The organism is Klebsiella sp. CN_Kp104 (assembly GCF_040064515.1).
In the GTDB taxonomy this organism is placed as follows: domain Bacteria; phylum Pseudomonadota; class Gammaproteobacteria; order Enterobacterales; family Enterobacteriaceae; genus Klebsiella; species Klebsiella aerogenes.
On the sequence record NZ_JBEAII010000001.1, the window covers coordinates 55,562 to 286,247 of the forward strand.

Sequence of the window (230,686 nt, forward strand, 5' to 3'; positions counted from 1 at the left end):
GAGGGTACCCTGTTCACGCTCGCGAGCCACCGACAGCGAGGTGACGATCATCACCCCGATGGTGGTGATCATGGCGATAAGCGACGGCACCACGAACCATTTATAGTCGAGATTCGGGTTGTACCAGTTGCGCACCACCAGTTCGCTGTTGTTCGGTTTCGCTTTGTCCTGCAGCAGATTCTGCTGATAGTTTTTAACAATCTGCTGTAGATAATTAGCGGCGATTTGCGCGCTGTTGGAGTTACGCCCGTCGAGCAGTAGCTGTAGCGGGGCGGTTTGATAGTTGTCGAGATTACGCGAGAAATCCGCCGGGAAGCGCACCACGAGCAGGGCTTTTTGTTCATCAATGGTCGGTTGAATCGCCTGCGGGCTTTTCAGCAGCAGGACGTGGGTAAAGGCTTTGGCGCGGGCAAAGCGCTGGGTGAGCTCCACCGCGTGGCGGCCGCTATCTTCGTTATAGATAGCGATGGTGGCGTTGGTCACCTCAAGCGTGGCGGCAAAGGGAAACAACAATACCTGAATCAGCACCGGCATGATTAAAATCATCCGCGTTTGCGGTTCGCGCAGCAGCGACTGCAGCTCTTTGCGGATTAATGTCCATAAACGATGAAACATAGAACCTTCCTCATGTCGGCCCCGGGCGACCGGAACTTACCGTAGGCCCGGTAAGCGTAGCGCCACCGGGCAACATTCGAGCGCAGGGTTAATCCAGACGCCGTTTGGTTTTCAGCCACGTCAGGCCGATAAACATCACCGCCGAAGCAATCAAAAACAGCACGTTCACCAGCAGCACCACCGGAATATTGCCCGCCAGAAACAGGCTTTGCAGGGTGTTGACGAAATAACGCGCCGGGATCACGTAGGTCACCGCGCGAATCACCGCCGGCATACTGTCTATCTGGAAAATAAACCCGGACAACATAATCGATGGTAAAAAAGCGGCGTTCAACGCGACCTGCGCAGCGTTAAACTGGTTGCGGGTAATGGTCGAGATCAGTAACCCCATTCCCAGCGTACTAAGCAAAAACAGGCTGGTGATGACAAACAGAATCAGCAGCGAGCCGCGATAGGGCACGCCGAGAATAAATACCGATACCAGCATACACAGCAACATCGCCAGCATGCCGAGGAAATAGTAGGGAATTATCTTGCACAGCAGCAGTTCGGCGCGGGTGATTTCAGTGGATAGCAGCGCTTCCATGGTGCCGCGTTCCCATTCGCGCGCTACCACCAGCGAGGTCAATATCGCGCCGACCACGGTCATGATGATGGTAATTGCGCCGGGGATAATAAAGTGCTGGCTGATGGCCGCCGGGTTAAACCAGTAGCGCATCTGCACATCGATAAGCGGTTCAAAGTTCTCACCGCGGTCTTCCGCCCGCTGCTGTTGCCAGATCTGCCAGATACCTTCGACGTACCCCTGCGCGAAGTTAGCGGTATTCGGTTCGCTACCGTCGGTAATTAACTGAATCGGCGCATTGGCGCCGGCGCGGGCCATCTGACGGTCAAAGTCGACGGGAATGACGACCATCGCGCGGATGCGCCCGGCCTGCATCAGCTCAATCAACTGCTGGCGATTATCGCTGACGGTGGCGTCGATATAGGGCGAGCCGGTCATGGTATGGACGAAATCCAGCGCCTCTTCGCTCTGCTGTTCCAGCAATACGCCGACCCGCAGTTTGCTGGAGTCGAGGTTTATGCCGTAGCCGAAGATAAACAGCAGGAGCAGGGGGATCACCACCGCAATTAGCCAACTGCTGGGATCGCGGACGATCTGTCGGGTCTCTTTGACGCACAGCGCGCGAACCCGTCGCCAGGAAAGAATGCTATTGCTCATGACCGTTTTCCTTGTCCCATTGGTTAATCAGGGTAATAAACGCCTGTTCCATAGTGGGATCCGCCTGACTGTCATTCGCCGCCTGCGCCTTCAGCGCGTCCGGCGTGCCGCTGGCGATAAGCTTGCCGTGGTAGACCAGCCCGATGCGGTCGCAGTATTCCGCCTCATCCATAAAGTGGGTAGTCACCATCACCGTGACCCCTTTATCGACCATGCTGTTGATATGCAGCCAGAATTCGCGGCGGGTGAGCGGGTCGACACCGGAGGTGGGTTCATCGAGAAACAGAATGTCGGGTTCATGCATCAGCGAGCAGGCCAGCGCCAGCCGCTGCTTGTAGCCGAGCGGTAGCTCGTCGGCGGCGTGGCCGGCGATACTTTTCAGGCCGAAGGCATCGCTCATGCGCGCGATTTTTTCATTTTGCGCCCGGCCGCGTAGACCGTAAACGCCGGAGAAAAAACGCAGGTTCTGCTCGACGCTGAGGTTGCCGTACAGTGAGAATTTTTGCGCCATATAGCCTAAATGCTGGCGCGCTTTACCGGAGCTGACCTTGAGATCCATCCCCAGCACCAGCGCTTTTCCGTCGGTCGGCACCAGCAGGCCGCACATCATTTTGAAGGTCGTGGATTTGCCGGCGCCGTTAGGGCCAAGCAGGCCGAAAATCTCACCGCGCTTAACCTGGAAATCGACGTGGTCGGTGGCGGCGAAATCACCAAACTTTTTCGTTAACGACCGTGCTTCAATGACCGTTTCGTCTTTGTTGCCGTCCACGTGATGAATAATCTCTCCTAACGGCGACTCGGCGGTTCCGGCGCCGCCTAACAGGTCGATAAAGGCGTCTTCAAAACGCGGCGCAGTTTCGGCCACCTGTAGCGGCGGCATGTTGCCGTTTTGCTGAACCTCATCAATGCGGGCTGCCTTTTTCAGGATCAAACGCACCGATTTGCCCTGAATCACGCCATCGCTAATTTGCGGCAGTTTCAGCGCCCGCTGCAACAGGCGGCGGTTGTTTTCCTGCGGGCTGGATACCAGAAAGCTGCGCCCGGCCATGGTTTGCGTCAGCGCCTTCGGTTCGCCCTGGTAAAGCAATTTACCTTCGTTCATCAGCAGCACATCGCGGCACTGCTCGGCTTCATCGAGATAAGAGGTGCTCCACAAAATTAGCATGCCGTCGCCGGCCAGTTCGTGCACCATCTGCCATAGCTCGCGGCGCGAGATAGGGTCGACTCCGACGCCGGGCTCATCTAACAACAGCACTTTAGGATCGCCCACCAATGTACAGGCGAGCCCCAGCTTTTGTTTCATGCCGCCGGAGAGTTTGCCGGCTAATCGCCCGGTGAAAGGGCCAAGAGATGTGAATTCCAGCAGGCGCTCGAATATTTTCTTGCGCGCCTCGCCGGTAACGCTGCGCAGATCGGCGTACAGGTTCAGGTTTTCCATCACCGTCAGATCTTCATACAGGCCGAATTTCTGCGGCATATAGCCGAGCGCCGCGTGCAGCGCGCCGTCGTCCTTCAGCGGATCGAAGCCGATTACGCTGGCGCTGCCCTCATCAGGCTTAAGTAAACCGGCCAGCATTCGCATCAGCGTCGTTTTACCTGCGCCATCTGGGCCGACGAGCCCTGTGACGTAGCCTGAGTGAATCGTACAGTTCAGCGGCGCGACCGCCGGTCTATCCATGCCAGGAAAACGACGGCTCAGGCCATTAAAGGTAATGACGTCCTTACTCATGCCCGTTTCCGTTGCTGAAGGAGACGGTCACCGGCATGCCCTGACGCAGCGAGGCGTCGGCGTCGTTCACCACGATGCGCAGGCGGTAGACGAGATCGGTGCGCAAATCCGGTGTTTCCACGGTCTTTGGCGTGAATTCGGCGCTGGGGGAGACAAAGCCGATTTTACCGTGATAGGGCTTGTTCGGCCGGCTATCGGTATACAGCAGTACTTCGCGCCCCGGCTGCGCCTGGCCGAGATTTTTCTCGTCAACGTAGGCGCGTACCCAAACCGGATGGGTTAATGACAGCGTCAGCACCGTGCCGCCGGCGTTTAACATGGTGCCGGGCTCTACGGCGCGGGTCATCAAGGTGCCGTCGGACGGCGCGGTCAGTACGGTATCATGCAGGTCCAGTTTGGCTTGCGCCAGGGCCGCCTGCGCCTGTTCAAGGCTGGCTTTGGCCTGGGCAATTTCCTGCGGGCGGTTACCGGCGCGATATTGACGCAGTTTATCCTGCGCCGATTTTAAGGTCGCCTGCGCCTGATCGCGTGAAGAACGGGCGTTTTCGAGGTCGTTGGCGGAAATCGCGCTGCTGGCGCGCAGGCCGAGCTGACGTTGATAAAAATTCTGCGCATAGACCCAGGCGGCCTGCGCCTGGTTCACCGCGGCCGCCGCCTGCGCAATCTCTTCGGCACGGTAACCCGCCATCATCAAATCGTACTGAGCCTGGGCGGTGGAGACGTTGGCCTGCGCCTGTTGCAGCGCGTTTTCATATGGCGCGCGGTCAAGTTCGCCGAGGGTTTGCCCACGGCGAATTTCATCGCCTTCATCGACGTTCAGGGTTGCCAGCCGCCCGCCGACGCGGAAGCTCATATTCACAGTGCGAATATCGACATTGCCGTAGAGAGTGAGATCTTTTGCCTGGCTGCTTTGATACCACCACCAGCCGCCGCCGAGCGCGGCGAGCACGATGACGACCAATAGAACGACGACGGGTTTTTTCATGATCCCAGGCTCCTTTGCGCTAACCCTTGCAGAATGAAATCGATATGACAGGTGATCACCTGAAAAATTTGTTCAGCCTTTTGTTGATCGAACTGCGCCCAGCCGGTACGCAGTAAAATGGTTTCCCGCCCGAGCCGGAAGGCCAGCACCTCGCCAAGTAGGGCGTGGGTGTGCAGAATCATCTGCGTATCGTTGGCATCGCGCCCGGTCCAGGCGGCGATAAGCCGGGTCAAATAGCTATGTAGCGGGGCGATAACCTGCTGGTGGATTAGCTGGTAAGCCGCGGTAGGGGAGAGCTGCTCGCGAGAGATAAACTTGCTGAGGTTGACCGTGTCGTCCTGGGTCAGCAGCAGACTCATATCGCGGCAGCTGCGCAGGATCAATTCCCGCAGCGCCGGTTTGTCAGGTTTCGTCTGGGCGAGCAGGGCTTCGGCCGCCTCGGCATGCGGGCGGAAATTCTCGCCGATACAGTCGGCGATCCACTGCGCGCAGGCGAGATACAGGTCGTCTTTCGAACCGAAATAATAGGTGATAGCGGCGATATTTTGCCCGGCCTGCGCGGCGATATCGCGGGTCGTCGCATGGAGGCCATATTCGCCGAATTGCGCGATGGCGGCGGCGATAAGCTGGCTTTTGGCTTGTTCGCCTTTACTGGTCACGGAGGTACTGTTCATCGCACTCTAAAAAATTAATCAATCGATTGATTAAGAATAGGGGCGATTCGCTGAACTGTCCACCATGGTGAAGACGAAAAATTACCCGGCGCAAGCGAGCATTATTTTGCTGGTAATTCCTGCGGGGATATTTTATGCGGTTCGTCACAAAATCTGCTAAACTGCGCCCCTTCATGGCATTGTGGTTTTTGCCATCTCTATCGCAATAATCTCCCTGAAAACTACGCCCTTAAACGGGCCGGGGCGGTTCGGAGTTGTTATGTCTTTTGATTCCCTTGGCCTGAATCCCGATATCCTGCGCGCCGTCGCCGAGCAGGGCTACGTTGAGCCGACCCCTATCCAGCAGCAGGCGATCCCGGCAGTACTGCAGGGCCGCGATCTGATGGCCAGCGCCCAGACCGGGACCGGCAAGACCGCCGGTTTTACGCTGCCGCTGCTGCAGCGCCTGACCCAGGAGCAGCCGCACGCGAAGGGGCGCCGTCCGGTGCGCGCCCTGATCCTGACGCCGACCCGCGAACTGGCGGCGCAGGTGGGTGAGAATGTCCGCGACTACAGCAAATATCTCAATATCCGCTCGCTGGTGGTTTTCGGCGGCGTGAGCATCAACCCGCAGATGATGAAGCTGCGCGGCGGCGTCGATATCCTCGTCGCCACCCCAGGCCGTCTGCTGGATCTTGAACATCAGAACGCGGTCAGCCTGGATAAAGTCGAAGTGCTGGTACTGGATGAAGCCGACCGCATGCTGGATATGGGCTTTATCCACGACATCCGCCGCGTGCTGGCTAAACTGCCGCCGCGTCGTCAAAACCTGCTGTTCTCCGCCACCTTCTCTGATGAGATCAAGGCGCTGGCGGAAAAACTGCTGCATAACCCGCTGGAAGTCGAAGTGGCGCGCCGCAACACCGCCTCTGAGCAGATCACCCAGCACGTTCACTTTGTGGATAAGAAACGTAAGCGTGAACTGCTCTCGCAGCTGATTGGCGAAGGCAATTGGCAGCAGGTGCTGGTCTTTACCCGTACCAAGCACGGTGCCAACCATCTGGCGGAGCAGCTGAATAAAGACGGTATCCGTAGCGCCGCCATCCACGGCAATAAGAGCCAGGGTGCGCGTACCCGCGCGCTGGCTGACTTTAAATCCGGCGGTATTCGTGTGCTGGTCGCCACCGACATCGCCGCGCGCGGGCTCGACATCGAAGAGCTGCCGCACGTGGTCAACTATGAGCTGCCGAACGTGCCGGAAGATTACGTACACCGGATTGGCCGTACCGGCCGCGCGGCGGCGACCGGCGAAGCGCTGTCGCTGGTCTGCGTGGACGAGCATAAGCTGCTGCGTGATATCGAGCGTCTGCTGAAAAAAGAGATCCCGCGTATTGCTATTGCCGGTTATGAGCCGGATCCGTCGATTAAAGCGGAGCCAATTCAAAACGGTCGTCAGCAGCGTGGCGGCGGCCGCGGTCAGGGGCAGGGACAGGGACGCGGCGGTCAGAGCCAGGGCCGTAGCCAACAGGCGCCGCGCCGTCAGGATGGCGAAGCGCCGAAAGCGCGTACCCAGGACGGTAAACCACCGCGTCGTCGTCGCCCGCGTAAACCTGCCGGCGAATAAGACGCTGTTGCCTGGGACGATAAAGCGCTCAGGCAGCACCCCGGCCCGTCTCTCCGCGTGCGCGGCGGCGGGCCGTTTTTTTTTGCCGTTCATTGCGTTTTTTATCGAGCGCGATTCCACCCTCTACAGAAAGCAATACCTCCTGGCCGGCAAAAATGGCACAATAGTGGCTGTTTATACAGTATTCAGGTTTTCTCATGGCTTTGACCGCTGCGCTTAAAGCGCAAATCGCCGCCTGGTATAAGGCGCTTCAGGAACAGATCCCGGACTTTATCCCCCGAGCCCCGCAGCGGCAGATGATCGCCGATGTGGCGAAAACGCTCGCCGGGGAAGAGGGGCGGCATCTGGCTATCGAAGCGCCGACCGGCGTCGGCAAAACGCTGTCATATCTGATCCCCGGCATCGCCATTGCCCGTGAGGAACAAAAAACGCTGGTGGTCAGTACCGCCAACGTCGCGCTGCAGGATCAAATCTACAGTAAAGACCTGCCGCTGCTGCGCAAGATTATTCCCGACCTGCGCTTTACCGCCGCCTTTGGCCGTGGTCGCTACGTTTGTCCGCGTAATCTGGCGGCGCTGGCCAGTACCGAGGCGACGCAGCAGGATCTGCTGGCGTTCCTCGATGACGATCTGACGCCAAAAAACCAGGCCGAACAAAAGCTCTGCGCGACGCTGAAAACCGATCTCGACGGCTATAAATGGGACGGCCTGCGCGATCATACCGACAAGCCCATTGATGACGCCCTGTGGGGGCGGCTAAGCACCGATAAAGCCAGCTGTCTTAACCGCAACTGCCACTACTACCGCGAATGCCCATTCTTCGTCGCCCGGCGCGAAATCCAGGAAGCGGAAGTGGTGGTGGCCAACCATGCGTTGGTGATGGCGGCCATGGAGAGCGAAGCGGTGCTGCCAGAGCCGAAAAACCTGCTGCTGGTGCTCGACGAAGGCCACCATCTGCCGGACGTCGCCCGCGACGCCTTAGAGATGAGCGCGGAGATAACCGCGCCATGGTACCGGCTGCAGTTGGATCTGTTCAGCAAATTGGTGGCGACCTGCATGGAGCAATTCCGTCCGAAGACCACGCCGCCGTTGGCCAATCCGGAACGGTTAAATGAACACTGCGAAGAGCTGTATGAGCTTATCGCCTCGCTCAATAATATTCTCAATCTCTATATGCCTGCCGCCCAGGAGGCGGAGCATCGCTTCCCGATGGGCGAACTGCCGCAGGAAGTGATGGAGATTTGCCAGCGGCTGGCCAAGCTCACCGAAATGCTGCGCGGGCTGGCGGAGCTGTTTCTCAACGATCTTAGCGAAAAGACCGGCAGTCACGACGTGGTGCGCCTGCATCGTATCCTGCTGCAGATGAACCGGGCCCTTGGCATGTTCGAAAGTCAGAGCAAGCTGTGGCGGCTGGCCTCAATGGCGCAGTCTTCCGGCGCGCCGGTGACCAAGTGGGCCACCCGCGAGATTCGCGATGGCCAGATCCATGTCTGGTTCCACTGCGTGGGAATCCGCGTCAGCGATCAGCTCGAACGTCTGCTGTGGCGCAGCGTGCCGCATATTGTCGTCACCTCGGCGACGCTGCGTTCGTTGAATAGCTTCTCGCGCCTGCAGGAGATGAGCGGCCTGAAAGAGAAAGCGGGCGATCGTTTCGTGGCGCTGGACTCGCCGTTCAATCACGTCGAGCAGGGAAAAATCATTATTCCGCAAATGCGCTATGAGCCGCTTATTGATAATGAAGAGCAGCACATCGCCGAAATGGCGGCTTTTTTCCGTGAGCAGGTCGAGAGCAAAAAGCATCTTGGTATGCTGGTGCTGTTCGCCAGCGGGCGGGCCATGAATCGCTTTCTGGAACATGTTACCGATCTGCGCCTGATGCTGCTGGTGCAGGGCGACCAGCCGCGCTATCGACTGGTCGAGCTGCATCGTAAACGCGTTGAAGGCGGCGAGCGCAGCGTGTTGGTTGGCCTGCAATCTTTTGCCGAAGGGCTGGATTTAAAAGGCGAGCTGTTAAGCCAGGTGCATATCCATAAAATCGCCTTCCCGCCGATCGACAGCCCGGTGGTGATCACCGAAGGCGAGTGGTTGAAAAGCCTCAACCGCTATCCCTTTGAGGTGCAAAGCCTGCCGAGCGCCTCATTCAACCTGATTCAACAGGTCGGGCGCCTGATCCGTAGCCATCAGTGCTGGGGCGAAGTCATTATTTACGATAAGCGCCTGCTGACTAAAAATTACGGCGCGCGATTGTTAAATGCGTTACCGGTATTTCCCATAGAGCAGCCGGGCGTTCCCGAGGTTATAGTAAAAAGCAAAGCAAAACAGACGCGTCGCCGACGCCGCTAAGCGCATAAGCGGTGCGGTCGGCGGAGCCTACCGCTGGAGGGAGCAAGTCGATGGATTACACCAAAATCATCAAAGAAGTCGGGCGCGGCAAAAATCACGCTCGCGACCTGGATTTAGTCACGGCCCGTGCGCTGTATACGCGGATGTTAAACGGCGAAGTGGACGATCTGGAACTGGGCGCTATTCTCATTGCGCTGCGCATCAAGGGCGAAGGCGAAGCCGAAATGCAGGGCTTTTATGAGGCGATGCAGCTACAGACCATCCGCCTGACGCCGCCGGTAGCGAAACCGATGCCGATTGTTATCCCCAGCTATAACGGCGCGCGCAAACAGGCCAACCTGACGCCGCTGCTGGCGGTACTGCTGCATAAACTCGGTTTCCCGGTGGTGGTTCATGGCGTCAGTCATGATCCAACCCGCGTCCTGACCGAGACCATTTTTGCGCTGATGGGGATCCCGGCCACCACCCACGCGGGTCAGGCCCAGGCGCGTCTCGACAGCCATGAGCCGGTCTATATCCCGGTCGGGGCGCTGTGCCCGCCGCTGGAAAAGCAGCTGGCATTGCGTTGGCGGATGGGGGTGCGCAACAGCGCGCATACGCTGGCCAAGCTGGCGACGCCGTTCGCTGAAGATGCCGCGCTGCGGCTGTCGAGCGTGTCGCATCCGGAATATGTCGGCAAGGTCGCGGCGTTCTTTACGCAGATCGGTGGCCGGGCGCTGCTGATGCACGGTACCGAAGGTGAAGTCTATGCCAACCCGCAGCGCTGCCCGCAAATTAACCTGATTGATGCGGCGGGAACCAGAGTGTTGCATGAGCGGGCCGACGAGAGTGTGCAGGAAAAAGTGGCATTGCCGGAATCCAAAGATCCTGAAATTACCGCGCGCTGGATTGAGCGCTGCGTGAGCGGTAGCGAGCCGGTTCCGCAGTCGCTGAAAATTCAGCTTGCCTGCTGCCTGGTCGCCACCGGCCAGGCGACTTCGCTCGCTAATGGCCTGGCGCAGGTTGCCGAACGCTGGTAAACGGACAAAAAAAAGCCCGTCCGGTGGCTCGGACGGGCAAACAAGGGTATTTAAAAGGTCTTTTCAGGGTTAATTCAGTGGCATTTCAGAGTATTGCTGCGATTATTTGTAGATAACCGCGGTACCGCTAACTTTGTTGTTGGTGTTAGCGGAGGTGATGCTGTAGCCGGTTGCGCCAGCGGCATCGGCTTTAGCAGCCAGTTTGGCTTCCAGACCATCCAGTGTTGTTGCGCCTTCAGCGGAAACAACGCCGATTTTATTCATGCTTTCTGCCTGGGCTGGGGTTACCGGCTGAGCGGCGAATGCGCCGAAAGACAGAGCGGAAAGGGCGATAGCAGCGGCAGCGTATTTGATGTTTTTCATAATTAATCTCTCGCAGTGTGTTCTGTAGGGGGACGATGTTCCGTCGATGTGATAAGTATCACGTTTTTTGTCGCGAGATAAAATCGAAGGAAATTCACAGTCTTCATCGAATTTTTTGAATGAATAATAATTTATTGATTATTAATAAATTATTTTACGCTATTGCTGCGCTAGAAGGACAAACTAGTTGCCATGGCAACTAAAGGCACATTTTGCCACTTTTTTCGCCAAAAAACGTGCGTGAAAAGATAGCGCAATCAGCGGTAATGAACGGTAAAGGAAGGTCAGCGAAGCTGGCTGTCTTTGGAACCGCGACGATTATATCCTGAATATGTATTGTTATGTAAATCTTTATCCTGCTGGCACTTCACGCAGTATCTGACCCCGGCGAGCGCCTTGCGCCGCGCTTCCGGAATAGGCTCTCCGCATTCTTCACAAAATTTGTTGCTCTCTCCGCCAGGAAGCTCGCTGCGGGCGCGGGCGACGGCATCGTTTACCGTGCTGTCAATTTGATCCTGGACGGCTCCATCGTTTGCCCAACCTGATGCCATGATGCGATCCTCGTGTTTGCAATCTATAAACAGTATAGAAAATATGGGGGCGAAAAATGCGCAGCCAAGTCCAGGGAGGCGGGATTTCCGGCTGCGTATTCCCGACGAGGGCAGAAGGATTATTTATAAATTATCGCGCTGCCGGCTAATTTGTTGCCGCCGCCAGCGGCGTTTATTCGCCAGGCAATCGCCCCCTGCTGGTGGGCTTTTTGCGCCAGTTGCGCCTGTAAATCGTCGAGGGTGCTGGCGCCGGAGGCGGAAACTGAGCCGGACGGGCGCAGCGGGCCAACGGCCACGGCAGCGGTCTCGGGGTTGTTGGCCTGTGTGGGTGAGGAGAGAAGAGCAAGGGCGATAAAAGCGGGGGCGAGCAGAAAGGTTCTCATGGCTATATCCTCATTAACAGCATGGGACATACCTTAAGTTTAGGTCGTGATGAGCAGAACCACCGGATAAATAATAATGGGCAAACAAGCACTTTACGCGCTTATTGCCGCACAGGCTTTCGCCAGCGACGGCATGTATTAGCCTTGCTACGCTAAAGTTAACGAGCGTCCGGGCGGATCATATCGAAGCGCTGGCTTTCATCAATGCTGTAGTAGGCCGTCGGCCCGCCGGCGCGTAAAATCGGCTGCGCTTTCGCGGTTTGATAAATCCCGTCTTCCAGCAGCGACTCATCGATATGCACGGCGACCACTTCACCGAGCACCAGCCAGCTATCGATGGCTTCACCGCTGGCGCGCGTTAACTGAATACACTGCGACAGGCGACATTCGAAGTTGACCGGGCTTTCCGCCACGCGCGGGGCGCGGACGATCCGGCTCGGCGCGGCGGTCAATCCGGCGCGCAGGAATTCATCTTCATGACGTGGAATAGTGGCGGAAGTTTCATTCATCGCTTCGGCGAGTGGCCGGGTAGCCAGATTCCAGACAAATTCTTTTGTTTCAACAATGTTCTGCACGCTGTCTTTCCAGCCGCCGCTGGCGAAACCGATGATCGGTGGCCGATAGTTAAAGCAGTTGAAGAAGCTGTAGGGGGCGAGATTACGTTGCCCTGCGCTATCGAGCGAAGCGATCCAGCCGATGGGGCGCGGCCCGACGATGGCATTCAGCGGGTCGTGCGGCAGGCCGTGGCCTTCGGCAGGTTGATAGAAGTACATAGAGCACCAGAAAGCGAAATAAGAAGATATCCAGACTCCCTTATTTACCGCGCCGCCGTCAACGGGTATCTTACGCGGCTGTTGAAAGGAGATTGCCATGAAAGCCGAAAAGCCGGGGTTGCACCCGCGTAACCGTCATCACCAACGCTATGATTTGCCAGCGCTGTGCCAGACTTATCCTGAGCTGCAAAGCTATATCACCCTGAATCCGGCAGGTGAGCAAACCATTGATTTTGCTAATCCACTGGCGGTGAAGGCGCTGAATAAGGCGTTGCTGGCGCACTTTTACGCGGTAAAACACTGGGATATTCCTGACGGCTTCTTGTGCCCGCCGGTGCCGGGACGCGCGGACTATATCCACCATCTGGCCGACCTGCTGGCGCAGGATAGCGGCGAGATCCCGAAAAATGCCACCATTCTCGATATCGGTACCGGCGCGAACTGCATCTATCCGCTGATTGGCGCGCATGAATACGGCTGGCGCTTTACCGGTAGCGAAGTCAACCCGCAGGCCTTTGCCAGCGCCCAGGCGATTATCAACGGCAACCCAGGGCTGACGCGACAAATTCGTCTGCGTCGTCAGAAAGAGGGCCAGGCAATCTTTACCGGCATCATTCATAAGAATGAAACCTATGATGCGACCCTCTGCAACCCGCCGTTCCATGATTCCGCCGCCAGCGCGCGTGCCGGCGGCGAGCGTAAACGCCGTAATCTGGGGCTGGGGGAAGATAGCGTACTGAACTTCGGCGGCCAGCAGCAGGAACTGTGGTGTGAAGGCGGGGAAGTGGCCTTTATTTCGCAGATGATCCGCGAAAGCCAGCAGTTCGGCCGCCAGGTTAAATGGTTTACCTCGCTGGTCTCCCGCGGCGACAATCTGCCGCCGCTGTATCGCCTGCTGACCGAAGTCGGCGCGGTGAAAGTGGTGAAAAAAGAGATGGCGCAGGGGCAGAAACAGAGCCGCTTTATCGCCTGGAGCTTTATGGACGACGCAAAGCGCCGCCGTCCATTTTAAGTCTCTGCCGCCGGGGTTACGTTGCCCGGCGGCGGCAATACCTGCCAGGTTTGTACCGGCGCACGCACGCCGGCGCGATCGAAATGCTGCTTCACCTGGGTATCGAGGGCAAAGCGTACCGCCCACTGCTTCAGCGGCAGCGTCGTAAAGCTGACGCGTAACGTAAACGCGGTATTGCTTAGTCCTACCAGCCCGGCGAACGACGGTTCGCCAATAATCAGCCCGCGGATCTCCTCCTGCGCCATCAGATCGTCTACCGCCGCCTTCAGCGCCTGATTGGCTTTATCCAAATCCTCCTGCCTGTCGACATCATAGTTGGCGACCACCGAACCGATCCCGCGCACAAAGTTGGCGAAGGTGGTTATCGAAGACCAGGGAATAATATGGTACGCCCCGGTATCCTGGCGCACGCCCACCGAGCGGATCGACATCCGTTCCACCGTACCGGTTAATGGCCCGATGGTCACCAGATCGCCGGTGTTCATCCCGTTTTCAAACTGGATAAAGATGCCGGTAATAATATCTTTGACCAGCGTTTGGGCGCCGAAAGAGATAGCCAATCCTAATGCCCCGGCGCCCGCCAGCAGCGGCGCGATGTTCACCCCCACTTCCGACAATAAGATCATTATCGTAATAGTGGTAATGACCACCGCTAGCGCGTTGCGAAACAGCGTCAGCAGCGTTCTGGCGCGAGCGCTGGGCAGCGGGCGTCCATGAATGTCCGATGACAGGCGGTTCTCAATCAGGCTTGCCAGCAGGGTCCAGCCGACGGCGGAGAAGAACAGGATCAGCGCGATACGAATCAGGACATCCACCGTTTTCTGCCCGGCATCATTGTGAAGCCATTGCTGAAAATCAAATAGACCCCAGGCGCTCAGCAACAGCATCACCGCCACGCATACCGTAAGGATCCGCGCGGCTTTCAGCGAGGCGGAGATCCAGCCGTTGAGCCGTTTTTGCAGCTCCGGATAGTGGCGTTGGGTTTCTGGCGACAGGGTGATGGTTTTGGCTATCCAGCGTGACAAAATACCGGATACCAGCGCCGCGGCGCCGACGATAGCCAGGCTGCGCAGCGTCGCGCCCATCATAAATTTGAGGCTGTTGCCGGGGTCAAAGAGCGAAAAGAAGAACAGCACGATAAAGTAAGCGCAGGCCAGCCAGTGCCAGACCAGCGCAAAAGCGCGAATAAACAAGCTGAAGAACGGCAGCGAGCGGTCGGCAAGATGGATAAGCCCCTGAGTGATGGCGCGTTTGTTGTGGAAAATCAGATACAACGCCCACACCGTAATGCACAACATTATGATGACGTTGGCCAGCGCGCCAATCTGCACGTTAACCTGATTGGAGATAATCGGCACCGCTACGATCAGCCCGTAACCAATCAGGCTACTCAGGGCGCTGAGGCGTAAGTTCCAGTAGATTGCGTGTTCGTCGCTGATATTGAAGGGGCGTAAATCGGCAATCCGCGGGCAAAAAATCAATCGCAGAATGGCTTTAAAAAACTCGATCAGCGCGAAGGCGTTAAGAAACAGGCTTTGTTGGAAAGCAATGGTGCGGTTGCCGCCGTTTAAACGATCGCTTAACAGCTGCCCGATAAACAGCGTTAGCGCCAGCAGCAGCAGGTCAATGATAAAAGCGCCAGCGATGGTTGCCGGTAACTGAAGCCAGTTGTTGCGCTCACGGTTTTTGTGCCTTCCCCAATGGCCCATTTTGCGGTACAGCGGCAGCGCCGCCAGGCGTACTAACCACCAGAAGGCAAATACCAGCCCGGCCAGCAGCAGGAAGTCGCCAGCGGCATTGCGAAAAGCATCGGCATGGAAAGGCTTATGCGGCGAGCCGGTGATATTGCGCCATAGCTGCGAAAACCGTGACGACAGGCGCTCGCTATACTGGCGGCTAATTTCCGTCACGCTTTCCAGGACGGTTTGCTCGTCTTTGACTTCTGGCGGGGTCAGCGTGGGGGCGGCGGCAGGGGGCTGGGTAGCGGCGGCTTTGCGCAGCTCATCGATTAACTCCTGCCGCGAGTCTGGATTATCCAGCACGTCAGCTAATGCCGCCCAGGCGGCTTTTTTTTGTTCGAGGTCAGGCTCGCTGGCTGTGCTTTTGTCGGTTGTCGCCGCCGGAATGCCGGGCAATGACGCCGCCGACAGCGGCGAAATCCACAGCGCAGCGAGCAACAGTAGGATCCACGGCATGGGCGCCTCCATTGCATCTCAAACTGCTAAGTATAGAAGGGGTCAGAGGAGAAGGAGCGGTGGGATGAATCTGGAAAGCGTCTCTCCCCTTACCGGGGAGAGCCGGGCGCATCAGGCTACGTGCTGCAAAAACTCGCGCAGACGCGGGCTTGGCGGGTTCTTCACCAGAACCTGCGGGTCGCCGTCTTCGGCGATGCGGCCTTTATCGATGAAGATCAGCCGTGATGCCACTTTTTCAGCAAAGCCGATTTCGTGGGTTACGATGACCATCGTCATGCCTTCTTCGGCCAGGTCCTGCATGACTTTCAGCACTTCATGGCGCAGTTCTGGGTCAAGTGCCGAAGTCGGCTCATCAAACAGCATCATTTTCGGTTTCACCGCCAGCGCGCGGGCAATAGCGACGCGCTGCTGCTGGCCGCCGGAGAGTTCGGATGGATAGTGGTGCGCGCGTTCCGCAAGACCCACCTTCGCCAGCAGCTCTTTCGCCAGCGTTTCCGCCGCCGCTTTCGACGCGCCGCGCACGCGCTGCGGGCCGAACATCACGTTCTCCAGCGCCGTCAGGTGCGGGAACAGATAGAACTGCTGGAATACCATTCCGGCTTCCTGGCGAATTAAGCGTTCGTCAACCTTTGGGTCGTTCACCTTCAGGCCATCGACGATAAGATCGCCGCTGGTGATCTCTTCCAGTTTATTGATGCAGCGCAGCAGCGTGGATTTACCGGAGCCGGACGGCCCGATGATCACGACCACTTCGCCTTTGTTGATCTTCAGATCGATATCGTGCAGCACTTTAGTCGGGCCAAAGTGTTTGGAAACGTTTTTAAATTCAATCACAGGATTTTCATCCTTCTTTCAAGACGACGCAGAATGAAGCTCAACACCAGGGTGATGATCAGATAAATGACGGCAACGGCGCTCCAGATTTCCAGCGCGCGGAAGTTACCGGCAATAATTTCCTGGCCCTGGCGGGTCAGTTCGGCGACGCCGATAACGATAAACAGCGACGTATCTTTGATACTGATAATCCATTGGTTACCGAGCGGCGGCAGCATACGGCGCAGCGCCAGCGGCAGGATCACGTGGCGGATGGTCTCGCGGCGGGAGAGTCCCAGCGCTAGACCCGCTTCGCGGAAACCTTTATGGATGGACAGCACCGCGCCGCGGGTGATTTCCGCGATATAGGCCCCGGAGTTGATCATGATGGTCACCACCGCGGCGGTGAACGGGTCGATGCGTAAGTCGCTAAACGCCATCGGCAGCGCGAAGTAAATGAACATCACCTGCACCACAATAGGCGTGCCGCGGATGATTTCAATAAATACCAGCGCGATGTGGTTGGCTATCCAGCCGCCGAAACAGCGGGCGAAACCGGCCACCAGACCGATGATAAGGCCGCCAACCAGGCCGAGGACCGAAATCCACAGCGTCATTTTGGCGCCTTCCAGCAAAATAGGAATGGCGGGCCAGATGGCACTCCAGTCAAACTGCATAATGTGTTCCTGTTACTGTTACCGTGTCGAAAGCAGAGAAAGCCTCTGCGAATACGGCGCCGGGGAAAGAGACTCTGGCGCCGTGGAGCCCGCGGCGGATTGGCCGCGGGAAGTCGTCCTGATTATTATTTTGGTTCAGTACCGAACCATTTTTTGTAAATTTCGTTGTAGGTGCCGTTTTCACGCAGCGTTTTCAGCGCGCCGTTCACTTTTTCGCGCAGTTCGTCGCTGCCTTTCGGGAAGGCGATACCGTAGCTTTGCGCTTCCAGCGATTCGCCTACCGCTTTGAACTTGCCCTGACCGGCAGTTTTAATGAAGTACAGGATGTTTGGCGTGTCGTGCAGTACCGCGTCAGCGCGGCCGGTGCCCAGTTCCATATAAGCGTTATCAATGTTCGGGAACTGGCGCAGATCTTTGGTTTTGATGTTGGCTTTCGCATAATCAACGGAGCCGGTGCCGCTCTTCACGGCGACCACTTTGCCGTTCAGATCTTTCACATCTTTAATGTCATTGTTTTTCGCGTTCACCATCACCAGCAGGCCGCTTTTGTAGTAGCCGTCGGAGAAGTCGATTGCTTTTTTACGCTCGTCGGTGATGGTGATCCCCGCCAGCGCCAGATCGATGTTTTTGGTCTGCAGCGCGGGAATGATGCCGCTGAAGTCCATTGGTTTCAGGGTGTAGTCCAGTTTCAGCTCTTTAGCGACCGCGGCCCACAGGTCAATATCGAAGCCGACGTATTTATCACCTTGCTTAAATTCAAACGGAACAAACGCCGTATCGGTGGCGACTACCAGTTTTTTATCTGCGGCGTGAGACGAAACCGCAAAAGCCAGGGTCAGTGCAGCCAGTGACACTTTTAATACAGACTTCATAGTATTTCCTTTTTTATCCACGGGACGAGCCCCTGCGAGAACGTGTAGCCTAATGAAAAAATCGTGCCAGTTTTACAAGCTATTGTTTTTCAACAGGAGCTTTCATATTGCTTGCACAATTTCGGTTACTCGATACAGCAAACGCACCGTGACGGGGCATCATTTTGGTGCAATATAAACGTAGCGAATAACCAGAGCATTTTTAACGCAAACCCTGATGGGAAAACAATCTTGCTGTAACGATTGTGTGAGGTGATTATTACAATTGTTTTACTTTAGTACGCATTGTGTACATACATATGCACCAAAAGAGGGCGAGCTAAGCGATTGCGGGGGTAGCGTGGGAGAAAAGGAAAAAGCCGCCAGCGGGCGCTGACGGCGGTAGACGTTTATTCGATATTCGCTTCGATGAACCACAGGAATTTATCCAGGTCGCGGGAAGCCGCGGTAAAGATATCGGCGGTGTCTTCATCTTTCGCTTCGCTGATCGCTTTACGCACATCATTGGCCACGATGGCATAACGGTCCGCCAGCTCTTTCAGGTGTTCCTGAACGGTGTGAATATCCAGCGGGTAGCTTTTCAGCGGGCTTTTGCTGTTGATGACCTGAGTGGTACCCAGTGCGACGCCGCCCAGTTGAACGGCACGTTCAGCCATCGTATCAAGGTGATCGGTGAGCGCAGTGCGGAAACCATCCAGCATTTCATGGACGGCGATAAAGTTGGCACCGCGCATATTCCAGTGGGCCTGTTTGGTAATCAGCGACAGGTCGATGAACTGGATCACCTGGCGATTCAGCAGCTCAACGGTAGCTTTCTTTTCGTTGTCTGCGACATCGTTACGGGTATAGAGCAGGTTAGACGCTTTAGTTTTAACCAGTTTTGCGGTACTCATAGTTTCATATCCTCTTGATATTGATACTCGTCATACTTCAAATTCGAATTATGTAGAGCGTTTGTCCCAAATGACTTCGGGACTAATTATAGCAAGGGATATTGGGTATGAGGCATCGGCTGTCCATATCAGTCCGATAGCGCTAAGTTGTTGGCTATTTAAAAAGTTTTATTAAATCAGATGATTAGAAGCACACAACTGGCTCGCTATGAACGCGAGCCAGGGCGGTAACAAAATCTTAATTTATATCGACTTTCTCGATTTTGCTTTGCCGTTGCATGGTTAGCGTTGAGCCCATTGAGGCGATGATAATCGCCCCTAACGCCAGAGTTTGCGTCAGGGTTAGCGTCTCGCCGAGGAACACCATTCCCGACAGCGCCGCCAGCGCCGGCTCCATGCTCATCAGCGTGCCGAAGGTACGGGTGGGCATCCGGGTCAGGGCGATCATTTCCAGCGAATAGGGTAGGGCGGTGGAGAGAATGGCGATGCCAAGCCCCAGCGGCAGCAGCGACCATTGCAGCAGCGTATCGCTGGCCTGGACGACGCCGATGGGCACAAAAATTACCGCCGCGATGAGCGAGCCCATAGCCACCGTCGCCGGGCCATGTTCTTCACCCGCGCGCTGGCCGGTAAGAATATAGACCGCCCAGAATGCGCCGGCGCCGAGCGCGAACAGCGCGCCGACTAAATCCACTTCCCCTACGTTTTGCCCAAGCGGCAGCAGGAACCACAGCCCGAGCACCGCCAGCGCCACCCAGACGAAATCAAGCGGGCGGCGTGAACCGAAGAGCGCCACCGCCAGCGGCCCTGTGAACTCCAGCGCGACCGCGACGCCAAGCGGGATCCGCTGCAGCGATAAATAGAAGAGATAGTTCATCGCCCCTAGCGCCACGCCGTAAAAGAACAGCGGTAGCCGCTGCTGCGGGGCAAAGCGCAGTCGCCACGGCTTAAAAATAACGACTAAAATTAAAGTGCCGAGCGTTAGGCGTAGAGCGGTGACTCCCGGTGCGCCAATCAACGGGAAGAGCGATTTCGCCAGCGATGCGCCGCTCTGAATGGAGACCATGGCGATCAAAATAACCAGTATCGGCAACCACGCCGGAACTTTACGGGACGAGCCGGGCATCCTTTCTCCTGTCAGGGTTTGTCAAAAGAGGTAAAGGTTCCAGTGTACTGGAATAACCGCTTAACGGTTTAGCGATTGTTGAAAAAAGAGGGTGGAAAAACAGTACAATGGCGTAAAATGCGTAGGGGAATGCCTTCGCGACTAAGAATAATCTGGATGCGGAGCGCTTACGGCTGGTAAACGTTAAGCACTTTTTGCGCGAAAAGTGTTTGATTTCCAGATTGTTACGAAATCGTGGAAACTTTTGCTTACATGAAAAAGTATGTTAGACAATGTAAAGTCAAAAGAGTTTCCCAAAAGTTTTTGATATATTTAAGACTTAGGACTTATTAGAAACACATTTGAGGTGGTTATGAATAAAATTGCACGTCTTTCAGCACTGGCCGTTGTTCTGGCTGCATCCGTAGGTACTACTGCTTTCGCTGCAACTTCTACCGTTACCGGTGGTTACGCTCAGAGCGACATGCAGGGTAAAGCTAACAAAGCAGGCGGTTTCAACCTTAAGTACCGTTACGAGCAAGATAACAACCCGCTGGGCGTTATCGGTTCCTTCACCTACACCGAAAAAGACAACACCAGCAACGGTACTTACAACAAAGGTCAGTACTACGGCATCACCGCTGGTCCGGCTTACCGTCTGAACGACTGGGCGAGCATCTACGGCGTAATCGGTGTTGGCTACGGTAAGTTCCAGAACAACAACTTCCCGAACCAGAAATCCGACATGAGCGACTACGGTTTCTCTTACGGCGCTGGTATGCAGTTCAACCCGATCGAAAACGTTGCCCTGGACTTCTCCTACGAGCAGTCTCGCATTCGTAACGTTGACGTCGGCACCTGGATTGCTGGCGTAGGTTACCGCTTCTAATCACTTCGGTGATATAAAAAATCCGCCTCAAGGGGCGGATTTTTTTTGCCTGTGATTCGGCGATACCGTTTAGTTGACGGTAAACTCGTCGCTGCCCAGATGGTTGTAATCCACCTTCTGTAACTGGAAATTGGTGATATACACCGGTCCGGCTTTCTGTTCCGAGATAAAGCGATAGCGTGGGGTAATTTCCTGTGCGCTGATGCCGGTCCACTGCGAGAAGAAGCTGAGGAAATCATTCGCCGAGCGGCGGGCTTTAATCATCTTATGCGCTTTATCGTCGCTGGAGAGCACCATAAACGGTACCTGGAAGTTCTGCTGATATTTGTCATCATGGGCGAGATACTGCACCGCCTTACCGCGTTCTTTAAATGCCAGACCGTGATCGGAAAAATAGGTGAGCGAGAAAGAACTGCCGGAATTCTGTAGCTGGCCGTAGAGTTTCGCCAACAGCGCGTCGGTTTGCGTCACGCTGTAGAGATAGCATGAGGTCTCCTTTGACTCCACAAAGGTGGTGTACTTGCCTTTGGTACGATCGCAGGCCTGCGGGTGCGAGCCCATAATATGCAATACGATCAACTGCGGCTGGCTGCGCTCGACTGATAATACCTGCTCGGTCAGTTTCAGCAGTTGCTCATCCTGCGTATTTTTATTGGCTTCAAAATCCCCATTTTTCAGGAACTGCACCTCATCGGCGCGTTTGGCGATGCTGGCGATGGCGGTGTCGTATTCACCAATTTGCCCTTGATTGGAGAACCACCAGGTCTGGAAGCCCGCGCGGTTGGCGAGGGTGACGAAGTTATCCTGATACTGGGGTTTACCGTCTACCACCCGATTGAGGGTCAGGCCCAGCGATTTCTGCGTGGAGCCGCTGGCGGCGACGTAGTTTTTAAACAGATAGCCGTTGACCGAACTGGCGAACGGCGTGTTGTCCCAGTGGCCGCCGAAAGCGCCAAGCGCATCGCGGCGCGCGCTCTCACCAATCACCACGACATAGAGATGGTATTTCGGCTTCACCGCCAGCACGTGCCAGCTATCTTTCATGTTCGCCAACTGCGCCATCCGCGCCTGTTCATCCAGCACTTCATTGTTATTAACGATCACGTCTTTTACGAAGCGCACGGCGGGGTAACCGCTATCAATGACTTTAAAGACGCCGCCCCAGGCCAGATTCTGCACAGGTTGCAGGAAGAAGATACCGATGCTAAACAGCAGCCCCAGATATTCCACTTTGCCAAGGCGCGCGGGCGGCTGTGGTTTCCGCCGTACGGCAATGACGCCGAGGGCGAAGATAAATACCGCCAGCAAATAGTTGTACCACGGGAAAATAGTGAGAATTTCCGTCGACTCTTCCACGTTGGTGGCGTGCAGCGCCAGCAACGTATTGAAGTTTGGCGCGCCGTAAGCCTGGCCGAAGGGATAGTACATCGCGGCCAGCAGGGAATAGAGGCCAACTACCCCTTTTTGTACCCGCGGAAAGGTGCGCCAAAGCAGATGGAGTACGCAGGTAAACGCAACGGTATAGAGCAAGCTAAATTCATACCCAAGCGCCAGATTAATCAACAGCGACTGTAAAAAGTAGAATCCTGTCCACGGGTTCAGGGCCAGTCTGCGGGCGGCCAGCGTTTCTTTCAGAGTGACATTCATAATTCGTAATCAACAAGACGCCATGTTCGTCCCCTGGCATCAAGGGGGTAAAACCTGCTGGACAGTGCGTGAAGAGGGTCTCTGCGAGCCGCAGTAGTGGCAGGGCTGACAAACGATAGGGCCTGCGAATGGTAAGGTCAACTGTTCATAACAGATTGTTTTGCGAGAAAGCTTACAAAACTTGAAAAAAGCGCTGAAGGGCGAGACAACCGGGTAGGTTAACGGGGAAAAATGACAAAAAAATGAAGCGGCGTACCGCGACGCCGCGTTAGTGGTTAGGTTTATCCTGCTGCGGTTTGCCGTTGATCATGTCGCACAGCATGCCGATCAGCATTAAGCGTACTTTAAAGGGTGAATGGCTAAACACGTTTAAGCACCTCTTGAATTCGTTCATGGTTATTCCTCCTGCGTTTTCGCGCCGTCAAATCCGTGATGGCTGTTTGCATTACATACAGATATAGCACAGGCTATATTTTATAGCTATGGCTAAAATGTTATTTTTTTGTGCTCCGGGCGCAATCCATTACAATGTGGATCCTTTTATATGATGCTTGACGCGTCACACCAACGAGGAAGCACAATGAACCGTCGCGCAGGTAAGCCCATAACTAAAAAAGTGACGCAGCTGGTTAATGTCGAAGAACACGTAGAGGGGTTTCGTCAGGTGCGCGAAGCGCATCGTCGCGAGCTGATTGATGACTATGTGGAGCTTATCTCCGATCTGATCAACGAAGTGGGCGAAGCGCGCCAGGTGGATATGGCTGCGCGTCTTGGCGTTTCGCAACCGACGGTGGCGAAAATGCTTAAACGTCTGGCGAGCGTCGGCTTGATCGAACAGATCCCCTGGCGCGGGATCTTCTTAACCCCGGAAGGGGAAAAGCTGGCCCATGAAAGCCGCGAGCGTCATCAGATAGTGGAAAACTTTCTGCTGGCGATTGGCGTGAGTCCGGAGATTGCCCGCCGCGATGCCGAGGGAATGGAACACCACGTTAGCGAAGAGACGCTGGCGCAATTTAAGCTGTTTACCCAGAGATTACACGCAGAATGAATCTCCCCTTTGTGCAGTCGCTCGCTCGCGACCGTTTCCTGCATCTTTTGTTACTTATCGCCGTTATCCTTAGCCTGTTTGTTCCTTTCGCGCCTCAGCGCTGGGGGCAGGCTATCGACTGGCACACGATCATCACCCTTAGTGGGCTGATGCTGCTGACCAAAGGGATTGAACTGAGCGGTTATTTTGATGTGCTGGGGCGCAAAATGGCGCGCCGTTTCGTCACCGAACGCCAACTGGCCATCTTCATGGTGCTGGCTGCCGCGCTGCTTTCCACTTTTTTGACCAACGACGTCGCGCTGTTCATTGTCGTTCCCCTCACGTTAACGCTGAAAAAATGGTGCGCCATCCCGGTGAACCGGCTGATTATTTTTGAAGCGCTGGCGGTTAACGCCGGCTCTTTATTAACGCCCATCGGCAATCCGCAGAATATTTTACTGTGGGGCCGCTCCGGGCTATCGTTTCTTGCCTTTATCGGCCAGATGCTGCCGCTGGCGGCGGCGATGATGATCACGCTATTGGTGCTGTGTTGGTTCTGTTTCCCCGCCGCTCGGCTCAATTATCAAAGTAGCGACAAAGCGCCGGAGTGGCGGCCGCAGCTGGTGTGGAGCTGCCTCGCTTTCTACCTTATCTTTCTGGCTGCGCTGGAGATGAAGCAGGAACTCTGGGGGCTGGCGCTCATTGCCGTCGGGTTCCTGCTGCTGGCGCGAGCGGTGATTATCAACGTCGACTGGTCGCTGCTGCTGGTGTTTATGGCGATGTTTATCGACGTTCACCTGCTGACGCAGCTGCCGGTGCTGCAGCAGTGGCTGAACGACGTCGGCCAGCTCTCGCATGGCGGGCTATGGCTGACGGCAATTGGCCTGTCGCAGTTTATCAGCAACGTGCCGTCGACTATTTTGCTGCTCAACTACGTGCCGCCAACGATGCTGTTAGCCTGGGCGGTGAACGTCGGCGGTTTTGGCCTGCTGCCCGGATCGCTGGCGAATCTGATTGCGCTGCGGATGGCCGGCGATCGCCGGATCTGGTGGCGTTTTCATCTTTATTCCATTCCGCTGCTGATCTGGGCGGCGCTCACCGGTTACGCCATGCTCGCGCTGTGGCGCTGATTTTCAGAGGATTGGGCAAGAAACGGGCAGGAACACCCCATTCGCAATGACGACGCTCGGGCTATAACTATCTGGCTGACGTTAATCATCCGAATGAGGAGACTGCTATGCGTTATCAAAAACTGGGAAATACCGGCCTGTTTGTCTCTGAGCTGTGCCTTGGCACCATGACCTTCGGCGGCGAAGAGGGGATGTGGGGAAAAATCGGCCAGCTGCGCCAGGCGGAAGCCGAACAGCTGGTGGGCAGCGCGCTGGATGCGGGCATCAACTTCATTGATACCGCCAACGTTTATTCAGAAGGACGCTCGGAGGAGATCACCGGCCAGGCGTTAAAGAATCTGAAGATACCGCGTGAAAACGTGGTGGTGGCGACCAAAGTGTTCGGCGAAACCGGCACCGCTGGGGTGAACTCGCGCGGCAGCTCACGCTACCACATTATGGGCAGCGTGAAAGAGAGCCTGCGCCGCCTGCAGCTCGATCATATCGATCTCTATCAATTACACGGTTTCGATCCGGCGACGCCTATTGAAGAGACGCTGTCGGCGCTGGACACCCTGGTGCAGCAGGGGCATGTGCGCTATATCGGTGTTTCTAACTGGGCGGCATGGCAAATCGCCAAAGCGCTGGGCATCGCGGAACGCCTCGGGCTCTCGCGCTTTGCTTCTCTGCAGGCTTACTACACGATTGCCGGGCGTGAGCTGGAACGCGAACTGGTGCCGATGATGCAAAGCGAAGGTCTCGGCCTGATGGTCTGGAGCCCGCTAGCGGGCGGTCTGTTGAGCGGTAAATATCGCCGCGATGGTCAGGCGGAAGCGGGCGGTCGTCGCCTGGAGTTCGATTTCCCGCCGGTGAATAAAGATCGCGCCTTTGACTGCATTGACGTTATGCAGGTGATAGCCGAAGCGAAAGGGGTCTCGGTGGCGCAGATTGCGCTGGCGTGGTTACTGCATCAGCCGGCGGTCACCAGCGTTATTATTGGCGCCAAACGGGCCGAGCAGTTGCAGGATAACATTGCCGCCACCGCTATTCGCCTGAGTGAAGATGAGCTGCGCCAGCTTGACGCGGTCAGCGCGCTGCCGCGCGAGTATCCGGGTTGGATGCTGGAGCGCCAGGGGGAATATCGCCGTAAGCAGCTTGACGCGCAGTAACGCTGTTTTTTCGTGCTTATAAAGATCGCCGCTTGCGGCGATCTTTTTTGTTTGTATGGCTCACAGAAAACGATCCTGCTTTTGCTTCGGAGGTAGTTTTTTTGTATATGACTAGTCATAACATTTAAATGACTAGTCATATACAGAGGCGAACCATGAAAGACAAACTACCGGCCAATTTTTTATGGGGTAATTCGGTCTCCAGCATGCAGACCGAAGGGGCGTGGAATGAGGGGGGGAAGGGGATGTCGGTGTACGATATCCGTGAACCGTCGGAGTTCGCCTCGGACTGGAAGGTAGCGACCGACTCCTACCATCGCTTCCGCGAAGACTTTGATTTAATGCAGGATCTGGGCATGAACTGCTATCGCTTCCAGATAGCCTGGAGCCGCGTCTGTCCGCAGGGAGATGGCGAGTTTAATGAAGAGGGGATTGCGTTCTACCATCAGTTTATTGATGAGCTCATTGCCCGCGGTATTGAACCGATGATCTGCCTCTATCACTTCGATATGCCCTTGTCGCTGGCGGAGCGCTATAACGGTTTTACCGATCGCCGGGTAATGGACGCTTTTATCCGCTATGGCCAGAAGATGATCGACTGCTACGGCGATAAGGTGAAGTACTGGCTGACCTTCAACGAACAGAATCTTTACCATTCGCCGGAGGCTTTTCTGATCACCGGCTATCTGCGTGGCTATAAAACGCTGCGCGAACTCTACCAGATCCAGCACCACGTAATGATGGCGCACGTCCATCTCACCGACTATCTGCATCAGGCCAAACCGCAGTGTCTGATGGGCGGAATGCTGGCCCATGCGCTGGTCTATCCGGCAACCTGTAAGCCGCGCGATATTCTGTGCGCCCAGCAACTGGACGAGTTTTTAAATCAGAATCTGCTGCGCGCCTACGCGGGCGAGGGCTATAGTCCGGAAGTGATGCATTTTGTCGCCCGTGAAGGTTTTGACGATATCTATCGCCCTGAAGATATCGCGTTGATGGCGAGGGTGAAGGTCGACTATCTGGCATTCAGCTACTACGCCAGCCGCACGCTCAATAGCGACGCGATTCCGCCAGGTACGGCGGTGAACAACTATATGTTGTTCGGTAATCAGGACAATCCATACCTGAAAGCGACGGAATGGAACTGGCAGATCGATCCGCTGGGATTCCGCACGATCATTACCCGCTATTACAACGACTGGCGGCTGCCGGTCTTCCCAATTGAAAACGGGATTGGGGTGATCGAATCCTGGGACGGCGAAAATCAGGTCGCCGATGATTACCGCATTGCCTACCACCGTGACCACATTAACGCCATGAAAGCGGCAATGTTTGAAGACGGGGCGCAGGTGATAGGCTATCTCGGCTGGGGATTAATCGATATCCTTAGCTCGCAGGGCGACATGCGTAAACGCTACGGCGTGGTGTACGTCAATCGTGAAAACCACGATCTCAAGGATCTTAAGCGGGTACCGAAGAAAAGCTACGCGTGGTTGAAGCGGGTTATCCACAGTAATGGCGAAGAGATGTAACGGCGAGCGGGCGGTGTATGCTGCCCCCCAGCCCCTCACAAAATAGTAAAGGATCGGAGAATGACGGCGAAGTATCTTAATATCGCGCGGGAAATAAAAAAGCGGATCATTAGCCAGCAGTATCCTGCCAGCGCGCCGTTACCTGACCAGTTTGCGCTGGCGGCAGAGTTCAATACCAGCCGGATGACGATCCAGCAGGCAATGCGTCAGCTGATTGTCGAGGGGCTTATCTACACCCGCAAAGGGCAGGGTACCTTTGTGCGGAAAAATTTCCTCCAGCTATCGCAGTGGGAACTGCCCGGCAGCGACTATTTCGGCGCCACCAAAACCTGGGAGCATCTCGGCGAGGTGCAAAGCGAAGTAGTGCGCTTTGAACTGCGTTTTCCCAGCGAGAAGGAACAGAGTTCGCTGCTGATCGACGCCGATGCGCCGGTGTATGACTTTGTCCGCCTGCGGTTGCTTAACGGCGAGCCGGTCTCGCTGGATCTCACGGTAATGCCGGTGGCGCTGGTGCCGGGGCTCAATAAAAGTCATCTGCAGACTTCGGTGTTTCGTTATGTGCAGGAGACGCTGGGGCTGAAGCTGATGGGGTCTTATCGGGTGGTGCGGGCGATGAAGCCGGATGAGCTGGACAAATTACATCTTAACTGCGAGCCGAGCGACCCGGTGCTGGAGGTTGAGCAGGTTATCTATCTGGAAGACGGTACGCCGCTGGAGTACGCGCACTGTCACTACCGCTACGATCATGGCGGGGTCATTCTGGTCAATAACGGCTAACCGGGAGCGCTCCCTGCTGGCGCAGCGCTTAGCAGATGCAGATAAAAAAACGGCGGGCACCAGGCCCGCCGTTTTCATGTGCTAGCTGAACTTAGTTCAGGCGCACCGGCATCCCTGAACGGTTCTGGATCGCCTGATCCATTACGCTCTGGTCAACGTCAGGCTGGCTGGTCACCGACTGCACGGCCTGAGTCAGGCTGATAGGCACGATTTCGCCGCCTTTGAACTGCGCTTCGGTGGTCGACAGCGGGTTGTGTACTTCAACGTAGCGGCTGCCATCCGGTTCGGTGGTGGCTTTTACCGGCTCATCGATAAACTGCACGCGGGTGCCGACCGGCACGTTCTCAAACAGGAATTTGATGTCTTCGTTACGCAGACGTACGCAGCCGTGGCTCACGCGCAGGCCGATACCAAAGTTGGCGTTGGTACCGTGGATGGCGTACAGACGGCCGATATACAGCGCGTACAGACCCATCGGGTTATCCGGGCCTGCTGGTACGACTGCCGGCAGCGGGTTACCTTCCGCGGCGTATTCGGCGTGCATTTTCGCCGTCGGGGTCCAGGTCGGGCCCGCTTTCTTACGCTCAACTTTGGTCGTCCAGTTGATCGGCGTATCTTTACCCAACTGGCCGATACCGATCGGCAGTACGATCACGGTATTGGTGCCTTTCGGGTAGTAGTACAGACGCATCTCGGCGCTGTTGATGACGATGCCTTCATGCACGGTGTCCGGCAGAATCAGCTGTTGCGGAATATTCAGCACGGTACCGCCTTTCGGCAGGTAGGTATCCACGCCCGGGTTCGCTTCCAACATGTTGGACAGACCCATCTGATATTTGGCAGCGAAATATTCCAACGGCTGTTTATTATCGTCTGGAATAGTGATGACCTGGTTCTGGCCAATCAGACGGCTGCCGTCGGTTGGCAGAGGATAGGTAACAGCTGAAGCTGTGTTGCAAAAGCCCACGATGGCGAAGGCTGCCGCTAATAGTGTCGATAATTTCATATTCTTCATGTCGTGCGCGGTGTCAACGCCACACGGGCCTTGTTAGATATTCAGATAGTAGATGGGAGCGCATTATATGTGCTTTCCGATAAACAGGTAAATCAGATGTGTACGAAATCACAATTTTTTCCTGTTGCTAATAGTGTAGTGCGCAACGCGCCGCTTTCACGGCGAATCGTCTGGTTAGTGAAACGTGGATTAATCTTCCAGCAGCCGCGACTGCAATGCTTCACGCGCCTGCGGCGTCAGGCGGTATTCCTGTTCCAGCCAGCGGTCGACATGACCGTAATGCTGTTCAATGCTGGACAACGCGGTCGCCAGATATGACTCCTGGACGGTCATGATGGCGGCGAGATTTTTACGCCCGTGCTCATTAAGGCCTTCGCCGAAGGTGTCGAGCAGGAATCCTTCGACCTGCGCCAGCATCCCCTGGGTCAGCAGATACTCTTCCATGACCGTATTGCTATCACAGCCGAGCGCGAACAGCGTCAGGGCGCAGCCGACGCCAGTGCGGTCTTTACCGACGGCGCAGTGCTGCAGCAGGGCGCCGTCAAAAGGCTCCATTAGCCATTGCGTCAACTGGCGATAGGCGGCGTTATTAAACGGTAACTGGCGGTAGAGCTGTAGCATAAACTGCTCGCCGTCCATGGTGTTGAGGGTCGCGGCGTTAAACTCGGTGACTTTCGCATTGACGCTGCTGGAAAGCGGATTGGCCGGGGCGTTGAGGTAAAAGGCTTCGCTATTCAGCCGATCGGGGCTGCGGTTGACCTCTGTCGGATCGCGATAATCCAGCACCCGGCTCAGCGGAATGGCGCTGAGATGATTGAGATCCTCCGGCGTCATGTTGTGCAGCGAGCCTGAGCGCAGCAGTTTGCCTGAACGTACGCGCCGGCCGTCGGCCGCGCGTTGACCGCCTAGGTCGCGAAAGTTGATGCCGCCTTGAAGCGAGATAAATGCAGGATGGCTGGTGCGGGTGGTCATAAATTCCCTCTGAATTGCGGATAATTATTATGTCTTAGCAATCGGTCATTTTGCGGTAAAACCCTGACCATAGCATAGTTATTGGCGGGCTTTTTACCGCAAGCCGTGAAAAGTGAAGCATTTGCTGGCATAATGTCTGGTTCATCACATCCCTAATTCTCTATTTTCAGGATATCCTCGTGCTAGTATCCAGCAACGTCACCATGCAGTTTGGCAGTAAGCCGCTGTTTGAAAACATCTCCGTCAAATTTGGCGGCGGCAACCGCTACGGCCTGATTGGCTCCAACGGCAGCGGCAAATCTACGTTTATGAAGATCCTCGGCGGCGATCTTGAGCCGACGCTGGGCAACGTGTCTCTCGATCCGAACGAGCGCATCGGTAAGCTGCGCCAGGATCAGTTCGCCTTCGAAGAGTTCACCGTGCTGGATACGGTTATCATGGGCCACGGCGAGCTGTGGGAAGTGAAGCAAGAGCGCGATCGCATCTACGCGCTGCCGGAAATGAGCGAGGAAGACGGCTATAAAGTGGCCGACCTGGAAGTAAAATACGGCGAGATGGACGGCTATTCCGCCGAAGCGCGCGCCGGTGAACTGCTGCTCGGCGTCGGTATTCCGGTGGAGCAACATTACGGCCCGATGAGCGAAGTCGCGCCGGGCTGGAAACTGCGTGTCCTGCTGGCGCAGGCGCTGTTCTCCAATCCGGATATCCTGCTGCTCGATGAACCGACGAACAACCTCGACATCGATACTATTCGCTGGCTGGAGCAGGTGCTGAACGAACGCGACAGCACCATGATCATCATTTCGCACGACCGTCACTTCCTGAACATGGTCTGTACTCATATGGCGGATCTCGATTACGGCGAACTGCGCGTGTATCCGGGCAACTATGACGAATATATGACCGCGGCGACCCAGGCGCGTGAGCGTCTGCTGGCCGATAACGCCAAGAAGAAAGCGCAAATTGCCGACCTGCAGGCCTTTGTTAGCCGCTTTAGCGCCAACGCTTCAAAATCGCGTCAGGCGACCTCTCGCGCCCGTCAGATTGATAAAATTAAGCTGGATGAAGTGAAAGCCTCCAGCCGTCAGAACCCGTTCATTCGCTTCGAACAGGATAAGAAACTGTTCCGTAACGCGCTGGAAGTGGAAGCGTTGGCGAAAGGCTTCGATAACGGCCCGCTGTTCAAAGGGGTTAATCTGCTGCTGGAAGTTGGCGAAAAGCTGGCGGTACTGGGGACCAACGGCGTCGGTAAATCAACGATGCTGAAAACCCTGGTCGGCGAACTGGAAGCGGATAACGGTACCGTCAAGTGGTCCGAAAACGCCCGTATCGGCTACTACGCTCAGGATCATGCCGAAGATTTCGAGAACGACCTGACGGTCTTTGACTGGATGAGCCAGTGGAAACAGGAAGGCGATGACGAGCAGGCGGTACGCAGTATCCTCGGTCGTCTGTTGTTTAGCCAGGACGATATCAAAAAGCCGGCGAAAGTCCTCTCCGGTGGTGAGAAAGGTCGCATGCTGTTCGGTAAGCTGATGATGCAGAAACCGAATATCCTGGTGATGGATGAACCGACTAACCACCTGGATATGGAATCGATCGAATCGCTGAACATGGCGCTGGAGATGTATCAGGGCACCCTGATTTTCGTTTCTCACGACCGTGAGTTCGTGAGTTCGCTGGCGACTCGCGTACTGGAGATCACCCCAGAACGCGTAATCGATTTCAGCGGCAACTACGAAGATTACCTGCGCAGTAAAGGTATCGAGTAATTCCTCCCCGTTACCCGGGTAGCGGCTGCGCCTTACCCGGGCTACCCGCTGTCCGTTGCCCGGGCGACCAAACCGCACAGTGTTGTAGCCCCGGTAAGCGGTAGCGCCACCGGGGATTTCTGGACCACCAATACCGGCAGTTTCAGCGGGACTTGGTCAGAGCCTCCACTCGGTCCCTTCGACGCCATTCACCAGCAGTTGGCGTTTTTCTCCCGCCGGTAATGACAGCTTCAAGGCTTTCCACGCCGGACTATAGTTGCCGCGAGCATTAATTTTCAGGTTTATGCTGCTGGCGCTGCAGGTCATTTCCCACTCCAGCCATAGCGCATCCCCCTCTTTATAGCCCCAGCTTTCGCCGTCGTCTTCAAACAGCAGACCGCGGGTTGAGCCGGCACCTTTCAGCGGGAACAACTGCAGTTCGCGACGATCGTCTTTTTGCGCATCGATGTGGTTGATACGTTCACTGAGCGGCAGACCGGCGCCGGCGCGGACCAGCAGCGGCAGTTTTTCCAGCGGTGCGTCCAGCGTCACCCACTGACCACCGGCGAACCACTGGTGGCTGTAAAAATCGTACCAGCCGTCCTGATTATCGGGCAGCCACAGCTGGCGCTGACGGGCGCCAGGCTCGACCACGCTTGCTACCAGCAGATCGCGCCCCAGCATAAAGTCATCACACTCGGCGAAGGTCTGGGTATCGTGCTGGTGATCGAGAAAGGTCGGGCGCAGCATGGGTTCGTCATCGGCATGCGCCTGCCATAACAGGGTGTACAAATAGGGCAGCAGACGGTAGCGCAGCTCGATGGCAGAGCGGATCGCCGGGGTGATTTCCGGGTACATCCAGGGTTCATTGACCGTCTGGTCGTCATTCCACGAGTGAATGGTAAAGCGCGGATGCATCACGCCGTTTTGCACCCAGCGAACGAACAGTTCTGGTTCGGGTTTATCGCCGGAGAATCCGCCGACGTCATGGCCGACGTTAAACAACCCGGAGAGACTCATCCCTAATCCCATACGGGTGTTATAGCGCAGCGTATCCCAGTTAGTGCGGTTGTCGCCGCTCCAGGTCTGTACGTAGCGCTGCATCCCGGCACAGCCGGAGCGGGAGATCAGATACGGGCGCTTTTGCGGCGCAAAGCGCTGCTGCGCTTCCAGCGAGGCGCGCATCATCAATAATGGCATCACCGGACGAATATGCTTAATGGCGATTTCGCGGCCAAAGCCGTAGCAGCGCGCCTCGCCGTCCCACACCTCATACTCGTTATTATCGTTCCAGGTCGAATCGATACCCATCTCCAGTAGCTGGGTGGTCACGCCTTCCTGCCACCAGGTCACGGTGTGCGGGTTGGTGAAGTCGAGATGCGAACCTTCATCGTCCCAGAAGCTGGAACGCTCGGGAGCATCGGTTTGCGAATCGCGAATGAAAAGGCCGCGTTCCGCCACTTCGCCATAGCGTGGGTGATCCTGCAGCAGACACGGTTTGATATTGGCAGCCAGTTTCAGCCCGGCATCGTGGAACGACTGGCTCATCACTTTTGGCTGCGGCACCTTGTCGTAGTTCCAGTTAAAGACGTAGCGTTTGCCGTTGATTGAGGTATAGCCGGAAGAGAGCTGGAACGAATCACAGGGGATCGCATGCTGCTCGCACAGGCGGATAAAGTTCATCAGCTGATTTTGCGCATCCGGCGCGTCGGTATAGTGCATCGTCGAGCCGCTATAGCCGAGGCTCCATTTCGGCCCAAACAGCGTTTTACCGGTCAGACGGACAAACGCTTTGGTCACATCCAGCACCTGCTTACCGGTAAACAGGTAATAATCGATGTCGCCGGCCTCCGCCTGCCAGCGGCGATAGGCGGTGTGGTAGTTGTCGATTTCATTGCCCAGATCCAGCCAGCAACTGCTCAGGTTGTCATAGAACAGGCCGTAGCTGATATCGCTGCGCTGCGTGATGGTAAACGGAATATGTTTATACAGCGGGTCGGTGCTGACGGCGTTGTAGCCCATGGCATCGAGGTTACGCATTTCGTAGCGTTTGCCGTTACGCTGCAGGTCACCGGCTTTTTCACCCAGCCCGTAGAAACGTTCATCTTTGCGGCGGCTAAGATAATGGGCGACGCCATCCCCGTGGGCGTTTGCCAGATAGGCGCTGGTTGGGCGGTCATTGGCGAGCGTCTGCCACTCACCGGCCTCGTCGCGATAGCTCCACTCCAGCCAAAGCGGCTGGTGGACGGTGACGCGCAGCTGGCTGGTGGCGATGGTCAGCGTGTCATCCGCTTCGCTCATCTGCCAGGCCGGGAGGCTAAAACCGCTGAGGTCATCCCGCGCGCGGCCTTCCCACGGCACATCCTGCTGCGGGGCGATACTCCAGGTGCGATCCAGCGCCAGTTGGCCCTGGCGCTTCAGCAGGACGCGGAATAAATTCTCTTCCAGCACATACAGACACAAAGTGTGCTGACCATCAACGGTCAATTCAACGTGATGCTCCAGCTGTTGGTGCAAACTCCAGTGTTTCAACGTCTTCATATTTTACATCCACTCTCAGGCGCGCTTGGCGCGACGTTCAGCAATAAATGCCACCAGGAAAACGGCGCCAATCAGGTCAAAGAAACCCATGGCGATAAACAGCGGGTTGAAGCCAATTTTGTCGGCGGTCACCCCGATTAATAATGAGAACAGGAAGCTGGCGATCCACGCCGCGGAGCCGCGCATACCGTTGACCGTCGCCATTTGTCCCTTGTCGAAAGACTCCACCACCAGCGCGCTGAGCATGCAGGAGATGATCTGATGGCCGAAACCGCCAATGGAGATCAGGATGATGGTGATATAGGGATCGCGGGTAATAGCGACCAGCGCCAGCGAGATCATCAGAAACGCGCCGGTCACAGAACTGGCGATGACCGAATTGACTCGCGTACAGCCGAACCAACGGACGTACAGGCGGGTGAGATAGCCGCTGACCACGCTGCCAAGGTCGGCGGCGAGGAACGGCAGCCAGGCGAACATCGCTATCTGTTTAAGATCCATACCGTGCTCTTTCGCCAGGTACAGCGGCACCCAGAAGCTCAGCACCGCCCAGGCGGGCTCGGCCATAAAAGCGGGGATGGCGATACCGTAGAAACGTTTGTTCTTCGAGACGGTTTTTAGCGCGGTAAAAAAGGGCAGCTTCACCGGCGGCGCTTCGTTGTCCTGCTTGATGTACTCCAGCTCGCTTTTGCTGAGATTCGGGTGTTTTTCCGGGCTCTGATAGAACGCCCACCACAGCACGACCCACAGCAGCGCCAGCACGCCGGTAAACATAAACGCGCCCTGCCAGCCGAAGGAGGCGTGGGCGAAGTAGATGATAGGCGGTGCCAGCATCGCGCCGATAGAAAAGCCGACGCCGGCCCAGCCGGCGGCGATCGGCCTTTCGGGTTTCGGGAACCACTCGCCGATGGTTTTAGCGTTAGCCGGGGTGGCGGCCGCCTCTGCGCCGCCCATAAAGAAGCGTAAAATAGCCAGATGCAGCCAGCTGCCTGCTCCGGCGTGCGCGATACAGGCTACCGCCCACAATGTGGCGCAAACCATAAAGCCCAGCTTGAGCCCGATGACGTCGATAAGCCAGCCGCACAGCGGTTGGAAGATGGTATAAGCCAGCTGAAATGCGCCGACGATCCACGAATATTGCTCGGTGGTAATACCGAGAGTGGCTTTCAGTTCCGGGGCGATAATCCCCAGCGAGTTACGTGTGATGTAGTTGACGGTGACGCCAAGTAAAAACAGCACCAGCACCCACCAGCGCAGGTTTTTCACCACCCGGCGCGTTTTGCTGACTGCCATATCATTGTTGAGGCCTTGACTCATAGAACTCTCCACAAGACGTTGTAGGGGGAAATGACGCTTCAGCCGCTGAGTCGTCACGTAATAGTTCTAACCATTTGAATTATTTGTTTTTATTTCAATATCTATTGGTATAACTAGTATGGAAGATATTGGACCAATTCAAAATAAGGGAGAAAGACGGCGGGCAGTAGCGCTATTTATGCAAAATTTTTCATGAGATGACGTAGTTCTCATAATTTGCCGGAGTATTTGCTTGTTGGTCAGGGTTTGGCGACTATGAAAATTCTTTCATTTTTGAATTGGAGCTGGATCACAGAATGGATAAAAAGCTGCGAGTCGCCGAAATTGCCGCCCGCACCGGGCTGTCAGCCAGTACGGTTTCGCGCGTCTTAGCCGGAAAAGCGAATACCAGCGAAAAGGCCCGTCAGGCGGTATTGGCCTGCGCCCGCGAGCTGGGGGTGATGCAGGGATTGGCCGCCGGGCGGCTACTGCTCAACAACCTGCTGATTTTTGCTCCGCAACGGGCCTTCGACGAACGTTCAGATATTTTCTACTACCGCGTCATCCAGAGTATTAATAACGCGCTGGCGCCGCATGAAGTACGTCTGCGCTATTGCGCGCTGGAAGAAAACGACAGCGACGCCAATCTGTTTCTGGCACGCATGAACGAGACCGACACCCAGGCGGCGGTATTGCTGGGTATTGACGATCGGCATATCCACGCGCTGGCGGCGGATCTTGGCAAACCTTGCGTATTAATTAACTGCCGGGATGAAGGGATGCGGCTTCCTTCTATTGCGCCTGACCATCGGCTGATTGGCCAGTGCGCCGCTCGTTATCTGTTTGATATGGGCCATCAGGCGGTAATGAACGTGATGTGCTTGCGCCGCTATACCATGGAGCTACGGCTGGTGGGTATCAAGGAGGCGTGGCGCGCGCGCAACCTGCGATTTACCGGTAGCCGTGACCTGATTAGCGTCGCCAACTTTAGCGCCAGAGAAACGGAAGAGCAGGTCGGTGCCTGGCTCGACGCTTTACAGGGGCGCCCGATGCCGACGGCGTTTCTGGTGGGCGGCGATTTTATGGCCGCCGGTACCGTCAGCGCGCTGCAAAAACGAGGCCTGCGGGTGCCGCAGGATGTCTCGGTGATGAGTATCGACGGTTTTAATCTGGCGGCGATTCAGGACGTGCCGCTGACGGCGATTCATGTGCCGCGGGATGAGCTCGGCAGCGAGGCGGTGCATCTTCTCCAGCAGCGTCTGCTGCGCCCGGAAGCGCCACACGGTTCGCTACTGCTGCACGGCGCCCTGGTGGTACGCGATTCGGTGCGGCGGATCCGGCCAGGCAAGAGCCATACCGCCGTAGAACAGCAAGGTCTGTATGATGATTAGATCTTCATGCCCAATGCGCGTTTGCCGTGATCGTTAAGATCGGCAACGGTGAAGCGCGCCTGCCAGTCGCATTCATAATCCTCGCGCGGGAAATCCCCCGGCGAGGCGCCTTTTTCCAGCGCGATTTTTACCTTCTGCGCATAGGCGAGGTTTTTCTCGCACATCGGCGCGGCCGGGATGTACATGACGTTGCCCCAGCCCTGTTGATTTTCCACCGGCGCGACCGAGTGAATGACATCGCAGTGCCACCAGACGGAATCACCGGCATTCAGCGCGGGAATCGAGCTTAGCGCTTTGATGAGCAATGGATGCCATTGCTCAGAGATCGGCAGTACCTTGCCCGGCGCGACGCCGCATAGTTCATCTTCTGGCACATCATCCAGCAGCGGACGCAGCAGAACGTAAGCCATCGCCTCCGGGATCGGCACCACGTGCAGCAGCCCTTGACCGGGGATCATGTCCGACAGCGCTGTCCAACCCTGGAAAGTGCGGAAGACCGAACATTTGGTGGTGTTATCGACGGTGTATTCTTCCACTTCGGTACGATGCGCCGCGTCCCACGGATCGTAGGCGTCGATATTGCCATTAAAGACGTTGGCGAAAACCTGCTGATAAGCGGGAAGCAACCAGCGCTCCAGCGCCCCGGAATCGGTATGCGCGCCCAGCCCCTTTGACGTGGTTCCCGGCGGGCGGCGGCGGATGCGGTCAGGGTAAATCACGCTGACATCCGGATCGAACCAGCGTTTGCCGTCCTGCTCAAAGCGCCACAGGCGGTTAAGGAAGGATTGTACCGCCGCCATTTCATCGCTTTGGCGCGCCTGCATTTGCGAGGGCGACCAGTAGATCGGATAGATCTCCGGGCGCGAAGCCTCCAGCGAGCCGAAGAAGCTGTCGCCGGGCCCTTTGTAAACGTCGTCGAAATGGTTCAGGTCCAGGTATTCCAGCATCGCGTTATCCCAGGCCAGCGCCTGTTCGCGCGGGTAGTGGCCTTTGATAACCGCGCAACCGCGGCGCTTAATCGCCTCGCGCTGCGCATCGCTCACTTTACCCTGGGCGATATCGCTAAACGGGATCGTCGGCCAGACCTCCTGGCCCGCGGCTTTCAGGGCATTAATCTCGTCCAGGCGCTCGCTGATGCGCGCCGAGAGTTTATCGAACACTGCCTGAACATCGCCGATTTGCGCGCGTAGGGCCTGTTTCATCTGGCGAATCGCCGCTTTATGGTCGGCAGGTAATGTTTCGTGGGTAGGGAGAGCAGCCATAATTACCTCGTTGTATCTTTCATTCGAAAGTATTAAATCTTACAAACGTTAATTTAAGTTAAATTAGAGTTAATGCAAGTTTAAAATTATGCAGCGGCGCACAAAATGGAAAAGCCGGGGCGGATACCCCGGCACAGGATCAGTCGTTGAAAGGGGAGGTCTTATCGAGAACGGCCTGAATCACCTTCAACGCGCCGTCGTGGTTATTGTCATCGGTGGTGAAACCGGCGATGGCTTTGATGCTGTCGGCAGCGTTGGCCATAGCAAAAGCATATTTCACCAGTTTTAACATTTCGGCGTCATTGCCGCTGTCGCCAATTGCTACGCATTGCTGCGGCGAAAGGTTCCAGCGTTTGAGCAGGCGGCTGATGCCGTTGGCTTTATGCAGGCCGGGGATAATCAAATCGACAAAGCCAAAGCCGCTGGTGACCGGCTTCATGATCCCATCCAGCGAGACGTGCAATTTATCGATAAGCTGTGGGATATCGCTATCAGGCAGGTTGAGGGAGAATTTGAATAGCGTATCGTCGATGCGATGGTAATCGCTTACCCGCTGCAGACGATGGTAGTGCTTCGACATCAGCTCAACAAAGGCGTCCGGGGCTTTATCACTCACGTATGCGCTTTGCAGGCCGCAGGCGACAAAGTTGAGCTGCGGATCTTTCAGCAGTTCGCCAATCACCACCTGTGATTCGTGACGGGTCAGTTCGCCGTGGAACACCTGTTTGCCATGCTCGTAAACCAGAGCGCCGTTTTCTGCGACGAACGAAATCTGCTCGCGGATTTCCGGGAAAAATGAGATCAGCTGATAGTACTGGTTACCGCTGGCGACAACAAATTCAATACCTTGCTGTTTAAGCTGCGCAAACTGCGCGAGGAAACGCGGGCGGTCATACTGCTTGGCGTCATTGAGAAAAGTTCCGTCCATATCGGTGACGATAACTTTAACGGTCATAAGAGGTGCTCCTGGCTTAACTTCGACCAGTAACATTCTAATTACAATGTGATGGGGAGCACAAATTTATTTCGAATGAAAGTTTATCCAATTATCAACGGGTACAGAAGATGTCACCCGGCTCAGCGCAGCGCCGGCCGGGTATTTTCCTTACAGCGTATGCTCGGTACGGGCGATAATATCGTCCTGAGTATCCGGCGACAGGGCGGTGAAGAACGCCGAGTATCCGGCGACGCGGACCACTAAATCGCGGTACTGGTCAGGGTGTTTCTTGGCTTCCAGCAGCGTTTCGCGTGACACGATGTTGTACTGAATATGCCAGCCTTTGTGCACTTCAAAGAAAGTACGCAGCAGCACCATCAGCTTTTGCTTATCAGACTCGTTCTCCAGCGTGGAAGGATTCAGCTTCTGGTTGAGCAGCACGCCGCCGAGGATCGCGCCGGTCGGCAGTTTGCCTACCGAACTGATAACCGCCGTTGGCCCCAGGTGATCGGTACCGGAGGCCGGGCTGGCCCCTTCCGCCAGCGGCGCGTGCGCTTTGCGGCCATCCGGCGTCGCCATGGTCTGCGCGCCGAACGGGACGTTCGCGGAAATAGACGACGTACCAGCATAATAGTTACCGCCAATCGGGCCGCGGCCGTAACGCGGGTTATGGTACTGCTTCAGCTCGTCGATATAGGTCTGATAGGCGCGGGCCAGCAGAATGTCGACGCTGTCGTCATCGTTGCCGTACTTCGGCGCGCCGTTGATTAACCGCTGACGTAACTGTTCGTGGGTCAGGCCGGCAAAATCTTCCGCCAGCGCTTTCGCCAGCTCCTGCTGGCCGATGACGCCCTGATCGAAGACCAGTTTTTTCACCGCCGCCAGGCTGTTGCCGAGGTTGGCAATCCCGACCTGCAGACCAGAAACCCAGTCATACTTCGCGCCGCCTTGCTTGATACTCTTCGCCCGTTCGATGCAGTCATCAACTAACGCTGAGCAGAGAATATCGTGGACGTTCTCTTCCAGCATGGTATCGACAACGTACTCAATCTCGATGGATTTACGGGTGTAGTAGCGGATCTGAGTATCCCAGTCTTCCAGTACCTGGTCGAAGTTAGTGAAGTTACCTTTCGACAGCGCATGTTGTTGGGCAAGGAACACCTGGCCGCTGGTGGCATCGCGGCCGCCTTCCAGCGTCGCCAGCATCACCCGCGCGAAGTTAATAAAGCTCATGCCGGTGCAGCGATAGCCCCATTTGCCGCCAACCGCGGTTTCGATACAACCGATAGCGGCGTAATCGTAGGCGTCCTGCGGCTCAATCCCTAGCTTGATAAATTCCGGAATGACGATTTCATCATTGTTAAACGCCGGCATGCCGAAACCGCAGCGGATCACCTGCACGCAGGCGTCGAGGAAGTCGTTGCTCATCCCGGCGTGGTAACGCACGCTGAGGTTCGGCTGGGTCGAGCGCAGGCGGCCGCAGGATTCGAGGATCGCGTACGACAGCGGGTTGACGGCGTCCTGCGGTTGGCCGTCGACCAGATTTTGCCCGCCGATGGTGACGTTCTGGTACAGCGGGCTACCGGCGGAAGCTTTGGAATGCGAGCCGGAGCGAATTTTGTTGACCTCCAGCAGCTTCAGCCAGCAGCAATGCAGCAGCTCAATGGCCTGTTCGCGATCCAACGATTGCTGCAGTTCAACGTCGCGGCGGTAGTATGGATAGAGGTACTGGTCCATGCGGCCAAAAGAGACCGAGTGGCCGTTGGATTCAATCTGCAGGATCAACTGAATAAAGTAGCAGAGCTGCAGCGCCTGCCAGAAGGTTTTCGGCGGCTGGTGGGCGATAATTTCACAGTTTTCGGCGATCGCCAGCAGCTCGTCGCGGCGCAGTTCGCGCGGCTCCTGCGCCGCCATGTCGCGCGCCAGCGTAGCGAAGCGTTTGCAGTGTTCGCTCACTGCCGCGAGAACGATATCGATCGCCTTCAGGAACTGTTCGCCGTGCAGATCTTCCAGCACCGTCAGATTAATGCGTGAGCGGCGCTCAGCGACTTTCGCGCGCATGCCGTCGAGCCCTTTTTCCAGCAGCAGCGGGTAGTTGACCGCCAGGTGGGCGTCGCCGGAAGTCATGTTACCTTCGGCTTTGATAATGCCGGTGGCGAGCAGCGCTTTTTGTTCATCGGTAAACATGCCGTAGCAGCGGTCCTGAACGGTCTGCCCGCGCCACCATGGGCACACTTCATGTAAGACACGCTTATTCTCTTCACTGACCGAGAAGCCGGCGCCCGGACGGTCGGCGAGATCGTCGATCTCTTTCTCAATCCAGCTGACGGTATATTCCGGGAAAATCGGCGCGGCGCGAACTTCGCTGGCCTGGTTGCCGACGATCAGCTCATCGTGCTTGATCCAGATAGTGCGTTCCGCCAGGTGATGGGCCAGCGCCAGCGCGCGACGTACCGGGATCGGTTTATCGAGATGTTGCTGATAGGCGGCGGTATAGTGTTGGGCGCGCTCGGTACAAACCGGCGGCTTAACGATATGCACCAGCGCCATTTTATGCGCCTGAATGCGGGCGCTCAGAGTATCCAGTTTTAAGGTGGTCATAAGTTATCCTCGTAGGGTCGCCGTTAAACCTTTGCTTTGCGCGTACTGCTGTGCAAAGGCCAGCAGCTCGGGAGCGGCCAGCGGTTTGTCCGGTGCGGTATAGGGCTGACTGAGTAGTTGGTATTTATTCATTCCCAGCGTGTGGTACGGCAGGAAATGGATTTCGCTGACCTGAAGACGGTCAGCGGCAAAATCGGTAATCGCGGTAATATCGGCTTCGCTGGCGTTAAATCCCTGAATTAATGGGACGCGGATAATGATTTTTTTCCCGGCCTGCGCCAGGCGCTGCAGGTTATCCAGCACCCGGCGGGCGCTGCCGTCGGTCCACTGCTGGAAAACGGCCTCGTCAACGTGCTTCAGGTCGGCCAGAAACAGATCGACAAACGGTAAAGAGGGTTCAATGTACTTCCACGGTACGTGCAGGCAGGTTTCCACGGCGGTGTGAATGCCCGCCTGATGGCTGGCTTCGAACAGCGCCTGCGCCAGCGCCGGGTTCATAAAGGGCTCGCCGCCGGAAAGAGTAATGCCTCCGCCGCTGCGATCGTAAAACGGTTTATCGCGCAGCACCGTCGCCATAATTTCCGTCACGCTTTTTTCCTCGCCGCAGACCGTCAGCGCGGTTGTGGGGCAGCAGTGGCGTAGCGCGGCAATGTGGCTGTCGTTGACGTTTTGCCGATGGATGATCAGGCCATCCAGAGTACGGGTAATCACCTCCGGTGCCGCCTGCTGGCAAAGCTCGCAGCCGTCAAGACACAGCCGCGCGTCATACAGCAGGTCTTCGCTGCGGGCGCGGCTTTCCGGGTTCTGACACCAACGGCAGCCCAGCGAACAGCCTTTAAGGAATACGACGGTACGGATCCCCGGGCCGTCATGGGTGGAGTAGCGCTGGATGTTGAAGATCATGATTTACCCTCTTATTTGCATATGAAGATTAAATAACTTTCGAATGAAAGTTATATTGATGCAAATCAACAATCGAGTGGGTAGTAGAGATGGGGAGAAAAAGAACGGCGTGGTTCACAAAATAACCGGCGACCTGCCTCGCCGGCGGCTGGAATTAGCGTGAACCGCACACCTCGCACTGCGGGTGGCGCATCAGCTTCATTTCGCGAAACTGGCAGGTCATCGCGTCATACATCACGATTTTGCCCCTTGCAGGGGCGCCGTAACCGGTCAGCAGTTTAATCGCCTCCATGGCCTGCAGTGAACCGATAGTGCCGACCAGCGGCGCCATCACCCCGGCTTCGACGCAGGTGAGGGCGTTTTCGCCGAACAGGCGGCTCAGGCAGCGATAGCAGGGCTCGCCGTCCTGATAGGTAAAGACGCTGATTTGCCCTTCCATACGAATCGCCGCGCCGGAGACCAGCGGGGTTTTGTGCTGGAAGCAGCCGGCGTTAAGCTGATTGCGAACAGCAACGTTGTCGGTACAGTCCAGCACCAGATGGTGCTCAGCAATCTGCGTTGCCAGCGCCGCGTCATCCAGCATTGCATCGATGGTGACCAGCCGGACGTGCGGGTTAATGCGCGCCAGCGCATCGCGGGCAGAATCGACCTTCGGCTGGCCGATGGTCGCGTCGCTGTGCAGCGTCTGGCGTTGTAGATTGGATAATGAAACGGTATCGAAATCCAGCAGGGTGAGCTGACCCACCCCGGCTGCCGCCAGGTATTGAGCGGCGGCGCAGCCGAGCCCGCCGAGGCCGACGACCAGTACGCGAGCGGCTTTTAAGCGCTCCTGACCGTCGAAATCAAACCCTCGCAGTACGATCTGCCGGTTATAGCGCAGCATCTCCTCGTCGCTCAGCTCAACGGCCATTACAGCCCCCCAAACAGATGATTAAAGGGCTCGACTTCGACCCATTCGCCCGCTTCGACGTTGCCGCGTTCGCGCTCCAGTACGATAAAGCAGTTACCGAGGCTGAATGAGCTGAAAATGTGCGAGCCCTGATGGCCGGTGGTGCTCACCACTAGTTCGCCTTCCGGATTGCGCTGCAGCACGCCGCGCTGGAAGTCGAGGCGGCCCGGCGATTTTTTCAGCCGACTGGCGGCGCGCACGCGCAGACGCATCGGCTGGGTTTGACCGCGGTTGCCGGAGAGCTTGGCCAGCAGCGGCTGTACCAGTTGATAGAAGGTTAAGGTGGCGGAAACCGGATTGCCCGGCAGGCCGCAGAACCAGCTGTTGCTGAGCTTGCCGAAGGCGAACGGTTTACCCGGCTTAATCGCCAGCTTCCAGAAGCCGATCTCGCCCAGTTCTTCGAGGATAGTTTTGGTGTAATCGGCTTCGCCCACGGAGACGCCGCCTGAGCTTATTACCACATCGGCCTGCTGGTCGGCGGCGATAAAGGCGTCGCGCAGCTTTGCCGGATCGTCAGGAATAATGCCGAGGTTGATCACCTCGCAGCCCAGCTGTTCGAGCATCAGATGTACCGCCTGGCGGTTAGTATCATAAATCTGGCCGTCGCCGAGCGGTTGGCCCGGCAACTGGAGTTCATCCCCGGTCGAGAAGACCGCGACGCGCACTTTACGGACTACCTCGACGTCGGCAATGCCCAGCGATGCCAGCACCGGCAGCTCGGCTACGGTGAGACGCGTACCCGCCGGGAATACTACCGCACCGTTGGCGATATCTTCCCCGCGCCGGCGAATATTTTGCCCGGCTTTTACCGGCGCGATGAAGCGCACGCCGGCGTCGCTTTGTTCCGTTTCTTCCTGCATCACCACGGCGTCGCAGCCTTCCGGCACCGGCGCGCCGGTCATGATGCGGATACAGGTGCCCGCCGGCCAGGCGTCGTGGAACGGTTGGCCAGCAAAGGCCTTACCGGCAACCGGCAGCGCCGCGCCGTCGGTGAGGTCGGCCAGGCGCACGGCATAGCCGTCCATCGCCGAGTTATCAAAACCGGGTACGTCCAGCGGCGAAACGACATCATGGGCGGTCACGCGCGAAAAGGCCTGCAGCAGCGGCAGGGTTTCCGTGGCCTGCAGCGGCGAAATACGGTCGAGCATCTGAGTCAGGGCTGTGTCGAGCGGCATCAGTCCGGCGGTAAAATCCATGGGTTACTCCTGCTGGCAAAACGTCGAAAACGCCTATTATGGCAGAAAAGCGCCGGCGACTGTATGCCACTGCGGTACGAGGCTTTACATCACCGGATGCTCTTTCTATATTCAAAAAACGTATAAAAAGTTAGTCAGTATAATGATATCTATACAGTTTATGGCAAAGGAAAGATTGAATGGGTAAGGCGGTAATAGCAATCCACGGCGGCGCCGGCGCGATTAGCCGCGCGCAGATGACTCAGGCGCGCGAACGCGAGTATGTGGCCGCGCTGTCGGCCATCGTCGATAGTGGACAAAAAATGTTGGCAGCAGGCGCCAGCGCGCTGGATGCAGTGACCGAAGCGGTACGCCTGCTGGAAGAGTGCCCGCTATTTAACGCCGGAATAGGTTCCGTGTTTACCCACGATCAAACTCACGAACTGGATGCCTGCGTGATGGATGGCTATAGCCTGCAGGCCGGCGCGGTGGCTGGCGTAAAGCATCTGCGTAACCCGGTGCTGGCGGCGCGTCTGGTGCTGGAAGAAAGTCCGCACGTGCTGCTTATCGGCGAAGGGGCGGAAAAATTTGCCTCCTCGCGCGGGATGGCGCTGGTTGAAAACGAGTTATTTTCCACTACCGAGCGGCTTCTGCAGTTACAGCAGGCGAAAGAGGGCGGCGAGATTATTCTCGACCATCATGCTGCGCCACTCGATGAACGCCACAAAATGGGTACCGTCGGCGCGGTGGCGCTGGATCTGGCCGGTAATCTGGCGGCAGCGACCTCCACCGGCGGAATGACCAATAAACTGCCCGGACGCGTCGGCGACAGCCCAGTGCCGGGCGCGGGCTGCTATGCCAATAATGCCAGCGTCGCGGTCTCCTGCACCGGCACCGGCGAAGTCTTCATGCGCACGCTCGCCGCTTACGACATTTCAGCGTTGATGGAGTACGGCAATCTCAGCCTGTTTGAGGCCTGCGAGCGGGTGGTGCAGGAAAAACTGCCGGCGCTGGGCGGCAGCGGGGGCCTTATCGCCATCGACCGCGAGGGGAATGTGGTGCTGCCGTTCAACAGTGAGGGGATGTACCGGGCGTGGTGTTATGCGGGCGATACGCCGACGATTGGAATTTATCGCGAATAAAAGGAGAAGCGAGTTTGCCGCAAAGTCATGAAATTGATGAAGACGATGTGCTGGTGGTACGCGATCTTAACGTCGCCTTTAGCCAGCAGCGGCAGCGCGTTTCTGCGGTGCGTAACCTGTCATTTAGCCTCCGCCGCGGCGAGACGCTGGCGATTGTCGGCGAGTCCGGCTCCGGAAAATCGGTGACCGCCCTGGCGCTGATGCGCCTGCTCGACGAGGCGGTCAGCGAAGTCAGCAGCGAGGCGTTGCTGCTGCGCCGACGTAACCGTCAGGTGATTGATATTAATGCTCAAACGTCGGGGCAGATGCGTCAGGTTCGCGGCGCGGACGTGGCGATGATTTTTCAGGAGCCGATGACCTCGCTGAACCCGGTATTCACCATCGGCGAACAAATTGCCGAGTCTATTCGGCTACATCAGGGACTGCGCCATGACGAGGCGCTGCGGGAAGCGAAAAAGATGCTCGAACGGGTGCGTATTCCGGAGGCGGCAGCGATGCTTTCACGCTATCCGCATCAGCTTTCCGGCGGCATGCGCCAGCGGGTGATGATCGCCATGGCGTTATCGTGTCGCCCGGCGGTACTGGTTGCCGATGAACCCACCACCGCGCTGGACGTCACGATTCAGGCGCAGATCCTACAGCTTATCGCCGCGCTGCAAAAAGAGATGGCGATGGGGGTGATGTTTATCACTCACGATATGGGCGTGGTGGCGGAAATCGCCGATCGCGTGCTGGTGATGTACCGCGGCGAAGCGGTAGAAAGCGGGCGCGTCGAGGATATTTTTCGCGCCCCGCAGCATCCTTATACCCGGGCGCTACTGGCGGCGGTGCCGAAGCTCGGCTCGATGCGCGGCAGCGATTTGCCGCGACGCTTCCCGCTGCTCAACGACGGTGTGACCCAGCAGCCGGAACAGAATACCGTGGTAGCTGGTAAACCGATTTTGCAGGTACGCGACCTGGTCGCGCGTTTTCCGATCCGCGGCGGTATTCTCAACCGCGTCACCCGCGAAGTGCATGCGGTGGAAAAAGTGACTTTCGACCTGTGGCCGGGCGAAACGCTGTCGCTGGTCGGCGAATCCGGCTGCGGTAAATCGACCACCGGGCGGGCGCTGCTGCGGCTGGTGGAAGCGCAAGGCGGCAGCATCACCTTTAACGGCCAGCGTATTGATGCGCTGTCCGGCGGCAAGCTACAGACGCTGCGCCGCGATATTCAGTTTATTTTTCAGGATCCTTACGCTTCGCTCGACCCGCGGCAGACGGTCGGTTATTCCATTATGGAGCCGCTGCGCGTGCATGGTCTGCTGGAAGGGGATGCGGCTCGCGAACGCGTCGCCTGGCTGTTGCAGCGCGTGGGGCTGGAGGCGGAACACGCGTGGCGTTATCCGCATGAGTTTTCCGGCGGTCAGCGGCAGCGTATCTGTATCGCCCGCGCGCTGGCACTCAATCCGAAAGTGGTGATCGCCGATGAGTCGGTGTCGGCGCTGGACGTGTCTATTCGCGCGCAGATTATTAATCTGCTGCTCGATTTACAGCGTGAAATGGGCATCGCATTTCTGTTTATTTCCCATGACATGGCGGTGGTGGAGCGCATCAGCCACCGCGTAGCGGTGATGTATCGCGGGCGGATCGTGGAGATTGGCCCGCGTCGCGCCGTGTTTGAGAACCCGCAGCATCCTTACACCCGTAAACTGATGGCGGCGGTGCCGGTCGCCGATCCGGCGCATCGTCAACCGCAGCGCGTATTACTCTCTGACGAGCTGCCGGGGAATATCTATAAACCGGGAGAAGAAATCGACAGCGCGCCGTTACAGCTGGTAGCGCCGGGGCATTATGTCGCCCGCGAGCCCGCAGATGTACTGAGCCGATAACAACCTAACGCACTCTTGCAGGAGCATAACAACATGACTCAACCTGTTACACGCAAATGGCTACTGGCGCTTGGCATCGCCTCGGCGCTGGCGGCGACGCCGGCCTTCGCCGCGAAAGATGTGGTAGTGGCGGTCGGTTCCAACTTCACGACCCTTGATCCCTATGACGCGAACGATACGTTATCGCAGGCGGTGGCGAAGTCGTTTTATCAAGGCCTGTTCGGCCTTGATAAAGAGATGAAACTGCAAAACGTATTGGCGGAAAGTTATACCGTTTCGGCGGATGGTCTGGTGTATACCATCAAGCTGCACAGCGGGGTGAAATTCCAGGATGGCACCGATTTTAACGCCGAAGCGGTGAAAGCGAATCTCGACCGCGCCAGCAATCCGGATAACCATCTCAAACGTTATAACCTGTACAAGAATATCGCCAGCACCGAGGCGGTGGATCCGACGACGGTCAAAATCACGCTCAAACAGCCGTTCTCGGCGTTTATCAATATTCTTGCCCATCCGGCGACGGCGATGATTTCGCCGGCGGCGCTGAAAAAATATGGCAAGGAGATCGGCTTCCACCCGGTAGGTACCGGGCCGTATAAGCTCGATACCTGGAACCAGACCGATTTCGTCAAAGTCAGCAAGTTTGACGGTTACTGGCAGCCGGGGCTGCCGAAGCTGGATTCCATTACCTGGCGCCCGGTGGTCGATAACAACACCCGTGCGGCGATGCTGCAAACCGGCGAGGCGCAGTTCGCCTTCCCGATCCCTTACGAGCAAGCGCCGCTGCTGGCGAAAAACAGCAAGCTGGAGCTGGTGGCCAGCCCGTCGATTATGCAGCGCTATATCAGCATGAACGTAACGCAGAAGCCGTTCGATAATCCGAAGGTGCGGGAAGCCATTAACTATGCGATTAACCGTCAGGCGCTGGTTAAGGTCGCGTTTGCCGGATACGCCACCCCGGCGACCGGCGTCGTACCGCCTTCTATTGCTTACGCCCAGACCTACAGCGCATGGCCTTACGACCCGGCGAAAGCCCGTCAGTTGCTGAAAGAAGCCGGTTTCCCTAACGGCTTTAGCACCACGCTGTGGTCATCGCATAATCACAGCACCGCGCAGAAGGTGCTGCAGTTTACCCAGCAGCAGCTGGCGCAGGTGGGTATAAAAGCGCAAGTGACGGCGATGGATGCCGGACAGCGTGCGGCGCAGGTTGAAGGCAAGGGGCAGAAAGAGAGCGGGGTGCGGATGTTCTACACCGGCTGGTCAGCGTCGACTGGCGAAGCTGACTGGGCGCTGTCGCCGCTATTCGCCTCACAAAACTGGCCGCCGACCCTGTTTAACACCGCGTTTTACAGTAACCCGCAGGTCGATAAAGACCTGAGCGAGGCGCTGAAAACGACCGATGCGCAACAGAAGACCACACTCTATAAAGATGCGCAGGACATTATCTGGAAAGAGTCGCCGTGGGTGCCGCTGGTGGTGGAAAAGCTGGTATCGGCGCATAGCAAAAACCTGACCGGGTTTTATATTCAACCGGATACCGGTTTTAGCTTCGAGCAGGCGGATCTGACGCAGTGATAGTGCTTATGCTCACGCGTACCCTCTGCCGAAATGGGAGGGGGCGATGCTGAATTACGTTCTGAAGCGCCTGCTGGGGCTCATTCCGACGCTGTTTATCGTCGCCGTTCTGGTGTTCCTGTTTGTACATATGCTGCCGGGCGATCCGGCGCGGCTGATCGCCGGGCCGGAAGCCGATGCGCAGGTGGTGGCGATGGTTCGCCAACAGTTGGGGCTCGATCAGCCGCTGCACGTGCAGTTTTGGCACTACATCACCAACGTACTGCAGGGGGATTTCGGCATCTCGATGGCTTCGCGCCGCCCGGTGACCAGCGAAATCGCCAGCCGCTTTATGCCGACGCTATGGTTAACGCTTGCCAGTATGAGCTGGGCGGTGCTGTTCGGCATGGCGGCGGGCATCGCCGCGGCGGTGTGGCGCAATCGCTGGCCGGATCGGTTGGGGATGGCGCTGGCGGTAACCGGTATCTCCTTCCCGGCGTTCGCCCTCGGCATGCTGCTGATGCAGGTTTTTTCCGTCGAGCTGGGCTGGCTGCCGACGGTCGGCGCCGACAGTTGGCGGCACTATATTCTGCCGTCGTTGACCCTTGGCGCCGCGGTGGCATCGGTGATGGCGCGCTTCACCCGCGCGTCGTTCGTCGACGTGCTGCATGAGGATTACATGCGTACCGCGCGGGCTAAAGGGGTGAGCGAAACGCTGGTGGTGTTGAAGCATGGCCTGCGCAACGCGATGATCCCGGTAGTGACCATGATGGGTCTGCAGTTCGGTTTTCTGCTCGGCGGCTCCATTGTGGTGGAGAAGGTCTTCAACTGGCCGGGGCTTGGCCGGTTGCTGGTCGATTCCGTGGAGATGCGCGACTACCCGGTGATCCAGGCGGAAGTGCTGCTGTTTTCGCTGGAGTTCATTCTTATCAACTTAGTGGTGGACGTGTTGTATGCCGCCATTAACCCGGCTATCAGGTACAAGTAAGGTGCGATTGCTCAACTGGAGAAGGGAAGCGGTTATCAACGCCATGCCGGGCGTTAAGCCCGGGCAGATCCGCACGCCGTGGCACGAGTTTTGGCGGCGTTTTCGTCGCCAGCCGGTGGCGATGGCGGCGGGCCTATTTGTGCTGCTGCTGATTATCGTCGCGATTATCGCGCCGTGGATAGCGCCGTATGACGCGGAAAACTATTTTGATTACGACCGGCTCAATGAAGGGCCGTCAATGGTGCACTGGTTCGGCGTTGATTCGCTGGGGCGCGATATCTTCAGCCGGGTGCTGGTCGGCGCGCAGATTTCGCTGGCCGCTGGGGTACTGGCGGTACTGATTGGCGCGCTAATTGGTACCGTGCTCGGCCTGCTGGCCGGGTACTACGAAGGCTGGTGGGACCGCATCACCATGCGCATCTGCGATGTGCTATTTGCTTTTCCCGGCATTTTGCTGGCGATTGCGGTAGTGGCGGTGATGGGCAGCGGGATGGCCAACGTGATTATCGCGGTGGCGATATTCTCAATCCCGGCGTTCGCCCGCCTGGTGCGAGGTAATACGTTAGTGCTGAAGCAGCAGACGTTTATTGAGTCGGCGCGCAGTATTGGCGCCAGCGATACGACTATTCTGTTCAACCATATTTTGCCCGGTACGGTGTCGTCGATAGTGGTCTATTTTACCATGCGCATCGGCGTGTCGATTATCTCCGCCGCCAGCCTGTCGTTCCTCGGCCTTGGCGCCCAGCCACCGACGCCGGAGTGGGGGGCGATGCTGAATGAAGCGCGCGCGGATATGGTGATGGCGCCGCATGTGGCGTTATTCCCGGCGATCGCCATTTTCCTGACGGTGCTGGCGTTTAATCTGTTGGGCGACGGCCTGCGCGATGCGCTGGATCCGAAGATAAAGGGGTAGGAGACAAGCGCGGCGGGAGCAAAGTTGGTAAGTTAGCCCAGCCTGCGCTACGCCTGGCAGGGCTACAGGTTTGATCGGTTGGTAGCCCGGATAAGGCGTAAGCCGCTATCCGGGTTATCCCTGCCTGCGCTACGCCTGGCAGGGCTACAGATTTGAGCGGTTTGGTAGCCCGGATAAGGCGTAAGCCGCTATCCGGGAAGCTGGATTAGACCCGGGAACCCCACAGGTCATATTCGTCGGCGTGTTCAACTTTCACCCGCAGCACGTCGCCCGGTTTAACGTTGGTTTCACCGTTCAGATAGACCGCGCCGTCGATTTCCGGGGCATCGGCCATGCTGCGGCCAATCGCGCCTTCTTCATCGACTTCATCGACCAGTACCATAATTTCGCGGCCCACTTTCTCCTGCAGACGCTCGGCGGAAATCTGCTGTTGCAGCTGCATAAAGCGGTTCCAGCGCTCTTCTTTCACCTCTTCCGGGACCTGATCCGCCAGTTCGTTGGCGGTGGCGCCCTCAACCGGGCTGTACTTGAAGCAGCCAACGCGGTCCAGACGCGCTTCTTTCAGGAAATCGAGCAGCATCTGGAAATCTTCTTCCGTTTCGCCCGGGAAACCGACGATAAAGGTGGAACGCAGGGTCAGATCCGGGCAGATCTCGCGCCACTGTTTAATACGCGCCAGCTGACGGTCTGCGGAACCCGGGCGCTTCATCAGTTTCAGAATGCGCGGGCTGGCGTGTTGCAGCGGAATATCGAGATACGGCAGGATCTTGCCTTCCGCCATCAGCGGGATCACATCGTCAACGTGCGGATACGGGTAGACGTAGTGCAGACGCACCCAAATGCCGAGCTTCGCCAGCTCTTCACACAGGCTGACCATACTGGTTTTCACCGGCATACCGTTGTGGAAACCGGTGCGGTGCTTGACGTCAACGCCATAGGCGGAGGTGTCCTGCGAAATCACCAGCAGCTCTTTCACCCCGGCATCGGCCAGGCGTTTGGCTTCCGCCAGTACTTCGCCAATCGGGCGGCTCACCAGATCGCCGCGCATTGACGGGATGATGCAGAAGGTGCAGCGATGGTTGCAGCCTTCAGAAATTTTTAAGTACGCGTAGTGACGCGGCGTCAGCTTGACGCCCTGTTCCGGCACCAGGCTGAGGAACGGGTTGTGCTTCGGTTTTGGCGCATAGTGGTGGACGTGTTCCAGCACCTGCTCGTAGCTATGCGGCCCGGTAATTTCCAGCACCTTCGGATGCACTTCGCGGATTTGATCTTCTTTCGCGCCGAGGCAGCCGGTAACGATCACTTTGCCGTTTTCTTTTAAGGCTTCGCCGATCGCTTCAAGCGACTCCTGCACGGCGCTATCGATAAAGCCGCAGGTGTTGACGATAACCATATCGGCGTTGTCGTAGCTGGGAACCACATCATACCCTTCGGTACGCAGTTCGGTGAGGATACGTTCTGAGTCTACCAGGTTTTTCGGGCAGCCCAGGGAGACGAAGCCGATTTTCGGCTGGTGCGTGACATTGCTCATAGCTTAAAAAATGTTCATTTATTGGAATGGTCAGGGCAGGAATTCTACAGATCTTTGCGAAAAAGAGTATAGCCAGGCGGCGATGAATGATGAAAAAGCGTTAGCGCAGCGGAGGCGTTTAAGCCGCGTTGTTGGCCGCCCAGGTTGTAACATTGTAAATAATGTTAATTGCTGTGTGATTATTGACCTCGCTCATGATTCCGCACAAAAAATGACCATACTATGATTATGGTAATGGACGACAGAGGAGGACCGTGATGAGCGTTGACAGACGTTACACTAACCTTTTGAATAAGCTGATTAATGCCAATATCGATTTGGCGGCTTATCTCCAGCTTCGTAAAGCGAAAGGCTATATGTCAGTCAGCGAAAATGACCATCTGCGTGATAACTTGTTTGAGCTATGCCATGAACTGCGCGTACACGCGCCGCGTTTGCAGCACGCCATCGCGCCGGAAGAGATGGAAGCCTTCCGCCTTGCCGGCGAGTCCGTCGCTTCGGCGGCGGTTTGCCTGATGAGCGGGCATCATGATTGCCCGGCTTATATTGCCGTTAACGTAGAGAAGCTAGAACGCTGTCTGTCGGGATTGACGATGAATATTCACATTCTGAATAACTCAGCGCCAATGACCCACGCCTGAATCCAGGGGGGATTTTTCCCCCCTGTTAAAGTTTATGTAAAAATCCCTGCCTGACCGCCCACGCTGGCTACCCTTATCAGCAATGCTGACGAAAGGAGTGCGCCATGCGCCGATATCTCAAAATAGCTCTTATGACTGTGCTGCTGCCCATGACGGCGATGGCCGCGCCGCGCGTTGAGGTACTGCAGGATAACCTCGACCACCCCTGGTCACTGGCATTCCTGCCGGACAATGAAGGCGTGCTGATTACCCTGCGCGGCGGCGAACTTAAACGCTGGCAGCTCGATCAAGGATTATCGGCGCCCATTCGCGGCGTGCCGAAGGTGTGGGCCAACGGCCAGGGCGGCCTGCTGGATGTGGTTCTGGCGCCGGATTTTGCTCAGTCGCGCCGGGTATGGCTGAGCTATGCCGAAGCTGGCGATGACGGCAAAGCGGGGACGGCGGTGGGGTATGGCCGCCTCAGCGCCGACCTGCAAAACCTGGAAGATTTTAAAACCGTTTTCCGCCAGCAGCCGAAGCTCTCCACTGGCAATCATTTCGGCGGGCGGATGGTCTTCGATGGCAAAGGTCATCTGTTTATCGGTTTAGGCGAAAATAATCAGCGCCCGACGGCCCAGGACCTCGATAAGCTGCAGGGAAAAGTGGTGCGCCTGACCGAACAGGGGGAAATACCCAAAGATAATCCTTTCGTCGGCCGTACTGGCATCAGACCGGAGATTTGGGCTTACGGCATTCGCAACCCGCAGGGAATGGCGATGAATCCGTGGAGCGATACGTTGTGGCTGAACGAACATGGCCCGCGCGGCGGCGATGAGATCAATATTCCCCTCGCCGGGAAAAACTACGGCTGGCCGCTGGCGACGCACGGCATTAACTATAGCGGTCAACCTATCCCGGAAGCTAAAGGAAAGAGCGCGCCGAATACCGAGGCACCGTTGCACGTCTGGCCGGCCTCCCCGGCGCTGAGCGGAATGGCGTTTTACAACGCGTCGACTTTCCCGCAGTGGCGGCACAAGTTGTTTATCGGCGCGCTGAAGGATGAGTCCTTGATTGTGCTCTCGGTGGACGGCAATACCCTCAGCGAGGAGACGCGGCTATTAAAAGATCGCGGCAAACGCATTCGTGATGTGCGCGTCGGGCCCGACGGTTATCTTTATCTGTTAACCGACGAGCCCGACGGCGAACTGCTCAAGGTCAGCCCGGAGTAATCACCTCAGGTGACCGGGATCATGACGACGTCGCGGAACGCCTGACGCTGCTGGATTTGCTGATACCAGCGCTGCAGATGGGGCCGCGGCTGCCAGCTGTCGAGGATGGAAAGCAGGTTATAAACGAACGGCGCCACCGCCACATCGCCAAGGCCGAACTCATCGCCGGAAAGCCAGGCATGCTTCGCCAGTTCATCGTCGAGCATGGCGAACAGCCCTTCACAGGCGTGAATACCCGCCTCAATGGCCGCCGGATCGCGCTGGTCCGGCGGCGTTCTGACCAGCCCCATTAATACCGGACGGTGCGCCGGGGACAGCGTAGCGTTGGCCCAGTCCATCCACTTTTCACCCTGTGCGCGCTGCACAGGCGACTCCACCCACAGACGGTTTTGCCCGTACTGCGCGGCAAGATAACGAATAATGGCGTTGGATTCCCACAGCACCAGCCCATTGGCATCGTCTTTGAGTAGTGGCACCAGGCCGTTCGGGTTCATCGCCAGATACTCCGGGTCGTGATTGAGGCCATACTCCAGCCCCGCCAGAATCTGCTGATAAGGAAGATCCAGCTCAGCCAGCACCCAGCGTACTTTCTTCACGTTGGTCGAGTTATTTCTGCCCCATAACGTAATCATATCCGCTCCTGCATGTTATTTAATCGCCGTTGCAACATGGTGAGCAATCATGTTGGAATAAAGTTAATATTAAGGCAATCACGATCAAAAAAATTGCCTTGTTTTCAGCAGGCAGCGTCGTTATTGCGTAAACTTTAAAAACTTTACCAACTCGCTGTTTCTTTAAGGTCATTTGTACGCTTTACTCACCGCCTTGTGCTGTGCGGCAAGAGTGTTGCGGCATATTTTGTTTGGAAAGGATACTTGGGTGGCTCTTATGACGCATGATGCTTTTTCCCTTCGCGGCCTCGCGGCAGGCTGCGCGCTTTTACTTCTCGTGGCCCCTGCAGTGCAGGCGGCGGATCAACTTCCTGATGCGCCATCGATTGATGCGCGAGCCTGGATCCTGATGGACTATGCCAGCGGCAAAGTGCTGAGTGAAGGTAATGCCGACGAGAAACTCGACCCGGCCAGCCTGACCAAAATCATGACCAGCTACGTGGTAGGCCAGGCGCTGAAAGCAGGCAAAATCAAACTGACCGATACGGTCACCGTCGGCCGCGATGCGTGGGCCACCGGTAACCCGGCGCTGCGCGGCTCCTCGGTGATGTTCCTGAAGCCAGGCATGCAGGTATCGGTTGAAGACCTCAATAAGGGCGTGATAATTCAGTCCGGCAACGATGCCAGCATCGCTATCGCCGACTATGTCGCCGGCAGCCAGGATTCGTTTGTCAATCTGATGAACGGCTACGCGCAGAAAATCGGCCTGACCAACACCACCTTTAAAACCGTCCACGGCCTGGACGCGCCGGGGCAGTTCAGTACCGCGCGCGATATGGCGCTGCTGACTAAAGCGATGATCCATGATGTGCCGGAAGAGTACGCGGTACACAAAGAGAAAGAGTTCACCTTCAATAAAATCCGTCAGCCAAACCGCAACCGTCTGCTGTGGAGCACCAACCTCAATGCCGATGGCGTTAAAACCGGCACCACCGCCGGCGCGGGCTACAACCTGGTCTCTTCCGCGACCCAGGGCGATATGCGCCTTATCGCGGTAGTGCTGGGCACTAAAACCGACCGTATTCGTTTTAACGAGTCCGAAAAACTGCTGACCTGGGGCTTCCGTTTCTATGAAACCGTCACGCCAATCAAACCGGATGCCACCTTTATTTCCCAGCGCGTGTGGTTCGGCGACAGTAATGAAGTCAAACTGGGCGCCGGCGAAGCCGGATCGGTGACCATTCCACGCGGGCAATTGAAAAACCTGAAAGCCAGCTACAACCTGACTGAGCCGCAGCTCACCGCGCCGTTGGCGAAAGGGCAGGTGGTGGGCACCATCGACTTTAAACTCAATGACAAAACTATCGAACAGCGCCCGCTGATCGTCATGGAAGACGTGAAAGAGGGCGGCTTCTTCAGCCGCATGGTCGACTTCGTGCTGATGAAACTGCACGGCTGGTTCGGCAGCTGGTTCTCTTAAGAGACAGGCCGCGCCCTACGGGGCGCGGTTAGTACAGCAGTGATATTTGCTTTTCTTTCGCCAGCGCCAACAGATCGTCATCCGGGCGAACGTCGCTGGCGATGACGTCAAAACGCGATAACTCCCCCATCCGCGCCGGCCGCACTTTGCCAAACTTACTGTGATCGACCACCAGCACATGGTAGCGAGCGTTGTTCATGGCCCAGTGTTTCACCGGCAGCTCTTCGAGGTTATAACAGGTCGCGCCTTGCTCGCAGTCGATACCGGCGGCGGAGTAGTAGGCGATATCCGGGCTGAGATGGCTCAAGGTATCCTGCAGGCTGAGCGGTAGAAAGATGGCGTTGCTGGCGTGGAATTCGCCGCCGCACAGAATAGCGCGACACAGCGGTTTTTCCTGCAGGGCGAGAAAGGTATTTAACGAGTAGCACACGCCGGTAAACGGCAGCTCGTTATCGATGGCGTCGATTATCCATGGCGTCGTGGTGCCGCAGTCAAAAAAGGCCATCTGATGCGCTTCAAGCAGCCCGGCGGCATGGCGCGCGGCACGGCGTTTTTCATCCACCAGACGGGTTTTCTGATCGCTCAGCAGATAGTGCGTGGCGCTACGCGGTTCCAGCACGATGTAACCGCCCAACAGCACCACCGGGCCGCTGTGGCCGTTCAAATCGCGACGAATGGTCATTTCTGATACGCCAAGCAGCGAAGCTGCTTCTTTCAGGTGAAGTTTATCGCTGCGCTTGAGTGCCTGAATGAGCTGGTTAATGCGTTCGTCACGACGAGTTTCCATATACCCTCTGAGCTAAAATCGCCCTGCAAGGGCAGGGCGTCAGCTTGATTTTACCCGGCGGCGAGGGGTTCGTCACCTGTCAGACGTTAGCCGCGTACCCAGCCTTTACGAATCGGCAGCGAGAAACAGAGACGATACAGGCGCTGCAGCCGTTGGTAGAGACCATGACCGCCGCTCTGCCACAGCAGTTGCGCCCCAAGGCAGCCGCACATGCCAGCCAGCAGCCCGCCCAACATATCCAGCGGCCAGTGTACTCCCAGATAGACGCGCGACCATGCAATCGCCGAGGCGATGACCAGCAGCAGCGCGCCGGACCACACCCGGTGCCAGAATAAAAACGCCAGCGCGAAGGTAAAGATGACGGTGCCGTGATCGCTTGGGAACGAGTCATCCGCCGCATGATGCAGGAAGTTATAGCCGACGCCGTCAACAAACGGCCGGTCATGCGGAAACAGATGACCGATAACCCACGAAATAGACAGGCTCAGGGCCAGGGCCAGCATGACCTTAAATACCAGCTGACGTTGGTTTGGCCCCCACAGCCACAGCGCCACCACCAGCAGCGGCACAATGATAATTAAGTCTTTGGCAATAAACGTGGCGACCTCAATCGCCCACCACGAGGAGGCCGGGGTGGCGTTAATCAGGGCAAACAGCGCGTAGTTGATATTTTCCAGCATGCTTCCAGTCTCTGGTTACGATGGCAATAAGCTGCTCACCTTATTGAAAGGCAACGATAGGGTAAAGCAGCATTGTCTTAATTATCAGTTTGTTACGAAATATATCCGTGAGATGCCCTTGCCGGTATTTCGCCATAGCAAGTATATCGGCTGTAATCTCATTGAAACATAAACGAAATATAAATATTCGTTTCATGCAGTACCGCGGGCTGGCGATATTTTTCATTGTCACTCACAATTCACTATCTCCCCGGGTCGACTTTCATTAAACTTTGCGCGATTTTTTTTTAATTAAGAGATTGCATGCAGAATTATTCGTTATCAGGTAAGCGCCTCGGTCGTCAGGCGTTACTGTTCCCGCTGTGCCTTGTGTTATATGAATTCTCCACCTATATCGGCAACGATATGATCCAACCGGGTATGCTCGCGGTGGTGCAGGAGTTTCAGGTCGGCAATGAGTGGGTCCCCACCTCTATGACCGCCTATCTGGCGGGGGGGATGTTTTTGCAGTGGCTGCTGGGGCCGCTGTCGGATCGTATTGGCCGCCGTCCGGTGATGCTGACCGGGGTGGTGTGGTTTATCGTCACCTGTCTGGCGACGCTGCTGGCGCAAACCATTGAGCAATTTACCCTGCTGCGTTTCCTGCAGGGCATCAGCCTGTGCTTTATCGGCGCGGTGGGCTATGCGGCTATCCAGGAGTCGTTTGAGGAGGCGGTGTGTATCAAAATCACCGCCCTGATGGCTAACGTCGCGCTGATTGCGCCACTGCTCGGGCCGCTGGTCGGCGCTGCCTGGGTGCATATGCTGCCGTGGGAGATGATGTTTGTGCTGTTCGCCGTGCTGGCGGCCATCTCCTTTGTGGGGCTGCAGCGGGCGATGCCGGAAACGGCGACGCGGATGGGGGAAAAACTGTCGGTAAAAGAGCTGGGCCGCGACTATCGTCTGGTGTTGAAAAACCTGCGCTTTGTCGCCGGCGCGCTGGCGACCGGTTTTGTTAGCCTGCCGCTGCTGGCGTGGATTGCGCAATCGCCGGTGATTATCATCAGCGGCGAGCAGGCCACCAGCTATGAGTACGGCATGCTGCAGGTGCCGATTTTCGGCGCGCTGATCGCCGGCAACCTGGTGCTGGCGCGTCTCACCTCGCGCCGCTCGGTACGTTCGCTGATTATTATGGGCGGCTGGCCGATTATGTTTGGCCTGCTCCTGTCGGCGGCGGCCACGGTGGTCTCGTCCCATGCTTATCTGTGGATGACCGCTGGTTTAAGCTTCTACGCTTTCGGGATTGGCCTGGCTAACGCCGGGCTGGTGCGCTTAACGTTGTTCGCCAGCGAAATGAGTAAAGGGACGGTTTCGGCGGCGATGGGTATGCTGCAGATGCTGATCTTTACCGTGGGCATTGAGCTTAGCAAGCATGCGTATGAGCTTGGCGGTAACGGCCTGTTCAGCCTGTTTAACTTGCTGGGCGGGGTGCTATGGCTGGGGCTGATTATTTACTTCCTGAAAGATAAAAGCGTCGGCAGTTCGCAGCAGGCGTGATACGTAGCAAACCCGGATGCCCAAAGGCATCCGGGGATTCATCAGGCGAACGGCGCTTCGCGATTCAATACCTTATCGATAATCTGCAATACGCCTTCTTCGTTATTATGCGGCGCATGATGGCTGGCGACGGCTTTGACCTCCGCTTTGGCATTCGCCATGGCGAAGCCAAAGCCGGCATGCTGCAACATTTCAATATCATTGCCGCTATCGCCGAAGGCCACCACTTCATGATTATCAATACCCCAGCGCTCCTGCAAAATGCGCAGGCCGTTGGCTTTATGCACGCCAGGGATGATTAAATCGATACTGCCGTAACCGGTGGCGACGGCGGTAACCATATCGCCCAGCGCCGCGTGTAGCTTCGGCTGAATTTCCGGGATCAGATGATCCGGCACGTTCAGGCCGAATTTGAGGATCGCGTCATCGAGATGGTTAAAATCATCCACCAGTTCGAGACGGTGATAGTACTTCGCCGCCACCGCTTTTAGCTCGTCGTTATAGCTATTGAGCGTATAGGCGCTGCGTTTGCCGCAGGCGATAATTTCGATATGCGGCAGCGTTTGCAGGTGGTCGACGACGGCGTTGAAATGCGTCGTCGGCAGCCGGCAGTTAAAGATATCCTCTTTACCGCTTACAACCCAACCGCCGTTTTCGGCGACGAAGGCGATTTCATCGACCAGCTCCGGGAAGAACGATATCAGCTGGTAATACTGGTTGCCGCTGGCGACCACGAAGCGAATGCCCTGTTCGCGCATGCGCTGATACTGCGCCAGAAATCGTGGGCGATTATAGGTTTTGGCATCGCTTAAAAAGGTGCCGTCCATGTCTACCGCAATCAGTTTGATGCTCATTAGCTATTCTCCATCACAGGTTCAGGCTGCGGTTTGGCTACCGCGCGGGCTACCAGCGCCGCCACCATGACTAGTCCCAGTACTACCATCATGGCGCTACGCAGGCCAAAGTGTTCGCCAAGGAAGCCCAGCAGCGGCGGCCCGACGAGAAAAGCCAGATAGCCGGTAATCGCCACGACGCTCACGCGTTTAGGCGCATCCGGGCCGGTATCGCTGGCGGCGGAAATGGTGAGCGGGAAACCAAGCGACGCGCCGAGCCCCCACAGCAGTACCGATACCCCGGCAACCCAGGTGCTGTCGACAAAAATTATCAGCCCGATGCCCAGCGCGCCCATTACCGCGCTGGCGCGTACCACGGCGACGCGGCTGTAGCGGTCGATAAACCAGCCGCCGGTGAAGCGGCCGAGGGTCATGCCGAGGGTGAAACCGGCGTAAATCAGCGAACCGGAAGTGGGGCTAAAGCCATGGCCGTCGACCATCAGCAGCGGCAGCCAGTCGTTGGCGGAACCTTCGGCAAAGGCCATCGCCAGCACGATTACGCCGATCAGCAATAGCTGCGCGTCGCGCCAGACCGGTAGGCCTTTGGCCTCGCTATGGGCGGATTCGGCGGCGTTTTTGCCGGTACCGTCGGGGATGGCGCGAATGGCGATAAGGATAGGAGCAATCGCTACCAGCGCGGCGATCAGAATATGCGGCGCGGCGGGCAGGCCAAAACCGGTCACCGCCATACCGATGCCGGCGCCCACGAGGGTGCCGAAGCTGTAAAAACCGTGCATCATCGGCAGCACGGTTTTATTCATTTCCCGTTCAACGGCGGCGCCTTCGACGTTAATCGCCACTTCCGCCGAGCCGAAGCTGGCGCCAAAGATAGCCAGCCCAAAGGCGAACAGCGGCGCGGAGGCGAGCCACAGCGCCAGGCTTAACACCAGCATGCCCGCCACGGCGCACAACATAGTTGTGCGGATGACTTTACGGGTACCGAAGCGCTTCACCAGCCATGCTGAACAGAGAATACCGCTCATCGAACCAATCGACAGGCCAAATAGCACCATTCCCATTTCAGCAGTGGAAAGGGTTAGTAAATCGCGAATCGCGGGCGTACGGGTGGCCCAGGAGGCCATCAATAAGCCGGGAATAAAGAAGAACATAAATAGCGCCCACAGCCGAAGCTGGAGGGCTTTGCGAGAAGTTTGCGCCGTCATCCATAAACGCCCGAGAAAGAAGAGTTGCAGACAACAGTAGCAAGGTTGTGTACATTTGTACACATTCCGCTATCGCTTGATTTGCATAGCGCACAGAGGGGAAAAACACACCGATGACCCGCAGACCGAACGATCCGCAGCGGCGCGAGCGCATCCTGCAGGCGACGCTGGATACCATCGCCGCGCACGGAATTCATGCGGTAACGCACCGTAAAATCGCCAGCTGCGCCGGGGTACCGCTGGGCTCGCTGACCTATTATTTTAGCGGTATTGAGGCGCTGATTGAGGAGGCGTTTCGTAACTTCACCGTGGAAATGTCGGCGCAGTATCAGCAATTTTTCGACGGCGTCGGCAGCCGCCAACAGGCCTGCGACGCTATCGCCGAGCTGATCTTCAGCGCCCAAGTGACCACCGCGCGCAATATGGAGTTAATGTACCAGCTGTACGCGTTTTGCAGCAGCCGACCAGCGCTGAAAACGGTCATGCAGAGCTGGATGCTGCGCAGCCAGCAGACGCTGGAGCAGTGGTTTGAACCGGCGACGGCGCGCGGGCTGGATGCGTTTATCGAGGGGATGACGCTGCACTTCGTGACCGATAGCGCGCCGCTGTCGAAAGCGGCGATTCGCTTAATGGTCGGGCGGCTGGCGGGGGAGAATAGCGCTAGCTAAGCGTCGCTCCGGCGGTGACGTTAACCACCGTGGCGGTCATCGCCGCCGCCGATGGTGACGCGAGAAAGGTGATGACCCCGGCTATCTGCGCGAGCGTTGGTAACCGCTGCAGCATCGTGCCGTGCGCCGCACCACCCAGCCACTGTTCGACGCTCAAGCCCAGCGCCTGTGCTTTAGGCGCAAACACCTCGGCAGTATAAGAACCCGCCAGCGCCGCATCCGCTATCGCGTGTGACCGTACGCCGAGCACGCGGATTTTTTTGGCGCCGAGTTCGCTGGCCAATGCTTTGATAAAGGCTTCCATTGCGGCGCAGCCGACGATATGGCCGAGGTGTCCAGGGATGGCCATCGTCGCGGAAGGAGGGATAGTGGTAATAATGACGCCCTCGCGTTCGCCACCCATCCACGGCGCCACTGCCTGGGCAATAGTAAATTGGGCATCAAGAAAGGGGACAAAACCCTGGTGATACTCGGCAAGGGATAATTGTGCCAGCGTTTTCCCCTGATTGTGGAGAAAGCCGGTGGCATTAACTACGATGTCAATCCCGCCGGTTCGCCCGGCCAGGTTGGCCACCTGCGCGGTGGTTTGCCCGCCATCCAGCACATCCAGTTGCAGGGTCTCGACGCTCCCGCCTGCGGCGCGAATCTCAGCCGCCGCCTTTTCCAGCTTATCCGCCTGCCGGGCGGCCAGAAAGATCCGCGCTCTTTCTTTCGCCATGGCGAGCGCCGCCGCGCGGCCAATCGCGCCGCTGCCGCCGAAAATCACCACGGTCTTATCTTTAAGCAACATGAAGAGCGCCTTATGTGGGAGTGGATCAGCAAAGTATGGGTGAAAAAATAGACCGTGCAAGTAGGGGGGAGTTACGTTTAGGGATTGATTTTCTTTATTAGGTGTTTGTTTAACTTGTTGATTTAATAAGGGAATGCTCTAATTATTACTGGCCAATAGACGCGCTTTTGATTAGCCTTGGGTTACCTGATGCAGGGATAAGAAAGAGCCAATGAAACCAAAAAGATTCTCTTCAAGCTATGTTTGTAAAAAGATCTGCATTCATGCAATCAATATGTTTGAAGCTGTCGGAACGGGCAGCTTCTCTATCGCCGCTGTGGTTTGTTTTATTGCTCTGGATGGCTGGTTATTCAAGCTGGGTGGTTTCGCCATCTGTTTTTCGCTGGTGTGCTTGATAAGCTTTATCGCCGATTATTTAAGAGGGGATATTTAAGTGGCATGTTGAGGACATATCAGTTATACAACATAGGGAGAACGTATCGTACTGATGAAAAAATTGCTTGTTAAATTAATTTGGGTAGAGTTTCTTTCTTAAGAATGTTATCGCTTTCCATGAAAGCGGATAAGGTGTAGCTATTAGTGCAAAGGCGCAGCAAACTGCAGTCACAGCAAAGTAAGCCAGCCCATAACCGGTATCATTAGTCAGCACCGCGTAGCTACAAAAGATAAGCAGGGCAATGATGATGATACAGGACATGTAAAAACGACGCCTTAGCTCCACCAACAAGACCTGCAGGCTTTGATCTTTACGTTGTGGACTCTCAAGTCCTTTTCGCAGCATATTGATCTCTTTGCTGGTAAAACCGTGCTTCTGAAGTGTTTGTTCCTGCTGTACATCAATCATGTTTTTACCTTCAACCGAAACACCTCTTAATCGTTGCGGACAATAATATCAATAATTATCACAGGATGATAGGCTCTGCAGTTCCAGTAACAATATTACCGGAACTGATAATATACGTCGTGCAAATGACAAATGTAACAGAGTTCTCACCCCCTAAGCTAAAGTCTGGAGTGCTATGTTAGATAGTCATAGGCTTTTTCATGCTCCCGGATAATGAATTTTTTAAGTCTGAGAGTATATATTAACGTCAATATTAAGCTGGTTATGAACCATATGCAGCCAAAGGTAATTATTGAGAGGGCAGGATCGTTTAACGGGGCGGGGTCAGTCCACACATTGATTTTTTTGAGAGGCTTGTAGCGGCTAGTGAATGCGATGATGAACTGATGGCGAAAATCCGTGCTCATGAGTACAACCGCTCAATAGATCTCTCCTGTTAGTCATAGCAACGCTGCTGACGTCAGGACTAGATTCTGGTGTCGGCAGTGTTGAGCAACGAGCCATGCGAGGCTTTAGAGTTTTTGTGCATGTCTATGCTGCATGAAAAGGCATGATCGTTTGAGGATCGTTTTCGCTCCCGCCTGCCAGAACTGGCGGGCTTTTTCATATTTCATGAATGTGCATGAAAACTGCTACATAACGCGGGCAGGCGTGGTGGGGATACGAGCGCGCGTTCAGGGCGCAAAGCTAGCTGAAAGCAATGGTGGTTAAGTCTTAAAATGGCCGTTAATCCACTTTAGGAGTACCATTTTGACGTTTTTTGTCATAAAGTGTCCTAAGATTTGGTTGTTGGTGACGTTTGTTGCTTTTGCAACTAAGATTATTCAACCACCAGGAGGGGGGAAAAATGCTTATTGAATTCAATGTTGAGAACTATCTCTCAATTAAAAACAAACAAACATTTTCACTTATTGCTAATAAAAGTAATGAGTTAGAAGAGAATATCTTTACAGTTGAAGGAAACGTTAATCTTAATGTTCTCAAGTCAGCTGTTATTTACGGTGCTAACGCAGCAGGCAAGTCGAATGTGCTTCTCGCTGTCAGAGCTATGATGGATATCGTAACTCAATCTGCATCTAACACTCAGGCTGGCGAAGAGGTTCCTGTATTTCCTTTCAAGCTTGATTCGGATTCAATTAAAAATCCTACTGAATTTGAAGTTACTTTTATTGCAGAGGGCATTCGGTATCAGTTTGGTTTTTCTGCTACAAATGAAAGAATTATTGATGAATGGCTCTTTGCGTACCCAAAAGGAAGACCTCAAAAATGGTATTTCAGAGCTTGGGATGAAGAGAAGCAGGAGTATGAGTGGGATTTTGGCGCATCACTACTTGGTGAAAAACAAGTTTGGCAGCGCTCAACAAGAAATAATGCCTTGTTCTTATCTACAGCTGTTCAATTAAATAGTGAGCAGCTTAAGCCTGTATTTACTTGGTTTAAAAAAACGCTGAGACTTTCTGGGGTTAAAGGGTGGGCCAATACATTCTCCGCCAAACGCTGTACTGAGGATACGAAGAAAGAAATCTTGAATTTCTTGAAAGCTGCAGACATTGGCATTGATGATGTTTTAGTTACAAAAGAAAAATTTAATCCAGACGATTTGCCATCTGATATGCCAGATGATATCAAAAAAATCGTTATTTCTAACATGAAGGATAAAGATATCTTCGATGTTACTACTGTCCATTATAACGATAAAGGTGAGCCGGTTAGTTTTTCTCTTGAGGAAGAGTCTCATGGCACTCAGAAGCTTTTTTCTTTAGCTGGTCCATGGTTGGATGCGCTCGATAATGGATATGTACTATTTATCGATGAGCTTCATGATACATTGCATCCTAAGCTGGTTAGTTTTTTGGTAAATCTTTTTAATAGTCCTGATACTAATAAAAAAGGTGCTCAGTTAATTTTCTCAACGCACGAAACATCCATTCTGAATCAAAGCATTTTTAGACGCGATCAAGTCTGGTTTTGTGAGAAAAATGAACATAGTGAAACTAATCTATACCCATTGACTGATTTTAGCCCAAGAAAAGGAAGGGAAAATCTAGAAGCCGCATACCTAGACGGTAGGTATGGAGCATTACCGTTTATCAAAAAATTGACGGGAATTTGATATGGGAAGCGAGGATTTATTTAAAAAGAAACGTGCTCCTAAAACTGCTAAGGATCTGGCAAGACGTAATGCAGTTAAATCCCCTCTCGCTAAAATATTAATTGTTTGTGAGGGTAAGAAAACCGAACCAAATTACTTTGAGGATTTGATTAACCATTTTGAATTACTTACAGCAAGTGTAATTGATGTAACTGGTGAGTGTGGCTCTAGTCCAATGTGTGTTGTTCGTCATGCAAAAGAACAGCATAAAAAAATGACTGAACAGGGGGCTCCTTATGATCAAATTTTTGTTGTGATAGATAAGGATGCCCACACTGACTATGTGGCAGCACTCGATGCTCTCAGGAGAAGTAAACCAAGTTCAAGTTGGTTTACTGTGAATTCAGTACCTTGTTTTGAGTATTGGTTACTTCTACATTATACCTATTCGACAAAGGCATTTAGAAATTTACCGGGTAACAGTTCGGGAAATCAAATTGTCAGTGAGTTAAAAAAATATATTAAGAACTATGAGAAAGGCTCAAAAGGGATTTTTCATAAAACCCTAAATGCTCTAGAGTCAAAAGATTTAAATGAAGTAGTCCTTAGGGCTAAGAGAAGTTTACAGGCAGCTGAAGCTAGCGATACTGATAATCCAAGTACAAAAGTTTTTGAGTTGGTTGAAAGGCTTATCCAGCTTAGAAAACAAATAGAGTCAAATCGTAAACAGAAACGATCTTAAGAGCGTTTTGATTGCCCCCCTAAACCACCTATTGGGGAGGTGGTTTAGGGGGGGCAATCAAAAACCGCCCGGGGAAGGGCGGTTGATATCAAAGGTTGGTCGGCTAAACGTCAGTCTTCATCGGTCAGGTATGGGTTAAAGCGTATCACTTCATCACTCAGCCACTCGTTAACTTCTGTGATGCTTACAAGTATGCCGTCCTCAAAAAATCAGCGCAGCACCACCTCATCCCAAAGGTATGCAAGAACAATTTGCTTACTGATATTGACCCGCCGCTGGCGCAATGCCGTTCACTTAAGCGGAGCGGCATGAGAGTTCACCGGATAGCGGGTTTTTGACATCTTAACCGCCCTCGGCCTTGGAGGTCGGGGGCGTTTTGTTATGAACACCGCCTCCAGATTTCCTCGCAGATGCTCCAGCCGCCTCGGGATGGTTCCCGGCGATACCGTATTGCCCAGCACTATCATTTCCGTCGCGATAAACTGGAACGCGAACTTGAAGCTTATTTCTGAGGGCGCTTTCCTGTGTTTCTCCGCCGCCCTTGTTGCCTCGCGCCGTATCAGGTTATAGGCCAGTAACATCCCCCATACCTCCTGCTCCAGCAGGTCAACTTTCCGGCTTCTCAGCACCAGCGCATTATCCAGAAGACTGCTTTTCAGGTTTCTGAACCCGACCTCGATTTCCCAGCGTGAATGATAAAGCTCTGCCACATCCTTTGCCCGATAGCGGTCTGCCGGAAGCGAGGTCAGGACCGTTTTCTCCACACCATTCACCTCGTAAGTCACCGCCCGGGCATACCAGTATTCCGGCAGTGACGCATTCTTTTTCCGGGCCTGCGGGGACACCTTCAGCTTCAGTAGCCTGTCGCCTGAACCGTAACTTTCCTCTGTTTCCGCCACCATATTCTTGCGGGCTGGCAGCAGCCAGTGCCGGTTATTCCCCTGCTGATTCAGCGTCACCAGCAGGTCTGCGCTGTAGAACAGTTTGTCGAACAGCGTGACGGAGTTATCCGGAATAGAGGCCGTCATCGACTGTGCCAGTAGGATTTCACTCCGCCGGTAAGGGGCGGTCACCGCATCCAGCAGTACATGACTGCCCAGGTTCATTAAGGCCACCAGACGCATAACCGGATATGCACTCTGGCGCGTGGTGGACGTATTCGCTGAGCCGTAATAGTCGCGAAGTTCAGATTCGTCAGGTGTTCTGAACTGAGCGCCATCAACAGCAAAAAGTTGCAGGCCCTGCCAGTCATCGTTGTGGTAGCGCACGGCTCCCCAGGTCTGCGCGGTCTGGCGAAAGAGCCATTCAACCGGAGCCGCTCCGACCCGCTGGCGAGCCTGGGTGACAGCGCTGAGGGCCAGCAGGTTCATACCCGCTTCACCATCAGCACTCAGGTTCAGTCGGCGGACCACATCGGTAATCGGCTCATTGCGGAAAAAGGCCATCGCCACGACCATCCAGATAACCATATCACCGGGCAGACGGCGACGCCGGACGGTGGCGTGCTCAGAGAGCGTCAGGCAGTGTTGTATCCACTCAGCAGGGAGATGTTCTGCAAACATCTGTGCAGAAGGCGGCGGCATAAGGGGATGGTCGCTGAAATCGAGCAGGTCATTGAGAAGTGGCATAAGAAAACGGCTCCCTGTAGTGGAAGCCGTTATATTGCCGTAGTTTGAGGAGCGATCAACCGATCCTTAACTGATCGGCATTGCGCGTAATGCGGGTTTTTTTATGCCCTCATAAAACGCCGCGTAACGCTGCAGTGGCCTTTTCGCGGCTAAACAACCCACTGAACACGTAAAACAGATTGTGCGCACAGCAGAGCGCTGGCAGCGTGTGAGCCTGACAAAATAAATCTTTCCGTGACGAAACCGGCGCTACACCGCACCCGCCTGCGGTTTCTGGATCATAAAAATTTTTCAGTGGGATTTTTCTTCAAAAGGTATCGCTAGCCCGCGCCAGTGCTGGCGGTTTTGCTGAGATTGGAAACTGAAAAAATTGAAAAGAATTTCAGTGTTTTTCAGTTTGAAGGATCTGCGGAGGATCTAAGAAAAAACAACCCAATGAAATTTAAGGGAAAAATATATTTTACATGGGTTTTAGATGATCAATTTACGCTGGAAGGTAGGATAAAGAAAAGCGCGAGATTCCAGATATGACGGGGCCTGCAGTGATATTGTGGATGTTTTTGAAACAGAAATCACATTGCTGCAAGATACTTTTTTTGCGGCTATGCGACCTTCTAAAAAATAGGGAATAATCGAGTATGCTTAGAGCAAGATGCTGATTATTTGTTACTAAGTTCGATGAAGATAGATCGCTTTAATTTACGGAGTTTAATATGCCTTTTGCTCAAATGATGCGTGACAAGTTGGTCCTGGTTAAGACGGATGGAAGCCGAGTAACAGATCTAAGAGGGAGTGTTCAAAAAGGTAAAATTTACATAATGAGAGGAGATGTTTCGATTGAGCCTGGAGATGAATTGCACCGTGAAATGCCAGGCGAGAAATTTGAAGAATACGTAGTAGTTGAACCAAATTTCTATCAAGGGGTTCATGGGATACCGGCGCATTATCAAACCGAGGTTAGGAGAAAAGGCAAACAACAACCTCAAGCCGCGGCCCCAACCTCACATACCACAAACTATAACTTTTTTGGGAATAACAGCAGGGTAAACAATAGCTCAGTTGATAACTCAAACAATTTCACTGGCAGTGATGATAGTGTTCGCCAGGTAATGGCCATACTAGATTCAGCAAGAAAAGATGTTGAAACAGCCGCGATGGAACCTGTCGATTCACAAACGACTAAAGCAACTTTAGACATTGTGGAAGGCCAAATAAAGGCTGATGCCCCATCAAAGCCTGTTATCAAGACGCTTCTTGCTGGGTTGCCTGTCGTCGCTCAGGCATTGCCTTCTATCGTAAAACTCGTGGAAATCTTTAAGAGTTGATTCCCTGCCGCCATTTTGTCGCCCTAGGCCTAGGATTCATAGTTTAATCAATTGATTATAAAGGGTTATATTTTCAGACAACAAAAAACCCATCAACCTTGAACCTAAACGGCGGGGTTGATGGGCTCCACAAAATGGGGACATCAAAGAAAAGCAGTGGCACTAGTTATGACTGACGTCCTGGGAAAAAGTTCTGTTCATCACCGATTTTTTTGCGAAAAAGTTAAAAATTTTCGGCCGGGACTAGCCAAGGCCCGGCCAGATGATGACGATTAGCGTACCGGCAAGGGTGAGCAGCACGTTGGCAATAGCGTAAGTGCCAGCATAGCCGAGTGCGGGAATGTTGCTGCGCGCGGTATCGCTGATAATTTCCATCGCCGGGGCGCAGGTGCGCGCGCCCATCATCGCGCCGAACAGCATCGCGCGGTTCATGCGTAGCACATAGGCGCCGAACAGGAAGCAGATCACCACCGGCACCAGGCTGACGATAAGACCGGCGGCCAGCATTTGCCCGCCAATGGCACCCAGACCGTTATTAATACCCGCGCCGGCGCTCAGGCCGACCCCGGCCATAAACACCATCAGGCCGAACTCCTTGACCATGTTCAATGCGCCCTGCGGGATATAGCCGAAGGTCGGATGGTTGGCACGCAGGAAGCCAAGCATAATGCCGGCGAACAGCAGGCCGGCGGCGTTACCGATGCCGAAGCTGAACGAGCTGAACTGGAAGGTGATCATGCCGATCATCAGGCCGACGATAAAGAAGGCGCAGAAAGCCAGCAGATCGGTCACCTGGCTATGAATCGAAATAAAGCCGATGCGGTCAGCGACGGTTTTTACGCGGCGGGCGTCGCCGCTCACCTGCAGCACGTCGCCTTTATTGAGCACCACGTTATCGTCGATTGGCATCTCAATCTGGCTGCGGATCACCCGGTTTAAGAAACAGCCGTGATCGGTCAGCTTCAGCTGCGCCAGGCGGCGGCCGACGGCGTTATGATTCTTAACCACAATCTCTTCGGTGACGATACGCATATCGAGCAGGTCGCGGTCAAACACCTCTTTACCGTTACGGAAGCTTGGGTCGAGGCGGGCATGGGCGTCCGGGTAGCCAACCAGCGCGATATCGTCGCCCATCTGCAGTACCGCGTCGCCATCCGGGTTCGCCAGGATACCGTTACGACGAATACGCTCGATATAGCAGCCGGTCTGGCGGTAAATTCCCAGCTCACGAAGATTTTTGCCGTCCGCCCACGCGACCAATTCCGGGCCGACGCGGTAGGCGCGGATAACCGGCAGATAGACTTTACGCTTGGAGTCGGTATCCAGACCGCGCTCGCGGGCGATCTGCTGGGCGCTGGTCTGCAGATCCTGATGCTGCAGCTTCGGCATATAGCGCGCGCCGACGATCAGGCTCACCAGGCCAACCAGGTAGGTCAGGGCGTAACCGAGGCTCAGGTGGTCAAGCGACTGCGCCAGCTGATCGCTGGGCAGGCCAAAGTGGCGTAGGGTATCGCCAGCGCCCACCAGCACCGGGGTGGAGGTCATAGCGCCCGCCAGCATCCCGGCGGTCAGGCCGATGTCCCAGCCAAACAATTTGCCCAGCCCCATAGCGATTAACATCGCGCTGGCCACCATCACCAGCGCCAGCATCAGATAGTTTTTGCCGTCGCGGAAAAAAATCGAAAAAAAGTTGGGGCCCGCTTCGACGCCGACGCAGAAAATAAACAGCATAAAGCCAAGATTTAGCGCATCTGTGTTAATGGCGAAGTGCTGCTGACCTAATAATAAAGAAACCACTAAAACGCCAATGGAATTACCAAGTTGTACTGACCCGAGGCGAAGTTTCCCCAGGCAAAGACCCAGTGCGAGTACAACAAACAATAACAGGATGTAATTCCCGTTTAACAAATCTGCGACGTTTATATTCACGAAAGCCAACTTCTCGTTTACTAGTAAGTTGTTGAAGGAAATGGTTTTTTGGTCTAAGGTTGCTCAAGCGTTCGCACTATGCCGAACGTTATTCTGGCATCCCGTTAATACCGATAAAACAGTGCCGCTAGTTTAATCTTTCCTGGTTGCTGCGGCTAGTCACAATCGTTTTACTCTGACGGGAGCGTTATAAGCATGGACTGCCAGAATGCTATTTCTGACTGGATGAAGTGAAAGATAGTTAGAGGCGAAATCAGGAGGATATCGTGAAATCTGAGCGCGCGTGGGCCGGTATAATTTGTGGGTTCTTTCTGTTTATTGTGGTCTGTTTATCGCTGTTGCTGCATATGAAAGGGGCTTTTCGGCAAACGGGCAACCCCGAGCTTGGACTGCTGTTCTTTGTGCTACCTGGCGCCGTGGCGAGCTGTTTATCCCCCGGAAGGCGCGTCATACGTCCGCTGATTGGCGCCATGCTGGCGGCACCGGTTTGTCTGGTGGTGATGCGGATGTTCTTTATTACTCATCGATCGTTTTGGCAGGAACTGGCGTGGCTTTTTAGCGCGGTCTTCTGGTGCGCGCTCGGGGCGCTATGCTTTTTATTTATTTGCGTCTGGCTGGACGCCAGACGCAGGCACTCAACGGAAGAGTGAAGTCTCTCAGGCAAACAGGCCGAGATTTTCCTTCGCCCAGGCTTCGAAATCCGTGCAGCCGCCGATGTGTTTCTGATCGACGAAAATCTGCGGTACGGTTTCTACCGGCTTACCGACGGTTTTTTCCAGATCGGCTTTGCTGATGCCTTCCGCGTGGATATCAATGTAGCGATAGCTGAAGTCATCGCGCTCGTTGCTCAGTTTCTCGGCCAGCTCTTTGGCGCGAACGCAATACGGGCAACCTGGGCGACCAAAAATAACGGTAAACATGCTTCTCTCCTTAAATCTCAGCCGGATGGCGAATGTGGCTATGATGCCGCGTTCCGTTAGTAAGGGGAAGAAGGTTTTACCTTTTGTAGCGATGGTTGCGGGTTATGCTTGATCAATATCATCTGCTGCAAGACCCTATACAGATGCGCCAGCGATGCGCTGTGCGCGGCATGAGTATATTGAGGAGCGTTATGCGATCGCCTGCCGCATTACCCAAAAGTATTCTGATTGTTGAGCTCGTCGGCATGGCGCTGCTGACGTTGGCCTGGCTGTCATTAAACCAGTATGTTCAGCTGCCTGCGCCGTTTGCCAGCCCGACGGCGGCGCTCATCATGATCTTTGCCGGGATCCTGCTGATGATCCCGGTGGCGATAGCCTTAATGTGGCGAATAGCGAAAATTGTCGCGCCGCAGTTGACCGATAATAAGACCTCATCTTCTACCCCGTCCGAACGAGAAAAACACCATGACGCCGACCATTGATCTGCTGCGTAACCACCGTTCCATCCGCCATTTTACCGACGCGCCGATTAGCGACCAACAGCGTGAGGCGATCATTGCCGGGGCGCAAGGGGCTTCCAGCTCCAGCTTTTTACAATGTACTTCGATTATTCGCATTACCGACCCGCAGATGCGTGAGCAGCTGGTTGAGTTGACCGGCGGCCAGCAGCACGTGGCGCAGGCGGCGGAGTTTTGGGTATTCTGCGCCGATTTCAACCGCCACCTGCAAATTTGCCCGCAAGCGCAGTTGGGGCTGGCTGAACAGCTGCTGCTGGGCGTCGTCGACACCGCGCTAATGGCGCAGAATGCCTTAATCGCCGCGGAATCCCTGGGATTAGGCGGCGTCTATATTGGCGGCCTGCGTAATAACATTGACGCGGTAACCGAGCTGCTGCAGCTGCCGAAACACGTGTTGCCGCTGTTTGGCCTGTGCCTTGGCTGGCCTGCCGACGACCCGCAGGTTAAACCGCGTATTCCGCCTGCGATGCTGGTGCATGAGAATCACTACCAACCGCTTGATCAACAGGTGCTGGCGCAGTATGACGAACAGCTGGCGGACTATTATCTGACGCGCGGCAGCAATACCCGCCGCGATACCTGGAGCGATCATATCCGCCGCACCATCATCAAAGAGAGCCGGCCGTTTATTCTCGATTATTTGCATAAACAGGGCTGGGCAACGCGCTGATTCCCTATACACTTCAACCTGCAAACGCAGAGTGCTGGCCGCCAGTTATTTTCTAAGAGGTGTTGGGTGAAAATCGCTATATTATCCCGGGATGGAACGCTTTATTCTTGCCGCCGCTTGCGTGAAGCCGCGCAAAAACGCGGGCATCAGGTCGAGATCCTCGATCCGCTCTCCTGCTATATGAGCGTCAGCCCGGTTGCCTCCTCGATTCACTACAAAGGGCGACAGTTGCCCCATTTTGATGCAGTCATTCCGCGTATTGGTACGGCGATCACCTATTACGGCACCGCCGCGCTGCGGCAGTTCGAACTGCTGGGCAGCTATCCGCTAAACGAGTCGGTGGCGATTACCCGCGCCCGCGATAAGCTGCGCTCGCTGCAGTTGCTGGCGCGTCAGGGAATCGATCTACCGGTCACCGGTATTGCTCACTCGCCGGACGACACCAGCGATCTGATCGCCATGGTCGGCGGCGCGCCGCTGGTGGTGAAGTTAGTGGAGGGGACGCAGGGGATTGGCGTGGTGCTGGCGGAAACGCGACAGGCGGCGGAAAGCGTGATTGACGCCTTCCGGGGCCTCAATGCGCACATTCTGGTGCAAGAATATATCGCTGAGGCAAAAGGGTGCGATATCCGCTGCCTGGTGGTTGGCGATGAGGTGGTGGCGGCGATTGAACGGCGGGCTAAGGAGGGCGATTTTCGCTCTAACCTGCACCGCGGCGGCGTCGCCACTACGGCCACGCTTAGCGATCAGGAGCGGGAGATGGCGATTAAAGCGGCGCAAACGCTGGGTCTGGACGTGGCAGGCGTGGATATCCTACGCGCCCACCGCGGTCCGCTGGTGATGGAAGTTAACGCCTCGCCGGGGCTGGAAGGGATTGAAACCACCACTCACGTCGATATTGCCGGACGGATGATCGCGTGGATCGAGCGCCAGGCCACGCCTGGATATTGTCTAAAAATGGGAGGGTAGCGTCACTTCGTTATCCTTTCATGGAATGCGACGCATTTTTTGCGTAAGCTATGCGTCGTTTTTTATCCAGCAAGAGGTCACAGGCACTATGGATTCACTGGTCGTTCCGGGTCTTGATACATTACGTCATTGGCTCGACGAGTTAGGCATCAGTTTTTTTGAGTGCGACTCCTGCCAGGCGTTGCACCTGCCGCATATGCAGAATTTCGACGGTATTTTCGATGCCAAAATCGACCTGCTGGACAACGTGGTGTTGTTTTCGGCGCTGGCGGAAGTGAAGCCCTCTGCGCTGCTGCCGCTGTCGGCGGATCTGTCGGCGATTAACGCCAGTTCGCTGACCGTAAAAGCGTTCCTTGATATTCAGGATGATAACCTGCCGAAGCTGGTGGTCTGCCAGGCGCTGCCCGTTGGCGCGGGCGTCACTCTCGAACAGTTTGCCTGGTTCTTCCGCCAGAGCGAAGAGCAGGTCTCGATGGTCATTCTGGAAGCCGGCGCCAATCAACTGCTGTATAAAGCGGAAGAACAGGAAGAAGAGGCCGCAGCCGAAGAAGTGCAATACCATTTTCTGCACTAATTAATAAAAGCAGCCGCTGCGATGGCGGTTGCTTATTTATTCTGTCTCAAACCCGTCTTTAAAGAATTATTCACTGCTGTTTTAGCGCTTCGCTTTTATCTCGTAGACCTTTATTGGCTGGAAATATGATCCAGGGCGTTTTTTTGCCTGGGCTATATCCTCTTATTCTGGCTACAGTTATTCTGGCGAGGCGTCCTTTTGCGGGCAGCCAATCAGGGAGAGGTTTCCTCTCCTTATCTCAGGCAATGAAAAATATGCATGATTCTTGCATGCGTTCAGGTTCGTCTATTGCGTCCGTGAATTAACGGGCCTTGAGAAGGAAACAGAGATATGACCGCCTTGGGTAAAAAATGGTTAACAGGTGTGATTACGGGTGCGCTGATGGCCGTTTCTGCCGGCTCGCTCGCAGCGGAACAAAAAACGCTGCACGTTTATAACTGGTCTGATTATATTGCGCCGGACACGGTCGCCAATTTTGAAAAAGAGACCGGCATTAAAGTGGTGTATGACGTATTTGATTCCAACGAGGTGCTGGAAGGTAAATTAATGGCCGGCAGCACCGGGTTCGATCTGGTGGTGCCGTCGGCAAGCTTCCTTGAACGCCAGCTGGCGGCCGGGGTATTCCAACCGCTGGATAAAAGCAAACTGCCGAACTGGAAAAACCTCGACCCGAAAGTTTTACAACTGGTGGCGCGTCACGATCCCGATAATAAATATGCGATGCCATACATGTGGGCGACCACCGGCATCGGCTATAACGTCGATAAAGTGAAAGCGGCGCTGGGTAAAGACGTACCGTTGAACAGCTGGGATCTGGTGCTTAAGCCGGAAAACCTTGAGAAGCTGAAAAGCTGCGGCGTCTCCTTCCTTGATGCTCCGGAAGAGATTTTCTCGACGGTGCTGAACTATCTCGGCAAAGATCCAAACAGCACCAAAGCCGATGATTACACCGGACCGGCAACCGATCTGCTGCTGAAGCTGCGGCCCAATATCCGTTACTTCCACTCTTCGCAATATATCAATGACCTGGCAAACGGTGATATTTGCGTCGCTATCGGCTGGGCGGGCGATGTCTGGCAGGCGGCGAATCGGGCCAAAGAGGCGAAGAACGGCGTCAATATCTCCTACTTTATTCCGAAAGAGGGGGCGCTGGCCTTCTTTGATGTCTTCGCCATGCCGGCGGATGCCAAAAATAAAGACGAAGCCTATCAGTTCCTGAACTATCTGCTGCGTCCGGAGGTTATTGCGCATATCAGCGATCACGTCTACTACGCTAACGGTAACAAAGAGGCGACGCCGCTGGTCAGCGCCGACATCCGCAACAATCCGGCGATTTACCCGCCAGAGGATGTCTTCGCCAAGCTGTTCACCCTCAAGGTGCAGGATCCGAAGATTGACCGCGTGCGCACCCGCGCGTGGACCAAAGTAAAAAGCGGAAAATAACGCCGTCAGGCCCGGTTCGCCGGGCCTGTAAAGGTCTGACCTGCTGTTCGCTGGCGGACATAGAACTGAAGAATGTATGGCAACCGGGCCATACGGTGATTGTATTTGCCGGAGAGCACCCGAGTGAATGACGCAATGCCCCGCCCACAGGCGAAAGCCCCCAAAGCGCTGACCCCGCTGCTGGAAATCCGTAATTTAACCAAATCCTTCGATGGGCAACACGCCGTCGATGATGTCAACCTCACTATTTATAAAGGCGAAATATTTGCCTTACTGGGCGCGTCCGGCTGCGGGAAATCGACGCTGCTACGTATGCTGGCAGGTTTTGAGTTGCCCACCGCCGGGCAGATTGTGCTGGATGGCGTCGACCTGGCGCGCGTGCCGCCGTATCAGCGGCCGATCAATATGATGTTCCAGTCTTACGCGCTATTTCCCCACATGACGGTGGAGCAAAATATCGCCTTTGGTCTTAAGCAGGACAAGCTACCGAAGGCGGAGATTAACGCCCGCGTCCAGGAGATGCTGGCGTTGGTGCATATGCAGGAGTTCGCCAAACGCAAACCGCACCAGCTCTCCGGCGGGCAGCGTCAGCGCGTGGCGCTGGCGCGAAGCCTGGCGAAGCGGCCGAAACTGCTGCTGCTTGATGAACCGATGGGCGCGTTGGATAAAAAACTGCGCGACCGGATGCAGCTTGAGGTGGTGGATATTCTTGAGCGCGTCGGCGTCACCTGCGTGATGGTCACCCATGACCAGGAAGAGGCGATGACCATGGCAGGCCGTATCGCCATCATGAACCGCGGTAAGTTCGTGCAGATCGGCGAGCCGGAGGAGATCTATGAACATCCGACGACCCGCTATAGCGCCGAGTTTATCGGCTCGGTAAACGTCTTCGAAGGGCTGGTTAAAGAGCGGCTGGAAGATGGCCTGGTACTGAATGCGCCGGGGCTGGTGCATCCGCTGAAAGTCGATCCGGATGCCTCGGTGGTGGATAACGTGCCGGTCTGGGTGGCGCTGCGTCCGGAGAAAATCATGCTCTGCGACGAACCGCCGGCGGACGGCTTTAACTTTGCGGTAGGCGAGGTTATCCATATTGCCTACCTCGGCGATCTGTCTATCTATCATGTCCGTCTGAAAAGCGGGCAGATGATCAGCGCGCAGCTGCAAAATGAGCATCGCCATCGCAAAGGCATGCCGACCTGGGGTGATGAAGTTCGCTTGTGCTGGGATGCCGATAGCTGTGTTGTTCTGACGGTGTAAGGAGAGGACGATGAGCACATTAGAACCTCCAGCCGGCGGCAAAAAGCCCGGCGGTTTTGCCCTGTGGCTGGCGCGCCAGCAGATGGCTCACGGGCGTAAGCTGGTGATTGCGCTGCCGTATCTGTGGTTAATCCTGCTGTTTTTACTGCCATTCCTGATCGTTTTTAAAATCAGTCTGGCCGAAATGGCGCGGGCGATCCCGCCCTATACCGAGTTACTGTCGTGGGCCGACGGTCAACTGACGTTGACGCTCAACCTCGGCAACTTCCTGCAGCTGACCGACGATCCGCTGTACTTTGAGGCTTATCTGCAGTCGCTGCAGGTGGCGGCAATTTCCACCTTTTGCTGTCTGCTATTGGGCTATCCGCTGGCGTGGGCGGTGGCGCATAGCAAGCCGTCGACGCGCAATATCCTGCTGCTGTTGGTGATATTACCTTCGTGGACTTCGTTCCTCATTCGCGTTTACGCCTGGATGGGGCTGCTGAAAAGCAACGGGGTGCTCAATAACTTCCTGTTGTGGCTCGGAGTTATCGATCAACCGCTGGAGATTTTGCATACCAACCTGGCGGTGTACATCGGTATCGTTTACGCCTACCTGCCGTTCATGGTGCTGCCGATTTATACCGCGCTGACGCGTATCGACTATTCGCTGGTGGAAGCGTCGCTGGATCTCGGCGCCAGGCCGTTAAAGACCTTCTTCCAGGTGATTGTTCCGTTAACAAAAGGCGGCATTATCGCCGGCTCGATGCTGGTGTTTATTCCGGCGGTGGGCGAGTTCGTGATCCCGGAACTGCTCGGCGGCCCCGACAGCATTATGATTGGCCGCGTGCTGTGGCAGGAGTTCTTTAATAACCGCGACTGGCCGGTAGCATCGGCGGTGGCGATTGTGATGTTGCTGTTGCTGATCGTGCCGATCATGTGGTTCCACAAGCATCAGCAAAAACAGATGGGGGATCATGGATGAATGACTTACCGGTAGTACGTTCGCCATGGCGGATTCTGATCCTCGTGCTCGGTTTTACCTTCCTGTATGCGCCGATGCTGATGCTGGTTATCTATTCATTTAACAGTTCGAAGCTGGTGACGGTATGGGCAGGGTGGTCGACGCGCTGGTATAGCGAGCTGTTTCATGATGACGCGATGATGAGCGCGGTGGGGTTAAGCCTGACCATTGCCGCCTGCGCGGCGACGGCGGCGGCGATCCTCGGCACGATTGCCGCGGTGGTGCTGGTGCGTTTTGGCCGTTTTCGCGGTTCCAACGGTTTTGCTTTTATGATCACCGCGCCGCTGGTGATGCCCGATGTGATTACCGGGCTGTCGCTGCTGCTGCTGTTTGTCGCGCTGGGGCATTCCATCGGCTGGCCATCGGATCGCGGCATGTTGACGATATGGCTGGCGCATGTCACCTTCTGTACCGCCTACGTGGCGGTGGTGATCTCTTCACGTCTGCGCGAGCTGGACAGGTCAATCGAAGAGGCGGCGATGGATCTTGGCGCCGCGCCGCTGAAGGTATTCTTCGTGATAACCTTGCCGATGATTATGCCCGCGGTCATTTCCGGCTGGCTGCTGGCGTTTACCTTGTCTCTTGATGACCTGGTGATTGCCAGCTTCGTCTCCGGGCCGGGGGCGACGACGCTGCCGATGTTGGTTTTCTCCAGCGTGCGGATGGGCGTTAACCCGGAAATTAACGCCCTGGCGACCTTAATCCTCGGTGTGGTGGGAATTGTCGGTTTTATCGCCTGGTATTTAATGGCTCGCGCAGAAAAGCAGCGAGTGCGCGATATCCAGCGTGCAAGAAGGGGCTGAACCCACTATACCCGTCATACTTCAAGCTGCATGTGCGTTGGCCGCGTTTGTTCACCCCAGTCACTTACTAGAGTAAGCTCCTGGGGATTCACTCACTTGCCGCCTTCCTGCAACTCGAATTATTTAGGGTATAATCTCTGCAATAGAGGTAACATTGGCGCCGCACTCGTGGCGCCGTTTTCATGGATGACTTTACGTTGGGATTGTTTACAAAAACTCGATCGTCTCATGCTCGTCTTAACGTCCCTGCGCTGGTACAGGTGGCGGCCTTTGCTATTATCTTAATTCGCGGTCTTGACCTGTTAATGATCCTCAATCAGCTTGGCCTGCAAGGGATTGCCGATTTTGTCCATCGTAGCGTGCAAACCTGGGCCCTGACGCTGGTGTTTCTGGCGAGCCTGGCGCTGGTGTTTATCGAGATCTGGTGCGCCTTTTCGCTGGTGAAAGGCCGCAACTGGGCGCGCTGGCTCTACCTGCTGACGCAAATTATCGTCATCTCTTATCTGTGGGCGGCCTCGATTGGCTACGGCTATCCAGAACTGTTCAGCGTGGCCGGGGAGTCAAAGCGGGAAATTCTCCATGCGCTGTTTCTGCAGAAGCTGCCGGATCTGCTGGTGCTGGCGCTATTGTTTATCCCTGCGTCGTGCCGACGGTTTTTCCGCTTGCAATAACGGTGATACAATCCCCGCCCCGGTTTTCTTGAAGGTCTTCTTATGCATTGCGCACTTTACGACGCGGGCCGCTGCCGTTCTTGTCAGTGGCTGGAATTGCCATTGACGCAACAGCTCGCCGATAAAATGGCTAACCTGCGCGAACTGCTGGCGGGTCATCCAGCGGCGACATGGCTTGCTCCGGTTTCAGGTCCGGAGACGGCGTTTCGCAACAAAGCGAAAATGGTCGTAAGCGGTAGCGTAGAGCGCCCGCTGCTAGGCATGCTGCATCGTGATGGCACGCCGGAAGATCTCACCGATTGTCCGCTGTATCCGCCGAGTTTTGAACCGGTTTTCGCCGCGCTGAAGCCGTTTATCGCCCGCGCCGGACTCACCCCCTATAACGTTGCCCGCAAGCGCGGCGAACTGAAGTATTTGCTGCTGACAGAAAGCCAGCACGGCGGCATGATGTTGCGTTTCGTTCTGCGCTCTGCGGCAAAGCTTGAACAGTTGCGCGCCGCGCTGCCGTGGTTACAGCAGCAGTTGCCGCAGCTAAAGGTGATTACCGCCAATATTCAGCCCGTGCATATGGCTATCATGGAAGGGGAGCAGGAGATTTTCCTCAGCGATCAACAGGCGCTGGCGGAGAACTTTAACGGCGTACCGCTGTGGATCCGCCCGCAAAGCTTTTTCCAGACCAACCCGACGGTGGCGAGCCAGCTCTATGCTACCGCCCGCGACTGGGTACGCGCGCTGCCGGTCAACCACATGTGGGATCTGTTTTGCGGCGTCGGCGGTTTCGGCCTGCACTGCGCAACCCCGCAGATGCGCCTTACCGGTATCGAAATCGCCCCGGAAGCCATCGCCTGCGCGAAGCAATCCGCGGCCCAATTGGGATTAACCAATCTTCATTTTCAGGCGCTGGATTCCACGCAATTCGCGACGCATGAAGACGATATTCCACAGCTTGTGCTGGTCAACCCGCCGCGGCGCGGCATCGGCGCCGAACTGTGCGATTATCTAAGCCGCATGGCGCCGCCGTATATCATTTATTCGAGCTGTAACGCCCGGACGATGGCCGCAGATATTGATCGTCTGCAGGGCTATCGCCTTGAGCGAGTGCAGTTGTTCGATATGTTTCCACATACCGCGCATTATGAAGTGCTGACGCTGCTGGTTCGTGAAGTTTAAACAAAATGTGAACTCTTTAAGCGGCTGAAATCGGGTAAGCTTTATGAAACGAGCGTGAAATTCGTGGAGCGAATCTGATGAGTAAAAAAATCCTGCTGGTGGAAGATGATGATGATATTGCGGCTTTGTTGCGCCTGAATCTGCAGGATGAAGGGTACCAAATCGAGCACGAGGCGGACGGCGCGCAGGCGCTGCGCCAGCTGGATAACGGCGTCTGGGATGCGGTGATTCTTGACCTGATGTTGCCCAACGTCGACGGGCTGGAGATTTGCCGTCGCATCCGTCAGCAAACGCGCTATCTACCGGTGATTATTATTAGCGCCCGTTCCAGCGAAACCCAGCGCGTGCAGGGGCTGGAAATGGGGGCCGATGATTATCTGGCGAAACCTTTTTCTCTGCTGGAGCTGATTGCCCGGGTGAAGGCGGTTTTCCGCCGTCAGGAAGCGATGGGACAAAATCTCTTGATGGATGCCGGACGTATCGCCTGCCACGGCCTGAATATCGACCCGCTGTCCCGGGAGGTCAGGCTGCGCGGTGAACTGGTTGACCTCACGCCGCGCGAATTCGATCTGCTCTATTACTTTGCCCGCCATCCCGGTGAAGTTTTTTCGCGTCTGGCGCTGCTGGATAGCGTCTGGGGCTATCAGCATGAAGGCTACGAACATACGGTCAACACGCATATTAATCGTCTGCGTACGAAAATAGAGCGCGACCCGGCAGAGCCGGACATTATTCTTACCGTCTGGGGGAAGGGGTATAAATTTGCGCCCTATAGCGCCGGGGCGCAGTCATGATCCGCCGACTCAGCCTCAGCCAGCGGTTATCGTTGGTGTTTATCGCCTTGCTGCTGCTGTGTGCGCTGTCCGTTTGTCTACTCCAGCTCTATAGCAGCGCGCAGTACGGTAACGTCATGGTACAACGGCTTTCAGCCGGTCTGGCGCAGCAGATCGCCGCCCGCGAGCCGCTGCTCAACGCGCGCGGCGAGGTCGATCGCGCGGCGTTGAAACCACTATTCGACCGTCTGATGGTGTTTAACCCAAGCGTCGAGCTGTACCTCGTTTCGCCGGATGGCGAGCTGCTGGCGGATGCCGCGCCGCCGGGGCACATTAAACGCCAGCGCATTGCCATGGCGCCGGTGCAGGCGTTTCTCTCCGGCGGCGCGTGGCCAATTTATGGTGACGATCCGCGCAGCATGGACCAGCAAAAAGTGTTTAGCGCCGCGCCGCTGCGCCTTGACGGCCAGCTACGTGGCTATCTCTACATTATCCTGCAGGGCGAAACTTTTAATGAACTGGCACAAAACGCCTGGCAGAAGACGCTGTGGAGCCTGCTGCTATGGACCCTGCTGCTGGTGGCGCTGTTTGGCCTGTTGGCCGGCGGCCTGGCGTGGTATTGGGTAACACGCCCGGTACGCCAGCTGACGGCGCAGGTGGCAGCCGGAGACAGCGACAGCATTCGAGCAATCAAAGCGCTGGCGGCGCAGGCGCCGGACCCGCATCCCGGAAATGAAGTGGCGCTGCTGCATAACCGCTTTATCGAACTGGCGCAGCAGATCGCCGGGCAATGGGATCGGCTGGCTGATAGCGATCGTCAGCGCCGGGAATTTATTGCCAATATTTCGCATGACCTGCGCACGCCGCTCACTTCGCTGCTGGGATATCTGGAGACGTTATCGCTAAAGGATGATCGCCTGACGGCGCAGGAGCGTAAGCAGTATCTGAATATCGCGCTACGCCAGGGAAATAAAGTTCGTCATCTGTCGCAGCAGCTATTTGAGCTGGCACGCCTTGAACATGGCGGTATTAAGCCGCAGCCGGAAAAGTTTATCCTTGCCGAGCTGATTCAGGACGTGGCGCAAAAATTCGATCTGGCGATTGCCACCCGCGAAATCCGTCTGCGCCTGGAATTGGCGTCAGGCTTGCCTTTGGTTGAGGCAGACCTCTCGATGATGGAGCGGGTATTAACCAATCTGCTGGATAACGCCATTCGCCATACTCCGCACGGGGGCGAAATTCGTCTCTCCTCGCGCCAGCAGGGGGCACAGGTGGTGGTCGAGGTGGCCGATAGCGGCCCGGGCGTCGCCGGTGAGTTACGGGCCAATCTGTTTGAGCGGCCATCGGTACTGGAACCGGGGCAGCAGAGCGCCTCACGGGGCGGGCTGGGGTTGATGATTGTTCGCCGGATGCTGCAACTGCACGGGGGGGAAATTCGCCTGCTGGAAGTACCGGCAGGGGCCTGTTTCCAGTTTACCCTGCCGCTGTGAGGGGGGTCGTTACCGATAGACCCGGCTCAGGCGGCTGCGCCGTAAGCCGGGAAGCGTAGATCTTACTCCGGGAACCACTGGTTGCTAATTTTCTGGTAGGTTCCGTCAGCTTTAATCGCTTTCAGCGCTGCGTTCAGTTTTTCCAGCAGCGCTTTATTATCCGGGCGCACCGCAATGCCGAGGCCGGTACCGAAATACTGCGGATCGGTCACTTTCGGCGTCGCCGCGCCTAACTGCGGGTTGGTCTTCAGCCATTCGTTGACCACCGCGGTATCGCCGAAGACGCCGTCGATACGGCCGTTTTTCAGGTCGATAATGGCATTCTGGTAGCTATCGTAAGCGACGGTTTTGACTTCCGGGTGCTTATCCTGCAGGTATTTCTGGTGCGTGGTGCCGTTTTCCATGCCGATACGCTTACCTTTCAGGTCATCAAAAGAGTGGTACGCGTCTTTTTTGGCGATTACCAGCGCCGAGTTGGCGTAGTACGGGTCAGTAAACGCGACCTGTTTGCTACGCTCAGGCGTGATGTCCATGCCGGAGATCACCGCATCATACTTTTTAAATTTTAGCGCCGGGATCAGGCTGTCGAAAGCGTGGTTGGTAAAAGTACAGTCGGCCTGCATTTGCTTACACAGCGCTTTGGCCAGATCAAGATCGAAACCGACAATCTGGTTATTCGCATCCATGGATTCAAATGGCGGATAGGTCGCGGAAACGCCAAAGCTGATTTTTTCCGCGGCAGCGGCGCCAAAGGCGAAAGAGCTAAGCAGTGCGGCCAGAACTAACTTTTTCATAGTGGGACTCCCGTCGGTCAATCTTATGATGTTGTGCCGGTTTACGGCTGAAGTTCACAATGCCACTAAATGAATTTATATGCAATAAAGTTGTATGTTTATTTTATTGGTTATAAAAAAAACGGGTAAGCATTAGCACTTACCCGTTTCATATATTACTGTTTATGCATTTCGTGATGTTAGTTACGACGTTCGAAGGCCAGCGCTTTTCTTTCCACCAGACGCATCAGCAGCGTCAGCAGGCCGTTCACCACCAGATAAATGATACCGGCTGCGCCGAAGACCATCACGTCATAGGTGCGCCCGTACAGCAGCTGGCCATGACCCATCACTTCCATCAGCGTGATGGTGTAAGCCAGCGAGGTGCTTTTAAAGACCAACACCACTTCGTTCGAGTACGAGGAGAGGGCGCGTTTAAAAGCATACGGTAGCAGAATCGCCAGCGTATCCTTCTTGCTCATCCCCAGCGCGCTGCAGGACTGCCACTGGCCGTCCGGAATGGCGCGGATGGCGCCATAGAACAGCTGGGTGGTATAAGCCGCGCTGTTTAACGACAAAGCGATCAGCGCGCACAGCCAGGGCTCAGAGATCAGATGCCACAGCACCGGGTAATTCTGTAATGACGGGAACTGTCCTGGTCCATAGTAGATCAGGAAGATCTGCACCAGCAGCGGTGTCCCGGTAAACAGGGTGATATAGCCGCGGACGATCCACACCACCACCGGCGTTTTTAACGTCAGCACGATGGTAAAGATCAGCGCCAGGATCAGCGCCACGACGATCGATGCCGCCGTCAGCGTCAGGCTGGTATGCAGCCCTTTCAGCAGTTCGGGTAAGTAATCGAGCATCAACCTGGTCTCCGTTCGAAGCGCGTCGCACGCTGATCAATACGTTTGAGAATGTATTGACTCAACAGGGTGATGACGAGATAAATAGCTGCCGCAATGATGTACCAGTTAAACGGCTCCTGAGTACGGGTAGCAATACTTTTGGTTTGCAGCATCAGATCGTTGACGCTGATAAGGCTGACCAGCGCGGTATCTTTCAGCAGCACCAGCCACTGGTTGCCAAGACCCGGCAGGGCATGGCGCCACATCTGCGGCATCACCAGGCGGAAGAATATCGCCGCCTTCGACAAACCCAGCGCTTGTCCGGACTCCCACTGCCCCTGCGGCACCGCTTTCAAGGCGCCGCGCAGGGTCTGCGAGGCATAGGCGGCATACAGTAGGGAAAGCGCAATGGCGCCGCAGAGGAACGGGCTGACGTCGAAATTCTCAATTTGCATCTGTACCGGAATCTGCACAAACCCAAGATTAAGAGTAAAACCGTCAGACAGCGTCAGCAGCAGCTGTGAGGAACCAAAGTAGATAAACAGCACCACCAGGATTTCCGGTAGGCCGCGTAAAATCGTCACGATGCCGGTCGCCAACCATGCCACAGGGCGCCATTTCACCGACTCCAGCACGGCGAAAAGCATCGCCAGCACCAGGCCAATGACCAGCGCGCAAACGGCAAGGCCGACGGTCATCCCGGCGGCGCTTGCTAATGGAAAAAATTCGTTCATTCAGCGTTACTTCTGGAACCATTTGCTATAGATGGTCTGGTACGTCCCATCTTTCTTCACTTTTTCCAGCGCAGCGTTAAATTTCTGCTGCAGCTCGGTATTGCCCTGACGAACCGCAATGCCGAGGCCGGTACCGAAGTAGTCTTTATCCGTCACTTTATCACCCACCGGCGCCAGCTTCGGATTGCTCTTCAGCCATTCGGTCACTACCGCCGTGTCGCCGAAGACGGCGTCAATGCGGCCGTTTTGCAGATCCAGTTTAGCATTCTGGTAGCTGTCATAAGGAACGGTGGTGATTTCCGGATGCTTATCAGTGATGAATTTCTGATGGGTAGTACCGTTCTGCACGCCAACTTTCTTGCCTTTCAGTTGGTCAATGCCGGTGAACTTGCCCTGCTGGCCGACAAACAGCGCCGAGTTTTCATAATACGGGGTGCTGAACAGCACCTGTTTTTCACGCTCAGGGGTGATATCCATACCGGCCATGACGGCGTCGAAGCGGCGGAATTTCAGTCCTGGGATCAGGCTATCGAAAGCTTGGTTAGTAAAGGTGCAGGTCGCGTCCATCTCTTTACACAGCGCGTTAGCCAGATCGACGTCAAAGCCGACGATTTTGTTGTTGGCGTCTACCAGCTCAAACGGAGGGTAGGAGGCCTCGGTGGCGAAACGGATAGTCTGGGCTGCGGTAGCGGAAAGGCTCATGCCCGCGAGCAGAGCGGCAATCAGTACTTTTTTCATCGTTATTTCCCCGAAAACATCAATGTGAAAGATAGTTTTTAAAGGCGTCGGTTTGCGGATGCGCGAAGCAGTTAGCATCCCCTTGCTCAACGATATGCCCGTTTTCCATATACACCACGCGGCTGGCGGTTTTACGCGCCACTTCCACTTCGTGGGTAACGATAACCTGGGTAATTCCGGTTTCCGCCAGTTCGCGAATGATGCTGACGATCTGGGCGGTAATTTCCGGATCCAACGCGGCGGTGGGTTCATCAAACAGCAGCACCTGCGGCTCCATCATCAGCGCGCGGGCTATCGCTACGCGCTGCTGTTGACCACCTGACAGATGCAGCGGATAGCGGTCGCTGTAAGGTTTAAGGCGTAAACGCTCAAGTAGTTTTTCGGCGCGCGCCAGCGCCTGATCTTTGGTTAAGCCCAGCACGCGGCACGGGGCTTCGATCAGGTTTTGCACCACGGTCAGGTGTGGCCACAGGTTGTACTGCTGGAAGACCATCCCGACATTCTGGCGCAGCTCGCGAATAGCTTTGTCAGACGGCGCTTTGGTGAAGTCGAATTGATTACCGGCGATGTTTAAGGTACCGGAACGCGGCATCTCCAGCAGGTTGAGTACGCGAAGCAGCGAGCTTTTACCGGCGCCGCTTGGGCCGAGGAGCACCAGCGTTTCCCCCTGCGGGCAATCCAGCGTGATGTCGAACAGCGCCTGGTGCGCGCCGTAGAAGCAATTAATGCCGTTTAGTTTAATACTCATCTGGGCAGTCTGATACAAATAGCTATTGAGGCCGCAAATAGTACCTTTGACAGAATAGTTATGCAATATTTATGCGTTAAAAGTTAAATGTAAACCACATTTATCACTAAAGTTAGCACAAAATATGGGTTCGTGTGGTAGGGGGGAACAAATGTCGGCATTACCACACGGAATACCGACATTTTACCGGGGTTATCGTTTCAGCGGGGTGGCTTTAACGCCGAAATTAGCGTTTCTCAAGACTCTGACGCAGCGAGCCGGCCGGAGCGTGGCTGTTTATGCCGAGGTAGCGGACATCGTCAACCGCCCAGCACTGGCCTTCCTGAATCATCAGCACTTCATCTTTCCAGCTCTGAGTTCCCTGTTTTAATTCAACGCGCAGCGGAATATTGCGCGCATCGCGGTTCGGGATGGTTGAGGCGCTGGCGACGTCGGCGCTATCCGCCGGGGTAGAACTGCTGGAGAATGGATTTGATTGCAGCAGCCCGTTACGCGATGGGTCCTGACGAGCGTCGTTCAGCAGTTTAGCCAAATCGTCGCTCAGATACGGGCGCAGCGCGGTGAGATCGTTATTACGATGCTGGATTTGATAATCATAGAACTGCTGCGCTACCTCGTCCGGGCCACCCTCGATGCAGGAACCGCTGCGGGTGCCGTTGTCTTTATAAGCCGGGGTCACGGTGGTACAGGCGCTCAGCGCCAGTGCGCAAGGCAAAACAAGTGCAAGAATGTTGTAGCGCATGATGATTTCCTTATGAACTCACTACGTTGTTAGATTCTGCTAAAGCATAGCGTAAGCGCGACAATTGTACTTGACGCAAAGAGCTAAGACCTTGATGTGACAACGGCCATCGGCTGTCCGCGCCTCTTGCGCGGGCAGCCGGCGCATCAGAACTGATAACTATAGTTGACGCTGGCGAACCACAGGTAAGGATGATCGTAGCTGCCGGCGATGATTTCCGGTGATTTTACGTGGGAAGATTGCATGTGCAGATAAGAGACCGCGACACCGATATTGCTGGCCGGGGTTATCTGGTATTGCGCGCCGGTGGCGAAGCGCCACTCATCGCCGGTTGGCAGGGAGAGCGCGGTGTCGCTTTGCGAATCATAGACCGTACTGTCGAAACCGACGCCGGCGTTCAAACGCCACTGCTCGGTCGGCCGGTACTGCACGCCGACGGCGGTATGCCAGGAGTCCTTCAGGCGGTTATTTTTACTACTTTCGTGACCGGAAACGGTGATTTGCGGGCTGCCGAACTGGCTCCAGTCCTGCCAGCCGAGATCGCCCATCACCGACCACTGTTTATTAATATCGTGGACCATGCTGAGCATGATCTGCTGCGGCGCGCGGACCTGGGCGGAGATAGGCAAATCATACGCAAAGTTCGGTAAATTGGGGAAACGCGCTTTGCCTTTAACGTTAAAGTCATAATCGGTTTTACTGTTCCAGGTAATGCCGGCGCGGGTCTGGTCGGTTAACTGCATCAGCAGACCCAGACGGTAGCTCATCGCCCAGTCATGGTCTTTATCTTTCTCGTCATTACCGTCGACGTTACGCGTCAGCGATAAATAACCATAGTTCAGGTTAGCGGATGCGCCGACAGAGAGACGATCGTTAAGTTTCCACGCCAGCGACGGGCTCAGCGTCATCGCCACCATGGTGCTTTTCTTGATAAGACGATCGCCGGCCCAGTTGCCAAAATCGATGCCTAAACCGTAGTTGCCGTACAAGCCAATCCCGGCATATAAATCATCGTTAATTTTCTGTGCGTAAAAGCCGCTGGCGTTAGGAAACAGATTCATCACGTTACCAGGGCTATTACCGCCGTGGTCGTTATTCATCTGATACGGGATATCGCCGCCCATGACCTGCGCGCCGCCGGTAAACATATGGTCAGGAAGCCGGGTCATGCCGGCTGGGTTGGTGACGATGGTGGAGGCGTCCTGCGCGCGGGCGGCCTGACCTGCCCCTGCCAGGCCGACGTCTTCGGTGCCGATTTCATAAAAATAGAGTGCGCTGGCATGGGTGAAGCCAGAGCAGAGCAACCCAGAAATAAGGAATGCGATTTTTTTCATTTGCCACCTGCGGTAATGTAAAACGCGAGCATATTCTTATGCCCAAAGTATAGAGGACATATCTTTTTTAGCGTCGGATTTATACTGATAGTCCGGGGGATATATTGCGAGTCCGTTAACGGAGTGGATTACCAATTTTAGGCGTTATACGGATTAGCATCCTGATGAAGGCGCATATTTGATATGACTATTAACGAGGGGTAAATGGAAAAAGAGTATAAAAATAAATATTCACAGAGTAATAAGTAAGAAACACTATCACCATACGATGATAATGTTTCTATATCGGCAATAACTAATTATTTCTTCTTATAGATATTCGCGGATACGTGCAGTTTCTTATCGGTGTTACCGGAAGAGAGCACCACAACGTCAGCGCCTTTTTCATCGGCTTTTTTGATCAGTTCTTCGCGCGCATCGCTTGGCGCAGTTTGTCCGGTAGAGGAGATGGTGCCAATTTTTTGGTATTGACCCTCTACCTTAGCGAAATCTTCTTTGCTCAGAATTTCTGCAGAAAACGCGTTCGCGGTTAAAAACAATGCTGCACCTGCCACTAAAGCTGCATATTTCATATTATTAATCTCCATTGTTTATCTTGCTATCATCATGCTCTTGTTTTAACTAACCAATGAGCGCCATCAGATTGAATCAAGCCCGTCTTTTTTTCAAGCGAAATGCTGCATTTTTATGACCTAAAATTAACGATTTTTTAAAGAAAAGATGACAGGGTTCTCATTGATAATGCTTGCTTTTTTTTGCGTAATAGACGTTGTCGGAGCCTAAGACCATTTTCATCTGTCGTTAGCTGAAAATGACGTTAAGCGGCGAGGGGCTGAAGCGGCCAGCAACAGACATTCCGGGGTTGATGGTTTATCATAAAGAGAAAGACACAGCGGGCAGCTCAACTGCTTGTCCAGTCGCTAAAAAAGGAGTAGCTATGCCGACCGAACAACGGCTGGATCCGCGCCAGGATCGAGCAATGCTGTGGGCCAATCGCGAAAATGTGCAAAAACATGCACTGTCGCGCAGCATGCCGTGGTTAGCGTTCGTCAATATCGCCTTTGCCTTGATGGTCATCTTCCGCAACGTTCTGTTCACCGAGTTCGATCATCAGAGCTTGACTCACCAGGATATTATTCCTTATCTGGAGATGGCGCTTGGGGCCATTATCGTTTTCTCGCTGGCGCTTTGCATGATGGTTATCTCCGGGCGGATATTAAGCGGTATTTATGCCACAAAAGTGATTTCCGCTATTTTGTTGATTCTCAGTTTATGCTGGTCGGTGAGTAGTTACTGCTTCATCATTTTATGGTCGCTGCCGTTCGCGTGGCCGCTGCTGGTTATTTTAATGACCACCGGTCTTGCCGCGCTCTATTATTTTCCGGTGGGCCTCGTGGCTTACCTTGTTCCTTTATGGGGTATTTCATTACTCGCTGGCGTGCAAATACATCATGGTGTCGATTTACGTTTTCTGATTCTGTGGGGAATATGCACCGCCATTATGATTTATGGCCGGCAGATATTACAGCGCTGGTATGACGAGGCCTGGAAAACCCATCAGGAGAACATGCAACTGATTAATCGGTTGGAAAACATGGCGAATCAGGATGCCTTGACGGCGACCGCCAACCGCCGGGCGCTGGACAATTTTTTAGCGCAGGCCTGGGAACGTAAAGAGCCGCTGGCGCTGATCATCCTCGATGTCGACTTTTTTAAACGTTATAACGATCACTACGGTCACCAGGCGGGAGATTACTGCCTCTCCTGCATCGCCTCCGTGCTGAAAATGTCGGTACGCGCGCAGGAGGATATGGTGGCGCGCTATGGCGGCGAGGAGTTTGTGATTGTCCTGCCGCTGCAATCATTAGATAGCGCCACGGCGGTGGCGCAGCGGATCCAACAGAAGATTCGCGAAGCGGCGCTGCCGCATGCCAAATCCGATGCCGGGCCGCTAGTGACGGTCAGTATGGGTATTGTCGCCTCGGACGGGCGCGTCCCGGCGTCAGAGTTAATCGCGCAGGCGGATGCTGCGCTGTATAAAGCCAAGCAAGAAGGACGTAATCGATGGTCTTATTAGCAAAGCGCATTATCCAGCTTGCGCTTGCCGCTTTGCTGCTGGCAGGCTGTGCGCAGGAGCAGGGTATTGTCGACAAACAGGGTTATCAGTTGGATACCCGTCATCCGGCGCAGGCGGCCTATCCGCGTATTAAAGTCCTGGTCATTCACTATACCGCCGATAACTTTGATGTCTCGCTGGCGACCCTGACCGATAAAGAGGTTAGTTCGCACTATTTAATCCCCGAGCAGCCGCCTCTGCACCACGGTAAACCGCGTATCTGGCAACTGGTGCCGGAGGAAGATTTAGCCTGGCACGCCGGTATCAGCTTCTGGCGCGGCAGCACGCGTATCAACGATACCTCTATTGGTATTGAGCTGGAAAATCGCGGCTGGCAAAAAAACGGCGATATAAAAAGTTTTACCCCATTTAATCCGACGCAAATTGACGCGCTTATCCCGCTGGCGAAAGATATCATCGCCCGCTATCACATTCAGCCGCAAAATGTCGTGGCTCATGCCGATATCGCGCCGCAGCGCAAGGACGACCCTGGCCCGCTGTTCCCGTGGCGGGCGCTGGCGCAGCAGGGAATTGGCGCCTGGCCTGATGATTCACGCGTCGCCTTTTATTTGCAAGGGCGTCCAGGCTGGCAGCCAGTTGATAGCGGAGAATTGTTAGACCTGCTGTCGCGCTACGGCTATCAGGTCACCCCGGAGATGACCCCGGCGCAGCAAAAACGGGTGATTATGGCCTTCCAGATGCACTTCAGGCCGGCACGCTGGGACGGCGTGGCCGATGCGCAAACGCAGGCGATCGCCGAAGCGTTGCTGGAAAAATATGGACAAGGATGATGGAGTAATAAAATGAACAAGGATGTATTGCGTCTTGCGCTGGCGGCGATGTGTTTTACCTCTGTAGCTTCCGCACAAAGTTATTCCTGCAAGTATTTAGCGAAAATCAGCGCAGAAGAGGAGACCCTGGTGAATTGCGCCAGTTGGGTTGATGGAGAGCCGCGGTTTTCCCCGCGCTTATCTCGGCTTGCGTTGTCTGCTAATGGCCTTTACCAGCTGTATATCAGTTCTGCTGAGTGGCCAGGTAGTGGGCGCTATTACTTACTTAACGATCGCAGTGAGGCGCTGTCTTTGCTGCCGTTTGATAATGGCGGCGATGAATTTGCTGAAGGACTGGTGCGTTCTCGCCAGCAGGGTAAGGTCGGTTTTTATAATGCACAGCTTCAGGCGGTAATTATCCCGCAGTTTGACTTCGCCTGGCCGTTTAAAGAAGGGAAAGCGCTGGTCTGTAACGGTTGCAATACACGGCGTGATGGCGAGCATACGTCGATGATTGGCGGGCAGTGGTTTTATATCGATAAATCAGGCGCGCGTATTTCGCCTATTGGCAGCAAACCGGGTGACTTGCTGCCTTAAGCGTCGGTTTTAATCGTGCAGTTTACCGTGGTCTTTTAACCACGCGGCGGTGCGGGTAACCCCCTCATCGAGGGTAACGATCGGCTGATAGCCAAGTTCCTGCTGAGCGCGGCTGATATCGAGGGTAAAGTCGAAATTGAGCTTCGAAACGCCGTAATGGGTGAAAGCGGGTTCTTTTGCCGATTTATTGCCGAAATGCTCCATGCTGCGGGCAATAATATCCAACATCGGATAGGGCACCGAGCGGATTCGGCACTTGATGCCCAGCTCGTCGATGAGCTTCTGCACGATACTGCGCAGCGTCCGCGGCTCGCCGTTGCTGATATTCCACGCCCGCGCGGAAGGTAAGTGGTCGCACTGCGGCTGACTGGCCAACCACATCGCATGCACCGCGTTTTCGTAGTAAGTCATGTCCACCAGCGCGTTACCGCCGCGCGGCAAGAGCACGCTGCCGTAGTGGCGCATCATCTGCACCATTCGCGGAATAAAGACCTTATCATGCGGCCCAAACAGGCTTTGCGGGCGCAAAATCGTAAAGCGGGTATGCGGGTTCGCCTGCGCCAGCAGGTTGATAACCTCTTCGCTGGCCGCCTTGCTGCGGGCGAATTCATTGGCGAAGCGGTGTGGGCGGAAATCTTCCTGAATATCGCGATGGTGGTGATAATCGAAATAGAGCGAAGGCGATGAAATATGGACGAAATTGCGTACGCCCCAGGCAACGGACCATTCGCCAAGGCGGCGCGTTGCGCGAACGTTAGCTAAATCGAAGGCTTGCTGGGTACCCCACGGCGAGGTAAAGCTGGAACAGTGCCATAGCGTATCAATACCGGCCAGCATCACTTTAGCCTGCGAAGAGACCAGTTCGGTTAGATCGGCAGGAATAAACTCCGCGCCCATTTTGCTCAGAAGCTTACCCATCGCTTCGTTGCGCCCGGTCGCTCGCACGCTGATGCCCTTGTTGCGCAGATATTCCACCGCATTACGGCCTAATCCGCTGGTCGCACCGGTAACCAGTACCTTCATATCAATCTACTGTCCCAGAAAAGAATTTCGTGCGCATTTTTCCGTGATTCTCCCGAGTATGCAATGAGAATCATGAAAGAATAACGCTTAATCTTCGTTTTTGCCTGTGATTTGCTCGGCCTGGCGGGCGATGCGTCGCGCCATGCCGCGAAAAATAAACAGATGCGCCGGGATCATCAGTAGCCAGTAGAACAGGCCGGGCATGCCGTGCGGATGCCACCAGGCGCGAACGTCCAGTTCACGATGGTCGCCTTTATCGCTAATGGTAAAGCTTAAACGACCAAGACCGGGGGCTTTCATGCCAAACAATAGGGTTAGCTGTTGTTCTTCTTCCACAATAATCACTTTCCAACTGTCGACCGTATCGCCAGTTTGCAGATAATCATGCTGCGGCCGCCCTTTGGCTAAACGATGGCCGACCAGCAGATCCATGGCGCCGCGGATTTTCCACAGAATGTTGCCGAAGAAATAACCCTCTTTGCCGCCGATTTGGTTCACCACTCGCCATAGCGCCTTACGGCTTGCCTGGGTGCTAACGGTGCAGCCAGCCTGCTTTGGGTAGTAGCCATACTCCGGCCGCCAGCGGGCGAAAGCCTGAGCGTCGTAGCCCCAATCGCTGGAGTTCACCAGCTGTTCTTCTTCTTTCAAAGTACGACGCACCGCCTGATCGAAGGGAATCAAGGTTTGCGGGATCAGCGCGCGCAGCGAACGATCGTCGGCGATCAGATCGTGCTTGAGACCCTGAATCAGCGCTTTAGCGATGGTGGGGGGCACCGAGGTGATAACGTTCAGGAACCACACCGAAATCCAGCGGGTCGGAAAGGGGATAGGGATCAACAGGCGATGCTTGCCGCTGACCGCCATAAAATGGGTGAACTGCTGCTGATAGCTGAGAATATCCGGGCCGGCGGCCTCGAAGACGCGGTGCTCGCGAGCCGGATGATTAAGTAACTCCACCAGATAGTAGAGCAGGTTTTCCAGCGCGATGGGGGTTGTGCGTGAGCGTACCCAGCGCGGCGGCGTCAACACCGGCAGGTTGTAAACCATGTCGCGCATCACTTCAAAAGCGGCAGATCCGGCGCCGACGATGATACCCGCCCGTAACTCGGTAACGGGGATCCCTGACTCGCGTAGGACATCGGCCGTCACCTGACGGGCGCGCAGATGGTCGGACTGCTCCTGTGCCGGAGCCTGCAGCGAGCTGAGAAATATCACCTGGCGCACCGGCGTCTGACGTAAGGCATCGCGCACGTTAACGGCGACCCGACGTTCATGGGCGATGAAATCGCCGCCTTCCCCCATGCCATGCACCAGATAGTAAAGGGTATCGACCCCGCGAAGCAGTGCCGGGAGATCCTGCGGCTGATTGAGGTCGATAGCGTGGCAGGTGACGCCGGGAAGATCGAGCTTCTGCAGCCTGTCGATATGGCGTGCCGCCGCCAACACCGGATAACCTCGTGCGCTTAATTCGCGCACCAGATGCTGGCCAATATAGCCGCTGGCGCCAAGCACCAGAATAGATTGCGACACGCCTGACTCCTTAGCGTTGTAAAAAGGCTTGCCAGTGACCGACCACTTCCGTCAACTGCTGGCGATTAACATCGAGATGCATGACCAGACGCACGACTGGCGAGGCGTTGATCAACACGCCGCGAGCCTGCATGAATTCGCCGAGCGCCCGAGCCTGCTCCTCGCCGACGCGTACGAACAGCATGTTGGTATCGTGACGCATCACATCAGCGCCGACGGCGCGTAGCTGTTCCGCCATCCACGCGGCGTTGTCGTGATCCTCCTGCAGACGGGCTACGTTATTCTGCAGAGCGTACAGACCGGCAGCGGCCAGAATGCCTGCCTGACGCATCCCGCCGCCGACCATTTTACGCCAGCGAATGGCGCGGCGGATGTACGCTTCGCTACCCAGCAGCAGAGAACCGACCGGCGTACCGAGCCCTTTTGACAGGCAAATGGTGAACGAATCACAGTACTGCGCGATATCGCGCAGCTCGCAGCCGTACGCTACAACGGCGTTGAAGATACGCGCGCCATCGACATGTAGCGCCAGATTGCGCTGGCGGGTGAACGTCCAGGCCTCTTGCAGATAGCCGCGCGGCAACACCTTACCGTTGTGCGTATTCTCCAGGCTTAACAGGCGGGTGGGGGCGAAATGGATATCGTCGGGCTTAATTTTGGCCGCGACTTTATCCAGCGGCAGCGAACCGTCCGCCGCGGCATCGATCGGCTGCGGCTGAATACTGCCCAACACCGCTGCGCCGCCGGCTTCATACAGATAGTTATGCGCGCCCTGGCCGACGATGTACTCTTCGCCGCGCTGGCAGTGGCTAAGCAGGCCAACGAGGTTGGCCTGGGTGCCGGTAGGCAGAAACAGCGCCGCCTCTTTGCCTGCAAGCTCAGCGGCATAGCGCTGGAGTTCATTGACGGTTGGGTCGTCGCCATACACATCGTCCCCGACTGGGGCGGCCATCATGGCCTCCATCATGGCGCGCCCGGGGCGAGTTACGGTATCACTGCGAAGATCTATCACGGCATATCCTTGTTCTGATTCTGGGTGATAGCATTGTTTTACCTGAGCCAGTTGGTTTTCGCCAGTTCGATCACTTCATCGCCGCGTCCGCTGATAATCGCCCGCAGCATATACAGGCTAAATCCTTTGGCCTGCTCCAGCTTAATTTGCGGCGGGATCGCCAGCTCTTCCTTCGCTACCACTACATCGACTAATACCGGACCGTCGGTGCTAAAGGCGGTCTGCAGCGCCTCATCAACCTCAGAGGCTTTCTCGACGCGTATCCCTTTGATCCCGCAGGCTTCGGCAATGCGGGCGAAATTAGTGTCGTGCAGCTCGGTACCGTCGGTCAGATAGCCGCCGGCTTTCATCTCCATCGCTACAAAGCCGAGAATGCTGTTATTAAAAATAACGATTTTCACCGGCAGCTTCATCTGTGCCAGCGACAAAAAATCCCCCATCAGCATGCTGAAACCGCCATCGCCGCACATGGCGATGACCTGGCGATTCGGCGCGGTCGCTTTGGCGCCAATAGCCTGCGGCATGGCGTTGGCCATCGAGCCGTGGTTAAACGAACCCAACAGGCGGCGCTTGCCGTTCATCTGCAGATAGCGCGCCGCCCAGACGGTGGGGGTACCGACGTCGCAGGTAAAGATCGCGTCGTCGTCGGCAAAGCGGCTAATCTGCTGCGCCAGATACTGGGGATGGAGCGCTTTTTCGCTGGGTTTGGCGAGATCGTCAAGCCCTTTACGCGCTTCGCGATAATCCTCCAGCGCTTTATCGAGGAAGCGACGATCGGTTTTCTCTTCCAGCAGCGGCAGCAGGGCTTTCAGGGTCGATTTGATATCGCCCACCAGCGCCATGTCGACCTTACTATGCGCGCCGATGCTACCGGGGTTGATGTCGATCTGAATAATTTTGGCGTCGGTAGGGTAGAACGCGCGATAAGGGAACTGGGTGCCGAGCAGGATCAGCGTGTCGGCGTTCATCATGGTATGGAAACCGGAAGAGAAGCCGATAAGCCCGGTCATGCCAACATCGTAAGGATTGTCGTATTCGACGTGCTCTTTCCCGCGCAGGGCATGGACGACAGGGGCCTTAATTTTTGCCGCAAACTCCACCAGCTCCTGGTGCGCGCCGGCGCAGCCGCTGCCGCACATCAGGGCAATATTACTCGAGTATCGGATCAGCTGCGCCAGCTTGTGCAGCTCTTCATCCGCCGGAGTGACCGTGGGCTGCGGAGCGTGATACCAGTGGCTGCTGGCGCTTTCCGGGGCCGGTTTCAGCGCCACGTCGCCGGGCAGGACCACCACCGACACGCCGCGGTTAATCACCGCCTTACGCATGGCGATAGCCAGCACTTGCGGAATTTGCTCCGGTGTGGAGACCAGCTCGCAGTAGTGGCTACATTCGCGGAACAGCTCCTGCGGATGCGTTTCCTGGAAATAACCGCTGCCGATTTCGCTCGACGGAATATGGGCGGCGATAGCCAGCACCGGTACGTGGTTACGATGGCAATCAAACAGACCGTTAATCAGATGAAGGTTGCCAGGCCCGCAGGAGCCGGCGCACACCGCCAGCTCGCCGGTGAGCTGTGCTTCCGCGCCGGCGGCAAAGGCGGCGACCTCTTCATGGCGGGTCGGCATCCATTCGATGGTACCCATGCGGTTTAAGCTATCGCTCAAGCCGTTGAGGGAATCCCCGGTCACTCCCCAAATACGTTTCACGCCGGCCTGTTCAAGCGTTTTGGCAATATATGACGCTACGGTCTGTTTCATGGTTTTCCATCTCCTTTTTGTGATAACGCTATCAAGCTTAGATGAAACTACAGGTTACGTTGCCAATTGCCCCTTATTTTTCGCTGGTTTTGTTGGCGGAATATTGGGCATACTCTGGGATCACACAGGGTGTAAAACAGGAAGCACATCAAATGGTTAAGGGATTGTTAAACGTAGTAAATAAAACGCTGTCGCATGAAGATGCCGGTAAACTCTTGTTACGACTTGCCGTTGGCGGCTTAATGTTGTTTCACGGTCTGCATAAGCTCATCGACGGCGTGGATGGCATTAGCGGGATGCTGGTCGCGAAAGGGCTACCGGGGTTCATTGCCTACGGCGTGCTGGTGGGGGAAGTCGTCGCGCCTTGTTTACTTATTCTTGGCGTCTTGACGCGCCCGGCGGCGCTGGTGCTGGCATTTACCATGGCGGTGGCCTGGCTGATGGTTGGGACAGGAAAGACATTTGCGCTGGATGCCGTCGGTGCATGGGCGATTGAAAGCCTGGTCTATTTCTTTATAGGCGCGTTAGCGATTGCGCTATTAGGGGCTGGGCGTTATTCGTTGGCCGGTCAGTCGGCCTGGCGGTAAAAAAGTGCCGGATGGCGGCATTAATGCCTCATCCGGCCTACGGTCCGTGCGGCCTGCCTTTAATTTATTCACCATGCTGGCTGACACTACTGGTGCTGGTGATCTCAAAATCCCCCGGTGGCGCTACCGCTTACCGGGGCTACAGCACGATGCGATTTGGTAGCCCGGAGAAGGCGCAACGCGCCGCGTCCGGGAAAACCCTTAAAAAAGTTGCAAACCGATAACAGTGCGGCCTGCCTTTAATTTATTCACCATGCTGGCTGAAACTGTCGGTGTTGGCGGCCAGAGCCCGGGGGTACAGGGGGCGGCGGCGACTGGCCGCCCCCTGTGCGCTCCCTGCGCCATGAGGGGCATAACGCAGAAGAAATATCGGAGCGCAATGTGCTCAGAATTAACACAAAGCACATGTTTTCCCCGACCAAAACCGTTGCAAACCGATAACAGTATCTACGGGCCTGTAGCCCCGGTAAGCGTTAGCGCCCCCGGGGATTTTAAACTCAGGCGAGAACCAGATCGCTCTGCGGGTGGCAGGAGCAGGCTAGCACGTAGCCGTCGGCGATTTCGGCATCGGTCAGCGTCATGGTGCTGGTAACGCGATATTCGCCGGCAACCACTTTGGTTTTGCAGCAGCCGCAGACGCCAGCGCGGCAGGCGACGGTCACCGGTACTTTATTGCTCTCCAGCGCTTCCAGCAACGTGGTGCCGACCGGCGCGTAGAACGTTTTCGCCGGCTGCAGCTTGGTGAATTTCAATCCGTCGGTAGCGGCTTCCGCCACCGGGGTAAAGAACTTCTCTTTAAAGAAACGCGTCACGCCAAGCGCCGTCACTTCTTGTTCGACCATCTCCATATAAGGCGCCGGGCCGCAGGTCATCACGGTGCGGCTCGCCAGGTCCGGGACGCTTTGCAGCAGCTCGCGGGTGAGACGACCGGCGACGAAGCCCGACGTCGCGTCGTGTTCCGCTACCAGCGTCACCGGATACTGACGCCACTCTTCGGCAAAAATCACATCTTTCGGCGAGCGCACGTTAAAGATAACCTGCACATCCGCCTGCGGACGATACTTCGCTAACCAGCGGCGCATCGACATAATCGGCGTCACGCCGCAGCCGGCGGCCAGCATCAGAAAACGATCGGTTGTTTTATCTTCACAGGTAAACTCGCCCATCGCATCCGACAGCCAGATATAGTCGCCGCGTTTCACATCGCGGGTTAACCACTGTGAGCCTGCGCCATCGTCAATACGACGAACGGTCAGCGTAATGTATTCACTGACCCCCGGCGTTGAGGAGAGGGTGTAGGCGCGCAGCGTATCCGCCGAATGGCGTACGCTGACCAGCGCGTACTGTCCGGCGCGATAGGGATAGTAGTCGTGGCACAGCAACGAAATGGTCCACACATCAGGCGTTTCCTGCTGAATATGATGAACCTGCATCCGCCACGGGCACTGATCGGTTGGCATTGTCATGCGGTGACTCCTTATGCGCTCAGCAACTGCTGCATATCTTGTTCTACGGTGGTGACGGAACGCAGACCAAATTTCTCGTTGAGGATAGCCAGCAGGTCCGGGGTGAAGAAGCCTGGCGCGGTCGGACCGGTGACGATGTTTTTCACCCCCAGCGACAGCAGCGTCAGCAGGATGACGATGGCTTTTTGTTCGAACCAGGAGAGCACCAACGACAGCGGCAGATCGTTTACGCCACAGCCCAGTTTTTCCGCCAGCGTTACCGCGAGAATAATCGCCGAGTAGGCATCGTTACACTGACCGGCGTCAACCAGACGCGGCAGGCCTTCGATATCGCCGAAATCCAGTTTGTTGAAGCGGTATTTACCGCACGCGAGGGTCAAAATCAGGCAGTCGTCCGGTACGCTGGTAGCGAAATCGGTGAAGTAGTTACGTTCGCCGCGCGCGCCGTCGCAGCCGCCGACGAGGAAGATGTGACGCAGTTTTTCACGGCTAACCAGATCAATCAGCGTATCCGCCGCGCCGAGCAGCGTCTGGCGACCGAAGCCGACGGTGATCAGATGCGGGATTTCGCTGTACGGGAAGCCGGCCATTTGCTGCGCCTGGGTGATAACCGGGGAGAAATCTTCGCCTTCCAGATGATTAACGCCCGGCCAGCCGACGATGCTGCGGGTCCAGATGCGGTCGTCGTAGGCGCCGACGGTTGGGTCGATGATGCAGTTCGAGGTCATCACGATGGGGCCCGGGAAGCGGGCGAATTCAACCTGCTGGTTTTGCCAACCGCTGCCGTAGTTGCCAATCAGGTGTTTGAACTTACGCAGCTCCGGATAACCGTGCGCCGGCAACATTTCACCGTGGGTATAGACGTTAACGCCGGTGCCTTCAGTCTGCTCCAGCAGGTTATAGAGATCTTTCAGGTCGTGTCCGGAGATCAGGATGCACTTACCTTCGGTGGCTTTAACGTTGACCTGAGTCGGCGTTGGGTGACCATATTTCGTGGTTTCACCGGCGTCGAGGATACTCATCACTTTGAAGTTCATCTGGCCGATTTCCATCGAACACTCCAGCAGAGCGTTCATATCGGCAGGCCAGGTACCCAGCCACGCCATGATTTTATGATACTGGGCGTAAATGTCGTTGTCGTACTGACCGAGGACGTGCGCGTGTTCCATATAGGCCGCGGCGCCTTTCAGGCCGTACAGGCACAGCAGGCGCAGGCCGAGGATATTCTCGCCGATCGCGGCCTTGTCTTTATTTGGCGTATAGTCCGCCGCCTGACGCTGCAGATCGCCGAGATCATCGCTGACCAGTTGCAGATCGGCTACCGGGCTGTCGACCGAAGCGTTGGCATCAATATTCAGGCATTGCGCTTTCAGCGCCTCGCGCATGGCGATCGCCTGACGGGCGTAACCAACGATACGCGGCGAGTCGAAGTTCACGTTGGTCAAAGTAGAGAAGAACGCGCGCGGGGCAAAATTATCCACCTCATGATCGATGATGCCATATTCACGCGCTTTAACGGCCCATGCGGACAGACCCTGCAGAGAAGCAATCAACAGATCCTGCAAATCAGAGGTCTCAGCGGTTTTACCGCACATACCCTGCGCGTAAGAACAGCCATTTCCTGCCGGCGTACGGATAGTTTGTTCACATTGCACACAAAACATGATCACACCTTTTAAAGTTATATTTTAGATACATGTTTAAGGTTATGCCTGTGGCTGTACGGAGAAAAGGTATTTCTGACACAACTTAAAGGGAGATTGATTTAGCGCAATTTTGGCGGTAGGGAATCTACCGCCACGGGGGATCAGGCTGAGAAGAACGCCATCAGTACCGGCACCAGCAGACTAAGGATAAAACCGTGTACGATAGCTGCAGGGACGATTTCTACGCCGCCGGAGCGCTGTAGCACCGGTAGAGTAAAGTCCATTGAGGTTGCGCCGCACAGCCCAAGCGCGGTGGAGCGGCTACGCAATACCATGCCGGGGATCAGCATAATAGCCAGCAGTTCGCGGGCCAGATCGTTAAAGAATGTCGCGCTGCCAATGACCGGGCCATAGGATTCGGTCATCAGGATCCCGGAAAGGGAGTACCAGCCGAAGCCGGACGCCATCGCCAGACCGGTTTTAATGGGCAGGCCAAGAATAAGGGCATTAATCACTCCGCCAAATAATGAGCTGGCCGCGACCACTACCGCGACAATCATTCCGCGGCGATTAAGCACAATTTGCCGTAATGTCATTCCATTATTACGCAGCTGAATACCGATAAGGAATAACAAGAAAATTAACGTATATTCGCTGGCTTCAGTCGCGTGTTGTAAAAATGAGAGGCCGCTTAACCCCAGCAGGAAACCAATTAGTACGACGCCAAGCAGCTGCAGCGACTCGAGAGCCATCGCCAGGCGCGAGGGTAATTTTTCCGGACGATGCTTGACCCGCCACGGCATTTTTTTATCCAGCCATAGCAGTGCGGCAATATTGCACAGAATAATAACCACAATGCTTACCGCGGAGTAATGCAGTATCGATAACAGATTGCTGCTGAGATTATCGAGGAAAGCAAGGCTAATCCCCATGAAAAAGAGGATCACGTAAACAATCCAGCTCAGCAGCCGGGTAATCAGTTTAAGTGCGGAAGGGTGACGCAGCGGAATCAGATAGCCGACAATCAACGGCAGCAGAATGATTAATAGTCCCGAAAACATGAACGGCAAGGTCCTTGCAAATTAAGAATAGCGCCAATGACACTACCCAATTCGCCAGGCCGAGTAAAGCTGTCGGCAAAAAGAAAAAGCCCGGCGTCGCCGGGCTTCTCGCGAGGGTTAATCGCGTTTTTCGAGCAGGGTACGATACAGTACGCCGCCGAGGATACCGCCGATAATTGGCATCACCCAGAACAGCCACAGCTGTTGCAGCGCCCAGCCGCCCTGGAAGATAGCCACCGCGGTGCTACGCGCCGGGTTAACGGACGTATTGGTCACAGGAATGCTAATCAGGTGGATAAGGGTCAGCGCCAGGCCGATAGCAATCGGCGCAAAGCCCGCCGGGGCGTTTTTATCGGTCGCACCGTGAATGACCAGCAGGAATCCGCAGGTCAGCACGATTTCGATAACGATAGCGGACAGCATGGAGTAGCCACCCGGAGAGTGTTCGCCGAAACCGTTTGAAGCGAAGCCGCTCGCTGCAGCGTCAAAACCGGCTTTACCGCTGGCGACAACATACAGCACCGCGGCGGCAATAATACCACCGACAACCTGGGCGATAATATAACCAATGACGTCTTTAGCCGGGAAACGACCGCCAGCCCACAGACCTAACGTCACCGCCGGGTTAAAGTGACCGCCGGAAATATGGCCCACGGCGAACGCCATGGTTAATACGGTTAAACCAAAGGCTAAAGCCACGCCGGCAAAACCAATTCCCAATTCCGGGAAAGCCGCCGCCAGCACTGCGCTGCCGCAGCCGCCGAATACGAGCCAGAATGTGCCAAAGCACTCTGCTGCTAATTTTCTGAACATAACCACCTCAAATAATAATGTAAACGAACACGTTATGACGTGCCGGTCTTTATTTATCGACGCAAAGGATGACGATAAAAATAAAGCGTCGCTATTTTAGGGACGAACGCCACCCTCGGACTAGTTAAATAAATTGATGTAATTTGATTTAGAGCAATGAGATGATTTTCCTTTCACCATGCATGATTTATGCAAGTGTAGAACACAATGCTGAAAAATAAACTACTACCGAAGATGAATTAATTTATTAATTATATGAAATCAAGAGCCGTTACCTTACAAACTCATTCATTTCTGGATTCAATTATCGGCCAGCGACGCTGGGGGTGCCATGTCGTGTGCGTCTCGCTATACTACTGATTACTGAAGGAGAATGTGGGCCAGGCGGAGGGGATATGCATCTTGAGCGTGTAGAGATCGTCGGATTTCGCGGTATCAACCGTTTATCGTTGATGCTTGAGCAAAACAATGTGCTGATCGGCGAAAACGCCTGGGGTAAATCCAGCCTGTTGGACGCTCTGACGCTGCTGTTATCGCCGGAATTTGACCTGTACCATTTCGTGCGCGATGACTTCTGGTTTCCACCTGGCGATATTCAGGGACGCGAGCATCATCTGCATATCATTTTAACTTTCCGTGAAAATGAACCCGGGCGCCATCGCGTGCGCCGTTTTCGTCCGCTTAGCGATTGCTGGGTGCCCTGTGATGACGGCTATCAGCGCATTTTCTATCGCCTTGAGGGTGAGCTGGCGGATGACGGCAGCGTGATGACCCTGCGTAGTTTTATTAACTGCCAGGGAGAGGCGCTGGAGATGCAAGATATCGACGAACTGGCGCGCCACCTGGTGCGCTTAATGCCGGTATTGCGCCTGCGCGACGCACGCTTTATGCGCCGAATTCACAACGGTACCGTGCCGCATTCGCCGCAAATTGAGATCACCGCCCGTCAGCTGGATTTTCTCTCCCGCGAGCTGGTTAATCACCCGCAAAATCTCACCGACGGGCAAATCCGCGAAGGGCTGTCGGCGATGGTGCAACTGCTAGAACATTATTTCGCCGAGCAGAGCAGCGCGCAAAGCCGCAATCGCCTGATGCGCCGCCGTTCTCATGACGAACAACGCAGCTGGCGCTATCTCGATATTATTAACCGAATGATTGATAAACCCGGCGGACGCAGTCATCGGGTGATCCTGCTTGGGCTGTTCTCCACTTTATTACAGGCGAAGGGAACCGTCCGACTCGATCGCGATGCGCGGCCGCTGCTGCTGATTGAGGACCCGGAAACGCGTCTGCATCCGATCATGCTCTCGGTCGCCTGGCATTTATTGAATTTGCTACCGCTGCAGCGAGTGACCACGACCAATTCTGGCGAGCTGTTGTCGTTGACACCGGTTGAGCAGGTGTGTCGCCTGGTGCGTGAATCGTCCCGCGTCTCGGCGTGGCGGCTCGGTCCCGGCGGGATGAATGCGGAAGATAGCCGCCGCATTGCGTTTCACATTCGCTTCAACCGCGCCTCATCGCTGTTTGCCCGCTGCTGGTTGCTGGTGGAAGGCGAAACGGAAACCTGGGTTATCAACGAACTGGCGCGCCAGTGCGGGCATCATTTCGATGCTGAAGGGGTGAAGGTGATTGAATTCGCCCAATCCGGGCTCAAGCCGCTGATTAAATTCGCCCGCCGGATGGGGATTGAATGGCATGTGCTGGTAGATGGCGATGAGGCCGGTAAGAAGTATGCCGCTACGGTCCGTGGGCTGCTCAACAATGATAACGAACTGGAACGGGTGCACTTAACCATGCTTCCGGCAATGGACATGGAACACTTTATGTATCGTCAGGGGTTCGACGATGTCTACCACCGTGTGGCGCAGATCCCGGAGAATATGCCGATGAACATGCGCCGGGTGATAACAAAAGCCATACATCGTTCGTCAAAACCCGATCTGGCGATAGAGGTCGCGATGGAGGCCGGGCGGCGGGGAGTAGACGCCGTCCCGACGTTACTGAAAAAGATGTTTTCCCGCGTGCTGTGGCTGGCGCGTGGGCGCGCTGATTAGGGGCGGCAGCAAGCGACGCTCTGTTGCTGTAGGCTATCCAGTAAGGCATAACGACGGCGGTATTCCGCTCGTTTTTTACTGGCAATCTCTTCCATTGGTTTACGCGGCATGACCAGCGGCAGTTGGAAATCGCCGCTCGCCAGCGGATGCGCGCCTAACGATTGCCAAAAACTATCGTAATCCGCATGCAGTAATCCCTGTTTTTTCTTGCGATAGCGAATACTGCGATAAATATGTGTGGTATTGCTCACTGCCTGCAGGCGCTCAACAGAGAATGATTGCCCCATTGACATCGCCGCTTCCACCAGCAGTCGTTTCGGGAACAGTCCATGACAGGCTTTAGTCGCATCTTGTATCAACTGATGCGATACATTTGCTTTGGCACCTTGAAGCCCGCCAATCCACATGACGCGTTTGCCTTCCAGTCGACAAAGCGTAAAGGTGAGTTCGGCAAGTACGATATCTTCTTCTGTCACGAAACTTAGCGTGGCTTCGCCTTCCTTATCGAGATTCGGCTCAGCGCGCAGCACAATACGAAACTGCCGATCGTCTTTACCGCTGATAGTCGCCAGCAGGGTTCCCGCACGTGATAAATACCCATTTAGCGCCAGCGGTGTCAATTGTTCACTCATAGCTTGATAGTGGAAATTGAGCGCATCCAGAATCTGCTGTTGGCTGCAATTTACCGACAACCAGGGACGATGCAGTCGGCAGGGTAAACCCGGCTGTACGTTAAGCATGGCCGGAAGCTGAGGCTGACGCGCCAGGTCGTTTAATAATTGCGCGGTGGCAAATGGCTTCATCAATGAACGTAAAATAAACTTGCGGCGGTATGCCGGGTTACGCCAGGCACGTCCCGGCGTTATCTCTCCGCTGGCGAGACGGCAGAAAAGTTTCCAGCCTGTTTTAGGTTGCGATAGTTCGGAATCTGGATTTTCAGCGATTGAAGACATGATCATTCCTGGTTCTGTTATTTTTTCGCCATTTCATCATCCCCCCGATTAACACCGCTTAAACAAAAATGAAGGATTGCTAAAAATTAAGTTCTGTTGTCACGCGGTTTAGATAGAATCATCGTCCGAGCTGCGGGGAAAAGATCAGGAATTTTTTTATGACATTGAATGGAAAACGCAGGAAAGTCTGGTGGCTGTTGGCGTTAGTGGTAGTGATAGCGGCCATCTGGGGATGGCGCATTCTTAACGCGCCGTTGCCGCAGTATCAAACGCTGGTGGCGCGCAAAAGCGATCTGCAGCAGAGCGTTCTGGCGACGGGCAAATTAGATGCTCTGCGTAAAGTCGACGTCGGCGCCCAGGTCAGCGGCCAGTTGAAAACGCTGCGCGTCAATATTGGCGATAAAGTGCAGAAAGACCAGCTACTGGGGGTCATCGATCCGGAGCAGGCGGAAAACCAGATTAAAGAAGTCGACGCGACGCTCATGGAACTGCGCGCGCAGTTGAAACAGGCGCAGGCCGAACGCAAGCTCGCGCAAGTAACATTAGCGCGCCAGCAGCAGTTGGCGCAGCGTCAGCTGGTTTCTCGCCAGGATCTGGATACCGCCGCCACCGATGTGGCGGTGAAAGAGGCGCAAATCGGCACCATCGAAGCGCAGATCAAACGCAACCAGGCGACCCTCGACACCGCGAAAACCAACCTCGACTATACGCGTATCCTGGCGCCGATGTCCGGTGAAGTGACGCAAATCACCACCCTGCAGGGACAGACGGTGATTGCCGCCCAGCAGGCGCCAAACATTCTGACCCTGGCGGACCTCAGTACCATGCTGGTCAAAGCGCAGGTTTCGGAAGCTGACGTGATCCATCTTAAGCCGGGACAAAAAGCCTGGTTTACGGTACTCGGCGATCCTCTGACTCGTTACGAAGGTACGCTGAAGGATATTCTGCCGACGCCGGAAAAGGTCAATGATGCCATATTTTATTATGCGCGTTTTGAAGTCCCTAACCCGCAGGGGATCCTGCGTCTTGAAATGACTGCGCAGGTGCATATCCAGCTAGCGGAAGTGAAAAACGTGATTACTATTCCCCTCAGCGCGCTGGGCGACGCCATCGGCGATAACCGCTATAACGTGCGCCTGCTGCGCAACGGGGAAGTGAAAGAGCGTGAAATCGTTATTGGCGCGCGTAACGATACCGATGTGGCGGTGGCGAAAGGGCTGGAAGAGGGCGATGAGGTCATTATCAGCGAAAGCACGCCCGGAGCGACAAAATGACGGCGCTGCTTGAACTGCGTGATATTCGCCGCAGTTACCCCTCTGGCGACGGTGAAGTTGACGTGCTTAAGGGGATCACCCTTAGTATTGCCGCCGGGGAAATGGTGGCGATCGTCGGGGCTTCAGGGTCCGGGAAATCGACGCTGATGAACATCCTTGGCTGCCTTGATAAGCCCACCAGCGGCACCTATCAGGTTGCCGGGGTCGATGTGGCGCATCTGAGCGGCGAGGAACTGGCCAGGCTGCGCCGCGAGCACTTCGGCTTTATTTTCCAGCGTTACCATCTGTTATCGCACCTCACGGCGGCGCAAAACGTCGAGGTCCCTGCTATTTATGCCGGCAAAGAGCGCCGGATTCGTCTTGAACGGGCGCGAGATTTACTCACCCGATTAGGTCTGGGCGAGCGAGCGGAATACTTCCCGTCGCAGCTCTCCGGCGGCCAGCAGCAGCGCGTGAGTATCGCGCGCGCCCTGATGAACGGCGGTGAGGTGATCCTCGCCGATGAACCGACCGGGGCGCTGGATAGCCGCTCAGGCGAAGAGGTTATGGCCATCCTGCATCAGCTAAAGGCGCAGGGGCATACGGTGATTATCGTCACCCACGACCCGCAGGTCGCGGCTCAGGCGGAGAGAATCATCGAGCTGCGCGACGGTGAAATTGTGCGTAACCCGCCGCCGTCATCGCCGGAGAAAGGCGGCGTGCTTCGCGCCGAATCCCGTGCGGAGCCTTCCGTCTGGCGTCAGTTCAGTAGCGGTTTTCGCGAGGCGCTGGTGATGGCCTGGCGGGCGATGGCGGCGAATAAAATGCGTACGCTGCTTACTATGCTCGGCATCATTATTGGTATCGCTTCGGTGGTCTCTATTGTGGTGGTTGGCGATGCGGCGAAACAACTGGTCTTAGCCGATATTCGCGCTATCGGCACCAATACCATCGACGTTTACCCCGGCAAAGATTTTGGCGATGACGATCCGCGTTATCAGCAGGCGTTAAAATATGATGATCTGCTGGCAATTCAAAAACAGCCGTGGGTGAGCTCTGCGACGCCGGCGGTATCGAAAAGCCTGCGCCTGCGCGCCAATAATATCGATGTGGCCGCCAGCGCCGAAGGCGTTGGCGCGCAATATTTCAATGTTTACGGTATGACGTTCAGCGAGGGAAATACGTTCAATGAGCTGCAGCTGAATAGCCGGGCGCAGGTGGTGGTGCTGGATAGCAATGCCCGCCGCCAGCTATTTCCTCACAAGGCGAAAGTGGTTGGCGAGGTGATTTTGGTCGGTAATATGCCGGCGACGATTGTCGGCGTGGCCGATGAGAAGCAATCGATGTTCGGCAGCAGCAAAATTCTTCGCGTCTGGCTACCTTACTCCACGATGGCCGGACGGGTGATGGGGCAATCGTGGCTAAACTCGATAACCGTCCGCGTGCAGGAGGGCTACGATAGCGCCACCGCTGAACAGCAGCTGGTGCGATTGCTTGAGCTCCGCCATGGCAAAAAAGATGTTTTCACCTGGAATATGGACAGTGTCTTGAAAACGGCGGAAAGGACCACACATACTTTACAGCTGTTCCTGACCCTGGTGGCGGTGATCGCGCTGGTCGTCGGCGGAATTGGGGTGATGAATATCATGCTGGTTTCAGTGACGGAACGTACCCGTGAAATCGGCATCAGAATGGCGGTTGGCGCCCGGGCCAGGGATGTTCTGCAGCAGTTTCTTATTGAAGCGGTGCTGGTTTGTCTGGTGGGCGGCGCCATCGGCGTGAGTTTATCGTTGATGATTGCGTTCATTTTGCAACTGTTCTTACCCGGTTGGGAAATCGGTTTTTCGCCGCTGGCACTATTGACCGCATTTTTATGTTCGACGTTGACCGGGGTGCTGTTTGGCTGGTTGCCGGCGCGTAATGCCGCGCGATTAGACCCTGTGGATGCGTTGGCACGAGAGTAAGGTGATAAAAATGCCAGTCAGAAGGACTGGCATTTTATTAGCAGGATGTACACAATGAAGCAAAAGAGTTATGCAGCCGTTTCTGCTTCCACAGGAACAATCACGCTGGCGTGATTGCCTTTCGGCCCCTGGTGAACATCAAACCGAACGGATTGCCCGGCTTTTAGCGTTCTGTAACCATCCATCTGGATGGTGGAGTAATGGGCGAAAATGTCTTCGCCGCCGCCCTCAGGGCAAATGAAACCGAACCCTTTGGCATTGTTGAACCACTTAACAGTACCCATTTCCATACTTCGACATCCTTCGTAAATCTTTATAAGTAAGATGGAATGAACCGGTAGGGAGTCACGAGTTGTACAATTGCTCGCCAACTCTCGCCAGTACAATTTAGAGAAATACGGAAATGCGTCAAGCAATTGACGAGGGTGGACGGTGAAAAATGCGTCAAAATTTGAAGCAGTTAACGCTATTGCTGGGGAATGTGACAGGCGTCGCGGATGGAAGCAATAGATGATAGTTATCTATGATCTATTGTAGATTTGTAACGTGCATAACCTCAGATCATCGACAGGCCGCGGCCTGTTGGCAACAGCAACCGATGACGAACATTGACGATGAGTAAGAGAGATTGGCTGGACTTCGATCAACTGGTAGAAGATGAAGTTCGTGATGCGCTTAAACCACCATCTATGTATAAAGTGATATTAGTCAATGATGACTACACTCCAATGGAGTTTGTTATTGACGTGTTACAAAAATTCTTTTCTTATGATGTAGAACGTGCAACGCAACTGATGCTCACGGTTCACTATGAAGGTAAGGCGATTTGCGGCGTTTTTACCGCCGAAGTTGCGGAAACCAAAGTCGCTATGGTGAACCAGTATGCCAAGGAGAACGAGCATCCATTGCTGTGTACGCTAGAGAAAGCCTGATTACAGGCATGAAAATTGGGGGAGGTGCCTATGCTCAATCAAGAACTGGAACTCAGTTTAAACATGGCTTTCGCCAGAGCGCGCGAGCACCGTCATGAATTTATGACCGTCGAGCACTTGTTGCTGGCTTTGCTCAGCAACCCCTCGGCACGCGAAGCGCTGGAAGCCTGTTCCGTGGACCTGGTCGCTTTGCGTCAGGAACTTGAAGCCTTCATCGAACAGACCACTCCCGTCCTTCCGGCTACGGAAGAAGAGCGAGACACCCAGCCGACGCTAAGCTTTCAGCGCGTGCTGCAGCGTGCGGTTTTCCACGTCCAATCCTCCGGTCGCAGCGAAGTGACCGGCGCTAACGTACTGGTCGCGATTTTCAGCGAGCAGGAGTCGCAGGCCGCCTATCTGCTGCGTAAACATGAAGTCAGCCGCCTTGATGTGGTGAATTTCATCTCTCACGGCACGCGCAAAGACGAGCCCAGCCAGCCTTCGGAAAACAATGCGAGCCAGCCGGGTAACGAAGAGCAAGCAGGCGGGGAGGATCGTATGGAAAACTTCACCACCAATCTCAACCAGCTTGCGCGCGTAGGCGGTATCGATCCGCTGATCGGCCGTGATAAAGAGCTGGAGCGTGCTATTCAGGTATTGTGCCGCCGCCGTAAGAACAACCCGCTGCTGGTGGGAGAATCCGGCGTCGGCAAGACCGCGATTGCGGAAGGGCTCGCCTGGCGTATCGTCCAGGGCGACGTGCCGGAAGTGATGGCGGATTGCACTATTTACTCGCTGGATATCGGTTCGCTGCTGGCAGGAACCAAATATCGCGGCGATTTTGAAAAACGCTTTAAAGCGCTGCTGAAACAGCTTGAGCAGGATACCAATAGCATCCTGTTTATCGATGAGATCCATACCATCATCGGCGCAGGGGCGGCCTCCGGCGGCCAGGTTGATGCGGCTAACCTGATTAAACCGCTGCTTTCCGGCGGCAAGATCAGGGTGATTGGCTCCACGACCTACCAGGAGTTCAGCAACATCTTCGAAAAAGATCGTGCCTTAGCGCGTCGTTTCCAGAAAATCGACGTGACCGAGCCTTCTGTCGAAGAGACGGTGCAGATCATCAACGGCCTGAAACCGAAGTATGAAGCGCACCACGATGTGCGTTATACCGCTAAAGCGGTGCGAGCGGCGGTCGAGCTGGCGGTGAAATACATCAACGATCGTCATCTGCCGGATAAGGCGATTGACGTGATCGACGAAGCGGGCGCGCGGGCGCGGCTGATGCCGGTCAGCAAGCGTAAGAAAACGGTCAATGTGGCGGATATCGAATCCGTGGTTGCGCGCATCGCGCGTATTCCGGAGAAGAGCGTCTCCCGCAGCGATCGCGATACGCTGAAAAACCTTGGCGACCGTCTGAAAATGCTGGTCTTTGGTCAGGATAAAGCGATAGAAGCGCTGACCGAAGCCATCAAAATGGCGCGTGCCGGGCTTGGACATGAGCATAAACCGGTTGGGTCCTTCCTGTTCGCCGGGCCGACCGGGGTTGGGAAAACCGAAGTCACCGTGCAGCTGGCGAAAGCGCTGGGTATTGAACTGCTGCGGTTTGATATGTCCGAGTATATGGAACGTCATACCGTCAGCCGTTTGATTGGCGCCCCTCCGGGATACGTCGGTTTCGATCAGGGCGGGCTGTTGACCGATGCGGTTATCAAACATCCGCACGCGGTGCTGCTGCTTGATGAGATCGAAAAAGCGCATCCGGATGTCTTCAATATCCTGCTGCAGGTGATGGATAACGGTACGCTGACCGATAACAACGGCCGTAAAGCGGACTTCCGCAACGTGGTGCTGGTGATGACCACCAACGCCGGGGTGCGTGAAACCGAGCGTAAATCGATTGGTCTTATTCAGCAGGATAACAGCACCGATGCGATGGAAGAGATCAAAAAGATCTTTACGCCGGAGTTCCGTAACCGTCTCGACAACATCATCTGGTTCGATCACCTCTCTACCACCGTGATCCATCAGGTAGTCGATAAGTTTATCGTCGAACTGCAGGTACAATTGGATCAGAAAGGCGTATCGCTGGAAGTGAGTCAGGAAGCGCGTGACTGGCTGGCAGAGAAGGGCTATGACCGGGCAATGGGCGCGCGTCCAATGGCGCGGGTGATCCAGGATAACCTGAAGAAACCGTTGGCGAACGAGCTGCTGTTTGGTTCGCTGGTGGACGGCGGCCAGGTTACCGTTGAGTTGGATAAAGCCAACAATGTGCTGACCTACGGTTTCCACAGCGCGCAGAAGCACAAACCGGAAGCGGCGCATTAATAAATTCTGAATTGTTCAGTGATAAAGACCGGGCTGGTGACAGCCCGGTCTTTTTTTATTAGCGTGGAGCAGGACGGATCACATCACAAGGATGAACCATGAAACCCGGCAAGCTATTGCTCTGCGCCTCACTGGCGCTGTTTTCTATTACCGCTCAGGCGCAATGTCCGGATATGACGGGAAGTTATCGTTTTACCGGTGCTGAACATCCCTTCTACCTGGTGAAAATCCCAGGACAATCACGCTATAACGCTTTTTTCCCCAACGAAGCGGGCCAGTTTACCCGGGTGCAAACGGTCGATATCTCCGCGGAAGAGATGAAGACGCAGCAGATACCGGAGTGCGCATTAATTATCCAGCGTGTTGGTATGATGATGAAAACCAACAAAGGGGAAAAGGTAGATGTGATGACGCAGTCACAGAACTACACTACCGAGAAAACCATTACCACCGAATATGGCTTAATGATATATGCTGGGTTCGCTTCCGATTTTATTGGCATCGATAAAATCAGCGCTCAGGTACCGAAAGAAGCGCAAAACGACACCTTGCCATTGATTAAAGAGGCGCAATAATAAGTCGCTGTGAGGGAAGTTGAAATGAAAAGACCGGGCAGGAGCCCGGCCTTCAGCATCTGACGCCTTAGCGGCGGAAACAATTAGCGACTACGGAAGACAATGCGGCCTTTGCTCAGGTCGTACGGGGTCAGCTCAACAGTCACTTTGTCGCCCGTCAGAATGCGGATGTAGTTTTTACGCATTTTACCGGAAATATGCGCAGTTACCACGTGACCGTTTTCCAGTTCTACGCGGAACATAGTGTTAGGCAACGTTTCAAGTACGGTGCCCTGCATTTCAATATTGTCTTCTTTGGCCATCTAGTCCTCTGGGGTATCACTACCGTAGTTTTGAACCGGCAAGATAATGCCGAAGTTCAGCAAGTATGTAAAGTTTTACGTATACCCAAAACAGTTCGCGTCGCAGGCTGGCGGTAAATAATTGCGCGCAGCCAGCGCCTGCAGCTTAAAACATGACGGGTATAAATCGCCGAAGTAGTTTTGGCGCATTGCCCGGAATACACGCGGTAAAACCACATGACAGGCGCAAACGTAAAGGGCAGTGACAGAACGATGGGCGTTATCTGACTCTTAATATTCCCAAACGGCGGCGGGGCAACAGGCAGAAGCTACTCTACCGCGCAATTATACCACCGCGCTAAGAAATGTGCTGAAAACATTTATCCATTACCGCTAAATAGCACCCTTGGTACCCAAAATCGCTCCGGTAAGCGATAGGTGCGTAATACGGAAAGGTAATCGAGATAATCGCGGCGCGGGATTTCAATCGCTCCTAAAGAGGCGGTATGCGCGTTAAGAACCTGACAGTCAATTAATCTGCCACCGCCCTGGGCAAAAGCCTGACAGAAGATCATTAGCGCGGTTTTGGAGGCATTTTCCGCCCGGCTGAACATCGACTCGCCGCAAAACAGCGCTCCCTGCGCCACGCCATACATGCCGCCGACCAGCCTATCCTCATCCCATACTTCGATGGAGTGAGCATGACCGAGTTCATGTAACTGGTGATAGGCCTGAACGATACCATGGGTGATCCAGGTGCCTTCATCGCGATGGCTGGCGCAGCCCTCGATAACCTGGCCGAAGGCGTGATTGAGCGTTACCCGATAGGGCGAACGTTGATGGAAACGTTTCATGCTACGGCTATAGTGGAATTGCTCCGGCCACAGTACGGCGCGTGGATCGGGCGACCACCATAAAATAGGGTCGCCGGGAGAAAACCATGGAAAAATACCGCGCTGATAGGCCATCAACAAACGGGCTGGGCTGAGATCGCCACCCAGCGCCAGCAGGCCATTTGGTTCACGCAGAGCGCCTTCCGGGGAAGGGAAGGCGATAGAGTCACGAGAGAGCTGAACCAGACGCATTTTTGACCTCAATACGCACCAGCAATTGTTGACAATAATAGCTTACAGACGTTGCTTAAACTGGTAATAACGGCCCTGTTTCGCCAGCAGCTCTGCGTGACTACCTTGCTCAATAATTTGGCCGTTGTCCATGACTATTATCTGATTAAAACGCGCCAGCCCGCGCAGACGGTGAGTGACCATCAACACGGTTTTATCGCGCATCACTTCACTAAGTAAATCAAGGATCTGGCTTTCCGTTGTTGCATCCAGGCCTTCGGTGGGTTCATCAAGCAGCATCAGCGGCGCATCGTGCAATAGCGCGCGGGCGATAGCCAGTCGACGTAATTCGCCGCCGGAAAGCTGACGTCCGCCTTCGCCAAGCCAGCTATGCAGGCCGCTATCTTCAAGCAATTTCTCCAGGCCGACTCGCGCCAGGATATCGGCAAGCCTGGCGTCGCTGACCTGCGGCGCGGCGAGCAGCAGATTATCGCGCAGCGTCGCGCTGAAGAGATGCACCCGCTGCGGCACGACGCTCATCGCCTGGCGCAGGGTCGTTTCAGACAGCTCGCTAAGTGGCTGGCCATTTAGCTGAATCTGACCGTTGGCCGGATCCCAGGCGCGGGTCAATAGCTGCAGCAGAGTCGATTTACCGCAGCCGGTACGGCCAAGAATGGCGATATGCTCGCCTGCCGCGACCTGCAGAGAAATATCTTTTAGCGCCGGGGCCGACTGCTGCGGGTAGCTGAAGGTTACCTCATTCAGGGTAAGCGCTACCTGGGAGAAGCTTTGCGGTGTCTGCTGGCTGAACGTCACCTCGGGCTGCTGCTCGGTAATCTGTGTAATGCGGCGAGCGGACGCGATGACCTGGCCGAGATGTTGGAAGGCGCCGGTGACCGGCGCCAGCGCTTCAAATGCCGCTAAGGCGCAGAACACGAAGAGGGCGATCAGCGCCCCCGGCTGGCTATTACCGCCAACGCCTTCGGAGGCCATCCACAACATGGCGATCACTGCGATGCCGCCAATCAGCAGCATCAGCGCCTGCGACAGGGCGGTGAGCTCAGCCTGGCGGCGCTGCGCCTCCTGCCAGCGCTGTTCCGTTTTTTCCATCTGTTTACGGTAGCGATCGCTGGCATTAAACAGCATTAACTCGGCTTGCCCCTGTAGCCAGGAGGTGAGTTGCTGGCGATACTGCCCGCGGAGCTGGGTGATCTGCTCCCCGGTCGGCTTACCGGCACGGTAAAACAGCGGTGGCAGCAGGAGTAGCGTCGCCAGCATAATTCCGCCAAGCGTTAGCGCCAGGGTGACATCGAGTACGCTTAAGCCGATGGTCACCACCAGGATGACCACCAGTGCACCAACCAGCGGCGAGATCACGCGCAAATAGAGGTGATCCAGCGTATCGACATCTGCCACGATGCGGTTGAGTAACTCACCCTGACGAAAACGCGCCAGCCCGACAGGGGAGAGCGGCAGTAGTTTGCTAAACGTGGCGACGCGCAGGTGCTGCAATACCCGGAAAGTGGCATCGTGGCTCACCAGACGCTCAAAGTAGCGGCCGGCGGTACGAATAATTGCCGCGCCGCGAACGCCTGCGGCAGGCAGCATGTAGTTAAAACTGTAAATCCCGGCGACCCCGACCACCGCAGAGGCCGACAGGAACCAGCCGGAAAGCGTTAATAGCCCGATACTTGCCAGCAGAGTGACGATAGCCAGCACCACGCCGAGGGTCAGCAGCCATTTGTGGCGTTTGTATAGCGCCAGATAGGGTAACAGTGCGCGCATTTAAATTTCCTCCTGGCGATGGGCTAACAGTGAGGCAAACGCGCCTCCAGCGGCAGAAAGCTGCGCATAGCCGCCTTGCTCGACAATCTGACCATCCTGCATTACCCAGATAGCATCCCACTCGGCCAGTCCTGCCAGTTGGTGAGTAACCATCAGCGTGGTCTGCTGGGTAGAAGCGTTAGATAGCGCCTGCATCACACGCTGTTCGCTGTGAGCGTCAAGGCTGGCCGCTGGTTCATCAAGCAGCAACAGGCGGCACGGCACCAGCAGCGCGCGCGCAACGGCAATACGCTGAGCCTGGCCGACCGAGAGGCCGCCAGCCTGATCGCCTAACGGGGTATTAATACCTTGTGGCAATTGGGAAATAAATTCGCTGACCCAGGCCTTATCCAGGGCTAGCTGCAGTTGCGCTTCCGTGGCTTCTGGCCACGCTAGCAGCACGTTTTCACGCAGCGTGGCGGCGGGCAATTGCGGGTTTTGACCGACCCAGCTAATTAGCCGACGCCAGCGTTCAGCATCGAGATCGCGCAGCTCCACGCCGTTAACCTGTAGCGAACCTTCATAGGGAAGAAAGCCTGTCAGCGTATTCAGCAGCGAGCTTTTACCGGAACCGCTCTGGCCGACCAGGACCACGCGCTCGCCAGCGTTCAGGGTGAAACTCAGCGGGCCTGCCAGCGTTTTGCCATCCGGCGATTTCACCATCAGATCGCGGGCTTCGAGGCGAATCAGTTCATGATCGCTTAGCGTTTTCTCGCCCCGTTCAGCCTGTGCCAGCGGCGTTTCCATAAAAGTCTTCAGGCTATCCGCCGCGCCAATGGCCTGCGCCTTGGCATGGTAAAATGTGCCTAAATCACGTAGCGGCTGGAAAAACTCCGGGGCCAGAATCAGGGTTAAAAAACCGGACATCAGCGTGACGCCGACGCCGTAGTGGCCGAAGTCGAGCTCGCCGAGGTAGGAAAAACCGAAATAGACTGCCACCAGCGCGATGGAAAGCGAGGTAAAGAATTCCAGCACGCCGGAGGAGAGAAAGGCCAGACGCAGGACTTCCATCGTCCGCTGGCGGAAATCCTGCGACGCATCGCGGATATTGTTAATTTCCGCCTCGCCGCGGTTGAACAGGCGTAGCGTTTCCATGCCGCGCAGACGGTCGAGGAAGTGGCCGCTAAGGCGACCGAGCGCAAGGAAATTGCGCCGGTTAGCATCGGCGGCGCCCATCCCGACCAGCGCCATAAAGAGCGGGATCAGCGGGGCGGTGCCGAGTAAAATTAGCGCGGCTGCCCAGTTGCTGGGGAAGATAGTGATAACAATCAGCAGCGGCACGCAGGCGGCCAGCGTCATCTGCGGCAGATAGCGCGCGTAGTAATCATGCATATCGTCGATTTGCTCAAGGATGAGCGTCGCCCAACTGCCGGCGGGTTTTCCTTGAATCCAGGCTGGGCCCGCCTGCTGAAGACGGTCAAGCACCTGGCGGCGAATTTCATAACGGATATGCTGGCCGGCGTGGAAGCCGACGCGTTCGCGTAGCCACACCACCCAGGCGCGCAGGATCAGCACCAGCGCCAGCAAGGTAAACGGCAGCAGCAGCGCCGTCGCCGGGATATTTTCCATTATCATTCGGTGAAGTATTCGCGCCAGGAACCACGCCTGAGCGACGATCAATAGACCGCTCACGACGCCCAGCAGGCGAGAAATCATCAACCAGCGACGGGAGATAATGCTTTTTTCTTTTAACCAGCGGGTTAACTCTTGTTGACGGGTTTTATTCATTGCGCGCTTAGCAGGTGTCGTTATGAGATTTTTGGGCACGGCAATGTTACAACGGGGCAAAAATAAAGGCGACTTTTCGTCGCCTTCTTTACCTTTGTTACTGACTTGTAAAGATTATTTGCAAGCGTCAGCTAAACCATCCAGATAGCGTTCCGCGTCCAGCGCCGCCATACAGCCGGTGCCGGCGGAGGTAATCGCCTGACGGTAGATATGGTCCATCACGTCGCCCGCGGCGAACACGCCAGGGATACTGGTTTGCGTGGCGTTGCCGTGGATGCCGGATTGTACTTTGATATAACCGTTTTCCAGCGCTAACTGACCTTCAAAGATAGCGGTGTTCGGGCTGTGTCCAATGGCGACGAACAGACCGGCGACGTCCAGCGTCTCAACGTTATCGCTATTTTTGGTATCGCGCAGACGCAGCCCGCTGACGCCCATCTGGTCGCCGGTGACTTCTTCCAGGGTGCGATCGGTGTGCAGCACGATATTGCCGCTTTCCACTTTATCCATCAGGCGCTTGATCAGGATTTTTTCCGCACGGAAGGTGTCGCGACGGTGGATCAGATGCACTTCAGCAGCGATGTTGGACAGATACAGCGCTTCTTCAACCGCCGTGTTGCCGCCGCCGATGACCGCGACTTTCTGGTTACGATAGAAGAAACCGTCGCAGGTGGCGCAGGCAGAGACGCCGCGTCCTTTGAAAGCTTCTTCAGAAGGCAGACCCAGATAACGGGCGGAAGCGCCGGTAGCGATAATCAGCGCGTCACAGGTGTACTCGCCGCTGTCGCCGACCAGGCGGAACGGACGGTTTTGCAGATCGACGCTGCTGATATGGTCGAAAATAATTTCAGTTTCGAACTTGGTGGCATGCTCGTGCATGCGTTCCATGAGCAGCGGACCGGTCAGATCGTTTGGGTCGCCTGGCCAGTTTTCCACTTCAGTGGTGGTGGTCAGCTGACCGCCTTTTTCCATGCCGGTGATCAGCACCGGCTGCAGGTTTGCGCGCGCAGCATAGACCGCCGCGGTATATCCTGCAGGTCCAGAACCTAGAATAAGCAGTTTACTGTGTTTGGCTGTGCCCATGAGATCCCCATATTTTATTGGCATACATTGGGCTGGATTGTAGGGAATTTGCGGGCGTAAAAAAAGAGCGTAGCGATTTTGTTAACGATATGTGCAATAGAACCCGCCGATGGATTGGCGATTTAACGAGCGGAAAATATAATTAATTCTACTGTTAGCGCCCTGATTATAAGATGAAAACATGAGATTCAGAGGGGGTTGATGATGAATATCTGGCATCTTGTACTAAAAATCGATGTTTTGCTTTGACAATCCCCTGTGCTTTTGCGAAAACATTCATGGAAGAAGAAAAGCAGTGTTTCGCGTGTGGCGAATGTTCATGCACGCAAATGCCATTTTTATCCGGGTCAGCGAAATCTACGCATGGTGTGGACAGACGCCATGCGTGATGTCGGTGACTGCCATCAGGCAACGGGCTTCTCACGTACCCCTGGGTTACTCAACGTCGTACGGGTAATAACGGGATGGGCTCTGGCAGTGAAGGCGCAGAGTCAGAACAGGAGTAGGGAAGGAATACAGAGAGACAATAATAATGGTAGATAGCAAGAAACGCCCTGGCAAAGATCTCGACCGCATCGATCGTAACATTCTGAATGAACTGCAAAAAGACGGGCGTATTTCCAACGTCGAGCTTTCCAAACGGGTGGGACTTTCTCCGACGCCTTGCCTTGAGCGCGTGCGTCGACTGGAAAGACAGGGTTTTATTCAGGGCTATACGGCGCTGCTCAACCCGCATTATCTGGATGCATCACTTCTGGTATTTGTTGAGATTACTCTGAATCGTGGTGCGCCGGATGTGTTTGAGCAATTTAACGCCGCAGTACAAAAACTTGAAGAAATTCAAGAGTGTCACTTGGTATCCGGTGATTTTGACTATCTGTTGAAAACCCGCGTACCGGACATGTCAGCGTATCGTAAATTGCTGGGCGAAACCCTGCTGCGCCTGCCGGGCGTAAACGACACCCGTACCTACGTGGTTATGGAAGAAGTCAAGCAGAGTAATCGTCTGGTAATCAAGACGCGCTAACACGGAACAGGTGCAAAATCGACGTAGTTTGATTACACTCCTGTTAATCCATACAGCAACAGTGCCGGGGAGACCCGGCGCTGTTGTCCGTTTTAGCAGCAGGCAGGAAATTGCCTGATACCTGGAGAGCCTTTCTTGAGCCAGGAATACACCGAAGACAAAGAAGTCAAACTAACGAAGCTAAGCAGCGGGCGCCGCGTTCTTGAGGCGTTACTCATCCTTTGCTCTCTTTTTGCCATCTGGCTGATGGCGGCATTACTGAGCTTTAATCCATCCGATCCCAGTTGGTCACAGACCGCCTGGCATGAGCCTATCCATAATCTGGGCGGCATGCCCGGCGCGTGGCTGGCGGACACGTTATTTTTCATCTTTGGCGTAATGGCCTACACCATCCCCGTGATTATCATCGGCGGCTGCTGGTTTGCATGGCGTCATCAGGAAAATGACGAGTATGTCGATTACTTCGCTGTTTCGTTGCGCCTGATCGGCGCGCTGGCGCTGATCCTCACCTCCTGCGGCCTGGCGGCAATTAACGCCGACGATATCTGGTACTTTGCCTCCGGCGGCGTCATTGGCAGCCTGCTTAGCACCACCTTACAACCCTTGCTGCACAGCAGCGGCGGCACTATCGCCTTGCTTTGTATCTGGGCCGCGGGTTTAACGCTGTTTACCGGCTGGTCATGGGTCAGCATTGCCGAGAAACTCGGCGGCGCAATCCTTTCTATTCTGACCTTTGCCAGTAATCGTACCCGTCGGGACGATACCTGGGTTGATGAAGGGGAATATGAAGATGATGAATATGAAGATGAAGAAGACGACGATACCGCACAGCCGCGGGAATCGCGTCGCGCCCGCATCTTACGCAGCGCGCTAGCGCGTCGTAAGCGTCTGGCGGAAAAGTTCGCCAACCCGATGGGGCGTAAAACCGATGCCGCGCTGTTCTCCGGTAAACGTATGGATGATGCGGAAGCAGTTCAATACAGCGCCAGCGGCGCGCCTGTCGCTGCGGATGATGTCCTGTTCTCAGGCGCCAGCGCCGCGCGTCCTGGCGATTTAGACCCTTACGATCCGCTACTGAATGGCCATACGGTGGCCGACCCGATCGGCGCCGCCTCCGCCGCTGTCGTTGCGCCGCAGGCATGGGCGGAGCAGGGGACAGGGCAGGCATACCAACCGGAGGCCGCTCATCTGCAACCACCGGTGTATCAGCCTGAATATGCGCCGCAGCAGCCGCCGGTTTATCAACCGGAAGCCGCGCATCCTCAGCAGCCGGCGTATCAGCCTGAGTATGCGCCGCAGCAGCCGCCGGTTTACCAGCCGGAAGCCACGCATCCACAGCAGCCAGTGTATCAGCCGGAATACGCGCCGCAGCAGCCGCCGGTTTACCAGCCGGAAGCCGCGCATCCACAGCAGCCAGCGTATCAGCCTGAGTATGCGCCGCAGCAGCCGCCGGTTTATCAGCCGGAAGCCGTGCATCCACAGCAGCCGGCGTATCAGCCTCAGTATGCGCCGCAGCAGCCGCCGGTTTACCAGCCGGAAGCCGCGCATCCACAGCAGCCTGTGTATCAGCCTGAGTATGCGCCGCAGCAGCCACCGGTTTACCAGCCGGAAGCCGCGCATCCGCAGCAGCCGATATACCAGCCTGAACCGGCTGTTCAACAACCTGTTTATCATCAGGAACCGGCGCCAGCCGCTGAGCCTGAGGCTCCTCAGGAAGAAACTAAACGCCCGCCGATGTACTACTTCGAGGAAGTAGAAGAGAAGCGCGCGCGCGAGCGTGAGTTGCTGGAATCCTGGTATCAGCCAATCCCTGAACCGGCGAGCCCGGTGGCGACTAAACCGATCACCACCCCGGCTGCCCCATCCAAACCGTCAGTTGATGCCGCCGCCGTGACGGCCGTCGCTGCAGGCGTTCATCAGGCCACCACTTCTGGCAGCGCAGCCGCAGCCGCCTCAGTGGCGTCAACCGCCGCTGACGCAGCGCCAGTTTTCAGCCCGGCATCCAGCGGCCCGCGGGTACAGGTAAAAGAAGGCATTGGTCCGAAATTGCCGCGTCCGAATCGCGTCCGTGTGCCGACGCGTCGGGAGCTTGCTTCCTATGGCATTAAGCTGCCGTCTCAGCGTATTGCTGAAGAGCGCGCGCGTCGGGCCGAGCTTGAACATCATTACGATAATGAGCCGCTGAGTGACGAAGAAGCCGATGCGCTGGAACAGGACGAGCTGGCGCGTCAGTTTGCCGCTACCCAGCAACAGCGCTATGGCGAGTCCTGGGAATCCGAAAGCGATGAGCAGGACGAAGACGCTGCCGCTGAAGCCGAACTGGCGCGTCAGTTTGCCGCGACCCAGCAGCAGCGCTATGCCAGCGAGCAGCCGCCGGGAGCCAATCCCTTCTCACCGGCGGACTATGAGTTCTCGCCGATGAAAACGCTGGTCAATGATGGTCCAAGCGAGCCGTTGTTTACGCCGACGCCGGAAGTGCAGCCCCAGCAACCGGCTCAGCATTATCAACAACCGGCAGCCGCGCCACAGCAGGGTTATCAACCTGCGCAGCCGCCCGTACACCATCAGCCGGTAGCGCCGCAGCCGCAGGCTTACCAGCCTGCGCAGCAGCCAATGCAGCAACAACAGCCGGTTGCTCAGCAGTCTTATCAGCAGCCCGCGCCGTCGCCTCAGGATAGCCTTATTCATCCGCTACTGATGCGTAATGGCGACAGCCGTCCACTGCAAAGACCAACAACGCCGCTGCCGTCGCTGGATCTCTTGACGCCGCCGCCGAGTGAAGTTGAACCTGTTGATACCTTTGCGCTTGAGCAGATGGCGCGTCTGGTTGAAGCGCGTCTCGCCGATTTCCGCATTAAAGCGGATGTGGTGAACTACTCGCCGGGTCCGGTGATCACTCGTTTCGAGCTGAACCTCGCGCCGGGGGTGAAGGCCGCGCGTATCTCTAACCTGTCGCGCGACCTTGCGCGTTCGCTGTCGACCGTGGCGGTGCGTGTGGTGGAAGTTATTCCGGGTAAACCTTACGTTGGCCTGGAATTACCGAACAAAAAACGCCAGACCGTATACCTGCGCGAAGTGCTCGATTGTCCGAAATTCCGCGAGAACCCATCGCCGCTTACCGTGGTGCTGGGCAAAGATATCGCCGGCGATCCGGTGGTGGCCGATCTGGCGAAAATGCCGCATCTGCTGGTTGCCGGTACCACTGGTTCTGGTAAATCGGTCGGCGTGAACGCCATGATCCTCAGCATGCTCTATAAGGCGCAGCCGGAAGACGTTCGTTTCATCATGATCGACCCGAAAATGCTTGAGCTGTCGGTGTACGAAGGTATCCCGCATCTGCTGACGGAAGTGGTCACCGACATGAAAGACGCCGCCAATGCGCTGCGCTGGAGCGTCAATGAAATGGAGCGCCGTTATAAGCTGATGTCGGCGCTGGGCGTGCGTAATCTGGCGGGCTACAACGAGAAGATCGCTGAGGCCGCACGCATGGGACGCCCGATCCCGGATCCTTACTGGAAACCGGGCGACAGTATGGACGCCGTGCATCCGGTGCTGGAAAAACTGCCGTACATCGTGGTGCTGGTGGATGAATTCGCCGATCTGATGATGACCGTCGGTAAGAAGGTGGAAGAACTGATTGCGCGTCTGGCGCAGAAAGCGCGCGCGGCTGGCATTCACCTGGTGCTGGCGACCCAGCGTCCGTCGGTTGACGTGATTACCGGTCTTATCAAGGCCAACATTCCGACGCGTATCGCCTTCACCGTATCGAGCAAGATTGACTCGCGTACCATCCTTGACCAGGGGGGCGCAGAATCGCTGCTGGGCATGGGTGATATGCTTTATTCCGGGCCGAACTCCACGATGCCGGTTCGCGTCCATGGCGCGTTTGTCCGTGACCAGGAAGTACACGCCGTGGTGCAGGACTGGAAAGCGCGCGGTCGTCCGCAGTATGTTGACGGTATTACCTCTGATAGCGAAAGCGAAGGCGGTGGTGGCGGCTTTGATGGCGGGGAAGAGCTGGATCCGCTGTTCGATCAGGCGGTCAACTTCGTAACCGAGAAGCGCAAAGCCTCGATCTCGGGGGTGCAGCGTCAGTTCCGTATCGGTTATAACCGCGCGGCGCGTATCATTGAGCAGATGGAAGCTCAGGGGATCGTCAGCGAGCAGGGCCATAACGGTAACCGTGAAGTCCTGGCGCCGCCGCCCTTCGAGTAAGTGCAAAGTTCGGTAAATAAGCGCAAAATCAGCCTGTTCTGCTATTCCGTTGCTCTCAACGGCTCTACAGTAGGGACAGAACAGGCTCCCGCGTCGGGAGTGACGCACAATAAGGATCAACAATGAAGAAACTTGCCATCACCTGTGCATTATTGTCTGGCTTCGTGGTAAGCCAGGTTTGGGCAGACGCTGCCGGCGACTTAAAAAGCCGTCTGGATAAAGTCAGCAGCTTCCATGCCAGCTTCACTCAGAAAGTGACCGACGCAAGCGGTAATGCCGTGCAGGACGGGCAGGGCGATTTGTGGGTGAAACGCCCGAATCTGTTCAACTGGCATATGACCCAGCCGGATGAAAGTATTCTGGTATCGGATGGGAAAACGCTGTGGTTCTATAATCCGTTTGTGGAGCAGGCAACCGCGACCTGGCTGAAAAACGCGACCAGCAACACGCCGTTCATGCTGATCGCCCGCAACCAGTCAGCGGACTGGCAGCAATACAACATCAAACAAAACGGCGATGATTTTGTGCTGACGCCGAAAAGCGGTAACGGCAACCTCAAGCAGTTCACAATCAATGTGGGCCGTGACGGTACTATCCATCAGTTCAGCGCCGTTGAGCAAGACGACCAGCGCAGCAGCTATCAGCTGAAGTCGCAGCAGAATGGCGCCGTCGACGCATCTAAGTTCACTTTTACGCCGCCGCAAGGGGTGACGGTGGACGATCAACGTAAGTAGAGGCGAATGTGAGCAACTTTTCGCTCGATTTTTCCGATAATGCATTTCAACCTCTGGCCGCCCGTATGCGGCCAGAAAATTTAGCGCAGTACATTGGCCAGCAGCACCTGCTGGCGCCGGGTAAACCGCTGCCGCGGGCGATTGAGGCAGGGCATCTGCACTCGATGATCCTGTGGGGGCCGCCGGGCACGGGTAAAACTACCCTTGCGGAAGTGATCGCTCGCTACGCCAATGCTGATGTCGAGCGTATCTCGGCTGTTACATCTGGCGTCAAAGAGATCCGCGAAGCTATCGAACGTGCGCGGCAAAATCGCAACGCTGGTCGACGCACTATCCTGTTTGTTGATGAAGTGCATCGTTTCAATAAAAGCCAGCAGGACGCCTTTCTGCCGCACATCGAAGACGGCACCATTACTTTTATTGGCGCGACGACCGAAAACCCGTCATTCGAGCTTAATTCCGCTTTGCTCTCCCGCGCCCGGGTCTATTTACTCAAATCACTGACCACGGACGATATCGAGCAGGTGCTCAACCAGGCGATGAGCGATAAAGCGCGAGGCTACGGCGGGCAGGATATTATCCTGCCGGATGAAACCCGCAAAGCGATTGCCGAGCTGGTCAACGGCGACGCGCGCCGGGCGTTAAACACGCTGGAAATGATGGCCGATATGGCTGAAAACGACGATTCAGGCAAGCGAGTGCTGAAAGCGGAACTGCTTACCGAAATTGCCGGCGAGCGTAGCGCGCGTTTTGATAATAAAGGCGACCGTTTTTACGATCTTATATCCGCGTTACATAAGTCCGTGCGCGGTAGCGCGCCGGATGCGGCGCTGTACTGGTACGCACGGATTATTACCGCAGGCGGCGATCCGTTGTATGTTGCTCGCCGTTGTCTGGCTATCGCGTCTGAGGATGTAGGCAACGCCGATCCTCGCGCCATGCAGGTAGCCATTTCCGCGTGGGATTGTTTTACTCGCGTTGGGCCGGCGGAAGGTGAGCGGGCTATCGCTCAGGCGATTGTTTATCTGGCCTGTGCGCCGAAGAGCAACGCGGTCTACACCGCCTTTAAGGCCGCGCTGGCCGATGCCCGCGATCGCCCTGATTACGACGTGCCGGTACATTTACGCAATGCGCCGACCAAACTCATGAAAGAAATGGGCTATGGCCAGGAGTATCGCTACGCGCACGATGAACCTAACGCCTACGCCGCTGGCGAGCAGTATTTCCCGCAGGAAATGGCGCAAACGCGCTATTATCAGCCAACAAACAGGGGGCTCGAGGGCAAAATCGCTGAAAAGCTCGCCTGGCTTGCCGAACTGGATCAAAATAGCCAGATAAAACGCTACCGCTAATTGTGGCGTTGCGGTAAGGTTATTACCTCTATTTCCGTGGCCGTAGTTTGCGGCCATTTTTCCTATTTAAATTCGATAAGCACAGGATAAGCATGCTCGATCCCAATCTGCTGCGTACCGAGCCAGACGCAGTCGCAGAAAAACTGGCACGCCGGGGCTTTAAGCTGGATGTAGATAAACTGCGCGCTCTTGAAGAGCGTCGTAAAGTTCTGCAGGTTCAAACCGAAAACCTGCAGGCGGAGCGTAACTCCCGATCGAAATCCATTGGCCAGGCGAAAGCGCGCGGGGAAGATATCGAGCCATTACGCCTGGAAGTGAACAAGCTTGGCGAACAGCTGGATGCCGCGAAGTCCGAGCTGGAAACGCTGCTGGCGGAAATTCGCGATATCGCGCTGGCGATCCCGAATATTCCTCACGATGACGTGCCGGTGGGACGTGACGAAAACGACAACGTTGAAGTCAGCCGCTGGGGTACGCCGCGCCAGTTCGATTTCGAGGTGCGCGACCACGTGACGCTGGGTGAAATGCATGGGGGGCTGGATTTCGCCGCCGCCGTTAAGCTGACCGGTTCCCGTTTCGTGGTGATGAAAGGCCAGCTGGCTCGCCTTCACCGCGCGCTGGCGCAGTTTATGCTGGATCTGCACACCGAACAGCACGGCTATAGCGAGAACTATGTTCCTTATCTGGTGAACCAGGACACGCTGTACGGTACTGGCCAGTTGCCGAAATTCGCTGGCGACCTGTTCCATACTCGTCCGTTGGAAGAAGAAGCCGATAGCAGCAACTACGCGTTGATTCCGACTGCCGAAGTGCCGTTGACCAACCTGGTTCGCGACGAAATTATCGACGAAGACGATCTACCGATCAAAATGACCGCCCATACGCCGTGCTTCCGTTCTGAAGCGGGTTCCTATGGTCGTGATACTCGCGGTCTGATCCGTATGCACCAGTTCGACAAAGTTGAAATGGTGCAGATTGTACGTCCGGAAGACTCCATGGCGGCGCTGGAAGAGATGACCGGCCACGCTGAGAAGGTTCTGCAACTGCTGGGTCTGCCGTACCGTAAGGTGGCGCTGTGCACCGGCGATATGGGCTTCAGCGCCTGTAAAACCTATGACCTCGAAGTGTGGGTTCCGGCGCAGGATACCTATCGCGAAATTTCTTCCTGCTCCAACGTCTGGGATTTCCAGGCACGTCGTATGCAGGCGCGTTGCCGCAGCAAGTCCGACAAAAAGACTCGTCTCGTTCATACCCTGAATGGTTCTGGTCTGGCTGTTGGCCGTACGCTGGTTGCGGTGATGGAAAACTATCAGCAGGCCGATGGCCGTATCGAGATCCCGGAAGTTCTGCGCCCGTATATGCGTGGCCTCGAATATATCGGTTAATCTTTTCTGCTCTTTCCTTAAAAGCGCCTGCGGGCGCTTTTTTTATACCCTTATTGATACCGGGCAATAATCCATTCAGTGAATCCGGTGATACTCCCTTTGGATTAATACAGCATAAAAAGCCAATAAAATCCGATATATATAAAATTATATAACGATTGTCAGCTTATTGTGAGCAACCAAAGCGAGTATCTATGAAAATCAAAGCCCCCGATGCTTTACTGGCTGCCGAAGTTAGCCGACGTGGTTTAATGAAAACCACGGCGATAGGCGGCCTGGCGATGGCCAGCAACGCATTGACCTTGCCCTTCACGCGTATTGCGCACGCCGCTGATACGCTGGCGCCAGTGAGTGAGAAAGTGGTCTGGAGCGCCTGCACAGTAAACTGCGGCAGCCGCTGTCCGCTGCGCATGCACGTGGTTGATGGTGCGATTAAGTACGTAGAAACCGATAATACCGGCGATGATAACTACGACGGTCTGCATCAGGTTCGCGCCTGTCTGCGAGGCCGCTCTATGCGCCGCCGTGTCTATAACCCTGACCGGCTGAAATATCCGATGAAGCGCATCGGCAAACGCGGTGAGGGAAAATTCGAACAAATTAGCTGGGAAGAGGCGTTCGACACTATCGCCAGCAATATGCAGCGCCTGATTAAAGATTATGGCAACGAATCTATCTATCTGAACTACGGAACCGGTACGCTCGGCGGGACTCTGACTCGTTCCTGGCCGCCAGGAAAAACGCTGATTGCACGTCTGATGAACTGCTGCGGCGGCTATCTCAATCATTATGGCGACTATTCATCGGCGCAGATTGCGGCTGGTTTGAATTACACCTATGGCGGTTGGGCCGATGGCAATAGCCCGTCGGATATCGAAAACAGTCAGTTGGTGGTGCTGTTTGGCAATAACCCTGGCGAAACGCGCATGAGCGGCGGCGGGGTGACTTACTACCTTGAGCAGGCGCGGCAGAAATCCAATGCCCGCATGATCATTATCGATCCGCGTTATACCGACACCGGCGCCGGGCGTGAAGATGAATGGATCCCGATTCGACCGGGAACCGACGCGGCGCTCATTTCAGCGCTGGCTTGGGTGATGATTACTGAAAATCTGGTCGATCAGCCCTTCCTCGATAAATACTGCGTCGGCTACGACGAGAAAACCCTGCCTGCCGATGCGCCGGCTAATGGACATTATAAAGCTTACATCCTTGGTCAGGGTTCCGACGGTATCGCTAAAACGCCGGAGTGGGCATCCACCATTACCGGGATCCCGCGTGAGCGCATCGTGAAACTGGCTCGCGAGATAGCGACGGCGAAACCGGCGTATATCAGCCAGGGGTGGGGACCTCAGCGTCACGCCAACGGCGAAATCGCCACCCGCGCCATCTCCATGCTCGCCATTCTGACCGGCAACGTAGGGATTAACGGCGGCAATAGCGGCGCGCGTGAAGGTTCATATAGCCTACCTTTCGAACGTATGCCGACGCTGGAAAATCCGGTTGAGACCAGCATCTCTATGTTTATGTGGACCGATGCGATTGAACGTGGTCCGGAAATGACCGCGCTGCGTGATGGCGTACGCGGCAAAGATAAGCTCGACGTGCCGATCAAGATGATCTGGAACTACGCGGGTAACTGCCTTATCAACCAGCACTCCGAGATCAACCGCACCCACGAAATCCTGCAGGACGATAAGAAGTGCGAAATGATCGTGGTAATCGACTGCCACATGACGTCGTCTGCGAAATACGCCGATATTCTGCTGCCGGACTGTACCGCCTCTGAGCAGATGGACTTCGCGCTGGACGCCTCCTGCGGCAATATGTCCTACGTGATCTTTGCCGACCAGGCTATCAAACCGCGTTTCGAATGCAAAACCATCTATGAGATGACCACCGAGTTGGCGAAACGTATGGGGGTGGCGGAGAAGTTTACCGAAGGCCGCACTCAGGAAGGCTGGATGCGTTATTTGTATGAGCAGTCGCGTAAAGCGATTCCCGAACTTCCGGATTTCGATACTTTCCGCCAGCAGGGCATCTTCAAGCAGCGTGACCCGCAAGGTCATCATGTGGCGTATAAAGCCTTCCGTGAAGATCCGCAGGCCAACCCGCTGACCACGCCATCGGGCAAAATCGAGATCTATTCCCAGGAGCTCGCTAAAATCGCCGCGACCTGGGAGCTGCCGGAAGGCGATGTCATCGATCCGCTGCCGATCTACACTCCTGGGTTTGAAAATTACAACGATCCGTTGTCCGCCAAATATCCGTTACAGCTGACGGGATTCCACTACAAGTCTCGCGTCCACTCAACTTATGGCAACGTTGATGTCCTGCAGGCAGCCTGCCGTCAGGAAATGTGGATCAATCCGATCGATGCGAAGACGCGCGGCATCGTCAATGGCGATCGCATTCGTATTTTCAACGACCGCGGCGAAGTCCATATCGAAGCGAAAGTGACGCCACGTATGATGCCGGGCGTCGTCGCGCTGGGCGAGGGCGCCTGGTATAACCCGGACGCCTCACGCGTGGATCAGGCCGGCAGCATTAACGTGCTGACCACCCAACGTCCGTCGCCGTTGGCGAAAGGCAACCCATCGCATACCAACCTCGTCCAGGTTGAAAAGCTGTAAGGAGTAACCGATGACAACTCAGTATGGATTTTTTATCGATTCCGCCCGTTGCACCGGTTGCAAAACCTGCGAGCTGGCCTGTAAAGACTACAAGAACCTGACGCCGGACGTCAGCTTCCGTCGTATCTATGAATATGCAGGCGGCGACTGGCAGGAGGACAACGGCGTCTGGAATCAGAACGTTTTTGCCTACTACCTTTCCATCGCCTGTAACCACTGTGAAGACCCGGCGTGCACCAAGGTCTGTCCGAGCGGGGCGATGCACAAGCGCGAAGATGGTTTTGTGGTGGTCAATGAAGAGGTGTGCATTGGCTGTCGCTACTGCCATATGGCCTGCCCGTATGGCGCGCCGCAGTACAACGCCGCTAAAGGGCATATGACCAAATGCGACGGCTGTCACGAACGCGTCGCACAAGGCAAGAAACCGATTTGCGTCGAGTCCTGCCCGCTGCGGGCGCTGGACTTCGGGCCGATTGCCGAACTGCGTGAAAAGCACGGCCAACTGGCCGCCGTGGCGCCGCTGCCGTCGGCGCACTTCACCAGGCCGAGCATTGTGATAAAACCAAACGCCAACAGCCGTCCGTGCGGCGATACTACCGGCTATCTGGCCAATCCGAAGGAGGTCTAAAATGGGAAATGGATGGCATGAATGGCCGCTGATGATTTTCACGGTCTTCGGTCAATGCGTCGCCGGGGGCTTTATCGTTCTCGCGCTGGCGTTGATGAAGGGCGAACTTTCGCGCGAGCAGCAGCGGCGGGTGATAATGAGCATGTTTGGGCTATGGGTGTTAATGGGGATCGGTTTTATCGCCTCCACCATGCACCTTGGTTCGCCAATGCGCGCGTTTAATTCGCTGAACCGCGTTGGCGCATCCTCGTTAAGCAATGAAATAGCCAGCGGCGCGCTTTTCTTCGCCGTCGGCGGGATTGGCTGGCTGCTGGCGGTGGTAAATAAACTTCCGTCTGGGCTGCGTAATCTGTGGCTGGTCGTCACCATGATCCTCGGCGTCATCTTTGTCTGGATGATGATCCGCGTATATAACACTATCGATACCGTACCCACCTGGTACACCATCTGGACACCGCTCAACTTCTTCCTGACCCTGTTTATCGGCGGGCCGCTGTTGGGTTACCTGCTGCTGCGTGTCGCGGGTGTGGACGGTTGGGCGATGCGTTTATTGCCGGTGATCATGCTGGTGGCGTTGGTGATTAGCGTGACCGTCGCGCTGATTCAGGGCAGCGAGTTGGCGACGATCCATAGTTCAATCCAACAGGCCTCGGCGCTGGTGCCGAATTATGGTTCCTTAATGGCATGGCGGACGGTCGCGTTAGTGCTGGCGTTGGTCTGCTGGATTGTACCGCAGCTTAAAGGTTATCAACCCGCATTGCCGCTGCTGGGGTTGGCGTTTGTGCTGGTGCTGGTCGGCGAGATGATTGGCCGCGGCGTATTCTATGGTCTGCATATGACCGTCGGTATGGCTATCGCCAGTTAATAACGTGAAATCACGCCGGAAGCCTATTCCGGCGTGATTAAAAAATGCGGTTGATTCATGAAATTTTTCTACTGAAATTCCCACTATAGTTTTCCAATAAATTAATAAAAACAATGGAATAATATAAAGAATAATTCCGTTGCCGTTCCGCTGGATAAAAAACTTCTATCGTTGCCCTGAAAACCGCGTCAGGCCTGAATTCTGGCGGATTGACAATGTTTACAGCAGTGGCATGATGCGCACGAAATCTGAACTTCCTCACGGTTAATACCCATGACCATCTACACTCGCCCAGTGCAAATGCTGCTCTGTGGCCTGCTTCTGTTGACGCTGGCAATCGCGGTTTTAAATACGCTTGTCCCGCTGTGGCTCGCCCATGAAAATATGCCAACCTGGCAGGTTGGGATGGTCGGCTCTTCTTATTTCACCGGTAATCTGGTGGGAACACTATTTGCCGGCTGGGTCATTAAACGTCTGGGGTTTAACCGTAGCTATTATCTGGCGTCATTAATTTTTGCTGTCGGCTGCGTTGGTCTGGGTATCACACTCGGCTTCTGGACATGGCTGAGCTGGCGTTTTATCGCCGGCGTGGGCTGTGCAATGATTTGGGTGGTGGTCGAAAGCGCACTGGTGTGCAGCGGTACTTCCCGCAGCCGCGGTCGACTGCTGGCGGCGTACATGATGGTCTATTACATCGGTACTGTATTGGGCCAACTGATGGTCAGCAAATTACCGACCGATTTAATGAGCGTGCTGCCGTGGGTTACCGGCCTGGCGCTGGCGGCGATCCTGCCGCTGATGTTTACACGTATTATGAGCCAGGCCGACGAGCCGCATGAAACGGTACGTATCTGGCCGATGCTGAAACTGCGTCAGGCACGTCACGGTGTGAATGGCTGCATCATCTCCGGCATCGTGCTTGGTTCACTGTACGGCCTGATGCCGCTGTGGCTAAATCATCAGGGCGTCAGCGATTCGGGTATTGGTTTCTGGATGGCGGTGATGGTTAGCGCAGGCATTCTCGGGCAGTGGCCGGTCGGGCGTCTGGCTGACCGCTATGGCCGCCTGCTGGTGCTGCGCGTACAGGTCTTTGTGGTGATTCTGGGCTGTCTGGCGATGCTGAGCCAGGCGGCAATGGCGCCAGCGCTTTTTGTGCTCGGCGCATCCGGTTTTACTCTGTATCCGGTGGCGATGGCCTGGGCCTGCGAGAAGGTTGAACACCATCAACTGGTGGCGATGAACCAGGCGCTGCTGATGAGCTATACCATCGGCAGCCTGCTGGGGCCGACCCTGACGGCGATGTTGATGCAGAACTTCTCGGATAATCTGCTGTTTATCATGATCGCCAGCGTATCGTTTATCTATCTGCTGACCCTGCTGCGCAAAGCCGGACATCACCCGACGCCGGTGGCACACGCCTGATATCCTTTAAGCCTCAATGGGGTTACCCCATCGAGGCCTGCTATGGTGAGTATAACAATATCGCTACGGTATTGGGCGTAACTTAGCCGGAACGCGATATTGCTGACCATCATATTGCAGCGTCCAGGATGCTTGCGTCAGAGTGTCTTTCGATGTGCATTCGTCACTGTCGTTCAGCCAGGACGTTGAGGCGGTATTTTTTTCGCTGACTTTTATATCGCTAAAGCCGTGATGTTTTGCGGCGTCTATTGCCAGCGTGCGTTTAATATCATTAAACTCCCCGGCGCAGTTGCCATCCCACTCTCCACCGTTGTCTTGTAGCACAATGCCATCCAGTACCATGCGCAGCTGGCCACGATCGATGGTGTAAAGCCACAGCGCCTCTTCATACATGGGGTTGACGCGGGAGCTTCCCCTTTTCTGTATACGCACGCCAAATGCGGTCTGCCCTGGGGCTATCTTCCAGCGTGCGGTATCAATTGCAAGGTCGCTGATATAGAACGCGTCATCGTTCATGCGTTCGGGAAGATGTAAACGTTGCTTAACCGCGAGGGTCGCGGTATCAAGCACCAGCAGTTCCAAATCGGCAGTGTGGTCATAATCGTGTTGTTCCAGTTCCATGAGTGGAACGGCAGCCAGCGTAAGCTCTGGATGCGCCGGCCAGATACGACAAATGGCGCTAAAAGGCGATTCATTTTGTGTTTTGATCAGTTGCTTGCCCGGCGTGACGACCCCCTGAGCTGTCGATTGAGCATCGGGCCAGGCCTGCTTGATAATCGCATCAATATTGCAGCTGTCGGCCGCATAAGCGCCTTGGATCATGAATAATATCAGCCCTGAAATCAGTAATCGCATTGCTTCCTTTCCTCTTTTTTCCCTGTGATAAAAGCAAAACGGCTGCCTCACCAGGCAGCCGTTTGATTGAAATTTAGTACATCACTTTATGACCATATTGCTCCAGGATGCCTTTTACCCGCTCCATGGTCTCTTTCTTCGGTGGGTGTACGCCGTCAAGTTTGTACTCTTCGCCCATTGCCACCCATTTGTGTTTACCCAGCTCATGGTAGGGCAGGAGTTCGATTTTCTCGACGTTACCCATATCGCGGGTAAACTCACCCAGACGATGTGCGGAATCGTCATCATCAGACCAGCCGGGAACCACCACGTAGCGGATCCACACGTTAATCCCTTTCTTCGACAGATACTGTGCGAACTCCAGCGTTCGATGGTTAGAAACGCCGACCAGGTTCTGGTGGATTTCATCGTTCATCTGTTTAAGGTCAAGCATCACCAGATCGGTGACTTCCAGCAGCTCGTCAATCACCGGATCGTAGCGACGTACGAAGCCGTTGGTATCCAGGCAGGTGTGGATACCTTCTTTTTTACAGGCGCGGAACCAGTCGCGGACAAATTCAGCCTGCAGGATCGCCTCGCCGCCGGAGGCGGTGACGCCACCGCCGGAAGCATTCATAAAGTGGCGATAGGTCACCACTTCTTTCATCAATTCTTCAACGGTGATTTCTTTACCGCCATGGGTATCCCAGGTGTCGCGGTTATGGCAGTAAAGGCAGCGCATCAGGCAGCCCTGGAAGAAGGTAATAAAGCGGATGCCTGGGCCATCGACGGTGCCACAGGATTCAAAGGAGTGAATACGACCAATAGTTGACATTGCGGTGATATCTCCGGGTTCGGCCCTCCAGGGCCTGTGATGCACAGCTCAAACCGGCTGTGTTAAGTCTGTTTTGACAGGTACCCAAAGTATAGATAACTGGCAAAGCAGGCTGGGGCAGGGAATCACGTGTTAAAAAGGCCCCACTGATGTGGGGCCTTTATTGTACGCTTTTTCAGTCAGACAGGGAATTACATGGTCTGAGTGAAGGTACGGGTAATAACATCCTGCTGCTGTTCTTTAGTCAGGGAGTTAAAACGTACTGCGTAGCCAGATACACGGATGGTCAGCTGCGGATATTTTTCCGGGTTTTCCATCGCGTCGAGCAGCATTTCGCGGTTCATGACGTTCACGTTCAGGTGCTGACCACCTTCGATGGACGCTTCGTGGTGGAAGTAACCATCCATCAGGCCCGCCAGGTTGGTCTTACGAACTTCGTCATCTTTACCCAGCGCGTTCGGCACGATAGAGAAGGTGTAAGAGATACCATCTTTAGCGTAAGCAAACGGCAGTTTAGCAACGGAAGTCAGAGAGGCTACAGCGCCTTTCTGGTCACGGCCGTGCATCGGGTTAGCACCTGGTCCGAACGGCGCGCCAGCGCGACGACCATCTGGGGTGTTACCGGTTTTCTTACCATACACGACGTTAGAGGTGATGGTCAGAACGGACTGAGTCGGGATAGCGTTGCGGTAGGTATGCAGTTTCTGAATTTTCTTCATGAAACGTTCAACCAGGTCAACGGCCATGTCATCGACGCGAGCATCGTTGTTACCAAACTGCGGGTATTCGCCTTCGATTTCGAAGTCAACAGCCAGACCGTCTTCATCACGAATCGGTTTAACTTTCGCATATTTGATAGCAGACAGGGAGTCAGCAGCAACGGACAGACCTGCGATACCACACGCCATGGTGCGGATAACGTCACGGTCGTGCAGCGCCATCAGAGAGGCTTCGTAGCTGTACTTGTCGTGCATGTAATGAATGATGTTCAGCGCGGTGACGTACTGTTTAGCCAGCCAGTCCATGAAGTGATCCATGCGCTCCATAACTTCGTCGAAGTTCAGGACGTCGCCTTTGATCGGTTCAGATTTCGGACCAACCTGCATTTTCAGTTTTTCATCAACGCCGCCGTTGATAGCATACAGCATGGTTTTCGCGAGGTTAGCGCGAGCGCCGAAGAACTGCATTTGTTTACCAACAATCATCGGGCTTACGCAGCATGCGATAGCGTAATCGTCGTTGTTGAAGTCCGGGCGCATCAGGTCATCGTTCTCGTACTGCAGAGAAGAGGTATCGATGGATACTTTAGCGGCGAATTTCTTAAAGCTCAGCGGCAGTTTTTCAGACCACAGGATAGTGATGTTCGGCTCCGGAGACGGCCCCATGGTGTACAGGGTGTTCAGGAAGCGGAAGCTGTTTTTGGTTACCAGAGTACGGCCGTCAACGCCCATACCACCGATAGATTCCGTTGCCCAAATCGGGTCGCCGGAGAACAGTTCATCATATTCCGGGGTACGCAGGAAGCGAACCATACGCAGTTTCATGACCAGGTGGTCAACCATTTCCTGCGCGTCTTGCTCGGTGATTTTACCCGCCTGCAGGTCACGTTCGATGTAGATATCCAGGAAGCTGGAAGTACGACCGAAGGACATTGCCGCGCCGTTCTGAGATTTAACGGCGGCCAGGTAACCGAAGTAGGTCCACTGAATAGCTTCCTGAGCGGTAGTCGCCGGACCGGAGATGTCGTAGCCATATTTAGCCGCCATCTCTTTGATCTGACCCAGCGCGCGATGCTGTTCAGCAATTTCTTCACGCAGACGGATGGTTGCTTCCAGATCTTCGCCGCTTTCCAGTTTCGCCTGCAGCGAGTTGAACTGGGCGAATTTGTCTTTCATCAGGAAGTCGATACCGTACAGCGCAACGCGACGATAGTCACCGATGATACGACCACGGCCGTAAGCATCCGGCAGACCGGTCAGCACGCCGGATTTACGGCAGCGCAGGATGTCCGGGGTATAAACGTCGAAAACGCCCTGGTTGTGAGTTTTACGGTACTCGGTGAAGATTTTTTTCAGCATCGGGTCCAGTTCGCGATTGTACGCTTTGCAGGAACCTTCAACCATTTTGATACCGCCGAACGGGATAATCGCACGTTTCAGCGGAGCTTCGGTTTGCAGACCAACGATTTTCTCGAGCGCTTTCTCGATGTAGCCCGCGTCGTGAGAAGTGATGGTGGATGCGAGGGAAGTGTCGAAATCAACAGGCGCGTGAGTGCGGTTTTCCTGTTTAACGCCTTCCATTACGCTGTCCCACAGCTTGGTGGTCGCATCAGTTGCGCCAGCCAGGAAGGATTCGTCACCTTCATATGGGGTGTAGTTTTTCTGGATAAAGTCACGTACGTTGACTTCGTTCTGCCAGTCACCTTTCGCAAAACCTTCCCAGGCTGTGGCTAACTTTTCATTAAGCTCGGACATGTAACACCTACCTTCTTAAGTGGATTTTTTATTTACTGCCTGAGACAACCATTAATGATGATCGTCGCCACGCAGGTAAATGACCCAGTATGTCAACCCAACCAACAAACCACCGCCGATGATGTTTCCGATAGTGACTGGAATCAGGTTATCAGTGATGAAGTTCATAACGGTTAAGTGAGAAAAACTCTCCGGAGTTGAACCGATAGCGGTCCAGAATTCCGGGCTTGCAAAGTTGCGAATTACGATACCCATCGGGATCATAAACATATTAGCGATGCTGTGTTCAAAGCCGCTGGCGACAAACATCGCAACCGGCAACACCATGATCATCGCTTTGTCCATCAGGCTGCGGCCGGAGTAACTCATCCAGACAGCCAGACAAACCATCAGGTTCGCCAGGATACCCAGGCAGACGGCTTCAATAAACGTATGGTGCATTTTGTGATCTGCAGTTTGCAGAACATTTAAGCCCCAGCCGCCGTTGGCCGTCATATACTCGCCGGATAACCACATTAATAATACGAATAGCAGTGCGCCGATGAGGTTTCCAACATAGACGTTAAGCCAGTTTTTTGCCAGCTGACCCCAGGTAATACGCCCGCTGGCTTTCGCCACGACGATCAGTACGGTAGAGGTAAAAAGGTCAGCACCGCAGATAACGCAAAGAATCAGACCTAGTGAGAAGCATACCCCGCCGATAAGTTTGGCAATCCCGAATGGCATTGCGGCAGTACCGGTGGTCGCCGTGATATAAAACACAAAAGCGATGGAGATGAAGACACCGGCGGTAATCGCCAGATAAAACGTCTTCAGCGGATGTTTCGTCGCTTTATAGACACCTGCTTCTTCGGCGACTTTCGCCATCGCGGCAGGGAGTAAAAGATCAAAAGGGTTGTCAGCTTTCACACTAACTCTCTCTTTATATAAGTTGGCGGTGTGATACTAACAAAGCATTATAGAAGGGAATTTGATGTAGATCATATCCTACCGGAGTCATAGGCCCATTTTGCGTGTGGAATTAGCCTGTTATTGATTTATCTTTTTGATTTTTAATAAAAAACTAAATTTTAATATTTATAAATAATGTTGAAAATTTCCATGGGTGACCATTGATTACGGTTAATTAGAATGGAGTATTTTTATTAAAATTAACAATCTAAATATCACCAAATATTATTTTTTACTTAAAGTTAACTCATGGGCTACAAAATGGCATGGTTTTGGCAAAAATCATAAGAAAACGGAGCCGCTGTCGGCTCCGTACGTTATTTTTTACCTATAAAGGGTTATTTGGCCCAGAAGGCCGCTTTTGCACGTTGTAGCTTTTCGTAGGCCTTCAGTAAAGATTGATGCGCCGGGAAAGCGTGCAGATCGCTATCGACCGCCTGCAGGCCATAGAACGGCGCTTCGCCGCTCAGAGCGGCGCTCGCGGCTTCTACTGCATCCGCGCCATACATACGGATGAAGGCATTCAGATACTGTAACGGCTGGCGTTCTTCTTCCTGGCTAAGCAGCAGCAACGTTTGCAGGCAACGATAATAGTTGGCGCGCTCAGGGCTGAAGATGGAGGCATTGAATTCCATGGTCCACTCCGTCCAAATCAACGCCTGATCCAGGTCGCCGCCGGCCAACGCCAGCATCGCTTTTAGCTCGCCGATGCGCAGGGTATACCAGCCGTTGTCTTTGCCGGTTGCCAGTCCTAACAGCTCGCGTACGCGCGTGAAGTCATCAAGACCTTCGTCGTCCATTTGCTCAATAAGCGCCAGATAATCTTCTTTTTCCCACTCGCTACCCGGCAGGGAGAGAATAGTGTCGCGCAGATGCGCGCCCATGCTGTTGTTTGCAAGCCACAGGTCTTCCGCCGGATAAATATCGGACATCCCTGGAACGATGATTCGGCAGGCATAGACGCTCAGATGTTCGTAGTCGGCGATATAGACTTCTTTATCTTCTGCTTTGAAGATAGCCATCAGGGTGGCGAACTCTTCTTCAGTCGTGCCGGAGAAATTCCAGTCTACAAACGGATAGTCGGCATCCTGTTTGAACATATCCCAGGAGATCAGGCCGCTGGAATCAATGAAGTGAGTTTCCAGGTTGGCGTGCTCGGCGACTTCTTCGTCATCAAAGGTCGGCGGGGTAAAGACGTCGAGGTCTTTCAGGCTGCGGCCCTGTAGCAGTTCGGTGACGGTACGCTCCAGCGCCACGCCGAAATCCGGATGGGCGCCGAAAGAGGCGAAGCAGGTGCCGTTAGCCGGGTTAAACAGAACCACGCAAATAACCGGGTATTTGCCGCCCAATGAGCCATCGTAAGCGAAGATCGGGAAACCTTCAGCTTCAAGTTTAGCGATAGATTCAACGACGCCCGGATAGCGCGCCATTACCTCAGCCGGGATCTCCGGCAGGCTGATGCTTTCTGCTATGATGCGGTTTTTAATGTGACGCTCAAAGACTTCAGACAAGCCCTGTACGCGCGCTTCATTCGGGGTATTGCCCGCTGACATGCCGTTGGAGACATATAGGTTGCCGACGATATTCATCGGAATATAAACGGTTTCGCCGTCGGATTGACGGGTAAACGGCAGGCCGCAAACGCCGCGCTCGTCATTACCGGATTGCAAATCCACGAGCATGCTTGCGGTCAGCTGATCGTCCGGATCGTAAAAGGCGCGCAGGCGGGCATCCAGCAGGCCTTCCGGTACTTCATCATCTTCGGTCAACGGGAACCACTTTTCGTTCGGATAATGAACAAATGGACCGTTGGCGATGGTTTCGCCTAACCAGAAGTCCGCGAAGAAGTAGTTGGTGGACAGACGCTCAAAATATTCGCCCAGCGCGGATGCCAGCGCCGCCTTTTTCGTCGCGCCTTTACCATTGGTAAAGCACAGCGCACACTCTTTATCGCGAATGTGAACGGACCACACGTGTGGAACCGGATTCAGCCACGAGGCCTCTTCAATATCAAATCCGAGGTCGAGCAGTTTCTGCTGGAAGCGAGCGATGGAATCTTCCAGGGCGGCATCTTTGCCGGGGATAAATGTCTGGGTCATAGCAATTCGTTTATAGTTGGCAGGATGGGCAATGATACGGGTTTTGCAGGTAAGTGGCTATGTCGTTCGCCGCGCTAACGGATAAAAAGAGAAGAGCGATAAATGGCATGAGGAGAAAATCCACATGCCATAGAAAGTTACAGTATCGGTGTGAGGATACTGACAATCATTGCCGCGCCAGCAAGACTCGTGCCAACAATACCCGCGGCCATCACGGCGAAGCCCGTTCCTAACGTGTACGGACCGGTAATCGCGCCAAACACAATCGTTGGGATGCTGACCAGCAAACCAACGGCTGCCGGGATGGATAACAGGCCGAAACCGCCGCTGACATCTGACATTTCGTTATAGGTTAATTCACGCATAAATATTCCTTTAAAAGTGATGAATGCCAGCCATCATCGGCTGGCTTAAAAATTTTAATGATCTGGAAATGCAGCGGTAAATGGCGATGCTCTCGCGGAAACATAATTCATGAAGAATTAAGATAATATTCAAGTATTAAATGAGTTGACGGATTGCGCTATGGCGAGATCGTTACCTGTGAATGTAGTGGATAACTATTTATGCCGTGGGTCAAAATCCGGAATGGGTGACGGAACGCAGGCTAAAAAGCGATTCTCTTGCAGCAATTATGTCGGTTTAATGACGTCAAGCTGGTTGATTCTTTTGTGTGACGATGGCCTCATTTATGGGCCGCTTAGTTTTACTCGTTGCGGTGTGTGTCACTGAATGATAAAACCGATAGCCACAGGAATAACTTATGCCCGCGACGGTTCGCGTGCAGACAATATAGCAACGTGGTGAGGGGAAATGGCTCAGGTCTATAACTTTAGTTCGGGCCCGGCAATGCTGCCGGCAGAAGTTCTCAAACTGGCGCAACAGGAACTGTGCGACTGGCACGGTCTGGGGACGTCGGTAATGGAAATCAGCCACCGTGGTAAAGAGTTTATCCAGGTGGCTGAAACGGCAGAACAGGATTTCCGCGATCTGCTTAATATCCCTTCCAACTATAAAGTGCTGTTCTGTCATGGCGGCGGTCGCGGACAGTTTGCCGGGATCCCGTTAAATCTGCTGGGTGACAAAACAACAGCAGATTATGTGGATGCTGGCTACTGGGCGGCGAGCGCGGTAAAAGAAGCGCAAAAATACTGCACGCCGAACGTTATCGACGCGAAAACCACCGTTGACGGCCTGCGAGCCGTTAAGCCGATGAACGAATGGCAGTTGACGCCGGGCGCGGCTTACCTGCACTACTGCCCCAATGAAACCATCGACGGTATCGCTATCCACGAAACACCAAACTTTGGCGATGATGTGGTCGTCACCGCGGATTACTCCTCCAGTATTCTATCGCATGAGCTTGACGTCAGCCGCTATGGCGTGATTTACGCTGGCGCGCAGAAGAATATCGGCCCGGCAGGGTTAACGCTGGTTATCGTGCGTGAAGATCTGCTGGGTAAAGCCAGCGTCGCCTGCCCATCGATCCTTGATTACACCGTGCTGAACGCCAATGATTCAATGTTCAACACGCCGCCGACCTTCGCCTGGTATCTGGCGGGGCTGGTATTTAAATGGCTGAAAGAGCAGGGCGGCGTCGCTGCGATGGATAAAATCAACCAGCAGAAGGCTGAATTGCTGTATGGCGTGATTGATAATAGCGATTTCTATCGTAACGATGTTGCCGCGGCCAACCGCTCGCGGATGAACGTGCCGTTCCAACTGGCGGATAGCGCGCTGGACAAACTGTTCCTTGAAGAATCTTTTGCGGCTGGTCTGCATGCGCTGAAGGGCCACCGCGTGGTGGGCGGTATGCGTGCTTCTATATACAATGCGATGCCGCTGGCCGGCGTCAAGGCGCTTACCGACTTCATGCAGGACTTTGAACGTCGTCGCGGCTAATTGCTGAGCGCTTATTTTCATCCCCGCGGCCGGTCTGCGGGGTTTTTATTCTGTTTTTTTGAGAGTCGAGTTTCATGGAATCCCTGACGTTACAACCCATTGCGCGCGTTGATGGCACCGTAAACCTACCCGGGTCAAAAAGTGTCTCTAACCGCGCTTTGCTGCTGGCGGCATTAGCCCACGGCACCACCGTGCTGACCAATTTGCTGGACAGCGATGATGTTCGCCACATGCTTAATGCGCTTAACGCCCTGGGAGTTCACTATACCCTGTCCGCCGATCGTACTCGCTGTGAAGTCACCGGCAACGGCGGTCCGCTTCAGGCCAGCGGCGCGCTGGAGTTGTTTCTCGGTAATGCTGGTACGGCGATGCGCCCACTGGCGGCGGCGTTGTGCCTCGGCGACAACGATATTGTGCTGACCGGCGAACCGCGAATGAAAGAGCGACCGATAGGCCACCTGGTCGATGCGTTACGCCAGGGGGGCGCGCAAATTGAGTATCTGGAGCAGGAAAACTATCCGCCTCTGCGCCTGCGCGGCGGTTTCAACGGCGGCCAGGTGGAAGTTGATGGCAGCGTCTCCAGCCAGTTCCTTACCGCTTTACTGATGACTGCGCCGCTGGCGCCGCAGGACACGACGATCGCGATTAAAGGCGACCTGGTGTCCAAACCTTACATCGACATCACGCTGCACCTGATGAAAACCTTTGGCGTTGACGTTGAAAACCACAACTACCAGCGCTTTGTCGTACGCGGCAAGCAACAGTATCAGTCGCCGGGCGACTATCTGGTGGAAGGTGATGCCTCTTCAGCCTCGTATTTCCTTGCTGCCGGCGCGATTAAAGGCGGTACGGTAAAAGTGACCGGGATTGGCCGCAATAGCGTTCAGGGCGACATTCGCTTTGCCGATGTGCTGGAAAAAATGGGCGCGACAATTACCTGGGGCGACGATTTCATCGCCTGTACCCGCGGTGAGCTGAATGCTGTCGATATGGATATGAACCATATCCCGGATGCGGCAATGACCATCGCCACTGCGGCGCTATTTGCGAAAGGCACCACGGTGCTGCGCAATATTTACAACTGGCGGGTGAAAGAGACCGACCGCCTGTTCGCGATGGCCACTGAACTGCGTAAAGTGGGCGCCGAAGTAGAAGAGGGCGAAGATTATATTCGTATTACGCCGCCTGAGACGCTGAAATTTGCTGAAATCGGTACCTACAACGATCACCGCATGGCGATGTGCTTCTCGCTGGTGGCCTTATCGGCGACGCCGGTCACTATCCTTGATCCAAAATGCACGGCGAAAACGTTCCCGGATTATTTCGAGCAGTTGGCGCGAATTAGTACCCTCGCGTAAAGTCTGTTCTGTCCTTTAAGGTAAAGCTTTGTCATCTTGCGGGCTGGTATTCTGCCAGCCCGCTATAATTGCGCAATTCTTCTACATTTAATTTCTTCTATTCCGTAATTTGCACGCAATGCTCACTTTCTGGCGCATTGATGCGTATAATGCGCGGCGTTTATATTCATGCGCCTTGCTGAAGGAGAAAAAGATGACGGCAAATGTTCCGGTAATCACCATTGATGGACCTGGCGGTGCGGGTAAGGGCACGTTGTGCAAGGCAATGGCGGAAGCGCTTGGCTGGCATCTGCTGGATTCCGGGGCTATCTACCGCGTTCTTGCGCTGGCAGCCTTACATCATCACGTAGACGTCGAGTCAGAAGAGGCGCTGGTTCCGCTGGCAGCTCATCTCGATGTGCGTTTTATTTCTACTGACGGCAACCTGGAAGTGGTGCTGGAAGGCGAGGATGTCAGCGCAGAGATCCGTACCCAGGAAGTGGCCAATACCGCCTCTAAGGTCGCGGCTTTCCCACGTGTACGTGAAGCGCTGCTGCGCCGTCAACGCGCCTTCCGCGAACTGCCTGGCCTGATTGCCGACGGCCGCGATATGGGCACCGTCGTGTTCCCGGATGCGCCGGTTAAAATTTTCCTCGATGCGTCGGCGGAAGAACGGGCCCAGCGCCGCCTGCTACAGTTGCAGGAGAAGGGTTTTAGTGTTAACTTTGAACGTCTTTTGTCCGAGATAAAAGAGCGTGACGATCGCGATCGTAATCGTGCTGTGGCGCCGCTTGTCCCGGCCGCTGATGCATTAGTTCTCGATTCCACTGAACTAAGCATTGAGCAAGTAATTGAAAAAGCGCTACAATATGCGCGCGAAAAACTGGCTATCGCTTAACCGTTAACCGGCAAAGCGTCGCAAGCCTCCGAATTATAGCAGTACCCCCGCAGCAACGGAGTGTTAGCGGGTATGTTAAACAACCCCATCCGGCACGGAGCCAGGTGGACGTTAAATATGAAACCTGAAGATTAAACATGACTGAATCTTTTGCTCAACTATTTGAAGAATCCTTAAAAGAAATCGAAACCCGCCCGGGTTCCATCGTTCGTGGTGTTGTTGTTGCTATCGACAAAGATATCGTACTGGTTGACGCTGGTCTGAAATCTGAGTCCGCCATCCCGGCTGAGCAGTTCAAAAACGCCCAGGGCGAGCTGGAAATCCAGGTTGGTGACGAAGTTGACGTTGCTCTGGATGCAGTAGAAGACGGCTTCGGTGAAACCCTGCTGTCCCGTGAGAAAGCTAAACGTCACGAAGCTTGGATCACGCTGGAAAAAGCTTACGAAGACGCTGAAACTGTAGTCGGTGTTATCAACGGCAAAGTTAAAGGTGGCTTCACTGTTGAGCTGAATGGTATTCGTGCGTTCCTGCCGGGTTCCCTGGTAGACGTTCGTCCGGTGCGCGACACGCTGCACCTGGAAGGCAAAGAGCTTGAATTCAAAGTCATCAAGCTGGACCAGAAACGTAACAACGTCGTTGTTTCTCGTCGTGCCGTTATCGAATCCGAAAACAGCGCAGAGCGCGATCAGCTGCTGGAAAACCTGCAGGAAGGCATGGAAGTCAAAGGTATCGTTAAGAACCTCACTGACTACGGTGCATTCGTTGATCTGGGCGGCGTTGACGGCCTGCTGCACATCACCGATATGGCCTGGAAACGCGTTAAGCATCCGAGCGAAATCGTAAACGTTGGCGACGAAATCACTGTTAAAGTGCTGAAGTTCGACCGCGAGCGTACCCGTGTATCCCTGGGCCTGAAACAGCTGGGCGAAGATCCGTGGGTAGCTATCGCTAAGCGTTATCCGGAAGGTACCAAACTGACTGGTCGCGTGACCAACCTGACCGACTACGGCTGCTTCGTTGAAATCGAAGAAGGCGTTGAAGGCCTGGTTCACGTTTCCGAAATGGATTGGACCAACAAAAACATCCACCCGTCCAAAGTTGTTAACGTTGGCGATGTAGTGGAAGTTATGGTTCTGGATATCGACGAAGAACGTCGTCGTATCTCCCTGGGTCTGAAGCAGTGCAAATCTAACCCATGGCAGCAGTTCGCGGAAACCCACAACAAGGGCGACCGTGTTGAAGGTAAAATCAAGTCTATCACTGACTTCGGTATCTTCATCGGCCTGGACGGCGGCATCGACGGCCTGGTTCACCTGTCTGACATCTCCTGGAACGTTGCAGGCGAAGAAGCAGTTCGTGAATACAAAAAAGGCGACGAAATCGCTGCAGTTGTACTGCAGGTTGACGCAGAACGTGAGCGTATCTCCCTGGGCGTTAAACAGCTGGCGGAAGATCCGTTCAACAACTACGTTGCTCTGAACAAGAAAGGCGCTATCGTAACCGGTAAAGTAACTGCAGTTGACGCTAAAGGCGCAACCGTAGAACTGGCTGACGGCGTTGAAGGTTACCTGCGTGCTTCTGAAGCATCCCGTGACCGCGTTGAAGATGCAACTCTGGTTCTGAGCGTTGGCGACGAAGTTGAAGCTAAATTCACCGGCGTTGATCGTAAAAACCGCGCAATCAGCCTGTCTGTTCGTGCGAAAGACGAAGCTGACGAGAAAGATGCAATCGCAACTGTTAACAAACAGGAAGATGCAAACTTCTCTAACAACGCAATGGCTGAAGCTTTCAAAGCAGCTAAAGGCGAGTAATCTTAGTTATTCAGGCCACAACGGCCTGAATAATGACGAGTTTACTTGACAGATTGCAGGATTCGTCCTGTAATCAAGCACAAAGGGCGGCTACGGCCGCCCTTGTTTAAGCTGTAAGCTAACTTTGCCTTGAAGGAAACCGGAGGAAAAATGACCAAGTCAGAATTGATAGAAAGACTTGCCAGCCAGCAATCTCATATCCCGGCGAAAGCGGTGGAAGATGCTGTTAAAGAAATGCTGGAGCATATGGCCTCAACGCTTGCTCAAGGTGAGCGCATTGAAATCCGCGGTTTCGGCAGCTTCTCTCTGCACTATCGAGCACCTCGCACCGGGCGTAACCCGAAGACTGGCGATAAAGTGGAACTGGAAGGTAAATACGTTCCTCACTTTAAGCCCGGGAAAGAACTACGCGACCGCGCCAATATTTACGAAGAGTAAGTTTTTCCGCATCAGGCAAAGACTTACTTAATAAAAAAGCACCTGAGGGTGCTTTTTTTATGTCTGTTTTTCGCGTCCGCTCGCAAAACTTTTGTTACCTGATAGCAAGCGCCAACATTTCCCGGATAGCGCGACGCAACTCCATTCTTTTATGCATGATCACGGCGGCGAATTGTCTGACACTCCCCGATAACAGGGAGGTGTTATGCGATTACCACATCTGGCAGGCTGCGCCATAATCGGAATTTCGCCGCTGCTTTGGCTACCGGCGCTACCGAATATGCTAAGCGTCTGGTGCTTGATTGGCGCTGCGCTAATCATTGCAACGCTGAGCAAACCTTGCACAACGTATGCCGCATTGACGTTGCTATTTTTCGTATGGGGAATATTACATGCCCGGCAAGCGCTGTGGCCCACTGAGCATATTCCCGGTCGCAACCGACAGGCCATTATTGAGCTGGTAGGCGGTGATGGCCTGACGAGCTGGCAAGGTAAGATAATTCGTCTTGAGGGTCGGCGTTTATATCCTGCGGTTGGGATTACCCTCTACGGCAGCGAACTACCTGAAGCAGGCTGCGTTGGGCAGCGCTGGCTGATGACCATCCGCGCTCGTCCGGTACATGGGCAGTTAAATGAGGGCGGCTTCGATAGCCAGCGCTACGCTCTTGCGCAGCATCGCCCGCTTAGCGGACGTTTTCTAAATGCCTCATCGCTTGATTCACGTTGCAGCTTCCGGGCTCGCTATCTGGCCTCGTTAAACCGCACACTCGCTGAGTATCCATGGAAAACGGTGATGCTGGGGCTGGGAATGGGGGAGCGCCTGGCAGTTGCGGATGAGATAAAAAGATTAATGCAGGAGACGGGAACCTCCCATTTAATGGCTATCTCCGGCCTGCATATTGCGCTGGGGGCGTCGCTTGGCTGGTTGTTGGTTCGTGGAATACAGTTCTTTCTTCCGTGCCGCTGGATAGGCTGGCGGATACCGCTATTTGTCGGGTTAGGCTGCGCGCTGTTTTACGCCTGGCTTACCGGCATGCAACCCCCGGCGCTGCGTACCTGTGCGGCCTTAAGCGCAGGATGTCTGTTAAGGCTACAGGCCAGGCGTTGGTCGCCGTGGCAAATCTTTTGCTGTTGTATTGCGGCAATACTGTTGGCTGATCCGCTGGCGATGATTTCAGAAAGCCTGTGGTTATCGGTGTTTGCGGTTGCTGCGTTGATTTTCTGGTATCAGCTTGCGCCGCTTCGCCGGCTCCGCTGTCGTTCACCGTGGCGGCAACTGTTGGCGCTGGGCCACCTGCAATGCGGCCTGATGTTACTGCTGGCGCCGCTGCAGATAGGGCTTTTTCATGGGATTAGCCTGACTTCATTGATAGCAAACCTGGTTGCCGTTCCGCTGGTGACATTTCTGATAGTCCCGCTGATTTTAGCGGCGATGCTACTGCATCTAAGCGGCCCGGTGTTGCTTGAAATGGCGTTATGGCAACTCGCCGATCGTCTGCTGGCAATATTATTCTGGTTCTTACGCCATTTGCCTGCCGGATGGTTATCGCTTGACGAACGGTGGTTGGCGATCAGTGTACTACCGTGGCTGGCGCTCCTGGCATGGCGTTTTCAGGCCTGGCGTCAGATGCCGTTACTCTGTATGAGCGGCGTGGCGCTACTCAGTTGGCCCTTCTGGCGCACCGCGACGCCAGGCGAGTGGAGAGTGACGATGTTGGATGTCGGACAAGGGTTAGCGGTGGTTATCGAGCGTCAGGGAGCAGCTATTCTGTACGATACCGGCCCCGCCTGGCCGGGGGGCGATAGCGGCCAGCGACTCATCGTGCCCTGGTTGCGCTGGCGTGGTCTCCATCCTGAAGGAGTCATCTTGAGCCACGAACATCTTGATCATCGCGGTGGCCTGAATGCGATTGTTCAGGCGTGGCCAAATCTCGTTATTCGTAGCTCGCTTAATCTGCGTGGACATCTCCCTTGCCGCAGAGGGGAAGCCTGGCGCTGGCGAGGGCTTCGATTTCAGGCGCTTTGGCCGTTGCCTGCAGGCGAGCATAAGGGAAACAATGGTTCCTGCGTGGTTAGGGTCGATGACGGCAGGCGTAGCGTTTTGCTTACCGGTGATATCGAAATCCCTGCCGAACAGCAAATGATAAGCCATTACTGGCAACATCTTACGTCTACACTTATTCAGGTTCCGCACCATGGCAGTAATACGTCATCCGGCGTGACATTGCTGCAGCGGGTAGGAGGAGAGGCGGCTATCGCCTCGGCAGCGCGTTACAATGCATGGAAGATGCCTTCCAAAAAAGTCGAAGAGCGTTATCGTAAGCAGGGATATCTGTGGTTTGATACGCCGCACTCGGGGCAAATAACGATTATTTTTTCTCCAGATGGTTGGCAAATCCAGAGCTTACGGGATCAACTTTTACCTCGTTGGTATCATCAGTGGTTTGGCGCAGAGGCGTAGAACGGGTAGAATATGCGGCTATTTCAACATAAGCTGGTTTATTGAATGCAGAACGATAAAGATCTCTCCACGTGGCAGACCTTCCGCCGACTTTGGCCGATGATAGCGCCGTTTAAAGCCGGGCTAATCGTAGCGGCCGTGGCGTTGGTGCTTAACGCGGCAAGTGATACCTTCATGTTATCGCTTCTTAAACCGTTATTGGATGATGGTTTTGGTAAAACGGATCGCTCAGTACTGTTATGGATGCCGCTGGTAGTGATTGGTTTAATGGTGCTGCGCGGCATCACCAGTTATATCTCAAGCTACTGCATCTCCTGGGTTTCCGGCAAAGTGGTGATGACGATGCGTCGCCGCCTGTTCGGTCATATGATGGGCATGCCCGTCGCCTTCTTCGACAAACAATCCACCGGGACATTGCTGTCGCGTATCACCTATGATTCTGAGCAGGTCGCGTCATCTTCCTCCAGCGCGTTGATCACCGTGGTGCGAGAGGGGGCCTCAATTATCGGTCTGTTCGCCATGATGTTCTATTACAGCTGGCAATTGTCGCTGATTCTTATCGTGCTGGCGCCTATCGTCTCAGTGGCGATTCGGGTGGTTTCGAAGCGTTTTCGTAATATCAGTAAGAATATGCAGAACACCATGGGGCAGGTGACCACCAGTGCTGAACAGATGCTCAAAGGGCATAAAGAAGTGCTGATGTTCGGCGGCCAGGCCGTTGAAACCAAGCGTTTTGACAAGGTCAGTAATAAGATGCGCCTGCAGGGGATGAAAATGGTCTCCGCGTCCTCTATCTCCGACCCGGTCATTCAACTGATTGCCTCTCTGGCTCTGGCCTTTGTGCTTTATGCGGCGAGCTTCCCAAGCGTCATGGAAACCCTGACCGCCGGTACCATCACCGTGGTCTTTTCTTCGATGATTGCGCTAATGCGTCCGCTTAAATCCCTGACTAACGTCAACGCGCAGTTCCAGCGTGGGATGGCGGCATGTCAGACGCTGTTCTCCATTCTGGATTCCGAGCAGGAGAAAGATGAAGGCACGCGCGTGATTGAGCGCGCCAAAGGTAACCTGGAATTCCACAACGTCACCTTTAGCTATCCTGGTCGCGAAGTTGCCGCGCTGCGTAACATTAATCTGAGCATTCCGGAGGGAAAAACCGTAGCGCTGGTAGGGCGTTCCGGCTCAGGTAAATCCACCATCGCCAGCCTGATTACCCGTTTTTACGATGTTGACGAGGGGCAAATTCTGCTGGATGGCCACGATCTGCGCGAGTACAAACTGAGCTCGTTGCGTGACCAGGTGGCATTGGTTTCGCAGAACGTGCACCTGTTCAATGACACCGTCGCCAATAACATCGCCTATGCGCGTACCGAAGAGTACACCCGCGAGCAAATTGAAGAAGCGGCGCGTATGGCCTATGCAATGGACTTTATCAACAAGATGGATAATGGCCTGGACACGATTATCGGCGAGAATGGCGTCATGCTCTCCGGCGGTCAACGTCAGCGTATCGCTATTGCGCGCGCGCTGCTGCGCAACAGCCCTATCCTGATCCTCGATGAAGCCACCTCGGCGCTGGATACCGAGTCGGAACGTGCGATTCAGGCGGCGCTGGATGAACTGCAGAAAAACCGTACATCACTGGTTATCGCCCACCGTCTGTCGACAATCGAGCAGGCTGACGAAATCGTGGTTGTGGAAGATGGGCGTATCGTTGAGCGCGGTGGCCATCTGGAGCTGCTGGAGCATAAAGGCGTTTACGCGCAGCTACATAAGATGCAATTCGGTCAATGATAGCGCGCATCTGGTCCGGCGAATCGCCGCTATGGCGGCTATTGCTGCCGCTCTCCTGGTTGTATGGCCTGGTGAGCGCTTTCATTCGCCTCAGCTATAAGCTGGGGTGGAAAAAAGCCTGGCGCGCGCCGGTGCCGGTTGTCGTGGTCGGTAATTTGACCGCCGGCGGCAATGGTAAAACGCCGGTGGTGGTGTGGTTGGTGGAGCAACTACAGCAGCGAGGCATTCGCGTCGGCGTGGTGTCTCGCGGTTACGGCGGCAAAGCCGACAGCTATCCGTTGGTTCTGGATGACGCGACCAGTACGGCGCAGGCGGGCGATGAACCGGTGTTGATTCATCAGCGAACCGGCGCGCCGGTAGCGGTTTCTCCGCTACGCAGCGACGCGGTAAAAGCGTTATTAGCCGCTCACGATTTACAAATTATCGTCACCGATGACGGTCTGCAGCACTATAAGCTGGCGCGGGATGTAGAAATTGTCGTGATTGACGGTGTACGCCGCTTTGGCAACGGCTGGTGGCTGCCGGCCGGGCCGATGCGCGAGCGCGCATCCCGTTTGCAAAGCGTCGATGCCGTTATCGTCAACGGCGGGGTCGCCCGCCCGGGTGAAATTCCGATGCAGTTGCGTCCCGGCATGGCGGTGAACCTGCTTACCGGCGAGCGTCGCGATGTTGCGACCCTCGATAACGTAGTAGCGATGGCCGGCATTGGCCATCCGCCGCGCTTTTTCGCGACGCTAGAAAACTGCGGCGTGCGGCCGGTGAAAACCGTGGCGCTGGCGGATCATCAGGCGCTGAGTCAAAGCGCTGTCGCCGCATTGGTAACCCCGTCGCAGACGTTGTTGATGACCGAGAAAGACGCGGTAAAATGCCGTGAATTCGCCGCCGCGAACTGGTGGTATCTGCCGGTTGACGCCATAATGACCGATGATCGCGCACAGCGGTTGCTCGCGGACTTAGTGACGCTGGCGCAACGTTAACCTGCGTGCTGGCTTTGCTCGCCGCTGTGCTTGAATCCCCTACGGAGAACCTGCATGTCGGTATTGCAACTGTCGCTAAAAGAGGCTCGCCATCTTCATCTTGCGGCGCAAGGGTTACTGAAAAAGCCCCGACGTCGCGCTCGCCAGACTGACATCCTTTCCACCATCCAGCAGATGTCGCTGCTGCAAATCGATACGATCAACGTGGTCGCCCGTAGCCCTTATCTGGTGCTGTTTAGCCGCCTTGGTAGCTATCCGCAGCACTGGCTGGATGATTCCTTGCGTAGCGGCGAACTGATGGAATACTGGGCGCATGAAGCCTGTTTTTTGCCACGCAGCGATTTCGCCCTCGTGCGCCACCGGATGTTGAATCCCGACAAGATGGGCTGGAAATATCATAAAGAGTGGATGCTCGAGCATGCCGCGAGCATAGAAGAGTTGCTGGAGCATATCGCGCAAAATGGCCCGGTTCGCTCGGCGGATTTTTCCCATCCACGTAAAGGCGCCAGCGGCTGGTGGGAGTGGAAACCACATAAACGTCATCTGGAAGGGTTGTTCACCGCCGGCAAACTGATGGTCGTTGAGCGGCGTAATTTTCATCGCGTCTATGATTTAACCCATCGTGCGATGCCGCACTGGGATGATGGGCGCGATGCGCTCTCCCGTCAGGAGGCCGAGTCCATTATGCTACGTAACAGCGCGCGCAGCTTGGGCGTTTTTCGTCCACAGTGGCTGGCCGATTATTATCGTCTACGCCAGCCTGCATTACCGGCGCTGCTGAAGGGCTGGCAGGATGAGGGGCTGGTGGTGCCGGTGATGGTTGAGGAGTTGGGTGAGATGTGGCTGCACCGCGATCTGCAAGCTGTGCTGGAATCGGCATCCGGCGGTAAGTTAACCGCCAGCCACAGCGCCGTGCTCTCGCCGTTTGATCCGGTAGTCTGGGACCGTAAACGCGCCGAGCAGTTATTCAACTTCAGCTATCGGCTGGAATGTTATACCCCAGCGCCGAAACGGCAATACGGCTACTTTGTACTACCGTTGCTGCATCAGGGCAAACTGGTTGGCAGGATGGACAGCAAGTTGCACCGTAAGGGCGGTGTGCTGGAGATCTTTTCGCTGTGGCTGGAAGAGGGGGTTAAAGTGACTGCCGGACTGGAGAGCGGACTCCAGCGAGCAATTAATGATTTTGCGCGCTGGCAAGGGGCAGAAGAGATTGTGCTGCGCCAGTTACCCGCGACGCTATTTGCTAACCAGCGGCAAGGTTGGGGCGTTGATGCCGCGTGATACGCGGGCTACCATCCTGTGATATGCTGCTGCCAAATCTATTCGGTCCATCAGGAGGAATCATGGATCACCGTTTACTCGAAATTATCGCCTGCCCGGTTTGCAACGGTAAGCTGTACTACAGCCAGGATAAGCAAGAGCTTATCTGTAAAGCCGACAGCCTGGCCTTCCCGCTGCGCGACGGGATCCCGGTACTGCTTGAAAACGAAGCGCGCTCGCTCGCGGTTGAAGAGAGCCAGCCATGAGTTTTGTCGTCATTATTCCCGCGCGATTTGCCTCCACGCGCCTGCCGGGGAAACCGCTGCAGGATATCAACGGTAAGCCGATGATCGTCCACGTGCTGGAACGCGCCCGCGAATCCGGCGCGGATCGCATTATCGTCGCCACCGACCATGAAGATGTCGCGCGTGCGGTTGAAGCCGCGGGCGGCGAGGTTTGTATGACCCGCGCCGACCATCAATCCGGCACCGAACGTCTGGCGGAAGTCGTTGAAAAATGTGCTTTCAGCGATGACACTATCATCGTCAATGTTCAGGGTGATGAACCGATGATCCCGTCGGCGATCGTGCGCCAGGTGGCGGAAAACCTTGCGGCCAGCACCAGCGGGATGGCAACGCTGGCGGTGCCTATCCACGATGCCGAAGAAGCATTTAACCCGAATGCGGTCAAAGTGGTCATGGATGCCGACGGCTATGCGCTCTATTTTTCTCGAGCGACTATTCCCTGGGATCGCGATCGTTTTGCAAAATCGCGCGAAGAAATTGGCGATTCCCTGCTGCGCCATATTGGTATTTACGCTTATCGCGCCGGTTTTATTCGCCGCTACGTCAGCTGGGCGCCAAGCCCACTTGAGCAAATTGAGATGCTCGAACAGCTGCGCGTACTATGGTACGGCGAAAAAATCCACGTCGCGGTGGCGGAAGTGGTTCCTGGCACCGGCGTTGATACGCCGGAAGATCTGGAGCGCGTCCGCGCCGAGCTGCGTTAATCCTTGCCGTCCCCTTCGCCTGAAGGGGACATATTTCTGCCGCTAATTAGCCCATTTTTGATCTTATCCGCTGACAAGTCGCCCCCAGACGCTCATTATGAAAACAGTAGTCTTCATGAGGGTATCTATGATGGAACAGTTGCGAGCCGAACTGAGCCACCTGCTTGGCGAGAAGCTAAGCCGCGTGGAGTGCGTTAGCGAGAAACCCTCGTCAGCGCTATGGTCGCTGTATGATGCGCAGGGAAACCCGATGCCGCTGTTGGCGAAAAGCTTTACCACGCCCGGCGTGGCGCGCCAGCTGGCGTGGAAAATTTCGCTGCTTGCCCGTAGCGGCACCGTTCGTATGCCGGTGGTATACGGCGTCATGACGCATGAAGAACATCCGGGACCTGACGTATTGCTCATTGAACGGTTACGCGGCGTTTCAGTGGAAGCGCCAGCGCGCACGCCTGAGCGTTGGGAGCAACTGCAGGATCAGATTGTCGAGGGGTTACTGGCGTGGCATCGGCATGATAGCGGCGGCTGTGTGGGGATGGTTGATAGCACTCAGGAAAACCTCTGGCCGCACTGGTATCGCCAGCGGGTAGAAATGCTGTGGAGCACGCTCAACCTCTATCATGACACCGGGCTAACGATGCAGGATAAGCGTATTTTATTCCGCAGTCGTGAGAGCCTGCCGCAGTTGTTTAGCGATTTCAACGATAACTGCGTACTGGTCCATGGCTGCTTTACGCTACGTAGTATGCTCAAAGACGCGCGCAGCGATCAGCTGTTGGCGATGGTCGGTCCGGGGATGATGCTGTGGGCGCCGCGCGAGTACGAACTGTTCCGCCTCGCCGACGGCGGATTAGGGGAGCAGTTACTATGGCGCTACCTGCAGCGGGCGCCGGTAGCGGAGTCCTTCGTCTGGCGGCGTTGGCTGTATCAGTTATGGGATGAAGTCGAAAATCTGGTGAATACCGGGCGCTTCGATCGCGCCCGTTTCTCGCTTGCCGCGAAATCAATCCTGCCCTGGATCGCCTGACGCTCCCTTCAGCCACTGCCAGCTTCGTCCCAGGGTCTCGTAAATCGCGCGTTCGCTGTGCATCAGCCAATACGGTGACGGCAGCGCGCGTTCCCAGGGGTTAAGCGTCGATTCCACCGCCAACTGGTTGGCTGGCGCCGGTAATGGATTCAGTCCGGCATGGCGGAAAAATATCATCGCTCGCGGCAGATGCGAGGCGGATGTCACCAGCAGGAATGGCGCGCCGCCGATGGCTTTTTTTACTTCAGCCGCCTCCTGTTCGGTATCTTTTGGTCGGTCAAGGACGATAATCGCGCTGCGTGGTACGCCGAGGCTTTCGGCGACGCGCGCCCCCGCCTCGGCGGTACTAACCGGGTTGGTTTTGGCCGCCGCGCCGGTAAAGATCATTTTCGCGCCTGGGTTTTCCCGCCACAGGCGGATCCCCTCTGCCAGCCGCGGCAGGCTGTTGTTGATCAGGTTGGAGCTCGGCGCCCACTGCGGATTCCAGGTATAGCCGCCGCCCAGCACCACGACATACTCAACGGATTGACCGCCACGCCAGGTCGGGTAGCTTTTTTCGATAGGTTTTAACAACCCATCGGCTACCGGCTGCAGGCTTAACAGCGTCAGCAACAGCCAGCTCAGGGTGACCAGCGCTTTGCCGGTTTTTTGAAAACGGCTGCGCCAGAGCAGAATGATGCCGATCGCCATCAGCAATAACAGCAGAGGAAGCGGCAGCATCATGCCGCCCAATACCTTTTTCAGAGTGAAAAGCATCCCGAATGGTTCCTTTTTTAACCATATAACCAAAGTTATATACGGATCTTATAACAGATCGCTTCATTATCGCCGTGGGTATGACAAAATAGCGGTTTTGTGTTGGCTTGTGGAGTCGTCCGTGCAGGATCGCAATTTTGATGACATCGCTGAAAAGTTTTCGCGCAATATTTATGGCACCACCAAGGGCCAACTGCGCCAGGCGATCCTTTGGCAGGATCTGGAACCGCTGCTCGCGCAGATGGGGCCAGGGCCGTTGCGGGTACTTGATGCCGGCGGCGGCGAAGGGCAAACGGCGATCCGCGTCGCGGAATTAGGCCATCACGTGACGCTATGCGATCTTTCCGCCGAAATGGTGGCTCGTGCTCAGCAGGCCGCCCGCGATAAAGGTGTGATCGACAACATGCATTTTGTACAATGCGCGGCGCAGGATATTGCTCAGCATTTGGAAAGCCCCGTCGATCTGATACTGTTTCATGCGGTGCTTGAGTGGGTCGCGGAACCGCAGGAAATGTTGCGCACGCTGTGGTCGGTGTTGCGCCCTGGCGGCGCGCTGTCGTTAATGTTCTACAATGCTAACGGCCTGCTGATGCACAATATGGTCGCCGGAAACTTCGACTACGTGCAAATCGGCATGCCGAAAAAGAAAAAACGCACGCTGTCGCCGGATTATCCGCGCGATCCGCAGCAGGTATACGGCTGGCTGGAAGCTCTCGGTTGGCAGATAACCGGTAAAACCGGCGTGCGGGTGTTTCATGATTATCTGCGTGAGAAACGTAAACAGCATGACAGCTTTACTGCGCTGCTGGAGCTGGAAACGCGCTACTGTCGCCAGGAGCCGTATATCAGCCTGGGCCGCTATATTCATGTCACTGCGCTTAAGAAAGATCCAGGCGCACAGCCGCAGATGCAAGGATAAACTATGAGTGAATTTTCCCAGACAGTCCCCGAACTGGTTGCCTGGGCCAGGAAAAATGATTTTTCCATCTCGCTGCCGGTCGACAGACTCTCTTTTCTGCTGGCTGTCGCCACGCTGAACGGCGAGCGGCTGGAAGGGGAAATGACCGAGGGAGAACTGGTGGACGCGTTCCGCCACGTCAGTGATGCGTTTGAGCAGACCAGCGAAACCATCAGCCAGCGCGCCAATAACGCCATCAACGATATGGTGCGCCAGCGTCTGCTGAACCGCTTTACCAGCGAAATAACGGAAGGGAATGCGATCTACCGCCTGACGCCGTTAGGTATTGGCATTACCGACTACTATATTCGCCAGCGTGAATTCTCCACCCTGCGTTTGTCGATGCAGCTGTCGATTGTGGCCGGCGAACTGAAGCGGGCTGCAGATTCCGCGGATGAGGGCGGCGATGAATTCCACTGGCATCGCAACGTCTTTGCGCCGCTGAAATATTCGGTGGCGGAAATCTTCGATAGTATCGATCTGACTCAACGCATCATGGATGAGCAGCAACAGCAGGTGAAAGACGATATCGCCCAGTTGCTGAACAAAGACTGGCGCGCGGCGATTTCCAGCTGCGAACTGTTGCTGTCCGAAACCTCCGGCACTCTGCGCGAATTGCAAGATACTCTGGATGCGGCGGGCGATAAGCTACAGGCCAACCTGCTGCGTATCCAGGACGCCACCATCGCGCGCGACGATCTGCATTTTGTCGACCGTCTGGTGTTCGACCTGCAAAGCAAGCTCGATCGTATTGTCAGCTGGGGTCAACAGGCTATCGACCTGTGGATCGGTTACGATCGTCACGTACATAAATTTATCCGTACCGCCATCGATATGGATAAAAACCGCGTTTTCGCCCAGCGTTTGTGTCAGTCGGTACAGACCTACTTCGACGCACCGTGGGCGCTGACCTATGCCAGCGCCGACCGTTTGCTGGATATGCGCGATGAAGAGATGGCGCTGCGCGATGAAGAAGTCACCGGCGAGCTGCCGGCAGACCTTGAATTCGAAGAGTTCAACGAAATTCGCGAGCAGCTGGCCGCGCTGATTGAAGCGCAGCTGGCGGTCTACAAAGAGAAGGGTATGCCGCTGGATCTCGGCCTGGTGGCGCGAGAGTTTCTGGCGCAGTATCCGCGCGCGCGTCACTTTGACGTCGCGCGAATCGTTGTTGACCAGGCGGTACAGCTGGGCGTCGCCCAGGCAGATTTCACCGGACTGCCGGCAAAATGGCAGCCGATTAATGATTACGGAGCCAAGGTACAGGCGCATGTCATTGACAAATATTGAACAAGTGATGCCAGCTAAGCTGGCGCAGGCGTTGGCCAATCCGTTATTTCCGGCGCTGGACAGCGCCCTGCGTGCGGGCCGCCACATTGGCCTGGATGAGCTGGATAATCACGCATTTTTGATGGATTTTCAGGATTACCTGGAAGAGTTTTACGCGCGCTACAACGTTGAGCTGATTCGCGCGCCGGAGGGGTTCTTCTACCTGCGTCCGCGCTCCACGACGTTGATCCCGCGCTCGGTATTATCAGAGCTGGATATGATGGTCGGCAAAATTCTGTGCTACCTCTACCTCAGCCCCGAACGTCTGGCTAATGAAGGCATCTTCACTCAGCAAGAGCTCTACGATGAGCTGCTGACGCTGGCGGATGAAAGCAAATTGCTGAAGCTGGTCAACAACCGTTCCACCGGTTCCGACCTCGACCGCCAGAAGCTGCAGGAAAAAATGCGCGCGTCCCTCAACCGCCTGCGCCGCCTCGGCATGGTGTGGTTTATGGGCCACGACAGCAGTAAATTCCGCATCACCGAATCGGTGTTCCGCTTTGGCGCTGACGTGCGCGTTGGCGACGATCCGCGCGAAGCGCAGCTGCGCATGATCCGCGACGGCGAAGCGATGGCGCTGGAGAATCACCTGCAGCTCAATGATGAGAATGAAGAGAATCAGCCGGATAGCGGGGAGGAAGAATAATGATTGAACGCGGTAAGTTTCGCTCGCTGACGCTGGTTAACTGGAACGGTTTTTTTGCCCGGACCTTCGATCTTGATGAGCTGGTAACCACCCTTTCCGGGGGTAACGGTGCCGGTAAATCCACGACCATGGCGGCTTTCGTCACGGCGCTGATCCCGGATTTAACCCTGCTGCACTTCCGTAACACCACCGAAGCGGGCGCCACAAGCGGTTCGCGTGATAAAGGCCTGCACGGTAAACTGCGCGCCGGCGTCTGTTACTCGGTGCTTGATGTGATCAACTCGCGCCACCAGCGTGTGGTGGTTGGCGTGCGTCTGCAGCAGGTTGCCGGGCGCGACCGTAAAGTCGATATTAAGCCATTTGCCATCCAGGGATTGCCAACCTCGATCCAGCCGACCCAACTGTTGACCGAAACCCTTAACGAGCGCCAGGCGCGCGTCGTGAGCCTCAACGAGCTGAAAGAGAAGCTCGACGCGATGGAAGGGGTGCAGTTCAAACAGTTTAACTCGATTACCGAATATCACTCGCTGATGTTTGATTTGGGCGTGGTGGCGCGTCGTCTGCGTTCAGCATCCGATCGTAGCAAATACTACCGCCTGATCGAGGCCTCGCTGTACGGCGGGATCTCCAGCACCATTACCCGCTCCCTGCGCGATTACCTGCTGCCGGAAAACAGCGGCGTACGTAAGGCATTCCAGGATATGGAAGCGGCGCTGCGTGAAAACCGTATGACGCTGGAAGCGATTCGCGTTACCCAGTCCGATCGCGATCTGTTTAAGCACCTTATCAGTGAAGCCACCAACTACGTGGCGGCGGACTACATGCGTCACGCCAACGAGCGGCGCATCCATCTGGATAAAGCGCTGGAGTACCGTCGCGAGCTCTTTACCTCGCGTTCGCAGCTGGCGGCAGAGCAGTACAAACATGTCGATATGGCACGCGAGCTGCAGGAACACAACGGCGCAGAAGGCGATCTGGAAGCCGACTACCAGGCCGCCAGCGATCACCTGAACCTGGTACAAACCGCGCTGCGTCAGCAGGAAAAAATCGAGCGCTACGAGGCGGATCTCGACGAACTGCAGATCCGTCTGGAAGAGCAAAATGAAGTGGTGGCGGAAGCCGCCGACCAGCAGGAAGAGAACGAAGCCCGCGCCGAGGCCGCCGAACTGGAAGTGGATGAGCTGAAGAGCCAGCTCGCCGATTACCAGCAGGCGCTCGACGTGCAGCAGACTCGCGCCATTCAGTACAATCAGGCGCTACAGGCGCTGGAACGCGCGCGCGCGCTGTGTCACCTGCCGGATCTAACCGCCGACAGCGCCGACGAATGGCTGGAAACGTTCCAGGCGAAAGAGCTGGAAGCGACGGAAAAAATGCTGTCGCTGGAACAGAAAATGAGCGTGGCACAAACCGCGCACAGCCAGTTTGAACAAGCGTATCAGCTGGTTGCGGCGATCAACGGGCCGCTGGCGCGTAATGAAGCCTGGGATGTGGCGCGTGAATTACTACGCGACGGCGTCAACCAGCGTCATCTGGCGGAGCAGGCGCATGGGCTGCGTAGCCGTCTCAACGAGCTGGAACAGCGTCTGCGTGAACAACAAGACGCCGAGCGCCAGCTGGCCGAATTCTGTAAGCGCCAGGGCAAACGCTACGATATTGACGATTTGGAAACGCGGCATCAGGAGCTGGAAGCGCGCATTGCCTCATTGGCCGACAGCGTCTCTAACGCTCAGGAACAGCGCATGGCTCTGCGTCAGGAGCTTGAGCAGCTGCAGTCGCGTACCCAGACGCTGATGCGCCGGGCGCCGATTTGGCTGGCGGCGCAAAACAGCCTCAACCAACTGTGCGAGCAGAGCGGCGAGCAGTTTGAATCAAGCCAGGACGTCACCGAATACCTGCAGCAGCTGCTGGAGCGCGAGCGCGAAGCAATTGTTGAGCGTGATGAAGTCGGCGCCCGCAAGCGCGCCATCGACGAAGAAATCGAGCGTCTCAGCCAGCCGGGCGGTTCTGAAGACCCTCGTCTGAACGCGCTGGCAGAGCGCTTTGGCGGCGTGTTGTTGTCGGAAATCTATGACGACGTTAGCCTCGACGATGCGCCGTACTTCTCCGCGCTGTATGGCCCATCGCGCCATGCGATCGTGGTTCCGGATCTGTCACAGGTGGCGGAGCAGCTCGAAGGGCTGGAAGATTGCCCGGAAGACCTGTATCTGATCGAAGGCGATCCGCAGTCCTTCGATGACAGCGTATTCAGCGTCGATGAGCTGGAAAAAGCGGTGGTGGTGAAGATTGCCGACCGCCAGTGGCGCTATTCGCGTTTCCCGACGCTGCCGCTGTTTGGCCGCGCCGCCCGTGAAAACCGCATCGAAACGCTGCACGCCGAGCGTGAAAGTCTCTCCGAGCGTTTTGCTACGCTGTCGTTTGACGTGCAGAAAACGCAGCGCCTGCATCAGGCCTTCAGCCGCTTCATCGGTAGCCATCTGGCGGTTGCCTTTGATGACGACCCGGAAGAAGAGATCCGCAAACTCAATAGCCGCCGCGGCGAACTCGAGCGTGCGCTGAATGCGCATGAAAGTGATAACCAGCAGAACCGCGTTCAGTATGAGCAGGCGAAAGAGGGCGTGTCGGCGCTTAACCGCCTGCTGCCGCGTCTGAATCTGCTGGCCGATGAGACGCTGGCCGATCGCGTAGATGAAATCCAGGAGCGTCTGGACGAAGCGCAGGAAGCGGCGCGCTTTATCCAGCAGCATGGCAATCAGCTGGCGAAACTGGAACCGATCGTCTCGGTACTGCAAAGCGACCCGGAACAGTTTGAACAGCTGAAAGAAGACTATGCCTATTCGCAGCAAATCCAGCGCGATGCGCGTCAGCAGGCTTTCGCGTTGGCGGAAGTCGTGCAGCGCCGCGCCCACTTCAGCTACTCTGACTCGGCGGAGATGCTCAGCGGCAACAGCGATCTCAACGAAAAGCTGCGCCAGCGTCTGCAACAAGCAGAATCCGAGCGTAGCCGCGCTCGCGAAGCGATGCGTAGCCACGTTGCGCAGCTGAACCAGTACAACCAGGTGCTGGCGTCGCTGAAAAGCTCGTATGACACCAAGAAAGAGCTGCTCAACGATCTGTATAAAGAGCTGCAGGATATCGGCGTACGCGCCGATACCGGCGCGGAAGAGCGTGCGCGTGCGCGTCGTGATGAACTGCATATGCAGCTGAGCAACAACCGCTCCCGTCGTAATCAGCTGGAGAAAGCGTTGACCTTCTGCGAAGCGGAGATGGACAACCTGACCCGCAAACTGCGCAAGCTGGAGCGCGATTACTGCGAAATGCGCGAGCAGGTGGTGAGCGCTAAAGCGGGATGGTGCGCGGTGATGCGTCTGGTGAAAGACAACGGCGTGGAACGTCGTCTGCACCGCCGCGAGCTGGCCTATCTCTCCGCCGACGAACTGCGTTCGATGTCGGATAAGGCGCTGGGCGCGCTGCGTCTGGCGGTCGCCGATAACGAACACCTGCGCGACGTCCTGCGTATTTCGGAAGATCCTAAACGTCCGGAGCGCAAAATTCAGTTCTTCGTTGCGGTTTATCAGCATCTGCGCGAGCGAATCCGCCAGGATATTATTCGCACTGACGATCCGGTAGAAGCGATCGAGCAGATGGAAATCGAGCTCAGCCGTCTGACCGAAGAGCTGACCAACCGCGAACAGAAGCTGGCAATTAGCTCCCGCAGCGTGGCGAATATCATTCGCAAGACCATCCAGCGTGAACAGAACCGTATTCGCATGCTCAACCAGGGGCTGCAGAGCGTATCGTTCGGCCAGGTCAACAGCGTGCGTCTGAACGTCAACGTGCGCGAGACCCACTCGACGCTGCTGGATGTCCTGTCTGAACAGCATGAACAACATCAGGATCTGTTTAACAGCAATCGCCTGACCTTCTCGGAAGCGCTGGCCAAACTGTATCAGCGCCTGAATCCGCAGATTGACATGGGGCAACGTACGCCGCAAACCATCGGTGAGGAACTGCTCGACTACCGCAACTATCTGGAGATGGAAGTGGAAGTTAACCGTGGTTCCGACGGCTGGCTGCGCGCGGAGTCCGGCGCGCTGTCGACCGGTGAAGCGATCGGTACCGGGATGTCGATTCTGGTGATGGTGGTGCAGAGCTGGGAAGATGAATCCCGTCGCCTGCGCGGCAAGGATATCTCGCCTTGCCGTCTGCTGTTCCTCGATGAAGCAGCACGTCTGGATGCTCGCTCTATCGCCACGCTGTTCGAACTGTGTGAACGTCTCGAGATGCAGCTAATTATCGCGGCGCCGGAAAATATCAGCCCGGAAAAAGGCACCACCTATAAACTGGTGCGTAAAGTGTTCAATAATCACGAACATGTACACGTTGTCGGGCTGCGCGGTTTTGCCGCGCCGGTGCCGGAAGCGCTGCCTGGAACCGCTGACGCCTCCTGAAAGGGCGTCGATTAATAGGAAAAAGGGTGACAATTTGTCGCCCTTTTTGTTTTTCTGTACAGTACGCTAACAAGGTATAGTCTTTAAACTTCTTTACATTTGGTAAGGCAAAAGCGTTTTCGCCTTTATATACTGAGAATAAGCCCCATCAGGCGGGCAGCAATGTGTTAACAGGGGGCAAGGGATGTTGCTAAAGAAACGGTATGGTCGACAATTGTCGGTGCTCAGCTTGAGCCTGGCTTTTGCATTTGCTCCGCTGTTTAATGTTCAGGCCGCAGAGCCTGAAGTCATACCCACTGATAGTTCCGCGACGGTGGGCGATCTTTCGTCGGCATTGGTACAAAACGATGGTCAGTCCGCTGCGGTCGCGCAAATGGCCGGCGAGCAGCCGCTGGCGGCGGATGCGGTGGCGAAAAGCCGTGCTGAAATCGAGGCCATGCTGCCGTCGGGTTATCATCCGGTTTATATCAACCCGCTGGTGGCGCTATACGCTGCCCGCGACATGAAACCCATGTGGGAGAACCGCGAAGCAGTACAGGCCTTCCAGCAGCAGCTGGCAGAGGTCGCTATCGCCGGTTTCCAGCCGCAGTTCACCACCTGGGTGAGCCTGCTGACGGATCCGTCCGTCAGCGGCATGGCTCGCGATGTCGTGCTTTCCGACGCCATGATGGGATATCTGCATTTTATTAGCGGTATTCCGATGCAGGGGAACCGTTGGCTGTATGGCTCAACGCCGTACAAAATGGCGACGCCGCCGCTGTCGGTGATTAACCAGTGGCAGCTGGCGCTGGATAACGGTTCGCTACCGCAGTTTATTGCCGGACTGGCGCCACAACATTCACAATATGAAGCAATGCATCAGGCGCTGCTGACGCTGGTGGCGGATAACCGTCCGTGGCCACAACTGACCAGCAACGCCTCGCTTCGTCCGGGAGAGTGGAGTAACGATATCGGCGCGCTGCGTGAAATCCTGCAGCGTACCGGCATGCTGGATGATTCGGCGAAAATCGCCTTACCGGGCGATGTGGTTAGCCCATCGGCGAAACCGAAGTCGAAAGCAAAACCCGCCGCGCGTGGCGTTTACGATCGCCAACTGGTAGAAGGCGTTAAGCGCTTTCAGGCCTGGCAAGGGCTGGGCGCTGATGGCGTCATCGGCCAGTCCACCCGCGACTGGCTGAACGTCTCTTCGGCGCAGCGTGCCGGGGTGCTGGCGCTGAATATCCAGCGTCTGCGTTTGCTACCGAGCAAATTGTCCACCGGCATCATGGTCAATATTCCGGCGTTCTCGCTGGTCTACTATCAGGACGGCAGTCAGGTGCTGGCATCGAGGGTCATTGTCGGTCGTCCGGATCGTAAAACGCCGATGATGAGCAGCGCGTTGAACAACGTGGTGGTCAACCCGCCGTGGAACGTGCCGCCGACGCTGGCGCGCAAAGATATTCTGCCGAAGGTGCGTAACAATCCGGGCTATCTGGAGCAGCATGGCTATACGTTGATGCGCGGCTGGAACAGCAAAGAAGCTATCGATCCGTATGGTGTCGATTGGTCTACCATCACCGAGAAGAATCTACCGTTCCGTTTCCAGCAGGCGCCGGGCGCACGCAACTCGCTGGGGCGGTATAAGTTCAATATGCCAAGCTCGGATGCTATTTATCTCCACGATACGCCGAACCACAATCTGTTCCAGAAAGATGTTCGCGCGTTGAGCTCGGGCTGCGTTCGCGTCAATAAAGCCTCTGAGCTGGCGAATATGCTATTGCAGGATGCGGGCTGGAATGATTCACGCATTTCCGACGCGCTGAAGCAGGGGGATACGCGCTACGTCAATATTCGGCAAAATATTCCGGTTAATTTATATTATTTAACTGCCTTTGTTGGCGCTGATGGACGTACACAATATCGAACAGATATTTACAATTACGATCTCACCGCGCGATCCAGCGCACAAATTCTGCCAAAAGCGGAACAATTAATCAGGTAAATGAAGTAGTTCTGCGAAAAATGTTGTCCTAGCACTGAACGAAATCGGGCCCTGGTCGTCTACAAGGCCCGTATTTCCTGGGGTGAGGCTGCCTTGACGTTGGCAATAATGCCCGGTAAGGTGCCTTTCGTGCGCCAGAAGTGCATATACATATAATCCGCAAAAATGTGTTGCGGCGGTCAATACGACCCAGCCAAGGACATTTTAGCGGAAAAGTATATTACGATTCATTTACCTGTAGACCTGATTATCATGGACAAATTTGACGCTAATCGCCGCAGATTGCTGGCGTTGGGTGGCGCTGCCCTCGGTGCTGCCGCCATTCTCCCTGCGCCGGCATTTGCCACCCTCTCGACCCCCCGACCGCGTATTTTGACGCTGAATAACCTGCACACCGGTGAATCACTCAAGGCGGAGTTTTTCGATGGTAGAGGCTATATTCAGGATGAATTAGCAAGACTTAACCACTTTTTCCGTGATTTCCGCGCGAACAAAATTAAGTCTATTGACCCAGGATTGTTCGATCAGCTTTACCGCCTGCAGGGACTACTCGGCACCAACAAGCCTGTCCAGCTCATCTCCGGTTATCGCTCCGTCGATACCAACGATGAACTTCGCGCACGAAGCCGTGGTGTAGCGAAACACAGCTATCACACCAAAGGCCAGGCGATGGATTTCCACATTGAAGGCGTTGCCTTAAGCAATATTCGCAAAGCGGCGTTATCTATGCGCTCAGGTGGTGTAGGATACTACCCACGTAGCAACTTTGTGCATATTGATACCGGTCCGGTACGGCACTGGTAACGAAAGGAGCATCATGAACTATCGTATTATTCCGGTCACGGCGTTCGCCCAGAACTGTTCTTTAATCTGGTGTGAACAAACCCGGCTTGCCGCGCTGGTCGATCCTGGCGGCGATGCCGAGCGCATCAAGGAAGAAGTGGCGGCGGCAGGCGTCAGCCTGATGCAGATCCTGTTGACGCATGGTCACCTGGATCACGTCGGCGCCGCAGCCGAGCTGGCGCAACATTACGGTGTGCCAATTATTGGACCGGAAAAAGAAGATGAGTTCTGGCTGGAAGGATTGCCGGCGCAAAGCCGTATGTTCGGGCTGGATGAGTGTCAGCCGTTGCAGCCGGACCGCTGGCTAAATGAAGGCGATGTGGTGACCGTCGGCAATATCGCTTTGCAGGTATTGCACTGTCCAGGTCATACGCCGGGGCACGTGGTTTTCTTTGACGATGCCTCTCGTCTGCTGATTTCCGGCGATGTGATTTTCAAAGGCGGAGTAGGGCGCAGCGACTTCCCGCGCGGCGACCATGGCCAGCTGATTGATGCGATTAAACGTAAGCTGTTGCCATTGGGCGACGACGTGACGTTTATCCCCGGTCATGGCCCGTTATCGACGCTGGGATATGAGCGCCTTCACAATCCGTTCCTGCAGGATGAAATGCCGGTCTGGTAATGCCTGACCTCAAAGAAATAAAAAAGGCCGCGTCTGCGGCCTTTTTCTTATGCGTCACGGCTGAAAATTACAGCACCGCGACAATGGCTTCGCACAGCGGCGACATGTTATCAGGCGTCATGCCGGCAACGTTGATACGCCCGGATGCGACCGCATAAATAGCGAACTCTTCACGCAGACGAAGTACTTGCTCTTTGGTCAGGCCGCTAAATGAGAACATCCCATTCTGTTTGGTGATGAAGGTAAAGTCGCGGCTGGCGCCTTTTTCCTGCAGGGTATTCACAAACAGTAAGCGCATGCGCTGAATACGCTGGCGCATATCGGTGAGCTCTTGTTCCCAGATGGCGCGCAGCGCGTCGTTGCTGAGAATCGTCGCCACCACGGAGGCGCCGTGCGCCGGCGGGTTAGAGTAGTTGGCGCGGATCACCGCTTTCATCTGGCTAAACGCGCGATCGACGGTGTCTTGATCGGCGGCAACCAGCGTACAGGCGCCAACGCGCTCGTTATACAGGCCGAAGTTTTTCGAGTAAGAACTGGCGACCAGCAACTCTTTATGCAGAGCGGCAAACGCGCGCAGGCCTTCAGCGTCTTCTTCCAGACCGCGGGCGAAGCCCTGGTAGGCGAAGTCAAACAGCGGCAGCCAGCCTTTTTCAGCAGACATTTGCGCCAGCTGTTGCCACTGTTCCAGCGTCGGATCGATGCCGGTTGGGTTGTGGCAGCAGCCGTGGAACAGTACGACATCACCCGCTTGCGCCTCGTTCAGGCTGGCCAGCAAGCCGTCGAAATCAAGCTGGTGGTTGGCGGCATCATAATAAGCATATTCGCGCACTTCCAGCCCGGCGGCGCCGAAAACGCTTTTATGGTTTGGCCAGCTTGGATTGCTTACCCATACCCGTTTAACGTCGGTGTTTTTGGCAAGGAAATCAGCCGCAACGCGCAGGCCGCCGGTACCGCCTGGGGTCTGGGCGGTGCGGGCGCGCTTATCGTTGATAATTGCGCTTCCTTTACCGAACAGCAGCTCCTGAGTGCAGCGACCAAACTCCGGAATACCATCAATACCGAGGTAGTTTTTGGTGGTTTCATTTTCCAGCAGATATTGCTCGGCTTTTTTTACGCTGGTCAGAACAGGCGTTTTACCTGTCTCATCTTTGTAAACACCAATTCCGAGGTTAATTTTGCCTGGGCGGTCATCGGCACGAAACAGATCGGCCAGGCCCAGAATAGGGTCGGCAGGGGCGGCTGTAATGTTCTCAAACATGACGAGGTTCCATTGTGATTACTGAGGGAAATCCGCTATCAGGGTAACGGTAGATTTACAAATTGCCAACCGTTTGCGACAAAAAGCGAGAAGGTTTTTGCAAGTTACGATCTTCGTCTTAGTAACGCAGAAAAGCAGGACCGAAGTCCTGCTTTTTAGGCATATCACGAAGGGGTGTACTACAGATTAGAACTGGTAAACGATACCAACCGCAGCCTGGTCGTCGGTGGCTACGCCAGCTGCGCGAGTGTAGGCATTATCATCCAGTTGGTTGAACTTGTACGCCGCGTACACGTTCATGTTTTTGTTGAAGTAGTACCAGGTACCCAGTTCTACGTATTTAACCAGGTCCGCATCGCCGCCGCCGAAGCCACCGCGAGCCTGCAGGTTTTTACCTTTAGTCTGCACGTAGCCCAGGGACGGACGCAGACCGAAATCGAACTGGTATTGAACTACGGCTTCGAAGTTCTGAGTTTTGCCCGCGAAGTGGTCATCTTCTTCCGGCGTCATGTTGTAAGTCTGGGAGTACATAACTGCGGCATAGATGTTGTTAGCATCGTACTTGGCAGAGGTTGCCCATGCTTCAGCTTTGTCACCGTTGCCGTCACGTTTCTGGTCAACGCTACGGTTGGAGTTAGCGTAACCTGCAGACAGCGCGATACCGTTATCAAACGCGTAGGTTGCCGCGGTGCTGAAACCGTCGCCATTCTGTTTGCGAATTGAGCGGTCGTGATCGTTTTTACCCTGATACTGCAGCGCAAAGCTCAGGCCGTCCACCAGACCGAAGAAGTCTGAGTTACGGTAGGTGGCCACGCCGTTGGTACGGCCGGTCATGAAGTTATCGGTGTAGTTCCAGCCGTCGCCGCCCCACTCAACCAGCATATCGGTTGCGGATTCAACGTCGTAGATGGCGCCGTAGTTACGGCCGTAATCGAATGAACCGTATTCACCCGCTTTCAGACCGGCGAAAGCCAGACGGGTTTTGGTGGTCTGGGAACCTTCAACGTTGGACGCATCCATGTTGTATTCCCACTGGCCGTAACCGATCAACTGGTCGTTGATCTGGGTTTCGCCTTTCAGGCCGATACGGGCATAGGTGGTGTCGTCACTGCTGGTGTCACCATTGGTGGTCCAGACATGTTCGCCAACCATTTTTCCGTAGAAATCCAGTTTGTTACCATTTTTGTTATAGATTTCCGCAGCGTTGGCCGCACCGGCTACCAGCAGGGCAGGGATCACCACTGCCAGAATATTGCGCTTCATCATTATTTATTACCCTCATTAATATTTTTTATATGACACTTGCCACCGCCAGCAATAATTTCCGTCAATGAAAATTTACAGAACTATTGAAGATAGTTTGGTGTCTGAAGGCATCTTTCCATCGGTAGTGCCGTTTCGCTAGCCGGAAAATGCTACCAATATCGTAAATTGGTTACTAAAAGAAAAAACATGTAACTAAATATGTATTTTTTGGAACTTTGTGAACTCAATCAAAATTCCGTTCCACTTTGCGAAGATTGTCACCTTCTCATATATATCTATATGAATTAGTTATGAATATTTTCGCTAAAGACAGATTTGATTATTTTTTAGCTCAATTCGGTCCCTTTTTTGCTCAGGCGCTATTTTTGCATAACGTGCGCAGAATGATTAAAAAATAATCAAATCAATCAGTGTATTCACTTGTGTCTTAACATAAGGTGCGAAATCTACGTACGAAGGGTAAGGAAATAGTGAGTAACATAATTACGAATTGTGAAGGTTGATGTTTAAGTTTGTTGAAATTCGTTCACGAAAATTGACATAAAAAAAAGGCCGGCTTGCGCCGACCTTGTCCGTGTTTTAGCGAAACGCGATTAGAATGTGGCGTTACGTGGCGTACGTGGGAAAGGAATCACGTCGCGAACGTTCTGTACGCCGGTTACGTAGGCGATAAGACGCTCGAAGCCCAGACCGAAGCCAGAATGCGGTACGGTGCCGTAACGACGCAGGTCGCGATACCACCAGTAATCTTCTTTATTCAGACCCATTTCGGCCATACGCGCGTCCAGCACGTCGAGACGCTCTTCACGCTGGGACCCGCCGATGATTTCGCCGATGCCCGGCGCCAGAACGTCCATTGCGGCGACGGTCTTACCGTCTTCGTTAAGGCGCATGTAGAACGCCTTAATGTCTTTCGGATAGTTTTTCACGACCACCGGCGCTTTGAAGTGCTCTTCGGCCAGATAACGCTCATGCTCGGAGGAGAGATCCACACCCCAATACACCGGGTTCTCAAACTGCTTGCCGCAGTTTTCCAGGATAGTGACGGCGTCGGTGTAATCAACCTGGGCGAAATCAGCAGAGACAAAACGCTGCAGACGGTCGATGGCGTCTTTATCTACGCGCTCGGCGAAGAACTTCATGTCATCCGCACGCTCTTCCAGTACCGCTTTGAAGACGTACTTCAGCATGGCTTCCGCCAGACCGGCAACATCGTTGAGGCTGGCGAAGGCTACCTCTGGCTCCAGCATCCAGAACTCCGCCAGGTGGCGGCTGGTGTTGGAGTTTTCGGCGCGGAAGGTTGGGCCGAAGGTATAGATTTTGGACAATGCGCAGGCATAGGTCTCACCGTTCAACTGACCGGAAACGGTCAGGAACGACTCTTTACCGAAGAAGTCTTTATCGAAGTCGACTTTACCCTGGTCGTTACGCGGCAGGTTTTCCAGATCCAGCGTTGATACGCGGAACATTTCACCGGCGCCTTCGGTATCGGAAGCGGTGATCAGCGGGGTGGATACCCAGAAGAAACCCTGTTCGTCGAAGAAACGGTGCAGCGCCTGCGCCAGGGTATGACGTACGCGCGCTACCGCGCCAATCAGGTTGGTGCGCGGACGCAGGTGCGCCACTTCACGCAGATACTCGATGCTGTGGCGCTTCGCCGCCATCGGGTAGGTGTCCGGATCCTCAACCCAGCCGGTGACTTCCACATTGGAGGCCTGGATTTCAAAGCTCTGTCCCTGACCCTGGGAGGCCACGACTTTACCGGTGACGATAACCGAGCAGCCGGTGGTCAGGCGCAACACTTCCTGATTGTAATTGGGCAGAGAATTATTAATAACGGCCTGTACAGGATCAAAGCAGGAACCGTCATAGACGGCGAGGAAAGAAAAGCCAGCTTTAGAATCTCGGCGGGTACGCACCCATCCGCGCACGGTGACTTCGCTGTCAACGGCAACGCGGCCCTGGAGTACGTCGGCTACAGGCACAACGCTCATAATATTCTCTCTATATAGTCCAATAAAAAAGTCTCTTCCCCTGCAACGGGGGGATATCTATGTTACCTGTCATCTTCCATCAGACAAGCAGAATTCGCATCATAAAGGGATAATTTGATAATAATTAATAAAGAAAAAGGAGCCTGCCAGGCTCCTTGTTGAAATTAACTCGCCTTTTTAATCGGCGGCAGGTCAAACGCCTCGCGCAGGGCGCGGACGAACGCCTTATCGTGGCAGATGGTTTTACCCGGGCTGTCGGAGAGTTTCGCCACCGGCTTGCCGTTACATTCTACTAGTTTTATCACGATATTTAGCGGTTTCACCTGTGGGATGTCGCAGGTTAACCGGGTGCCGATACCGAAGCTGAGCTTCACCCGCGAGGAGAAGTGGCGATACAGATCGACCGCTTTGGCGAGGTCGAGGTTATCGGAGAACACCAGCACTTTACTCATCGGGTCGATACCCAATTTCTGATAATGGGCGATTGCTTTCTCGCCCCACTCCAGCGGATCCCCGGAGTCATGGCGTAGCCCCTGATAGCGGGTGGCGAATTCAGGACCGAAATCACGCAGGAAAGCGTCCATGGTGATGCAGTCGGTCAGGGCAATACCCAGCTGATCCGGATATTCCGCCAGCCAGGCGGCAAGCGCCGCGCGTTGGCTGCTGGCCAGGTTTGGACTGATCTGCTGGTGGGCCTGGAACCATTCGTGCGCCTGGGTACCCATCGGGGTTAAATTCAATCGGCGGGCCAGATCGTAGTTGCTGGTGCCGACAAACCACGGCTCCTGCTGCAAGCGCTGCACGATAGCCTGCTGTACTTCGCGGGAGAAGCGGCGGCGGGTGCCGAAATCCATCAGGCGGAATGCCGACATATCGATGTCGGCGGTCATGTCGGCGAAGTCGGCAAGCTTATGTTCGAGCGTCTCCAGCGCCAGGCCGACGCTGATTTCCGGCGAACGGTAGTGGTGCACCAGTTCGCTGATGACCGCCAGCAGCGGCACTTCCCACATGATCACTTCGCGCCACGGCCCGGTGAGGCGAATATTCAGCTTACCATGATCGTTGATGACGGTGACCTGGCTTGGGTCGTAACGGAAGTCGCGCAGCCAGGCGAGATAGTCCTGCGAGAAGAACGGCAGGGTGGACAGCCAGCGATACTCATCGTCCTGCAGCTTCAGGTCGCGCATGGTTTCAACCTGCTCGCGAATCGCGTCGGCATAGATGCCGAGCAGGTCGTCTCCGCGGCAGCGGAACTCTGCCGCCACCTCCACATCATAGTAGCGGTGGAAGACGGCCTGCTGCATATGCAGCTTGTAGGCATCCGTATCAAGCAGCGAGTGCAGTACAGGAGAAGTGAATTGTGTCATGGTGCGCAGTAGCATCCTCTCACTGGGGCGTTCCATTCAAACCAAAGCAGAAAAAAGGAGGCGGAGTATACCTTTAATACCCGGTGCTGTCCTGCTGCGATGGCTCGACGGTAACGCTGACGGTCATTTGCGAGGCCTAGTTTAATATATTGAACACGGATCACACCACAAGCTTTGCGCCGGGTCGAGCGCATTTCGTGCCTCATGTGTTATCAATATGTAGCGATTTTCGTGTTGAACGTTGAAAAGATGAAGATTCTGCATAGCGCGATCTGCGCAACAGGAATAGACTGGAGCCGATACTTTACAGACACGCTAAAGGTTTTTTATGACACAACAGCCCCAAGCCAAATACCGCCACGACTACCGTGCGCCGGATTATCTGATTAGCGATATTGATTTGACCTTTGACCTGGATGCCGCGAAAACCGTTGTCACGGCAGAGAGTAAGGTTTCCCGTCACGCGGCTGCGTCTGATGTGCCATTGCGTCTGGATGGCGAAGACCTGACCCTGATTTCACTGCAGGTGAATGGTCAGCCGTGGAGTGACTATAAAGAAGAAAATAATCAGCTGGTGATTGGCGGTTTGCCGGACAGTTTCACCCTGACTATCGTCAACGAAATTAGCCCGGCGGCGAACACCGCGCTGGAAGGCCTGTATCAGTCAGGCGAAGCGCTATGTACCCAGTGTGAAGCAGAAGGTTTCCGTCACATTACCTGGTACCTCGACCGCCCGGATGTGCTGGCGCGCTTCACCACCAAAATCATTGCCGATAAAGCGAAATATCCGTTCCTGCTCTCCAACGGCAACCGCGTCGCGCAGGGCGAGCTGGACAATGGCCGTCACTGGATCCAGTGGCAGGATCCGTTCCCAAAACCCTGTTACCTGTTCGCGCTGGTGGCCGGCGATTTCGACGTGCTGCGTGACACCTTCACCACCCGCTCCGGGCGTGAAGTCGCGCTTGAGCTGTACGTTGACCGCGGCAACCTCGACCGCGCGCCATGGGCGATGACCTCGCTGAAAAATTCAATGAAGTGGGACGAAACCCGTTTCGGTCTCGAATATGACCTCGACATCTATATGATCGTCGCCGTCGACTTCTTCAATATGGGGGCGATGGAGAACAAAGGCCTCAACGTCTTTAACTCTAAATACGTGCTGGCCCGTACCGATACCGCGACCGATAAAGATTACCTCGATATTGAGCGCGTCATTGGTCACGAATATTTCCATAACTGGACCGGCAACCGCGTGACCTGTCGCGACTGGTTCCAGCTCAGCCTGAAAGAAGGGCTGACCGTATTCCGCGATCAGGAATTCAGTTCCGACCTCGGCTCGCGCGCGGTGAACCGCATCAACAACGTGCGTACCATGCGTGGGCTGCAATTTGCTGAAGACGCCAGCCCGATGGCGCACCCGATCCGTCCGGATATGGTTATTGAGATGAACAACTTCTACACCCTGACGGTATACGAAAAGGGCGCGGAAGTGATCCGTATGCTGCACACCCTGCTCGGCGAAGCCAATTTCCAGAAAGGGATGCAATTGTACTTTGAGCGCCACGACGGCAGCGCCGCCACCTGCGATGATTTCGTGCAGGCGATGGAAGATGCTTCGAACGTCGATCTGTCGCATTTCCGTCGCTGGTACAGCCAGTCCGGCACGCCGGTCGTTACCGTGCATGACGACTATAACCCGGAAACCGAGCAGTACACCCTGACTATCAGCCAGCGTACGCCGCCGACCGCGGAACAGGCCGACAAGCAGCCACTGCACATCCCGTTCAGTATTGAGCTGTACGATAACGAAGGCAAAGCGATCCCGCTGCAGAAGGGCGGCCATCCGGTGCACCACGTGTTGAATGTCACCCAGGCGGAACAGACGTTCGTCTTTGATAATGTTTACTTCCAGCCGGTACCGGCGCTGCTGTGTGAATTCTCCGCGCCGGTCAAACTTGAATATAAGTGGAGCGACCAGCAGCTGACGTTCCTGATGCGCCACGCGCGTAACGACTTCTCGCGTTGGGATGCCGCGCAGAGCCTGCTGGCGACCTACATCAAGCTCAACGTTAACCGTCATCAGCAGGGGCAGCCGCTGTCGCTGCCGATCCACGTCGCTGACGCTTTCCGCGCGATCCTGCTCGACGAGAAGATCGATCCGGCGCTGGCGGCGGAAATTTTAACGCTGCCGTCGGCCAACGAAATCGCCGAACTGTTCACCATCATCGATCCGATTGCCATCGCGGCGGTGCGCGAAGCGCTGACCCGTACGCTGGCGAAAGAGCTGGCCGATGAGCTGCTGGTGGTTTACAACGCCAACAAGCTCGACAGCTATCGCGTAGACCATGCCGATATCGGTAAACGTTCCCTGCGCAATACCTGCCTGCGCTATCTGGCTTTTGGCGATGTTGAACTGGCAGATAAGCTGGTGCAAGCCCAGTATCATCATGCTGACAACATGACCGACGCGTTGGCTGCGCTGTCGTCGGCGGTGGCGGCGGAGTTGCCGTGCCGTGATGCATTGATGCAGGAGTATGACGATAAGTGGCACCAGGACGGCCTGGTGATGGACAAGTGGTTCATCCTGCAGTCCACCAGCCCGGCGGCCAATGTGGTTGAGACGGTACGCGGCTTGCTCAAGCACCGTTCATTCACGATGAGTAACCCGAACCGCGTACGTTCGCTGATCGGCGCCTTCGCGAGTAGCAACCCGGCGGCGTTCCACGCTGAAGACGGCAGCGGTTACCAGTTCCTGGTGGAAATGCTGACCGAGCTCAATAGCCGCAACCCGCAGGTGGCGTCGCGTCTGATTGAGCCGCTGATTCGTCTAAAACGCTACGATGAGAAACGTCAGGCCAAGATGCGTGCGGCGCTGGAACAGCTGAAAGGGCTGGAGAATCTCTCCGGCGATCTGTTCGAGAAGATCGGCAAAGCGCTGGCGTAACGGCCGCAAAATCCCCGGTGGCGCTCTCGCTGACCGGGGCTACAGCGCTGTGCGATTTGGTAGCCCGGCCGAGCGAAGCGCAGGCCGGGAACGTCAGTTAGCCATGACTAAACAAACGCGGCGCACGCTCGCTGTCGCCGCGCTTCATCACCCGATCGAGTACCTGCGCTTCCAGTTCCGCCAGCTTCGCCGAGCCGAACCGCCGCGGACGTGGAATATCCACGCTCAAATCGAGGCCAATTTTCTTTTCTTCTATTAACAGCACCCGGTCGGCCATCGCCACCGCTTCACTCACATCATGAGTTACCAGCAACACGGTAAAGCCGTGTTCTTGCCAGAGCGAAACAATCAATTCCTGCATTTCCAGACGGGTGAGGGCGTCAAGCGCTCCCAGCGGTTCATCCAGCAGCAGCAGACGCGGGCGATGGATCAGCGCGCGGGCCAGCGCAACACGCTGTTTTTGCCCGCCGGAGAGGGCCGCCGGCCACTCATCGGCTCTCTCTTCCAGCCCGACGCTGGCCAGCGCCTGGCGGGCGGCATCGCGCCACTGGCCCTTCAGCCCAAGTCCAACGTTGTCGATAACCGTCTTCCACGGCAGCAACCGCGCGTCCTGGAACATCATACGCGTATCATCCTGAATCTGCGCAAGCGGAGTCGCGCCTGCCAGTAGTTCGCCGCCGTTGGGTTTTTCCAGCCCGGCCAGCAGGCGCAGCAGGGTGCTTTTACCGCCGCCGCTGCGACCGACCACCGCGACAAATTGCCCGGTAGGAATATGTAAATCCAGCTCATTGAGAATGACATTGTCGCCGTAGCGTTTGCTGACCCCATTGAGTAACAGCGGGATCCCGGGATTAAGACGAGCAGTATTCATGCGTTAGCCTCCTGAAGACGGTACGCCGGGTTCCAGCGTAGCCACACGCGTTCCAGCAGTTGCGCGCTAAAATCGGCGAGCTTGCCGAGAATGGCGTAAAGAATAATGGCGACCACCACCACGTCAGTTTGCAGAAACTCGCGGGCGTTCATAGCCAGGTAGCCGATTCCGGCATTCGCGGAGATGGTCTCAGCGACGATAAGCGTCAGCCACATCAATCCGAGGGCGAAGCGAATGCCGACCATAATCGAGGGCAAGGCGCCGGGAAGGATCACGTGGCGGAAGAGGGCGAATCCTGATAAGCCATAGCTACGCGCCATTTCCACCAGACCGCGATCGATATTGCGGATACCGTGCCAGGTATTGATGTAAATCGGAAACATCGTCCCCAGCGCGACAAGAAATATTTTGGCGCTTTCGTCAATACCAAACCACAAAATCACCAATGGAATTAGCGCCAGATGCGGCACATTGCGCAGCATCTGGATGGAGGTATCCAGCAGGCGTTCGCCCCAGCGCGAGAGGCCGCTGATGAGTCCGAGTGTCAGGCCGATGGAGCCGCCAATGGCGAAGCCGAGTAAGGCGCGCCAGGAACTGATGGCCAGGTGTTGCCACAGCTCGCCGCTGGCGGAGAGCGTCCAGAAGGCTTTCAGTACCCCCTCCGGAGAGGGGAGAATACGGGTTGAGAGCCAGCCTACCGATGACGCCAATTGCCAGATAAGCACGGTGCCCACCGGTAAAAACCAAGGAGCGAGGCGTAATAGAAGTTTTTGCGAAGAGGCTGCCATAGTTCGCTCCCTAACTTTGCGCCGCTTTACGCGGGATAAATTCGTTCGCCACCGCTTCGCCCTGCAGGCGCAAGTTTTGCGGCTGAGGGATCGTCGGGACGTTGACATCGAGCAGCGGGAACAGCAGTTCGCCGACTCTCCAGGCTTCCTCAAGGTGCGGGTAGCCGGAGAAGATAAAACTGTCGATGCCAAGTTCAGCGTATTCATTAATACGTTCGGCGACGGTAGCCGCATCGCCCACCAGCGCGGTGCCCGCGCCGCCGCGCGCCAGCCCGACCCCGGCCCACAGGTTTGGGCTGATTTCCAGCTTGTCGCGACGGCCGTTGTGCAGCGCCGCCATGCGATGTTGGCCAACAGAATCGGTTTGCGCGAAGGCGGCCTGCGCGCGGGCGATGGTCTCGTCATCCAGATGGGAAATTAAGCTCTCCGCCGCTTGCCATGCCTCTTCATTGGTTTCGCGGACGATGACGTGTAAACGAATACCAAAGCGGACGCTGCGGCCGAGGCGCGCGGCTTTCTCACGCACCTGGGCGATTTTTTCCGCCACCTGCGCCGGCGGTTCGCCCCAGGTCAGGTAGAGGTCGACCTGTTCGGCGGCCAGATCCTGTGCAACGTCCGAGGAGCCGCCAAAGTAGAGCGGCGGTCGCGGCTGTTGCTGCGGCGGGAAGAGCAGTTTCGCCCCGCGCACGTGCTGGTGCTTGCCGTGGAAAGTCACGGTTTCACCTTCCATCAGTTTGCGCCAGATGTGGGTGAACTCGGCGGAGGCTTCGTAGCGTTCGGTGTGGTCGAGGAATACGCCATCGCCGGCTAATTCATTTGGATCGCTGCCGGTGACCAGATTGAACAAGGCCCGACCATTAGAGAGCCGGTCAAGCGTGGCAGCCTGGCGCGCGGCGACGGTGGGGGATACCACGCTTGGGCGCAGCGCGACAAGAAACTTCAGCCGTTGGGTGACGGGGATCATTGAAGCGGCAACCAGCCAGGCATCTTCGCACGAGCGTCCGGTAGGAATGAGTACGCCGGTGAAGCCGAGCCGGTCGGCGGCCTGGGCGATTTGCTGCAGATAACTGTAATCTACCGGGCGCGCGCCTTCATCGGTGCCCAGATAGCGACCGTCACCGTGGGTGGGTAAGAACCAGAACATATTCAGACTCATGATTTCGCTCCTTGTGCGGGGGCAGGCTGCCAGATACGGTTTTGAATAGTGATTTTTTTCGGTACCAGCTTGTTCTCATAGAACAGATCGGCGGTTTGCTGTTGGCGAGCGGCCGTTTCAGCGCTTACCGGCGATATCGCAGTGGGCGGACGATGGTCGAGATAGCTGGCAATCACCGCTTCGGGTAGACCCATCGTTTTGGCCAGCAGGGCAATACTTTGCTGGCGATGGCTAATGGTCAGGGCATCCGCCTGGCTAAAGGTCGCCAGCACGCCTTCGATAAAGGCGCCGTTCTTTTCGGCATAAGGACGAGCGGCAAGATAGAACGAACCGGTCTGCTTCAGGTCGCTACCATCTTTCAGTACCCGTACCCCGCCTTGCAGCAGCGCCGCAGAGTAATAGGGATCCCAGATAGCCCAGGCATCGACATTACCCTGCTGAAAAGCGGCGCGGGCATCGGCGGGGGCAAGATACACCGGCTGGATATCGCTGAATTTCAGACCTGCCTGCTGTAGAGCGCGCAGCAGCAGATTGTGCGAACTGGAGCCCTTCTGGAACGCCACCTTACGGCCTTTCAGTTCAGCCACGCTTTTGATTGGGCTGTTATCGGCGACCAGAATCACTTCCGCTTTCGGTTTCGCGGGTTCCGCGCCGATATAGACCAGATCGGCGCCGGCAGCCTGAGCGAAAATCGGTGGAATATCGCCGGTACTGCCGATATCAATACTGCCGACGTTCAGCGCTTCCAGCATTTGCGGCCCGGCAGGAAATTCGACCCACGAAATCTTAGTTTGCGGATAGCGCTGCTCCAGCAGCTGATGGCTCTTCGCCAGCACCATACTGACGCTGCCTTTCTGGTAGCCGATGCGTAGGGCTTCCGGCGCCTGCGGGGCCGCATGCGTAATAAAGGAAAGCGCGAGTAGTCCGCCGAGGGTCAGGGCACGCAGAGGATTAAGCATGCTCAACCCCCTGTAAGGTCTTTAGCCCCGGGATGCGGCTGTTGCGGCGATTCAGCGCCTGCCAGAAGGTCTCCAGCGCCTGGTCGAGACGGTTTTGCAGATTCGGTGTGAACTGCGGTTTATGTTGATAATCGGTGACCTGGCTGTCATCGGCGAATACGCCATGGAGGATCTCCTGCGCTTTGAGAGCATTAAGCACCGGCTTCAGGGCGTAATCGACCGCCAGCATATGGGCGATGGTGCCGCCTGTCGCCAGCGGCAGGACAATTTTGCCTTCCAGAGCGCGTTCGGGGAGCAAATCCAGTAGCGTCTTCAGCGCGCCGGAAAAAGAGGCTTTATAGACGGGAGTGGCGATAATCAGGCCATCGGCGCCGGCCAGTTGTTCATTTAAGGTATGCAGAGCGGGGTTATCGAAGCGGGCGTAAAGCAGATCTTCGGGATCAAAATTCTGTAAATGCCAGTGATAGACTTCGATGTCGGCCGCGGCAAGTTTCTCTCTGGTGTACTCAAGCAATGCGCTTGAGCGAGAAGGGTAGCGGGGGCTGCCCGCGAGTGTAATAACGCGCATACTCTCTCCTTATAACCAAATGTTTGCATTTATCTATAATTGATAACATTTTATGGCAGTGTGACAGAGGGCGTTTATTTCCCTAAATGATTTTTCCGGGGTTAAATTGCCAAAATGCGCATAACAGGCGGCAAAGAGGTAAACGTTTGCGTTGGACGCGTGATTTTTTGTCGCAGGTCAATTCCCTTTCGGACGCGGATCGAACATAATACGCCCCCGGTTTGCACACCGGGAATCCAGGAGAGTTCATGTACTATCCCTTCGTTCGTAAAGCTCTTTTTCAGCTCGATCCTGAGCGCGCTCATGAAGTAACCTTCCAACAATTACGCCGCGTCACCGGCACGCCGCTGGAAATGCTGGTTCGACAAAAAGTACCGTCGAAACCCGTTACCTGCATGGGGCTCACTTTCAAGAATCCGCTGGGGCTGGCGGCCGGGCTTGATAAAAACGGCGAGTGCATTGATGCGCTCGGTGCGATGGGCTTCGGCTCAATCGAAATTGGTACCGTGACTCCGCGTCCGCAGCCGGGCAATGATAAGCCGAGGATCTTCCGTCTCGTCGATGCCGAAGGTTTGATCAACCGCATGGGCTTTAATAACCACGGCGTTGATAACCTGGTCGAGAATGTGAAAAAAGCGCATTTTGACGGCGTGCTGGGGATTAATATCGGTAAAAATAAAGATACCCCGGTTGAGCAGGGTAAAGATGATTATCTGATTTGTATGGAAAAAGTCTATCCATACGCTGGATATATCGCCATTAATATCTCCTCGCCGAATACCCCAGGGCTGCGTACTTTGCAATATGGTGAAGCGCTGGATGATTTACTCAGCGGTATTAAAAATAAGCAGCTCGAACTTCAACAGAAACATCAAAAATATGTTCCTGTGGCGGTGAAGATCGCCCCGGATCTTTCTGTCGAAGAATTGATCCAGGTAGCCGACAGCTTAGTCCGCCATAATATTGATGGCGTCATTGCTACCAATACCACCCTCGATCGTTCACTGGTCCAGGGGATGAAGCATTGTGATGAAACCGGTGGGTTGAGTGGTCGTCCATTACAATTAAAAAGCACCGAGATTATTCGTATGCTGGCCACGGAATTAAATGGTCGTTTGCCCATTATCGGAGTTGGCGGTATTGACTCGGTGATTGCCGCTCGTGAAAAGCTGGCTGCTGGCGCCACGCTGGTGCAGATTTATTCCGGGTTTATTTTTAAAGGGCCACCGCTGATTAAAGAAATTGTTACACACATCTAATCTTTTCCCCTTCTGAATCTTCCCCAGGGCTTTATTTCCGGCCCTGGTTGTTTTATATTCCTTCATTGTTGCTTATTTAGACATTTTAGTCTTTTCTTAATTTTAGAAATTATTCTGTAGCAGGATGCCATTGCTTTGCAGAAGGAAGTGGAAGAGGACGGGGGTAGAAATGCGGATTAAACCTGACGATAACTGGCGTTGGTATTACGACGAAGAGCATGACCGCATGATGCTCGATCTGGCCAATGGTATGTTATTTCGCTCACGTTTCGCCCGGCGCATGTTAACGCCTGACGCTTTCGCGCCGTCGGGATTTTGCGTCGATGACGCGGCGCTCTATTTTTCTTTTGAAGAAAAATGCCGTGATATTGAATTAAACAAAGAGCAGCGTGCCGAATTAGTATTAAATGCCTTAACCGCGATCCGTTTTCTGAAACCGCAGATGCCGAAGAGCTGGCATTTCACTACTCACCAGCAGCACTGGCAGCCGACCAGCGGCGACGCCGCCAGCGTGTGGATCAGCGATACCGGCGAGCAGGTCAATTTGCTGGTGGTCGAACCGGGTGAAAACGCCACGCTCTGCCTGCTGGCGCAACCGGGATTGACTCTGGCAGGGCGGGTGATGCAGTTAGGCGATGTGATTAAAATTATGAACGACAGACTGCAGCCGGCGCAGAGCGCGGCCAGCTACAGCCTGGGGCAGGCGGTTTAAGGCGCCAGGCGCAGCGCGGTTTTCGGTACGCAGCTGCAGCATAAAATGGTGCCATCCGCGGCGACCGCATTTTTCTTTAACGGACTCACTTCACCCTCTTCCAGGCGGATACGACAACTGCCGCAGATCCCGGCGCGGCAGGAATAAGGGATACGAATGCCCTGTTGTTCCAGTTGCTCCAGCAGCACCTGCTGGTTATTGCCGGTAAACTGTTGCCCCTGCCACTCAATCTCAACCGTCGCTTTTGGCTGCGCATCGGCCGCCAGCGTATCGTCGCTATCGCCAGCGCCATAGACTTTCGCCGGGCCGCGCGTCAGCACTTCCACCTCATCACCCACGCGGATAACGCCGCTGTTGCGGGCGATCAGGTTCTGGCCAAAATCGACATCGCCATTATCCTGCGCGGTACGAAAACGCTTTAACGTCTCCAGCGGCTCGCCGGACGGATGCTTTTGCCCACGCTCCGGGCTGACGGTGGTGAAAATGCAGCGGCTGCAGGGTTTGGCGACGTCAAATACCACTTCGCCGATGCGAATAACTTTCCAGCTATCTTCATCCCACGCCGCGGCGCCGGTGACCACCAGATTAGGGCGAAACTGTTCTATGCTTACGCTGGCAGGGCAACGTTGCTGCAGATCGCGAAGCGAGGCTTCATTGGCGAGCAGGTAGGGATAACCATCGGCGAAGGAGAGCGGCACCGCGTCGTGGCGTTTTACTCGCCGGGTTAGCTGCGGCCCGAGCCAGCGCAGTTGGACGTCGCGGTTGAAGAAGCCGCTGAGCCACTGGTTGATGGCGGCTGGCGCGATCAAGGCGGTGAAATGGTTGCCCCACACCTCCGTCGGCTCGCCCTGGGGAGCGAAATCATCAAAGCGCACCAACGCGCTGCTGCCATCCGGCGCGGTCAAGTGCAGGCCGTCATGAAGCGGCGAAGGCAGGAATTTCACCATCTGCGGAAACTGGCGCGCGGTAATAAACGTACCGTCGGTTTCAGTCAGCATAAAGATGCGGTCGAAGGCCATGCCGCTAATATCGGCAAAGGCATGGGTGACGCCAATTCCGCGCATGGATTTGACAGGATGAATAAAAAGTTTCGATAGCGTTACCATACGCTGCCCCTGGGTTCAAAAATAAGCCTTTAACTTTATGACATAGGGCACATATTGGCTATAATGCGCACCAATTTTCTTTAAGTAAAAGTGACGATATGAAATCTCTGTTTGCCAGCACGGCTCGTGGTCTTGAAGAGCTGTTAAAAACTGAACTGGAAGGACTTGGTGCCACGGCGTGCCAGGTCGTCCAGGGCGGGGTTCATTTTCAGGGAGATACGCGCCTGCTGTATCAAAGCCTGATGTGGAGCCGGCTGGCCTCGCGCATCATGCTGCCGCTGGGTGAGTGCAGCGTGTATAGCGATCTGGATCTCTACCTGGGGGTTCAATCGATTCCGTGGACGGAGATCTTTACCACTGACGCCACCTTCGCGGTGCATTTTAGCGGCCTCAATGAGGAAATCCGCAACAGTCAGTATGGCGCATTAAAAGTCAAAGACGCTATCGTCGATAGCTTCACGCGTAAAAATCTGCCGCGTCCGAATGTCGATCGTGAGAATCCCGATCTGCGTATCAACGTCTGGCTGAACAAAGAGACGGCGCATATTTCACTGGATCTAAGCGGCGAAGGCCTGCATCTGCGCGGCTACCGTGATGGCACCGGCATGGCGCCGATCAAAGAAAACCTCGCGGCGGCAATCGTCATGCGCTCCGGCTGGGTAGCGGGAACGCCGCTGCTCGATCCGATGTGCGGTTCCGGCACGTTGCTGATTGAAGCGGCGATGCTGGCGACCGATCGTGCGCCGGGCCTGCACCGCGGCCACTGGGGCTTCGGCGGATGGGCGCAACACGATGATGCTATCTGGAAAGAGGTAAAAGCCGAGGCGCAAACGCGCGCTCGTCAGGGGCTGGCGGCTTATGAATCACGCTTCTACGGCTCTGACGTCGACGAGCGCGTGATTGAACGCGCGCGCCGCAATGCCCGCCGCGCCGGAATTGGCGAGCTCATCAATTTTGAAGTGAAAGACGTCGCGCAGCTCAATAATCCGCTGCCGAAAGGCCCGTACGGCACCGTTATCAGCAACCCGCCGTACGGCGAGCGTCTGGAAAGCGAACCGGCGCTGATTGCCCTGCACAGCCTGCTGGGGCGGATTATGAAAAACCAGTTTGGCGGCTGGAACCTGTCGGTCTTCAGCGCCTCGCCGGAATTGCTGAGCTGCCTGCAGCTGCGCGCCGATAAACAGTTTAAAGCCAAAAACGGCCCGCTGGACTGCGTACAGAAGAACTATCATCTGGCGGAAAGCGAAGGCGGCAAGCCGGCGATGCTGGCGGAAGATTTTGCCAACCGCTTACGTAAAAACCTGAAGAAGTTTGAAAAGTGGGCGCGTCAGGAAGGCATTGAATGCTATCGCCTGTACGATGCCGATTTGCCGGAATATAACGTAGCTATCGACCGCTACGGCGAGTGGGTAGTGGTGCAGGAGTACGCGCCGCCGAAAACCGTCGATGCGCACAAAGCGCGCCAGCGTCTGTTCGATATTATCGCCGCGACTATCGCGGTGTTAGGGATTGCGCCGAATAAACTGGTGCTGAAGACCCGCGAGCGGCAGAAGGGTAAAAATCAGTACCAGAAGATGGCGGAGAAGGGCGACTTTATCGAGGTACAGGAGTATAACGCGCGTCTGTGGGTTAACCTTACCGACTATCTCGACACCGGTCTGTTCCTTGACCACCGTATCGCCCGTCGTATGCTCGGCCAGATGAGCAAGGGTAAGGATTTCCTTAACCTGTTCTCCTATACCGGCAGCGCCAGCGTTCACGCCGGTCTGGGCGGCGCGCGCTCAACTACGACTGTCGATATGTCACGCACCTATCTGGAATGGGCGGAACGCAACCTGCGTCTCAATGGTTTAACCGGTCGTGCGCATCGCCTGATGCAGGCGGACGTGCTGGGTTGGCTGCGGGAAAGCACCGAGCAGTTCGATCTGATCTTTATCGATCCGCCGACCTTCTCCAACTCCAAACGAATGGAAGATGCCTTTGATGTGCAGCGCGATCATATCCGTCTGATGACCGATCTAAAACGTCTGCTGCGTAAAGGCGGCACGATTATGTTCTCGAATAACAAACGCGGTTTCCGTATGGATCATGACGGGCTGGCGGCGCTTGGCCTGAAGGCGCAAGAAATTTCGCAAAAAACGCTGTCGCAGGATTTTGCCCGCAACCGTCAGATCCACAACTGCTGGCTGATTACCGCGGCCTGAAAGGAATAAAGAATGTCACTGATTAGTATGCACGGCGCCTGGCTTTCGTTCAGCGATGCGCCGCTGCTGGATAATGCTGAACTGCATATCGAAGATAACGAACGCGTCTGCCTGGTAGGGCGTAACGGCGCCGGTAAATCGACCCTGATGAAAATCCTCAACCGCGAGCAGGGTCTGGACGATGGGCGTATTATTTATGAACAGGATCTGATCGTTGCGCGTCTGCAGCAGGATCCTCCGCGTAATGTCGCAGGTACGGTGTACGATTTTGTCGCGGAAGGGATCGCCGAACAGGCGGCGTATCTGAAGGCCTATCATGATGTTTCGCATCAGGTGATGACCGATCCGAGCGATAAAAATTTAAATGAACTGGCTCGCCTGCAGGAACAGCTGGATAACCTGGGGCTGTGGCAGTTAGATAGCCGTATCAACGAAGTGATCGAGCAGCTTGGCCTTAACGCCGACGCGCAGCTGGCGTCGCTGTCCGGCGGCTGGCTGCGTAAAGCGGCGCTGGGCCGCGCGCTGGTTAGCGGGCCGCGCGTACTGTTGCTGGATGAACCGACTAACCACCTCGATATCGAAACTATCGACTGGCTGGAAGGGTTCCTCAAATCCTTTAAAGGCACCATCATCTTCATTTCGCACGACCGTTCTTTTATCCGCAATATGGCAACGCGCATCGTCGATCTCGATCGCGGCAAGCTGGTGACCTATCCGGGCAATTACGATCAATATCTGCTGGATAAAGAAGAAGCGCTGCGCGTCGAAGAGTTACAGAATGCTGAATTCGACCGCAAGCTGGCGCAGGAAGAGGTGTGGATCCGTCAGGGGATTAAAGCGCGTCGTACCCGCAACGAAGGCCGCGTCCGCGCGCTGAAGGCGATGCGTCGCGAGCGCGGCGAACGCCGTGAAGTGATGGGCAGCGCGAAGATGCAGGTCGAGGAGGCTTCTCGCTCCGGCAAAATCGTCTTTGAGATGGAAAACGTCAACTATCAGGTTGACGGCAAAGTGCTGGTTAAAGATTTCTCCGCGCAAATCCAGCGTGGCGACAAGATTGCGCTGATTGGCCCGAACGGCTGCGGTAAAACCACGCTGCTGAAGCTGATGCTCGGCCAGTTGCAGGCCGATAGCGGGCGTATCCACGTCGGTACCAAGCTGGAAGTCGCATACTTCGACCAGCACCGCGCGGAGTTGGATCCGGACCGCACGGTGATGGATAACCTTGCGGAAGGTAAACAAGAGGTGATGGTTAACGGTAAGCCGCGTCACGTGCTGGGCTATCTGCAGGACTTCCTGTTCCATCCAAAACGGGCGATGACCCCGGTACGCGCGTTGTCCGGCGGGGAGCGTAACCGTCTGCTGCTCGCGCGCTTGTTCCTGAAACCCAGTAACTTATTGATTCTTGATGAACCGACTAACGACCTTGATGTCGAAACGCTGGAACTGCTGGAAGAGCTGATCGATGGCTACCAGGGCACCGTGATGCTGGTGAGCCACGACCGTCAATTTGTTGACAACACCGTGACCGAGTGCTGGATCTTCGAGGGCGGCGGGCGTATCGGCCAATATATCGGCGGTTATCACGACGCGCGCGGACAGCAAGCGCAGTCGCTGGCGAATAAACAGCCGATTGTAAAAAAACCGGCGGAAGTCGCTCAACCGAAAGCAGAAAGTGTCAAACGCTCCGCCAGCAAACTAAGCTATAACCTGCAGCGCGAACTGGAACAGCTGCCGCAGAAGCTGGAAGATCTGGAAACTCAACTGCAGACGCTGCAGGAAAAAGTTGCCGATCCTTCATTCTTCGGCCAGCCGCATGACCAGACCCAGCAGGTGCTGGCGCAGTTAGCGGAAGCGGAACAGGCCCTGGAAGCGGCCTTTGAACGCTGGGAATATCTCGAAGGACTCAAAAACGGCGCTTAAGCTGAGGAGTGTTCATGTGCGATCATCATCATGCTGCGCGGCACATATTGTGCCCACAATGTGATCTGCTGGTGGCTTTGCCGCCGCTGGAGCATCGCCAGAAAGCCGCATGCCCACGCTGCGGCACCACGCTCACCACATCGTGGGACGCGCCGCGGCAGCGCCCCACGGCCTATGCGCTGGTGGCGCTGTTCATGCTGCTGCTGGCGAACCTGTTTCCTTTTGTTTATATGAAAGTCGGCGGGATCAGCAGCGAAATTGAGCTGCTGGAAATACCTAATGTGTTGTTCACCGAGGATTACGCCAGCCTCGGTACGTTCTTTTTACTCTTTGTCCAACTGGTCCCGGCGTTTTGTCTGGTGACCATCTTATTGTTGGTCAATCGCGTTCATATGCCTTCACGCTTGAAGGCGTTTCTGGCGCGGATTTTGTTTCACCTCAAAAGCTGGGGGATGGCGGAGATTTTCCTCGCCGGGGTGCTGGTCAGCTTCGTTAAACTCATGGCCTATGGTGATATCGGCGTTGGGCTGAGCTTTGTTCCCTGGTGTCTGTTCTGCCTGCTGCAATTGCGGGCGTTTCAGTGCGTCGATCGCCGCTGGCTGTGGGACGACATTGCGCCAATGCCGGTCATTAAGCAGCCGCTGCGCCCTGGCGTGCCGGGGCTTCGCCAGGGGTTACGCTCCTGCTCGTGCTGCACGGCGGTGCTGCCAGCGGATGAGAAAGAGTGTCCACGCTGTCATACCAAAGGTACCCCGCGGCGTAAAAACAGCCTGCAGTGGACGCTGGCGCTGCTGATGACGTCGTTTGTGCTCTATTTACCCGCCAATATTCTGCCGATTATGATTACCGATCTGCTGGGCGATAAAATGCCGTCGACAATCATGGCGGGCGTCGTTCTGCTGTGGAGTGAGGGCTCTTACCCGGTCGCGCTGGTTATCTTTATCGCCAGTATCATGGTGCCGACGTTAAAAATGATCGCTATCGGCTGGCTATGCTGGAGTGCGAACGGAAACGGCGCGCGTGATTCAGAGCGTATGCACCTGATTTATGAAGTGGTTGAATTTGTTGGCCGTTGGTCAATGATCGACGTTTTTGTCATCGCGGTACTCTCGGCGCTGGTGCGTATGGGAGGCTTGATGAATATCTATCCGGCGATAGGCGCGGTGATGTTCGCGCTGGTCGTTGTTATGACCATGTTCTCGGCCATGATGTTTGACCCACGTCTATTGTGGGACCGTGAACCAGATCCAAGCCATGAGGAAATGCAACAGCATGGAAAATAAGAGCGGAGAAGCGAAAGTGCAGAAGGTGAAGAACTGGTCACCGGTCTGGATCTTTCCGATTGTGACTGTGCTCATCGGCGCATGGATACTGTTTTACCACTACAGCCACCAGGGGCCGGAGGTGACGCTTATCACCACCAACGCCGAAGGCATTGAAGGGGGTAAAACGCGTATCAAGAGCCGCAGCGTTGATGTCGGGGTGGTGGAAAGCGCTATCCTGACTGATGACCTGAAACATGTAGAAATTAAAGCGCGTCTGAACTCGGGGATGCAGAAGCTACTCCATAAAGACTCGGTGTTCTGGGTGGTGAAACCGCAGGTGGGGCGCGAGGGGATTAGCGGCCTCGGCACCTTGCTTTCCGGCGCCTATATCGAATTGCAGCCAGGTAAAGAAGGTTCTGTGGCGCCGCAGTATCCGCTGTTGGATTCGCCGCCATTGGCTTCACCGGATGCCAAAGGCATCCGTGTTCTGCTGGAAAGTAGCAAAGCCGGGCAACTCTCGCCTGGCGATCCGGTGCTGTTCCGCGGCTATCGCGTTGGTTCGGTTGAAACCAGTACCTTTGATACGCAGAAGCGCCGCATCACCTATCAGCTGTTTATCAATGCGCCGAACGACCGTCTGGTGACGACCAACGTTCGCTTCTGGAAAGATAGCGGTATCGCGGTTGACCTCACGTCCGCGGGAATGCGCGTCGAGATGGGCTCGCTGTCGACGCTGTTTGGCGGCGGTGTGAGTTTTGACATTCCGGAAGGACTTGATCTCGGCGAGCCGGTGGCGAATAAAACGGAATACCACCTGTTTGACGATCAGAAGAGTATTCAGGATTCGGTGTTCACCCAGCATATTGATTACGTCCTGTTCTTTAAAGATTCAGTGCGTGGTCTGCAGCCAGGGGCGCCGGTTGAATTCCGCGGTATTCGTCTTGGTACCGTCGGCAAAGTGCCGTTCTTTATCCCCGGTTTGAAACAGAGCCTGAACGATGATTATCGTATCCCGGTTGAAATACGTATCGAGCCGGAACGTCTGATCAATCAACTGGGCGGCGATCCGAACATTCGCGCGCATATTGACGATCTGATCAACCGCGGGCTTCGTGCTTCGCTGAAAACCGGCAACCTGGTCACCGGCGCGCTGTATATCGATCTCGACTTCTATCCGAAAGCGCCTCCGCGCGGCAAGATTCAGGAGTTCGGCGGCTATCCGATCATTCCAACCGTCAGCGGCGGTCTGGCGCAGATCCAGCAGCGTCTGATGGATGCGCTCGATAAGATTAACAATCTGCCGATTAACCCGCTGCTGGAGCAGGCGACCAGTACCCTGGCGCAGAGCCAGAAAACCATGCAGCGTGTCCAGACTACGCTCGACAACTTGAATAAGATCACTTCAAGCCAGTCGATGCAGCAGCTTCCAGCTGATATGCAGAGTACGTTGCGCGAGTTGAACCGCAGTATGCAGGGCTTCCAGCCAGGCTCGGCGGCCTACAATAAGATGGTTGCGGATATGCAGCGACTGGATCAGGTGCTTCGTGAACTGCAGCCGGTACTGAAAACCCTCAACGACAAGAGCAATGCGCTGGTATTTGAGGCCAAGGATAAAAAAGATCCGCAGCCGAAGGGAGCGAAATAATGAAAAAGTGGTTAGTAGCGGCAGCGGTATGCGTACTGACGGCCTGCAGCAGCGGTGGTGAGAGTAAAACTTACTATCAATTACCGGTAGCAAAGAGCGGCGCGCAAAGCGCCATCAACCAGAGCAAGAATTTGCTGTGGGTTGAGCAGGTCAGTATCCCTGATTATCTGGCCGGCAATGGCGTGGTTTATCAGACTACCGATGTGCAGTATGTGATTGCTAATAACAATCTGTGGGCGAGCCCGCTGGACCAGCAGTTACGTACCACGCTGGTGGCGAATCTGAGCAATCAACTGCCGGGTTGGGTGGTGGCATCGCAGCCGTTAGGCAGCGAGCAGGATACGCTTAATGTCTCCGTTAGCGGCTTCCACGGCCGCTACGACGGCCGGGTCATTGTTAGCGGTGAATGGCTGCTTAAGCATCAGGGGCAGTTAATCAAGCGTCCGTTCAATATTGAACTTAAGCAACAGCAGGATGGCTATGACGCGATGGTTAAGACTCTGGCGCAGGCCTGGAGCCAGGAAGCCACCGCGATTGCGAGTGAGTTGAACCGCCTGCCATAAGTAAAATTAATAAAATTAAAGCCGCCGCGACCTGAAAAATCGCCGCGGCTTTTTTATTTGCCGCATCAGGTTGATAGTTGTGCTGGCTCACGATTTTTGTACAAATGAACTTTCATATAGCTCACAAATATGACACTGGCGTGAATTTTGCGCATTGACGCTGCCTGCGTTTCGCGGTAAAGGTTATACGTGGTTGCATATTTAGTGACCACTGTTTTCTTTTCCACCAGATCAAATAATGAGGGAAACGAGGCATGAAGAGACAAAAACGAGATCGCCTGGAACGGGCACATCAGCGTGGATATCAGGCCGGCATTACCGGTAGATCGAAAGAAATGTGTCCCTACCAGACCTTGAATCAGAGGTCCCATTGGCTAGGAGGTTGGCGAGAAGCCATGGAGGACAGGGTGCAAACTGCCTGACTGTCTCTTTAAAAAAGAAGCCTTCGCATTGCGAAGGCTTCGCCTTTTGTACTTGAGGATAAGTACGGAAGGTAAATCAGAACGCGGAAGTATCCTGGAACAGACCGACTTTCAGGTCAGTTGCAGAGTAGATCAGACGACCATCTACCAGCACTTCGCCATCCGCCAGGCCCATGATCAGGCGACGGTTTACGATGCGTTTGAAGTGGATACGATAGGTGACTTTTTTCGCCGTCGGCAGAATCTGACCGGTAAATTTCACTTCGCCTACGCCCAGCGCACGGCCTTTCCCTTCGCCGCCCAGCCAGCCCAGATAGAAGCCAACCAGTTGCCACATTGCGTCCAGACCCAGACAGCCAGGCATTACCGGGTCGCCAATGAAGTGACAACCGAAGAACCACAGGTCTGGGTTGATGTCGAGCTCAGCTTCAACGTAACCTTTGTCGTAGTTGCCGCCGGTTTCGGTCATCTTGACGACGCGGTCCATCATCAGCATGCTCGGCGCCGGCAGTTGCGGGCCTTTCGCGCCAAACAGTTCACCACGACCAGAGGCAAGAAGATCTTCTTTTGTATAGGATTCGCGTTTATCTACCATGTTTTCAGTAAGCCTTATTTTGAGTTCGGGACGCAGGATAGCTAACACGTGTAAGCTGAACAAGTCCGATCAGTTCGAATTTGATCCGCCTAACCAGCGTAGCGGCCATGGAAAACGATGGCGAGTCTCTTGTTGCATCGCCTGCGCAATCCGTTCCTGAATAGTTTGTCGTAGCGTTTGTCCTTCACCATCCCATTGCAGCTGGGTGAGAAGCGGCAGGGCTTCGGTAACGTCGTCAATGGCCCAGATAAAGAACTGTTCGTCAGCCACCGCCTGGCGAAGCTCCTGTGCCAGGCTCAGATGGCGGACGTTGGCAGACGGAATAATAACGCCTTGCTTGCCTGTTAATCCGCGCTGCTGGCAGATGGTGAAGAAACCTTCAATCTTTTCATTCAGTCCGCCGACCGGCTGGACGCGACCGAACTGATCGACCGAGCCGGTAATCGCAATACTCTGGTTGATCGGCACATTGGCCAGCGCGCTGATAAGCGCGCACAGCTCAGCCATTGAGGCGCTATCGCCATCCACTTCACTGTAGGACTGCTCGAAGGTTAGTGAAGCGCTAAATGGCAGCTGCTGTTCAAGTTCGAGCTCGGACATAATAAACGCCTGCATGATCATCATGCCTTTGGCATGAATATTACCGCCCAGTTCAGCTTTACGCTCAACGTCAATAAATTCGCCGTCGCCGATATGTACCACGCAGCTGATGCGCGAAGGTTCGCCAAAGGCGCGCGGGTGTCCTGGAAACTCGATTACCGACAGGGCATTGATTTGGCCGATGCATTCGCCTTCGGTATCAATCATGATCTGATCGAGAAGAATTTCATCGCGCATCCGCTCGGCAAGATAGCCTTCACGCCATTCACGGCGCTCAAGCATAGTTTGCATCTCCGCGCCGCTAATCAATTCGCCTTCGCAGAAGGCTGCCGCTTCACGCAGCTGACGGCCAATCCAGAGAGGGGAAAGCGGAAGCGTCTCCTGATCGCCGGTGTCGCGCACGCCTTCTGCAATCAGCAGCGGCCATGCGTCAGCCGCCGGCCCCGGCAGCGAAAGCTGACGAGCATGTTGCCAGACCCACTGGCACCAGAGTTTCAGGGTGTCGGCATCGGCTATCTGCAGGTTATCTTCATACTCGCTATAAATGGCCTGCGACGCGAGTTCCGGTTCCATCTCCTGAAAATCAGCCAGCGCATCACGCTCGCCGATCAGAATGATCCTCAGGTTCAGCGGCATGGAAGGAATGCTAACGGGAAGAGGGCGGGATTCATCAATGGACAACCAGTCAAAGCGCTGACGGGTCACCATGTTCTTCAGGCGCATCCACAGCAGCGGCTGGGCCAGTAGCGCACGCAGGGAGAGCAACAGGACGCCGCCGTTCGCGCGGTGCACCAGACCCGGCTGCAGCGAAATTTCTCCGTTAAACTGGCGTACGCAACCAAAGAGCTGTTCCGCTTCAATCCAGTCGGCGGATTCAACCGGACAGTTGCTGGCAAAATTGTCTTCCGCGCTTTGTGCCGGCGACATGGTTACGTTGCCGCCGTTGACCTGATAGCGTACACCGCATAGCGCTGTCGTGGACTGCTGCAGGCTGCGGGCGGCTTCGGCTACCCAATGCAGATATTCAGGTTCTTCCGGCGCCTTTACCAGCATAAATGATGAAATGGCTGGCGTGATCAGAAGTTGTTCCAGCGCATAAAATAAACGGGGTTGTAGATCGCCGGCGAGGGATGCCTCTGTCTCGGCGAGATTGACCTGGGTAAACAGCGCCTGATAACTTTCCGTATCAGGAGCGAGGTCGTTTCGGGTAAGTTTCGTAATGGTCAAAGTCGCTGTTTTTTAGTCAGATGTAAAACGAGCGATTATACCCGATACCGCGTCTGCGCACACGGAGGATTGCGTTTATCACGCTGATAATGGAATCGTCCACTTCACGAAAGATGATTTATTCTCAGCACATCCAGAAAAAACTGATATCCTGAAATGAGTTACACGGTCACATTGAGATCGCAATGAAATATCAACAACTGGAAAACCTTGAAAGCGGCTGGAAATGGAAATATCTGGTAAAGAAGCACCGGGAAGGTGAGTTGATTACCCGCTACATTGAAGCCAGCGCTGCGCAAGCCGCGGTCGATGTCTTGCTGACGCTCGAAAATGAACCTGTTCTGGTGAATACCTGGATCGATCAGCATATGAATCCGGAGCTCGCTAACCGGATGAAGCAGACTATTCGCGCACGACGCAAGCGTCATTTTAACGCCGAGCATCAGCATACGCGGAAAAAGTCCATCGATCTGGAGTTCGTTGTCTGGCAACGCCTGGCCGGGCTTGCGCAACGGCGAGGCAAGACATTATCAGAAACCATCGTACAGCTAATTGAAGACGCCGAGCATAAAGAAAAATATGCCAGCAAGATGTCGAGCCTGAAGCACGATCTGCAGGTGCTCTTAGGAAAAGAGTAAGTAGCGGCCAACGTTGCTTGAGATTTTCCTCTGAACTCAAAATCAGGCCAAAAAAAACCCCGCATCAGCGGGGTTTTTTTATCGTAGGAAACTTAAGCCTGCGGCTGAGTTACTACGTCTTTGTAACCTTTAACTTCGATCGCAACACGACGATCCGGAGCCAGGCAGTCGATCAGTGCAGCGCGAGCTTTCACGTTGTCACAGGTGTTGCCGGTAACCGGATCAGATTCGCCCATACCGCGAGCAGAGATCTTGTTAGCCGGGATGCCTTTAGCTACGAGGTAGTCAACAACGGACTGAGCACGTTTCTCAGACAGTTTCTGGTTGTACTGCTCGGAACCGATACGGTCGGTGTAACCCAGAACAACTGCAGAACCGTCTTTCGGGTCCATGTTGCTCAGCTGGGTGTACAGCTGATCCAGAGCCTGCTGACCTTCTGGTTTCAGAGTTGCTTTGTTGAAGTTGAACAGTACGTCAGACTTCAGGGTGAAGGTCTTGGTGGTGACTTCCGGAGCCGGAGCTGGAGCCGGAGCTACAACCGGTGCATTGTCTTCCTGACCGAAACGGTAGGAAACACCAACGCTCAGCATGCCGTTGTCCGGACGAACGCCTACAGTGCCAGCGTCGCCGATGTTGTTAACCCACTGGTATTCCAGACGGGTAGCGATGTCACGGGTCATTGCCCACTCAACGCCGCCAGCGAATACTGGGGAAACGCCGGTGTCGTGGTTGTCGCCAGCGATGCTGTTGCTGGAGTCAGCGCGCCATACCATGCCGCCCAGACGGGTGTAGATGTCCAGATCGTCAGTGATCGGGTAACCCAGTTTAGCGGTCAGCTGAACGCCCTGAGCTTTGAATGCGCCGTTAACGTTGTCGCCTTTGTAAGGCATACGGCCCAGCCAGTCGTAACCCATTTCGAAACCGAGGTACGGGTTAACCTGATAACCACCGAACGCACCAGCGCCCAGTTGGCTTTCGTGGGTCGGGCCATTGTTGTTCAGGTTGCTGTTGTACCAGCCGGTGTCATGGAACTGGGACCAACCCAGTTTACCACCTGCATACCAGGTGTTATCTTTCGGAGCGGCCTGCGCTACGGTAGCGAAGCCAGCCAGTGCCACTGCAATCGCGATAGCTGTCTTTTTCATTTTTTGCGCCTCATTATCATCCAAAATTCGCCATGAAGGTACATAAGACCTCACGGTTAAATCCTTCACCGGGGGCGTGACTCGTTGTTAACTATGCTGATACATGCAGCGTAAGCCGATCACCCCTGGCGATGTAAAGTCTACAACTTAGTTAGAAACTTACAAGTGTGAACTCGGTCAGGCATATGAAAAAAAAGGGTTGTATACACAATATTTAACAAATATGGTTAATTTGTGAACGCGGTGAAAAGTCGCAAAACCGCACCACACCGGGATCTCTGTGAAATTAACCACTTTGCGAGAATGGTTTTTGACGAGGCAAAAAAAATTCCAGGATTAATCCTAATTTCACTCAATGATATAAATTTGAGTGAATTTTTAGCCCACTTAATTGTCTCCCAGGCTGGCTTGTATTTCTCACCGGGCGCATGATAAAGCCCATCGCATGACCTTCTTCTGCGGCGAGCGCCAGACGTTCGTGTTCTTGTTCAGTAAGTTCATCCGTCAGCCAGCCAATAACCACGCTATAATTCCCGGTACGTAAAGCGCGAATCATCGATTCCAGAGTATTGCAGGGCGACATCTGGTTAATCTGCATCACTTTTGAAAGCGGAAGGCCGGACGACTGTACCCATTCTTTACTCAGCTTTTGCTGCGGGGTGAGCCACAGTTGCCAGCGCGACTGCTGGCCAAGCTGCTGTAATAAAGGTAGCAGTAAAAGCTGCGTCATCATGGGTTGATCTTCGCGATAGACGATTTCACTAATCAGCCCAGTGGCTGAATGTTCGACGACGCTGTGCGAAGGGCGACGTACTGAAGCCGAAGTCAGTGGTGAACGATTTGCGTGAGCTGAAGTAAACATAGTCTATCTCGCCTGTGGGTTACTGTATGCATATACAGTATATCTGCCAGGGGGCGTCGTCAACCTCATTTTCCCATTTTTGCATATATTTTATGCACTCTACCCGGCTATGAATTATCGCTGCGGCGACTTATTTATATGAATTCACTGTCTCTATGCTGAACCCGCAGGCGACATTTTCCTCCGTTAATCTTTACTTCACGGCTGCCGGGCGTGTCCTCGATGGGGCCGATATGCTGTTCATCAATTAACATTGCTTAAGTATTCAGCGAGTCTCTGTAACACAATTTGCAGAATAACTTTTTCCTGAAAGCGCCTCGCAAAACAGCGAGCTGATTGAGATGAAGCCAAAATTCATCTTGCTGCACAAAACGAACTCACTTATTTTCTTCAATAACGGATCCGTTAATAAAATTACTTTTATGTGCATGATTACCAAAGGAATGATCATGAAGAAAATTTCAAAATTACGGTTCCTCCAGTTTCAGGAGTGCCTTTCCCCCTTAGGTAAAATCAGTAGCCGGCCTTTATTCGGCGGGTATAGTCTGGCGATTGAAAATACCGTATTCGCCATGGTGGCTGAGGGCGAAATCTATCTTAGGGTTTGCGAACAAAGCGCCTCTTATCGGGTTGAACATCACAGCCCGATGCTGATGATGCGCAAGAATGGCCGGCCAGTGGCCTTAAAGTATTACCGGATAGATGAAGCACTATGGCAGGACAGTAAAATGCTGTTTCACCTATCGCAGCTGTCATTGCATTCGGCGCGAAGCGAAAAGCAGCATCAGCGTGATGCCGGCAGACTAAAGAATTTGCCTAATATCAGCTTCCATATGGAGTTGATGTTGATCCATGCCGGAATAACCGATGTGAAAATGCTGCGTACACTCGGGGCGGAAAAGAGCTGGTTAAAATTGAGAGAGCATAATAAAGGAATATCAATCAATGTCCTTGAGTCCCTGGCGGGCGCGATTGCCGGCATTCATTCCGCCGCGCTCCCGGCGCAGCGGCGCCAGGAGCTACGGGAGTGGGCTAATACACAAGGATACAGCGTGGAGGATTATTCCGGTTGACCAGCAATCCGGCGCTGCAGACGACATATTTCCGGCAGCAGTGCGAGCAGTAGCCCAATCTGCTGCAGGACCAATGGTTCTTTACTGTCGGCTCGCGGCTCCAGATGTTGAATTCGCGATTGCAGGTTGCTGAGCGCCTGCTGAACACGCTGTTCGTCTGCGGGAGAATGATGCAGCGCATCATCGACGTAGCAGACGGCATCATCGAGTAACGCCAGTATTTCCGGAGTCGTCAGTTTTTCCCTGTGCGCCCCCAACGCGGAAATATAGCTGGTAAAGGTATGGTTAAGACACAACAGGCGGAATGCCGTTTCACGCATCGTGGTGTCGGCTTTAGGCTCTGTGGATAAATTTGATACCACTGATGCCAGTTCGCTATCCCGGTTATGTGCGTTACGCCGGGCAACGCGATACTCAAGACGGTTATCGCGCCCCTGATGATACTGCTCGAGAATAGCGTCAAGATAACGGCAGTTAGCGTTGATGGCCTGATCCAGTACGCGAGGTAAGTTACGGAAGTTCCAGTCAGGCCAGATAAAGGTCACTGCCGCCCAGGCGATGGCGCAGCCGATCAGCGTATCAAGGATACGCGGTAAAGCGACTTCGAATCCTTCACCTAACAGGTTAAAGCACAGCAGTACCAGCAGCGTGATAAACATAGTGGCGTGCGCATACTGCACGTTGCGAAAAGCGAAAAACAGCACGCCGGTTAGTACAATGAGCAGCAGCTGGCCTTCAACCGAGGGAACCAGCAGCAGCACCGGTAGGCCGATCGCGACGCCAATCAATGTACCGATGATCCTTAACGCCAGACGATGCCGGGTCGCGTTATAGTTCGGCTGACAAACAAACAGGCTGGTAAGCAGAATCCAGTAACCGTGGTTGAGGCCGGTAAACTGAATGAACGCATAGCCCGCGCACAGCACCAGTGACATTCGCACCGCGTGGCGGAAAAGCGCCGATTCCGGCGTCATATTGCTGCGCAGTCGTAACCAGATATCGCTAAACCCGCTAGGGCGATCGTCGGCAAGCAGATTTTCGGGATGGTTGCTGGCCAGCACGCTGGTCTGCACCGATTCGATAGTTGCCAATTGCGCATCAATAGCGCGTAGGTTATTGAGCAGAAAACCCAGCGCTTTGACCTGATCTTGCGGCGCGCCGCTGGCGCGGACGCGATCCAGCGCCGCGTCCAGATGCATAAAGGCGCGTTCAAAGTGCGCATCATGCTGATACGGGATGCGTAAGAGAATGGCGCGGGAAAGTTTTTGACAGGCCTGCGCCTGCATTGACAACATCCGTTGGAAACGGAACATCACATCGCTGTAGCGGAAATGGTCGCGAAGCGTCTGATACTGAATATGTGATGAGCTGGCACGCTCATGAATGTCCTGGGCGACGAAATAATACTGAAGGGTGCGACGAGTGCCGCGTTGCCCGCGGTCGCCGCGCAGGCGTGTCAGTAAAGACGCTTTCGTCTGGTTAAGCATCGCAACCAGCTTGCCGTTAGCGAGCGCCAGATCGTACAACGGGGCCTGACTTTCATCTTCGATATCCGGATCGAACAGTCGGGATTTAAGTTCAAGGTATTGGGCCAGCTGTTCATAGCTGCGCGCAAGGTTATCCTGCAGTGGGCGGATGGGAAAAATAAGATGCCCTGCGAGCGTCAATACGTTGTACCAGATGGCGCCAGCCAGCAAAAAGAGCGGCTGCAGGTACCAACTGTTATACAGAGTGACCCCTAACATGGTGTAGATAGCGATCAGTAAGGCGCCGAAAGCAATGGTGGCATAGCGTTGACCCAGCCCGCCGAGCAGGATAAAACCCGTCGTGGACAGGGTTAACCCAATAGCAAACAGCCACGGCCATGGAAACAGTAACTCCACCGACGCGGAGGCAATAAAGAAGCAGACCAGCGTAATAGCGAGATTACGTAACCGCCCGGTAAGGCGATCGTCGAGGTCGGTCAACGCCGCGGCAACCACCCCAAGCGTTAACGGGATGGTGAGTTTGACTTCGCCAATCCACCACGGCGCAACCGTGGTGCCACAAAGCGCAATAAATATCCTGGCGTTATATAGCCAGGCGCTATTCCATGTATAACGGCGGAGCAGGGGGCTTAACATAACAGTGTTCCGTACAATTACTGAAAGCGACGGCGGGCGTTGGCTTCGCGCGCGGCGCGAGCCGTTTCAACGGAGACCACGCGGCGTCCTACCGGCCAAAGTGCAATGGCGGCAATTTTAAAATTGGCGATCCCCACGGGGATACCAATGATGGTCAGGCACTGCGCAATACCGCTGAAAATATGCATCAGGCACAGCCACCAACCGAAGAACATGAACCACAAAATATTCAAAATAGTGCCGCCCGCGTTCAGTAAACTGTTTTTTGCTTCAGGTTCCAGTTCATCAACATGAATTGCTTCATTACCGTAGGGGAACAGCGATAGTCTGGTGATTTCCCAACATGAACGCGTCAGCGGTAACGTGAAGATCAAAATAATACTGACCAGCGTCGCCAGTAGCCAACCGAGCGTGGTGGCGAAACCGCCAAGAACAAAGTTCAAAATATTCAGAATGGTACGCATAAACCCTCTGGTTAACCCTGTGGATAATAAGACCCGGCAATTGTAACGTTTTTTTGCGCTGGAGCACCTGCTCGCGGGCGGTTAAACTTAAAAACATTCAAACTGATTGAAATTTGGCGATATATGGAACTTAAAGCGACAACATTGGGCAAACGCATGGCACAGCATCCTTATGATCGGGTGCAGTTGCTTAATGCCGGGGTAAAAGTCTCAGGCGATCGTCATGAGTATCTTATACCTTTCAATCAGTTATTGTCAGTTCAATGTAAGCGTGGCCTGGTGTGGGGTGAACTGGAATTCGTGCTGCCGGAAAGCAAAGTTGTGCGTTTGCATGGTACCGAATGGACTGAGACGCAGCATTTCTTTCATCATCTCAATAATCTCTGGCAGCAGTGGAGCGCGGAGATGAGTGAAATTGCCGCGGACCTGCTGCGCCAGCAGTTAAGTGAAATTGAACGAGCCAGCGCTGAAGGTAAGTGGTTGACGCGTCAGCAGGTCGCGGACGTGCAGGATAAAATCCGCCGGGCCTTAACCGGGTTGCCTTTCCCTGAAAGCCGTCTGGATGAATTCGATAATTGCCGCGAACTGTGGCGCCAGTGTCAATGCTGGCTTAGCGATATCGACGAGGCTCGCCTGGCGCATAATCAAGCCTATACCGAAGCCATGCTGGAACAGTATCGCGGTTTCTTCGATAAGATTGAGTCTTCGCCGCTCAACCCGGCGCAGGCGCGGGCGGTAGTTAACGGCGAGCGTTCGCTGCTGGTTCTTGCCGGCGCCGGTAGCGGCAAAACGTCGGTACTGGTCGCTCGTGCCGGGTGGTTATTAAATCGCGGCGAAGCAGCGGCGGATCAGATCCTCCTACTGGCCTTTGGCCGTCAGGCGGCTCAGGAAATGGATGAACGTATTCAGGAGCGGTTGGGAACTGACGAGATTGCCGCGCGAACGTTCCATTCACTGGCGTTACATATTATTCAGCAGGGCAGCAAGAAAGTGCCGGCGATCAGTAAGCTGGAAAACGATACAGCCGCCCGGCAAAAGCTATTGTTGAAGGCCTGGCAGCAGCAGTGTCAGGAGAAAAAAGCGCAGGCCAAAGGCTGGCGTCAGTGGCTGGTAGATGAGATGGAGTGGCAGATTGACGAAGGCGATTTCTGGCAGGATCGCGCGCTGCTGCGCCGCCTGGCCGGCCGCCTTGACCGCTGGGTTAGTTTAATGCGCATGCACGGCGGCTCGCAGGCGGAGATGATCGCCAGCGCCCCTGAAGAAGTCAGCGATCTTTTTAATAAGCGTGTGAAACTGATGGCCCCGCTGCTGAAAGCCTGGAAAGCAGCGTTGAAAGAGGAAAATGCCGTTGATTTCTCCGGGCTTATACACCAGGCGGTCAACATACTGGATAAAGGCCGTTTTGTGAGCCCCTGGAAACATATTCTGGTTGATGAGTTTCAGGATATCTCTCCACAGCGTGCTGAATTGCTGGCGGCGCTGCGCCGGCAAAATAAACAGACCTCGTTATTTGCCGTGGGTGACGATTGGCAGGCGATTTATCGCTTCAGCGGCGCGCAGCTCTCTTTAACCACGGCGTTTAACCACTACTTTGGCGAAGGAGATTGCTGCGCGCTGGATACCACCTATCGATTTAACGGTCGTATCGGCGAGATTGCTAATGGTTTTATTCAGCAAAACCCGCATCAGTTGGCTAAGCCGCTGAATAGCCTGACCGCTGGTGATAAGAAAGCGGTGACACTGCTGCCCGACGATAAACTCGACGATCTGCTCGACAAGTTGAGCGGCTACGTTAAACCCGAGCAGCGGATTTTGCTGCTGGCGCGCTATCACCATCTGAAGCCCGCCGCGCTGGAAAAGGCCGCAACGCGTTGGCCGCATCTACAGCTAGATTTTATGACAATTCACGCCAGCAAAGGCCAGCAGGCTGACTTTGTTATTGTGTTGGGCCTGCAGGAGGGGGATGACGCCTTCCCGGCGCCGGCAAGAGAGTCGGTAATGGAACAAGCGTTGTTGCCACAGCCGGAAGATTTCCCGGATGCTGAAGAGCGTCGGCTACTGTATGTGGCGATAACCCGCGCTCGCCTGCGGGTCTGGCTGCTGTTCAATAAAGAACGGCCTTCGTCATTTGTTGAGATACTGCAGGAACTGGGCGTGCCGGTAGCGCGAAAGCCCTGATCGTCGGCGGCCATCAGGCCGCCGTGGGGATTACTTCAGGCGCTCGGCAAGGTAGCGTTGGTAATCAGGGATTAAAATTTCAATCGGTTGATTAAAGTCCGGCGACTGGATAATAAAGTCAGCGGTGGCGGCATTCGTGGCTACCGGGATATTCCACACCGTCGCCAGACGCAGGAGCGCTTTGACGTCAGGATCGTGAGGTACCGCATTGAGAGGATCCCAGAAGAAGATCAGTACATCAATTTTCCCTTCCGAAATCAGCGCGCCCACCTGCTGGTCGCCGCCCATCGGTCCGCTCAGCATCGCTTTCACTTCCAGCCCGGTGGCGCGTGAGACCAGGTTGCCGGTGGTCCCGGTTGCATAGAGCTGGTGCTGAGCCAGTAGCGCCTGGTGACGTTCGACCCATTTCATCAGCAGATCTTTGCAGTGATCGTGTGCTACCAGCGCGATATGTTTGCGTGCGGGTAAGGTGCGTGTTGTCAGTTCCATAATTGGGTTCCACTTATATTAACCTGCAGACAGAGTACTGGAAGTGACTGATGCTGCAAGCGTCGGAAAGAAAAATTTTGCCGTATCTGTGAGTTAGGCTTGATGGCTGGTTTACATGGATTAGCTTACACTAGGGCTAAAGCGCAGGAGGATTATGATGAAAGAGAACGATATTGCTAGCATTCTGACCACCACCCGGACGATTGCGCTGGTAGGCGCCAGCGACAAACCCGATCGCCCGAGCTATCGGGTAATGAAATATCTGCTGGAACAGGGCTACCACGTCATTCCGGTTTCACCGAAGGTCGCAGGTAAAACCCTACTTGGTCAACAAGGCTACGCAACCCTGGCGGAAGTTCCGGAAAAAGTCGATATGGTTGATGTGTTCCGCAACTCTGAAGCGGCGTGGGGTGTGGCGCAAGAAGCGGTGGCCATCGGGGCGAAGACGTTGTGGATGCAGCTCGGCGTGATTAACGAGCAGGCTGCCGTCATGGCGCGTGAAGCTGGACTAAATGTGGTGATGGACCGTTGTCCGGCTATTGAAATTCCCCGACTAGGGCTAGCGAAGTAAAATAAAACCCCGCATTTGCGGGGTTTTTAACAGAAACATCGCGGTGAAGGCCAGTCAGTTACGCAGACGCGGCGCCTGCAACTGCTTACGGATAGTCTGCGCCAGTTCGTCCATCGACGGCTGTTCGGGATGTTCATCGCTGGCTTCACTGCTGAGCTGCGCTTCCGCGAGGTAGGTGTGGACCGGCTGGCCGTCCTCATCTTCCATCACAACATGATACCAGGGGGCCGCGCGCAGTTCATCGTTGGCGCCGATTTCATCCGCGGCGGGCTCGTCAAGCGAATACTCTGGATCGATATCAACGATTACGCCAAGGTAGCCGAGTAGCGTATGGCGAACCTGTTGGCCGATACCGAATTTGCTGGCAATCATAGTCACCTCCCGGGAAACGCTGGCGCCCACTGTATCCATCATCTTCAAATGTTCTTGAGTCATGAGAATAATGTGTGGGCGATGTTCCGCTTTTCAAGTTACATGACGCGACAGGCAAACCCTTTCAGATACAGTCCTTCCGGGTAGGTTGCAATCACCGGGTGATCGGCAGCCTGACGGAACTGCTCTATAAATTGTACATCACGCCCGGCATCTATTGCGGCGTCGGCGATGATTTTCTGAAATAAATCGGTGGTCATCAGGCCGGAACAGGAGAAAGTCAGCAGTACGCCGCCTGGGTTCAACAGCTGGATCGCCAGCATATTAATGTCTTTATAACCGCGGCAGGCGCCCATCAGTTGGCTTTTGTTTTCGACGAATTTCGGCGGATCCATGACGATGACGTCGAATTTTTCCCCCTGATCGCGATATTTACGCAGCAGTTTGAACACGTCGTCGCGTACGAATTCGGCTTTCGACAGATCCAGCTTATTGAGCTCAACGTTCTGTCTGGCGACATCCAGCGCCTCTTGTGAGGTATCAACGCTGGTGACCTGGCGGCAGCCGCCCATCAGCGCAGAAACCGCGAATCCGCCGGTATAAGAGAAGCAGTTGAGGACGCGCTTATCGGCGACGTAGCGGCGGGTCGCCAGACGGCTATCGCGCTGATCGAGATAGTAGCCGGTTTTATGGCCGCCCTGAATATCTACCAGCAGCTGCATACCGTGTTCGGTAATGGGCAGTAGCGCTGGCGGCAGTTCGCCTACCACCGGGCCTTGCGCCAGGTCCAATCCTTCTTTTTTACGTACCGCCACATCGCTGCGATCGTAGATCGAGCATTGCGGGAACAGGGTCTGCAGAGCGCTGACGATGGCCGCACGCTGATATTCCGCGCCGGCGCTCAACAGCTGCAGGACGAAGAAATCGCCAAAGCGATCGATTGTCACGCCTGGCAGGCCGTCGGATTCCCCGGCGATTAAACGATAGCTGTCAAGACCATCGCGTTCGGCCAGCCATTGACGCCAGGTTTGCGCCTGCTGCAGGCGACGCTCGAAAAAAGCATTATCGATAGCTTCATGACGATCGAAACTCCAGACGCGGGCGCGGATCTGCGAGGAGGGCGAATAGGCGCCGCGAGCAAGCCATTTCCCCTGCGAATCAACGATATCGATCGTCTCGCCGGAGCGAGCTTTACCTTCCATCCGGGCGACGGCGCCGGAGAAAATCCATGGATGGCGACGCAGCAGGGATTTCTCGCGTCCTTTGGCTAATACTAAGCGGGGGATAATGGAATCTGTCATGGAGCTACCTTTAAGCGACGGAGTGTCGGCACCGAAAAATGGCGCGTAGATTAGCATAACTGGCAGGGGCAAGCACCATTCCTGCCGCCGCCGGGCGGATGTTTTAGCGTCAGGCAAAAGTGAGTATGCTGGTGGGAATTTGCTATTCTCTGCATCAGGATAGCGCAGTTGAGGGGGTAATAATGGCGAAGGTATGCACGATGGCGTGGGTTCACGGAGTCGTCCAGGGCGTGGGATTCCGCTATTCAACGCAGCGTGAAGCGCTGCAGCTGGGGCTGACCGGTTATGCGCGAAATCTGGATGATGGCAGCGTAGAAGTGCTGGCCTGCGGGGAAGCGGAGCAGGTGGAAAAACTGATTGCCTGGCTTAAGGCCGGCGGGCCGCGTAGCGCAAGGGTCGACAGGGTGTTAACCGAGCCCCATCAACCCACCAGAGAGTGGCAAAAATTCGCTATTCTCTATTAAATGCACTTTACAGGCTTCGGCAGGCCGGCGATTTTCGTCGCCTGCTTGGCCGGCCCTTTGGGGAATAACCGGTACAGATAGCGGCTGTTGCCTTTCTCTTCACCGAATTTATTCGCCATGGCTTTGACCAGCATACGGATGGCTGGCGAAGTGTTGAACTCCAGATAAAAATCGCGCACGAAGCGCACTACTTCCCAGTGTTCGACGGACAGGCTGATCCCTTCCTGAGCGGCGATAACCTCCGCCATCGCTTCACTCCACTGAGTCGTCTCTTTCAGATAGCCTTCGCTATCGGTCTCTATTTCACTGCCTTCAAAGATAAACATGATTTTTCACATAATGCGGAAACTGCGCGCAGTGTAGCAAAAAATAAGGCCCCGCATAAGCGAGGCCTGGTGTTGCAGGAGAGAAGGTTAGTCTCTGCTGGCGAAGCCGAGGATGCTGAGCAGGCTGACAAAGATGTTGTACAGCGAAACATACAGGCTAACGGTGGCGCGAATGTAGTTGGTCTCGCCGCCGCGGATGATGTTGCTGGTTTCAAACAAAATCGCGCCGGAAGAGATAAGGATGAACACCGCGCTGATGGCCAGATGTAGAGCCGGCAGCTGCAGGAAGATGTTCGCCACCATACCAATCAGAACGACCACCACGCCCGCCATCAGCATGCCGCCGAGGAAGGACATGTCTTTGCGCGTCGTCAACACGTAAGCCGAGCAGCAGAAGAAGACCAGGGCGGTGCCGCCCAACGCCAGGCCGATCAAATCGCCCATGCCTGCGGACAGGTAAGCGTTCAGCATTGGCCCCAGAATGTAGCCGAGGAAGCCGGTAAAGGCGAAGGCCGCCAGAATACCGCTTGGCTTATTAGCCAGTTTGTAGGTCAGGAACATCAGACCATACATACCCACCAGGGTGAGGATAAGGCCCGGAGACGGCAGCATCAGCACGGTACTGGCGGTGGCGGTGATCGCCGAAAACGCCAGCGTCAGGCTGAGCAGAAAATAGGTGTTACGCAGAACTTTGTGCGTGCTGAGCAGCGATGAACGGTCACGCGATGAGGTAATTATACGATCCATGAGTCACTCTCTTATGACAGATGTAATTAGTTATGAAGCATAAGAAAAGCGAGCCGAAAGCCATAATGCTTTTACCCATCTTTACTCAGATCCCGGTGTCGGTGGGGTAGCGTTTTATTCTGGTAAAACAGATTAATGCAGTATGTTTATGCGTTCAGCGGCGGAAAGCAGATCTGAATCTTATAGGTCACTGAAAAATATTGCCTTATTGCCAGTCAGCGACTAAGTGTGGAAGGGGTATCAACGAAGCATAAAGGCAAGGGAAATGAAACGACAACAATATAACCACATCACACACGCATTACTGGTTTTGGGTTTACTCGGCAGCGCGGCCACGGCAATGGCCGCCCAGGTCCCGCAGGGTACCGAACTTGCAGCAAAACAGGAGCTTGTCAGGAACAACGGTAATGAACCCGCTTCGCTCGACCCGCATAAGGTCGAAAGCGACGTCGAGTTTAATATCATTAGCGATCTGTTCGAAGGACTGGTAAGCGTTTCGCCGCAGGGCGAGATTCAGCCTCGGCTGGCGCTGAAGTGGGAGAATAAAGATAACCTCATCTGGACTTTCCATCTGCGTCCGGGGATTACCTGGTCCGATGGTTCAGCGATTACCGCGCAGGATATCGTCTGGAGCTGGCAGCGGCTGGTCACACCGACCACCGCTTCGCCGTACGCCAGCTATCCGGGCAATATGCATATCGTTAACGCACGCGATATCTCGGAGGGGAAACAGCCGCCGGAAACTCTCGGCGTAAAAGCGCTGGACGATACCACGCTGCAGGTCACGTTAAACCAGCCTAACGCCGCCTTCCTCGCAATGCTTGCTCACCCGTCGCTGGTGCCTATTGATAAGGTGCTGGTGGAGCGTTTTGGGGATAAATGGACTAAACCGGAACATATTGTCACCAGCGGCCCTTACACGCTGTCGAAGTGGGTCGTCAACGAGCGCATCGTGGCGCAACGCAATCCTAAGTACTGGGATAATGAACATACGGTAATCAATAAAGTGACCTATCTGCCGATTACTTCCGAAGCGGCGGATGTGAATCGTTATAAAGCCGGTGAGATAGATATTGTTTATACGGTGCCGGTGAACCAGTTTGCGTTACTCAAGAAAACGATGGGCTCACAGTTGAACGTTGCGCCACAGCTGGCGACCTACTATTACGAACTCAATACCACTAAACCACCCTTTAATGACCCCCGAGTGCGCCGGGCGCTCAACATGGGACTGGATAAAGATATCATCGCCGATAAAGTGATGGGGCAGGGACAACGTCCGGCATGGCTGATTAGCCAGCCCGATATCGGCGGCGTCACGCTGAAACAACCGGATTACGCCAGCTGGCCGCGCGACAAACGCATTGCCGAGGCAAAAAAACTGCTTAACGAGGCGGGCTTTAATGAAAGCCATCCGCTGGTCTTTAATCTGCTGTATAACACCTCGGAGACGCACCAGCGCATTGCTATCGCCGCCAGTTCGATGTGGAAGAAAAATCTCGGCGTAGAGGCGAAGCTGCAGAACCAGGAGTGGAAGACCATGCTGGATACCATGCATACGCATAATTTTGATGCCGTACGTTATGCCTGGATCGCCGATTATGACGATGCGGCGTCATTCCTGAATAACTTCCGCACCGGCGACAGCGAAAACACCAGCCAGTACAGTAACCCGGCCTATGATAAGGCGCTGCATGATGCGGCGAAGGCGGCGGATACTGCCGCGCGTGGCAAATTCTATCAGCAGGCGGAGGATCTGTTGGCTGAGGATGTGCCCGCGATTCCGGTTTATCACTATGTGCGTACCCATTTAGTGAAGCCGTGGGTCGGCGGCTTCGAGCCGGATAAGCTGGGTTACTACTACACCAAAGATATGTACATCATAAAACATTGAGTCAAAGGGCGCTCTTGACGCCGAATTTCTGTGCAAACTGCCTGAAATTCAGACGAATAACACAGATTTGTTTGTTTTTAAGGCAGTTGAACAAAATGATGCTTTACAGCATCGGCAGAGGTGTTTATAGTGCGCCCCATACCGGAAGCGTGGCCGAGCGGTTGAAGGCACCGGTCTTGAAAACCGGCGACCCGAAAGGGTTCTAGAGTTCGAATCTCTACGCTTCCGCCAAATATGAAAAGGGGTTACCAAAAGGTAACCCCTTTTTGCTTTGGGCTCCTCCGGCACATCCCTGCTTCAACCTCCCTCGTCATTAATGAGTCTCCTCCTCCCAGTAGGGCGGCATCCTAATCTTTTCAACCATAAAGTCGATAAAGGCTCGGACTTTATGCGGTACTCTCCTGTTTTGCGGGTACAGCATCCAGATGGCGGTTTCGCCAGGGAACATACTAAATTCCCACTCCGGGAATACCCGTTGAATGAGCCCTTGTTCTTCAGCCTGCTGCGATAGCCAGTTCGGTAAAATCGCAATCCCGGTGTGATTGACGCAGGCATAAAGCATGGCGGCGCTATCGCTAACGCTCAGTCGGTAGTGAATCGGGATGCGCTGCCATTCATCTTTTGAACCCATCTTACGGGTATACCAACCGGCGCCATGCAGGCGAGAAAACATCACGATATTGATCTGCTGATGGTCGACGCCCGGCGTGGCAGAAGGGCGGTTTTCCGCAATCCACTGCGGGCTGGCCCAGGCTGAACGCGTCTGAGATGCCAGTTTACGGGCATGAATCGAGGAGTCAGGCAAAATGCCGATGCGAATACTCAGGTCGATGCGCGCTTCAATCAGATCCTGCACTTCATCGTTAAAACTAATATCCAGCGAAATGTTGGGGTGCAGGCGAAGAAATTCATCAACAAAAGGCATCACGTGCAGACGGCCGAAGGTACTGGGTACGCTTAACCGCAGCAGGCCGGAAGGTTGTTTATCCAGTGCGGAAGTTAACTGACGGGTTTCCTCCCATTGTAATAACAGTTGTTGGGCGTGCGAGTAAAAAAATGCCCCGGTTTCGGTTAATGCTAATCCACGGGTTGAGCGGTTAAACAACGTCACCTGTAAATACTCTTCCAGCTCGGAAATATGGCGAGAGACTGTGGATACTTCAATATTTAAGGCTTTGGCGGCGGCGCTGAAACTTTTATAGTCAGCGGCGCTAACGAATGTTCTGATTGCGGATAAATGGTTCATCTGCTCTACGTCTCTTTGATGATGAATGTTTCTCAGCAACCTGTTCTGGTGTAGTCAACTACGATAGCGGTCCTGATAACTCAGCTTATCACTTTGTTTTCTCCATTATTCCCGGCAATATCTATGGATAATAATTTCAGGGCATAAAAAAGGCTCCCCTGAGCGCGGGAAGCCGGAAAATTGATAGTGATATTTTATTTTGCGCTGACGCGCCAGACGGTATTACCGACATCGTCGGCAATAATTAACGCCCCTTCATTATCCTGCGCGAGTCCGACCGGCGCGCCGTACAGCTCTTTCTCATCGCGAGAGACAAAGCCGGTGATCACGCTCTGTGGTTTACCGACCGGTTTGCCGTCTTTAAAAGCGACGAAGCTGACTTTATAACCATTCAGCGGCGAACGGTCCCAACTGCCATGCTCGCTGATAAACACGCCGCCCTGATAGGTTTGCGGCAACATGTTTCCGGTATAAAACAGCATTCCCAGCGGCGCAACGTGGGAGCTCAGGGCATAATCCGGTTTGATCGCTTTGGCGACCATGTCCGGGCGCGGCGGCTGTACGCGGCGGTCAACGTGCTGTCCGAAATAGCTCCACGGCCAGCCATAAAACCCGCCATCCTGCACCGAAGTTAAATAATCGGGCACCAGGTCGGCGCCGATCTCATCGCGCTCATTGGCAATGGCCCAAAGCTTGCCCGTCTGCGGTTCCCAACCGAGTCCGGTAGGATTCCTGATACCGCTGGCGAAGATACGGCTTGCGCCGGTTGCCGTATCAACCTCCAGAACCGTGGCGCGACGATATTCAATATCCAGTCCATTCTCAGTAATATTACTGTTCGAGCCGACGCCCACATACAGCTTCTTACCATCCGGGCTTGCCAGTAACGCTTTGGTCCAGTGGTGATTGACGGTGCTGGGCAGGTCAGCCAGCTCGCTCCCCGCATCGCTGATATGTGTCGCCCCCGGCTGGTAGTGATAACGCATGATGTTGCCGGTATTGGCGACGTAAAGATCATCGCCAATCAGTTGTACGCCGAAAGGCGAGTGCAGGTGTTCAAGGAAAATATGTTTCTCCCAGCCGCTGGCGTTTTTACGCAATAGCGTAATGCGATTCCCGCCTTTTCCACCTTTGCCTGACTGATTTTTCACTATCCCGGCAATCAGCTGTTTCGGCGTAGTTAACGGTTCCTCGCCAGGACCGTTGCTTTCAACGACCAGAATATCGTCGTTTGGCAGGACATAGACCATTCTGGGATGCAGGAATCCATCGGCTATTTTTTCTATTTTCAGCCCCTGGGCAACCGCCGGTTGTCCATCTCTCTTCCAGCCCACGCCGCGGGGAACCTGCATCGGCGGCATCAGGAAATCCTGGGCCTTCGGCATTACGGGATCGGGCCCTACCTGCTGATCCGGGCTGAGTTTCGCTTTCTCATCGCATCCTGACAGCGCCAGCGCTGTGGCGAGCATAACGGGCAGGGGGAGTAATACTTTATTCATGGCGAATCCCCTTATTATTAGCCAGGCAAGTGGAGCTGATAATATTGGCGACAAGCAGACAGATAACGGTAATCGATGAATAGATTACGTTCTGCGGCGCAATCGCCCAGGCGTCGCGGCTATGAACAAAACAGTTTACCAACGCGGCAATAATAGCGATAAGGTTTAGCCAGAAATCAATTTTTGCCGCCGGGCGTCGAGGAGTAAAAAACCAGACCTGCGCCAGATTAATCAACCGCGGAATGATGGCAAAAATAAGACCAAGGGCAATAAGCCAACTAGCGCTTTTTCCCCACATCACGTTAGTGCTGTAGAGATAAATAATATCGAAGATGAGACCGGCGATAAAAAAGCCGTAAGGCACCGGATTGAGTAGATTATATATGACCATCGCAAGGCTATTACCTCGGTCATGAGAGCGTTCACTCATTGTCAATTCCTTGTCAGGGGGAATAAGGTAGGATGAAAATAATGCTGACGTTCAAGCCGGAATAATGAATACCGCTTAGCAGATAAAATTATACATATTGTTAACAATTTCAGTATGCCAATCGCGGGAAATCTGTTTTGCGCAAATGGTCATACTGGCTACGGTAAGATTGTTGCAGAAGGAAGGCGGCGGGCCAGATTCTGGCCGCACCGTTGTAAGCTTAACTTTCTATTCGGGCAGCCAACTCCCGGGCTATTTCGGCGAAAATCCGCGCCGCAGCTTTTGGCCGGGTGCCTTTGCGCTGCATTAACACCGCGGTTCTCTCAAGCGCGGCTTCTTTAAGCAATCGGGTTGTCAGGCCGGTACGCTGGGCGGCGACATTCAGCGGCAGAATGGTCACTAATTGGGTTCGCTGGATGATATCGAGGATGGCGTTGATCGAATGCATTTCAATGGTCACCTGCGGGTGAAAACCGGCTTGCTGTAAGCAGTGGTCAATTTGCAACCGGGTGGCGAAATGGTGATTAAGCAGAATAAACTCCTCCGCGGCGAGCTGGCTCAAGGTTAGGGATTCTTCGCGGGCCAGCGGGTGATGGTCCGCGACAACCAACGCCAGCACCTCCTGTAGCAATGGGGTGGAAACGATGTCCAGCGCAATTCCCCCGGCAAAGGCAATGCCAATATCCAGCTCATTTTCCAGCAGCAGGCCCTCCATTTTCTCCTGCGGCATCTCCTGAATATCCAGCGTGATATGCGGATAACGCGCATGAAATTCCGCCACTAAGGGCACCACGAAATAGGAAGTAAAAGTGGGCGTCACGGCAATACGTAGAGAACCGCGGCTGAGGTCTGCGACATCATGAATGGCGCGTTGACCCTCATCCAGCAGCTGAAATGCCTGACGGGCATACTGCAAAAACACTTCTCCCGCGTCCGTTAGATGAATATGCCGGCCGCTACGGTCAAAAAGCTGCGCATCCAGGCTCTCTTCTAACATCCTGATTTGCTGTGAGAGCGCCGGTTGTGAAATATGCAGGGCTTCCGCCGCACGGGTAAAACCCTGATGTTCGGCAACGGCGAGGAAATATCTAACGTAGCGAATATTCACACTTACAATCCATAAGTTTTTTGGATGAGTTTGATTATAAACAAGACTTTTATTTTATGCCACGCGGCGCGTAACCTCCCTGACATTCCACAGCGAGGTAGACATTATCATGAAAGAAATCATTGACGGTTTTCTTAAATTTCAACGTGATGCATTTCCTGAGCGCGCTGAACTGTTTAAAAGTTTAGCCTCCCGGCAGAGCCCCAGTACGCTGTTTATTTCCTGTTCCGATAGCCGAATGGTTCCTGAACTGGTTACCCAGCGTGAACCCGGCGATCTGTTTGTCATCCGTAATGCCGGCAATATTGTCCCTTCTTACGGTCCGGAGCCCGGCGGCGTGTCGGCCTCGGTGGAGTATGCCGTTGCTGTCCTGAAGGTCACGGATATTGTGATTTGCGGTCACTCCGATTGCGGGGCGATGACGGCGATTGCGCAGTGTAGCTGTCTGGATCATGTCCCCGCCGTCAAGCACTGGTTGCAATATGCGGATTCGGCAAAAGTGGTGAACGATGCCCGCGAGCATCGCGATCCGCAGGCCAAAATCGCGGCGATGGTGCATGAAAATGTCATTGCCCAACTGGCGAATATTCAAACCCATCCTGCGGTACGCCTGGCGCTTGATGAAGGACGTCTGTCGCTACATGGCTGGGTATATGACATTGAAACAGGGGATATTGCCGCTTATGACGGCAATGCCAGAGCTTTTATTTCGCTGGCCGGTCATCCGGATACCCGAGCGGTGCCGGTTTACGGTCAGTCATTTCATTTCACTACGATATAACGAGGTCACACCATGATTCAGTCACAAGTTAGCCGCGAAGTTCGTCTGGAGTTAGCGAATAAAATTTTGCTGATTAAAGCCAAAAAGGATCTCTCCTTTGCACAACTGGTTGAAGGCACCGGTTTATCAGAAGCCTTCGTGACGGCCGCGCTATTGGGTCAGCATCCGCTGCCTGCCGAAGTCGCGAAAATGGTAGGAGCGAAACTGGAACTTAACGATGATGATATTTTACTGCTGCAAACGATCCCCGTCAGAGGCTCCATTGAGGACCGCGTGCCGACGGATCCGACGATGTATCGCTTCTATGAAATGCTGCAGGTCTACGACACTACGCTGAAAGCGCTCATTCATGAAAAATTCGGCGACGGGATCATCAGCGCGATTAATTTTAAGCTGGATGTGAAAAAAGTCAGCGATCCGGAAGGCGGACATCGTGCGGTGATTACTTTCGATGGAAAGTATCTGCCAACGAAACCTTTCTGATGACAATTAACCGTTAACAGTACGGGCCTGAACCACGATCCAGGCCCGTTATTATCTGGCTGGCTGATAACGCATTTGCAGCGTGGCGGGCAGATAGCGCTGTAGCGGCTGTGGCATTTTACCGTCGATCAGCTGACTGATGAGATCGTAGCAGTGCCAGGCCAACTGGCGGTTATCCTGCTGGATGGTGTCGATGCGCAGCGATAGCGAATCATACAGATAGTGGTCATCGAAGCTGGCTAAATGGATCCCGGAATCCAGCAGGTTATGCTGGCTCATATAACGTAGCACCCCTTCCAGCAAGCCGCAGGCGGCAGTAAACAGCGCCTTCGGCGGCCGCCCGAGACGGGCGCACAGCGCGGCAAACATCTCATAGCCTGAGCTTGGGTGATAGTTGCCGTTGATGATCCATTCCGGGCGTAACTCAACCCCTGCCTGGGCTAATCCCTGACTAAATCCGGCCAGCCGATCGCGCGAGGGCGAGAGCCGGGGCTGCCCGCCGAGAAACCAGAACTCATCCGCGTGTTGCCCGGCGATACGGGCGATAAGTTCCGCCGTCGGCGCCAGTGAATCGGTCATCACCAGCGGCAGCGCGCTGTCGTTTGGATTACGGTCGAACAGTACCACCGGCAGCTGCTCGCTGAGCTTCAGATAGTCGGCGTCGCTATGCATGCAAGAGGCGACAATTAAACCATCGACCTGACGGGCAATCATATTATTGACCACCATGCTCTCCTGACCGGGATTCTCATCGGTGCAAGAGATAAGCAGCTGTACGCCGGCTTCGCGGCACAGGGTTTCCAGCTCGTGAGAAAACACGGCAAAACCATAGTTGGTGATCTCGGGTACCACCAGACCAATGGTATGGCTGCGGCTATCGCGCAGTGAACGGGCGTGAATACTCGGCTGGTAGTGCTGTTCGCGGGCGATAGCCAGCACCCGTTCGCGCGTCTCCTGCGCCACGCGCAGCTCTTTACCGCGACCGTTCAAGACCAGGCTGGCGGTGGCTTTAGAGACGCCAGCCAGTTCGGCGATATCTTTAATGGTAATGCGTTTAGGTTTCATCACGAGCCAGGCGCCTGAAAGTAAAACGCTTATTCTACCATGCATGGCCGCAGCGGCCAGCAGCAGAATGCCCTCGGCGTCGCACCGCTGAATACCAGTTTTCCAGGATAATCCGCAAAGAAGCGGCTGCTCATCACCCCCACGCCATCGTTAATAAAGATTTCGACGCTGGAACGGTCGATGAGGATCTGCAGTTTACGCGCCGCGCCGCGCCAGTAACGGTAATCGACTGTATCGGCCACCAGGCTTCGTCGGGCCAGGCGTACGCCGCGGCTGTCCAGCGAAAGCTGCAGCGCGCCCGCGAAATCCAGCGTCAGCGCATCGTCTGGCGCAACCTCGAAGGCGAGTTCCATCGGCTGCAGCGCCAGCGGTTTGGTCTGCCAGCCTTGCGCCTCGCCGCGAAGCGCCGCCAGTTCGCGCACGGGATTTTGATACAGCGTGCCGTGGCGCCAGCTGAGTTCCCGCAGGCAGGTCATCTGATGGATCCAGCCGTGGGCCCGCGTAGGTTGCTGCATCTCTTCTCCGTCGGGAACCCCCATCCAGCCAACCAGCAGACGGCGACCATCCTCCGCCAGGGTGGTTTGCGGCGCATAGAATTCGAAGCCGCTATCCAGCTCTTCGACCGCGCCATGGCGCCAGGTGGCGGCGGTTTGATCGAAATGGCCCTGCATCCAGACTGCCGGATAGGTGTTCAGGAAGCGCTGTGCCTCACGCGGCAATCCCTGCGGGCAGCTCAGTAAAATATACCGATCGCCGAGCGGGAACAGATCCGGGCATTCCCACATATAGCCGGCGTCTTTCAAGCCGTTAAGTCCGCTACCGGCAATTTCGCCATGGCTACTCCACTGCATCAAATCAGCGGAGCTGAATAGCAGTACCTTGCCGCGGTCGGCCAGATCGCGCGCGCCCAGCACCATCAACCAGCGATCGCCATCGCGCCAGACTTTGGGATCGCGCACGTGGCCGCTATAGCCTGCTGGCAGCGCCAGCACCGGGCCCTGTTTGCGAAAAGTGCCGTCGGGATTTTGCGTCGCCAGACACTGCCAGGCGGTACGGCTGCCATCGTTAAATTTCACATTACCGGTGTAGCACAGCGTCAGGATGCCGTTGTTATCTACCGCGCTGCCGGAGTAACAACCGTTACGGTCGTACTCCTCCTCTGGCAGCAGGGCAATCGGTTCGTGCCGCCAGTGCAGCAGATCCGGAGAACTCCAGTGTCCCCAGCCCTTATAGCGGTGATCGCAGGCGAGGGGATTCCACTGATAAAACAGATGATAACGACCATTGAAGTGGATAAAACCGTTCGGATCGTTCAGTAGCCCGCATACCGGCGCCAGATGCCACTGCGGATAGTGCTTATCCCGCAGCGCGTGCGGCTGGTGGTTCATGACGGCCTGCAGGACCAACGGTAACAAAGAAGGCTGCGACATTATTCTGCATCCGTTTTGTATTTGAGCGTCAGCGAAACGATAAAGGCGACCACAAATGCGATAGCCAGCCCGATGAGGTAGTTAAGCAGGGAACTGGCCTGCACGATAGCCATTCCGGGGATGGCGGTCAGGCCGACGGCGGTCATATAGACGTGCATGGAGACGACCCAGGCGCCGCCTGCCGCGCCGCCAATCAACGCGGCGATAAAGGGCTTAACGTAGCGCAGGTTGATGCCGAATATCGCCGCTTCGGTGATGCCCAGCATCGCCGAAAAGGCGGACGGGAGGGCAATGGCTTTCACTTTCGCATCTTTGGTTTTAAACCACACCGCCAGACAGGCGCCGCCCTGGGCAATATTAGCCATCGCCCAGATAGGCAGCAGGAAATTGACGCCGATCGACGGGTTACCGAGCAGCCCGGCTTCGATGGCATGGAAGCTGTGGTGGATACCGGTGATGACGATCACCGAATACAGTCCACCGAATAGCAGCCCTGCCAGCCAACCAGCATGAGCAATAAGCGTGCTGAGAATAAAGGAGATGCCGTCGCCGAGGGCACGACCGGCCGGGCCGATTATCAGCAGGGCGATAAAACCGGAGATAATAACCGTCAGGAACGGCGTGAGGATCAGATCCAGCGCGTCGGGAATCAGGCGTCGCAGTTGCTTCTCAAGCAGGCTCATAAACCACACCGCCAGTAGCACCGGGAATACCGTCCCCTGATAACCGATCATCGCCACCTCGAGGCCGAAGAAATTCATGGTATGGAATCCCGAAGCCACTCCCCAGGCGTTGGTCAGCGCCGGGTGGGTAAGAATACCGCCGAGGGTTGCGCCAAGATAAGGGTTACCGCCGAATTCACGCGCGGCGGTAAACCCGATCAGGATTGGCAGGATAATAAAAGCGGCCGAACTACACATATCGAGGATCAGGTAGATGGCGTTGCCCGGATCGACCCAGCCGTAGGTTTTCACCATCCCCAGCAGTCCCATCAGCAGGCCGGAGGCGACGATAGCCGGGATAATGGGCACAAAGATGTTCGACAGCAGGCGGGCGATACGCTGGAACGGATTCAGTTTTTTCGCCGCCAAATCTGCGGCTTCGGATTTGCTCGACTCGCTAATACCGGCAGCCTGAATAAAAGCGGCATACACTTTATTGACCACGCCGGTACCGAAGATGATTTGCATCTGACCGGCGTTGCGAAAGCAGCCTTTTACCCCCTCAACTTTACCGATGGCCTGCTGGTCGGCGAGCGCGTCATCGACCAGTACCAGACGCAAGCGGGTGGCGCAGTGCGCGGCGCTGGCGATATTTTCTTTGCCGCCGAGCAGCGGCAGCAGAGCGCGAGAAATCTGTTGAAAATCCATAGTACCCTCTACAAAGTCTGTCATCATCATGGGCTATTGGGGGCCTGGAATGCCCCTAATGGCCGCTTTGCTAATTTTGCTAAAACGTTTTAATTATTTTGCCTGCTTTCATCGTTAATACTGGCGGTTCACATCGGCCTGGTACGGTAAGGCGGTCATCGCGCCTTTGGCGGTGGTCGCCAGCGCGCCGCAGGTTTGCGCCAGCGCGACGATCGGCTCCAGCGCGGCGACATCTTCAGGGAAGCCGTGAGCGGCGAGACTGGCGAGTAGCCCGGCAACAAAGGCATCGCCGGCTCCGGTGGTATCAACGCTGACCACCGAACGGGCCGGGAAGTGAATATGCTGTTGCTGGAACAGCGCCTGCACCCCGGCTTTTCCTTGCGTGATTAACAGCAGTTTTGGCTGAAAGCGCTCGCGGAACCGCGCAATACCGCGGGCAATATCGTCGCTACCGCTGATAAAGGCCAACTCCTCTTCCGACAGTTTCACCACGTCAGCCAATGCCAGCGCCCGGTCGAGACAACGCCGTAACAACTGGGGATCCTGCCACAGATCGCTGCGGATATTAGGGTCGAAGCTGACGCTGCCGCCGGTATGTTTAATCTTTTCCATCGCCGCGAAAGCGCTGCTCCGGCTGGGCTCGGCGCTGAGAGCGATAGAGCAGACGTGCAACCACTGGCCGGCCTCAAATGGCGGGAGATCGTCTGGTTGTAAAAAAAGATCGGCGCTTGGACGGACCATAAAGGTAAAGGTGCGTTCGCCGTGTTCATCCAGCGCTACCACGACGGTTGAGGTACGTTGTGCGGGATCTAAAGAAAGATGGCTGATATCCACGTTCTCCTGGCACAGCGTCTGACGCATAAAATGGCCAAAAGGGTCGTCGCCGACCCGACCAATAAACCCGCTATTGCCGCCAAGCCGCGCGACGCCGACCGCGACGTTAGCCGGTGCGCCGCCCGGGCACTGTAATAAACGACCATCGCCCTCAGGCAGCAGATCGACGACCGCATCCCCGAGTACCCATACTTTACTGGTCATACTGATATTCCTTTTAGCTAAACTTTATTAAACCGGTTTAGCTAATTTAAACATAACCGAAAATCCAACGGAACGAGGAAGTGATGAAAATGCGAACGGCAACGATGAAATGTGATCCAGTCGAGATATTGCACCTTTCGTGCTAGCTATTTTTTCTTTACTACAGCTTTGCAAATGAACGTGTCATTTTTCCCTACCAATAATAGGGGGAGGGGGGGGCGCCAGGACGATAGGGGCTTATTGTCGGAGAAAAAATCCTCATATACCTATTTATTAATATTCATTCGCCGTTGTTGGGTGGTTTAAAAATATATTCATGATGGTTTACGGGAGAGGGTGAGACCATTAATTACTTCTCATTTTTTATTATTTTAACGTGGTAATAAGCTCGTTTCGTTAAAGGAATGTTAGAAAAGAAACTCGGGAAAAAATACCCATTTGGGGTAATGCACCAGGCGGTAAATGTTATAAAAAATTTATCCGTATCTGGCGAAGTTGAGCCACAAACAGGCGCGGAAAAATAGCGCCAGGCGTCCCGACTGAGGGTAAGTTGCGCGCATCTTGTACAATTCGTTGAGCCGAAAAAACAGGCAGCCTCAGACTGTTGCTGTTCGATTTTTATACGTTTTCCGTAGGTGCTATCAGGGTATTAGATCTAATATCCTTGTATTACACCATGGTTATTTTTTATCGTAAAAACTAATGATTTACGTTGAATTTAACGCTCGTTCAGATTTTTATTCTTCAATTTTTATAATGTTATTTTTTTGTTCTAAATGTGCCAAATAAAACTAATTGCAATGGTTTATAACACTTTTTTTAAGGTAATTCATTTACTTGTGATCGTTAAATGATCGAATGTTGGTTATAAAGTGATCGAAATGAGGCGTTGTTACCGGTATTATTTTTTGTTTTTGTGATCGATGTCTCATTATATTCAAAATTTCCCCATACTTAATTGTGTGTGCTAATGATTCGGGAGTAGAGTTGCGCCGCCTTAAGAATATTCTTATAGAATTTCTAAAAATAGTTTCATGGCAATTCAACTCTCTCGAAGCAAATTCTTTACATCCTCCACTCCAGTTTGCACCTGTAACAAACTATTAACAGTGGGGTGAGTTTGACGATTAGCTGAATTTTTAGCTATCGCGAGTGAGCGTTTTAATTGCCGTCTTGGGGAAATAACTGAGGTCACGGGCGATTAAGTATCACGCCCCGTGTATGTTTTCTAACATGGCTTATCGGGATAGGGATTATGGGTACCTCCGAATTACTTAAGCATATTTATGACTTCAACCTGTCGTATTTATTTTTAGCACAGCGGCTGATCAACGATGAAAAAGTATCCGCAATGTTTCGTCTGGGAATTGACGAAACCATGGTTGATACCCTGGCGCAACTGACGTTACCGCAGATGGTGAAACTGGCTGAAACTAATCAGCTGGTGTGCAATCTGCGCTTCAGCGACCATCAGACTATCGAGCAATTGACCAAAGAGTCGCGCGTTGATGACCTCCAGCAGATCCATACCGGTATCCTGCTTTCCAGTCACCTGCTGCAAGAGCTCCGCGCCAAAGAAGGCGCTGCAGCGAAGAAAAGTGTTTGATAATGGCTGAGAAAAGTATTGTTCAGGAAGCGAAGGATATTCAGCTCGCCATGGAGCTGATTTCCCTCGGCGCGCGTCTGCAGATGCTGGAGAGTGAAACTCAGCTCAGCCGCGGGCGCTTAATTAAACTTTACAAAGAGCTGCGCGGCAGCCCGCCGCCGAAAGGGATGCTGCCGTTCTCGACCGATTGGTTTATGACCTGGGAGCAGAATATTCATTCGTCGATGTTCTACAACGCCTATTTGTTCCTGCTGAAGAGCGGCAAATGCAGTGGAGTAGAAGCGGTGATCAAAGCCTATCGCCTGTACCTCGAACAGTGTCCGCAAGAAGCGGGCGAAGCGCCGCTACTGGCGTTGACCCGAGCCTGGACGCTGGTGCGCTTTGTTGATAGCGGTATGCTGCAGCTCTCTGCCTGCAACAACTGCGGCGGCTCATTTATCACCCACGCGCACCATCCGCAGCACGATTTCGTCTGCACGTTATGCCAACCGCCTTCACGCGCCGTAAAAAGACGTAAACTTTCTCCGCAACTGGCCGATATAACCTCTCAACTGCTGGACGAGCAGGCTAAACGCGTCATGTAAGCCGTCGTTCCGACGACTTACGGCAATCCATTTCGACGTGTAATACGCAGGGGCGGTATGCCGCCCCCCATTCCCCGCCTGGTTTACGCCAAGGCGCGTTTGCCTCGCCCGCCATCCACATTGTTAATTTGAGGTATGCGTGTGCTAGTGATATTGGGTTATCTCGTGGTCCTGGGAGCGGTATTTGGCGGCTATTTACTGGTGGGCGGCCACCTTGGTGCGCTGTACCAGCCGGCGGAATTCCTGATTATCGGCGGCGCCGGCATCGGCGCGTTTATCGTCGGCAACAACGGAAAGGCCATCAAATCCACGCTGCGGGCCTTGCCCAAAATGGTACGTCGCTCCAAATACAGTAAGGCGCTGTATATGGATCTGATGGCGCTGCTGTTCCTGCTGCTCGCAAAATCCCGTCAACAGGGGATGCTGTCGCTTGAGTTCGATATCGACAATCCTCAGGAAAGTGAAATTTTCGCTAATTATCCGCGCATCCTTGCCGATAACCATCTGGTGGAGTTCATAACCGATTATTTACGCCTGATGGTGAGCGGCAACATGAATGCTTTTGAAATTGAAGCGCTGATGGACGAAGAGATCGAAACCTTCGAACAGGAGAGCGAAGTGCCCGCCGGCAGCCTGGCGATGGTCGGCGACTCTCTGCCGGCATTTGGTATTGTCGCGGCGGTAATGGGCGTTGTGCACGCGCTGGCCTCGGCGGACCGCCCGGCGGCGGAACTCGGGGCGCTCATCGCCAACGCGATGGTGGGGACTTTCCTCGGCATTCTGCTGGCCTATGGATTTATCTCGCCACTATCCACGCTGCTGCGGCAAAAAAGCGCCGAGACCGTCAAGATGATGCAGTGCATCAAGGTGACGTTGCTCTCCAGCCTCAACGGCTACGCGCCGCAAATCGCCGTCGAATTTGGCCGCAAAACGCTGTATACCACCGAGCGCCCGTCGTTTGTCGAGCTTGAAGAGCACGTACGCCAGGTGAAAGCGCCCGCCGCGCAGGCGACGGAAAGTGAAGAAGCATGAAGCATAATCACCCGGTGGTTCTGGTCAGAAAGCGCAAATCGCACCAGCCCGCCCATCACGGCGGTTCGTGGAAGATTGCCTATGCCGATTTTATGACGGCGATGATGGCCTTCTTCCTTGTGATGTGGCTGCTGGCGATCGCCAGCCCGCAGGAGCTGACGCAAATAGCCGAATATTTCCGTACGCCGCTGAAAGTCGCCCTCACCAGCGGCGATAAAAGCAGCTCGGAAAGCAGCCCGATCCCCGGCGGCGGCGAAGACCCAACCCGTGAAGTCGGGTTAGTCAGCAAGCAGATCAATACCGCGGATAAACGTGCCGAAGAGCTACGGCTAAACAAACTGCGTGACAAGCTCGATCAGTTGATTGAGTCAGACCCGCGCCTGAAGGCGCTACGTCCGCATCTGCTGATCAACATGATGGACGAAGGACTGCGCATTCAGATTATCGATAGCCAGAATCGGCCGATGTTTAAAACCGGTAGCGCTCAGGTTGAAAGCTATATGCGCGATATCCTGCGAGCGATTGCGCCAATCCTCAATGATTTGCCGAACAAGATAAGCCTCGCCGGGCATACCGATGACATCCCCTACGCCAGCGGCGAACGCGGTTACAGCAACTGGGAACTGTCGGCGGATCGCGCCAACGCCTCGCGCCGCGAACTGATCGCTGGCGGGCTGGCGGAAGGGAAAGTGCTGCGGGTGGTTGGTATGGCGGCGACCATGAGCCTGAAACAGCACGGCGCTGATGATGCCATCAACCGCCGCATTACCGTACTGGTGCTTAACAAAGAGACCCAGCAGAGCATCGAACATGAAAATGGCGAAAGCAATGCGCTGGAGATTAGCCAGCCGGATACGCTGCCAAAGCTGGTCGCGCCCGCGCCGGTTAACCGCGATTCACACCCAGAGGTGACCCCATGAGCATGGATATTAGCGCTTTTTATCAGACTTTTTTTGATGAAGCAGACGAGCTGCTGGCAGACATGGAGCAACACCTGCTGGAGCTGGATCCGCAGGCCCCCGATATCGAACCGCTAAACGCTATTTTTCGCGCGGCGCACTCGATCAAAGGCGGCGCGGCGACGTTTGGCTTTTCCGTATTGCAGGAAACCACCCATCTGCTGGAGAACCTGCTCGACGGCGCCCGGCGCGAGGAGATGCGCTTGAGCACCGAAATTATCAATCTGTTTCTGGAAACCAAAGATATTATGCAGGAGCAACTGGACGCCTATAAAACCTCGCAGCAGCCTGACGCTGAGAGCTTTGACTATATCTGCCAGGCGCTGCGGCAGCTGGCGCTGGAAGCGCAGCAGCAGGACGCGCCTGCCGCTGCGCCCGTCGTGGCCCAGCCTGCGCCGACGGCCATCGCCGGCGGTATGCGCGTGAGCTTAACCGGGCTTAAAGCCAATGAAATTCCGCTGATGCTGGAAGAGCTTGGCAACCTCGGCGAGGTTCAGGATCCGCAGCAAACTGACAATAGCCTTGAGGTGACCCTGCTGACCACCGCCAGCGAAGAAGATATTTGCGCGGTGCTCTGTTTCGTTCTTGAGCCGGAACAGATCAGCTTTACCACGCCGCCAACCACTGCCGCTAAACCATTGCCAATGACCGAAGTTGTGCCGCCGCCGGTCGCCCAACCGCAGCCTGCTGTCGTCGAGGCGCCGAAAGCGCCGAGAGCGAAGGCCAGCGAATCGACCAGTATTCGCGTGGCGGTAGAGAAAGTTGACCAGTTGATTAACCTCGTCGGCGAACTGGTGATCACCCAGTCCATGCTGGCGCAGCGCTCAGGTAACCTGGATCCGGTGACGCATGGCGATCTGCTCAACAGCATGAGCCAGCTGGAACGTAACGCTCGCGACCTGCAGGAATCGGTGATGTCGATTCGCATGATGCCGATGGAATATGTATTCAGCCGCTACCCGCGGCTAGTGCGCGACCTGGCCGGCAAGCTCAATAAGCAGGTGGAACTGACGCTGCAGGGCAGTTCCACCGAACTTGATAAGAGCCTGATCGAGCGCATTATCGACCCGTTGACCCACCTGGTGCGTAATAGCCTCGACCACGGTATTGAAGATCCGCAAACCCGTCTGGCGGCAGGTAAGTCTGAGGTGGGCAATCTCATTCTGTCCGCTGAACATCAGGGCGGCAATATCTGCATCGAAGTGATCGATGACGGCGCCGGGCTCAATCGCGAAAAAATTCTCGCCAAAGCGGCGGCGCAGGGGCTGGCGGTCAGCGACAGCATGAGTGATGAAGAGGTCGGAATGCTCATTTTTGCGCCGGGCTTTTCGACCGCGGAACAGGTGACCGACGTCTCTGGCCGCGGCGTCGGCATGGACGTCGTGAAACGGAACATCCAGGAGATGGGCGGGCACGTTGAAATCCATTCCCGCGCGGGCAAAGGGACCTCGATTCGTATTTTGCTGCCGCTGACGCTCGCTATCCTCGACGGCATGTCGGTCAAGGTCAATGAAGAGGTCTTTATTCTGCCGCTCAACGCGGTCATGGAATCGCTGCAACCGCAGGCCGAAGACCTGCATCCGATGGCCGGCGGCGAGCGGATGCTGCAGGTCCGCGGCGAGTATCTACCGCTGGTGGAGCTCTACCGGGTGTTTGATGTCGCCGGGGCGAAAACCGAGGCCACTCAGGGCATCGTGGTGATTCTGCAAAGCGCCGGCCGCCGCTATGCGCTGCTGGTGGATCAGCTGATCGGCCAGCACCAGGTGGTGGTGAAAAACCTGGAAAGCAATTACCGCAAAGTGCCGGGAATTTCCGCGGCGACGATCCTCGGCGACGGCAGCGTGGCGCTGATCGTCGACGTGTCGGCGCTGCAAATGCTCAATCGGGAAAAGCTGCTGAGCGCAGCGGCCGCATAACGACTCATCTCATCAAATTAACAGGTGCAGACCATGGCAGGATTAGCAACCGTCAGCAAATTGGCTGGCGAAACGGTAGGTCAGGAGTTTTTAATTTTTACCCTCGGCAACGAAGAATACGGCATCGATATTCTGAAAGTGCAGGAGATCCGCGGCTATGACCAGGTGACGCGTATCGCCAACACCCCGGATTTCATCAAAGGCGTCACCAATCTGCGCGGGGTGATCGTGCCGATTATCGACCTGCGGGTAAAATTCGCCCAGCAGGGCGTCTCTTATGATGAAAACACGGTGGTTATCGTGCTTAACTTCGGCCAGCGGGTGGTGGGGATTGTGGTCGACGGCGTCTCCGACGTGTTGTCTCTCACCGCCGAACAGATCCGCCCGGCGCCGGAATTCGCGGTAACGCTGGCGACCGAGTATCTCACCGGTCTTGGCGCGCTCGGCGAGCGTATGTTGATTCTCGTCGATATCGAAAAGCTGCTCAGCAGCGAAGAGATGGCGCTGGTCGATAACGTCGCCAAAAGCCACTAAGCAAAGGGGCGCGCCCGGTCGCGCCCGGTAAAAATAGTCCCCGCCTGGCATAAAGTTCCCCTCTCGTACGCCGATAACCCTTTCAGTCACATACGTAAAGCCTGACCGTTCAGGCTTCCAGGAAGGGGAAACATGTTTAATCGTATTAAGGTCGTCACCAGTCTCTTATTAGTGCTGGTGCTATTTGGCGCATTGCAGCTGATTTCAGGCGGTCTGTTTTTTTCGTCGCTGAAAAGCGATAAAGAGAACTTTACCGTCCTGCAAACCATCCGTCAGCAGCAGTTGCTGCTGAGTGAAAGTCGGGTCGATCTGCTGCAGGCGCGTAACTCCCTGAACCGCGCAGGGATCCGCTACATGATGGATACCAACAAAATCGGCAGCGGCGCGACTATCGACGAGCTGCTGGCGAAAGCGAAAGAAGAGCTGGCGCGCGCCGAGCGCAACTACACCGCCTATGAAAAAATCCCGCAGGACCCGCGTCAGGATCCTCAGGCGACGGAAAAGCTTAAGCAGCAGTATGGCATCCTGTACGGCGCGCTGTCGGAGCTGATCCAACTGCTGGGCGAGGGTAAAATCAACGCCTTCTTCGACCAGCCGACGCAAAAATACCAGGACGATTTCGAGCAGACCTATAACGCCTATCTGCAACAAAACGGCAAGCTGTATCAAATCGCCGTTGACGCTAGCAACAGCTCTTATAGCTCGGCGATCTGGACCTTAATTGTGGTCATCATCGTGGTGCTGGCGGCGATCGTCGGCGTGTGGATGGGTATCCACCATATCCTGGTGCGCCCGCTGAACCGCATGATTGAACACATCAAACGGATCGCGTCCGGCGACCTGACCCAGCCTATTCCGGTGACCAGCCGTAATGAAATCGGCGTACTGGCCGCCAGCCTCAAGCACATGCAGAACGAGCTTATCGAAACGGTAAGCGGCGTGCGTCAGGGGGCGGATGCCATCTATAGCGGCGCATCGGAAATCGCCGCCGGGAATAACGATCTTTCTTCGCGCACCGAACAGCAGGCGGCATCGCTGGAAGAGACCGCCGCCAGTATGGAACAGCTGACAGCGACGGTGAAACAGAACGCCGAAAACGCGCGTCAGGCCAGCCAGCTGGCGCTGAGCGCCTCCGAAACCGCGCAGAAGGGCGGCAAAGTGGTGGCTAACGTGGTGGAAACCATGCACGACATCGCCAGCAGCTCGCAGAAAATTGCCGATATCACCGGCGTTATCGATGGTATCGCCTTCCAGACTAACATCCTGGCGCTTAACGCCGCGGTAGAAGCGGCGCGGGCGGGTGAACAAGGTCGCGGCTTCGCGGTTGTGGCGGGTGAAGTCCGCAACCTGGCGCAGCGCAGCGCCCAGGCGGCCAAAGAGATCAAAGCGCTGATCGAGGACTCGGTCAACCGCGTGGATATGGGCTCGGTACTGGTGGAAAGCGCCGGCGACACCATGGGCGATATCGTCAATGCGGTCACCCGTGTGACCGACATCATGGGCGAAATCGCCTCTGCTTCCGATGAACAGAGCCGCGGTATCGACCAGGTCGGCCAGGCGGTAGCGGAAATGGATCGCGTCACCCAGCAGAACGCCTCGCTGGTGGAGGAGTCGGCCTCGGCCGCCGCCGCGCTGGAAGAGCAGGCCAGCCTGCTGACGCAGTCGGTTGCCGTCTTCCGCCTGAAGTCGGAAGGGCAGGAAGAGTATAAAGCGCCGGCCAGCAATAAAACCGCGCCTGCCGCCATCGCTACGCATAAAAAAACCAGCGCCAGCGACTACCAGGATAACTGGGAGACGTTCTAACGGGTACCGGCCGCCGCATCCCTACACGCGGCGGCCTCTCTTGCGTTGTAAGCCGGCCGAGACCGGCTACCAAGGAGATTGCTATGTTTAACCGAATCCGTATCTCTACCAGTCTTTTCCTGCTGCTGATCTCCTTTTGCATCATGCAACTGATCAGCACCGGGCTCTCTTACGTCGCGCTACGCGCCGACAACCACAATCTTGAACGTATTACCGTCAGTAGCCAGCAGCGCGATGCGCTTAGCCTAAGCTGGGTATCGCTGCTACAGGCGCGAAATACCCTTAACCGCGCCGGTACCCGCGCGGCGCTGAAGGTGCCGCAGGAGCAGGTGGATGCGCTGATGGGCGGCGCCCGCAGCTCGCTGCAAAAAGCCGATCTCTATTTTAACCAGTTCCTCGACACGCCTCGCGCGGATGAGCAGGAACAGCAGTTGGCCGATGCCACGCGCGATAGCTACGAGAAGCTACGCGGCGCGCTGCGCGAACTGATCGTGTTCCTCGAAAATCGCAACCTGCAGGCCTTTATGGACCAGCCGACGCAGAAAATACAGGACCGCTTCGAGGCCGACTTTGTGCAATATCTGCAGCTGGCGAAGGCGACGACCGATGAAGCCAGTGCCTCCAGCCAGCAGGCCTACGGCTGGTCAATCTGGTTGGTTGCCGGGGCGGTGCTGATGCTGCTGGTGGTCACCCTCAGCGCGATGTGGTGGCTGCGAACCATGCTGGTGCAGCCGCTGAATATTATTCGCGGCCATTTCGAGCGTATCGCCAGCGGCGATCTTTCCGCACCGATTGAGGTCTATGGGCGTAACGAAATCAGCCAGCTATTTGCCAGCCTGCAGCGCATGCAACAGTCGCTGATTGGTACCGTCGGCGCGGTGCGCGACGGTGCGGAGTCGATTCTTATCGGCCTGCAGGAGATTTCAGAAGGCAACAACGATCTCTCCTCGCGCACCGAACAACAGGCGGCTTCGCTGGAAGAGACCGCCGCCAGTATGGAGCAGCTAACGGCGACGGTAAAACAGAATGCCGATAACGCCCGCCAGGCATCGCAGCTGGCGCGTGATGCCTCCTCCACCGCCGCCAAAGGCGGCGAGCTGGCGGATGATGTGGTCACCACGATGCACGACATCGCCAACAGTTCGCAAAAAATCGGCGCGATTACCAGCGTCATCGACGGCATCGCCTTCCAGACCAATATTCTGGCGCTTAACGCGGCGGTGGAGGCGGCGCGCGCCGGTGAGCAGGGGCGCGGCTTTGCGGTGGTGGCCGGTGAAGTACGCAACCTGGCCAGCCGCAGCGCCCAGGCGGCAAAAGAAATTAAGCTACTGATCGACGAATCCGTTAGCCGCGTCAAACACGGCTCGGTGCTGGTGGAAAATTCCGGCGCCACCATGCAGGACATCGTGCGCTCGGTCACCCGGGTGACCGACATCATGGGCGAAATCGCCTCCGCCTCCGATGAGCAGAGCCGCGGCATCGAGCAGGTGACGCAGGCGGTTACCCAGATGGATCAGGTGACGCAACAGAACGCCGCCCTGGTGGTGGAATCGGCTTCCGCCGCCGCTGCGCTGGAAGAGCAGGCGATTACCCTCGCTGATGCAGTGGCGGTATTCCGTCTGGCGGACGACAACTTCGTCGCGCCGGAAACCTCATCCACGGTAAAGGAGACCCTGGATTGTCAAACCGCATAAACCGCTCGTATTTTGCCGGTGAGTCGGCATGAAGCAGACGACATCAACCGCGGCGCGTGAAAGCGGATCGGCGCTGGCGCAGATGGCTCAGCGTCTGCCGCTCTCCGACGCGCATTTTCGCCGCATCAGCCAGCTTATCTATCAGCGTGCCGGGATCGTGCTGGCGGCGCATAAGCGCGAGATGGTGTACAACCGGCTGGTGCGCCGTTTGCGTCTGCTGGGCATTCATGATTTCGGCGACTACCTGGCGCTGCTGGAAAGCGACCCGCACAGCGCCGAGTGGCAGGCGTTTATCAATGCGCTGACCACCAACCTGACGGCCTTTTTTCGCGAGGCGCACCACTTTCCGATTCTGGCGGAGCATGCGCGCTCGCGTCCCGGGAACTATAGCGTGTGGAGCACCGCCGCCTCGACCGGCGAAGAACCTTATTCCATCGCCATTACGCTCGGTGATGCGCTCGG

At 55.2% G+C, this 230,686-nt stretch carries 198 protein-coding genes, 1 tRNA gene and 2 pseudogenes (2 of these 201 cut by a window edge); 104 read left to right on the forward strand and 97 right to left on the reverse strand.

Features of this window, described 5'->3' with window-relative positions; genetic code table 11:
* The 5 genes from ABLU80_RS00295 to cecR all read right to left on the reverse strand — a co-directional run.
* Nucleotides 1-615, reverse strand: partial view of an ABC transporter permease gene (locus ABLU80_RS00295; protein WP_047041829.1) — the 5' portion only. The gene continues 492 nt to the left of window position 1, outside the view; only the first 615 of its 1,107 coding nucleotides appear in the window; the start codon lies at nt 613-615; its stop codon lies beyond the left edge, outside the window.
* Between the two features lie 88 nt (nt 616-703).
* Nucleotides 704-1,837 (reverse strand): ABC transporter permease, encoded by a 1,134-nt coding sequence (locus ABLU80_RS00300; RefSeq protein ID WP_157194990.1) that lies wholly within the window; start codon nt 1,835-1,837, stop codon nt 704-706.
* Nucleotides 1,827-3,566 (reverse strand): ATP-binding cassette domain-containing protein, encoded by a 1,740-nt coding sequence (locus ABLU80_RS00305; RefSeq protein WP_042895140.1) that lies wholly within the window; start codon nt 3,564-3,566, stop codon nt 1,827-1,829. The genes ABLU80_RS00300 and ABLU80_RS00305 overlap by 11 nt, the downstream gene beginning before the upstream one ends.
* Nucleotides 3,559-4,551 carry a secretion protein HlyD gene (gene hlyD / locus ABLU80_RS00310; protein WP_072382610.1) on the reverse strand — a complete coding sequence of 331 codons (993 nt, stop codon included), beginning with the start codon at nt 4,549-4,551 and terminating at the stop codon, nt 3,559-3,561. Before hlyD ends, ABLU80_RS00305 begins: the two co-directional genes overlap by 8 nt.
* A complete protein-coding gene (cecR, locus tag ABLU80_RS00315) occupies nt 4,548-5,225 on the reverse strand; it encodes a transcriptional regulator CecR (protein ID WP_015704813.1) in 678 nt (225 codons plus the stop codon). The genes hlyD and cecR overlap by 4 nt, the downstream gene beginning before the upstream one ends.
* Before the next feature lie 259 nt (nt 5,226-5,484).
* Here cecR and rhlE point away from each other — a divergent pair, with 259 nt between their 5' ends.
* From rhlE to ybiB, 3 genes are all read left to right on the forward strand, one after another.
* Complete coding sequence (rhlE, locus tag ABLU80_RS00320; RefSeq protein WP_045360014.1) at nt 5,485-6,828, forward strand: ATP-dependent RNA helicase RhlE; 1,344 nt, start codon at nt 5,485-5,487, stop codon at nt 6,826-6,828.
* 197 nt (nt 6,829-7,025) lie between these two features.
* A complete protein-coding gene (dinG, locus tag ABLU80_RS00325) occupies nt 7,026-9,170 on the forward strand; it encodes an ATP-dependent DNA helicase DinG (protein ID WP_015367590.1) in 2,145 nt (714 codons plus the stop codon).
* Between the two features lie 50 nt (nt 9,171-9,220).
* Nucleotides 9,221-10,189, forward strand: coding sequence for a DNA-binding protein YbiB (gene ybiB / locus ABLU80_RS00330; RefSeq protein ID WP_047037191.1), 969 nt, complete (start codon nt 9,221-9,223; stop codon nt 10,187-10,189).
* 102 nt (nt 10,190-10,291) lie between these two features.
* On the opposite strand, the gene ybiJ is transcribed toward ybiB, so the two are convergent.
* The 4 genes from ybiJ to ABLU80_RS00350 all read right to left on the reverse strand — a co-directional run bounded on the left by ybiJ (nt 10,292) and on the right by ABLU80_RS00350 (nt 12,259).
* On the reverse strand, nt 10,292-10,552 hold the full coding sequence (gene ybiJ / locus ABLU80_RS00335) for a DUF1471 family protein YbiJ (protein WP_015367588.1): 261 nt from the start codon (nt 10,550-10,552) through the stop codon (nt 10,292-10,294).
* A gap of 284 nt (nt 10,553-10,836) precedes the next feature.
* Complete coding sequence (locus ABLU80_RS00340; protein WP_015367587.1) at nt 10,837-11,103, reverse strand: DksA/TraR family C4-type zinc finger protein; 267 nt, start codon at nt 11,101-11,103, stop codon at nt 10,837-10,839.
* 119 nt (nt 11,104-11,222) lie between these two features.
* The gene (locus ABLU80_RS00345; protein ID WP_015704817.1) at nt 11,223-11,486 is read right to left on the reverse strand and encodes a YdgH/BhsA/McbA-like domain containing protein; all 264 of its coding nucleotides are present in this window, start codon (nt 11,484-11,486) and stop codon (nt 11,223-11,225) included.
* Nucleotides 11,487-11,644: 158 nt separating this feature from the next.
* Complete coding sequence (locus ABLU80_RS00350; RefSeq protein WP_015704818.1) at nt 11,645-12,259, reverse strand: flavin reductase family protein; 615 nt, start codon at nt 12,257-12,259, stop codon at nt 11,645-11,647.
* A 97-nt stretch (nt 12,260-12,356) separates the two neighbouring features.
* Between ABLU80_RS00350 and rlmF the strand changes: the two genes are divergently transcribed.
* Complete coding sequence (gene rlmF / locus ABLU80_RS00355) at nt 12,357-13,271, forward strand: 23S rRNA (adenine(1618)-N(6))-methyltransferase RlmF (RefSeq protein WP_045364624.1); 915 nt, start codon at nt 12,357-12,359, stop codon at nt 13,269-13,271.
* Here rlmF and ybiO read toward each other — a convergent pair.
* The 6 genes from ybiO to rhtA all read right to left on the reverse strand — a co-directional run bounded on the left by ybiO (nt 13,268) and on the right by rhtA (nt 19,847).
* The gene (gene ybiO / locus ABLU80_RS00360) at nt 13,268-15,466 is read right to left on the reverse strand and encodes a mechanosensitive channel protein (RefSeq protein ID WP_015704820.1); all 2,199 of its coding nucleotides are present in this window, start codon (nt 15,464-15,466) and stop codon (nt 13,268-13,270) included. The genes rlmF and ybiO overlap by 4 nt on opposite strands.
* 111 nt (nt 15,467-15,577) lie before the next feature.
* Nucleotides 15,578-16,300, reverse strand: coding sequence for a glutamine ABC transporter ATP-binding protein GlnQ (gene glnQ, locus ABLU80_RS00365; protein ID WP_015367582.1), 723 nt, complete (start codon nt 16,298-16,300; stop codon nt 15,578-15,580).
* Nucleotides 16,297-16,956: a glutamine ABC transporter permease GlnP gene (gene glnP, locus ABLU80_RS00370; protein ID WP_015367581.1), complete on the reverse strand. Its 660-nt coding sequence runs from the start codon at nt 16,954-16,956 to the stop codon at nt 16,297-16,299. The genes glnQ and glnP overlap by 4 nt, the downstream gene beginning before the upstream one ends.
* A 125-nt stretch (nt 16,957-17,081) precedes the next feature.
* Nucleotides 17,082-17,828: a glutamine ABC transporter substrate-binding protein GlnH gene (gene glnH, locus ABLU80_RS00375; protein ID WP_015367580.1), complete on the reverse strand. Its 747-nt coding sequence runs from the start codon at nt 17,826-17,828 to the stop codon at nt 17,082-17,084.
* Between the two features lie 389 nt (nt 17,829-18,217).
* A complete protein-coding gene (gene dps / locus ABLU80_RS00380; protein WP_015367579.1) occupies nt 18,218-18,721 on the reverse strand; it encodes a DNA starvation/stationary phase protection protein Dps in 504 nt (167 codons plus the stop codon).
* 238 nt (nt 18,722-18,959) lie between these two features.
* Nucleotides 18,960-19,847, reverse strand: coding sequence for a threonine/homoserine exporter RhtA (rhtA, locus tag ABLU80_RS00385; RefSeq protein ID WP_015367578.1), 888 nt, complete (start codon nt 19,845-19,847; stop codon nt 18,960-18,962).
* A 352-nt stretch (nt 19,848-20,199) separates the two neighbouring features.
* On the opposite strand from rhtA, the gene ompX reads away from it, so the two are divergent.
* The gene (gene ompX, locus ABLU80_RS00390; protein WP_015367577.1) at nt 20,200-20,715 is read left to right on the forward strand and encodes an outer membrane protein OmpX; all 516 of its coding nucleotides are present in this window, start codon (nt 20,200-20,202) and stop codon (nt 20,713-20,715) included.
* Between the two features lie 69 nt (nt 20,716-20,784).
* On the opposite strand, the gene ABLU80_RS00395 is transcribed toward ompX, so the two are convergent.
* A complete protein-coding gene (locus ABLU80_RS00395) occupies nt 20,785-22,362 on the reverse strand; it encodes a phosphoethanolamine transferase (RefSeq protein ID WP_348849573.1) in 1,578 nt (525 codons plus the stop codon).
* A gap of 268 nt (nt 22,363-22,630) precedes the next feature.
* Nucleotides 22,631-22,756 (reverse strand): manganase accumulation protein MntS, encoded by a 126-nt coding sequence (mntS, locus tag ABLU80_RS00400; protein ID WP_015367575.1) that lies wholly within the window; start codon nt 22,754-22,756, stop codon nt 22,631-22,633.
* A gap of 186 nt (nt 22,757-22,942) precedes the next feature.
* Between mntS and mntR the strand changes: the two genes are divergently transcribed.
* From mntR to ABLU80_RS00425, 5 genes are all read left to right on the forward strand, one after another.
* Complete coding sequence (gene mntR, locus ABLU80_RS00405) at nt 22,943-23,410, forward strand: manganese-binding transcriptional regulator MntR (RefSeq protein ID WP_015367574.1); 468 nt, start codon at nt 22,943-22,945, stop codon at nt 23,408-23,410.
* Nucleotides 23,407-24,519, forward strand: coding sequence for an anion transporter (locus ABLU80_RS00410; protein ID WP_015367573.1), 1,113 nt, complete (start codon nt 23,407-23,409; stop codon nt 24,517-24,519). The genes mntR and ABLU80_RS00410 overlap by 4 nt, the downstream gene beginning before the upstream one ends.
* A gap of 107 nt (nt 24,520-24,626) precedes the next feature.
* A complete protein-coding gene (locus tag ABLU80_RS00415; protein WP_015704826.1) occupies nt 24,627-25,667 on the forward strand; it encodes an aldo/keto reductase in 1,041 nt (346 codons plus the stop codon).
* Between the two features lie 155 nt (nt 25,668-25,822).
* Nucleotides 25,823-27,199, forward strand: coding sequence for a glycoside hydrolase family 1 protein (locus ABLU80_RS00420; protein ID WP_072382606.1), 1,377 nt, complete (start codon nt 25,823-25,825; stop codon nt 27,197-27,199).
* A 60-nt stretch (nt 27,200-27,259) separates the two neighbouring features.
* The gene (locus tag ABLU80_RS00425) at nt 27,260-27,976 is read left to right on the forward strand and encodes a GntR family transcriptional regulator (RefSeq protein ID WP_072382604.1); all 717 of its coding nucleotides are present in this window, start codon (nt 27,260-27,262) and stop codon (nt 27,974-27,976) included.
* A 91-nt stretch (nt 27,977-28,067) separates the two neighbouring features.
* Here ABLU80_RS00425 and ldtB read toward each other — a convergent pair whose 3' ends face one another.
* Nucleotides 28,068-28,982 carry a L,D-transpeptidase gene (ldtB, locus tag ABLU80_RS00430; RefSeq protein WP_015367569.1) on the reverse strand — a complete coding sequence of 305 codons (915 nt, stop codon included), beginning with the start codon at nt 28,980-28,982 and terminating at the stop codon, nt 28,068-28,070.
* Nucleotides 28,983-29,180: 198 nt separating this feature from the next.
* Complete coding sequence (locus tag ABLU80_RS00435) at nt 29,181-29,963, reverse strand: tyrosine-protein phosphatase (protein WP_047054316.1); 783 nt, start codon at nt 29,961-29,963, stop codon at nt 29,181-29,183.
* Between the two features lie 179 nt (nt 29,964-30,142).
* Here ABLU80_RS00435 and ABLU80_RS00440 point away from each other — a divergent pair, with 179 nt between their 5' ends.
* Entirely contained in the window at nt 30,143-31,735 is a 1,593-nt protein-coding gene (locus ABLU80_RS00440; protein ID WP_348849574.1) for an ABC-F family ATPase, read from the forward strand.
* A gap of 156 nt (nt 31,736-31,891) precedes the next feature.
* Here ABLU80_RS00440 and ABLU80_RS00445 read toward each other — a convergent pair whose 3' ends face one another.
* Nucleotides 31,892-34,255 (reverse strand): glycoside hydrolase family 31 protein, encoded by a 2,364-nt coding sequence (locus tag ABLU80_RS00445; RefSeq protein ID WP_348849575.1) that lies wholly within the window; start codon nt 34,253-34,255, stop codon nt 31,892-31,894.
* Nucleotides 34,256-34,270: 15 nt separating this feature from the next.
* The gene (locus ABLU80_RS00450) at nt 34,271-35,572 is read right to left on the reverse strand and encodes an MFS transporter (protein ID WP_348849576.1); all 1,302 of its coding nucleotides are present in this window, start codon (nt 35,570-35,572) and stop codon (nt 34,271-34,273) included.
* 296 nt (nt 35,573-35,868) lie between these two features.
* Here ABLU80_RS00450 and ABLU80_RS00455 point away from each other — a divergent pair, with 296 nt between their 5' ends.
* On the forward strand, nt 35,869-36,942 hold the full coding sequence (locus ABLU80_RS00455) for a LacI family DNA-binding transcriptional regulator (RefSeq protein WP_020079297.1): 1,074 nt from the start codon (nt 35,869-35,871) through the stop codon (nt 36,940-36,942).
* Here ABLU80_RS00455 and ABLU80_RS00460 read toward each other — a convergent pair.
* The 6 genes from ABLU80_RS00460 to moeA all read right to left on the reverse strand — a co-directional run bounded on the left by ABLU80_RS00460 (nt 36,939) and on the right by moeA (nt 44,790).
* Nucleotides 36,939-38,204: a DUF1479 domain-containing protein gene (locus ABLU80_RS00460; RefSeq protein WP_015704832.1), complete on the reverse strand. Its 1,266-nt coding sequence runs from the start codon at nt 38,202-38,204 to the stop codon at nt 36,939-36,941. The genes ABLU80_RS00455 and ABLU80_RS00460 overlap by 4 nt on opposite strands.
* A gap of 139 nt (nt 38,205-38,343) precedes the next feature.
* On the reverse strand, nt 38,344-39,159 hold the full coding sequence (locus tag ABLU80_RS00465; protein ID WP_015367562.1) for a Cof-type HAD-IIB family hydrolase: 816 nt from the start codon (nt 39,157-39,159) through the stop codon (nt 38,344-38,346).
* A 150-nt stretch (nt 39,160-39,309) separates the two neighbouring features.
* Entirely contained in the window at nt 39,310-41,742 is a 2,433-nt protein-coding gene (locus tag ABLU80_RS00470; protein ID WP_100279973.1) for a formate C-acetyltransferase/glycerol dehydratase family glycyl radical enzyme, read from the reverse strand.
* A 3-nt stretch (nt 41,743-41,745) separates the two neighbouring features.
* Nucleotides 41,746-42,645 (reverse strand): glycyl-radical enzyme activating protein, encoded by a 900-nt coding sequence (locus ABLU80_RS00475; RefSeq protein ID WP_042895107.1) that lies wholly within the window; start codon nt 42,643-42,645, stop codon nt 41,746-41,748.
* A 154-nt stretch (nt 42,646-42,799) separates the two neighbouring features.
* Entirely contained in the window at nt 42,800-43,555 is a 756-nt protein-coding gene (gene moeB / locus ABLU80_RS00480) for a molybdopterin-synthase adenylyltransferase MoeB (protein ID WP_047058318.1), read from the reverse strand.
* Nucleotides 43,555-44,790, reverse strand: a complete 1,236-nt coding sequence (gene moeA, locus ABLU80_RS00485) for a molybdopterin molybdotransferase MoeA (protein ID WP_086630853.1) — start codon at nt 44,788-44,790, stop codon at nt 43,555-43,557. The genes moeB and moeA overlap by 1 nt, the downstream gene beginning before the upstream one ends.
* A gap of 179 nt (nt 44,791-44,969) precedes the next feature.
* Between moeA and iaaA the strand changes: the two genes are divergently transcribed.
* From iaaA to gsiD, 5 genes are read left to right on the forward strand one after another with little or no spacing between them, the layout of a single operon-like run.
* Nucleotides 44,970-45,911: a beta-aspartyl-peptidase gene (gene iaaA, locus ABLU80_RS00490; protein ID WP_086630854.1), complete on the forward strand. Its 942-nt coding sequence runs from the start codon at nt 44,970-44,972 to the stop codon at nt 45,909-45,911.
* A gap of 14 nt (nt 45,912-45,925) precedes the next feature.
* Nucleotides 45,926-47,779 (forward strand): glutathione ABC transporter ATP-binding protein GsiA, encoded by a 1,854-nt coding sequence (gsiA, locus tag ABLU80_RS00495; RefSeq protein WP_086630855.1) that lies wholly within the window; start codon nt 45,926-45,928, stop codon nt 47,777-47,779.
* A gap of 33 nt (nt 47,780-47,812) precedes the next feature.
* A complete protein-coding gene (gene gsiB, locus ABLU80_RS00500) occupies nt 47,813-49,354 on the forward strand; it encodes a glutathione ABC transporter substrate-binding protein GsiB (RefSeq protein WP_015367555.1) in 1,542 nt (513 codons plus the stop codon).
* A 46-nt stretch (nt 49,355-49,400) separates the two neighbouring features.
* Complete coding sequence (gene gsiC / locus ABLU80_RS00505) at nt 49,401-50,321, forward strand: glutathione ABC transporter permease GsiC (protein ID WP_020079290.1); 921 nt, start codon at nt 49,401-49,403, stop codon at nt 50,319-50,321.
* 1 nt (nt 50,322) lies between these two features.
* Nucleotides 50,323-51,234: a glutathione ABC transporter permease GsiD gene (gsiD, locus tag ABLU80_RS00510; protein WP_015367553.1), complete on the forward strand. Its 912-nt coding sequence runs from the start codon at nt 50,323-50,325 to the stop codon at nt 51,232-51,234.
* Between the two features lie 205 nt (nt 51,235-51,439).
* On the opposite strand, the gene rimO is transcribed toward gsiD, so the two are convergent.
* A complete protein-coding gene (gene rimO, locus ABLU80_RS00515; RefSeq protein WP_015704839.1) occupies nt 51,440-52,765 on the reverse strand; it encodes a 30S ribosomal protein S12 methylthiotransferase RimO in 1,326 nt (441 codons plus the stop codon).
* Between the two features lie 257 nt (nt 52,766-53,022).
* Here rimO and bssR point away from each other — a divergent pair, with 257 nt between their 5' ends.
* Both bssR and ABLU80_RS00525 read left to right on the forward strand, forming a co-directional pair.
* Nucleotides 53,023-53,406 carry a biofilm formation regulator BssR gene (bssR, locus tag ABLU80_RS00520; protein WP_015367550.1) on the forward strand — a complete coding sequence of 128 codons (384 nt, stop codon included), beginning with the start codon at nt 53,023-53,025 and terminating at the stop codon, nt 53,404-53,406.
* A 104-nt stretch (nt 53,407-53,510) separates the two neighbouring features.
* Nucleotides 53,511-54,614, forward strand: coding sequence for a PQQ-dependent sugar dehydrogenase (locus tag ABLU80_RS00525; protein ID WP_157194987.1), 1,104 nt, complete (start codon nt 53,511-53,513; stop codon nt 54,612-54,614).
* Nucleotides 54,615-54,619: 5 nt separating this feature from the next.
* On the opposite strand, the gene ABLU80_RS00530 is transcribed toward ABLU80_RS00525, so the two are convergent.
* Complete coding sequence (locus ABLU80_RS00530) at nt 54,620-55,246, reverse strand: glutathione S-transferase family protein (RefSeq protein WP_015367548.1); 627 nt, start codon at nt 55,244-55,246, stop codon at nt 54,620-54,622.
* A gap of 256 nt (nt 55,247-55,502) precedes the next feature.
* Here ABLU80_RS00530 and dacC point away from each other — a divergent pair, with 256 nt between their 5' ends.
* The gene (gene dacC, locus ABLU80_RS00535; protein ID WP_032705602.1) at nt 55,503-56,705 is read left to right on the forward strand and encodes a serine-type D-Ala-D-Ala carboxypeptidase; all 1,203 of its coding nucleotides are present in this window, start codon (nt 55,503-55,505) and stop codon (nt 56,703-56,705) included.
* Nucleotides 56,706-56,733: 28 nt separating this feature from the next.
* Here dacC and deoR read toward each other — a convergent pair whose 3' ends face one another.
* Together deoR and ybjG are read right to left on the reverse strand one after the other, a co-directional pair.
* A complete protein-coding gene (gene deoR, locus ABLU80_RS00540; protein ID WP_015367546.1) occupies nt 56,734-57,492 on the reverse strand; it encodes a DNA-binding transcriptional repressor DeoR in 759 nt (252 codons plus the stop codon).
* An 86-nt stretch (nt 57,493-57,578) separates the two neighbouring features.
* Complete coding sequence (gene ybjG / locus ABLU80_RS00545; protein ID WP_042895371.1) at nt 57,579-58,172, reverse strand: undecaprenyl-diphosphate phosphatase; 594 nt, start codon at nt 58,170-58,172, stop codon at nt 57,579-57,581.
* Nucleotides 58,173-58,475: 303 nt separating this feature from the next.
* Between ybjG and kdeA the strand changes: the two genes are divergently transcribed.
* Complete coding sequence (gene kdeA, locus ABLU80_RS00550; protein WP_015367543.1) at nt 58,476-59,708, forward strand: multidrug efflux MFS transporter KdeA; 1,233 nt, start codon at nt 58,476-58,478, stop codon at nt 59,706-59,708.
* 41 nt (nt 59,709-59,749) lie between these two features.
* Here kdeA and ABLU80_RS00555 read toward each other — a convergent pair whose 3' ends face one another.
* Together ABLU80_RS00555 and ABLU80_RS00560 are read right to left on the reverse strand one after the other, a co-directional pair.
* Entirely contained in the window at nt 59,750-60,562 is an 813-nt protein-coding gene (locus ABLU80_RS00555; protein WP_047036382.1) for a Cof-type HAD-IIB family hydrolase, read from the reverse strand.
* The gene (locus tag ABLU80_RS00560) at nt 60,562-61,764 is read right to left on the reverse strand and encodes an MFS transporter (RefSeq protein ID WP_045396346.1); all 1,203 of its coding nucleotides are present in this window, start codon (nt 61,762-61,764) and stop codon (nt 60,562-60,564) included. Before ABLU80_RS00560 ends, ABLU80_RS00555 begins: the two co-directional genes overlap by 1 nt.
* 113 nt (nt 61,765-61,877) lie before the next feature.
* Between ABLU80_RS00560 and ABLU80_RS00565 the strand changes: the two genes are divergently transcribed.
* The gene (locus ABLU80_RS00565; protein WP_015704847.1) at nt 61,878-62,432 is read left to right on the forward strand and encodes a TetR family transcriptional regulator; all 555 of its coding nucleotides are present in this window, start codon (nt 61,878-61,880) and stop codon (nt 62,430-62,432) included.
* Here ABLU80_RS00565 and ABLU80_RS00570 read toward each other — a convergent pair.
* Nucleotides 62,425-63,222: an SDR family oxidoreductase gene (locus ABLU80_RS00570; protein WP_047036379.1), complete on the reverse strand. Its 798-nt coding sequence runs from the start codon at nt 63,220-63,222 to the stop codon at nt 62,425-62,427. The two genes, ABLU80_RS00565 and ABLU80_RS00570, sit on opposite strands and share 8 nt — an antisense overlap.
* A 211-nt stretch (nt 63,223-63,433) precedes the next feature.
* Here ABLU80_RS00570 and ABLU80_RS00575 point away from each other — a divergent pair, with 211 nt between their 5' ends.
* The gene (locus tag ABLU80_RS00575; protein WP_020079285.1) at nt 63,434-63,655 is read left to right on the forward strand and encodes a hypothetical protein; all 222 of its coding nucleotides are present in this window, start codon (nt 63,434-63,436) and stop codon (nt 63,653-63,655) included.
* Between the two features lie 75 nt (nt 63,656-63,730).
* Here ABLU80_RS00575 and ABLU80_RS00580 read toward each other — a convergent pair whose 3' ends face one another.
* A complete protein-coding gene (locus ABLU80_RS00580; RefSeq protein WP_032714145.1) occupies nt 63,731-64,066 on the reverse strand; it encodes a hypothetical protein in 336 nt (111 codons plus the stop codon).
* Between the two features lie 847 nt (nt 64,067-64,913).
* Here ABLU80_RS00580 and ABLU80_RS00585 point away from each other — a divergent pair.
* The gene (locus tag ABLU80_RS00585; protein WP_348849580.1) at nt 64,914-66,179 is read left to right on the forward strand and encodes an ATP-binding protein; all 1,266 of its coding nucleotides are present in this window, start codon (nt 64,914-64,916) and stop codon (nt 66,177-66,179) included.
* Nucleotide 66,180: 1 nt separating this feature from the next.
* A complete protein-coding gene (locus tag ABLU80_RS00590) occupies nt 66,181-66,900 on the forward strand; it encodes an RloB family protein (protein ID WP_348849581.1) in 720 nt (239 codons plus the stop codon).
* A gap of 290 nt (nt 66,901-67,190) precedes the next feature.
* Here the strand turns inward: ABLU80_RS00590 and ABLU80_RS00595 are convergent, their stop codons facing one another.
* Nucleotides 67,191-68,528 (reverse strand): IS4 family transposase, encoded by a 1,338-nt coding sequence (locus tag ABLU80_RS00595; protein ID WP_348849583.1) that lies wholly within the window; start codon nt 68,526-68,528, stop codon nt 67,191-67,193.
* Between the two features lie 713 nt (nt 68,529-69,241).
* Between ABLU80_RS00595 and ABLU80_RS00600 the strand changes: the two genes are divergently transcribed.
* The gene (locus ABLU80_RS00600; protein ID WP_348849584.1) at nt 69,242-69,853 is read left to right on the forward strand and encodes a hypothetical protein; all 612 of its coding nucleotides are present in this window, start codon (nt 69,242-69,244) and stop codon (nt 69,851-69,853) included.
* A 243-nt stretch (nt 69,854-70,096) separates the two neighbouring features.
* Here ABLU80_RS00600 and ABLU80_RS00605 read toward each other — a convergent pair whose 3' ends face one another.
* Entirely contained in the window at nt 70,097-71,782 is a 1,686-nt protein-coding gene (locus ABLU80_RS00605; protein WP_015704851.1) for an aspartate:alanine antiporter, read from the reverse strand.
* 266 nt (nt 71,783-72,048) lie between these two features.
* Between ABLU80_RS00605 and ABLU80_RS00610 the strand changes: the two genes are divergently transcribed.
* Nucleotides 72,049-72,432: an inner membrane protein YbjM gene (locus tag ABLU80_RS00610; protein ID WP_015367534.1), complete on the forward strand. Its 384-nt coding sequence runs from the start codon at nt 72,049-72,051 to the stop codon at nt 72,430-72,432.
* Nucleotides 72,433-72,438: 6 nt separating this feature from the next.
* Here ABLU80_RS00610 and ABLU80_RS00615 read toward each other — a convergent pair whose 3' ends face one another.
* Nucleotides 72,439-72,702: a GrxA family glutaredoxin gene (locus ABLU80_RS00615; RefSeq protein ID WP_045396328.1), complete on the reverse strand. Its 264-nt coding sequence runs from the start codon at nt 72,700-72,702 to the stop codon at nt 72,439-72,441.
* A 191-nt stretch (nt 72,703-72,893) separates the two neighbouring features.
* On the opposite strand from ABLU80_RS00615, the gene ABLU80_RS00620 reads away from it, so the two are divergent.
* The 12 genes from ABLU80_RS00620 to ABLU80_RS00675 all read left to right on the forward strand — a co-directional run bounded on the left by ABLU80_RS00620 (nt 72,894) and on the right by ABLU80_RS00675 (nt 84,043).
* The gene (locus ABLU80_RS00620; RefSeq protein WP_047076934.1) at nt 72,894-73,184 is read left to right on the forward strand and encodes a YbjC family protein; all 291 of its coding nucleotides are present in this window, start codon (nt 72,894-72,896) and stop codon (nt 73,182-73,184) included.
* On the forward strand, nt 73,168-73,890 hold the full coding sequence (gene nfsA / locus ABLU80_RS00625; protein ID WP_015704853.1) for a nitroreductase NfsA: 723 nt from the start codon (nt 73,168-73,170) through the stop codon (nt 73,888-73,890). Before ABLU80_RS00620 ends, nfsA begins: the two co-directional genes overlap by 17 nt.
* Before the next feature lie 66 nt (nt 73,891-73,956).
* A complete protein-coding gene (gene rimK / locus ABLU80_RS00630) occupies nt 73,957-74,859 on the forward strand; it encodes a 30S ribosomal protein S6--L-glutamate ligase (protein ID WP_015367529.1) in 903 nt (300 codons plus the stop codon).
* Between the two features lie 88 nt (nt 74,860-74,947).
* Complete coding sequence (locus tag ABLU80_RS00635; protein ID WP_015367528.1) at nt 74,948-75,433, forward strand: YbjN domain-containing protein; 486 nt, start codon at nt 74,948-74,950, stop codon at nt 75,431-75,433.
* A 330-nt stretch (nt 75,434-75,763) separates the two neighbouring features.
* Complete coding sequence (gene potF, locus ABLU80_RS00640; protein ID WP_032711260.1) at nt 75,764-76,876, forward strand: spermidine/putrescine ABC transporter substrate-binding protein PotF; 1,113 nt, start codon at nt 75,764-75,766, stop codon at nt 76,874-76,876.
* Between the two features lie 123 nt (nt 76,877-76,999).
* The gene (gene potG, locus ABLU80_RS00645) at nt 77,000-78,133 is read left to right on the forward strand and encodes a putrescine ABC transporter ATP-binding subunit PotG (protein WP_015367526.1); all 1,134 of its coding nucleotides are present in this window, start codon (nt 77,000-77,002) and stop codon (nt 78,131-78,133) included.
* Nucleotides 78,134-78,143: 10 nt separating this feature from the next.
* The gene (gene potH / locus ABLU80_RS00650; RefSeq protein ID WP_015367525.1) at nt 78,144-79,097 is read left to right on the forward strand and encodes a putrescine ABC transporter permease PotH; all 954 of its coding nucleotides are present in this window, start codon (nt 78,144-78,146) and stop codon (nt 79,095-79,097) included.
* The gene (gene potI, locus ABLU80_RS00655; protein WP_015367524.1) at nt 79,094-79,939 is read left to right on the forward strand and encodes a putrescine ABC transporter permease PotI; all 846 of its coding nucleotides are present in this window, start codon (nt 79,094-79,096) and stop codon (nt 79,937-79,939) included. Before potH ends, potI begins: the two co-directional genes overlap by 4 nt.
* Nucleotides 79,940-80,121: 182 nt before the next feature.
* Entirely contained in the window at nt 80,122-80,610 is a 489-nt protein-coding gene (locus ABLU80_RS00660) for a YbjO family protein (protein ID WP_063445670.1), read from the forward strand.
* Nucleotides 80,611-80,652: 42 nt separating this feature from the next.
* Nucleotides 80,653-81,780 carry a 23S rRNA (uracil(747)-C(5))-methyltransferase RlmC gene (gene rlmC, locus ABLU80_RS00665; RefSeq protein WP_015704856.1) on the forward strand — a complete coding sequence of 376 codons (1,128 nt, stop codon included), beginning with the start codon at nt 80,653-80,655 and terminating at the stop codon, nt 81,778-81,780.
* A 77-nt stretch (nt 81,781-81,857) separates the two neighbouring features.
* A complete protein-coding gene (locus ABLU80_RS00670) occupies nt 81,858-82,574 on the forward strand; it encodes a response regulator transcription factor (protein ID WP_045386679.1) in 717 nt (238 codons plus the stop codon).
* Nucleotides 82,571-84,043: a sensor histidine kinase gene (locus ABLU80_RS00675; RefSeq protein WP_015704858.1), complete on the forward strand. Its 1,473-nt coding sequence runs from the start codon at nt 82,571-82,573 to the stop codon at nt 84,041-84,043. The genes ABLU80_RS00670 and ABLU80_RS00675 overlap by 4 nt, the downstream gene beginning before the upstream one ends.
* A 62-nt stretch (nt 84,044-84,105) precedes the next feature.
* On the opposite strand, the gene artJ is transcribed toward ABLU80_RS00675, so the two are convergent.
* The 8 genes from artJ to yahO form a co-directional block, all read right to left on the reverse strand.
* Nucleotides 84,106-84,837, reverse strand: coding sequence for an arginine ABC transporter substrate-binding protein ArtJ (artJ, locus tag ABLU80_RS00680; protein WP_015367519.1), 732 nt, complete (start codon nt 84,835-84,837; stop codon nt 84,106-84,108).
* Between the two features lie 179 nt (nt 84,838-85,016).
* Nucleotides 85,017-85,685 (reverse strand): arginine ABC transporter permease ArtM, encoded by a 669-nt coding sequence (artM, locus tag ABLU80_RS00685; RefSeq protein ID WP_015704859.1) that lies wholly within the window; start codon nt 85,683-85,685, stop codon nt 85,017-85,019.
* On the reverse strand, nt 85,685-86,401 hold the full coding sequence (gene artQ / locus ABLU80_RS00690) for an arginine ABC transporter permease ArtQ (RefSeq protein ID WP_015367517.1): 717 nt from the start codon (nt 86,399-86,401) through the stop codon (nt 85,685-85,687). Before artQ ends, artM begins: the two co-directional genes overlap by 1 nt.
* 6 nt (nt 86,402-86,407) lie before the next feature.
* A complete protein-coding gene (gene artI / locus ABLU80_RS00695) occupies nt 86,408-87,139 on the reverse strand; it encodes an arginine ABC transporter substrate-binding protein ArtI (RefSeq protein ID WP_015367516.1) in 732 nt (243 codons plus the stop codon).
* 19 nt (nt 87,140-87,158) lie between these two features.
* Nucleotides 87,159-87,887: an arginine ABC transporter ATP-binding protein ArtP gene (gene artP, locus ABLU80_RS00700; protein ID WP_015367515.1), complete on the reverse strand. Its 729-nt coding sequence runs from the start codon at nt 87,885-87,887 to the stop codon at nt 87,159-87,161.
* A 226-nt stretch (nt 87,888-88,113) separates the two neighbouring features.
* Nucleotides 88,114-88,629, reverse strand: a complete 516-nt coding sequence (locus ABLU80_RS00705) for a lipoprotein (RefSeq protein WP_015704860.1) — start codon at nt 88,627-88,629, stop codon at nt 88,114-88,116.
* A 146-nt stretch (nt 88,630-88,775) separates the two neighbouring features.
* Nucleotides 88,776-89,963, reverse strand: coding sequence for an outer membrane protein transport protein (locus tag ABLU80_RS00710; RefSeq protein WP_047036377.1), 1,188 nt, complete (start codon nt 89,961-89,963; stop codon nt 88,776-88,778).
* A gap of 299 nt (nt 89,964-90,262) precedes the next feature.
* Nucleotides 90,263-90,535, reverse strand: a complete 273-nt coding sequence (yahO, locus tag ABLU80_RS00715; RefSeq protein WP_020079275.1) for a DUF1471 family periplasmic protein YahO — start codon at nt 90,533-90,535, stop codon at nt 90,263-90,265.
* A gap of 365 nt (nt 90,536-90,900) precedes the next feature.
* Here yahO and ABLU80_RS00720 point away from each other — a divergent pair, with 365 nt between their 5' ends.
* Genes ABLU80_RS00720 through ABLU80_RS00730 form a run of 3 tightly spaced genes read left to right on the forward strand, consistent with a single transcriptional unit; the run spans nt 90,901 to nt 93,446 of the window.
* Entirely contained in the window at nt 90,901-92,040 is a 1,140-nt protein-coding gene (locus ABLU80_RS00720) for a GGDEF domain-containing protein (protein ID WP_015367511.1), read from the forward strand.
* On the forward strand, nt 92,028-92,870 hold the full coding sequence (locus ABLU80_RS00725; protein WP_015367510.1) for an N-acetylmuramoyl-L-alanine amidase: 843 nt from the start codon (nt 92,028-92,030) through the stop codon (nt 92,868-92,870). The genes ABLU80_RS00720 and ABLU80_RS00725 overlap by 13 nt, the downstream gene beginning before the upstream one ends.
* A gap of 12 nt (nt 92,871-92,882) precedes the next feature.
* Nucleotides 92,883-93,446 (forward strand): WG repeat-containing protein, encoded by a 564-nt coding sequence (locus ABLU80_RS00730; protein ID WP_015367509.1) that lies wholly within the window; start codon nt 92,883-92,885, stop codon nt 93,444-93,446.
* A 9-nt stretch (nt 93,447-93,455) separates the two neighbouring features.
* Here the strand turns inward: ABLU80_RS00730 and ABLU80_RS00735 are convergent, their stop codons facing one another.
* The 4 genes from ABLU80_RS00735 to poxB form a co-directional block, all read right to left on the reverse strand.
* Nucleotides 93,456-94,469, reverse strand: a complete 1,014-nt coding sequence (locus tag ABLU80_RS00735; protein WP_015367508.1) for an NAD(P)-dependent oxidoreductase — start codon at nt 94,467-94,469, stop codon at nt 93,456-93,458.
* 87 nt (nt 94,470-94,556) lie between these two features.
* Nucleotides 94,557-95,999: an SDR family oxidoreductase gene (locus ABLU80_RS00740; RefSeq protein ID WP_020079273.1), complete on the reverse strand. Its 1,443-nt coding sequence runs from the start codon at nt 95,997-95,999 to the stop codon at nt 94,557-94,559.
* A 10-nt stretch (nt 96,000-96,009) separates the two neighbouring features.
* Nucleotides 96,010-97,011 carry a low-specificity L-threonine aldolase gene (ltaE, locus tag ABLU80_RS00745; RefSeq protein ID WP_015704864.1) on the reverse strand — a complete coding sequence of 334 codons (1,002 nt, stop codon included), beginning with the start codon at nt 97,009-97,011 and terminating at the stop codon, nt 96,010-96,012.
* A gap of 38 nt (nt 97,012-97,049) precedes the next feature.
* Nucleotides 97,050-98,768, reverse strand: a complete 1,719-nt coding sequence (poxB, locus tag ABLU80_RS00750) for a ubiquinone-dependent pyruvate dehydrogenase (RefSeq protein WP_015704865.1) — start codon at nt 98,766-98,768, stop codon at nt 97,050-97,052.
* Nucleotides 98,769-98,920: 152 nt separating this feature from the next.
* On the opposite strand from poxB, the gene ABLU80_RS00755 reads away from it, so the two are divergent.
* Nucleotides 98,921-99,355, forward strand: a complete 435-nt coding sequence (locus ABLU80_RS00755; RefSeq protein WP_046883514.1) for a DoxX family protein — start codon at nt 98,921-98,923, stop codon at nt 99,353-99,355.
* A 497-nt stretch (nt 99,356-99,852) separates the two neighbouring features.
* Here the strand turns inward: ABLU80_RS00755 and hcr are convergent, their stop codons facing one another.
* The 4 genes from hcr to aqpZ form a co-directional block, all read right to left on the reverse strand.
* Nucleotides 99,853-100,821 (reverse strand): NADH oxidoreductase, encoded by a 969-nt coding sequence (gene hcr, locus ABLU80_RS00760; RefSeq protein ID WP_032714158.1) that lies wholly within the window; start codon nt 100,819-100,821, stop codon nt 99,853-99,855.
* A gap of 11 nt (nt 100,822-100,832) precedes the next feature.
* Nucleotides 100,833-102,485 carry a hydroxylamine reductase gene (hcp, locus tag ABLU80_RS00765; RefSeq protein ID WP_015704869.1) on the reverse strand — a complete coding sequence of 551 codons (1,653 nt, stop codon included), beginning with the start codon at nt 102,483-102,485 and terminating at the stop codon, nt 100,833-100,835.
* Nucleotides 102,486-102,628: 143 nt separating this feature from the next.
* Entirely contained in the window at nt 102,629-103,528 is a 900-nt protein-coding gene (locus tag ABLU80_RS00770; protein WP_015367501.1) for a lysine exporter LysO family protein, read from the reverse strand.
* 117 nt (nt 103,529-103,645) lie between these two features.
* A complete protein-coding gene (gene aqpZ / locus ABLU80_RS00775; RefSeq protein ID WP_015367500.1) occupies nt 103,646-104,341 on the reverse strand; it encodes an aquaporin Z in 696 nt (231 codons plus the stop codon).
* 395 nt (nt 104,342-104,736) lie between these two features.
* On the opposite strand from aqpZ, the gene ABLU80_RS00780 reads away from it, so the two are divergent.
* Complete coding sequence (locus ABLU80_RS00780) at nt 104,737-106,395, forward strand: ATP-dependent endonuclease (protein ID WP_047080663.1); 1,659 nt, start codon at nt 104,737-104,739, stop codon at nt 106,393-106,395.
* On the opposite strand, the gene ABLU80_RS00785 is transcribed toward ABLU80_RS00780, so the two are convergent.
* Complete coding sequence (locus ABLU80_RS00785; protein ID WP_015367498.1) at nt 106,392-107,348, reverse strand: VirK/YbjX family protein; 957 nt, start codon at nt 107,346-107,348, stop codon at nt 106,392-106,394. The two genes, ABLU80_RS00780 and ABLU80_RS00785, sit on opposite strands and share 4 nt — an antisense overlap.
* A gap of 158 nt (nt 107,349-107,506) precedes the next feature.
* Here ABLU80_RS00785 and macA point away from each other — a divergent pair, with 158 nt between their 5' ends.
* Nucleotides 107,507-108,622 (forward strand): macrolide transporter subunit MacA, encoded by a 1,116-nt coding sequence (gene macA, locus ABLU80_RS00790; RefSeq protein WP_015367497.1) that lies wholly within the window; start codon nt 107,507-107,509, stop codon nt 108,620-108,622.
* Nucleotides 108,619-110,565 carry a macrolide ABC transporter ATP-binding protein/permease MacB gene (gene macB / locus ABLU80_RS00795; protein ID WP_047080664.1) on the forward strand — a complete coding sequence of 649 codons (1,947 nt, stop codon included), beginning with the start codon at nt 108,619-108,621 and terminating at the stop codon, nt 110,563-110,565. The genes macA and macB overlap by 4 nt, the downstream gene beginning before the upstream one ends.
* 68 nt (nt 110,566-110,633) lie before the next feature.
* Here the strand turns inward: macB and cspD are convergent, their stop codons facing one another.
* Nucleotides 110,634-110,855, reverse strand: coding sequence for a cold shock-like protein CspD (gene cspD, locus ABLU80_RS00800; protein ID WP_015367495.1), 222 nt, complete (start codon nt 110,853-110,855; stop codon nt 110,634-110,636).
* Between the two features lie 324 nt (nt 110,856-111,179).
* Between cspD and clpS the strand changes: the two genes are divergently transcribed.
* The 3 genes from clpS (at nt 111,180) to ABLU80_RS00815 (ending at nt 114,382) form a co-directional block, all read left to right on the forward strand.
* Nucleotides 111,180-111,497 (forward strand): ATP-dependent Clp protease adapter ClpS, encoded by a 318-nt coding sequence (gene clpS / locus ABLU80_RS00805; protein WP_015367494.1) that lies wholly within the window; start codon nt 111,180-111,182, stop codon nt 111,495-111,497.
* A 30-nt stretch (nt 111,498-111,527) separates the two neighbouring features.
* Entirely contained in the window at nt 111,528-113,807 is a 2,280-nt protein-coding gene (gene clpA / locus ABLU80_RS00810; RefSeq protein WP_015367493.1) for an ATP-dependent Clp protease ATP-binding subunit ClpA, read from the forward strand.
* 98 nt (nt 113,808-113,905) lie between these two features.
* A complete protein-coding gene (locus ABLU80_RS00815; protein WP_047080665.1) occupies nt 113,906-114,382 on the forward strand; it encodes a hypothetical protein in 477 nt (158 codons plus the stop codon).
* A gap of 83 nt (nt 114,383-114,465) precedes the next feature.
* On the opposite strand, the gene infA is transcribed toward ABLU80_RS00815, so the two are convergent.
* From infA to trxB, 5 genes are all read right to left on the reverse strand, one after another.
* A complete protein-coding gene (infA, locus tag ABLU80_RS00820; RefSeq protein WP_001040187.1) occupies nt 114,466-114,684 on the reverse strand; it encodes a translation initiation factor IF-1 in 219 nt (72 codons plus the stop codon).
* A 359-nt stretch (nt 114,685-115,043) separates the two neighbouring features.
* Nucleotides 115,044-115,748: a leucyl/phenylalanyl-tRNA--protein transferase gene (aat, locus tag ABLU80_RS00825; protein ID WP_047080666.1), complete on the reverse strand. Its 705-nt coding sequence runs from the start codon at nt 115,746-115,748 to the stop codon at nt 115,044-115,046.
* Between the two features lie 42 nt (nt 115,749-115,790).
* Complete coding sequence (gene cydC / locus ABLU80_RS00830) at nt 115,791-117,512, reverse strand: cysteine/glutathione ABC transporter ATP-binding protein/permease CydC (RefSeq protein WP_348849591.1); 1,722 nt, start codon at nt 117,510-117,512, stop codon at nt 115,791-115,793.
* A complete protein-coding gene (gene cydD / locus ABLU80_RS00835; protein WP_046883511.1) occupies nt 117,513-119,279 on the reverse strand; it encodes a cysteine/glutathione ABC transporter permease/ATP-binding protein CydD in 1,767 nt (588 codons plus the stop codon).
* 114 nt (nt 119,280-119,393) lie between these two features.
* On the reverse strand, nt 119,394-120,362 hold the full coding sequence (gene trxB, locus ABLU80_RS00840; RefSeq protein ID WP_015367489.1) for a thioredoxin-disulfide reductase: 969 nt from the start codon (nt 120,360-120,362) through the stop codon (nt 119,394-119,396).
* Nucleotides 120,363-120,894: 532 nt separating this feature from the next.
* Here trxB and lrp point away from each other — a divergent pair.
* The 9 genes from lrp (at nt 120,895) to ABLU80_RS00885 (ending at nt 134,623) form a co-directional block, all read left to right on the forward strand.
* Nucleotides 120,895-121,389: a leucine-responsive transcriptional regulator Lrp gene (gene lrp, locus ABLU80_RS00845; RefSeq protein ID WP_000228469.1), complete on the forward strand. Its 495-nt coding sequence runs from the start codon at nt 120,895-120,897 to the stop codon at nt 121,387-121,389.
* Between the two features lie 135 nt (nt 121,390-121,524).
* Nucleotides 121,525-125,604, forward strand: coding sequence for a DNA translocase FtsK (gene ftsK / locus ABLU80_RS00850; RefSeq protein ID WP_348849592.1), 4,080 nt, complete (start codon nt 121,525-121,527; stop codon nt 125,602-125,604).
* 122 nt (nt 125,605-125,726) lie between these two features.
* Entirely contained in the window at nt 125,727-126,338 is a 612-nt protein-coding gene (gene lolA / locus ABLU80_RS00855) for an outer membrane lipoprotein chaperone LolA (protein WP_015367486.1), read from the forward strand.
* An 8-nt stretch (nt 126,339-126,346) separates the two neighbouring features.
* On the forward strand, nt 126,347-127,690 hold the full coding sequence (rarA, locus tag ABLU80_RS00860) for a replication-associated recombination protein RarA (protein ID WP_015367485.1): 1,344 nt from the start codon (nt 126,347-126,349) through the stop codon (nt 127,688-127,690).
* A gap of 92 nt (nt 127,691-127,782) precedes the next feature.
* Nucleotides 127,783-129,075, forward strand: a complete 1,293-nt coding sequence (serS, locus tag ABLU80_RS00865) for a serine--tRNA ligase (RefSeq protein WP_015704878.1) — start codon at nt 127,783-127,785, stop codon at nt 129,073-129,075.
* A 194-nt stretch (nt 129,076-129,269) separates the two neighbouring features.
* Nucleotides 129,270-131,708, forward strand: a complete 2,439-nt coding sequence (dmsA, locus tag ABLU80_RS00870) for a dimethylsulfoxide reductase subunit A (protein ID WP_348849593.1) — start codon at nt 129,270-129,272, stop codon at nt 131,706-131,708.
* A 10-nt stretch (nt 131,709-131,718) separates the two neighbouring features.
* Nucleotides 131,719-132,336 (forward strand): DMSO/selenate family reductase complex B subunit, encoded by a 618-nt coding sequence (locus ABLU80_RS00875; protein ID WP_015367482.1) that lies wholly within the window; start codon nt 131,719-131,721, stop codon nt 132,334-132,336.
* A 1-nt stretch (nt 132,337) separates the two neighbouring features.
* The gene (locus ABLU80_RS00880) at nt 132,338-133,201 is read left to right on the forward strand and encodes a dimethyl sulfoxide reductase anchor subunit family protein (RefSeq protein ID WP_015367481.1); all 864 of its coding nucleotides are present in this window, start codon (nt 132,338-132,340) and stop codon (nt 133,199-133,201) included.
* Nucleotides 133,202-133,474: 273 nt separating this feature from the next.
* Nucleotides 133,475-134,623, forward strand: coding sequence for an MFS transporter (locus ABLU80_RS00885; RefSeq protein WP_015367480.1), 1,149 nt, complete (start codon nt 133,475-133,477; stop codon nt 134,621-134,623).
* Nucleotides 134,624-134,686: 63 nt separating this feature from the next.
* On the opposite strand, the gene ABLU80_RS00890 is transcribed toward ABLU80_RS00885, so the two are convergent.
* The 6 genes from ABLU80_RS00890 to ABLU80_RS00915 all read right to left on the reverse strand — a co-directional run bounded on the left by ABLU80_RS00890 (nt 134,687) and on the right by ABLU80_RS00915 (nt 142,181).
* Nucleotides 134,687-135,478: a hypothetical protein gene (locus tag ABLU80_RS00890; protein WP_348849594.1), complete on the reverse strand. Its 792-nt coding sequence runs from the start codon at nt 135,476-135,478 to the stop codon at nt 134,687-134,689.
* A 73-nt stretch (nt 135,479-135,551) separates the two neighbouring features.
* The gene (gene pflA, locus ABLU80_RS00895; RefSeq protein ID WP_015367479.1) at nt 135,552-136,292 is read right to left on the reverse strand and encodes a pyruvate formate lyase 1-activating protein; all 741 of its coding nucleotides are present in this window, start codon (nt 136,290-136,292) and stop codon (nt 135,552-135,554) included.
* A gap of 191 nt (nt 136,293-136,483) precedes the next feature.
* Nucleotides 136,484-138,766 carry a formate C-acetyltransferase gene (gene pflB / locus ABLU80_RS00900; RefSeq protein WP_015367478.1) on the reverse strand — a complete coding sequence of 761 codons (2,283 nt, stop codon included), beginning with the start codon at nt 138,764-138,766 and terminating at the stop codon, nt 136,484-136,486.
* Between the two features lie 51 nt (nt 138,767-138,817).
* A complete protein-coding gene (gene focA / locus ABLU80_RS00905) occupies nt 138,818-139,675 on the reverse strand; it encodes a formate transporter FocA (RefSeq protein WP_015367477.1) in 858 nt (285 codons plus the stop codon).
* 380 nt (nt 139,676-140,055) lie between these two features.
* On the reverse strand, nt 140,056-141,816 hold the full coding sequence (ycaO, locus tag ABLU80_RS00910; protein WP_015367476.1) for a 30S ribosomal protein S12 methylthiotransferase accessory factor YcaO: 1,761 nt from the start codon (nt 141,814-141,816) through the stop codon (nt 140,056-140,058).
* Between the two features lie 137 nt (nt 141,817-141,953).
* On the reverse strand, nt 141,954-142,181 hold the full coding sequence (locus ABLU80_RS00915; RefSeq protein WP_047037406.1) for a hypothetical protein: 228 nt from the start codon (nt 142,179-142,181) through the stop codon (nt 141,954-141,956).
* Nucleotides 142,182-142,629: 448 nt separating this feature from the next.
* Between ABLU80_RS00915 and serC the strand changes: the two genes are divergently transcribed.
* From serC to ABLU80_RS00975, 12 genes are all read left to right on the forward strand, one after another.
* Entirely contained in the window at nt 142,630-143,718 is a 1,089-nt protein-coding gene (gene serC, locus ABLU80_RS00920) for a 3-phosphoserine/phosphohydroxythreonine transaminase (RefSeq protein WP_015367473.1), read from the forward strand.
* 74 nt (nt 143,719-143,792) lie between these two features.
* The gene (gene aroA, locus ABLU80_RS00925; RefSeq protein WP_020079258.1) at nt 143,793-145,076 is read left to right on the forward strand and encodes a 3-phosphoshikimate 1-carboxyvinyltransferase; all 1,284 of its coding nucleotides are present in this window, start codon (nt 143,793-143,795) and stop codon (nt 145,074-145,076) included.
* A 193-nt stretch (nt 145,077-145,269) separates the two neighbouring features.
* Nucleotides 145,270-145,953 carry a (d)CMP kinase gene (cmk, locus tag ABLU80_RS00930; protein WP_015367471.1) on the forward strand — a complete coding sequence of 228 codons (684 nt, stop codon included), beginning with the start codon at nt 145,270-145,272 and terminating at the stop codon, nt 145,951-145,953.
* A gap of 137 nt (nt 145,954-146,090) precedes the next feature.
* A complete protein-coding gene (gene rpsA, locus ABLU80_RS00935; protein WP_015367470.1) occupies nt 146,091-147,764 on the forward strand; it encodes a 30S ribosomal protein S1 in 1,674 nt (557 codons plus the stop codon).
* A gap of 150 nt (nt 147,765-147,914) precedes the next feature.
* The gene (gene ihfB, locus ABLU80_RS00940; RefSeq protein ID WP_004100704.1) at nt 147,915-148,202 is read left to right on the forward strand and encodes an integration host factor subunit beta; all 288 of its coding nucleotides are present in this window, start codon (nt 147,915-147,917) and stop codon (nt 148,200-148,202) included.
* Between the two features lie 205 nt (nt 148,203-148,407).
* Complete coding sequence (locus ABLU80_RS00945; protein ID WP_348849595.1) at nt 148,408-150,663, forward strand: ComEC family protein; 2,256 nt, start codon at nt 148,408-148,410, stop codon at nt 150,661-150,663.
* Between the two features lie 45 nt (nt 150,664-150,708).
* Nucleotides 150,709-152,457, forward strand: a complete 1,749-nt coding sequence (gene msbA, locus ABLU80_RS00950; RefSeq protein ID WP_015367468.1) for a lipid A ABC transporter ATP-binding protein/permease MsbA — start codon at nt 150,709-150,711, stop codon at nt 152,455-152,457.
* Complete coding sequence (gene lpxK, locus ABLU80_RS00955) at nt 152,454-153,434, forward strand: tetraacyldisaccharide 4'-kinase (RefSeq protein ID WP_032714164.1); 981 nt, start codon at nt 152,454-152,456, stop codon at nt 153,432-153,434. The genes msbA and lpxK overlap by 4 nt, the downstream gene beginning before the upstream one ends.
* Before the next feature lie 54 nt (nt 153,435-153,488).
* Nucleotides 153,489-154,718 (forward strand): winged helix-turn-helix domain-containing protein, encoded by a 1,230-nt coding sequence (locus tag ABLU80_RS00960; protein WP_047739918.1) that lies wholly within the window; start codon nt 153,489-153,491, stop codon nt 154,716-154,718.
* A 62-nt stretch (nt 154,719-154,780) separates the two neighbouring features.
* Nucleotides 154,781-154,963, forward strand: coding sequence for a protein YcaR (ycaR, locus tag ABLU80_RS00965; protein ID WP_015367465.1), 183 nt, complete (start codon nt 154,781-154,783; stop codon nt 154,961-154,963).
* Complete coding sequence (gene kdsB, locus ABLU80_RS00970; protein WP_348849596.1) at nt 154,960-155,706, forward strand: 3-deoxy-manno-octulosonate cytidylyltransferase; 747 nt, start codon at nt 154,960-154,962, stop codon at nt 155,704-155,706. The genes ycaR and kdsB overlap by 4 nt, the downstream gene beginning before the upstream one ends.
* Nucleotides 155,707-155,836: 130 nt before the next feature.
* Nucleotides 155,837-156,730, forward strand: coding sequence for a YcbJ family phosphotransferase (locus tag ABLU80_RS00975; RefSeq protein ID WP_032706173.1), 894 nt, complete (start codon nt 155,837-155,839; stop codon nt 156,728-156,730).
* On the opposite strand, the gene elyC is transcribed toward ABLU80_RS00975, so the two are convergent.
* The gene (gene elyC, locus ABLU80_RS00980; protein WP_063446002.1) at nt 156,707-157,486 is read right to left on the reverse strand and encodes an envelope biogenesis factor ElyC; all 780 of its coding nucleotides are present in this window, start codon (nt 157,484-157,486) and stop codon (nt 156,707-156,709) included. The genes ABLU80_RS00975 and elyC overlap by 24 nt on opposite strands.
* A gap of 121 nt (nt 157,487-157,607) precedes the next feature.
* Between elyC and cmoM the strand changes: the two are divergent.
* The 7 genes and pseudogenes from cmoM to ABLU80_RS01015 all read left to right on the forward strand — a co-directional run bounded on the left by cmoM (nt 157,608) and on the right by ABLU80_RS01015 (nt 168,310).
* Nucleotides 157,608-158,412 (forward strand): annotated as a pseudogene (gene cmoM, locus ABLU80_RS00985) (tRNA uridine 5-oxyacetic acid(34) methyltransferase CmoM).
* Nucleotides 158,409-159,731 (forward strand): chromosome partition protein MukF, encoded by a 1,323-nt coding sequence (gene mukF / locus ABLU80_RS00990; RefSeq protein WP_348849597.1) that lies wholly within the window; start codon nt 158,409-158,411, stop codon nt 159,729-159,731. Before cmoM ends, mukF begins: the two are co-directional and overlap by 4 nt.
* Nucleotides 159,712-160,416: a chromosome partition protein MukE gene (gene mukE / locus ABLU80_RS00995; RefSeq protein WP_015367459.1), complete on the forward strand. Its 705-nt coding sequence runs from the start codon at nt 159,712-159,714 to the stop codon at nt 160,414-160,416. The genes mukF and mukE overlap by 20 nt, the downstream gene beginning before the upstream one ends.
* Nucleotides 160,416-164,864: a chromosome partition protein MukB gene (gene mukB, locus ABLU80_RS01000; RefSeq protein WP_348849598.1), complete on the forward strand. Its 4,449-nt coding sequence runs from the start codon at nt 160,416-160,418 to the stop codon at nt 164,862-164,864. Before mukE ends, mukB begins: the two co-directional genes overlap by 1 nt.
* Before the next feature lie 184 nt (nt 164,865-165,048).
* Nucleotides 165,049-166,845, forward strand: coding sequence for a L,D-transpeptidase (ldtD, locus tag ABLU80_RS01005; protein ID WP_032705613.1), 1,797 nt, complete (start codon nt 165,049-165,051; stop codon nt 166,843-166,845).
* Nucleotides 166,846-167,097: 252 nt separating this feature from the next.
* Entirely contained in the window at nt 167,098-167,649 is a 552-nt protein-coding gene (locus tag ABLU80_RS01010) for a YcbK family protein (protein WP_015367456.1), read from the forward strand.
* A 13-nt stretch (nt 167,650-167,662) separates the two neighbouring features.
* Entirely contained in the window at nt 167,663-168,310 is a 648-nt protein-coding gene (locus ABLU80_RS01015) for an MBL fold metallo-hydrolase (protein WP_015367455.1), read from the forward strand.
* Nucleotides 168,311-168,377: 67 nt separating this feature from the next.
* On the opposite strand, the gene ABLU80_RS01020 is transcribed toward ABLU80_RS01015, so the two are convergent.
* From ABLU80_RS01020 to pncB, 4 genes are all read right to left on the reverse strand, one after another.
* Nucleotides 168,378-169,568: an amino acid aminotransferase gene (locus ABLU80_RS01020; RefSeq protein ID WP_015367454.1), complete on the reverse strand. Its 1,191-nt coding sequence runs from the start codon at nt 169,566-169,568 to the stop codon at nt 168,378-168,380.
* A 186-nt stretch (nt 169,569-169,754) separates the two neighbouring features.
* A complete protein-coding gene (ompK35, locus tag ABLU80_RS01025; RefSeq protein ID WP_015367453.1) occupies nt 169,755-170,834 on the reverse strand; it encodes a porin OmpK35 in 1,080 nt (359 codons plus the stop codon).
* Between the two features lie 593 nt (nt 170,835-171,427).
* Nucleotides 171,428-172,828 carry an asparagine--tRNA ligase gene (asnS, locus tag ABLU80_RS01030; RefSeq protein WP_015367451.1) on the reverse strand — a complete coding sequence of 467 codons (1,401 nt, stop codon included), beginning with the start codon at nt 172,826-172,828 and terminating at the stop codon, nt 171,428-171,430.
* Between the two features lie 164 nt (nt 172,829-172,992).
* Nucleotides 172,993-174,195, reverse strand: a complete 1,203-nt coding sequence (gene pncB / locus ABLU80_RS01035; RefSeq protein ID WP_336193412.1) for a nicotinate phosphoribosyltransferase — start codon at nt 174,193-174,195, stop codon at nt 172,993-172,995.
* Nucleotides 174,196-174,523: 328 nt separating this feature from the next.
* On the opposite strand from pncB, the gene pepN reads away from it, so the two are divergent.
* The gene (gene pepN / locus ABLU80_RS01040; RefSeq protein ID WP_072382578.1) at nt 174,524-177,139 is read left to right on the forward strand and encodes an aminopeptidase N; all 2,616 of its coding nucleotides are present in this window, start codon (nt 174,524-174,526) and stop codon (nt 177,137-177,139) included.
* 97 nt (nt 177,140-177,236) lie between these two features.
* On the opposite strand, the gene ssuB is transcribed toward pepN, so the two are convergent.
* From ssuB to ssuE, 5 genes and pseudogenes are all read right to left on the reverse strand, one after another.
* Nucleotides 177,237-178,010: an aliphatic sulfonates ABC transporter ATP-binding protein gene (gene ssuB, locus ABLU80_RS01045; protein ID WP_032707697.1), complete on the reverse strand. Its 774-nt coding sequence runs from the start codon at nt 178,008-178,010 to the stop codon at nt 177,237-177,239.
* Nucleotides 178,007-178,798, reverse strand: coding sequence for an aliphatic sulfonate ABC transporter permease SsuC (gene ssuC, locus ABLU80_RS01050; RefSeq protein ID WP_015367447.1), 792 nt, complete (start codon nt 178,796-178,798; stop codon nt 178,007-178,009). The genes ssuB and ssuC overlap by 4 nt, the downstream gene beginning before the upstream one ends.
* A gap of 10 nt (nt 178,799-178,808) precedes the next feature.
* Entirely contained in the window at nt 178,809-179,954 is a 1,146-nt protein-coding gene (gene ssuD / locus ABLU80_RS01055; RefSeq protein ID WP_015367446.1) for an FMNH2-dependent alkanesulfonate monooxygenase, read from the reverse strand.
* Nucleotides 179,914-180,913 (reverse strand): annotated as a pseudogene (locus ABLU80_RS01060) (sulfonate ABC transporter substrate-binding protein). The gene ssuD and the pseudogene ABLU80_RS01060 overlap by 41 nt, the downstream one beginning before the upstream one ends.
* Nucleotides 180,906-181,481, reverse strand: coding sequence for an NADPH-dependent FMN reductase (ssuE, locus tag ABLU80_RS01065; RefSeq protein WP_015367444.1), 576 nt, complete (start codon nt 181,479-181,481; stop codon nt 180,906-180,908). Before ssuE ends, ABLU80_RS01060 begins: the two are co-directional and overlap by 8 nt.
* Nucleotides 181,482-181,729: 248 nt before the next feature.
* On the opposite strand from ssuE, the gene pyrD reads away from it, so the two are divergent.
* Both pyrD and zapC read left to right on the forward strand, forming a co-directional pair.
* Complete coding sequence (gene pyrD / locus ABLU80_RS01070; protein WP_042892893.1) at nt 181,730-182,740, forward strand: quinone-dependent dihydroorotate dehydrogenase; 1,011 nt, start codon at nt 181,730-181,732, stop codon at nt 182,738-182,740.
* A gap of 169 nt (nt 182,741-182,909) precedes the next feature.
* A complete protein-coding gene (gene zapC / locus ABLU80_RS01075; protein ID WP_015704901.1) occupies nt 182,910-183,452 on the forward strand; it encodes a cell division protein ZapC in 543 nt (180 codons plus the stop codon).
* Here zapC and ABLU80_RS01080 read toward each other — a convergent pair.
* Nucleotides 183,449-184,558, reverse strand: a complete 1,110-nt coding sequence (locus tag ABLU80_RS01080; protein ID WP_020079246.1) for a YcbX family protein — start codon at nt 184,556-184,558, stop codon at nt 183,449-183,451. The genes zapC and ABLU80_RS01080 overlap by 4 nt on opposite strands.
* Nucleotides 184,559-184,656: 98 nt before the next feature.
* On the opposite strand from ABLU80_RS01080, the gene rlmKL reads away from it, so the two are divergent.
* The 6 genes from rlmKL (at nt 184,657) to rmf (ending at nt 192,577) form a co-directional block, all read left to right on the forward strand.
* The gene (gene rlmKL / locus ABLU80_RS01085; protein ID WP_020079245.1) at nt 184,657-186,762 is read left to right on the forward strand and encodes a bifunctional 23S rRNA (guanine(2069)-N(7))-methyltransferase RlmK/23S rRNA (guanine(2445)-N(2))-methyltransferase RlmL; all 2,106 of its coding nucleotides are present in this window, start codon (nt 184,657-184,659) and stop codon (nt 186,760-186,762) included.
* Between the two features lie 12 nt (nt 186,763-186,774).
* Nucleotides 186,775-188,682, forward strand: coding sequence for an ABC transporter ATP-binding protein (locus ABLU80_RS01090; protein WP_015367439.1), 1,908 nt, complete (start codon nt 186,775-186,777; stop codon nt 188,680-188,682).
* A 14-nt stretch (nt 188,683-188,696) separates the two neighbouring features.
* The gene (gene pqiA / locus ABLU80_RS01095) at nt 188,697-189,965 is read left to right on the forward strand and encodes a membrane integrity-associated transporter subunit PqiA (RefSeq protein ID WP_032711301.1); all 1,269 of its coding nucleotides are present in this window, start codon (nt 188,697-188,699) and stop codon (nt 189,963-189,965) included.
* A complete protein-coding gene (pqiB, locus tag ABLU80_RS01100; RefSeq protein WP_015704905.1) occupies nt 189,955-191,592 on the forward strand; it encodes an intermembrane transport protein PqiB in 1,638 nt (545 codons plus the stop codon). The genes pqiA and pqiB overlap by 11 nt, the downstream gene beginning before the upstream one ends.
* Nucleotides 191,592-192,155, forward strand: a complete 564-nt coding sequence (gene pqiC / locus ABLU80_RS01105; protein WP_163389331.1) for a membrane integrity-associated transporter subunit PqiC — start codon at nt 191,592-191,594, stop codon at nt 192,153-192,155. Before pqiB ends, pqiC begins: the two co-directional genes overlap by 1 nt.
* Nucleotides 192,156-192,409: 254 nt before the next feature.
* Nucleotides 192,410-192,577, forward strand: a complete 168-nt coding sequence (rmf, locus tag ABLU80_RS01110; RefSeq protein WP_015704906.1) for a ribosome modulation factor — start codon at nt 192,410-192,412, stop codon at nt 192,575-192,577.
* Between the two features lie 76 nt (nt 192,578-192,653).
* Here rmf and fabA read toward each other — a convergent pair whose 3' ends face one another.
* The gene (fabA, locus tag ABLU80_RS01115; protein WP_015704907.1) at nt 192,654-193,172 is read right to left on the reverse strand and encodes a bifunctional 3-hydroxydecanoyl-ACP dehydratase/trans-2-decenoyl-ACP isomerase; all 519 of its coding nucleotides are present in this window, start codon (nt 193,170-193,172) and stop codon (nt 192,654-192,656) included.
* 69 nt (nt 193,173-193,241) lie between these two features.
* Nucleotides 193,242-194,999 carry a Lon protease family protein gene (locus tag ABLU80_RS01120; RefSeq protein ID WP_308953137.1) on the reverse strand — a complete coding sequence of 586 codons (1,758 nt, stop codon included), beginning with the start codon at nt 194,997-194,999 and terminating at the stop codon, nt 193,242-193,244.
* 185 nt (nt 195,000-195,184) lie between these two features.
* Between ABLU80_RS01120 and matP the strand changes: the two genes are divergently transcribed.
* Nucleotides 195,185-195,637, forward strand: coding sequence for a macrodomain Ter protein MatP (gene matP / locus ABLU80_RS01125; protein WP_015367432.1), 453 nt, complete (start codon nt 195,185-195,187; stop codon nt 195,635-195,637).
* 92 nt (nt 195,638-195,729) lie between these two features.
* Here the strand turns inward: matP and ompA are convergent, their stop codons facing one another.
* On the reverse strand, nt 195,730-196,782 hold the full coding sequence (gene ompA, locus ABLU80_RS01130) for a porin OmpA (protein WP_026612358.1): 1,053 nt from the start codon (nt 196,780-196,782) through the stop codon (nt 195,730-195,732).
* A 352-nt stretch (nt 196,783-197,134) separates the two neighbouring features.
* The gene (gene sulA, locus ABLU80_RS01135) at nt 197,135-197,644 is read right to left on the reverse strand and encodes an SOS-induced cell division inhibitor SulA (protein ID WP_020079240.1); all 510 of its coding nucleotides are present in this window, start codon (nt 197,642-197,644) and stop codon (nt 197,135-197,137) included.
* A gap of 449 nt (nt 197,645-198,093) precedes the next feature.
* On the opposite strand from sulA, the gene ABLU80_RS01140 reads away from it, so the two are divergent.
* Complete coding sequence (locus tag ABLU80_RS01140) at nt 198,094-198,717, forward strand: TfoX/Sxy family DNA transformation protein (protein ID WP_046883543.1); 624 nt, start codon at nt 198,094-198,096, stop codon at nt 198,715-198,717.
* Here the strand turns inward: ABLU80_RS01140 and yccS are convergent.
* Together yccS and ABLU80_RS01150 are read right to left on the reverse strand one after the other, a co-directional pair.
* Nucleotides 198,705-200,840 (reverse strand): YccS family putative transporter, encoded by a 2,136-nt coding sequence (gene yccS, locus ABLU80_RS01145; protein WP_020079239.1) that lies wholly within the window; start codon nt 200,838-200,840, stop codon nt 198,705-198,707. The genes ABLU80_RS01140 and yccS overlap by 13 nt on opposite strands.
* A 17-nt stretch (nt 200,841-200,857) precedes the next feature.
* Nucleotides 200,858-201,304: a YccF domain-containing protein gene (locus ABLU80_RS01150; protein ID WP_020079238.1), complete on the reverse strand. Its 447-nt coding sequence runs from the start codon at nt 201,302-201,304 to the stop codon at nt 200,858-200,860.
* 123 nt (nt 201,305-201,427) lie between these two features.
* Here ABLU80_RS01150 and helD point away from each other — a divergent pair, with 123 nt between their 5' ends.
* Nucleotides 201,428-203,482 carry a DNA helicase IV gene (gene helD, locus ABLU80_RS01155; RefSeq protein ID WP_213759807.1) on the forward strand — a complete coding sequence of 685 codons (2,055 nt, stop codon included), beginning with the start codon at nt 201,428-201,430 and terminating at the stop codon, nt 203,480-203,482.
* A 30-nt stretch (nt 203,483-203,512) separates the two neighbouring features.
* Here helD and mgsA read toward each other — a convergent pair whose 3' ends face one another.
* A complete protein-coding gene (gene mgsA, locus ABLU80_RS01160; protein WP_015367424.1) occupies nt 203,513-203,971 on the reverse strand; it encodes a methylglyoxal synthase in 459 nt (152 codons plus the stop codon).
* Nucleotides 203,972-204,128: 157 nt separating this feature from the next.
* Here mgsA and ABLU80_RS01165 point away from each other — a divergent pair, with 157 nt between their 5' ends.
* Nucleotides 204,129-204,542 carry a CoA-binding protein gene (locus ABLU80_RS01165; RefSeq protein ID WP_015704912.1) on the forward strand — a complete coding sequence of 138 codons (414 nt, stop codon included), beginning with the start codon at nt 204,129-204,131 and terminating at the stop codon, nt 204,540-204,542.
* Nucleotides 204,543-204,596: 54 nt separating this feature from the next.
* Here the strand turns inward: ABLU80_RS01165 and hspQ are convergent, their stop codons facing one another.
* Together hspQ and rlmI are read right to left on the reverse strand one after the other, a co-directional pair.
* Nucleotides 204,597-204,914, reverse strand: a complete 318-nt coding sequence (gene hspQ, locus ABLU80_RS01170) for a heat shock protein HspQ (protein WP_015367415.1) — start codon at nt 204,912-204,914, stop codon at nt 204,597-204,599.
* A gap of 98 nt (nt 204,915-205,012) precedes the next feature.
* Nucleotides 205,013-206,215 carry a 23S rRNA (cytosine(1962)-C(5))-methyltransferase RlmI gene (gene rlmI / locus ABLU80_RS01175; protein ID WP_015367414.1) on the reverse strand — a complete coding sequence of 401 codons (1,203 nt, stop codon included), beginning with the start codon at nt 206,213-206,215 and terminating at the stop codon, nt 205,013-205,015.
* A gap of 182 nt (nt 206,216-206,397) precedes the next feature.
* On the opposite strand from rlmI, the gene yccX reads away from it, so the two are divergent.
* A complete protein-coding gene (yccX, locus tag ABLU80_RS01180) occupies nt 206,398-206,679 on the forward strand; it encodes an acylphosphatase (protein WP_015704915.1) in 282 nt (93 codons plus the stop codon).
* Here the strand turns inward: yccX and tusE are convergent.
* A complete protein-coding gene (gene tusE / locus ABLU80_RS01185) occupies nt 206,676-207,005 on the reverse strand; it encodes a sulfurtransferase TusE (RefSeq protein WP_015367412.1) in 330 nt (109 codons plus the stop codon). The two genes, yccX and tusE, sit on opposite strands and share 4 nt — an antisense overlap.
* A gap of 87 nt (nt 207,006-207,092) precedes the next feature.
* Complete coding sequence (gene yccA / locus ABLU80_RS01190) at nt 207,093-207,752, reverse strand: FtsH protease modulator YccA (protein WP_015704916.1); 660 nt, start codon at nt 207,750-207,752, stop codon at nt 207,093-207,095.
* Nucleotides 207,753-208,017: 265 nt separating this feature from the next.
* On the opposite strand from yccA, the gene ABLU80_RS01195 reads away from it, so the two are divergent.
* Together ABLU80_RS01195 and ABLU80_RS01200 are read left to right on the forward strand one after the other, a co-directional pair.
* Nucleotides 208,018-209,646 carry an ABC transporter substrate-binding protein gene (locus ABLU80_RS01195; RefSeq protein WP_020079232.1) on the forward strand — a complete coding sequence of 543 codons (1,629 nt, stop codon included), beginning with the start codon at nt 208,018-208,020 and terminating at the stop codon, nt 209,644-209,646.
* 143 nt (nt 209,647-209,789) lie between these two features.
* A tRNA-Ser gene (locus tag ABLU80_RS01200) sits at nt 209,790-209,877 on the forward strand.
* 82 nt (nt 209,878-209,959) lie between these two features.
* On the opposite strand, the gene ABLU80_RS01205 is transcribed toward ABLU80_RS01200, so the two are convergent.
* From ABLU80_RS01205 to cynR, 4 genes are all read right to left on the reverse strand, one after another.
* Nucleotides 209,960-210,892 (reverse strand): LysR substrate-binding domain-containing protein, encoded by a 933-nt coding sequence (locus tag ABLU80_RS01205; RefSeq protein ID WP_348849599.1) that lies wholly within the window; start codon nt 210,890-210,892, stop codon nt 209,960-209,962.
* Between the two features lie 194 nt (nt 210,893-211,086).
* Nucleotides 211,087-212,391, reverse strand: a complete 1,305-nt coding sequence (locus ABLU80_RS01210; RefSeq protein WP_045365482.1) for a sorbosone dehydrogenase family protein — start codon at nt 212,389-212,391, stop codon at nt 211,087-211,089.
* Nucleotides 212,384-212,821 (reverse strand): DUF2231 domain-containing protein, encoded by a 438-nt coding sequence (locus ABLU80_RS01215; RefSeq protein ID WP_045397745.1) that lies wholly within the window; start codon nt 212,819-212,821, stop codon nt 212,384-212,386. Before ABLU80_RS01215 ends, ABLU80_RS01210 begins: the two co-directional genes overlap by 8 nt.
* Before the next feature lie 220 nt (nt 212,822-213,041).
* Nucleotides 213,042-213,929, reverse strand: coding sequence for a transcriptional regulator CynR (gene cynR, locus ABLU80_RS01220; protein ID WP_348849600.1), 888 nt, complete (start codon nt 213,927-213,929; stop codon nt 213,042-213,044).
* 109 nt (nt 213,930-214,038) lie between these two features.
* Here cynR and ABLU80_RS01225 point away from each other — a divergent pair, with 109 nt between their 5' ends.
* Complete coding sequence (locus ABLU80_RS01225; protein ID WP_348849601.1) at nt 214,039-214,710, forward strand: carbonic anhydrase; 672 nt, start codon at nt 214,039-214,041, stop codon at nt 214,708-214,710.
* Nucleotides 214,711-214,722: 12 nt separating this feature from the next.
* Nucleotides 214,723-215,193 (forward strand): cyanase, encoded by a 471-nt coding sequence (gene cynS / locus ABLU80_RS01230; RefSeq protein WP_015704922.1) that lies wholly within the window; start codon nt 214,723-214,725, stop codon nt 215,191-215,193.
* Nucleotides 215,194-215,244: 51 nt separating this feature from the next.
* Here cynS and ABLU80_RS01235 read toward each other — a convergent pair whose 3' ends face one another.
* The 4 genes from ABLU80_RS01235 to ABLU80_RS01250 form a co-directional block, all read right to left on the reverse strand.
* On the reverse strand, nt 215,245-216,258 hold the full coding sequence (locus ABLU80_RS01235) for a LacI family DNA-binding transcriptional regulator (protein WP_015367353.1): 1,014 nt from the start codon (nt 216,256-216,258) through the stop codon (nt 215,245-215,247).
* Between the two features lie 29 nt (nt 216,259-216,287).
* Nucleotides 216,288-217,688: a sucrose-6-phosphate hydrolase gene (locus ABLU80_RS01240; RefSeq protein WP_348849602.1), complete on the reverse strand. Its 1,401-nt coding sequence runs from the start codon at nt 217,686-217,688 to the stop codon at nt 216,288-216,290.
* Nucleotides 217,688-219,058 carry a sucrose-specific PTS transporter subunit IIBC gene (locus tag ABLU80_RS01245; protein WP_032714185.1) on the reverse strand — a complete coding sequence of 457 codons (1,371 nt, stop codon included), beginning with the start codon at nt 219,056-219,058 and terminating at the stop codon, nt 217,688-217,690. The genes ABLU80_RS01240 and ABLU80_RS01245 overlap by 1 nt, the downstream gene beginning before the upstream one ends.
* A 114-nt stretch (nt 219,059-219,172) precedes the next feature.
* Entirely contained in the window at nt 219,173-220,096 is a 924-nt protein-coding gene (locus tag ABLU80_RS01250; RefSeq protein ID WP_348849603.1) for an aminoimidazole riboside kinase, read from the reverse strand.
* Nucleotides 220,097-221,351: 1,255 nt separating this feature from the next.
* Between ABLU80_RS01250 and flhD the strand changes: the two genes are divergently transcribed.
* The 9 genes from flhD to cheR form a co-directional block, all read left to right on the forward strand.
* Entirely contained in the window at nt 221,352-221,702 is a 351-nt protein-coding gene (gene flhD / locus ABLU80_RS01255) for a flagellar transcriptional regulator FlhD (RefSeq protein WP_015367348.1), read from the forward strand.
* 2 nt (nt 221,703-221,704) lie between these two features.
* Nucleotides 221,705-222,286, forward strand: a complete 582-nt coding sequence (gene flhC / locus ABLU80_RS01260) for a flagellar transcriptional regulator FlhC (RefSeq protein WP_015367347.1) — start codon at nt 221,705-221,707, stop codon at nt 222,284-222,286.
* 141 nt (nt 222,287-222,427) lie between these two features.
* Nucleotides 222,428-223,318, forward strand: a complete 891-nt coding sequence (gene motA / locus ABLU80_RS01265; RefSeq protein WP_015704927.1) for a flagellar motor stator protein MotA — start codon at nt 222,428-222,430, stop codon at nt 223,316-223,318.
* Nucleotides 223,315-224,238 (forward strand): flagellar motor protein MotB, encoded by a 924-nt coding sequence (gene motB / locus ABLU80_RS01270; protein WP_015367345.1) that lies wholly within the window; start codon nt 223,315-223,317, stop codon nt 224,236-224,238. Before motA ends, motB begins: the two co-directional genes overlap by 4 nt.
* Complete coding sequence (cheA, locus tag ABLU80_RS01275; RefSeq protein WP_348849604.1) at nt 224,235-226,193, forward strand: chemotaxis protein CheA; 1,959 nt, start codon at nt 224,235-224,237, stop codon at nt 226,191-226,193. The genes motB and cheA overlap by 4 nt, the downstream gene beginning before the upstream one ends.
* 33 nt (nt 226,194-226,226) lie before the next feature.
* The gene (gene cheW / locus ABLU80_RS01280; RefSeq protein WP_015367343.1) at nt 226,227-226,727 is read left to right on the forward strand and encodes a chemotaxis protein CheW; all 501 of its coding nucleotides are present in this window, start codon (nt 226,227-226,229) and stop codon (nt 226,725-226,727) included.
* Between the two features lie 132 nt (nt 226,728-226,859).
* The gene (locus ABLU80_RS01285) at nt 226,860-228,530 is read left to right on the forward strand and encodes a methyl-accepting chemotaxis protein (RefSeq protein WP_032711322.1); all 1,671 of its coding nucleotides are present in this window, start codon (nt 226,860-226,862) and stop codon (nt 228,528-228,530) included.
* A gap of 83 nt (nt 228,531-228,613) precedes the next feature.
* Entirely contained in the window at nt 228,614-230,224 is a 1,611-nt protein-coding gene (locus tag ABLU80_RS01290) for a methyl-accepting chemotaxis protein (RefSeq protein WP_032714190.1), read from the forward strand.
* Nucleotides 230,225-230,252: 28 nt separating this feature from the next.
* On the forward strand, nt 230,253-230,686 hold the 5' portion of the coding sequence (gene cheR / locus ABLU80_RS01295; RefSeq protein ID WP_015367340.1) for a protein-glutamate O-methyltransferase CheR. Its footprint extends 439 nt past the window's final position; only the first 434 of its 873 coding nucleotides appear in the window; it begins with the start codon at nt 230,253-230,255; its stop codon lies beyond the right edge, outside the window.

Excerpts from the sequence above, each read along its gene's own strand:
- ABLU80_RS00300 (WP_157194990.1), bottom strand. The coding sequence starts at position 1,837 with ATGAGCAATAGCATTCTTTCCTGGCGACGGGTTCGCGCGCTGTGCGTC.
- ABLU80_RS00305 (WP_042895140.1), bottom strand. The coding sequence starts at position 3,566 with ATGAGTAAGGACGTCATTACCTTTAATGGCCTGAGCCGTCGTTTTCCT.
- hlyD (WP_072382610.1), bottom strand. The coding sequence starts at position 4,551 with ATGAAAAAACCCGTCGTCGTTCTATTGGTCGTCATCGTGCTCGCCGCG.
- cecR (WP_015704813.1), bottom strand. The coding sequence starts at position 5,225 with ATGAACAGTACCTCCGTGACCAGTAAAGGCGAACAAGCCAAAAGCCAG.
- rhlE (WP_045360014.1), top strand. The coding sequence starts at position 5,485 with ATGTCTTTTGATTCCCTTGGCCTGAATCCCGATATCCTGCGCGCCGTC.
- dinG (WP_015367590.1), top strand. The coding sequence starts at position 7,026 with ATGGCTTTGACCGCTGCGCTTAAAGCGCAAATCGCCGCCTGGTATAAG.
- ybiB (WP_047037191.1), top strand. The coding sequence starts at position 9,221 with ATGGATTACACCAAAATCATCAAAGAAGTCGGGCGCGGCAAAAATCAC.
- ybiJ (WP_015367588.1), bottom strand. The coding sequence starts at position 10,552 with ATGAAAAACATCAAATACGCTGCCGCTGCTATCGCCCTTTCCGCTCTG.
- ABLU80_RS00340 (WP_015367587.1), bottom strand. The coding sequence starts at position 11,103 with ATGGCATCAGGTTGGGCAAACGATGGAGCCGTCCAGGATCAAATTGAC.
- ABLU80_RS00345 (WP_015704817.1), bottom strand. The coding sequence starts at position 11,486 with ATGAGAACCTTTCTGCTCGCCCCCGCTTTTATCGCCCTTGCTCTTCTC.
- ABLU80_RS00350 (WP_015704818.1), bottom strand. The coding sequence starts at position 12,259 with ATGTACTTCTATCAACCTGCCGAAGGCCACGGCCTGCCGCACGACCCG.
- rlmF (WP_045364624.1), top strand. The coding sequence starts at position 12,357 with ATGAAAGCCGAAAAGCCGGGGTTGCACCCGCGTAACCGTCATCACCAA.
- ybiO (WP_015704820.1), bottom strand. The coding sequence starts at position 15,466 with ATGCCGTGGATCCTACTGTTGCTCGCTGCGCTGTGGATTTCGCCGCTG.
- glnP (WP_015367581.1), bottom strand. The coding sequence starts at position 16,956 with ATGCAGTTTGACTGGAGTGCCATCTGGCCCGCCATTCCTATTTTGCTG.
- glnH (WP_015367580.1), bottom strand. The coding sequence starts at position 17,828 with ATGAAGTCTGTATTAAAAGTGTCACTGGCTGCACTGACCCTGGCTTTT.
- dps (WP_015367579.1), bottom strand. The coding sequence starts at position 18,721 with ATGAGTACCGCAAAACTGGTTAAAACTAAAGCGTCTAACCTGCTCTAT.
- rhtA (WP_015367578.1), bottom strand. The coding sequence starts at position 19,847 with ATGCCCGGCTCGTCCCGTAAAGTTCCGGCGTGGTTGCCGATACTGGTT.
- ompX (WP_015367577.1), top strand. The coding sequence starts at position 20,200 with ATGAATAAAATTGCACGTCTTTCAGCACTGGCCGTTGTTCTGGCTGCA.
- ABLU80_RS00395 (WP_348849573.1), bottom strand. The coding sequence starts at position 22,362 with ATGAATGTCACTCTGAAAGAAACGCTGGCCGCCCGCAGACTGGCCCTG.
- mntS (WP_015367575.1), bottom strand. The coding sequence starts at position 22,756 with ATGAACGAATTCAAGAGGTGCTTAAACGTGTTTAGCCATTCACCCTTT.
- mntR (WP_015367574.1), top strand. The coding sequence starts at position 22,943 with ATGAACCGTCGCGCAGGTAAGCCCATAACTAAAAAAGTGACGCAGCTG.
- ABLU80_RS00410 (WP_015367573.1), top strand. The coding sequence starts at position 23,407 with ATGAATCTCCCCTTTGTGCAGTCGCTCGCTCGCGACCGTTTCCTGCAT.
- ABLU80_RS00415 (WP_015704826.1), top strand. The coding sequence starts at position 24,627 with ATGCGTTATCAAAAACTGGGAAATACCGGCCTGTTTGTCTCTGAGCTG.
- ABLU80_RS00420 (WP_072382606.1), top strand. The coding sequence starts at position 25,823 with ATGAAAGACAAACTACCGGCCAATTTTTTATGGGGTAATTCGGTCTCC.
- ABLU80_RS00425 (WP_072382604.1), top strand. The coding sequence starts at position 27,260 with ATGACGGCGAAGTATCTTAATATCGCGCGGGAAATAAAAAAGCGGATC.
- ldtB (WP_015367569.1), bottom strand. The coding sequence starts at position 28,982 with ATGAAATTATCGACACTATTAGCGGCAGCCTTCGCCATCGTGGGCTTT.
- ABLU80_RS00435 (WP_047054316.1), bottom strand. The coding sequence starts at position 29,963 with ATGACCACCCGCACCAGCCATCCTGCATTTATCTCGCTTCAAGGCGGC.
- ABLU80_RS00445 (WP_348849575.1), bottom strand. The coding sequence starts at position 34,255 with ATGAAGACGTTGAAACACTGGAGTTTGCACCAACAGCTGGAGCATCAC.
- ABLU80_RS00450 (WP_348849576.1), bottom strand. The coding sequence starts at position 35,572 with ATGAGTCAAGGCCTCAACAATGATATGGCAGTCAGCAAAACGCGCCGG.
- ABLU80_RS00455 (WP_020079297.1), top strand. The coding sequence starts at position 35,869 with ATGGATAAAAAGCTGCGAGTCGCCGAAATTGCCGCCCGCACCGGGCTG.
- ABLU80_RS00460 (WP_015704832.1), bottom strand. The coding sequence starts at position 38,204 with ATGGCTGCTCTCCCTACCCACGAAACATTACCTGCCGACCATAAAGCG.
- ABLU80_RS00465 (WP_015367562.1), bottom strand. The coding sequence starts at position 39,159 with ATGACCGTTAAAGTTATCGTCACCGATATGGACGGAACTTTTCTCAAT.
- ABLU80_RS00470 (WP_100279973.1), bottom strand. The coding sequence starts at position 41,742 with ATGACCACCTTAAAACTGGATACTCTGAGCGCCCGCATTCAGGCGCAT.
- ABLU80_RS00475 (WP_042895107.1), bottom strand. The coding sequence starts at position 42,645 with ATGATCTTCAACATCCAGCGCTACTCCACCCATGACGGCCCGGGGATC.
- moeB (WP_047058318.1), bottom strand. The coding sequence starts at position 43,555 with ATGGCCGTTGAGCTGAGCGACGAGGAGATGCTGCGCTATAACCGGCAG.
- moeA (WP_086630853.1), bottom strand. The coding sequence starts at position 44,790 with ATGGATTTTACCGCCGGACTGATGCCGCTCGACACAGCCCTGACTCAG.
- iaaA (WP_086630854.1), top strand. The coding sequence starts at position 44,970 with ATGGGTAAGGCGGTAATAGCAATCCACGGCGGCGCCGGCGCGATTAGC.
- gsiB (WP_015367555.1), top strand. The coding sequence starts at position 47,813 with ATGACTCAACCTGTTACACGCAAATGGCTACTGGCGCTTGGCATCGCC.
- gsiC (WP_020079290.1), top strand. The coding sequence starts at position 49,401 with ATGCTGAATTACGTTCTGAAGCGCCTGCTGGGGCTCATTCCGACGCTG.
- rimO (WP_015704839.1), bottom strand. The coding sequence starts at position 52,765 with ATGAGCAATGTCACGCACCAGCCGAAAATCGGCTTCGTCTCCCTGGGC.
- bssR (WP_015367550.1), top strand. The coding sequence starts at position 53,023 with ATGAGCGTTGACAGACGTTACACTAACCTTTTGAATAAGCTGATTAAT.
- ABLU80_RS00525 (WP_157194987.1), top strand. The coding sequence starts at position 53,511 with ATGCGCCGATATCTCAAAATAGCTCTTATGACTGTGCTGCTGCCCATG.
- ABLU80_RS00530 (WP_015367548.1), bottom strand. The coding sequence starts at position 55,246 with ATGATTACGTTATGGGGCAGAAATAACTCGACCAACGTGAAGAAAGTA.
- dacC (WP_032705602.1), top strand. The coding sequence starts at position 55,503 with ATGACGCATGATGCTTTTTCCCTTCGCGGCCTCGCGGCAGGCTGCGCG.
- deoR (WP_015367546.1), bottom strand. The coding sequence starts at position 57,492 with ATGGAAACTCGTCGTGACGAACGCATTAACCAGCTCATTCAGGCACTC.
- ybjG (WP_042895371.1), bottom strand. The coding sequence starts at position 58,172 with ATGCTGGAAAATATCAACTACGCGCTGTTTGCCCTGATTAACGCCACC.
- kdeA (WP_015367543.1), top strand. The coding sequence starts at position 58,476 with ATGCAGAATTATTCGTTATCAGGTAAGCGCCTCGGTCGTCAGGCGTTA.
- ABLU80_RS00555 (WP_047036382.1), bottom strand. The coding sequence starts at position 60,562 with ATGAGCATCAAACTGATTGCGGTAGACATGGACGGCACCTTTTTAAGC.
- ABLU80_RS00560 (WP_045396346.1), bottom strand. The coding sequence starts at position 61,764 with ATGACGGCGCAAACTTCTCGCAAAGCCCTCCAGCTTCGGCTGTGGGCG.
- ABLU80_RS00565 (WP_015704847.1), top strand. The coding sequence starts at position 61,878 with ATGACCCGCAGACCGAACGATCCGCAGCGGCGCGAGCGCATCCTGCAG.
- ABLU80_RS00570 (WP_047036379.1), bottom strand. The coding sequence starts at position 63,222 with ATGTTGCTTAAAGATAAGACCGTGGTGATTTTCGGCGGCAGCGGCGCG.
- ABLU80_RS00575 (WP_020079285.1), top strand. The coding sequence starts at position 63,434 with ATGAAACCAAAAAGATTCTCTTCAAGCTATGTTTGTAAAAAGATCTGC.
- ABLU80_RS00580 (WP_032714145.1), bottom strand. The coding sequence starts at position 64,066 with ATGATTGATGTACAGCAGGAACAAACACTTCAGAAGCACGGTTTTACC.
- ABLU80_RS00585 (WP_348849580.1), top strand. The coding sequence starts at position 64,914 with ATGCTTATTGAATTCAATGTTGAGAACTATCTCTCAATTAAAAACAAA.
- ABLU80_RS00590 (WP_348849581.1), top strand. The coding sequence starts at position 66,181 with ATGGGAAGCGAGGATTTATTTAAAAAGAAACGTGCTCCTAAAACTGCT.
- ABLU80_RS00595 (WP_348849583.1), bottom strand. The coding sequence starts at position 68,528 with ATGCCACTTCTCAATGACCTGCTCGATTTCAGCGACCATCCCCTTATG.
- ABLU80_RS00600 (WP_348849584.1), top strand. The coding sequence starts at position 69,242 with ATGCCTTTTGCTCAAATGATGCGTGACAAGTTGGTCCTGGTTAAGACG.
- ABLU80_RS00615 (WP_045396328.1), bottom strand. The coding sequence starts at position 72,702 with ATGTTTACCGTTATTTTTGGTCGCCCAGGTTGCCCGTATTGCGTTCGC.
- ABLU80_RS00620 (WP_047076934.1), top strand. The coding sequence starts at position 72,894 with ATGCGATCGCCTGCCGCATTACCCAAAAGTATTCTGATTGTTGAGCTC.
- nfsA (WP_015704853.1), top strand. The coding sequence starts at position 73,168 with ATGACGCCGACCATTGATCTGCTGCGTAACCACCGTTCCATCCGCCAT.
- ABLU80_RS00635 (WP_015367528.1), top strand. The coding sequence starts at position 74,948 with ATGGATTCACTGGTCGTTCCGGGTCTTGATACATTACGTCATTGGCTC.
- potF (WP_032711260.1), top strand. The coding sequence starts at position 75,764 with ATGACCGCCTTGGGTAAAAAATGGTTAACAGGTGTGATTACGGGTGCG.
- potH (WP_015367525.1), top strand. The coding sequence starts at position 78,144 with ATGAGCACATTAGAACCTCCAGCCGGCGGCAAAAAGCCCGGCGGTTTT.
- potI (WP_015367524.1), top strand. The coding sequence starts at position 79,094 with ATGAATGACTTACCGGTAGTACGTTCGCCATGGCGGATTCTGATCCTC.
- ABLU80_RS00660 (WP_063445670.1), top strand. The coding sequence starts at position 80,122 with ATGGATGACTTTACGTTGGGATTGTTTACAAAAACTCGATCGTCTCAT.
- rlmC (WP_015704856.1), top strand. The coding sequence starts at position 80,653 with ATGCATTGCGCACTTTACGACGCGGGCCGCTGCCGTTCTTGTCAGTGG.
- ABLU80_RS00670 (WP_045386679.1), top strand. The coding sequence starts at position 81,858 with ATGAGTAAAAAAATCCTGCTGGTGGAAGATGATGATGATATTGCGGCT.
- ABLU80_RS00675 (WP_015704858.1), top strand. The coding sequence starts at position 82,571 with ATGATCCGCCGACTCAGCCTCAGCCAGCGGTTATCGTTGGTGTTTATC.
- artJ (WP_015367519.1), bottom strand. The coding sequence starts at position 84,837 with ATGAAAAAGTTAGTTCTGGCCGCACTGCTTAGCTCTTTCGCCTTTGGC.
- artM (WP_015704859.1), bottom strand. The coding sequence starts at position 85,685 with ATGCTCGATTACTTACCCGAACTGCTGAAAGGGCTGCATACCAGCCTG.
- artQ (WP_015367517.1), bottom strand. The coding sequence starts at position 86,401 with ATGAACGAATTTTTTCCATTAGCAAGCGCCGCCGGGATGACCGTCGGC.
- artI (WP_015367516.1), bottom strand. The coding sequence starts at position 87,139 with ATGAAAAAAGTACTGATTGCCGCTCTGCTCGCGGGCATGAGCCTTTCC.
- artP (WP_015367515.1), bottom strand. The coding sequence starts at position 87,887 with ATGAGTATTAAACTAAACGGCATTAATTGCTTCTACGGCGCGCACCAG.
- ABLU80_RS00705 (WP_015704860.1), bottom strand. The coding sequence starts at position 88,629 with ATGCGCTACAACATTCTTGCACTTGTTTTGCCTTGCGCACTGGCGCTG.
- ABLU80_RS00710 (WP_047036377.1), bottom strand. The coding sequence starts at position 89,963 with ATGAAAAAAATCGCATTCCTTATTTCTGGGTTGCTCTGCTCTGGCTTC.
- yahO (WP_020079275.1), bottom strand. The coding sequence starts at position 90,535 with ATGAAATATGCAGCTTTAGTGGCAGGTGCAGCATTGTTTTTAACCGCG.
- ABLU80_RS00720 (WP_015367511.1), top strand. The coding sequence starts at position 90,901 with ATGCCGACCGAACAACGGCTGGATCCGCGCCAGGATCGAGCAATGCTG.
- ABLU80_RS00725 (WP_015367510.1), top strand. The coding sequence starts at position 92,028 with ATGGTCTTATTAGCAAAGCGCATTATCCAGCTTGCGCTTGCCGCTTTG.
- ABLU80_RS00730 (WP_015367509.1), top strand. The coding sequence starts at position 92,883 with ATGAACAAGGATGTATTGCGTCTTGCGCTGGCGGCGATGTGTTTTACC.
- ABLU80_RS00735 (WP_015367508.1), bottom strand. The coding sequence starts at position 94,469 with ATGAAGGTACTGGTTACCGGTGCGACCAGCGGATTAGGCCGTAATGCG.
- poxB (WP_015704865.1), bottom strand. The coding sequence starts at position 98,768 with ATGAAACAGACCGTAGCGTCATATATTGCCAAAACGCTTGAACAGGCC.
- ABLU80_RS00755 (WP_046883514.1), top strand. The coding sequence starts at position 98,921 with ATGGTTAAGGGATTGTTAAACGTAGTAAATAAAACGCTGTCGCATGAA.
- hcr (WP_032714158.1), bottom strand. The coding sequence starts at position 100,821 with ATGACAATGCCAACCGATCAGTGCCCGTGGCGGATGCAGGTTCATCAT.
- hcp (WP_015704869.1), bottom strand. The coding sequence starts at position 102,485 with ATGTTTTGTGTGCAATGTGAACAAACTATCCGTACGCCGGCAGGAAAT.
- ABLU80_RS00770 (WP_015367501.1), bottom strand. The coding sequence starts at position 103,528 with ATGTTTTCGGGACTATTAATCATTCTGCTGCCGTTGATTGTCGGCTAT.
- aqpZ (WP_015367500.1), bottom strand. The coding sequence starts at position 104,341 with ATGTTCAGAAAATTAGCAGCAGAGTGCTTTGGCACATTCTGGCTCGTA.
- ABLU80_RS00780 (WP_047080663.1), top strand. The coding sequence starts at position 104,737 with ATGCATCTTGAGCGTGTAGAGATCGTCGGATTTCGCGGTATCAACCGT.
- ABLU80_RS00785 (WP_015367498.1), bottom strand. The coding sequence starts at position 107,348 with ATGTCTTCAATCGCTGAAAATCCAGATTCCGAACTATCGCAACCTAAA.
- macA (WP_015367497.1), top strand. The coding sequence starts at position 107,507 with ATGACATTGAATGGAAAACGCAGGAAAGTCTGGTGGCTGTTGGCGTTA.
- macB (WP_047080664.1), top strand. The coding sequence starts at position 108,619 with ATGACGGCGCTGCTTGAACTGCGTGATATTCGCCGCAGTTACCCCTCT.
- cspD (WP_015367495.1), bottom strand. The coding sequence starts at position 110,855 with ATGGAAATGGGTACTGTTAAGTGGTTCAACAATGCCAAAGGGTTCGGT.
- clpS (WP_015367494.1), top strand. The coding sequence starts at position 111,180 with ATGAGTAAGAGAGATTGGCTGGACTTCGATCAACTGGTAGAAGATGAA.
- clpA (WP_015367493.1), top strand. The coding sequence starts at position 111,528 with ATGCTCAATCAAGAACTGGAACTCAGTTTAAACATGGCTTTCGCCAGA.
- ABLU80_RS00815 (WP_047080665.1), top strand. The coding sequence starts at position 113,906 with ATGAAACCCGGCAAGCTATTGCTCTGCGCCTCACTGGCGCTGTTTTCT.
- infA (WP_001040187.1), bottom strand. The coding sequence starts at position 114,684 with ATGGCCAAAGAAGACAATATTGAAATGCAGGGCACCGTACTTGAAACG.
- aat (WP_047080666.1), bottom strand. The coding sequence starts at position 115,748 with ATGCGTCTGGTTCAGCTCTCTCGTGACTCTATCGCCTTCCCTTCCCCG.
- cydC (WP_348849591.1), bottom strand. The coding sequence starts at position 117,512 with ATGCGCGCACTGTTACCCTATCTGGCGCTATACAAACGCCACAAATGG.
- cydD (WP_046883511.1), bottom strand. The coding sequence starts at position 119,279 with ATGAATAAAACCCGTCAACAAGAGTTAACCCGCTGGTTAAAAGAAAAA.
- trxB (WP_015367489.1), bottom strand. The coding sequence starts at position 120,362 with ATGGGCACAGCCAAACACAGTAAACTGCTTATTCTAGGTTCTGGACCT.
- lrp (WP_000228469.1), top strand. The coding sequence starts at position 120,895 with ATGGTAGATAGCAAGAAACGCCCTGGCAAAGATCTCGACCGCATCGAT.
- lolA (WP_015367486.1), top strand. The coding sequence starts at position 125,727 with ATGAAGAAACTTGCCATCACCTGTGCATTATTGTCTGGCTTCGTGGTA.
- serS (WP_015704878.1), top strand. The coding sequence starts at position 127,783 with ATGCTCGATCCCAATCTGCTGCGTACCGAGCCAGACGCAGTCGCAGAA.
- dmsA (WP_348849593.1), top strand. The coding sequence starts at position 129,270 with ATGAAAATCAAAGCCCCCGATGCTTTACTGGCTGCCGAAGTTAGCCGA.
- ABLU80_RS00875 (WP_015367482.1), top strand. The coding sequence starts at position 131,719 with ATGACAACTCAGTATGGATTTTTTATCGATTCCGCCCGTTGCACCGGT.
- ABLU80_RS00880 (WP_015367481.1), top strand. The coding sequence starts at position 132,338 with ATGGGAAATGGATGGCATGAATGGCCGCTGATGATTTTCACGGTCTTC.
- ABLU80_RS00885 (WP_015367480.1), top strand. The coding sequence starts at position 133,475 with ATGACCATCTACACTCGCCCAGTGCAAATGCTGCTCTGTGGCCTGCTT.
- ABLU80_RS00890 (WP_348849594.1), bottom strand. The coding sequence starts at position 135,478 with ATGCGATTACTGATTTCAGGGCTGATATTATTCATGATCCAAGGCGCT.
- pflA (WP_015367479.1), bottom strand. The coding sequence starts at position 136,292 with ATGTCAACTATTGGTCGTATTCACTCCTTTGAATCCTGTGGCACCGTC.
- pflB (WP_015367478.1), bottom strand. The coding sequence starts at position 138,766 with ATGTCCGAGCTTAATGAAAAGTTAGCCACAGCCTGGGAAGGTTTTGCG.
- ycaO (WP_015367476.1), bottom strand. The coding sequence starts at position 141,816 with ATGACCCAGACATTTATCCCCGGCAAAGATGCCGCCCTGGAAGATTCC.
- ABLU80_RS00915 (WP_047037406.1), bottom strand. The coding sequence starts at position 142,181 with ATGCGTGAATTAACCTATAACGAAATGTCAGATGTCAGCGGCGGTTTC.
- serC (WP_015367473.1), top strand. The coding sequence starts at position 142,630 with ATGGCTCAGGTCTATAACTTTAGTTCGGGCCCGGCAATGCTGCCGGCA.
- aroA (WP_020079258.1), top strand. The coding sequence starts at position 143,793 with ATGGAATCCCTGACGTTACAACCCATTGCGCGCGTTGATGGCACCGTA.
- cmk (WP_015367471.1), top strand. The coding sequence starts at position 145,270 with ATGACGGCAAATGTTCCGGTAATCACCATTGATGGACCTGGCGGTGCG.
- rpsA (WP_015367470.1), top strand. The coding sequence starts at position 146,091 with ATGACTGAATCTTTTGCTCAACTATTTGAAGAATCCTTAAAAGAAATC.
- ihfB (WP_004100704.1), top strand. The coding sequence starts at position 147,915 with ATGACCAAGTCAGAATTGATAGAAAGACTTGCCAGCCAGCAATCTCAT.
- ABLU80_RS00945 (WP_348849595.1), top strand. The coding sequence starts at position 148,408 with ATGCGATTACCACATCTGGCAGGCTGCGCCATAATCGGAATTTCGCCG.
- msbA (WP_015367468.1), top strand. The coding sequence starts at position 150,709 with ATGCAGAACGATAAAGATCTCTCCACGTGGCAGACCTTCCGCCGACTT.
- lpxK (WP_032714164.1), top strand. The coding sequence starts at position 152,454 with ATGATAGCGCGCATCTGGTCCGGCGAATCGCCGCTATGGCGGCTATTG.
- ABLU80_RS00960 (WP_047739918.1), top strand. The coding sequence starts at position 153,489 with ATGTCGGTATTGCAACTGTCGCTAAAAGAGGCTCGCCATCTTCATCTT.
- ycaR (WP_015367465.1), top strand. The coding sequence starts at position 154,781 with ATGGATCACCGTTTACTCGAAATTATCGCCTGCCCGGTTTGCAACGGT.
- kdsB (WP_348849596.1), top strand. The coding sequence starts at position 154,960 with ATGAGTTTTGTCGTCATTATTCCCGCGCGATTTGCCTCCACGCGCCTG.
- ABLU80_RS00975 (WP_032706173.1), top strand. The coding sequence starts at position 155,837 with ATGGAACAGTTGCGAGCCGAACTGAGCCACCTGCTTGGCGAGAAGCTA.
- elyC (WP_063446002.1), bottom strand. The coding sequence starts at position 157,486 with ATGCTTTTCACTCTGAAAAAGGTATTGGGCGGCATGATGCTGCCGCTT.
- mukF (WP_348849597.1), top strand. The coding sequence starts at position 158,409 with ATGAGTGAATTTTCCCAGACAGTCCCCGAACTGGTTGCCTGGGCCAGG.
- mukE (WP_015367459.1), top strand. The coding sequence starts at position 159,712 with ATGTCATTGACAAATATTGAACAAGTGATGCCAGCTAAGCTGGCGCAG.
- mukB (WP_348849598.1), top strand. The coding sequence starts at position 160,416 with ATGATTGAACGCGGTAAGTTTCGCTCGCTGACGCTGGTTAACTGGAAC.
- ldtD (WP_032705613.1), top strand. The coding sequence starts at position 165,049 with ATGTTGCTAAAGAAACGGTATGGTCGACAATTGTCGGTGCTCAGCTTG.
- ABLU80_RS01010 (WP_015367456.1), top strand. The coding sequence starts at position 167,098 with ATGGACAAATTTGACGCTAATCGCCGCAGATTGCTGGCGTTGGGTGGC.
- ABLU80_RS01015 (WP_015367455.1), top strand. The coding sequence starts at position 167,663 with ATGAACTATCGTATTATTCCGGTCACGGCGTTCGCCCAGAACTGTTCT.
- ABLU80_RS01020 (WP_015367454.1), bottom strand. The coding sequence starts at position 169,568 with ATGTTTGAGAACATTACAGCCGCCCCTGCCGACCCTATTCTGGGCCTG.
- ompK35 (WP_015367453.1), bottom strand. The coding sequence starts at position 170,834 with ATGATGAAGCGCAATATTCTGGCAGTGGTGATCCCTGCCCTGCTGGTA.
- asnS (WP_015367451.1), bottom strand. The coding sequence starts at position 172,828 with ATGAGCGTTGTGCCTGTAGCCGACGTACTCCAGGGCCGCGTTGCCGTT.
- pncB (WP_336193412.1), bottom strand. The coding sequence starts at position 174,195 with ATGACACAATTCACTTCTCCTGTACTGCACTCGCTGCTTGATACGGAT.
- pepN (WP_072382578.1), top strand. The coding sequence starts at position 174,524 with ATGACACAACAGCCCCAAGCCAAATACCGCCACGACTACCGTGCGCCG.
- ssuB (WP_032707697.1), bottom strand. The coding sequence starts at position 178,010 with ATGAATACTGCTCGTCTTAATCCCGGGATCCCGCTGTTACTCAATGGG.
- ssuC (WP_015367447.1), bottom strand. The coding sequence starts at position 178,798 with ATGGCAGCCTCTTCGCAAAAACTTCTATTACGCCTCGCTCCTTGGTTT.
- ssuD (WP_015367446.1), bottom strand. The coding sequence starts at position 179,954 with ATGAGTCTGAATATGTTCTGGTTCTTACCCACCCACGGTGACGGTCGC.
- ssuE (WP_015367444.1), bottom strand. The coding sequence starts at position 181,481 with ATGCGCGTTATTACACTCGCGGGCAGCCCCCGCTACCCTTCTCGCTCA.
- pyrD (WP_042892893.1), top strand. The coding sequence starts at position 181,730 with ATGTACTATCCCTTCGTTCGTAAAGCTCTTTTTCAGCTCGATCCTGAG.
- zapC (WP_015704901.1), top strand. The coding sequence starts at position 182,910 with ATGCGGATTAAACCTGACGATAACTGGCGTTGGTATTACGACGAAGAG.
- ABLU80_RS01080 (WP_020079246.1), bottom strand. The coding sequence starts at position 184,558 with ATGGTAACGCTATCGAAACTTTTTATTCATCCTGTCAAATCCATGCGC.
- rlmKL (WP_020079245.1), top strand. The coding sequence starts at position 184,657 with ATGAAATCTCTGTTTGCCAGCACGGCTCGTGGTCTTGAAGAGCTGTTA.
- ABLU80_RS01090 (WP_015367439.1), top strand. The coding sequence starts at position 186,775 with ATGTCACTGATTAGTATGCACGGCGCCTGGCTTTCGTTCAGCGATGCG.
- pqiA (WP_032711301.1), top strand. The coding sequence starts at position 188,697 with ATGTGCGATCATCATCATGCTGCGCGGCACATATTGTGCCCACAATGT.
- pqiB (WP_015704905.1), top strand. The coding sequence starts at position 189,955 with ATGGAAAATAAGAGCGGAGAAGCGAAAGTGCAGAAGGTGAAGAACTGG.
- pqiC (WP_163389331.1), top strand. The coding sequence starts at position 191,592 with ATGAAAAAGTGGTTAGTAGCGGCAGCGGTATGCGTACTGACGGCCTGC.
- rmf (WP_015704906.1), top strand. The coding sequence starts at position 192,410 with ATGAAGAGACAAAAACGAGATCGCCTGGAACGGGCACATCAGCGTGGA.
- fabA (WP_015704907.1), bottom strand. The coding sequence starts at position 193,172 with ATGGTAGATAAACGCGAATCCTATACAAAAGAAGATCTTCTTGCCTCT.
- matP (WP_015367432.1), top strand. The coding sequence starts at position 195,185 with ATGAAATATCAACAACTGGAAAACCTTGAAAGCGGCTGGAAATGGAAA.
- ompA (WP_026612358.1), bottom strand. The coding sequence starts at position 196,782 with ATGAAAAAGACAGCTATCGCGATTGCAGTGGCACTGGCTGGCTTCGCT.
- sulA (WP_020079240.1), bottom strand. The coding sequence starts at position 197,644 with ATGTTTACTTCAGCTCACGCAAATCGTTCACCACTGACTTCGGCTTCA.
- ABLU80_RS01140 (WP_046883543.1), top strand. The coding sequence starts at position 198,094 with ATGAAGAAAATTTCAAAATTACGGTTCCTCCAGTTTCAGGAGTGCCTT.
- yccS (WP_020079239.1), bottom strand. The coding sequence starts at position 200,840 with ATGTTAAGCCCCCTGCTCCGCCGTTATACATGGAATAGCGCCTGGCTA.
- ABLU80_RS01150 (WP_020079238.1), bottom strand. The coding sequence starts at position 201,304 with ATGCGTACCATTCTGAATATTTTGAACTTTGTTCTTGGCGGTTTCGCC.
- helD (WP_213759807.1), top strand. The coding sequence starts at position 201,428 with ATGGAACTTAAAGCGACAACATTGGGCAAACGCATGGCACAGCATCCT.
- mgsA (WP_015367424.1), bottom strand. The coding sequence starts at position 203,971 with ATGGAACTGACAACACGCACCTTACCCGCACGCAAACATATCGCGCTG.
- ABLU80_RS01165 (WP_015704912.1), top strand. The coding sequence starts at position 204,129 with ATGAAAGAGAACGATATTGCTAGCATTCTGACCACCACCCGGACGATT.
- hspQ (WP_015367415.1), bottom strand. The coding sequence starts at position 204,914 with ATGATTGCCAGCAAATTCGGTATCGGCCAACAGGTTCGCCATACGCTA.
- rlmI (WP_015367414.1), bottom strand. The coding sequence starts at position 206,215 with ATGACAGATTCCATTATCCCCCGCTTAGTATTAGCCAAAGGACGCGAG.
- yccX (WP_015704915.1), top strand. The coding sequence starts at position 206,398 with ATGGCGAAGGTATGCACGATGGCGTGGGTTCACGGAGTCGTCCAGGGC.
- tusE (WP_015367412.1), bottom strand. The coding sequence starts at position 207,005 with ATGTTTATCTTTGAAGGCAGTGAAATAGAGACCGATAGCGAAGGCTAT.
- yccA (WP_015704916.1), bottom strand. The coding sequence starts at position 207,752 with ATGGATCGTATAATTACCTCATCGCGTGACCGTTCATCGCTGCTCAGC.
- ABLU80_RS01195 (WP_020079232.1), top strand. The coding sequence starts at position 208,018 with ATGAAACGACAACAATATAACCACATCACACACGCATTACTGGTTTTG.
- ABLU80_RS01205 (WP_348849599.1), bottom strand. The coding sequence starts at position 210,892 with ATGAACCATTTATCCGCAATCAGAACATTCGTTAGCGCCGCTGACTAT.
- ABLU80_RS01210 (WP_045365482.1), bottom strand. The coding sequence starts at position 212,391 with ATGAATAAAGTATTACTCCCCCTGCCCGTTATGCTCGCCACAGCGCTG.
- ABLU80_RS01215 (WP_045397745.1), bottom strand. The coding sequence starts at position 212,821 with ATGAGTGAACGCTCTCATGACCGAGGTAATAGCCTTGCGATGGTCATA.
- ABLU80_RS01225 (WP_348849601.1), top strand. The coding sequence starts at position 214,039 with ATGAAAGAAATCATTGACGGTTTTCTTAAATTTCAACGTGATGCATTT.
- cynS (WP_015704922.1), top strand. The coding sequence starts at position 214,723 with ATGATTCAGTCACAAGTTAGCCGCGAAGTTCGTCTGGAGTTAGCGAAT.
- ABLU80_RS01235 (WP_015367353.1), bottom strand. The coding sequence starts at position 216,258 with ATGAAACCTAAACGCATTACCATTAAAGATATCGCCGAACTGGCTGGC.
- ABLU80_RS01240 (WP_348849602.1), bottom strand. The coding sequence starts at position 217,688 with ATGTCGCAGCCTTCTTTGTTACCGTTGGTCCTGCAGGCCGTCATGAAC.
- ABLU80_RS01245 (WP_032714185.1), bottom strand. The coding sequence starts at position 219,058 with ATGGATTTTCAACAGATTTCTCGCGCTCTGCTGCCGCTGCTCGGCGGC.
- ABLU80_RS01250 (WP_348849603.1), bottom strand. The coding sequence starts at position 220,096 with ATGACCAGTAAAGTATGGGTACTCGGGGATGCGGTCGTCGATCTGCTG.
- flhD (WP_015367348.1), top strand. The coding sequence starts at position 221,352 with ATGGGTACCTCCGAATTACTTAAGCATATTTATGACTTCAACCTGTCG.
- flhC (WP_015367347.1), top strand. The coding sequence starts at position 221,705 with ATGGCTGAGAAAAGTATTGTTCAGGAAGCGAAGGATATTCAGCTCGCC.
- motB (WP_015367345.1), top strand. The coding sequence starts at position 223,315 with ATGAAGCATAATCACCCGGTGGTTCTGGTCAGAAAGCGCAAATCGCAC.
- cheA (WP_348849604.1), top strand. The coding sequence starts at position 224,235 with ATGAGCATGGATATTAGCGCTTTTTATCAGACTTTTTTTGATGAAGCA.
- cheW (WP_015367343.1), top strand. The coding sequence starts at position 226,227 with ATGGCAGGATTAGCAACCGTCAGCAAATTGGCTGGCGAAACGGTAGGT.
- ABLU80_RS01285 (WP_032711322.1), top strand. The coding sequence starts at position 226,860 with ATGTTTAATCGTATTAAGGTCGTCACCAGTCTCTTATTAGTGCTGGTG.
- ABLU80_RS01290 (WP_032714190.1), top strand. The coding sequence starts at position 228,614 with ATGTTTAACCGAATCCGTATCTCTACCAGTCTTTTCCTGCTGCTGATC.